Origin of the sequence: Labrys methylaminiphilus subsp. lupini, assembly GCF_051161885.1 — a bacterium.
Taxonomy (GTDB): Bacteria; Pseudomonadota; Alphaproteobacteria; order Rhizobiales; family Labraceae; genus Labrys.
Genome location: NZ_JBMDIH010000001.1, coordinates 1743990 through 1968126 on the forward strand (window position 1 = coordinate 1743990; position 224137 = coordinate 1968126).

A 224137-nucleotide genomic window follows, 5' to 3' on the forward strand; every position below is an offset into this window, starting at 1 on the left:
AGGAGGGCGTGCGATACGCGCCCGATATGATGGGTTCCCTCGTCCATGCCGGGGGATTGTCGATCGAGGAGGCGCTGGCCTCCATCGGCACCGATGGGACCAGGCTTGGCGACGAGTTGCGGCGGATCGGCTATGCGGGCGAATTGGAGCCGGGATTCCTGAAGCCGCATGCCTATCTGGAGCTTCACATCGAGCAAGGTCCGGTGCTCGAACGCGAAGGCCTGGCCATCGGCGCCGTCGAGACGCTTCAGGCCATCTCCTGGCAGCGCATCACCATCGAGGGTGTCGCCAATCACGCCGGCACCACCCCGATGTCCCTGCGCCATGATGCCGGCCATGCCGCCGCACGCGTGATAACCTTTCTGCGCGAAAAGGCTGTTGCCGCCAATACACCGTCAGTGGCGACCGTCGGTAGTCTTCGGTTCGAGCCGAATGCCATCAACGTCATCCCGGCACGGGCGATCCTCACCGTGGACCTGCGCGATCCCGATGAAACGCGCCTGCGCGAGGCGGAAAGTGACCTCGCCTCGTTCCTGGAGGTGCTGGCCCGGTCGGAGGGCGTCACGATCTGCGCCGAGCGTCTCGCCCGGTTCGAACCGGTGGTGTTCGACAATGGGCTGGTGGAGCAGATCGAACAGGCTGCAGGCCGGAATGGCCTGCGCTGCCGTCGGATGACTTCCGGTGCCGGGCACGACGCGCAGATGATGGCGCGGATAGCACCTTCAGCCATGATCTTCGTGCCCAGCATCGCCGGAATCAGCCACAATCCCAAGGAGTTCACGCCTGATGCGGATCTGGTTGCCGGTGCGGCCGTGCTCCTCGACGTGGTGCGAAATCTCACGGCCGCACCAGGCTGATTGCGGCTCAGGCTGCCTACCTCTTTTATGAGAAAGTCGATTTATCCTATTGGATAGAAAAAGATTTTATCCGGCATCCTTGAGGCGGGAGGTCGAAAGCTCGCCCGCCGCCTCGAGGATCGGATAGGCCACAGCGGTCAGATGCGCGACGATGCGCTTGAGGTCGCGGATGACGTCCATATGCAGCGAGCTGGTCTCGATCGAGGCTAGCGTGCCGGCACGCAGGCGGTTGAGGTGGCTCTCTGCCGCCGAGCGTTCGAAATTGCGGATATGATCCTTGGCGACCACCAATTGGCGAGCCATGACGGGATCCTGGGTCATGAACACCGTGATGGCGAGCCGCATCTGTGCCACCACTTCGCGATGCATGGCCTTGATCTCGGCCCAGCCCTCGCTCGAGAAGCTCAAATTGAGCCGCTGCTTCTTGGCCGCCAATTCCAGCAGGGTCTTGTCGAGAATGTCACCAACATGTTCGAGATTGGTGGTGAACAGGATGAGTTCGAATGCTTTGCGGCTCATATCCTTGTCGAGCGGCGTGCGCGTCAGTCGTGTCAGATAAAGCTTGATGTTCTCCTGCAGCCGGTCGACCTGATAGTCGAGCTGGCTGATCTGCTTGCGCCGGGAATCGTCGTTCTCCTCGAAGGTTATGATCGATTCCCGCAGCATGATCTCAACGAGCTCAGCCAGCCTGATCACCTCGCGCGAGGCCGCGACCAGCGCGACCGAGGGACTGTCGAAGTCTCCCTCGTCGAGAACCGGCGAGGGGCGCTCGCCGATCGGCGCCTCCGGGGCCTTCACCAGTCTTTCGAGCAGGCGGGCGGTCTGGTCGATGAAGGGAAGGAAGACGACCAGGAGCAGCAGATTGAAGCCGACATGGAAATTGGCGATCTGGCGGGCTCCCGAGGCCTCCAGCTGCGCCAGCCAGGGCTGGATGAGGCCGATCAGTGGCAGCAGCACGACGGCTCCGACCACTCGGGTACCGAGATTGCCGAACAAAGCGCGCCGGACTTCAATCGGCGCTGTCAGGGACAGGCCCAGCGGTGCGAGCCCGGAGCCGATATTGGCACCCAGCACCAGGGCAAGGCCGAGCGGAATGCCCACGACCCCTGCCCCGGTGAGCGACATCACCAGAAGCAGGATAGCCACGCTCGAATGCACCAGCCAGGCCAGCGCGGCGCCGATCAGCAGTGCGGCCCAGGGCTGGCCGTTGAGGCGCTCGAAGATCAGCGTCATGATTTCGCTCTGGCGGATCGGCTCGGCGATCCCGACGACCAGATGCAGCGACAGGATCATCAGGCCCAGGCCGATCATGGCGCGGCCGACGTTCTGCGAGACGGATGAACGCCCGAGCATGAACGCGGCCACGCCGGCGATCAGCAGAACCGGCATCAGGGCGGAAAGATCGAAGGATAGGGCCTGGACCACGAGCGTGGTACCGACATTGCTGCCCAGCAGCACGGCCAGGGCCATGCCGAGCGTGAGGAAGCCCCGTTCGACGAAGGACATCACCAGAAGAGTCGAGCCGGTCGAACTCTGAAGGGCTGCGGCCACCCCCGCTCCGGCCAGGCAAGCCGAAAAGCGGTTGGAGGTGGCGCGCGAAATCACACCACGCAATCGTTCCCCGAAGGCCCGCATGATGCCTGTCTTCACCAGACGAGTGGACCAGATCAGAAGTGCGATACCGGCGAGAAGATTGAGAAAAACGTGCTGACCAGCCAACCGAACAATTCCTTAGGACGAATCCCCTTGGTGACAAGACGGACGAATCTATCACATAAGCAATTGAAATAGCATGAACATCAACGTCACATTTCGACGCGTGCGGTCAATTTGTTCCAGAGCGTTTTGCGATTTGGCGGTCACGCCAGGAATCACAAAGACGCTTCAGCCAATCCGTTGGATTGGCTTGGAACGAAAGAGCGTGAGCAGCATGTTTCCGTCTAAACGCGTTTTGCTCTCGGCAGCGCCAGTTCGATACGCATGCCGTCATAGCCCGGCTCAACGCCTTCCGGCAGGGTGCGCCGCAGGGTCTGATAGTCCATGTCCGTATGCATGTTGGTCAGGATGGCGCGCCGCGGTTTCAGTTTCTCGATCCAGGCCAGCGTTTCCGGCAACGACCAATGGCTGGGATGCGGCGTAGGACGAAGAGCATCGACGATCCAGGTGTCGAGGCCCTCCAGCAATGCTTCGCTTTCTTTCGGCAGACCATTGATATCGCTGGAATAAGCGAAATCGTCGATCCTGAAGCCCAGGGATTGGATGTCGCCGTGATCCTGCTCGAACGGCAAGGCCGTGATTGAGCCTCCGGCGCCGCCGATACTGACGGCTTGTCCAATCGTGATGGTGTTGAGTGTCAGGATGGGAGGATAGGACGACCCCTGCGGCGTCTCGAAGCAATAGTCGAAGCGGCTGCGCAGCAAGGCGGCGGTGCGTTTGTCGGCATAGACGTCGACGAGGCTGCGCTGGTAGAGCGCCAGCACGCGCAGATCGTCGATGCCGTGGGTATGGTCGGCATGGTCGTGGGTGTAGAGTACGCCATCGACCGCCTTTACCTCGGCATCCAGCAATTGCTGGCGCATGTCAGCGCCGGTATCGATCAGCACCGTGGTGCGGCCGCCCTCTGCCCTGTCCTGTTCAAGCAGCAAGGCACAGCGCCGACGCCGGTTTCGGGGGTCGGCGGGATCGCAACTGCCCCAGCCAAACCCGACGCGGGGGACGCCGCCGGAGGAACCGCAGCCCAATAATGTCGCAATCAACGTCATCGGCGTCAGGCTGCCGCCTTGATGCCGTCGGGACGAGGCATTTTGGTGAAGAGACGAAAGGCGTTTTCACTGGTCTGCCGTGCGACCTCGCTCTCGCTCAGGCCGATAGTATCGGCCAGAACCCGCGCCGTGTTGGCTACATAGGCCGGCTCGTTGCGTTTGCCGCGGAACGGCATGGGCGCCAGATAGGGAGCGTCCGTTTCCACCAGCAGACGGTCATGGGGGACGAGGCGGGCGATGTCCCGGATCTCCTCGGCCGATTTGAAAGTGAGGATGCCGGAGAAGGAAACGTAGAAGCCGAGCCCAAGCCCCCGGCGAGCCAGTTCGGGGCCCGACGAGTAGCAATGGAGGACGGCGCTGAAAGCGCCCTTCCCCATTTCCTCTTCGAGAATGTCGCCGATGTCCTGGTCAGCCTGGCGGGCATGGATCACGAGCGGCAGTCCGGTGAGCCGAGCCGCGGCGATATGCTTGCGAAAGCCGCGCGCCTGCACATCGCGCGGCGCATAGTCATAGTGATAGTCCAGCCCGGCCTCGCCGATCGCCACCACCTTGGGATGGGCGGCGAGTTCCAGGATGGTCTCTAGGGGAATATCGTCTTCTTCATGGGCATGCAGGCAGTGCGTGCCGATCGAGCCGAAGACATCGTCGTAGGTCTCGATCAGCGCCTTGATTTTCTCGAACTGGCGGATGCGGGTGGAGATGGTGATCATGCGTCCCACTCCGGTCTTGCGGGCACGCGCAACGACGTCGTCGATCTCGGCCTGCAGGTCCGGGAAGTCGAGATGGCAATGGCTATCGATCAGCATGGCTTACCAAACAACTTTACGCCTTGCCCGCGCTGTCAGTCGCTTCGACATAGCGGGGGAAGACAGCTTCGGGCGCTGGCAAGGCAACATCCGGCGACAAACGGCCGTCAACGCCGAGGTGATCGAAGTCACGGGCATCTTCAGGCACAGCCAGGAGGTCGAGCATGCGCGCCGCGCCGGTCGGGATCACCGGCTGGGCGAGGATGGCGATCTGGCGAACCACCTCGGCGGTGACATAGAGCGCGGTTTCCATGCGGGCCGGGTTGCTGGTCTTCAGCTTCCACGGTTCTTCGGCAGCAAAATAGCGGTTCGCTTCGCCCACCACGCTCCACAGATCGGCGAGGATGGAATGCAGGGCGAAATTGAAGATGGAGTCGCGCGCCTGCCAGATGAGGTTGTCCGCTGTCTTCAGCAATTGCTCGTCGGAGGGCAGGAAATCGCCGGGGCTCGGTACCTTGCCGCCGCAATTGGCCGCGATCATCTTCAGGCAGCGATTGGCCAGATTACCGAAATCATTGGCGAGGTCGGCATTGATGCGGTTGACGATCGCCTCATGCGAATAATTGCCATCCTGGCCGAAGGGAACTTCGCGCAGGAAGAAGTAGCGCAGCTGGTCGACGCCGTAATGCTCGGCAAGCGTGAACGGATCGATCACGTTGCCGACCGATTTCGACATCTTCTCGCCGCGGTTGAACAGGAAGCCATGGCCGAAGACGCGATGCGGCAAAGGCAGACCCGCCGACATCAGGAAAGCCGGCCAATACACCGTATGGAAGCGCACGATATCCTTGCCGATGATGTGCACGCTGGCTGGCCAGAATTTCGAGCGTTCGGTATCCGTCTCCGGAAAGCCCGTCGCCGTCAGGTAATTGGTGAGGGCATCGACCCAGACATACATGACATGCTTTGGGTTGCCGGGAACCGGCACGCCCCAGTCGAAGGTGGTACGGCTGATGGAAAGGTCACGCAGGCCCGAGCGCACGAAGCTCATGATCTCGTTGCGGCGCTCTTCCGGGCCGATGAAGCCGGGATGGCTCTCATAGTGCTTGAGCAGGCGATCCTGATAGGCGGAGAGGCGGAAGAAATAGCTCTCTTCCTCCACCCATTCCACCTTGGCGCCGGTCTCGATCACCGTGCGGGAGCCGTCCGAATTGAGCGCCAGGTCCTTCTCGTCGAAGAAAGCTTCGTCGCGCACCGAATACCAGCCCGAATATTTGGACAGGTAGATGTCGCCCGCCGCCTCCATCCGGCGCCAGATCTCCTGGCAGGCGCGGTAGTGGCGTTCCTCGCTGGTACGGATGAAATCGTCGTTCGACGCATTGAGCGTCTTGGCCATCTCGCGGAAATATTCCGAGTTCTGGTCTGCCAGTGCCTGGGCCGTGCTGCCTTGCTTGGCTGCTGTCTGCAGCATCTTCTGGCCATGCTCGTCGGTACCGGTCAGGAAGAACACCTCGTTCCCGTCGAGCCGCTTGAAACGGGCGATGGCATCGGTTGCGATCAACTCATAGGCATGCCCGATATGGGGCTTGCCATTGGGATAGGAGATCGCCGTGGTGATGTAATAGGTGTCTTTCTCGGCCATCGATGACGCTTTTCCTGACAACGATGCGCGACACCGCCAGCCAGGCCGCGCATCAGGGATTCCTGATGTAGAGCATTTTCGGGTAAAGTTGGGAGACTTTTCGCCGGAAAATGCCGAAAGCGTTTTGCGATTTGGCGAAAGCGCCGAGAATCGCAAAAACACGTCTAACCAAAGAGTTAGAGCAAAGCAGCGTTTCCGTCGCAACGTGCTTTGCTCTGGTGACTGTCGCTACGAGCGTTTTTGGGCCCTGGCAGGCGAAAAATGCCTGGAACCCCAACTTCCCTGCGGATTGCCGAGCTCTGGCCGGCTTAGGCCGCGGAGGCTTCGGCGAGCAGGCCGAGGGTCGCGAGCACGAAAGGTTTGCGGTCGAGATTATAGGCTTCGACGTCACGCGCAGCGTGACGGGCCTTCTCCCATACCTGTGCCCAGCGTGCAAGGCGGGGCACGGATTCGTCGCGGGCTGCCAGCAGGCGTTGATGCAGCCACTCGTCGAGGAAATCTAGCAGGAGCGCGAAATTCTCGTCGCCGGCCTTGTTGGCGCAGCGGTCTGCGAGAGCATGGGCGGCAGCCACATCGATGCGGGGCAGCTTGGCCAACAGATCCGCGAGGGAACGGTGGAGTGACACCCCCTCCCCGTCTGCCAGGGTCAGGGCTCGCCTTACACTGCCCTGCGCCAGGGCGGCCCCCGCGGCCAGCGTTTCCTCGGACAGATCCGGGCGCGCCTGCGCAGCGGCTCTGAGCACATCGGCCTCGCCGAGTGGATCGAGCGTGAGCAGCCGGCAGCGTGAGCGGATGGTGGGCAGGAGGCGGGCCGGCTGATGCGAGATCATCAGAAAAAGCACGCGCGGCGGCGGCTCCTCCAGCACTTTGAGCAGGGCATTTGCGCCCTCCCTGGCCAGATCCTCGGCAGAATCGATGATGGCGATGCGCCAGCCCCCTGCCCCGGCGGTCGAACCGAGGAAACGCACCACGTTGCGCACGTCGTCGACACGAATATTGGAATAGAAGCCCTTGGTCTTGTCGTTGGGAAGACGGCGCAACACCGCAAGATCGACATGGGATTGCGACACGATCTGGCGTGCGGGCGCTGCATTGGCGGCGACCGAGAGGCTCGTGGCCCCGTCGAGGTGATGAGGGTCCGGATGGGTCAGTACGAATTTGGCCATGCGGTAGGCCAGCGTCGCCTTGCCGATGCCTTCCGGCCCGCCCAAAAGCCAGGCATGATGGATGCGGCCCGAGTGATAGGCGGTCAGCAGCGCCTGCTCCGCTCTGTCCTGGCCGATCAGTTGCATGGTTTCGCGCGGATGCGGGCTGTCAGCCAGCATGTCGCTTTCAAAACGCTCGCTCATGCCAGCACCTGTGTGGCATCGAGATCGAGCCTCTTTCTCACGACGCCGAGAATCGCCGCGGCGACCTCATCCTGTGAGGCGGAGGCGTCGACGACGGCGCAGCGGCGGGGCTCGAATTCCGCGATGGCCAGGAAGGCCTCGCGCAGCTTTTCATGGAAAATCAGGCTCTCGCCTTCGAAGCGATCGATAGCCGTGCCACGGGAGCGAACCCTGGCGAGCCCATCACGGGCCGGCATGTCGAGAATGAGCGTGAGGTCGGGGACGGTGGAGCCGACGACCACGCGTTCGATGGAGCGGATCAAGGCCGGCTCGACCTCGCCGAGCACGCCCTGATAGGCGCGGGTCGAATCCATGAAGCGATCGCACAGGACCCACAACCCCCTGGCAAGGGCGGGCCTGATCGTCGTGTTAAGATGGTCGTCGCGCGCCGCATAGAACAAAATGGTTTCGGCAAAGGGGCCAAAATGCTTGGCGCCGCCGGAAAGCAGCACCTCACGCAATTCCTCGGCACCAGGGGAGCCCCCGGGTTCGCGCGTCAGCAGGGTTTCGATGCCGAGGGCGTTCAAGGATGCCGCCAACCGGCGGATCTGGGTGGATTTGCCCACCCCTTCGCCGCCTTCGAACGTTATGAACCGGCCCTTCATCGCTTGTCGTGCCCACCCTGTATCAATCCGATGCCAAGCTCGTAGATAGCACCGAATGCGCGTTGGGGAAGACTGCCGACTGGTACATCGGCGATTGCATACAGGGGAATTTCGAGCGAAATCTGTCCCTCGCGCAAAATCTGGAGCCGACCGACGACGGCATTTTTCTGCACCGGTGCCTCGAGCGGCCCGTCATAGAGCAATTTGGCGCTGAGTTTTTCGGCGCCGTTGTTGTCCACCAGCATGGAAATGTCGCGATCGGCCGCAACCGGCACGGCGTTGGTCGTGCCGCCATAGACGGTAGCCTCACCCACGATCTCCCCCTTGGAGAAGACCAGACGCGGGCGGAATGAATTTTCGGCCCATTCGAGGACGCGCCTGGCTTCGATCGCTCGCTCGGCATTGGATTGAAGACCGTGCAGTACCATGATGAAGTGCTGATCACCGTGAAGCGCCGAAACGACCACGCCATAGCCTGCGGTGTCGGAGGCGCCGGTAACGCCCCCATCGACCCCCAGTCCCTGGGTGAGCAGGGGATTGCGGTTGGTCTGCCGTATCTTGTTCCAGGTGAAATCCCGTTCCTGATAGATCGCATAGATGTCCGGCTCGTTTCGGCGGAGCCAGCCGAGCAGCCGGGCCAGATCCCGTGCCGTGGTCAATTGGGCCGGATCGGCAAATCCTGTGACATTGCGAAACTGCGTGTGCTGCAAACCGATTTCGGTGGCCAGCGTGTTCATGCGCGGTACTAGGCCATCGAGCTGGCCCGTGAGGCCCTGCGACAGCGCCAGACAGGCATCATTGGCGGCCTGGACCATCACCCCGCGCAAGAGATCTTCGACCCGTACCCGGCTCCTCACCGCAGCGAACATGGTGGCACTGCCTGAGGGCGCGCCGCCCTTGCGCCAGGTGTCCTCCGAAATCGGATATTCGGTCTCTCGCGAAGCGTGGCCCTTGCGCAGAGCCTCGGCGACGACGGCAACGGTCATGATCTTGGCCATGGCGGCAGGTTCGACCGGCTTGTCGGCGTTCTTGTCGAGCAGGACCGTGCCCGAACCGGTCTCGATCACGAGGGCGATGGGGGCGGTCGTGGTGAACGGTTCCGCATGAAGCGAGGGCATCAGCGCGACGGCCGCCAGAAATAACCCGATGACAAACCTTTTCATCGCCGATGTCCGTTCTGCCCGATATTACCAAATTCGCGCGATCCGGTGCAATTGTGCTCGGAATTCGGCATCCGGAAAACAGGTGACGTCCGCTTCAAGGAGCGCTAATTCCGTTAGCCATCATGCCAGCCAATCGTGAATCAAATCATCGTCCGATCGTCATCGTGGGAGCTGGACTCGCAGGCTTGGCCTGCGCAGCGGTCCTTGCCGCAAAAGGCCTCGAGGTCACCCTGGTCGGCCCACCCGGCAATGCCGGCGATACCCGCACCACGGCTCTGCTCGATGGCAGCATCCAGGCCCTGGCGAAGGCCGGCATTCGGATTGCGGGCCATCCCGAGGCGGCGCCGCTGCGGGTGATGTCCATCGTCGATGCGACGCAGCGCCTCCTGCGTGCCCGTCCGATCGCCTTCCAGGCCGAGGAGATCGGATTGGAAGCCTTCGGCTGGAACATTCCCAATGGCGCTCTGAGCCGGATACTTCAGGCGCGCCTGCATGAGGCCGGTGTCGAACATCTGCCGGTGCGGGTGCTTAGCGCCGAACCCGGCGCAAACGGCCTCGTTCTCAAACTCGATGGGCAGCCTGATCTTGCCGCCGATCTCATTGTCGCAGCCGATGGGCGCGCCTCCCTCGTGCGGCAGGCTGCCGGGATCGAAACGCGGAGCCACGACTATCCCCAGGTCGCGCTGGCCCTCAATTTGAAGATCGGCCGGACACACCACGATATCTCCACCGAGTTCCATACCGAGTCCGGTCCTTTCACCCTTGTGCCGCTGCCTGGACAGCGGGCCAGCCTCGTCTGGGTGGTCTCCCCCGAAAAGGCCGATGAATTACGGGCGATGGATGATGCCGCCCTTTCCCGAGCCATAGAAATCCAGAGCCATGCCCTGCTTGGCCATGTTCAGGTAGACGGCCGGCGATCCTTCTGGCCGATGAGCGCGGTGGTGGCGGTAACGCAGGCCGCCGACCGGGTCGCCCTCATCGGCGAGGCCGCACATGTGCTTCCCCCGATCGGGGCGCAGGGGTTCAACCTCACGCTGCGCGACATCGCGGCCCTCGCCAAGTGCTTAGAAGGAACCCGGTCCCTGGAAGGAGCCCGCGATCCCGGCGAAGCCAGCGTGCTCGAAGCTTATGCCAGGGCAAGGCGGCTCGACATCGGGACCCGTCACTCGGCAGTCGATCTGTTGAACCGCTCGCTGCTGTCAGGGCATTTCCCCCTGCAGGGCCTGCGTGGCCTCGGGCTCTATGCGCTCGAGCGGGTCGGTCCCTTGAGACGGGTCATGATGCGCCAGGGGCTCGCTCGCGCAGCCGAGCATTGAATTCTTCCCGCTTCTGGTTTCAATGGCCGGCGGGACGTACAAATCGTAAGAATGACGGAAGGCATCGTGACGAGCGGCGCAGACGAAAAGGGGTGGCGACGCCGTATGCGGCGGATCAAATACGCCTTCGAATACAGTGCATTGCGTGGCCTTACCGGCGTGTTGCATATATTGCCCATCGACTTCGGATCCTGGTTGATGGGGACGATCTGGTGCCTCGTCGCACCGCATCTGCGCCGTCATGAGCGCGCCCTCCGCCAACTTGCGGCGGCCTATCCCGAAAAATCGCGGGCAGAGATCGAGGCCATCGCACGGGCCATGTGGATGCAGCTCGGCCGGACCTTCGCCGAAGCGCTGATCAGCGAACGCATCGTCCGGGCCGGCCGCATCGATGACCGCGCCGGCCTCCAGCTCGATCCGCTGAAAACCTCCGGCAGGGGCTGCGTCTTCGTCTCGTTGCATACCGGCAATTGGGAGCTGGTGATCTATCCGACCCTGGTACGCGGCATCAAGGCAGCGGGCGTCTATCAGCGCATGAAGAACCCCAAGGTTGACGATTATGTCATGCTGGCCCGCCGAGATCGTTATTCGCGCGGTCTGTTCCCCAAGGGCAACGACGTTGCGCGTAAATTGATGCGCATCGTACGAGACGGCGGTGCGGTCGCCTTGCTGGCGGATCTGCGGGATCGCCGGGGCATCATGATCCCGTTCTTCGGCCGCCCTGCCCCCACTACGCCCTTCCCCGCCTTGCTGGCGCGCAGCAACGATGCCGAGCTGATCGCCGCGCGTTGCGTGCGCACGGGCGGTGTGCATTTCTATATCGAGGCTGAGGTTATCGATGTGCCGCGTACCGCCGACCGCGATGCCGACATTGCCGAAGCGACGCGCAGAATTCATGTCCTGTTCGAGCAGTGGATCCGCGAGCATCCCGAACAATGGATGTGGGCACACCGACGCTGGGGATGACGGCAACTGCATCGTCCGCCGTTTCGCGTGTGAAATTAATGAAATATTCGACGACTTTGACGATAATACTGCTATTCTGGTAACGGGATAGCAGGCTCGTTCGGTTGTGGCGGGCTTCGGTATCGCCCGGCTTGCAGGCACCACTATTGCAAGTTTGCCGAGCGCAAATGACGATTGAATAGCGTATGAATAAAGCGCGGGAAGCAAAGTTCTTTATCGGTCAAGTGGTACGCCACCGCATCTATCCGTTCCGTGGCGTCATCTTCGACGTCGATCCGGAATTCTCCAATACGGAAGAATGGTGGCAGTCCATTCCGGAAGATGTGCGCCCTTCCAAGGACCAGCCCTTCTATCATCTGTTCGCGGAGAATGAGGAGACGGAATATGTCGCCTATGTCTCCGAACAGAATCTGGTGATCGACGACAGCGGCAGTCCGGTTCGGAACACGCAGATCGATGAGCTATTCGACCGCGATAATGAGGGTGGATACCGGCTGAAACCAGGTACGCGCCACTGATACGCCCCTCGGCCTGGAGAGCATCGGCGACCTTCGCAATCTAGGGTGAGCCGGTCGGTTTCCGATATGAAAAGGCCGACCCGAAGGTCGGCCTTTTGTCATGTTATTGCGCGGGCGCTGCCGGCTGAGCCGGCGGTGTGGCCGGTGCGGCGCCGCCGCCCTGCTGTTGCTGCTGCTTGCGCTGGGCATCGATGAGGGGCTGGAATATAGCCTGCAACTTCTCGCCATAGTCTTTCTGCTTGGCAGCATAACCGGCTTGGTCGATGCCCTGGCCATCGAGAGCCTTGCCGAGGCCATCCAGGCCGATATCCATACCGATAGGCTGGCCCTGGAAGGTGATCGCCTGCACTTTCAGTTTCTTGCCCTTCTTGAGGCTGGCGACATTCGCGTCGCTCAAGGGCATGTCGGCGATGCAGCTCGGTCCCGTGCAGATGCGATATTTCGCGGTGTCGAGGGTCTGGTCATCGACGAGGACGCGGGCACCCAGCGGAAGGACAACGCCCGCCGGAATGATCACAGTGAGCTTGGGCTTGCCGCCCTTCTCCTGGCCGACCTGCGCGGTCATCATCCAGGCTGCAGTCGGTGCCAGAAGATCGCGCACGGTTTGGCACGTGTCCTTGCCGTCCGGGGTCTTGGCGCAGATCTTGGTCCATTCGGGCTGGTCGAATTTGGGCAATTCGGGCTGCTGGCCAGCAGGCTGGGGCTGTTGCTGGGCCAGCGCGGTTCCGGCCGACAGGATCAAGGCTGCCGCGGTGCCAGCGATCAGTGAGTTTCGCATAATCTGGGTTCCTGTTCCTAAAGCGTTTTGCGATTTGGCGGTCGCGCCAAGAATTGCAAAGACGCGTCGAACCAAAGAGTGAGAGCAAACAAGCGTTCAGTCATGAACGCGCTTTGCTCCAGGCGGTCTTATTGAGCAGGCGCCGGATTGGCATTGAGCTGCTGGCGCGCCTTCTCGGCGGCATCCTGCAATTGCTGCTGCAGCTTCTTCTGCTCGTCGACGATCGACTGGGGATCGAGCGGCTTGTTGTCGAGCGCCTTGGCAAAGCCCTCGGTGCCGAGCGGCAGTTGCACGCCTTGGTTGGGGGTCTTGAAGGCGATCGCCAGGGTCTTGGAACCGCGAAGAGCCTTGAGCTGGGCCTCGTCGATGGGTAGTTCGACCAGGCAGCCTTCGGGAGAGCAGACGGCATATTTGCCGCTGGCGAAAGCGGTATTGTCGAGATAGAGGCCGACGCCAGGCTGAATGAGGGCGCCGACGGGCAGGACAAGGCGCAGGAGTTGCTTCTTGTCGGTGACGTTCTGCATGAGGATGGCGGTCATCATCGTCTGCCCCGTATCGGACCGCAGGTCACGACGGGTCAGGCAGATTTCCTTCTTGGCCTGGTCGGCCTGGCACAGCTTCACCCAGTCAGGTTGGGAGCTGGAGATGGCGGGAGTGGTCGCGCCTTCCAGGCCGGGAACGGGCTCAGCGGCGGCCGCTGCTGCCGCGGGCGCGGCTGCTGCAGGCTTTTGCGCCGGCTTGGCTGCAGGTGCCTTCGGCTTCGTGGCGGGCGCGGCCGGCTTGGCAGGCGTTTCCTGTGCCAATGCGGGTGTCACCGCGAGGCTGAGCGCCGCAAGAGCTGCAGTCGCAAGGAGGCGGAACGACATCATGCAAAATCCTTGGGTCCTAAGTCCGCCGCCGCAACGCGCTGGGCTAGCGCGGGGTCGGCAACGCACCAATGAAGCTGAATGTCTCTCATCGCCGACGAAGGCACCGAGATGACGATTTCAGGAAAGGTCCATAAACGAAGCGGGCACTGGTTTCCAGCCTCGAAAACAACCTATGGCGACGGTGTCGCAGCTTGTGCATGACAAATTGAAGAAAACGTGACCAGCGCCGCTATATCTGGCATTCGAGTTGCGAAAATCGCAGGAAGCAAACCGTCTTGCCTACTCTAGAGCAGCGATTCGCTTGCCGTACGCCAGCGCTCCTCAACGGCGCCCTCCCTCGCCCGCCAGTGACGCTTGTTCCTGTTCTTCCTTCGAGTGGCCCGGGGCTTCCTTGTCCGCCGAGCGCCAGACGATCAGGCAGAGGATCGCAACCGGCAAGCCGATCGTCGACGTCGCCGAGAAAAAGACGGAATAGCCGAACAGATCGACCATTTTCCCCGACATGCCTGCCAGCAACTTGCCTGGCAGGGCGTAAAGCGAACTCAGGAGGGCATACTGGCTGGCGGCATAGGCGGGCGACGTCAGCGAGGACATGTAGGCCATCAGCGCCGTTCCCGCGAAGCCGCCTGCAAAGCTTTCGACGCTCACCGCCAAAGCCAGATAGCTCGAATCCGCTCCCTTGGCTGCCAAAAGAGCCATACTCAAATGTGAGGTGGCGGCGGCAATGCCTCCAAAAAGCAGCGAGGGCATCAGGCCAAAGCGCCAGATGCAAAAGCCGCCCACAAAGGGAGCGGTCAGGCCGATGGCGAAGCCATAAATCTTCGAAATATTGGCTATTTCGGCTTTGGAGAAGCCAAGATCGATATAGAGCGGGTTGGACATCACGCCAGCCAGGAAGTCCGGCAGGCGATAAAGCGCGATGAGCAACATGATTGGCACGAGGATCCAACCGCGGCGTAAGAAGAGGTCGCTCAGCGCTTCCTTGTAAGCGGTCAGCCAATCTGGCCGGTTGGATGTGCCCTGCGGGCCGGGAGCCTTGTCATCCTCGAATACAGAAATGAGCTTGTCCGTGAGGGTTTCTTTCTCGACAGCTGGCGGATCGGGCGCAAACAAGGCAGCCATGATGCCGATGAGCATCAATGCGGCCATCGTGGCGTAAGCCGCCTGCCAGTCGAGATATTCAGCCAAATAAAGGGCGCCGGCTCCCGCGCACAATATGCCGATGCGATAGCCAAGCTGGGACACCGCCAGCATGATGCCCTGGCGGTCACGCGGGATGACGTTGATGCGCCAGCCGTCGATCACCACGTCCTGGCTGGCGGCAAAGAATGCGGTGACGGTTGTCCAGAATATCGTCATTCCCAGCGAGCTTGCCGGATTGCTGCTGGCGAGACCGAACAGGCCCAGGATGATGCCCATCTGCGTGATCAGCAGCCAGCCGCGCCACCGGCCGACCATCCGTCCCAGCACGGGCGGGTCGAACCGCTCCAGCAAGGGAGCCCAGAGGAATTTGATGCTGTAGAACAGCGTCGCGTAAAACATCAGGCCAATGTCGGTACGTGTGATCCCGACCTCACGCAGCCTGGCCGATTGTGTCGAGAACACCAGCAGGAAGGGCAAGCCCGAGCTGAAGCCGAGCAACAGCATGAAAGCGAGGCGCTTGTCGGCGGCGATGTCGCGCAGAAGCGTGAGGAGTTTTTGACCGGGAATCATGTCCACGATTATGGAGCGCCGGGCCGGACAGACCAAATGCTTTGATGACGGATGTTCCCGAGTGCACGGGCTTTCGGAATGGGCATCTGCTCAAAGTGTGGATGGTGCTCGCGGATGGGACGACCGGGGCTGTCAAACCGGCTATGGCTTTGCCGTCATCCAGGGTTAAACTCACCTGGATCTGATTCGTGCCCTGTGAATACCCCCTGAGGCCCCATGACGTCAGACATCACGCCCAGGATTGCCCTCGCCCCCCCTACCCTCGACCAGATGCTGCGTCTCAGCGCTCAGCGAGCCGGCGATATGCTGGCCCTGATCGACGCGCCCGACCGCCCCCTCTGGGCCGATGGCGCACCGCGCAGACTGACCTGGAACCAGGTCGATGCTGCCGTCTCCGCGGTCGCCGGCCGCTTTTTCGAAATGGGGTTGCCCAGCGAGGCGCTGGTCTGCGTGCAGGGGCTCAACGTGACGGATACGTTGATCGCACTGCTCGGCTGTATCCGGGCGGGCCTCGTGGCGGTAATCGTTCCGATCGATTTTTCGCCGGCTGAAATCGTCGGCGTCGCCGAGAGGCTGAACGCCAAGGCGATCCTCGCGGCGCGGCGCATGGGCGATGTCCAATCCTTGCGGCCACTGCGTCACCTCGTCGACGAATCCATCGCCGATATTCGTTTCATCGGGGCTTTCGGGGCGGATTTGCCGGGAGGGACCGTCTCTTTCGAGGACTGCATCGGCTATCCCCGCACGGGCGTGATCACCCGCCTGTCGCGGCGCGAGCGCCCTGAGGAAAACCTGGCGATCATGACGATCGACCGGGGCGCGGACGGGGACTTCGCCGTCGCCCGCACGCATCGTGAATGGCATGCGGCCGCTTCGGTGCTGGTAGCGGAACTCGGTCTGTCGCGAACCTCGCGTCTGCTTTGTCCGATGGCTCCGTCGGGGCTCGCGGGGCTTGCGGGTGGCTTGGTGACATGGCTCAGCACCGGCTGCCAGCTCATTCTGCACCAAGCTTTCGACGCGACGGTCTTTGCCGTCCAGATGACGATGCACGGCGTTACCCATGCTCTGTTGCCCGACGCGGTCCTGCGTGCGGGCCTCTCCGACGGTTTGTTCGACAGCCGCAAGCTCGAAAAGGTCGCCGGCCTCGCGCGGGCGCCGCATACTGCCATCGTGCCAGTAGATGCCCCCTGCCCGGTTCCCCATTTTGCCGTGCTCGGCGAGATCGGCATCGTGCCGATGCGCGCGCTGAATGACGGCGGGTTCGGACTCGCGGTAACGGTTGCGGGTCAGGAGGATACTGCCTTGCCGCTCGTCGAGGCCAGCGTCGAGGAGAGCGGTTATCTGGCCTTGCGTGGCCAGCAGGTGCCGGGTGTCGGTTTCGACGTCAGCGAGCGGGAGGCCTCCTATCCCCTCGGAGCGGAGGGTTGGGTGTCGACCTCCTACCCCGCTTCCGGATCCGTGGATCGAGGCGTTGGTCTCCTTGAGGTGACGGGTGCACGCTATGGCAAGCCCATGAGCATGGACGAACCGGCTCAGGCCCACGATCGCGGGCAGAGTATCGACCCGGCAAAGCTCAGCCGCCCTCTCGCGGGAGCCGCTTGACTTCAGGCGGCATGAAGCCTTTTCGCTCCAATGCCTTTTACTTACAGGAGAAACGCCGACTTTTGTCATGCCTGGGTTTGACCCGGGCATCCGGCGTCTCGGAGGGGGAACCTGAATTGCCGGATTAAGCCCGGCAATGACAAAGGTCGTGCAACCTACGGAAGGTGCTTAAGTAAACCGCGTTGCGATCTTCCTCGCTCACCAGACGCGGCCGCGCGCGGCGACGGGCTCGGGACCGATGAGGGCATCGCCGCGACAGAGGACGACGAAATCCAGCATATTGGCGACCACACAGGCGTGATTGGGCACGATGCGCACGCGGTCGCCCACTGAAAGGGCGATCGGCTGCTCGCTGATCAACCGGCCATGCTCTTCCGAGAGCTGGTCGATCGCGATGTCCGGCCGGCCGAGGACATGACCATGCCCGGTCAAGCCGAGCAGATCGGAGGTCAGGACTTTCGAACCGGCATCGATAATGGCCCTATGCGGGTCGGGCACCGACACCACTGTGGCGACCACGTTGAGGGCACAGTCATCGAAGCCGCAGACACCACGGGCGACAAGGGAACGGTCATTATAGACGTAGGTCCCCGGGCGGTATTCGGTGATGATGGAGGCCTCATGCGCCCGCCACATGTCGGGAGATCCGCCGCTTGTGATTGTTTCGACTGGAATTCCAAAAGCTTCAATCAAGGATTTCGCTCTTTGCATGAAATCCTGTACGGCCTCTGTTCCGCCGACCGGCGGATAGGTCATCAGGCCGCCGAAATGCAGCTCGGATGACGCCGCGATACGGTTTGCCAGTTCCGCAGCCGCTTCCGGCGTTGGAACACCGCAGCGCCGGGCTCCGGTATCGCACTCGACCAGCACGGTCAGCTTGCGCCCGGTTCCTTTCATGGCTGCCGCCAATTCATCGACGACAACGGCGCTGTCAGCCACGACGCTGAGACGGATGCGCTCCGAAAGTGCCCGCAGGCGCTCGCGCTTGGCCTCCCCAACAAGATTATAAGTGATCAGCACATCGTCGAGGCCGGTGCCGTCGGTCATCGCATCGGCCTCCGACAGTTTCTGGCAGGTAATGCCGACCGCGCCCTGCTCGACCTGGAAGCGGGCCAGGCGCGGCAGTTTATGCGTCTTGATATGCGGCCGCAGCCTGAGGCCGTGTTCGTCGCAATAGGCCTGGAGCCGTACGATGTTGCGTTCGGCGATGTCGAGATCAATCTGGACGAAGGGAGTTTCGACGGAAGAGAGGGAGGAACTTGCCATCATTGTATCCGATCAGGCGGCTTTCTTCATCTCGGCGATGCGAGCGAGGTTCTTGAGAATGACGGCCGTACCCTTGAGCCGATCGATGGGCTTGTCGAAATCGCGCTGGAAGACGACGCGCATGTCCGGGCGGACCTTGGCGAAAGAGCCCTGCTCGGCAATGTAGCGCACCAGCCCGTCGGGGTTGGCGAAGGCATTGTCGCGGAAGGAGACCACCACGCCTTTCGGGCCGGCGTCGACCTTCTCGACATTGGCGCGCCGGCACAGGGCCTTGATCGACATCAGCTTGAGGAGCTGGTCGACCTCATCAGGCCGCTCGCCGAAGCGATCGGTCAGTTCGGCGCCGAACGCGTCGATCTCGGCGTCGATATCCAGGGAGGACAGGCGGCGATAGAGGCTGAGGCGCAATGTCAGGTCCGGGACATAGTCCTCGGGGATCATCACCGGCGTACCGATGGTAATCTGTGGTGACCATTGTTCCTCGACCTCGGTCTCGACGCCACCGTCCTTGAGGGCCGCGACGGCCTCTTCCAGCATCTGCTGGTAGAGCTCGTAACCGACTTCCTTGATGTGGCCGGACTGTTCGTCGCCCAGCAGATTGCCGGCTCCACGAATGTCGAGATCATGCGAGGCGAGCTGGAATCCCGCTCCCAACGTATCCAGCGATTGCAGCACCTTGAGCCGGCGCTCGGCGCCGGGCGTGATGGTGCGGTTGGCCGGCAGGGTGAACAGGGCATAGGCCCTGGTCTTGGAGCGCCCCACGCGCCCCCGCAGCTGGTAGAGCTGGGCCAGGCCGAACATGTCGGCCCGCCAGACGATCAGCGTGTTGGCGGTGGGAATGTCGAGGCCTGATTCAACGATCGTCGTCGAGAGCAGGATGTCGTATTTGCCTTCGTAGAAGGCCGTCATCACGTCTTCGAGCTGGCCGGCAGCCATCTGGCCGTGGCCGATGGCGACCTTGGCCTCCGGCGCATATTCGTCGAGGAAGGCCTTGGCGTCGGCAATGTCCTCGATGCGAGGCACGACGAAGAAGCTCTGGCCGCCGCGATAGCGTTCGCGCATCAGCGCTTCGCGCAGCACCACGGCATCGAAAGGCGTGACGAAGGTACGCACGGCCAGGCGATCGACGGGCGGCGTGGCGATGATCGACAATTCGCGCACGCCCGTCAGTGCGAGCTGCAGCGTGCGCGGGATCGGCGTCGCCGACAGAGTCAAGACATGCACCTCGGAGCGCAATTGCTTGAGGCGCTCCTTGTGGGCCACGCCGAAATGCTGCTCCTCATCGATGATCAGCAGGCCGAGATCCCGGAAGGCGATGGTCTTGGCCAGCAATGCATGCGTGCCGACCACGATGTCGACATCGCCCGAGACCAGGCCCGCCTTGATCTTGCGGGCTTCATCCGCCGGGACGAAGCGCGAGAGCTGCGCCACCTTGACGGGTAGCCCCTTGAACCGGTCGGCGAAGGTCTTGGTATGCTGGCGGGCGAGCAGCGTGGTGGGGACCACGACGGCGACTTGCCGGCCCGTCATCGCACAGGCGAAGGCGGCGCGCAGAGCCACTTCCGTCTTGCCGAAGCCGACGTCGCCGCAAACCAGGCGATCCATGGGGCGGCCGGATGCCAGATCCTCGAGCACGGAGTCGATGGCGAATTGCTGGTCCTCGGTTTCGCTATAGGGGAATCGCGCGGCGAATTCGTCATAGATGCCCTGGGCCGGCACCAGCTTGGGCGCCTCGCGCAAAGCGCGTGCCGCAGCGATCTTGATCAGCTCACCCGCCATTTCGCGGATGCGCTTCTTCATGCGCGCCTTGCGTTCCTGCCAGCCGCGCCCACCGAGCTTGTCGAGCTGCGCTTCGGCGTCTTCCGAGCCATAGCGCGACAGCAGCTCCAGATTCTCCACTGGCAGGAACAGCTTGTCGCCGCCCGCATAGTGAATTTCCAGGCAATCATGCGGTGCACCCGCGGCAGTCACCGCCTGCAGGCCGACGAAGCGCCCGATGCCGTGCTCGACATGCACGACGATATCGCCGGGCGACAGGGTACCAATCTCGGTGAGAAAGTTCTGCGCGCGCTTGCGCTTGCCCGCACGGCGCACCAGCCGGTCGCCGAGAACGTCCTGTTCCGAGATGATGGCGAAGTCGGCTGTCTCGAAGCCTGTTTCGAGCGGCAGCACACCGAGGGCAATCTCGCCTTTTGGCAGTGCCAAGGCGCGAGCAAAGTTGGGGATGGGCTTGGCCTGGGTGAGGCCGTGATCGGCGAGTACGGCACCGAGCCTCTCGCGCGAGCCGTCGGTCCAGCCTGCCACGATTACCCGTTGCCCTGAGGCCTGCAGAGTGCGGATGTGACGGACCACGGCATCGAAGACGTTGGCGTCCTCGGCGGCGCGTTCAGCCGCAAAATTATGGCCCTGACGACCACCGCAATCGATGATTTCCCGACCGGGCGCGGGGGGAGACGAGAATGGCGTCATGCGCGCCAGGGACGACTCGTCCAGCCGGCGGCGCCACTCCTCGGGCGCGATGTAGAGCCGGTCCGGCGGCAGCGGCTTGTAGGGCACGGTCTCGCCAGGCTTGCCCAGTACCTCGCGGCGGGCATCGTAATAATCCTTGATCTGCGCCAATCTTTCGCCGGCGGCATCCTCGGCCAGGGCATCGAGAGCGACAGGAACCTCGGGCAGATAATCGAAAAGCGTGTCGAGCTTGCCGTGAAACAGCGGCAGCCAGTGTTCCAGGCCGACATAGCGCCGGCCTTCGGAGATCGCCTCATAGAGTGGATCGCCGCGTGTCTGGGCACCAAATTCGGCAAGATAGGCCTGGCGGAAGCGCTTGATCGTCTCGGTGGTAAGCTGGACTTCGCTCATCGGCACGAGGTCGAGCATGCGCAGTTGCGTCTGGGAGCGCTGCGTCTCGACATCGAAGCTGCGGATGGATTCGAGCGTATCGCCGAAGAAGTCGAGACGCACCGGGATGGCCAAGCCTGGCGGGTAGAGGTCGAGGATGCCGCCTCGCACGGCATATTCGCCGGTCTCGCGCACAGTGGAGGAACGCAGATAGCCGTTATGCTCAAGCCATGCTGACAGCCGGTCCATATTGACGGCATTGCCGGGCGCGGCAGAGAGCGATTGGGCGGCGATGAGATCGCGGGACGGCACGCGCTGCAACACGGCATTGACGGTGGTGAGCACGATACGAGGCCGGTCTCCGCCCCGTGTGGTCGCCAATCGCGACAGCGCGGTCATGCGCCGGGCAATGACGGCGGCATTGGGAGAGACCCGGTCATAGGGTTGGCAGTCCCATGCGGGAAAGCTGATGACGTCGATCTCGGGCGCGTAGAACTGAAGGGCCGCTTCCAAAGTGGCCGAGCGGCCGCCGTCGCGTGCGATATGCAGGATGGCGGCCGGTCGCTCGCGGGCCTGTGCAACCAGTGTGCGCGTGAGGTCGGCCAGGACGAGCCCGTCCTGCCCATCAGCACAGTTGGAGAAGACGAGTTGGCCGCCGGGGCGGCTCAGAACCCCAGCGAGTCGATCCGCGGCTTTCATGCAAACATCGGTTTCATGGTGAAATGGTAATCGCGCAACCGCCGGAACACAGGCGTATCGAATTCGGTCGGCACGGGCTCAGCGCTCCTGATCCAGGCGTAGAGCTCGTGATCGGGGGCATCGATGAGCGTTTCGAAGTCACCGACCTCGTCCTCGGACAGCTCGACGATGATGGTATCGCAGAAGCTGCCCATGATGAGGTCCATCTCGCGAAAGCCGCGATGCCAGGCCCGGTAGACGATCCGTCTCCGACGCGGGTCAAGTTCCTCAGAAGTACGTATCGTTCCGGACATGTTCCAGTTCCTGTTGGCACGCTGTATAGAGAGTCCGAAGGCCTGTGGGAACCATGGAAGATCGAAATATCATCCGTGCGGTCAAATCCCAGAGGGGGGAATGGAAGGTGACCGGGAGCCACCATGCCGATCGGATTGAAACGCGCCTATGATCCGCCCGCTTCCGAGGATGGTCTGCGCATCCTGGTCGATCGCCTGTGGCCGCGCGGCCTATCCAGTCAGGAGGCGCATATCGACATCTGGGCCAAGGACGTGGCGCCGAGCCCGGCACTCCGAAAATGGTTCGGTCACGATTCGGCGAAATGGCGGGAATTTCAGGCCCTCTACGAGAGCGAGCTCGCGCACAACAGTGAGGCCGTCATCGCACTCCGGCGCATGATCGGCGACAAGGTCGCGACCCTCGTCTACGCGGCCAGGGATGTCGAACACACGCATGCGATCGTCACCAAAAGGGTCCTGGAGTGCATCACCTTTTGAGTGGGAGGCGCAGGTTGGAACGCGGACTTCCAGTCGGCTCTTCCTTCTTCCGCGAACGCTGCAATTCCAAGAGCGGACTGGAAGTCCGCGCTCCGAAGAAGATCCACTCTTTCGAACGGCTGAAGCTTGCCTCCTGCTTTCCATCCGGCCAAAAGAACCGGTGAGGCCTTCATGCGTCCGGCAATTCTGACACCCTTGTTCGCTTCCGTCTCCTCCCTGCCAGGGGTCGGGCCGAAGCTTGTGAAGCTGCTCACCCGTCTCCTCGGAGGTGCGGAGCCGGTGGGCGCGCGGGTGGTGGATGCCTTGTTTCACCTGCCGGCCAGCGTCCTCGACCGCCGCCGCCGTCCCAAATTGGTGGATGCGCCGATCGGCGAATTGGTGATGGTCGAGATTATGGTGGAACGCCACCGGCCCAGTGGGGGCAAGGGCCCCTATCGGGTTTATGTCCAGGACGACACCGGGGATCTCACGCTCATCTTCTTCGCCGCTCAGACGAGCTGGATCGAGCACGCTCTGCCCGTTGGCGAGCGGCGCTGGCTCAGCGGTAAGATCGAGCTGTTCGATGGCATGCGCCAGATGGTGCATCCCGATCGGATCGTCGATGAGGAAGGACTCAAATCCCTGCCTCTGGTCGAGCCGGTTTATCCGCTGACCGAAGGGCTCTATCCGCGCCAGATCCAGAAGGTGACGCAGGAAGCCCTGGCCCGAACCGCCGAACTCGCCGAGTGGCAGGACCCGGCCTGGCTCAAGGCGCAGCGCTGGCCGGGATTTCGCGAGGCCTTGGCCGCTCTGCATTCGCCGGAGACACCGCAGGCGGTCGCACCAGATTCCGCTTCCCGATTGAGGCTGGCCTATGATGAACTCCTGGCCTCGCAACTCGCACTCGCCATGGTGCGTACGCACAACAAGGCATTGCCGGGGCTCGCCGTCACCGGGACTGGAATGATCGCGGCTCGGATCGAGGCTGCCCTGCCCTTCAAGCTGACGGCGAGCCAGGTTACGGCGCTGGCCGATATCCGGGCCGACATGGCGGCCCCGACCCGCATGCTGCGACTGCTGCAGGGTGATGTCGGTTCCGGCAAGACGGTGGTCGCCCTGCTTGCCATGGCAACCATGGTGGAAGGAGGGCGGCAGGCGGCCTTGATGGCGCCGACTGAAATCCTCGCCCGCCAGCACCTGGCCACCATCCAGCCCCTTGCCGAGGCCGCCGGTTTGCGCATTGGCCTGATTACCGGGCGCGACAAGGCGCGCGAACGTGCGCGCATGCAGGCTGCGTTGAAGGAAGGCAGCATCGACATCGTGGTGGGGACGCATGCGCTGTTCCAGGAGGACGTCGAGTTTCGGGATCTCGGCCTTGCCATCGTCGACGAGCAGCATCGCTTCGGCGTACATCAGCGCCTGGCCTTGAGCCGCAAGAATGCTGGTGTCGACGTGCTGGTGATGACGGCGACCCCGATCCCACGCAGCCTGGTGCTGACCTATTTCGGTGACATGGACTCCTCTCAGCTCCGCGAGAAGCCGGCCGGACGCAAACCGGTGGATACACGCCTGATCTCGCTCGAACGGCTCGACGAGGTGGTTGATGGCTTGGCGCGCTTGTTGCAGACCGGCGCGCGGGCCTATTGGGTCTGTCCTCTGATCGCCGAATCCGAGACTTTGGATGTCGCAGCGGCCGAAGATCGCTTCGCCCATCTTGCCTCCCTCTTCGGCGACAAGGTCGGTCTGCTCCACGGGCAGATGAAAGGCACGGCCAAGGACGAGGTGATGGCCCGGTTCGTGTCGGGCGATCTGCGTGTCCTGGTTTCGACCACGGTGATCGAGGTCGGCGTCAATGTGCCGGAGGCCACGGTGATGGTGGTCGAGCATGCCGAGCGCTTCGGCCTGGCTCAACTCCACCAGCTTCGCGGACGTATCGGGCGCGGCTCAGACAAGTCGACCTGTCTCCTGCTCTACAGGGGGCCGCTTGGCGAGGTCTCCCGCAAGCGACTCGAGATCATGCGCGAGACCGAGGATGGTTTCCGCATCGCCGAAGAGGACCTGAAGTTGCGGGGCGAAGGCGACGTGCTCGGCACGCGTCAGTCCGGCATGCCGGGGTTCCGGGTCGCCGATCTCGACAGCCATCGTCATCTGCTCGCCCCCGCCAATGACGATGCCAGGCTGGTGCTGGCCCGCGATCCGGAGCTCGTCTCGCCACGCGGCGAGGCTCTGCGCACCCTGCTCTATCTGTTCGAACGCGATGAAGCTGTGCGTCTGCTACGTTCGGGATAGCGTGAGGGAAGCGGGCATGTAATCTGCCGGGATGTTCCAGTCTTCATGCAGGGGATATCGCAATGACCTCAGGTGCTCACCCGTCCAACTTCGCAGAGGCTCAGGCCAGGACGCAGGCGAGCTATGACGAACTGCCTTATGTCTCCAATGCCTTTCCGCAGACGCATCCGGCAAGACTTGCGGCTGTGGCGCGGCTGTTCGGCCTTGAAATGCCGAACCTCGACAGAATGCGCGTGCTCGAGATCGGTTGTGCGAGCGGCGGCAATCTCATTCCCCTGGCCGCGGCCCATCCAGAAGGCCGCTTTCTGGGCATAGACCTTTCCGGCATCCAGATCGCCGATGGCCGCAAGCGTATCGAGGCGCTCGGCTTGACCAATATCGAGCTGCGTCAACAGGATATCGCCTTCTTCGAAGGCCCCGATCACCGCTTCGACTTCATCGTCTGCCACGGCGTGTATTCCTGGGTGCCGGAGCCCGTGCGCCATGCGATCCTCTATATCTGTTCCAAATATCTCGAATTCCAGGGCATTGCCTATGTCAGCTTCAACGTGCTGCCGGGCTGGCGGCCCAAGCAGATCCTGCGCGATGCCTTGATGGCCCATGTCGGCCAGGCCAGCAATTTGCGTGAACGCATCGCCAAGGCGCGGGAGTTCATGGGCTTCCTGGCGGAGCATGCGCCACCCGGCCCCTATGGCGCCGCGGTCAAGGAAGGCGTCGCGCAGTTGCAGAAGGTGCCGGACGATTATCTGGCCCATGAGTTCCTGGAACTCGACAATACCCCCTGCTCTTTCCATGATTTCATGTATGCGGCCGGCCAGCATCAACTCGCCTATCTCGGCGAGGCCGACCTGCACATGATGGTGCCCGAGAATTTCGGGCCGGAGGCTGCCAAGGCCCTGCGGATGCTGGGTGGCAACACCCTGCTCTCGACCGAGAATTATATCGACGTCGTGACAGGCCGGACCTTCCGGCAGACCCTGTTGATCCCGCCGGCCCGTGCAGCAGCGACAAAGCGGAATATCGACCCGCAGCGGATCGAGGATCTGCATCTGCTGGCCGATATTACGCAAGTTCCCTCGAGCGAAGCCGACATGCCCTATTGCTTCGAGAATTGCGGAGGCCGGCAGATCCGCACGCGGGTCGAGGCGGTTCGCAAGGCTTTCGAACGGGTCGCGGCCCGAAAGCCGGCGACCTCGAACTTTCACCAGCTTATCGCGGAGATCGAAACTTCCGATAAGAAGAAACTCACCCAAGAGGAGCGGAATGAGATCCGCGGCGCCTTGCTGCAAGGCGTTCTTTCCGGGCTGATGGTCGCATCTACCATGGCGGTTGATATCGGCGCCGCGGATGGAGACCGCCCCAAGGCGACCGTCCTTGCTCGCAAGGATGCTGCCAGCGGCCGCACGCGCACCGTCAACCGGCGTCATGAGAATTTCGATCTCGGCGTGGTGGCCCAGCATATCCTGCCCGTGATGGACGGCTCGCGGACCCGTGCCGAACTGCTCGCTCATCTCAAGGCCAAAGCCGGTGAGGATGCCCTGCACTTCCAACGCAATGGTCAGCGCGTCACCGACGAAGCCGACATCGCGGCCTGCGCCCAGGAACATCTCGCCGCCACACTCGGGATAGCTTGGAACAACGCATTGCTCGAGCCGTAAATCCCTCGAAGGGGCCAGCAGCGGCGAGCCTTTTTCAGTTCGGCCGCAGGTCCTCGGGAACCGGCAATTGTTCGGGCTGGATCAGGCCGGCCGAGATCACCAGCTTGGTGGCCTGCTCGACACTGATCGGCAATTCGATCACCTTTGATTTCGGCAGCAGGAAGAAGAAGCCTGTCGTCGGGTTGGGCGCACAGGGCATGAAGACGGAAACCCAGGCTCCGTCGTTGCCGCCCGGCAGCCTCGCCTCGACCACGGGGCTCGGCTCAGAGGAGATGAAGACGATCGACCAGGCGCCCTGCGGGAATTCCACCAGTCCGACCTTTCGGAAGGATGTGCCCGATTGGGAAAAGATGGTCGAAAATACCTGTTTCAGGGCTTTGTAGATGCCGCGTACCACTGGGGTGCGGTCGAGGATCTTCTCGCCGAGACGCACCAAGGTGCGGCCGACCAGATTAGCGGTGAAGAAGCCGATCAGGGTGAGGCCGATGACCGCGACGACCAGGCCGAAGCCCGGGATCTGAAAAGGGAGATAGGTCTCGGGCAGGTAACGCGCGGGAATGAATGGCTTGACCCAGCCATCGACCCACTGAATGAAGGTCCAAATCAGGTAGAGCGTGATCGCAACCGGCCCGGTGACCACCAGGCCGGTGAGGAAATAGCTGTGCAAGCCGCCAAATCTACTGGCCCGTTGAGGCGGACCGGCAGGCATTACCGTGTGGGGAGGCGTATCTCGTACCATGTCACGCTTCTATAGCGTTTTGCGATTTGGTGGAATCACCAAGAATTGCAAAGACGCGTTCGAACAAAGAGCTGGAGCAAAAGAGCGCCATCGCCTCAACGCGCTTTGCTCTAGCACGCCCTCATCACCGCCTGTCGATGCAAATTTGTGCAATCGGTCCAATCAGGCGGTGCCCGTGAGCATTCCTACTCGACGGTAACGCTCTTGGCCAGATTGCGTGGCTGGTCGACGTCGGTGCCGATGATCACAGCGGTGTGATAGGCGAGCAGCTGGATCGGAATGGAATAGACCAGCGGCGTCACGATCGCCGGCATCGAAGGCAGGATGATCGTCTTCAGCGTCGCCATGGCAGCCGCCGCTGCCCCAGCTTCATCGGTTATCAGGATGATGCGGCCGCCCCGTGCGGCAACCTCCTGCATGTTCGAGACGGTCTTTTCGAAGATCGCGTCGAAAGGCGCGATCACCACCACGGGCATGGTCTCGTCGATCAGGGCGATTGGGCCATGCTTCAGCTCGCCTGCAGCATAACCTTCTGCGTGTATGTAGCTGATTTCCTTGAGTTTCAGTGCACCTTCAAGGGAAAGAGGGAAGCTGGTGCCACGACCGAGATAGAGTACGTCCTTGGCCTTGGCGAGGTCCCTGGAGAAAGTCTCGATTTCGTGCTCGAGCCGCAGCGCCTCAGCCATCAGGCGCGGCGCCTCGATCAGGGCATGGACGAGCTCGCTTTCTTCCTCTGCGGACAGGGCGCCGCGCGCCTTGCCGGCGCCGATGGCAAGGCCCGCCAAGGCAGCGAGCTGGCAGGTGAAGGCCTTGGTGGAAGCGACGCCGATCTCCGGACCCGCCAAGGTGCGGACCATTACCGAGGCTTCCCGAGCGATGGTCGAGGTTGGCACGTTGACGACGGCGAGCGTGTGCTGGCCCTGCTCCTTGCAATAGCGCAGCGCCGCGAGCGTATCGGCCGTCTCACCCGATTGAGATACGAAGATCGAAAGACCTCCCTTGTCGAGCGGGGCTTCGCGGTAGCGGAACTCGGAGGCTATATCGACTTCGACCGGCAGCCGCGCATAACGTTCGAACCAATATTTGGCGATCATGCCAGCGAAGGACGCCGTGCCGCAGGCCGAGATGGTGATGCGGTTGAGGTCCTTCCAGTCGAAAGGCAGATCTTCGGGCAGCCGGATGGTCTCGCCGACCATGTCGATGAAGGAGGTCAGCGTATGGGATACGACTTCCGGTTGCTCGTGGATCTCCTTGGCCATGAAATGCCGGTGATTGCCCTTGTCGACGATGGTGGCGGACGCTTGCGATTTCTGGATCGGACGGTGCACGCGCTTGAAGGTGGCATCGTAGATGGTTGCCGAACCACGCGTCAGGGCGACGCTGTCGCCGTCTTCGAGATAGGCGATGGTGTTGGTGAAGGGAGCCAGCGCGATGGCGTCCGAGCCGAGGAACATTTCGCCCTCACCATAGCCGATCGCCAGCGGCGACCCCAGCCGCGCACCGATGATGAGATCGTCGTGGCCAGCGAAGAGGAAGCCCAGTGAGAATGCCCCGCGAAGGCGCCGCAGGCTGGCATGCACTGCCTCGATCGGTGGCAGGCCGCGATCGAGCTCGCGGTTGACGAGATGGGCGATAACCTCCGTATCGGTCTCGCTCTGGAAGCGCGCGCCTTCGGCGCTCAGTTCTTCGCGCAGCTCGCGAAAGTTCTCGATGATGCCGTTATGGACCACCGCGACTCGGGCGGTGGCATGCGGATGGGCGTTCTCTTCAGTCGGCCTGCCATGGGTCGCCCACCGCGTATGGCCGATGCCGATGACACCAGCGAGCGGATTTCGATCGAGCTTGCTTTCCAGATTGCGCAGCTTGCCCTCGGCCCGGCAGCGCGTGATGGCTCCCTCCTCCAGCGTCGCGATGCCGGCGGAGTCGTAGCCGCGATATTCCAAGCGTCGCAGCGCATCCACCAGGGGCAGCGCAACCGCTTCCTTACCCAGAATACCGACAATACCGCACATACGCCTTACCCTTCATCGATTCGAGACGAACTCTAGATGCGAGGGATTTAGGGCTTCGTGAATGCAGTGAGAAATCAAAATGCCTGACAGTTTGTGACAGAGCCCCTGAAGAGCCTGTCACTGCCGGCCGGAAATGCGCTCGATTTCCTGGCGAACCAATCGTTCGACAAGGGTCGGCAGATGGGCATCGAGCCAGCTCTGCAGCATGGGTCTCAGCATTTCCTGCACCACGTCCTCGATGGTGCGTGCATTCTTGGAGAATATCGTGTGGTTCAGCGAGGCGAAGGCGGATGCCGTCTCCGATTCCGGCATTGCCGAAAGCAAAGGAGCCGGCCCGCGATCGACATTGGCTGCGATCGGGCCGGAGGAAATTTCGGACGGGGCGGCAGGGGCCGACGGTTCCTCCTGAGTGGAGGCTTCCAGCGGAGCGCGGCGTCCCGGCCTTGCCGGCGGCGGATCGTCCGAAATGATGCGGCGAATGGAGCTGAGAATCTCGTCCATCGACGGCTCCTTGAGGGTACGAGGCGGATCTGCCCGCGTAGGTGACGACATCGGGGTGCTCCTTCCACATCAAGCGCGCCCTGCCCCCAATGCGCACTTGCTTCACTTCAAACAAGAACGCCCTCCGATCGCAAGGATGCGGAGGGCGTTGCCGTCATCTTCCTGTGGGTAGGTGCCGCTTAGCGCCCATCCGGAATATCGGTGCCGATCCACTTGTCACGCACCTGATCGTAATGCGTGGTGGGGTTGTAACGAGCAACCTTGAGGCCGAGCGCCGTGGCGTTGAGCTTTCCGACGGTCGACAGCACGGTATAGGCAGCCACGATCTGGTCGCGCTGGGCCTGGATCAGGCTGGCCCGCGCCTGCAAGAGCAATTGTTGCTGCTGCAGGACGTCGAAGGTGGTGCGCTGACCGACCTTGGCCTCCTCGCGCACGCCGGCGAGCGCAACGCCCTGGGCGTTGACGGCTGCCTGGAAGGCCTGGATCTCGCCGCGGGCACCGTCCAGGGAGCCCCAGGCCTGGATGACGTTGGAGCGCACGAGCTCGCGGTTGACGTCAACCTGGATGCGCGCCTGCCCGAGCAGTTCCTTGGCCTGGCGGATCTTGGAATAATCGCCGCCTCCCGAATAGATCGGCACGGAGAGGAAGGCACCGATCGAGGCCGAGGTGCCCATCTTCGCGCCGGATGGTTCGTAATTGTGCGAGAACGAACCCTGGGCATTCAGAGTGGGATAGAGCGCGCCCTCGGCGACCTTCACCTGCATAGCGGCCTGGTCGACCGCGTGAAGCGCGGCCGTGATACCGGGATGGTTGGAAAGTCCGGCCTGGATCGCGGCGTTCTGGTTCCTCGGCAGCAGGCGCGGCACCTTGACCGGCTGCAACTTCTTGGGCTGGGAGCCGATGATCTGCCGGTAGATGGCGACCGACGATTTGAGCTGCGCATCGGCGGCTATCCGCTGGGACTGAGCATTCGCAAGGCCGGAATTGGCCTGCTCGACGTCAGTGCGCGTCACTTCGCCGACATTGAAGCGGTCCTTGGTCTGCTTGAGCTGCTCCTCGAGCACCTCGACATTGTTCTTCTGCAGATTGAGCAGTGCCGCGTCGCGCAGCACGTTCATATAGGCCGTCACTCCGTTAAGGAGCACCGCTTGCTCGGTGTCGCGCAGCGTCTCGCGCTGGCCGAGCACGCCCGACTCGGCAGCGCGCACCGAATTGGCGGTTTGAAAGCCATTGAACAGATTCTGCGTTACCGTGACCTCGGCGCCGCGCGGAAATCGCGTGGCGTTGGACCGACTCCCCTGCAACGACTTGGTGAAATCCCGTTCGGCGCTGATGCTGGCAGAGGCCGAGATGTTGGGCCTGTAACCGCTGAGCGCCTGCGACACGGTTTCGTCATTGGCCCGGGTGCCGGCACGCTGGGCATTCAAGGTGGGGTTGGCCGAATAGGCTTGCGCAAGGGCCGATTGCAGCGATTGAGCCTGCGCTCCGCCCATGAAGAAAACAAGCGAAGCACTTGCAGCCAATAACGAAAATACGCTTACAGTTTTCATGACTCGACCCGACCCAAATCAAAAGAGGCGGACAAACCGCCATATTTTTTAAAAAAATAGCCTGTCAGGCAGCTTTCACCAACAACTGATTTCGGCTGCCCAGCGATAAATCCGAGGTTGAAGCAAAAAAGAGACAGTGAACCCCGAGTTTGGTTAATTAATGGTTAATTTTCTCCTAACGTGCTGTTTTGATAGTCAGAATGAAAAGGCGGGAGCCTTGATGAAGGCCGCCAGAGCCGGCACGGAGGCATCGAAGGCGATACGGCCGGTATGGTCCGACCCGACCTTGACGAAGATGGTAGCACGCCCGGGCCGGCCGCGACCGACCACGGCGAGGAGGCGGCCGCCCTCCTTGAGAGAGGCGAACAGAGCCTCAGGAATTTCCTCGATGGCGCCTTCGATCAGGATCACGTCATAGGGGCCGGAACCGGCCACGCCTTGCTCGAGTGGGTCGGTCACCACCGTCACGTTGCTATAGGAAGCCAAGGCGGTCTTTGCCGAGGCCGCAAGCCCCTCGTCGCTCTCCAGCGCCACCACTTTTCCGGCGAGTTCAGCCAGAACCGCAGCCGAATAGCCAGTGGCCGTGCCGATATCGAGCACCGTGTCGGTGGATTTGATGCCAGCGGCCTGAACGAGCTTGGCCAGATACATCGGCTGAATGAGATAGCGCTCGCCCGTCTCCCCACCCACGGCCAGATCGGCATCGAGATAGGCCAAGGCCTGCTTGGAGGCCGGCACGAAAGTCTCGCGGGGCACGGCAAGGAAGGCATCCACGACGCGCGCCTCGGTCACGTCATTGGGGCGAATCTGGCAATCCACCATGGTGCGGCGCGCTTGGACGAAGTCGGTCATTGCTCGATATCTCTGTTTGTCACTGCGTTGTTTGCGGCATGGCCTCGCAAAAGGCAAGAAGGCTGGCCTCGCAGCCGAGTGGGAGACTTCGGTTTTGCGGCCAGCGCCCGGCATTCACGGAAATATCGCCTCGGCCGAGAAAACCGGTTGAACGCATCCAGCTTGCTTGTTATAGCGCCTGCCTCCGCTTTGTCCTGCTCAGCGCGACAATGGATGGCCACGTGGCGGAGTGGTTACGCAGAGGACTGCAAATCCTTGCACCCCGGTTCGATTCCGGGCGTGGCCTCCAACCCTTCCTTTCAACCTAGAACCCCACCCAAATTCGAGGTGGGACAAAGATGTGCGTTGTTCGGGCTCGCCTTCCAGCCGTTCGTAACTACAGGTGCGCCTGGCGGGTCGCTTTCTGTGAGCGAGGCCCTGCAAGAGGCCTCAACCTGGACGGGGCTCGCCGCTTGCGAGTTGTTGGGAAACAGGAGACCCGAAAGGGCGGATTTGCAGGATCGCCTTCCGGGCCTCCCTGCTCGATCAGTCGGGGGCACCGGCTGAGAGCACCTGAAGCCTAAGGCGACACCACCCCTCCGGCAATTTGGCTATGGGGCTTACTTCTGAATCATGCGAGCAGCGTTTTCGGCCTGTTCGGAGCGCCATCTCGGAGGCGTTTGCGGAAGACGCGCGTCGATTCGCGACCTGTCGCGATGGGAAGAAGAGGCGCGGTGATGGCGCCCTCCCCGACATCTGTTTGACGCTCAGGGACGATAAGATGCGCTCGCGGTTGGGGGCGACATGAGCGATCTGGAATATCCAATTCTGGGCGAGCCGAGGCCTGTCGCGGATGGAGGCGGCTTCGCTGCAATCGTCCCCGATCTTCCCGGCTGCATGAGAATGCCGAGACTCCCGAGGGTGCGGTCGCCAAGGCGCGGGATGCAATTCACGTCTGGATCGAGAATTCAAAGAGTCTTGGCCGCGCCATTCCCCGGCCATCGCGCCACCACATGGCGATTTGGGCAGCCCTCAAGACGGCCTAGCTGGAGTGCGAAGCTCAGAGCGTTTTGCGATTTGGCCGAGTCATCTCCAATCGCAAAGATGCATCGAAGCCAAGGAACTGGAGCAAAAAGCGTTCAATCGTGAACGCGCTTTGCTTAAGGAAAGGTTCTGCAAAAAAAAAGCTGGCGGATGCGAGCTGCGATTCAGCCGACCATTATTCGGCGCTACAAGGGGCATCGAGCCGCCCTTCCCCATCGAAGCAGCGGCCGCCGGCCCAAGCGAGTTCAATGGCTCACAGCCGGGCCGGCGCTACTCGGGTGATCAATAGTCGCCGTCATCATCGCCGTTATTATAGTAGGGACGCTGGTCGCGGCGGTCGTAGCGCGGCTGATCATCGTCATAGCGGTAATAGCGACGCGGGCGCTGATAACTCTCGCTATAGGCGTCTTGGCCGGGATGCCTCCTGAGATAGCGGCTCGGCTTGCAGACTCCGTGGCTGGTGACCTTATAGCCGGGCGGGCAAGGCGGATAATATTGCACCTGCATGGCCGACGATGCATCGGGCGTCGTCAGGGGGATCAATACCGCAGCGCCGCCGGCCGATGAAAAAGCGATGCCAGCGCCCGCCAGGATGCCGATGAGAACCGATCGGGACATAGCGTTTCTCCTTGCTGTTGTTCGCGCAAAAGTAGTGAGGGGGAAGTGAACGCCACCTGAATGAGCCGATCGAGGGAAGTCTCTGCGAAAGACCGCCGTTCAGGGCGCGTGAAACGACAGGAAATTCGCAAGTCGCTTGCCCTGCCCTTTATCGCCGCCTCACCGGACATTGACGGGATGCCCCATCTGCGAAAAGGCACATCTTCGCCCGCCGACACACGAAATGGCCGCCATGCAATGACGCATGTCGTTCCCAGCGCAGCATATCGTGATTCTCGTGGCGTCTACGCGTCACGAAAGGATTCTCGCCGGCAATTCAGTCGGGCCATATTGCCGAGGCCGATGCGTTGTCTGACGGCTTTAACTTTCAGCGAATGACGCAGTACAAGGGCACTTTCAGCGTGCTGGCGATAAAATGCAGGCAGTGATTTCGCATCACCTGCGCGTCGTCGTCGGCCATCTGGGCCCGAATGGCTGCACCCGCGGATTGGGCCACACGCTGCTTGAAATCCTGGTCGGCCTCTTCGAGTGCGCGGACCATTGCTCCCAGCAATGCGTACAGGCTCTCGATCTCGACCTGCAGCGTTTGCGCCTTTTGTTGCAGCGTGCTGAAGTCATCCACCATGGGATACCTCCCCTTTTTACCATTAGACGGCCAAGGTCGTGACCGGCGCGTGATAGCCGGGCTTTTCAGGCGAGAGATACGAAACGGTGTCCGGCTCCGGCATGCCTTACCCCCAACAGGACAATCCGTCTGAAGTTTTTTGTAACATGATACCGTCTTCCTGGCTCGGCTGCGAAATCATGGAGAGGTCATACCGTTTCGGATGTCGTTGAATGAGAGACTGTTAACGCAAGTCGGTCCATTGACTGCGACCGTCGGCCTTAGGGCCAGTCGCCATTCGATTCGACCGGTGCGGTCAGTCTGAGGAACACGGTGCATGACGGACGCCAATGACAGCTATTACCCCCTTGGCCGGGATCGTGCCCCCAACGAAGTCGACCGTCAGCGGGAATGGCTGCGCAACAACGGCAAGTCTGGTGTGCCGACACGAAGCGATCTCGATCTGCTCGAGGCGAGCGAACTGGAAATCAAGATCTGCCCCTGCCATCCGGCACCGGATCAGCCCTACGCGCTCTATTTGGAAGTGTTCGCCTTCGAACTCTTCCTTGGCCAGATCAAGCTGGCGGATTTCCTTGCTCGCGCGTGTTTGGTCGAGGGCAATGACGACCTTGAGCAGATCCCCCGTCGGGATCGGCTGGTTGCGCTGAAGGAACTCCAACGGGCCGTCAATCACTTGGTTGCCGTCGAGGAAACACGCGTGGTCGCCGGCAACGCCTGACGCGTGGCGGGATCAGCGATCCTCCACCGGGCGCGGCTGGCGTCGGCGGCCCCACCAGACCGCGAGCTTGCGGCGGTGGCGCCGAACGAGCGCAATATCGATCGACAGAATCAGCAGGCCGAGCGGAATCATCCAAAAGCCCAGAATCGGCAGGAACCCGAGAAAACCGCCGATCAGCAGGAGCGCACCCAGAATCACTCGCATGCTTCGCGAGGCCGGGAGATGAAAATGTCGCCCGGCGAGTTTGACCTTCGGGCGGTTGATCGGTTCGTTGGGTGCCAAAAAGCCCTCCAGACGGTCAAAAGCGCACCTTTGATCCGGTTGCGTTCCCTTACCCATAGATATTAATCCGAAAAGAAGATGCAATGAGGGCAGGATAGGCCTTGGCAAGCGAGGTTCTTGGAGCTATACACCCGCTCCACCGGGGGACACCCTCTGTTCCGCGATAGCTCAGCCGGTAGAGCAAGCGACTGTTAATCGCTGGGTCGCAGGTTCGAGTCCTGCTCGCGGAGCCATTCTCCTTACCACCTGAAATTTGGTTTTATCTGGGCCATCACAGGGCGCAGTGCCTATTGGCGATTGTGCCTGCCTCGCAGCCCGTCTTTTCCGTCGCTGGCGCTCTGTCCAAACCTGGCGTCAAATCGCGGATCCTTGCTGAACTGGTCACGCCGGCTTCGGCAGCCTCGCTTGCCAACAAGGTCGGGCTGACGCGCCAGAAGGTGAACTATCACCTCCGCGCGCTCGAGGAGCAGCAATTGGTCCATGCCGTCGAAGAGCGGCGACGGGGTGGCCTGACCGAGAGGCTGATAGTGGCGAGCGCCGCCTCCTATATCGTATCGCCCGCGGTTCTCGGCCGGCTCGGAGCGGATCCCGTGCACAGCAATGACCGGTGTCGGCCAGCTATCTCCTTGCCCGGGCGGCCCGCATCGTACGCGAGGTCGGAGCCCTCTGGCGCAGTGCGCGCGAAAACGACAAGCGCCGGGCGACCCTGCCGATCGATACGGTGATCCTCAGGCCGCGACCAAAGCAGCAGCGGTCGCGTCGAGAATGGTCTTGGCATCGCCCGGAGCGAGGCGGATCTGCAGGCCACGCTGGCCGCCATTGACATAGACATAGTCGGCGCCGAGCGCGGTTTCCTCGATGGCCGTCCTCACTTTGCGCATCTGACCGAAGGGGCTGATGCCGCCAATCTTGTATCCCGTGCTGCGTTCGGCATCGGCCGGTTTCATCATTTGCGCCGACTTGCCGTTGAAGGCCGCCGCCAGCCTCTTCATGGAGACCTCGTGATCCGACGGCACGACGACGCAGACAGGCTTGCCGTCGACCAGAGCCATCAGGGTCTTGAGCACCCGGCTGGGCGGTTCGCCGAGGGCCTCGGCGGCCTGCAGGCCTATGCTGTCGGCATCGGGATCATAGTCGTAGCTATGCACGGAAAAGGCGACGCCTGCCTTGGCGAGCATCTGGGTGGCGCGTGTCGCCTTCGACATGACGGCTTCCTTGGGGGGATCGATGACGGCGGGCCTATGGTGACGAGCCCGCCTACCAGGGCGAGAGCTATCATGGCACCGCGGCTTGGAAAACCCGTGCCCGGCATGTCTCTCCCCTATCCCGGGCGGAAAAGTCGGGTTAGGGTCGCATCCCCTCCAATCAGCAGACGATCACACATGGCTTTCCGTACCGGTCTCGTCGATGCCATCGGCAATACGCCCCTCATTCGCCTCAATCGCGCGTCCGAGCTGACCGGATGCACCATTCTGGGCAAAGCCGAATTCATGAATCCGGGACAATCGGTAAAGGATCGTGCAGCGCTCTTCATCATCAAGGATGCGATGGCGCGCGGCGAGTTGAAACCCGGTGGCACCATCGTTGAGGGCACGGCCGGCAATACGGGTATCGGCCTTGCCCTGGTTGCCGATGCCATGGGCTTTCGCACGGTGATCGTGATCCCCGAAACCCAGAGCCAGGAAAAGAAGGACATGCTGCGCCTGGCGGGGGCCGAACTGGTCGAGGTGCCGGCGGTACCCTACGCCAACCCGAACAATTACGTGAAGGTCTCGGGCCGGCTCGCGGCGGAACTGGCGAAGACCGAGCCGGGTGGCGCAGTCTGGGCCAACCAGTTCGACAATGTCGCCAACCGCCAGGCGCATATCGAAACCACCGCTCCGGAGATTCTGAAACAGACCGACGGCAAGCTCGACGGTTTCATCTGCTCGATCGGTTCGGGTGGGACGCTCGCCGGTGTCGGTATCGCCCTGAAGGCGGCCAATCCCGCCATCAAGATTGGCGTGGCCGATCCCATGGGAGCGGCCATGTATTCCTGGTTCAGCAGCGGCGAACTCAAATTCTCGGGGACGTCGATGTCGGAGGGCATCGGCCAGAACCGCATCACCAAGAATATCGAGGGTGCACCTGTCGACCTTGCCTATCAGATCCCTGATGAAGAAGCGGTGCCGTTGGTCTATGATCTCCTCCAGGAGGAAGGGCTGTGCGTGGGATTGTCGACCGGTATCAACATTGCCGGTGCGATACGCATGGCTCGGGATCTCGGGCCGGGGCACACCATCGTGACCATTCTGTGCGACCACGGCTCGCGCTATCAGTCCAAGCTGTTCAATCCTGCGTTCATGCGTTCCAAGAACCTGCCCGTGCCGGAATGGCTTGAAAAGCGTTCCACCATCAAGGCTCCATTGGAATAGGTGACGACATGGCGACAGACCTGCTGTTCAGAGACGACCCCTACACCCCCGGCGCCAGCGCAACGGTGGTTGGGCTGTCGCAACATGGCATCATTCTGGATCGTACGATCTTCTATGCCATGGGTGGCGGCCAGCCCGGCGACGTCGGCACCATGACGCTGTCGGACGGGCGCACCATCGCCATCACCAATGCGGTGTGGAACGACGAGACCAAGACCGACATAGCACATATCGTGGCGCCGGAAGGGCTGTTGCCGGCAGTCGGCGACACGGTCGAACTGGCGCTGGACTGGTCCCGGCGCTATGCCCGCATGAAGGTCCACACCGCCTTGCATCTGCTTTCGGTCGCCCTGCCCTACCCTGTCACGGGCGGTTCCATCGGCGATGGCGAGGGACGGCTCGATTTCGACATCCAGGATGCCGGTCTCGACAAGGACGAAATCGCCCACAAGGTCAATTCGATGATCGGCCAGGGTGCCGAGGTTAGCGAGCGCTGGATCACGGATGCGGAACTCGATGCCAATCCCGGCCTGGTGAAGACGATGTCGGTCAAGCCCCCGCGTGGTTCCGGCGTGATCAGGCTGGTCGAGATCGAGGGCCTTGATCTGCAGCCCTGCGGCGGCACCCATGTCCGCAACACCGACGAGATCGGCCGCATCGCGGTGACACAGATCGAAAAGAAGGGCAAGCAGAACCGGCGTGTGCGGATCGCGCTGGCGTGACGGTTCGTTCGAAGCCGGTCGGCGAATGCGGCCCTCCTCCTGACCTACCTGATCATGATGGCGCACTCACAACGTCTCTGGCCAGAGAGAGGAGCGCGAAAACGTCGTCGTCCTCTTCCCGGCTCATAGCCGCATCGAAACGGATATAGTGGTCCCGACTGCACAGCCAGGCGATACAGAGGTATTCCTGATCCGGAACATCGCCCCAGAAGGCATTGACGAGTTTGGCGAAGCCGATTTTGCGTTTCGACCAATGCAAATTGGAGATCGTGTTCGCCAGTTGGATGGTCGCTTGTCGAGATCGGTCGGCCTGCCACGCTGACAGGATGGGAGCGAGAGGAGCACTTCCTCGCGCAATGGCGCATAACACGTCTTCAATTGCTCGGTGTCGCCATTTCGGATTTGGGAGCCCGTCTTGCCGGGATAGCGTGGCCAGAGCCTGGAAGTAGCGATCGAGCAGAGTGGTCTTTTCTCGGCTCCAATTGTGCCGATAATTGGCGCCACGCGTGCCGAGATGATCGAAATTGCACTCAAAACCACCGGTGCCAAGTTCGTGTCCCTCTGCCGAGAGTTCAAGCAAGCGCGGCAGGAAGTGCTCGGTCTCTTCCGCGCTGAGGCAACCATTGAACGCGGCGCCATAATAGGCCTGCATCAGCTCGGCGGAAATCCGCTGCCTCGGCGTGCCGGTCAGCAAGGCTTCCTGTTCTGCAGTCACGCAACAGGTCGTGCAAACATTGCTCAGTCGGGCGCCGAAACGATGTGGCGGAAACAGCGCATAAGCCTCGGCAATGATGGCGCGCAATGTGTCGTTCATCGGAGGAAGAGTCCCTGCCGGAGGCGGTGCTCGAACTGCCTCACAAGCAATTGGCGGTCGGGATGGGGCGCGAGTGGCGCCCCATCCGTTGTTGCATTTCCATCTTATGCCGCCCAGCCCTTGGCGAGTTCCAGGGCCTGGCGTTCGAACAGGCCGCGATAGATCCCGTCGGAGTGACGGATCAGGCTGGCATGATCCCCCTCCTCGACGATCTTGCCCTTGTCGAAGACAAGGATGCGGTCCATCGCCTGCACGGTCGAGAGCCGATGGGCGATGACGATGGTGGTGCGACCCGCCATCAGCCGTTCCATCGCCTCCTGGATCAGATGCTCTGATTCGGAGTCGAGGCTGGAGGTCGCCTCATCCAGGATCAGCACCGGCGCATCCGCCAGGAAGGCCCGAGCGAGCGCCACGCGCTGACGCTCGCCACCGGACAGTTTCACGCCGCGCTCGCCCACCATCGTGTCGTAGCCCTTGGGCAACGCCGAGATGAAGGCGCTCGCATTGGCGAGGCTTGCCGCGTGCTCGATCTCGGCCATGCTGGCACCGGGGCGGGCATAGGCGATATTCTCGGCAAGCGAGCGGTGGAACAGGATAGGCTCCTGCTGAACGATGGCGATCCGGCTGCGCAGGCTGGCCTGCGTCACATCGGCGATATCCTGGCCGTCAATGGTGATACGGCCGGCATTCACGTCGTAGAGGCGCTGGATCAGCTTGACGAAGGTGGTCTTGCCCGAGCCCGACCGGCCGACGAGACCGATCTTCTCGCCCGCCCTGATCTCGACGGAGAAGTCGCGATAGAGAGCATCGGCATGGCCGCCATAGTGGAACGTCACATGCTCGAACGCGATGTGTCCGTCCGTGATCATCACCGGCATGGCATCATGCCTGTCCTTCACACCCATCGGCTGGTCATAGAACGCCACCAACTCCTCCATGTCGTTCACCGAACGCTGGAGATTGTGGATGTGCATGCCGATGTCCCTGAGATAGCCATGCACCACGGCATAGCTGGTCAGGACCAATGCGACATCGCCGACACCGGCCTGCCCGCGCATCCACAGCCACAGCACCACGCCCAGCACTGTGGCTCTCAGCCCCAGCAGGAACAGGTTCTGCGCCGTGCCAGCATTGGTGCCGCGCATCCAGGTGCGATTGGTGCGCGAGCGCCATTTGGCCAGCACCGCCGTCAGGCGGGCATCCTCACGCGTCTCGCCACCGAAGGCCTTCACCACCGCGTTGCAGGTGACGGCATCGGCGAGCGCACCGCCGACGCGCGTATCCCAGCTATTGGCGAGGCGCGCGGCCGGCGCGACATAGTTCACCGACAGCACCACCGTCATCGCCACAAAGGCGACGGAGCCGATGAGCACCACCAGGCCGAGGGTCGGCCAGACCGTCGCCAAAACCACCGTCGAGCCGAGCAGGACGAGGATGGAGGGAAGGATGGCCACCAACAGCGTATCGTTGAGCATGTCGAGCGCCCACATGCCGCGGGTGACGCGCCGCACCGTCGAGCCCGCGAAATTATTGGCGTGCCAATCGGTGGAGAAGCGCTGCACGCGCGCGAAGGCCTCGCGGGCGACCGTGCTCATCATCCGTGTCGTCAGGATGGTGATGCAGTAGAAGAACAACTGCCGGCACCCGACGGCGACCGCGCCGAGGACCAGCATCGCGCCGAGCGCCCACCAGGCCTGGTTTGCGCTGCCTAAGCCGGCAGTGACGGCGTCAACCATCTGGCCGGCATAGATAGGCACGACTACTTCGGCCACCGTCGCCACGCCGACGGATATGACGATCAAAGCGACGAGATCGGCCTGGCTGCGCCAGTGATCAAATGTGAATCCAAGCACAGCCGCCATCGGGTTGCGGCCGGGCTCTTTGCGAGAAAGAGTCATCAGGGTATCCGGCGCAGCCCCGCGCCGTCTCCAAAATGTAGGGCGCGCACAAGCGTGCGACGCAAAATATGTTCAGGAAAAAAGACCCGGAGAGTGTTCGGGAGAAAAGACGCGATCTAACGCGTCAAGATCTCATACGGCCGAGCGTTCGACACGTGAGCGAGAATCAGAAATGTGGTCATGCAATTCTCCCTCATGCTGAGTGTGAACCGGGAAGCGCAACCTAGGTGCAGATTCGCGCCAAGGCAACCGATTTTTTCATCAAAAACAATGAGCAGGCCGCGGTCGTTGGCGCTTCCCGAGGCTGGGGAGCTCTTTTTTGAAGAAACGAGGCGCTCCGGCTATGTCGATGCCACGCGCCGTGGGCTGGGGCCACGCTTGCCGATCAGCGGCCATAACAGCCGCCAGGCCAGCAGCACGAGCACGATCGCAGCATAGATCAGCGGTTCGATCAGCCAGACCTTCTTGATCATGATGAAATGCAGCGCTCCGAGCGCGATGGCAGGGTAAACGAGCTTGTGCAATTTCGACCAGACCTTCCCGCCGAGCTTGCGGATCGACCAGTTCGTCGACGTCAGTGCCAGGGGCACGAGCAGGGTAAAGGCGGCCATGCCGATGGTAATGTAGGGGCGGCGCAGTATGTCCTGGATGGCGGCATGGAGATCGAGGCCACGGTCGAGCCAGAGCCACACGCTCAGATGCAGCAGCGCATAATAGAAAGCCACCAGGCCGAGGGCACGCCGATAGCGCAGGAGATTGATGCGCAGAAGCTGGCGTAGCGGCGTGATGCAGAGGCAGGCGATCAGGAAACGCAGAGCCCACAGGCCCAGCCCCCATTCGAGCTGGGCGATGGGATCTGCACCGATGCGTCCGGTGAAGGCAAGATAGAACAGCCAGACGGCCGGCAGCATGCCGATGACATAGACGAGCCATTTGAGCACGGGTTGCAGGCTGGCGCGTGTGAGCTGCATCAGTAATAAGCCTTCAGATCCATGCCGGAATACATCGCGGCCACCTGCTCGCCGTAACCGTTGAACATCAAGGTCGGCTGCCGGCCGGCCAGCAGGCCGGCGCCAATGCGCCGTTCGCTCGCCTGGCTCCAGCGCGGATGATCGACCTCTGGATTGACGTTGGAATAGAAGCCATACTCGCTCGAATTTTCCAGGTTCCAGGACGTGGGCGGCTGCTTCTCGACCAGGCTGATGCGCACGATCGACTTGATGCCCTTGAAGCCATATTTCCAGGGCACGACCAGGCGTAGCGGCGCGCCGTTCTGGTTCGGCAGCGTCTCGCCATAGAGGCCTACAGCGAGGATGGTGAGCGGATTGAGCGCTTCATCCAGACGCAGCCCCTCGACATAGGGCCATTTCAAAGCCGGAAAGAAGGCCGATTGACCCGGCATCTCCGTGGGGCGAACCAACGTCTCGAAGGCGACGTATTTGGCGCTTCCCTGCGGCTCGGCCTTCTTGATCACGTCGGCGAGAGCAAAGCCGAGCCAGGGGATGACCATCGACCAGGCCTCGACGCAGCGATGGCGGTAGATGCGCTCTTCGAGACGATAGGGCTTGATGAAGTCTTCAAGCGCATAGGTCGCCGGCTTGTTGACGAGCCCGTCGACCTTGATGCTCCAGGGCGTGGTGGTAAGCTTGCCGGCATAGGCAGCCGGATCGGACTTGTCGGTGCCGAACTCGTAGAAATTGTTGTAGCTGGTGATGTCTTCCAGACTGGTCTGCTTCTCGTCGGTGGAATAAGTGCTCTTGGCGCCCGACAATTTGGCCGCTTCGGCGGAGAACGGCAGAAGAGCCGCGCCAGCCGCCGCGCCTATGCCAGCTAGGAAACGTCGCCGGTCGACATAGGCTTGCTGGGGCGTGACATGGGCCTCGGTGAGGTCGGGGGTGTGGCGGATCAGCATGATATCCCCTGGTCGGTGGACGTGAACTTACTACCCCTTATACGCCCGTGCGGGGATCGATGTTTCTCACGATCACGTAAGGCCAATGGTAAAATCGATGTGCGCGATCGTGATCAGCGCGTTACTTCAAGCCGCCCGCCCCTTGGGCTGAACCTCGATCGTCACATGCGATAGCGAAGGAAACATCGCCAGCTTGCCGCGATAGAAGTCCGGCTCGCGGGGATGGGCCGAGGCGATGGACAGGATGGCCCCGAGATGGCCGGGACCGAGCCGCCACAGATGCAGGTCGGCGACCTTGTCGCCCTCCTCCTCGATGGTCCTGCGCATGGCGTCTGCAAGTCGGCGGTCGGGCAGCATGTCGACCAGGATACCGCCGGTGTCGCGGATCAGCGTATAGGACCAACTGAGGATGACGGCGGCGCCGACCAAGCCGGCGACCGGGTCCATCCAGCTCCAGCCGGCCAGGAGACCAAGCAGGAGGCCAGCGATCACCAGCACGGACACGGCCGCGTCGGCCATGACATGAGCAACCGCCGAGCGCATGTTGTTGTCGTGATGCCCGCCATGGGAATGAGATTCGGCGAAGGCCGTCGTCAGACGTTCATCGCCGAATTCGAGCCTGATGCCGAAGGCATGGGGTTCCGGGATCTCCTCACGCGATTCCAGATAGGTGCCGTGGTTCGTGAAGGTGAAGCGCTGTCGGGTGCCATCCTCCCGCTTGGTCTCAAGGCTGACCATACCCGCATCGGGCATGGAGCCATGTGGAGGGTGCAGGCGGAAACGCGGCGGAACGCCGTCCTCAAATATGCTGAGTTCGAGCGGGCCGGCAGCCGTTGAAAATCGACGCTCTTCCTCGTGATGGTGATGGGAGCCGTGATCGTGCTCATGGCCGTGTGCGTGATGATGATGGTGACCGCTCCCATTGAGCAGCCATACGCTGGCAATATTCACGGCCAAGCCCAGCACCGCGATGACGATCGCCTGACCATAGTCGATCGGAACCGGAGCCAGCAGGCGTATCACGGCCTCATAGGCAATCAGCAACGCGATCATCGCCAGGATGACGGCGCTGGTATAGCCGGCCAGGTCGCCGACCTTGCCGGTGCCGAAGGTGAAGCGCCGATCGAAGGCATGCCGGCGCGCGTAACGATAAGCCAGTGCCGTCAACAGCAGGGCGCCGGCATGGGTCGACATGTGCAGGCCATCCGCCATCAACGCGATCGAGCCGTAGATGGCGCCGCCCGTGATCTCCACCCCCATCATCGCCACGCAGAGGATGATGACTGCCCAGGTCCGGCGTTCGTTCGAATCGTGGTCCGCTCCGAGGAAGACGTGGCTGTGCTCGAAGGGGGCATTGGCGGTCGGCATGGTCATTTCAGATAACTCCTGACGACATCGATCAGATGCTCGGCGGCTTCCCTGCGGGCCGCTTCGTCGAGGCCGGGCGTCATGATGTGGTCGCGGACATGGTCCTCGATGACCTCGGCCATCATGCCGGCGATCGAACCCCTCACCCCGGCCAGCATGTGCATGATGGGATCGCAGCCCAGCTCACTCTCGAGCGCCCGTTCGATGGCCTCCACCTGCCCCTTGATGCGGCGAACTCGCGCCAGAAGCTTGGCCTTTTCCTGGATCGTATGGCTCATGATACCCTCTATAGCATAGGGGGGTAGGCTATATGGAGTAAAGCTAGACGGCAAGGACGTGGATAAGGCGCTGGAAGACATTTCGGTGTGCCGGTCTCCAGACCGGCAATATTCAGGAAAGCGCGGTGGTTTCATGCCGGTCCCGCTCCATCTCTTGATGGAGCGGGACCGGCACACCTAGAGCCTACAGCCTGGCGATGTCGCCCCGGGCCCAGTTTTCCTTGGTCTCGGCCTTGAAGTCGGCAAAGCGCCCTTCGGCGATGGCGGCACGCATGCCGGCCATCAGGTCCTGATAATAGGCCAGGTTGATCCAGGTCAGCAGCATCATGCCAAGGATCTCGTTGGCCTTGGTGAGGTGATGCAGATAGGCGCGGCTATAGTCGCGGGCGGCCGGACAGGTGGACGCTTCGTCGAGCGGACGGGGATCCTCGGCGTGGCGAGCGTTCTTGAGATTGACCTTGCCGAAGCGCGAATAAGCCAGGCCATGGCGCCCCGCACGCGTCGGCATCACGCAATCGAACATGTCGATGCCGCGCGACACGCTCTCGATCAGGTCGTCCGGCGTGCCGACGCCCATCAGATAGCGCGGTTTTTCATGCGACAGATGCGGCTCCACGGTCTCGATCATCTTCAGCATTATGGCTTGCGGTTCGCCGACGGCGAGTCCGCCGATGGCGTATCCGGGGAAGTCCATGCTCGACAGTGCTTGTGCAGACGCAATACGCAGATCGGGGATGTCGCCGCCCTGCACGATGCCGAAGATCGCCTTGCCGGGCTGGGTTCCGAAGGCGCGCTTGGAGCGCTCGGCCCAGTCGAGTGACAGCCGCATGGCCCGCTCGATGTCCTTGCGGGTCGATGGCAGGCGCACGCATTCGTCGAGCTGCATGATGATGTCGGAATCGAGCAGGGTCTGGATCTCGACCGAACGTTCCGGCGTGAGGCGATGGTGGGAGCCGTCGATATGGCTCCTGAAGGTGACGCCGTTCTTGTCGAGCTTGCGTAGCCCCGCCAGCGACATCACCTGGAACCCCCCAGAATTGGTAAGGATCGGGCCCTGCCAGCGCGAGAAGTCATGCAGGCCGCCGAGGGCTGCCACCCTCTCCGCGCCAGGACGCAGCATGAGGTGATAGGTATTGCCGAGGATGATGTCGGCGCCCAGGTCCTTGACCTGGTCTATATACATCGCCTTGACCGTGCCGGCCGTACCAACCGGCATGAAGGCCGGCGTGCGTACGCTACCGCGCCCTAGATGCAGGGCGCCGGTGCGGGCGGCGCCCTCGGTGGCATGAATGGCGAAGGAGACCTCGCCGGCGGTCGTCTGTGTCGAAGTATTCAGCATGGCGCCCGCCATAGCAGACTGGCATCGCCATAGGAATAGAAGCGGTAGCCCTCGGCGATGGCATGCGCATAGGCCGCCTTCATGGTGTCGTAGCCGGCGAAGGCCGAGACCAGCATCATCAGGGTCGAGCGCGGCAAGTGGAAATTGGTCATCAGGGCGTCAGCCGTGCGGAAGCGATAGCCAGGCGTGATGAAGATCGAGGTCTCGTCGGCGAAAGGCTTGATGGTGCCGTCTGCCGCAGCCGCGCTTTCGAGCAGGCGCAGCGAGGTGGTGCCGACGGCGACGATACGTCCTCCCCTGGCCTTGCAGGCGTTGAGCGCTTGCGCCGTCTCAGGGGTAACAACCCCGAACTCGGCATGCATCTTGTGTTCGGATAGATCCTCGCCCTTCACCGGCAGGAACGTGCCGGCGCCGACATGCAGCGTGACGAAATGGCGGGCAATTCCGGCCGCATCCAGCCTGTCAAACAGGTCGGGCGTGAAATGCAGCCCGGCCGTGGGAGCGGCGACCGCACCATCGGCCTTGGCATAGATAGTCTGGTAGTCCTCGCGGTCCCGCGCATCTTCGGCACGCTTGGAAGCGATATAGGGCGGCAAAGGAATATGGCCGACCGTCGCGATCGCAACGTCCAGCGCCGCACTCTCCAGTGAAAAGCGCAGAACGACCTCCCCGCCCTCGCCCTTTTCTTCGACAGTCGCCCTCAGGTTCTCACCGAATTCGATGGTGTCCCCGACCGCTAGGCGCTTGCCGGGGCGAGCGAAGGCCTTCCATTGCGCCGGGCCGAGGCGCTGGTGCAGCATGGCCTCGATCGCGGCCCCTGCCCCACCCGGGCGACGACGCAGGCCGTCGAGGCGGGCCGGGATGACCTTGGTGTCGTTGAAGACGAGCATGTCGCCTGCCCTCAGCATGGCCGGCAGATCGGATACGATACGATCGGTGAGCGCGGCACGGGCCGGATCGACTTCGAGCAAACGCGCACGGTCGCGGGGCTCGGCGGGGCGAAGCGCGATATTCTCGGCGGGAAGATGAAAGTCGAAATCGGAAACGCGCATGTCCAGCGATCCATACGGCCGGCACGCCGGTCGAACCTGTGATGGCCGCCACTGCCAGCGCGGCTGAGCAGGGACGCTAAATTGCAAAGGGCATCACCGGATCTCTCCGATGATGCCCGATTTTTTGCCTCAGGGCGTATTTAGGCGACGTCGGCCTGAACGCGCATGGAGACGATCTTGTCGGGGTTCACCACCGGCTCGCCACGCTTGATCTTGTCGATATTCTCCATGCCCTCGACGACCTTGCCCCAGACCGTGTACTGGCGGTCGAGGAACTTGGCATTGTCGAACACGATGAAGAACTGCGAATTGGCGGAGTTCGGCATCGAGGAGCGGGCCATCGAGCAGATGCCACGCACATGCGACTCGTCGTTGAACTCCGCCGGAAGGTTCGGATGCTTCGAGCCGCCGGTGCCGCGGCCATCGGGGCAGCCGGCCTGCGCCATGAAGCCATCGATCACGCGATGGAAGACGATGCCGTCATAGAACTTCTCGCGGGCGAGCAGCTTGATGCGCTCGACGTGCTGGGGGGCGAGGTCCGGACGCAATTCGATGACGACACGGCCCTGCGTGGTTTCCATGACGATCGTGTTTTCGGGATCAGCGGCCATCGGCACGCTCCTTTCTGTCGGAAAGCGGAGTGGAATGACGGCTAGATAGTCTCTGGCCGCCCGTCTTGCAATTGGCGATTGCGATAGATATCGGCCTTACTTGGCCATCTGCATCTTGATGATCTTGTCGGGATTGCTGACCATGCCGTTGTCGCTGGCATCACCCTTCTTGATCTTGTCGATGGCGTCCATGCCCGATACCACCTCGCCGACGATGGTGTACTGGCCATCGAGGCTGGCCTGTGGCGCATACATGATGAAGAACTGAGAATTGGCCGAATTCGGGTCGGAGGAGCGGGCCATGCCGACGACACCGCGCACGAACTTGGCTTTGTTGGTGAACTCGGCCTTGAGGTCGGGCAGGTCAGAACCGCCGGTGCCGGTGCCGGTGGGATCGCCGGTCTGCGCCATGAAGCCCTCGATCACGCGATGGAAGACGACGCCGTTGTAGAAGCCGCGCTTCACCAGCGTCTTGATCTGCTCGACATGCTTGGGCGCGAGGTCAGGCCGAAGCTTGATGGTGGCGCGGCCATGCTGGGTGTCGAGATAGACGGTGTTGGCATCGGCCTGGGCAGCTTGGGCGGGAGCGACGGCGAAGAGGCCGATCACGACGGCCAGGGCGGAAAGAATACGAAGCAAGGATTGTCTCCCTCGAAGACGGAATGAATTGCGGGTCTTGTCCGCAGGTGGATCAGGAGGTCGGCTTGGCGAACCGGACCTTCAGGCGGCGCAGCACGCCTGCCGGCACGAATCCGGAGACATCGCCGCCCATGGCCGCGATCTGGCGCACAAGCGTGGCGGTGATAGGGCGTACGATCGGCGAGGACGGCAGGAAGATGGTCTGCACGCCCGGCGCCAGGGCGGCGTTCATGCCGGCCATCTGCATCTCATAATCGAGATCGGTTCCGTCACGCAGGCCGCGGATCAGCAATGTCGCTCCCACGCGGCGGGCCGCATCGACGGCAAGATCGGCAAAGGTGACGACTTCCAGACGGCCAGGGCCCAGCAAGGGACCGCAATCCTCGCGGATCATGTCCATGCGCTCCTCCGCCGTGAACAGAGGGGCCTTGCCGGGATGCACGCCGATGGCGACCACCAGCCGATCCGCCACGGCCGCGGCATGCCTGATGACGTCGACATGGCCGTTGGTCAGGGGATCGAAGGAGCCGGCGTAGAAGGCCGTCCTTGGCGTCGTGCTGGCTGAGGTCATGGCACTCTCATTGTTAGGGCGTGTCGTCAGTTATGGTTTCGGGCTGGACGGGAGCGATTTTGGCCATCTGCAGCGTTGCTTCGCTTGCCAAGAGGCAAGTCTTGGCAGCGCTCGCTCCTCCCATCTCGCCATTTTTGACCTCATCTAGCTCCAAACCATAGCTTACGACACGCCCTAAGGCTTAAGCCGAATATCCAGGCAGCCGAAATGTTTCATTTTGATACACTTGCTGCCGATCATGGTGGCGAGGCCGGCTTGCCGGAACTTTGAAAAATCATCGTCGTGGTCGTTCGCCCAGGGAACTTTCTGGCTGGCCGCGCATTGACTGAGGCACGAACTACGTCAAGCGAAATGCCTCGAAATTTGCAGTCTAGCGGGCAAATCCAGCCCAAAAACGGTTGATGCTCATGGCTCTCGCTCTTGTCATTTCCTTCGCACCCTCCCCTGCACTGCCGGGGCCGCAAGGACGGCGTGTGCGAAAGCGCACGGCGAGTCACGGCCGCATCATGGTTAATAGGTCATAAGTGATCAAACAAGGTTGAGACATACCTGAGCTGATAGGATGCATGGCTATGACAACCCTTCGCCCGGCCCTGGCAATCGGTGCAAGCCTCTTCGCCCTCGCTGCCGCTTCTCTTCTGGACGTGGCCCGCATGCAGCCCCAACAGGTTGCTGCGAGCCGTGGTGACCGGTTGAACGTCGCGTCTCTCGCCGCCAATTGCGGCAAGAATTCGGTGATCGCCGCCTGCGCTGGCAATGCCGCTATCGAGCAGGCAATGCCGCCGGTGACACTGGTCCAGGTTTTCGAGGGCGCCAACCAGACCACACTGGTCAAGGTCAAGCTCTCCCACTGATATCGAATTCGCTGTCGCGCCCCTGCTTTCGGCGTGGGATACGACAGCTTCCCTCCTCCAAGACCGCCGGTTCGGCCGATCGCAAGGCCTTATCGGAACTTACAAACGGCACCCTCTCACGGGTGCCGCTTTTTTTGGTGAGGCCTTATTCCTCGCCGCCTTCCTCTTCCTCGTCGCCGCCTTCGTCACTGACGCGCTCGACCGAGACGACCTTCTCGCCCTCGGCCGTATTGAAGACGATGACGCCCTGCGAGCCACGCCCAACGATGCGGATACCCTCGACCGGGCAGCGGATGAGCTGCCCGCCATCGGTCACCAGCATGATCTGGTCGCTGTGTTCGATGGCATAAGAGGACACCAGCTTGCCGTTGCGCTGGTTGACGGCCATGGCCACGATACCTTTGCCGCCGCGGCCGGTGATGCGATATTCATAGGATGAGCTGCGCTTGCCATAGCCATTCTCGGAAATGGTGAGAATGAACTGCTCTTCGGCCGAGAGCTGGGCGTAACGCTCGGTGGAGATCTCCACCGAGGCTTCGCCCGTTTCCTCCGCATCCTCGACGCCATTGTCGCCGTTTTCGGTTTCTCCGGCCACGGCACGTCGCATCTTGAAATAGGCGGACCGTTCTTCGGGGGAAATCTCGCGATGGGCGATGATGTCCATGGCGATGACGGTGTCCTCGCCCTCCAGCCTGATGCCGCGCACGCCCATGGAGTCACGTCCCTTGAACACGCGTACATCAGGCACAGGGAAGCGGATGCACTGGCCCAGTGCTGTGGTGAGCAGCACGTCGTTGGCCTCGGTGCAGATCGAGACGTCCCGGATCTGCTCACCCTCCTCCAGCTTCATCGCGATCTTGCCGGCGCGGTTGACCTGGACGAAGTCCGAAAGGTCGTTGCGGCGCACCGTGCCGGATGAGGTGGCGAACATGATGTGCAGCGTCGCCCACTGGTTCTCGTCTTCGGGCAGCGGCATGATCGAGGTGATGCGCTCGTCCGCCTCAATCGGCAGCAGGTTGATGAAGGCCTTGCCGCGTGCCTGGGGTGCCGCCAAGGGCAGGCGCCAGACCTTCTCCTTATAGACGCGACCTTTGGAGGAGAAGAACAGCACCGGCGTATGGGTATTCGCCACGAACAGATAGGTGACGAAATCTTCTTCCTTGGTCTGCATGCCGGAGCGGCCCTTGCCGCCGCGATGCTGCGCCCGATAGGTGGAGAGCGGCACGCGCTTGACATAGCCGGCATGGGACACGGTCACCACCATGTCCTCGCGCTGGATCAGGTCCTCGTCCTCGAAATCGGCATCCGAATCGAGAATCTCTGTCCTGCGCGGCGTGGCGTGGGCCGTCCTGATTTCCTCGAGCTCCGTTCGCGCGATCGTCATGATGCGCTCGCGCGAACGCAGGATATCGAGATAATCGCGGATCTGGTCGGCAAGCTTTTGCAACTCGTCGCCGATCTCGTCACGGCCGAGGGCCGTCAAGCGAGCCAGGCGCAGTTCCAGGATGGCGCGGGCCTGGGCATCCGACAGGCGGTAGGTGCCGTCCTCGTTCATCGGATGCTTGGGATCGTCGACCAGCAGGATCAAGGGGGCGATGTCGCCCGTCGGCCAGTCGCGTCCCATCAGGGCCTCGCGAGCCGTGTTGGGATCCGGGCTGGTACGGATGATGCGAATGACCTCGTCGATATTGGCGACGGCGGTGGCGAGGCCGCACAGGATATGGGCGCGGTCGCGTGCCTTGTTCAGCAGATATTTCGTGCGGCGGCTGATCACGACTTCGCGGAAATCAACGAAGGCCGAGATCATGTCCTTGAGGTTGAGCAGTTCGGGCCGGCCGCCATTCAGCGCCACCATGTTCGCCCCGAAGCTGGTCTGCAGCGAGGTGAAGCGATAGAGCTGGTTCAACACCACTTCGCCGACGGCATCGCGTTTGAGCTCGACCACCAGGCGCATGCCCTGGCGGTCCGACTCGTCGCGCACCTCGGCGATACCCTCGATCCGCTTCTCGCGCACGAGTTCGGCGATACGCTCCTGCAGGGTCGCCTTGTTCACCTGATAGGGAATGGCGGTGACGATGATGGCGTCGCGATCTTTGCGGATTTCCTCGATCGTGGCGCTGGCGCGCATGATGATCGAGCCGCGCCCAGTGTTGTAGGCCGAGCGGATGCCCGAACGGCCGACGATGTTGGCGGCGGTCGGGAAGTCCGGCCCCGGGATCAGCTCCATCAATTCGTCGATGGTGATGGCCGGATTCTCGATATAGGCCAGACAGCCGTCGATCACCTCGCCGAGATTGTGAGGCGGAATGTTGGTGGCCATGCCGACAGCGATGCCGCCGGCGCCATTGACCAGGAGATTGGGAAAGCGTGCCGGCAGGACCGTCGGCTCCGATTTGGTGCCGTCATAGTTTTCCTGGAAGTCGACCGTGTCCTTGTCGATGTCGTCGATCATCGCCACGGCGGCTTTCGACATACGCGACTCGGTGTAGCGCATGGCCGCCGGCGGATCGCCGTCCACCGAGCCGAAATTGCCCTGCCCGTCCACCAGCATCAGGCGCATCGAGAAGGGCTGGGCCATGCGGACCAGGGCGTCGTAGATCGATTGGTCGCCATGTGGATGGTACTGACCCATCACGGCGCCGACGATATTGGCCGACTTGACGTATTTGCGATCGGGCGTGTGGTTGTTCTCGTACATCGAATGCACGATGCGCCGATGGACCGGCTTCAGGCCGTCACGCACGTCCGGCAAAGCACGGCTCACGATCACGCTCATGGCGTAATCGAGATAGCTGCGCCTCATCTCGTCGGTGATGGAAGTCGAGCGGATGTCGGACGGTTCTCCGTCATCCGGCCTCTTGTCGTTTTCGTCAGTCAATGCACGGCCTCAAACCAATTCTGCGGCGTCCTCGTGAGCACGACGCGTATTGGGAATACGCTCCTTGCTCACGCTTTTCGTTCTCGACGCGTCCTAGAGCAAAGTGCGTTCAAGCGTGAACGCCAATTCGCTCCAGCTCTTTGTTTCAACGCATCTTTGCGATTTGAAGTGATCCATTCAAATCACAAAACGCTACGGCGATTCTCAGTGATTCCATTAAATCGCAAAACGCTTTAGCCCATTCCGCCCCCCGGCACCACCCTGGCGCTTCGGGTGCCAACAGCATTCTTCGATTTGTCTTTCAAAGGGTTATTCGTGACTCTTACCCAATGCTGTGGAGCCGAAAAACATGGCAGGCGTGAGGCACCCGCTCATGTAGGCCTTCGCCCGCACACCCCGGTCGCGCATCCATAGAAGAATTTCCGATACTCCACCTGCAGGCCTTCCGCTTCCAGCATGCGGGCGAAGGCGGAGGCATCTCCGAAATTGGCGCTGTAGGTTCCGATCATCGCAAAATCCTGAGCCCCTTTCAGAAGGAAGCGTTCGATCATGGGCAGCACGGCTCTCAAATGAAACCGATAGAGCGGGCGTAGCCACCATCCCTTGGGATCGGAAGCCTCGATCAGCGAGAAACTGCCTCCCGGCTTGAGACAGCGGGCGATCAAGGCCGCGAGCTTGCGATGCTGGACCGGGTTGAACGTCTTCAGCCCGAAGGTTGAAATCACGAAATCGGCGCTGCCATCGGGCAAGTTGCTGGAGAGGACGTCGTCCTCGATGAAGGAGATCTTATGGGCTCGATGCGCATGGAGACGGGTCATGGCGCGCTGGTGCATGCCCGTGGAAATATCGACGGCAACGATGCCGCCGATGGCGGGGTGGCGCTTCAGAAGATGGGGCCAGGCCTCTCCAGTGCCGGCCATGAGGTCGTAGCCCGTCGCGGCGGATGCCGCCGGTGCCGGCAGCGCCTCGACGCATTGCCGGCGCCAGCGTTCGGTAAAGCCGAGCGAACACCAAGTGCTGAACGCGATATATTTATCGGAACAGCGATCGAAGACGCCTTTTACGAATTGCGGGTCGTAGATGTCCTCAGCCATTCGCTACCGCTATGGGAGTTGCGTGACAAATTTACCGGCTAGAGCGCCTTGCGATTTGACGGAAGCCGCGGGAATCGCAAAGACACGTTGAAACAAAGGCTTAGCCCAGGCGAGCGGTTACACTTAAACGTGCTTTGCTCTAGGGCAACAGGATCGACGATCCCGTCGTCCCCCGCCCTTCCAGGTCCTCATGCGCCTTGCGGGCATCCTTGAGTGCATAACGCTGGTTGACCGGGATGTTCACCTTGCCGGAGGCGACCGTCTCGAACAGGTCATGGGCCGTGGCCAGAAGATCGGCGCGTTCGGCGACATAAGTTCCCAGCGTCGGGCGGGTGGCGAAGAGCGAGCCCTTCTGGGACAGGACCAGCATGGGAACCGGCTCGACCGGGCCGGAGGCATTACCGAATGAAACCCACATGCCGAGCGGCTTCAGGCAGTCGAGCGAGCCGGGATAGGTATCCTTGCCCACGCCGTCGTAGACCACGTCGCATTTGCGGCCATCGGTGATTTCGGCGACACGCTTCACCCAATCCTCGTCGCGGTAGAGAATTGTGTGGTCTGCGCCATTGGCGCGGGCCAGGGCGGCCTTTTCTTCCGAGCCAACGGTGCCGATCACGGTGGCGCCTAGCGCCTTGGCCCATTGGCACAGGATCAGCCCGACGCCGCCCGCGGCCGCATGCACCAGCACGGTCTGGCCGGTCGCAACCTTGAAGGTACGCCGGATCAAATATTGCGCTGTCATGCCCTTGAGCATCATGCCGGCTGCCTGCTCATAGGAAATCGCCTCTGGCAGCGGGACGAGCCTATCGGCCGGATAGGTGCGTTCCGATGCATAGCTGCCATTGGCGCCGGCATAGGCCACGCGGTCGCCAGGCTTGAATTCGGTCACCCCGTCGCCGACCGCGACCACCTCTCCGGCGCCCTCTGCGCCGAGAGTGAAGGGCAGAGACGGCGCCTTGTAGAGGCCCGAGCGATAATAGGTGTCGATATAGTTCACGCCGCAGGCATGCTGACGGATCAGGACCTCGCCGGCTGCGGGCAGCGGTGTGGCGATCTCCTCATAGGTGAGAACCTCGGGGCCGCCGGTCTGATGAACGCGAATGGCTGCGGGCATGGCAAATACCTATCGTTGAAATCAAGTCATGAAACGGTGGGTCGCCTTTCGGGCGCTTGCAATTGTAATCCGGTGTGAGCACGCCTGACGATGTTGCCGATGTCGGGGATGATGTCCAGGGTCGTCGGCGTTGACAAGGGCGCCCCTGCTGCGGGCATTACTCCGCCCTGCGATCATGAACCGGTGCCGTGCGGAAATATCCGAGGATCAGGAAATAAACACCGATGATGCAAAGCGCCCAGGTGACCCAGTGTGCCGGGTCGACATTTTCCCAGATCGCCACAATCGCCAGCACCGACCATGCCACCAGCAAGGCCAGCGTGGGCAAACGAAGCTTGGTCACGCGCAGTGGATGCACGAACACGAAGGATGCGAAGGTCATCAGACCGAGCGCCAGCACCGCCAGGAAGATGAGGGTCATGGACAGGATCGTCGGCTGGGCCGGGCTGAGCAGGAAGAAATAGAATACGATCAGGTTCCATACGGCCGGGAAGCCTTTGAACCAGGCATCCTCCGTCTTCATCTCGTTGTCGGCGAAATACATCGCGCTGGTGAGAAGAATCACCGCCATGGCGATGAGGTTGAGCACATTGTTCGAACCGCCGAGCATGCCCGAACTGTAGAGGGCATAGGCCGGGACGATGACATAGGTAAGATAGTCGATGATCAGATCGAGAGCGACGCCCGACCAGCGGGGCGAAGCTTCGGTGATGTTGATCTTGCGGGCAATCGTGCCGTCGATGCCATCCACGAACAAGGCGAGCGCCAGCCAGGCGAACATCGTGCGCCAATCATGTTGGACAGCCGCTATGAGGGCAAGAAACCCCCACAGCACTCCGCTGGCCGTAAACAGGTGCACACCGAAGGCCAGCCGCTTCTGCTGCGGGGTGATCGGATTGCCGGAAGATATAGGAGGTGATGAAGCCAACGCTGCTCGGATTCTCTACTGAAGGAGTGTCATCATATCGCCACATACCATCGGCGCTAGAATATTTTCTCTCTCCGGTTCGGGTGCCCACAAGAACTTCCAGGCCGGCACGCTGGATGCCGCACGCTCCCGATGAGGGCGTTTGGCGGTTGACAGGTCCCCTCACGGGCACCAACACTGCTCGAACCACCCACATCGCCGAGCCGGAAGTCGAAAACGAGCGCGCGATCCATGGAATGGTCGGCACTATCTCTGGCGTCCGGTGACATGCTGGGAGCGCCGCCGTGGTTCTGGGCGATCTTCGCATCGTCCATTACCGCCATTCTCATCTTCGACCTGGGTTATCTCAATCGCCGCATTCCGGTCCTGTCGCTTGGCCAATCGGTCGCCTTGACGACGGCCTATGCCGTCCTTGCCGCCCTGTTCGGCTGCGGCGCATGGCTGTATTTCGGGCCAGAGAAAGGCTCGCTGTTCTTTACGGCTTACGCGCTGGAACAATCACTTTCGATCGACAATGTCTTCGTAATGTCGGTGATCTTCGCCTTTTTCGGCGTACCTCGCCAATATCAGCATCGGGTGCTTTTCTGGGGAATCGTCGTCGCCATTGTCCTGCGGGCCATCTTCGTCGGCCTCGGCGCGGCGATCGTGGCGCGATTTGCCTGGGTGCTCTATCTGTTCGGCCTCTTTCTGATCGTGACCGGGCTGCGCATGCTTCGTAGCATGGACGAACAGGTCGATCTCGACCAGAATCGGGCGATTGCATGGTTCATGCGTCATCTGCGCATGACGACGAAGATCACCGGCGAGCATTTCTTCGTTCGTCTGCCAAAGCCTGGCGGCGAAAGGCCCGTCCTGCATGTGACGCCCCTGTTCGCGGCCTTTGCGGTGGTCAATGTGGCGGATATCGTCTTCGCCGTGGACAGCGTGCCGGCAGTCCTGTCGCAGACTCAGGACCCCTTCATCGTCTACACATCCAACATCTTCGCCATTCTCGGGCTGCGGGCGCTATACTTCGTCATTGACGCGCTTATCGCCACGTTTCGCTATCTGAAGGTCGCCCTGGCGATATTGCTGATTTTTATCGGCGCCGTGATTTTCTATGAACGTCTCGTCGGCGAGTTCGACAATGTGCTGACCATGACGATTACCTTTGCGACATTGGCGATCGCCGTACTCGCCTCGATCTTGAAACCCGAGCGGACCTGATTGCATCAAGCGGTTCGAGCCGCGTCTTGTCCGTAGAGGCGCTCGAATTGGGAAATCAGCCGGGCAAGACCGGCATCGGTATCGCCGATACCCCTGCCGTTCAATTCCTGGTCGAGAACGGTTACGTCACTGGCCCCGTGATCGAATGCGACGGCGGCCTGCGTCTGGTATAGACAACTTATTCCTTGCGCTGATGCGGCAAACTCGGTATGCACCCGGCTTCGCTTCGGCCGGAGGCTGAACGGATGACTGCGCTTGCGCAGTGGAGCCCCAGGGTTCCTGCATCCCGTGTCTTCGCCCTCTTAAGACATTCCTCGACGGCCTGCCGGGTCACGAGGGGCTTCGCGCCAGGCGAACGTGACAACCACGACGCGTTGTAACCAAAAGACAGGCCATCTCATGCCGAATTACGAGCATGTCTTCCTGGCTCGCCAAGACGTGACCTCACAGCAGGTCGAAGCGCTGACCGCCCAGTTCAAGGGTGTGATCGAAGCGCATGGCGGCACCGTAGGCAAGACCGAATATTGGGGCGTCAAGTCCCTGCAGTATCGCATCAAGAAGAACCGCAAGGCTCACTTCACGCTGCTGAACATCACCGCGCCGCATGCGGCCGTGGCGGAAGTCGAGCGTCAGATGTCGATCTCCGAAGACATCCTGCGCTTCCTGACCCTTTCCGTCGACGAGCTCGAGGAAGGCCAGTCGGCCATGCTGCGCAAGTCCGACCGCGACGAGCGTCGTGATGACGACCGTGGCTTCGGCTTCGGTGGCGGCCGTGGCGGCCCCCGCTCTGGCGGCAATGATCGCCCTCCGCGCCGTGAGCGCTTCGAAGGCGCTTCTGAAGAGCAGCCGCAGGGAGAAGAATGATCATGGCTACCACACCTGGACGCCGGCCCTTCTTCCGCCGCCGCAAGACCTGCCCGTTCTCGGGCCCGAATGCGCCGAAGATCGACTACAAGGACGTCAAGCTCCTGCAGCGCTACATTTCCGAGCGCGGCAAGATCGTGCCTTCCCGTATCACGGCCGTTTCGGCCAAGAAGCAGCGTGAATTGGCTCAGGCCATCAAGCGCGCCCGCTTCCTGGGCCTGCTGCCCTACGTGATCGGCTGATGCGTTTGCGGCGAGGCGCTCTTAAAGTATTTTCCAGAAAAGTTGATAGACTTTTCGATTAAGAAAATGCGTCAAAAGATACAGAGAAAGTGCGATTTATCTAAATTGCACTTTCTCTCGTGCCTCGCCGCCTATCTCCAACGACAGTCAGCCGGATGATCCGGCCATGGCTGGGGTCTTCACCGCAAGGCCTCTAACCGCGACAGCGGGACAGCTCGACAATGCAACGCGATATCCTCATAGGCCTAGGTGCCGGCCTTGCCGCAGCCATTCTGGTGCTTGCCCCCGCGAGCGGCTCGGGCTTCGGCATTTTGCTGTCCATATTCGCCGCGCTGCCCATTACCTTGGTCACGTTGTGCTGGGGGTCTCGCGCCGGCCTTGCTGCGGCCATCTCCGCGATGGTGCTGCTGGTGATTGCCGCCTCGGCCCTCCCCTCGAATGCACCTGAATTCTCTCCCTTCCGATTGGCTCTGCAATTTGGCGTCTCTCGGGCACTGCCTGCCTGGGGCCTTGCCTATCTCGCTATTGCCGGGTTCGGCGACGCCACGGCGGAGCGGCGCCATATTTCGCTCGGCAGTCTGGCCATTGTCGCCGCCGTGCTGAGCATGACGGGCACGTTGTTTGCGATGCTCGCGCTGGGCTCCACCCACGAACAGGCGCTCGCCAATCTCCGCAATGAAATCACGCAGGCCTATCGCATCATGATGGGGCTGGCGAAGGATCAGCCCATCCCCGCACAGGATGGCATGGACCCGGAGGCTTTCCTGCGGGTCTTCAGCGTTGTGCTTCTCCCGTTCACGGCCCTGGTCACCACGGTTTCAAATCTCGGCGGCCTGTGGTTGTCGGCCCGCATCGCCCGGATCTCGGGCCGGCTGCCGCGGCTCTGGCCCGACATCGCTGCGCAATTGCACCTTCCGATCTGGTCGATGGGCCTTCTGGCTGTGTCCTGTGCGCTGTCACTGCTTCCCGGCGCAGTCGGCTTTGCCGGGCAGTTGCTGTTGGCGGCGCTGCTCGGCGCCTTCCTGATCCAGGGTTTCGCTGCGGTGCATTTCCTTACCCGCGGCGGCGGCATGCGGCCGCTGATCCTGGCCCTGGCCTATCTGCTGTGCGTGTTCCTGTCCTGGATCGCGCTGCCGCTGATAATCGTGCTCGGCCTCGTCGAGACTTTCTTCAATCTGCGCGGTCGCTTTGGCGGCCGCTCCAATACCCCCAGTATCCCTCAATAGACGAACAAAGGAGACAAACATGGAAGTCATTTTGCTGGAGCGCGTTTCCAAGCTCGGCCAGATGGGCGAGACGGTCAAGGTGAAGGACGGCTATGCCCGCAACTTCCTCCTGCCGAACAACAAGGCCCTGCGCGCCACCAAGGCCAACAAGGAGCGCTTCGAGAAGGAGCGCGTGCAGCTGGAAGCCCGCAATCTCGAGCTCAAGAAGGAAGCCGAGGCCGTTGCTGCCAAGCTCGATGGCCAGACCTTCACCCTGATCCGCCAGGCTGGCGAAACCGGTCAGCTCTACGGTTCGGTCACTGCCCGCGATCTTGCCGAGGCCTCAACCGCCGGCGGCTTCACCGTCGAGCGTTCGCAGTTCGTGCTGAACACGCCGATCAAGACCATCGGCCTGCACAAGGTGCTCGTCCATCTGCACCCGGAAGTCGAAGTCACCGTCACCACCAACATCGCGCGCTCGCCTCAGGAAGCCGAGCGCCAGATTCGTGGCGAGGACGTGCTCGTCCAGCAGGACGACGAGGAGACCTTCGAGAATCCCGAGGATATCGAGATCCCCGGCGTTCCCGGCACCGGCGAGCAGCCCGAGGTCTGAGTCTCGGTTACTCGATACGATCAAGAGCCGGGCGCCCGTCGCCCGGCTTTTATTTTGTGCGACTGTGAATCATTGTGAATTGCCGATCGGAGGCCAAGCGGACGAGTGGGCGTGCTAAGCTTGCCCCCCGACGAATCATGATCCGCAGAGCCTGATGTCCACACCTGTCGAAGCCACCGTACACAAGCTCGAGACCGGCCAAGCCGCAACCTTTCGGCAAGCCCCCAGCAATGTCGAGGCCGAACAGGCCTTGCTGGGCGCGATCCTGGTCAACAACGAAGCGTTCTACCGGGTCTCCGACTTCCTGCTGCCAGAGCATTTCTTCGACCCCTTCCATCGCAAGATCTACGAGCTCGCCTCAAGCCTCGTGCGTGCCGGCAAGATGGCAACGCCCATCACGCTGAAGACCTTCCTCGGGCCGGACCAGGACATTGGCGGGCTCACCACCCAGCAATATCTCATCCGCTTGGCGACTGAGGCTACCACGGTCATCAATGCGGCCGATTATGGCCAGATCATCTATGATCTCGCGCTTCGGCGGTCCCTGATCCAGGTCGGCGAGGAATTGGTCAACGTCGCCTATGACGCCCCTGTGGACATGACGCCGGGCGACCAGATCGAGGAGGCGGAACGCCGGCTGTTCGCCTTGGCCGAGACGGGACGCAACGAAGGTGGGTTCTCGACCTTCTCGGATGCGTTGAAGGATGCCATCGACATGGCCTCCGCCGCCTATCAGCGCGACGGCCAATTGTCGGGGCTTGCCTCCGGGCTTGACGATCTCGACAGGATGATGGGCGGCCTGCAGCCGTCCGACCTCATCGTTCTTGCCGGTCGTCCCGGCATGGGCAAGACCTCGCTTGCCACCAATATCGCCTACAACATCGCCAAGAACTACCAGTTCGAGATCCTGCCGGACGGTTCACGCAAGACCATCGATGGCGGTTCGGTCGGCTTCTTCTCGCTGGAAATGTCCGCCGAACAGCTCGCCACCCGTGTCGTGGCCGAGCAGGCCAACGTGCCTTCCTACAAGATCCGCCGTGGCGATCTTTCGGAGGACGAGTTCAGCCGCCTGGTCACCGCCAGCCAGGACATGCAGGCGACGCCGCTCTATATCGACGACAGTGGCGGCATTTCCATCGCCCAGCTCGTGGCGCGCGCACGCCGCTTGAAGCGCCAGCGCGGCCTCGACCTCCTGATCGTCGACTACATCCAGCTCCTCACCGGTTCGGGCAAGAAGGGCAGCGAGAACCGCGTGCAGGAAATCACCGAGATCACGACGGGCCTCAAGGCGCTGGCCAAGGAGCTGAATGTGCCGCTCATTGGCCTGTCTCAGCTCTCGCGTCAGGTGGAATTGCGTGACGACAAGCGCCCGCAGCTCTCGGATCTGCGTGAATCCGGCTCGATCGAGCAGGACGCCGACGTGGTGATGTTCGTGTTCCGTGAGGAATATTACGTGAAGAACAAGATGCCCAAGGAAGGCACCGAGGAGTTCTTCAAATGGCAGGCGGAGATGGAAAGCCTGGCCGGTGTCGCTGAAGTGATCATCGGCAAGCAGCGTCATGGCCCGACCGGTACGGTCAAGGTGCAATTCGACGCCGACGTCACGCGTTTCGGCAATCTCGCCCGCACCGATCATCTGCCGATCCAGACCGGCGAATAGGCCACAACCTTTTGGTCGGCGGCAATCTTTGCCACAAGCAGAATTTTCTGGTGAGGCCCGCCGATGGGCGTCGCCAGAAAATTCTGCAAATGTTTGGTCTCTTGCCGCTTCCTCCTGGTCGTTCCCGTGGCTCGACCAGGAGGAAGCTGCTCAGGGCCTTCCGTCGAATTCAAGTCAGCCTTATGGTCCGCGCATGACCGATTCCCTGCCTCCCGTCTATGCCCGCCTGACCATCGATACCGACGCCCTCGCCGCCAATTGGCGGCGCTGCGGGCAGCAACGACCGAAGGCCGAATGTGCGGCCGTGGTGAAAGCCGATGGCTACGGCCTGGGTATCGACAATGTCGTGCCGGCGTTCAGCCGGGCCGGATGCCGCACCTTCTTCGTGGCCCAGATCGACGAGGGCATTCGTGTGCGCAGGCTGGCCCCGGAGGCGACGATCTATGTCCTGAGCGGCCTTGCGCCCGGCCATGGCGACAGGTTCGCCGAGAATGGTCTGAGGCCGGCCTTGGGATCGCGCGAGGAATTGCGCGAATGGTCCGCATTCGCCTCCGCCACCGGCTGGCAGGGAGGCGCTGCCCTGCACGTGGATACGGGCATGTCCCGGCTCGGACTGCGCGTGGACGAGGCTCATGCCCTGGTGGCGGAGGGAGAGCTGTTCAGGCCCTCCTTGCTGATGAGCCACCTTGCCTGCGCCGATACGCCCGAGCACCCGCTCAATGCCAGGCAGTTCGAGGCCTTCGCCGAGGTCAAATCGCTTTATCCGGATGTACCCGCCTCGCTCTGCAACTCCTACGGCACCTTCCTGCCGGCGGATATCGGTTATGATCTGCTGCGCCCAGGCGTCGCGCTGTATGGTTCCAATCCCCAGCCAGGCCAGTCCAATCCGATGCGGCCGGTGATCACCCTCTCCGCCCAGGTCCTGCAAGTTCGTGACGTCTTGCCGGGCGAACATGTCGGATATGGCGCAACCTGGACGAGCCGGCAGCCCGCCCGCATCGCCATGGTGGCAATCGGTTATGCCGATGGCTATCTGCGCTCGGGGTCCTCCTCCGACGATTTCGACACGGCCGTGGCTGCTGTCGCCGGCAAATACTGCCTAATCGCCGGACGCATCTCGATGGATATGACGGCGATCGATGTAACGGAGCTGCCATCAGGGGCGGTGAAACGAGGCGATTGGGTCGAACTGATCGGGCCTCACCTACCGGTCGACGAGGTGGCTCGCCGCGCAGGTACCATCGGCTATGAGATACTCACCAGCCTCGGTACGCGCTATGATCGCCATCTGGCGACCTAGCCGATAGCGTGTCTGCGCCGCCACTCATCAGAGGCTTGCTTGGGAAGAGCTGCAATGATCGACCATCTCGGTTTTCCGGTACGCGACTATCAGCGCTCCCGCGCCTTCTACGACCAGGCTCTCACGCCGCTCGGCTATTCGGTGCAAAAGGAAGTCACCCGGGAAATGACCGGCGGCAGCGCCCATTGCGGCTATGGCGCGGATGGACGGCCCCAGTTCTGGATCGGCGATGGCCGGGCCAGGGAAGGCAGCTTCCACATTGCCTTTGTCGCGAAAAGCAGGAAGGCCGTCGATGCCTTTCATGCCGCCGCGCTGGCAGCCGGGGCGCGCGAAAACGGTGCGCCGGGAATTCGCGCCCATTACCATCCGAACTACTATGCAGCCTTCGTGCTCGATCCCGACGGGCATAATATCGAGGCAGTCTGCCACCTCCCCGACTGACGGCACGCCCTAAGCCTTAACCCTTGTGCTCCAACAGCCCTTGGCCGCGCTGCTGTATCAGCGTGGTCACCTTGTCCGCGAGCATGGACAGGAAGATCGGCAGCAGGATGCTCACCGTCACCGCATCGTCGCCAATATCGACGCTGCCTGAAATGGTCTGCTTGAATACACTCAGGCGACAATCGAACCTGTCGCTGTTCCAGTTTTCCTCGAGCGAAGTGAATTGCCCGGCATAGCTGTTGCGCAACTGCGCAATACCATCCTCGACGCGCTTGCGTGCGGCTGCGCGGCCGAGAGTGTGGGGAATGGTGACGGTCAGCGGGCGTGACATGGACTGTTCCAGGATGGGGCGCGTTTACGAAGATATAGGTTGTGGTTCGGCTTGCCTGCAAGGGGCGGTCGTTCCTGGCGCGTCGACTGAACCCGTAAACCCGACCTTTCCTTGCTGCCTTGAGTTCGATGGCCCGGGTCTTACGACGGCGATCAGCCTGGGCCGTTGGATTTGATCAGACTCGACCCGCCCGCTAGAAGGGCGTCATGGCCAAGCGAACTCCCTCCTATGTCTGCCAGAACTGCGGTGCCGCCTATAATCGCTGGCAGGGCAAATGTGATGCCTGCGGCGAGTGGAACTCGATCGCCGAGGAGACCAGCGCCATCGCGGCCGTTCCTGCCTCGCAGCGTTCCAGAGGACGGGGACGGGTCTTTGCGCTCGAAAGCCTGACGGGATCGACCGACGAGGCACCGCGCATGGTCTCGGGGATCGATGAACTGGACAGGGTGACCGGCGGAGGCTTCGTGCGCGGCTCCGTCCTTTTGCTGGGCGGTGATCCTGGTATCGGCAAATCGACGCTGCTGATCCAGGCCTGCGCCGCGCTCGCTAACCGCAACGCCCGGGTCATCTATATTTCAGGTGAAGAAGCCGCTGCGCAGGTGCGCTTGCGGGCTGAGCGGCTGGGGCTTGCCGGCGCACCGGTGGAACTGGCCTCCGAGACGTCGGTCGAGGACATCCTGGCGACCTTTGAGCACGGCTCGCCGCCACGCCTGGCGGTGATCGATTCGATCCAGACCATGTGGACGGATACGGTGGAATCGGCGCCCGGCACCGTCACGCAGGTACGCGGCTCGGCGCAGGCGCTGATCCGTTATGCCAAGCGTTCGGGCACCACCGTCATTCTCGTCGGCCATGTCACCAAGGACGGGCAGATCGCCGGCCCGCGCGTCGTCGAGCATATGGTCGACGCCGTGCTGTCGTTCGAGGGCGACGGCGGGCGTGATTTCCGCATCCTGCGCGGGGTGAAGAACCGCTTCGGCCCGACCGATGAGATCGGCGTGTTCGAGATGACCGGGCTCGGCTTGCGCGAAGTGAGCAACCCCTCCGCCTTGTTTCTGTCGGAGCGTGATCTCGGGTCGCCGGGTACGGCCGTGTTCGGCGGCATGGAGGGCACGAGGCCGCTTCTGGTCGAGATGCAGGCTCTGGTGGCGCCGACAAGCCTGGGCACCCCCCGGCGCGCCGTGGTGGGGTGGGATACCAGCCGCTTGTCCATGGTGCTTGCCGTGCTTGAGGCCCATTGCGGCGTCAAGCTGGGCGGGCATGACGTCTACCTCAATGTGGCCGGCGGCTTGCGCATCCAGGAGCCCGCAGCCGATCTTGCCGTGGCGGCCGCTTTGATCTCCTCCCTCACGGGGGCTCCCCTGCCCGCGGATGCCGTGTATTTCGGCGAAGTCTCCCTATCTGGATCGGTCCGGCCGGTGCCTCACATGGGCCCCCGTTTGAAGGAAGCAGCCAAGCTCGGTTTCCATCGCGCCGTCTGCCCTATACCGGGGAACGAGTCGGGCTCGGATAGCGGCATGCGGGTGAATGGCGTTGCCTCACTTGCGACACTTGTTGCGGATATTGCCGCTTCCAAGCAGAACCCTCGCACCTCATCCACGCGTGGATGAGGTGCGAGGGTTCTGCGGACGTTTGAAGCATTGTCGATTCTCCGAGGGTGACCCACCAAGCCACTCTCGGAGAATCGACTTGTGAGAGCCAAAGGCGGAAATCCACTAAAGTTTCGCCATGAAGCGGGTATTTCCGTCGATTGCGCTGCAGCAAATGGATGACGTCGTGTCGAACCGTCGTTATAGAAAGGCGCGGCGCTGCCTGTCGTGCCGCGTAGTTCAAATCAGGATAGACCGCCAATGCCCGTAACGCTGCTGGATCTGATCGTCATCGGCGTCATGCTGATTTCGGCCCTTCTCGCAATGGTACGAGGCTTCACCCGGGAAGTTCTGGCCATCGCGGCCTGGGCCGCCGCCGCCGTGGCGACCTTGTTGCTATTCTCGCGTGTGCTGCCGCTGGTTACGCCCTACATCAAGAACGATACGCTGGCCCGTATCGCGACGGGGGCCGGCATCTTCCTGCTCGTTCTCCTGATTGCATCCTTCATCACGATCCGTATCTCCGACATGATCCTAGACAGCCGGATCGGGGCGATCGATCGAACGTTTGGCTTCCTGTTCGGTGCGGCCCGTGGCCTCCTGCTTGCCATCGTCGCCTTCATCTTCTTCAGTTATCTGGTGCCGCCGAAGTCGGAGCCGGCCTGGGTGCAGGATGCCAAATCCCGCCAGCTTCTGGTGTCCGGGCGCGACTGGATACTCACCTTGCTGCCGAGCGATCCTGAAAACGTGATCCTGAAGCAGTTGCGGGCGAATGAAGTGATCGGACCTGGCGCCGACACCAACACCAATACGCAAGAGCCCGATCCGGATGCTGCCGGCGCTCCCGCCGCGCCCCAGACCCAGCCGGCCCCCCCTGCCCCGGCGGCGCCCGCGCAATGATGCAATTGCATTGCCACAGGAAACTCTGCAAATGTTTGATATCTTGCAAATTCTTCTTGATCGAGCCCATGGCTCGATCAAGAAGAATTTGCTTGGCAGGCATGCTGGAAAAGTCGATCGGTGGTACTATCTCAATGTCGAACGGAGCGGCGAAACCTTGTTTCGGGCCGCTCAGCCCCTTTTGGAGAAGAAATCCAAGTGAGCGGAAAAGTCCAAATGAGCGCCATGGCCCGTGAAAACGACGATCTGGATCTCGACGCCGACCGCCTGCGTGAGGAATGCGGTGTGTTCGGTATCTTCGGACACAGCGAGGCCGCGGCCATTACCACCCTCGGCCTCCATGCCTTGCAGCATCGTGGGCAGGAAGCTTGCGGTATCGTCACCTTCGACGGGGCGCGCTACAATTCGGAGCGGCGGCTCGGACTGGTCGGCGATACCTTCTCCAAGCGCGATGTGATCGAACGTCTGCCGGGCTCGCAGGCTATCGGCCACACCCGCTACTCCACCACAGGCGGCACCATCCTGCGCAATGTGCAGCCGCTGTTCGCCGAACTTGAGGGCGGCGGCTTCGCCGTGGCCCATAACGGCAACCTCACCAACGGGCTGACGCTGCGGCGCGAATTGATCGCTCGCGGCTCGATCTTCCAGGCCACGTCGGATAGCGAGGTGATTCTGCATCTGGTCGCGCGCTCGACGCGGGAAAAGTTCATCGATCGCTTCATCGACGCCCTGTTCCAGATCGAGGGTGCCTATGCCTTTGTCGGCCTGACCAATCATATGCTGGTCGGCGCCCGCGATCCTCTCGGCATTCGCCCCCTGGTGCTGGGTGAACTCGATGGCTGCTACATTCTTGCCTCGGAGACGTGCGCCCTCGACATCATCGGCGCCCGCTTCGTGCGCGACATCGAGAATGGCGAGGTCGTCGTCATCACCAAGGAAGGCGTGGAGTCGCTGAAGCCATTTCCGCGCGTGCCGCCCCGCCCCTGCATCTTCGAATATATCTATTTCGCCCGACCGGACTCCATCGTTCACGGTCGCAGCGTCTATGCCGTGCGCAAGAGCTTCGGTGCCCAGCTGGCGGCCGAAGCCGGCGTCGAGGCCGATGTGGTGGTGCCGGTGCCGGATTCCGGCGTACCCGCGGCGATCGGCTATGCCCAGGCCGCCGGTCTGCCTTATGAGCTTGGCATCATCCGCAATCACTATGTCGGACGCACCTTCATTCAGCCGACCCAGGCCATCCGCGAAATGGGCGTGCGCATGAAGCACAGTGCCAACCGTTCGGTGATCGAAGGCAAGCGTGTCGTGCTGATCGACGATTCCATCGTGCGCGGCACCACTTCGGTGAAGATCGTGCGCATGATGCGCGATGCCGGTGCCAAGGAGGTGCATTTCCGCATCTCCAGTCCGCCGATCACCCATCCCGACTATTACGGCATCGATACGCCCGACAAGGAGAACCTGCTGGCGGCGCGGATGGATCTGGAAGCGATGCGCGCCTATATGGGCGCCGACTCGCTGGCCTTCCTGTCGGTTAATGGTGTCTACAAGGCGTGCGGCTACGACCAGCGCGACCCAGTCCGTCCGCAATTTACCGATCACTGCTTCACCGGCGACTATCCCACCTTCCTGACCGATGTGGTTGGCGAAGGAGCCAAGCAGCAATTCGCATTGCTCGCGGAAGCAAGCTGATCTGTCTCCACCCCGGCTCAGGGGTGGACGAGCTTTCCGCTGGCCCCGGTGTCGAGCGCGTTTTGGCGAAAGCGCACTCTGGCTCCGGCTTGTTTTGACACGTCTTTGCGGGTCCTGGTGATTCCGTCTGATCGCAAGACGCCTTATCTCGTGAGTTTTCCGATGTCTGATCTTCTCAAAGGCCGCCTGGCGCTCGTCACCGGCGCATCGCGCGGCATCGGCCGTGCCACGGCCCTGGCGCTGGCCGAGGCGGGTGCCCATGTCATCGCCGTGGCCCGTACCGTTGGCGCGCTTGAGGATCTAGACGACGAAATCCGCGAGAAGGGTGGAGCGGCGACCCTTGTTCCTCTCGACATCAAGGATGGCGACGGCATCGACCGGCTCGGCTACACGCTGTTCGAGCGTTATGGCAAGCTCGACATCCTGATCGGCAATGCCGGCGCGCTCGGCGCGATCTCCCCCCTCGGCCATATCGAGCCCAAGGACTGGGACAATGTTTTTGCGGTGAACGTCACCGCCAATTGGCGCCTGATCCGATCCTTCGACCCCTTGTTACGCAAATCCGATGCCGGCCGAGCCGTCTTCATCACCTCGGGGGCTGCCTGGAAGTCGACCGCCTATTGGGGGCTTTATGCTGCCACGAAGGCGGCGCTCAACTCCATGGTGGCGACTTACGCGGCCGAAACGGTAAATTCGCCGATCCGGGCCAACCTGTTCTCTCCCGGTCCCGTCCGCACCCATATGCGTGCGGCGGCCATGCCCGGCGAGGACGCCGATACCCTGCCCCACCCATCCAGCATAGCGCCGTCCATCCTGAAACTCGCGAGCCCCGACCTGACGGAAACCGGCAAGGTCTACGAGGTGCGGGAAGGACGATTCCTGAGCTTCAGGGCGCCAGAATAATTCTGGCGCTATAGTTGCGTTTGTATAAAAAGGTGCGATCTAGATAGCATTTCAGCCTCTTGGCTGACATTCTGCTTGCTGGAAAATGCTTCGTTTTCAAGATGTCAGCCGGTAGGCTGATACCCCAAATCTCCTTTGTCTAAAAAACGCTACTGTAGTGCTAGGGTGAATTCATGCGCATTACCTTGGTAGCCAGGGAAGATTCACTCGCCAAGGCTTGGGCTGCTGCATTCGAAGATGTGGATGCCGTGGAGGTCCATCAGGGATCGATCTTTGACGTCGAGTGCGACGCCATTGTCAGCCCCGCAAACAGCTTCGGCTTCATGGATGGCGGTATCGACCTGATGTACTCCCGCCATTTCGGCTGGCAGGTTCAGGACCAGCTACGACGAGCGATTTTCCAACGGCATCATGGCGAATTACTCGTTGGGCAAGCGGAGATCGTTGAGACCAGCGCTCCGGCCCCTGCTTTCCTGATCGCAGCACCAACCATGCGAGTACCCATGGTCCTCGGCAAAGATTCCATCAATCCCTACTTAGCGACCCGCGCTGTTCTTCTGCTGGCTCAGCATGGCCATTTTCCAATGGGGCCGCTCGCAGGAGCTCCATTGTCGACACATTTGAAAACAATTGCCTTTCCTGGGATGGGAACAGGCGTTGGTCGAGTTCCAGTTGAGATCTGCGCTCGACAGATGCGAGTGGCCTATGATGAGGTCATGAGCGAGAAACGTTCGATGCCCGGAAGCTGGGCGGAGGCGAGCGAAAGACATCAGCTACTCTATACCGACCAGCTCGTTCGCCTCCAATAAATTGCCCAGCCTATTTCTTCCGGTCGAACGGGTTCTTCGGTGAACGCAGGCTGAGCCGGATCGGCACGCCGGGCATGTCGAAGGTCTCGCGCAGGCCATTGACCAGATAACGCTTGAAGCTGTCCGGCAGAGCGTCGAGCTGGTTGCCGAAGAGAGCGAAGTGCGGCGGGCGCGTCTTCACCTGCGTCATATAACGGATCTTGATGCGACGCCCTGACACAGCCGGCGGCGGATGATGTTCAAGTACGCCTCCGAGCCAACGATTCAGGCGCGCCGTCGGTACGCGACGGTTCCAAGTGGCGAAGGCCCGGAAAGCGGCATCCATCAGGCGGTCCAGGCCTTGTTCCGACAGGCTGGACAAGGTCACCACCGGCGCGCCACGCAGCTGAGGCAGCAGGCGCTCGAACATTTCACGGGCACTGGCCAGCGCCTTGTGACGATCCTCGACCAGGTCCCACTTGTTGAGACCGATGACGATAGCCCTGCCCTCGCGTTCCACGAGATCGGCAATCTGCAGATCCTGCTTTTCGAAAGGCGTAGCGCTGTCGAGCAGCAGCACCACCACCTCGGCGAAACGCACGGCGCGCAGGCCATCCGAAACGGAAAGCTTTTCGAGCTTATCCTCGATTCGGGCTTTCTTGCGCATGCCGGCAGTGTCGAACAGCTTGATGCGCTTGTCGCGCCAGGTCCAGTCCACCGAGATGGTGTCGCGAGTGATGCCGGCCTCGGGGCCGGTAAGCATGCGATCCTGGCCGATCAGGGCGTTGACCAGCGTCGACTTGCCGGCATTCGGCCGGCCGATGATGGCCACGCGCAGCGGACGGATCACGCCCGCGCCGAGATCGATTGCCTCCTCCTCGCCTTCCTCGCCGCTGACGACGGCGTCGGTTTCGGCGACATCTTCCTCGGGTTCATAGCCGGTGGCCGGCGCGATCGCGACGATCGCTTCGGCAAGATCCGCCATGCCCTCGCCATGCTCGGCCGAGATCGGCACGGGATCGCCAAGCCCGAGGGAATAGGCTTCATAGGCGCCCTGGAATCCGGTGCGGCTCTCGGTCTTGTTGGCGACCGGAATCACAGGCTTGCCCGAGCGCCGCGCCACTTCGGCGAAATGTTCGTCGGCGGGGGTGACACCGATGCGGGCGTCGAACATGAAGAGGATCAGGTCACACTCGGCGATTGCCGCTTCCGTCTGCGCACGCATGCGCCCGGCAAGCGAAGCGTTTTCGGCGACCTCGAGGCCGGCCGTATCGATCACTTTGAAAGTGAGGTTGCCGAGCCTGGCGTCACCCTCGCGCCGGTCGCGCGTCACGCCCGGGCGATCGTCGACGATGGCGAGCTTGCGGCCGACCAGACGGTTGAACAATGTCGACTTGCCGACATTGGGCCTGCCGACGATGGCGATTGAAACGGCCATGGTCAGGCCTTAGCAGGCTGGTCGGAGGCGATGAGCTGCAACATCAGTTCAGCTCGCTGACGCAGCGCCTGCGGCACATCCTTGTCGGTGATCACGGCCTGATACCATTTGGAGGCATTGGCGAGATCCTTGGCCTTCCAGGCCGCAAGGCCGAGCACTTCGCGCGCCGAATGCCGCCAGGGCTCGTTTGCAGCAGTCAGCGGCTCGATCTTGCCGGCGAGATCCGCGTAGGAGGCGGTATCGACCATGAGATAGCCGCTGCGCACTTTGGCAAGGCTCTGCAGCACCGGGCCGAGCGAAGAATTGGCAGCCAGCGCGTCATAGGCCTTGATGCCGTCCTCGACCTTGTCGTTGGCAGTCTCCGCCGCCAGACGGAAACGAGCAAGGGTCTGATAGCCGGCGCTTCCGTCCTTCACCAGGGTGCTGAGGGCGGCTGCGGCTTCCTTGGTCTTGCCGCTCTGGGCCAGGGAGATCGCCTGCTGGAAACGGGCTCCGGTCGCTTCCGCCTGCTGCTTTTGGTAATGCTGGTAGGCGACGTAACCCGATACGCCCACGACCACGGCAAGAGCGGCGCCGAGCACGTAGTTGCCATATTTCGACCAGAGCTTCTGCGCCTTTTCGCGGCGCATGTCCTCGCTGACTTCCTGGAAAATATCGGTCATAGACCCGGCTCGTATCCTCTAGAGCAAAGCGCGTCGTGGCAAAAACGCCTTTTGCCCTGAACTCTTTGGTTGGATGCGTCTTTGCGATTCGAGGAGATTCCATCAAATCGCAAAACGCTGTGGTTCGCGCTGGCGCGAGATGTGATTTCGGCGTAGAGGAGCAACCCCCTGCCGTCAAGCAAACAGCGCTCTTAGCCGACCAAACCGAGATTAAATCTCGGTATTCCGGGGCCTATCAAGCTCAATGATCCTAATCATCGCGCATGACCGGCCCCGGTGGCTATTGTCGCCGCAGCGCTCTCAGCCCGCTGCCGGCGAGAATGGTCAGTACCAGGAGCGCCGCCAGGAGCCACAGCCAGTTCGCCTTGAGATAGGCAAGAACCTTGGCCCAGAGGTCTGGGGAAACAGCGGTTATCAGGTTCGCGAGCGGTCGCGTTTCAACCTGCCCCTTAACCGGGTCCTGGTAACGATTGCCAGCGGAAAACTGCACACTGGCGAGGATCGACTGTGCGATCGGCACATAAGAGGGCACCTCGGCGGCCGGCGAAACCAGCGTCAGCTCGAAATAACCTTCATTGCCGAGCACGTAACCATGAATATTGGCCGTGCCTTCATCCGCTTCGCCGCCTTTTTCCGGGCTGATCGCACCCCAGATCAGCGTATGCTGCATCTCGTCATAACGCGGCTTGACCAGCCAATCCCGGACCTCGATCTGAGGCTCACCGCGTTTCTGGCGGGCTGCATTGCCTTCTTCCGTGGCTGTCTTGAGGCTCGCCAGCAGATCGTCGGCGTTCCAGCCACGGGCGTCGGCATCGTCGAAGCGCGCACCGGAGCGATAATCGATGAAGACGACCCAATTCTGTTCGCTGGTCGGCACCAGCATGCCAACAAGTTTGGGATCGACGGGGTAGCCCGAAGCGGAGGCCCAGGCACCTGCCTCGGGCTGGCGCACGAAACCGGTGCCTTGCGGGAGCTTCAGCGTCGCCCGGTTATCCAGATTTGCCACGGAAGGACCTGATAGCAGCACTTTCTGCATCGCCTCGACCGCCTGCTGCAAGACCTGTGCCTTGCGAAGCCCTTCAGCCTCCTGCGCCACGCCGTAGCCGGGCAACAGGAAGGCCAGAGCGGCGATAGCGAGCAGATATCTGGCAAACATGGGCAGTCTCCGTTCGACGATGACGCCCTATAGCGCCAAATTCTTTGCAGTCCATGCCTTTACGATCCATGTCACGGCCGGAAATTTCATCGGCGATGCCTTGCGATGTCGTTGCGATGTCACTTGGGCTGAACTAGAAGATTGAAAAGGGAGAGCCGCATTGCGGCTTCGAAATTGGAATGACCACTAAGCCCCGCCGCTTCGACAATGCGAGAGCGGCCGTAGCGGCGATCACGCAGCTTTATGACGCGAACACCACACGCCTGCGGGAAGCCTTCACGGCTTTTACCCGAGGCAAGGATTTTGATCACCGCATTCGCGCCTTTTACCCCTATGTCAGCGTCGACACCCAGAGCCTTCCCACGCTTGATGCGCGCACGCCGTTCGGATTCGTGGCCGATACCGGCGCCTATGCGACGACGCTGACGCGACCGGACATCTTCAGCCGCTATCTGGAGGAGCAGATCGCGCTCCTGCTGCGCAATACCGGTGTCGATGTCGAGGTCGGCGAGAGTTCCACGCCCATCCCGATCCATTTTGCGCTGGGCGAGGACTTTCACGCCGAAAGCGGCCTCGACTATGGGCGCCTTGCCCTGCTGCCGCAGATATTCGATGTGCCCGATCTCACCATCATGGACGATCGGATCGCCAACGGCATCGACGTACGCTCGCCAGACGGTGCCAAGCCGCTGGCGCTATTCACGGCGCCGCGCATCGATCTCTCACTGATGCGCCTGAAGCACTATACGGGCACCTCGGCCCGACATTTCCAGAATTTCGTGATCTTCACCAATTACCAATTCTACATCGATGAGTTCGTGCGGTTGGCCCAGGCCATTCTGGCCAAAGGCGAAGGCGGTTCGCTCGGTTCGGGCTACACCGCCTTCGTCGAACCAGGCAATGTCGTCACCGAACTCGGGGAAGAAAACCAGCAACTCGACGTCACGGGCCACCATCCGCCGCGACTGCCGCAAATGCCGGCTTATCATCTCAAGCGCGCCGACGATTCCGGCATCACAATGATCAATATCGGGGTTGGGCCGTCCAACGCCAAGAACATCTCCGACCATGTCGCGGTGCTCAGGCCGCATGCCTGGCTGATGCTTGGCCATTGCGCGGGCCTGCGCAATTCACAGATGCTGGGCGATTATGTGCTCGCCCATGCCTATCTGCGCCAGGATCAGGTGCTGGACGCGGATTTGCCACGCGAGGTGCCCGTGCCTGCTCTCGCCGAGATCCAGATCGCGATCGAGCGCGCTGTCGGAAGGGTCACGGGTTTGACCGGTTATGACCTCAAGCGGGTCATGCGGACGGGAACGGTTGCCACAGTCGACGACCGCAACTGGGAGCTGCGTCCCTCGACAGTGCAGAATCTGCCCTTCATCCAGAGCCGGGCCATCGCTCTCGACATGGAATCGAGTACCATCGCGGCCAATGGCTTCCGGTTTCGCGTGCCTTATGGCACGCTTCTATGTGTTTCCGACAAGCCGCTGCACGGCCAGCTGAAATTGCCTGGCATGGCGGATTCCTTCTATCGCGAGCGGGTCTCCCAGCACCTGGCTGTCGGCCTGGAGACCATGGCGCTGCTGCGTGAGACGGATAAGCGTCAATTGCATTCCCGCAAGCTGCGCAGCTTCAACGAGGTCGCGTTCCAATGATGGCTTCGTCTGCGCGCTCTTCCGACGAGGAGGGCGCAGACGGGGCCGTCATGCGCTATTTCTTCTTCATGCCATAGGTATGCTCGGCCGCCGGGAAGCTGCGATCGCGCACGGCATCGGCATAGCCCTGCACGGCTTCGCGGATCTGATCGCCGAGCGAGCCGAAGCGCTTGACGAATTTCGGAACGCGGTCCGATAGCCCCAGCATGTCCTCGAGCACTAGTACCTGTCCATCGCAGGTCGGGGAAGCCCCGATGCCGATGGTCGGGATCGGGATGCTGGCGGAGATCTTGGCGGCGAGCGGCTCGGCGATCGCTTCGAGCACCACCGCAAAGGCGCCGGCGTCGGCGACCAGTTGGGCATCCCGCTCGATCGGGCCCCAGTCCGTCTCTTCGCGGCCCTGCGTCTTGAAGGAGCCGAGGGCCATGATCGATTGCGGGGTCAATCCGACATGCGCCATCACCGGTACGCCCCGCCCGGTCAGGAAGCGGATGGTCTCGGCCATGCGTTCGCCACCTTCGAGCTTGACGGCGCCGCACCCGGTTTCCTTGATGATGCGCACGGCACTGCGAAAGGCCTGTTCCGGTGTTTCCTCATAGGAGCCGAAGGGCATATCGACCACCACCAGCGCATGCGAGGAGCCGCGCATCACCGCCCTGCCCTGAAGGATCATCATCTCCAGCGTCACCGGTAGCGTGGTTTCCATGCCATGCATCACCATGCCCAAACTGTCGCCGACCAGGATGCAGTCGACATAAGGATCGATGATCCGTGTCGTGTGCGTATGGTAGGAGGTCAGCATGACGATCGGCTCTCCTCCCTTCCGCAGGCGAATCTGTGGAGCGGTGACGCGTTGTGACTGATTTTGAACGGACACGAATATTCCTCCTGGGTGTCTGAGGGGACGATGCTGCGGCTCGCCGGCTTGTGTAACTCGCAGGTTGGAAGACCGCGTCGACTCCCTGGCAAAACAAGGGCGCAAAACAAAAGCGATTGTCTGAAACTACGCAGATGCAGCATCGCCCGGAGTAAAGCGCGTTTAGACGCAAACGCCTGTTTGCTCCAACTCTTTGGTTCGACGCGTCTTTGCGATTCCTGGCGATTTCACCAAATCGCAAAACGCTTTAGCCAAAGGGCGACATAGCAATTGTCCAAAAGCGTCCGCGCGTAAAGCGGCGGAGAAAAATATTCCAACGCCTGTCCGTGCCCTGTTGTCGCAGCGCAGCATGGCGGTATCTTTCAGCAACCCCGGGCGTATCGGCTGGTACCGCATTGCGGCGTCTTAACCATATTCGTGAACTTTTCAGGGCACTCCATCGCCTCGGGCTGCATCTTCGTTAACAAATGGTTAAAGAATTTGTTTGCGCAGGCACTCTCCCGGAAGCTATCCTTGCCGCTCTCGCGGCTGGATGGCCTTTTTTTCACTTCACAGTGGGTGCCCGTGTAGCGTTTGGGTGGGAACGATATGGCTGAACCCCTGAAGAAAGACGAGGCTCTCGCGGCCGCTGTGCGCGAAGCATTTCAGCGCCATATGGAAAATGCGCGCTTGGCTGCCGATGCTTTGAAAGAAAAGCAGGCCGCGGCCACGGCGCAGCGTGCTGCCCCGATACCTGGCCGCGATCCACGGCTGACCGTGCCAACGCCGGCCAATGAGGCGGGCGCGGCCGAGGCAAGCATAGTTGCCGAGCCGACCGAAGCCAGACAGACCGAAGTCAGGAAGACCGAGGCTAGGCAGACGGAAGTCAGGCCGGCTGAAGTAAAATTGGCTTCCCCTTCCCTCGATCGCCTGGTGGCGCTGGCGTCACCGCCGAAGGAGCCTGTGCCGCGCCTTGCCGAGGTGCCTCTTCCCGAAGCCGAAGCAAAACCTGCACCGGCGCCCGAGCCTTCTCCTTCTCCTGCTGTCCCGCCAGCGGCTCCCGCGCCGGTAATGGACGAAAGCACAGACGATAACGGATTCGATTTCGGCGAAGCGCTTTTCATCGAAATTGCGCCCGAAGCGGAGAAGAAGGAGCAGACCGAAGCGCCCAAGATGCCGCGCGCGGCGTCCCTGGACACGCCTCCTCCCGAGCGGCCGAATCCCGAGACCGACGAGGCCTTCGAGTTCCGTGGTCCGCCTTCGCGCGAAAGGCCGCGCATGTCGACGGTGAGCGTCACGGCCGGACCGCCTCAGGATCTGGACCAGCGGAACAGGGGTGGCGCATCCGCGGTACATGCCGCCGCCCCAGCCTCTCTTGCGCCTGCGGTCAAGGAAGAAAACCTGGTGGCGCCCTCATCGGCGCGGAAAACCACGCGCTTTGGTGTCAATCCGGCGGCCAATGCCAATGAGACTCGCCTTTCGCGACTGAGCTGGCCAAAGATCAAGGTTCCACCCGCCCTGATAGCTTCTGTGCTGCTGGCCGCGGGTATCGCCGCAGTCGGTGCTTACTTCTGGGCCAATCCGGACAAGCTGCAGTCCCTGGGCAATCTGGTCGCGCCGCCGGCTTCGGCTCCGTCGGAGACGAAAGTTGCCGCGGCGCCAGCCCCGGCTTCGACGCCGGCACCGAGCGCCCCCTCGCCGGCTTCGGTGCCCGCTCCCGCATTGCCCGGCGCGACGCGCAGCGTCAGTACCATCGCCATTACCGTGGATGAGGTCGACCAGGCCGTGCAGTCGGCGCGTGAATTGCTGGCCAGCGGCGACGTGGCTGGTGCGAGGGAAGCTCTCGAGTCCTATCGAAGCGGTACCGATCCGCGAGCATTGTTCGCCTTGGCCGAGACGTATGACCCCGCCATCGTCAAGGATCCCTCGCAGGCGAATGCGGCCCAGGCGAAAGCTTTTTACGAGGCTGCAGCGAAAGCTGGCTCCCGGGACTCGGCCGAGCGTCTCGCTCGCCTCGCCCTGGTTCATGCGAATTGATCTGCTGCTCCAAAAGAGCCTGGCACGTGTCGGCGCAAACAATTACAGCGCCGAGCCCGATTTCGACACCGGGTCCGACGCTGTGGATGCAACTGTAGCAATCCTAGTGCCCTGGGCCGAGCTCAAGTGCCCGTGAAGGTGTCGACCAGCAGCTTGATGTCCAGCACCAGGATCACGCCGGCGATCACCCACGACAAGGTCGTCAGCCAGACCGGTGTGACGAAGACCCCCATCTTGCGCTTGTCCGAGACGAAGCGAACCAGCGGGATGATCGCGAAGGGCAATTGCATCGACAAGACAACCTGGCTGAGCACCAGCAGCTTGTTGGTGCCCTGATTGCCGTAGAGAGCGGTGACGGCAACCACCGGTACAATGGCGATGCCGCGCGTGATCAGCCGGCGCGCCCAATCGGGAATGCGCAGGTGGAGAAAGCCTTCCATCACGATCTGGCCGGCGAGCGTCGCGGTTACCGTCGAATTGACACCGGATGCCAGCAAGGCGACGGCCAACAGCGTAGAGGCGATGCCGACGCCGAGCATCGGCGACAGCAATTGATAGGCCTGCTCGATCTCCTCGACATCCGTCCTACCGTTCTGATGGAACACGGTTGCAGCCGTGATCAGGATGGCCGCATTCACGAACAGGGCCAGCATCAGGGCAATTGTGCTGTCGGTCACCGCCCAGCGAATGGCCGAGCGCTTGCCCTCCTCCGTGCGCTCATAGGCGCGGGTCTGCACGATCGAGGAATGCAGATAGAGATTATGCGGCATCACCGTGGCACCGATGATGCCGATGGCGATGTAGAGGGCTTCGGGATTGGTGACGACCTTCGCCTGCGGCAGGAATCCGCCGAGGATATCGTGGATCGCCGGGGCCGCGAGGATGATCTGGATGACGAAACAGCCGAAGATCACAACCAGCAGCGCGATCACGAAGGCTTCCAACGTCCGGAAGCCGCGCTGCATCAGCATGAGCACCAGGAACACGTCGACGGCCGTGATGATGGCGCCGTAAACCAGGGGAATGCCGAACAGCAGGTTGAGAGCGATGGCCGTGCCGATGACCTCAGCCAGATCGCAGGCGATGATCGCCAGCTCGCAGGCGAGCCAGAGCATGAGATTCACCGGCCGGGAATAGTGATCGCGGCAGGCCTGGGCGAGGTCGCGTCCGGTGACGATGCCGAGTTGCGCCGCCAGGGCCTGCAGCACGATGGCCATCAGATTCGACAGCAAGATCACGCTCAGGAGCGTGTAGCCGAATTTCGAACCACCGGCGATGTCGGTCGCCCAATTGCCTGGGTCCATGTAGCCGACGGACACCATGTAACCCGGGCCGAGAAAGGCCAGAAAGCGACGAAACCACAAACCCGTCTTCGGCACGGGAACGCTGGCGTTCATCGCACCAAGGCTCGGCCGCCTTTCTTCCCCGGGAACCACGCGCCACGCGCCGTTGTCGGCCGGGGCCGTTCCCGCAGCATCCGCACTCATGCCCTTCTCCACCACGAAATTCCATTCTGCATCGCTTCCATGAATATAGCATATGCTATACTCTGAAGATCGGTCAATGGATAAACGCCAAGGCTGTATTTCATCGCTGGCATTGATAAGGCCACGCGGATCGGGCATACCCGCATTTGCAATGCCGCAAACCCGGTCGGCGCCGATTGTTCGATGCCCTGGGACGCACAAAGGAATCAGCTTAGGAGAGCCGGCATGAAACGTTCCGCTGCGCTTTCACCCCCCGAGCCGGGCCTGGTCGACGCCGTCGTGCATGTCGAGAGTTTTAGGCAGGCGCGCGAGGCACGCCGCCTCGAACTGATCGAGGACTATGTCGAGCTGATCGCCGACCTGATCAGCGATGGCGGCGAAGCAAGACAGGTCGATATCGCCGCTCGCCTGGGCGTGGCCCAGCCGACCGTCGCCAAAATGCTGAAACGGCTGGCGGACGAAGGTTTCGTGGCTCAGCGCCCCTATCGCGGCGTCTTCCTCACCGAGGCTGGCCAGGCGCTGGCCGAGGCCAGCCGCGAGCGCCATCATATCGTCGAGGCTTTCCTGCTGGCCCTGGGTATCGATGCCGATACCGCCCGGCGCGATGCCGAGGGGATCGAGCACCACGTCAGCAAGGCTACGCTCGACGCCTTTTCGCGTTTCGTCAAAGCCAAGAGCTGAACAAATGCCGCGTTTTGCCGCCAATATCTCGATGCTGTTCAGCGAACTCGATTTCTATGATCGCTTCGAAGCGGCCGCCCGGGCAGGTTTTACCGGTGTGGAGTTCCCGTTTCCCTATGATTTCGACAGGCATGAGTTGCGTCGGAGGCTTGACGATAGCGGTCTCGCGCTGGTGCTGCACAATCTGCCGCCTGGACGCTGGGACGACGGCGAACGAGGACTAGCCTGCCTGCCGGACCGCAAGGCGGAGTTTCGCGAGAGCGTTGCCCTGGCTCTGGATCATGCCACGATGCTTGGCTGTGCCCAGGTGAACTGCCTGTCGGGCATCCCGCCGAAGGGGGCCGATCCCGAACTCATCCATGAAACGTTTCTGGACAATCTGCGCTTCGCCGCCGACGAGGCCAGGCGTACGGGCGTCCGCCTGTTGATCGAGGCGATCAACACGATCGATATGCCGGGCTTCTATCTCAACCGGTCACGCCAGGCCCTGGCCATCATCGAGGAGGTCGGTTCGGACAACCTCTATTTCCAATATGATATCTATCATATGCAGGTGATGGAGGGGGATCTGGCCCGCAACATCGAAAGCCAGCTTCCTCGCATTGCCCATATGCAACTGGCCGACAATCCCGGGCGGCACGAGCCGGGAACCGGCGAGATCAATTATCCCTTCCTGTTCGAACATATCGACCGGATCGGCTATCGGGGGTGGATCGGTGCCGAATACCGGCCGCTGCACGGGACGGTCGAGGGATTGAGCTGGCTGCCGACGCACGCCTGAATGTCGTCTTACCCGGCCAATCGCGACGCAATCGGCATGGGCTCGCCACTGCCGTTGATCGTTTCTTTCATTTTTGCTGTGCCGTCGGCACGATTTTTGCTCGTTTCGAACGCACGGGTGGTTTATGGGACCGCCTGAAAACCTGTCGACCGAGAACCCAGATGGATGCACCTTTGCCGGAGCCTGGACCTGACGACCGTATCGTCGAGCTCGAACGTTTCTGCCGCGACAAGCTCGATAGCGCCCGCGCCAAACTGGTTGACGAGCCTCGTTACAATCCGGTGGCCCAACTGGCCTTCGAGTTGTCTCGCGAGCTCGAAGCCGGGCGGCTGACGAGGGAGGATTTCGAGGCCCTCGCCTTGCGGCTGAGCCAGGAGACCTTCGCTGCGCGCGCGCAAACCTTGCGGGATTATGTCGGCCCGCTCGACATGGCTGGCAACCGCGAGAGCCTGCGGCGCGTCGCCGAACATTTGCTCGCAAACGGCCGCCGCGGTGTTTCGAGCGCCTCCCCGCTGGCACGCACCCAGCTTGGTATCGTCTTCACCGGGCATCCGACGTTCCTGCTTTCCAGTGCCAATCGGGCACGCCTGGCGCGAATGGCGTGCGATGGCAAGGCGGCGCTGCCGGATGTACTGATGGCACCGGACAATCCGATCACCTTGCAGGTCGAGCATGGTGCCGCGATGGTCGCCCTGGATGCCGCGAAGACGGCGATCGGCACGTTTGCCCGCATCGCCGCCGAGGTCCTGCGTGAGCGGCGTTCGCCCGAATGGCGTTCGATTACGGTCGGCTATGCCGGCCTCGGCACGTGGATCGGCTACGATCTCGATGGCCGTACCGATATCCAGTGGATCGATTCCTTCCGTTTCCGCCTCGCCGAAAAGCAGCACCAGATCGATCGTTATCTCAGCGAGGTCCTTCGCATTGCCGCCCAGGTCGGTCCGGATTCGCAGACCGCGCAGCGTCTCGAAGAGCTGATCGCGCGGATCGAGCGAACGCGTGCCTGGAACGTCGGCATTCTGGAAGCTTTCAACCAGACGCCGCTCGATCGTCCCGCACTCAGGCATGCGGCCGATCTCCTCACCGCGCGCCATCCGGATGCGGCCACGAGCGTGCGCCCCTATATCGCGCTGATCGACATCGCGATCGCCGACTCACCGCCCGAGATCGCGCTCGACCTCGTCGCTCTGCGCAGCGAAATGCTGACCCTCGGCTTCGGCGTCGGCGAAGTACACATGCGCATCAATGCCACGCAATTGCACAATGCGATGCGCCAGCATCTCGACATCGATTCGGAGGAGAACATCACCTCCCGTTCGATGCTGGAACGCCTGGCGACATTCATTCGCGAGGCCCAGCCGGTCTCCGTCAATTTCGGTTCGCTCGATATCGAGCAGAAGACGGCCCTGCGCCAATTCGTGCTGGCGGCGCAGATCCTCAAGCATGTCGACCGGGATTCGACCATCCGCCTACTTATCGCCGAATGCGAAGCACCCGCGACGGTGATGGCCGCAGTCTATTTCGCCCGCCTGTTCGGCGTCGAGGACAAGCTCGATGTTTCGCCCTTGTTCGAGACCCCGACGGCGCTGGAAGGCGCGTCGCGCTTCTTCGATGTGCTGTTCGGCATCGAGGAATATCGTCGGGCTGTGCGCCAACGCGGCCGGCTTGCGATCCAGACCGGCTTTTCGGATTCGGGCCGCTTCATGGGCCAGATCACCGCGGCCCTTGCGATCGAGCGCTTGCATGGGCAATTGGCCAGGGCCTGCGAACGCCATCGGCTGACGGATGTCGAGGTTCTGATCTTCGACACGCATGGCGAGTCGGCAGGGCGCGGCGCCCATCAGGGCAATTTCGAGGACCGTGCCTTCTACGTGCTGAGCCCTTGGGCGCGCCGCGAATTCGAGAGCCGGGGCATTGCCCTCAAGCACGAGGTCAGCTTCCAGGGCGGCGACGGCTTCATCTATTTCGAAACACCCGAACTTGCCCTTGCCTCGCTGACTCGCATGCTGGAGGCGGAAGTGGCTTGGCGGGAGCAGCCGGCCAGCGACGATCCCTTCTATTCAAACACGACCTTCTCATTCGATTTCTTCCGCCGGCTCGCCTCATTTCATAGCAAGTTGCTCGATGATCATGCATATCACCGGGCGCTGGGCTCCTTTGCCCAGGGCCTGCTGAACGATACCGGCTCGCGCAAGTCACGGCGCCAGTTCGACGTGTCAGGCGGCGAGGTGCATCAAGTCCGCCGCATCCGCGCCATTCCCCACAATGCCATCCTGCAGCAACTCGGCCATCCTGCTACGGTGATTGCGGGGTTCGGTACGGCGTTGCGAGGTGACGAGGATCGCTTCATCGACACCTTCGCCAAATCGGACCGGCTGCGCCGTTTGACCTCGCACGTGGTGCATATGAAGCGGCGCTCCAGCATCAAGGCGCTCGCGGCATTCTCGACCTTGTTCGACCGCTCCTTCTGGTCGACGCGTCCCTATGCTGGCGCCGAACCGCATCTGGCCGAGCCCTGCCTGTTCATTACCCAATTGTTGGAAGAGGATGATCGGGCCGCTTCGCTCAATGAATTGGCGGTGAAGCTGCGGCTCGATGCCATCTCGCTGCATCGTCTGCTCGACCTTGCCGGACAGGATCTGGGCAGGTCGATCTCCGAAAACCGGGAGAGGCTCGACATGCTGCAGGCGGTGCGGCTTGCCCTGCTTCAGCACATCCTGCTGATGGCGGCCCGAGTGCCGAAATTCTCCACGCGCAACGATGTCTCGCGCGAGGACATCATGGAATTGATCTTCAGCCTGCGCATTCCCGAGGCGGTGACGCTGCTGCGCGATGCCTATCCGGTGAATGGGCTGACCATGGAAGGCTATAGCCTCACAGAGCCCTTCACCTATCCCGGCGATGCACCCTCGAACTATGCAGCGCTGACACGCAATCTCATCGATCCGATCGAAAAAACCTATCGGACGATTCTCGCTATCGGCGCCGCCATTGCCCTTGAGTTCGGGGCTCACGGTTAAGTTGCGGAACAAATACGATTCCGTTGGGTCGCATTTTCTAGCGTATGGATAAAGGGGCCGGCCATTCCTGGCCGCCCCCTTCTCTGCCCCTGGCAATCAGGCTGGCAACTTCTCGTTCTCGTACCCGGCTTCGACGATCGCGGCGGGCAATCTTCCTTCGTCGGCGGCACTCGCCACCTTGACGGTCTGCGAGCCGATGTCGATTTCGACGGCTGCGCCGGGGTCGACGGCCTTCAGCGCGCCCGTGATCGTCTTGGCGCAGTGGCCGCAGCTCATTTCCGGTACTTTCAACGTGATCATGCGAGGTCTCCAATCGATAAAGACCTTGTAGGGCTTCTCATCATTGTAAGGTCAAGCACCTTTTTGGAGCTGACATTCGCCTCGGGCGATCAGGCGTCGAGAGCGGCCGACGAGAACCAAAGATCGGGATAGATGGCGATTGCGCTCTCATCCGGCGCCTTGACCGAGATCGGCCAAAGCGAGCGCACGGCCAAGGCCTCACGAGGAGACCTCGGCGCACGAATCGTGTGGATCTCGCGCGATGCGCCGACGCAGGGAATGAACCAGGACGGCATCAGCGCCTTGACGGCAAAGCCGGCGGCTTCCGCATCCACGCGCAGAGCAAGGCCGATTTCCTCGTGCGGACGCCAGGGGAAGATCAAGCGTCCCCCGGGCTGCAACGCGGCAAGCCAGGCGAGCGGCGGTGCGACCACGCCTGCGTTGACATAGATCAGGTCGGAGGGAGGCACGGCAACACGTGTGGCATCGGCTCGAACGACGCTGACGCCATCGAACGGCCTGAGGTTGCGCCTTGCCTGTTCGGCGAGATCTTCCTCGATCTCGAAGGCTGTCACGCGGCCATTGGGCAAGGTCAGCACCGACAGCATGGCCGTATAGTATCCCAGACCCGCCCCGATATGGCTGACCTTATCCCCTGCTCTGGGCGCCACCGCCCCTAGCCATGCCGCATGCAAAGCCGGTTCGCCCGTGTTGATCTGTTTGTCTGCCTTCAGAGCAATCAGTCGATTCTGGTATAGGTGGATCGGATCGGCACTCGGCGTTTCGACATAGTTTCCATGGCTGGCTACCAGCCAGGGGCCGGGCGGCAGGAAGGCTTCGCGCGGCACGAGTTCGAAAACCCTCTCGATGCGCGGATCGCCCGATCCGCTCTCCTTCAGCATCGATCTGGCAAAATCGCGGCGTGCCCGTTGCAGCGCCGCTTTCTCATCGGTCATGCCCTGTCCGCCTGCATCATTGCCGATCCTCGAACCTAGCATTCTTTGAACAAGCGGGCTCGGACTTGAGTCTGCACATGCAGAAAATCCGATGAGACGACTCCGGCGTTGTCACCCACGGCAGTGCAAGGGAAGGGTATCTGCTGAAGCAATCCGATTGATAATGTCGCTATGGCCCGAGCAACAGTGAATGCTGTACCATCATGGCAACGGTCACGCCTGGTCACGTGATATGTTCGTGAAAATAAGAATTCATGCCATTGACATCCACCCGAGAGACTGCTCATCGTCTCCGCGGGAGAAAGAATTTTGCAGACTATTTCGATCCTTATTTTAGCTGGCTTGGCTGCTGTTCTGATCTTTGTAACAGGTTACTTTCTCGGCAGGCGCTCAAGAATAAATCTTCGTTATGCGATGAAGATTGATGGTGAGATCTGCCGGAAAGTTCTTGGGCAAAAGTACGTTGTTTATAGAGCGACTCAGGCAGCCGAGAGCGATATACCATTATGGCTGAACATCGAACGATTTTCGGTACAGGCGCTTGACTATGTACGCCTCAAGCACCCGCTGGTTGTCTTGTCACCGGATTTGTTTTGGTCCACGTTGTTTCAATCTGTCCGCATGAGCGGAATTGAGAAGGCGAATGCTCTCAACGAAGCCCGTCGCATCATCGATGAGCGTTATGCCGATGCATTGCCGTCACAGGCTGTGAATGAAGTGCAGGCGACCATGCCTTCGATCCATAGCAGCCTCTAGAGCAAGGCAGTCACCTTCTCCAACCTCTTGTTTCGGCGCGTTTTTGCGCCACTAAAGCGTCCATAAATCGCAAGGTGCCTTGGATCGGGGTCGCCTCGCCATTGGCCGAGGACAGCGCTTCTCTCTTGGCCAGGCACGATCTTTTTACATGTGCCGCGCTTCTCCGGGTGCAAATCGATCACCCGCCTGGATGGCTGGATCCGGGATGGTGAACGGTCACCCATGGGATTTTCAGGGAATTGATGGTGAGCTCGGTGGGATTCGAACCCACGACCCCATGATTAAAAGTCACGTGCTCTACCGACTGAGCTACGAGCTCTCACCAAGCGGGGCATTGCCCCGCAATTGCGGTGTCTCTAAGCGTCATGAGCGGATGGGTCAAGCTGCCATTGTCGCGTGCCATGCAAAAATGGCGCGTCATCCCCTCGTCATGCTCATGAAGTGATGAATACATGCGCTTGCGAGAGCTGAAAACGGTGCTAAGCACGTAACGGACGATAAGCTGCCGGGGGCGGCAAAAGGAGATCAGCCAATGCAATTGGGAATCATCGGCCTGGGCCGCATGGGCGGCAATATCGCCCGCCGCCTGATGAAGAACGGCCACACCACCGTCGTCTATGATCGCGCTCCGCCGGCGGTTCAGGCTTTGGTGGCCGACGGCTCGGTCGCCGCCACCGACCTTGCCGACCTCGTTTCGAAGCTGACGACGCCACGCGCCGTCTGGGTGATGCTGCCGGCGGGTGCCATCACCCAGGGCACCATCGACCAGCTCTCGCGCCTGCTGTCTCCCGGTGACGTGATCATCGACGGCGGCAACACCAATTGGAAGGACGACGTCCGTCGCGGCAAGGAACTGGCGGCCAAGGGGCTCGATTACGTCGATGTCGGCACCTCCGGCGGCGTCTGGGGACTGGAGCGCGGCTACTGCATGATGATCGGCGGCAAGACCGAAACGATCACGCGTCTTGATCCGATCTTTGCCACGCTGGCGCCTGGCATCGGCAATGTTCCCCGTACGCCCGGCCGCGACAAGCACGATCCGCGGGCGGAGCAAGGCTATATCCATGCCGGCCCCTGCGGCGCCGGGCATTTCGTCAAGATGATCCACAACGGCATCGAATATGGCCTGATGCAGGCTTATGCGGAAGGTTTCGACATCCTGCGTTCGGCTGCCAATGAAGGCAGGGCAGAGGGCGAGACGTTCGACTTCAACATGGCCGATATCGCCGAAGTCTGGCGCCGCGGCAGCGTCGTCACCTCCTGGCTGCTGGACCTGACGGCAACCGCCCTCGCTGCCGACGAGGAGTTGAGCGAATATTCCGGCTTCGTAGAGGATTCGGGCGAAGGACGCTGGACGATCGAGGCCGCCATCGACCAGGCGGTGCCCGCCGAAGTGCTCACCGCTGCTCTCTACACCCGTTTCCGCTCCCGTCAGGAGCACACCTATGCGGAGAAGATCCTCTCCGCCATGCGTAAGGGGTTCGGCGGTCACGTCGAGCCGAAGAATCCCGCGTCCAAGGCTTGAGTTATGAATGCCCACCACATCAACAAGGGCGGCGCTGCCGGCCCTTGCTGCTTCGTCGTCTTTGGTGCCAATGGCGACCTGACCAAGCGCCTGCTCGTCCCTGCTCTCTATAATCTTGCGGCCACCGGCCTGCTGCCGGAGAATTTCGCCATCGTCGGCGTGGTGCGTCGTCCGATGGAGGATGATGCCTTCCGCCAGTCCCTGGTGGATGGGCTCAAGCAGTTTGCCACGAGGCCGGTCGATCAGGCAGTCGCCGACAAATTGTTCGCCTGCGTTACCAGCGTGGTTGCCGAAGTCGACAATCCCGACAGTTTCCGGGATCTGGCCCGGCATCTGGAGAAGGTCGAGAGCGGACGCAACACCGGCGGTAATCGCCTGTTCTACCTGGCGACGCCGCCGTCGGGCTTTGCCCCGATCACCCGGCTCCTCCAGGAGGTCGGCCTCAGCCAGGAAGTGGAAGGCGGTCCCTGGCGGCGCGTCATCGTCGAAAAGCCTTTCGGCACCGACCTTGCCTCGGCCCAGGCCCTCAATCGCCAGCTCCTGAGCGTGCTGAACGAGGACCAGATCTACCGGATGGATCATTATCTGGGCAAGGAGACGGTCCAGAACATCATGATCCTGCGCTTTGCCAACGGCCTGTTCGAGCCGATCTGGAACCGCGACCATATCGACCATGTCCAGATTAGCGTGGCGGAAACCGTCACTGTCGAGCGCCGTGGCGCCTTCTACGACGCGACAGGCGCCTTGCGCGACATGGTGCCCAACCATCTGTGCCAGTTGCTGTCGCTGATTGCCATGGAACCCCCTGCCCGCTATTCGGCCAATTCCGTGCGTTCGGAGAAGGCCGAGGCCCTGGCGGCCATCACGCAATACACGCCCGAACAGGCGATCCTGAACTCGGTGCGGGCCCAATATGGTCCCGGCATCATCAAGGACACGCCGATCACCGCGTACCGCGCCTCGCAGGACGTCAATCCCAAGAGCGTCACGCCGACCTACACCGCCATCAAGTTCGCCATCGACAATTGGCGCTGGGCCGGCGTGCCCTTCTATCTGCGCACCGGCAAGGCCCTCGCCAAGCGCAAGACGGAAGTGGCGATCCGCTTCAAGGACGCGCCGATCGCCATGTTTCGCGATACGGCGCTGTCCGGCATGGGGCCGAACACGCTGGTGCTCGATATCCAGCCGGAGGAAGGCATCACGCTGCATTTCAACGCCAAGGTGCCGGGACCCAAGATCGACCTTGCGGGTGTCGGCATGGACTTCAAATACAAGGACTATTTCGAGGCGGCCGCGAGCACCGGCTACGAAACGCTGATCTATGACTGCATGATCGGTGATGCCATGCTGTTCCAGCGTGCCGACGGGGTCGAGGCAGGCTGGGCCGCGGTGCAGCCCTTCCTCGATGCCTGGGCCAATGCCGGCGATCGGGGGCTTGCCAACTATGCCGCCGGTTCCGAGGGCCCGGCTGCCGCCGAGGTCATGCTTGCCCGTGACGGGCGCGGCTGGCGGCCTATCGCATGAGCAGCGAGCGCATCATCGATATCTCGGCCGATGCCGACGCCTTGGCCGACCGTGCAGCCGACTGGTTCGTCGCCGAATTGGTGGGGCGTCCGGGGCCGATCGCGGTGGCCCTGTCGGGCGGCTCCACGCCCAAGCGCCTTTACGAGCGTCTGGCGCGGGATCCCTGGCGTTCCGCCCTGCCCTTCGAGCGCATTCATTGGTTCTGGGGGGATGAACGTATCGTTGCCGCCGACGATGCCAGGCGCAACACGCTGATGGCAAAGGCGGCTTTGCTCGACCATGTCCCGGTGCCTCAGCAGAACATTCATGAGATCGCCGCAACGCCGGTCTCGCCCGAGGCCGCAGCGCAGGCCTATGAGCAGGCGCTCAAGGCTTATTACGGCGCGGACGTGCTTGATCCGGATCGGCCGCTGTTCGACATCATGCTGCTCGGCGTTGGGTCCGACGGACATACGGCCTCCCTCTTTCCGGGCAAGCCAGCCCTGGCTGTAAGGGATCGCTGGGCTGTTCATTCAGATCCGGGTTTGGATCCCTTCGTGCCGCGGGTAACCCTGACCTTCCCGGCCATCGCCTCGAGCCGGGCCGTTGCCTTCCTTGCCGCCGGGGCGGACAAGCGCGAGACGCTCGCCAAGGTCTTCGCCGGCGCCGATCTGCCATCGGCCCATGTCGAGGCTGCGGGCCCGATCCATTGGTTCCTCGACGAAGCGGCTGCACCGGCATGATCGGCCAGCTATTTCGTTTGCGGAACTGACGGCTTGTTTTTTGGGGGAATGATGGCGGGAAGAATGGGCGTGGCCGCGCTGGTGGCCATGCTGGTGACGGGGGGCGCCGGGCAGGCCTCGGCGGAGATGTTTCCAATCTATCGGTTCGACGACTATTGTCTGGATACGATCGGCCGGCCGCCGAAGGTGATGCTGGATAGCCCCGAAATGGTCTCCTGTTTCAACCGGGAGTCGACGGCCTATGTCGAATTGAACGACATCTGGGTCACGGTTCCGGGGGATATTCAGAGCGCCTGCTATTCGGAGGGCCGAACCAAGGTCGAAACGGGAGCTGGCTCCTATGCCAGGCACCTGGCTTGCACCCAGCGTAAGATCGCCGATAGGTCTCGCCCCAGTACCAGCGTGCCGGCGACCGATTGCGACCGCATGGCTTCGCGCGGGGGCGACCCGCTTTCCCTCGCTCCCGGTCTCAGCATGGCGGACATCGACCACGCCAAGGCAATCCCGGCTTGTGAGCAAGCCCTGGCCGAACACCCCAAGGAAGGGCGCTTTGCCTATATGCTCGGCCGGGCGCAGGAGGGAGCGGAGCAATATGACAAGGCGCGCCTATCCTATCTCAGGGCCGTCGATCTCGGCGAGAAGCGGGCTTTCCTCAATTTGGGCGGCCTCTACGCGGATGGTCGGGGCGTGGAGCCTGATTCCGCGGCGGCAGTTACCTGGTACAGGAAAGGTGCCGATGCCGGCGAGAGCGGCTGCGAGAACAATCTCGCCGGCCTCTATCTGAGAGGGAATGGCGTCGAACAGAGCATTGAGCAGGCTCTGGCCCTCTATCGCAAGGCGTTCCAGCATGGCGATGGCGAGGCCGCCTATAATTTGGGAGTCCTGTACGAACAGGGCAATGGCGTCGAAGTCGATCTCGCCGCTGCCCTCGACTATTATCGCAAGGCTGCTGCCGCCGGCAGCGCCAATGCGCAATACGAACTCGCCCAACGCTACGCCAAGGGTGACGGGGTCGAGAAGAACGCAAGCCTTGCCGTGGTCTGGTACAGCAAGGCTGCAGAACAAGGTCTGGGCTCAGCGCAGATGGATCTCGGCTATGCCTATGACGAGGGATTGGGCCTGTCCCCCGAGCCAGCCGAGGCGGCCAATTGGTACGCCAAAGCCGCGGACCAGGGCTACGACGCGGCTCGGCACAATTTGGCTTTATTCCATGCCGAGGGCAAAGGGGTGCCCAAGGATCCTGTCAAGGCGGTTTCGCTGTATCGACAGGCGGCCGAGGATGGTTATATCCCCTCGCAGACCAATCTTGCCGTGCAACTTGCAGGTGGCATTGGCGTGCCCAAGGACGAGGCTGAAGCCTTGAAATGGTTCCGGCTGGCCGCCGAGCAGGACGAACCGGTTGCCCAGTTCAATCTCGGCATTTTCTATGAGCACGGGCGTGGCACCCGCGCCAGCAAGAAGGACGCCATTGCCTGGTATCGCAAGGCTGCCGCCCAGGGGCATGAGAACGCCAAGGCGGCTCTCGACCGGCTTACCGGCAAGAAAACCCGCAAGAAGGCATAGGAACACATCATGACCTCCTCTCCTCATCTGGTTTCCACCGCCTGGCTGGCCGCTCACCTTGGCGACGAGAATCTGGCTGTCGTCGATGGGTCGTGGCATCTGCCGGCGATCAATCGCGACGGTCACGCCGAATATCTGGCTGCCCATATTCCTGGCGCTGTCTTTTTCGACATCGACAAGATCGTCGATGCCAGCAGCGGGTTGCCTCATATGCTGCCGAGCCCCGAAGTTTTCTCAGAGGCTGTCGGTGCGCTCGGCCTCACCGAGAACAAGCATATCGTCGTCTATGACGGTGCCGGCTTGTTCTCGGCCCCGCGCGTCTGGTGGACCTTCCGGATCTTCGGAGCGGCCAAAGTTTCCATCCTCGACGGCGGCTTCCCGCTTTGGCAGGCCGAGAACCGCCCTGTCGAGGGCGGGGCACCGCACCCAGTGCCGGCTCGCTTCACGGCGCGTTTCGACGGTGACCAGGTGAAGAGCGTCGGCCAGGTCCAGGCCGCCCTGATGGATGGCAGTGCAGAAATCATCGATGCCCGGCCGGCTGAGCGCTTCCGCGGCGAGGCGCCGGAGCCTCGGCCGAGCGTGCGCCCGGGACATATGCCGGGCGCACGTAATCTGCCCTATGCAGCCATTGTCGAGAACGGCCGCCTGGCCTCGCCGGAGACGATCAGGGCCGCGATGAACGCTGCCGGCATCGATACCCGAAAACCGGTGGTGACGACTTGTGGTTCGGGCGTATCGGCTGCCATTCTAGCTCTGGCCTTCGATACGGTCGGCAAGCCGGTCGAGGGTATCTATGACGGATCCTGGGCCGAATGGGGCGCCCGGCCGGATCTGCCTTTGGCAACGGGCGATTAAACCGCCTCGCTCTACGCCGACGGAAATCGCCTCATCTGCACAGAAATAAAGCTCGCACAAAGGGATGTGCGAGCTTTTTGATTTTCTGCCTGATTGGCAATCCGACCTATTGGCCCGCCATCGAAGCCGTGACCGGCGAGGTCGGCACCAGAACCGCAGGTGCGCGGGCCGGTGTCGCGGCAAAGGCTTGTGCCGTCGGTTGTACGGCCATGGCCGGCTCCACCGATGCGTCGGGAGCCTTGGCCTTCGCCAGATTGACCTGTCCGATCGAACCAGTCGGCACCTTGCCCAGAACACCATCCGAGCTGCGCGGACGGGAAGGCGGCAACGGCGTGAACGCCATATTGCTGAGGCCAGCCACCTCTGTCGTGGCGACGGGCGGATCCATCGGCTCGGCCTGGGTGATCATCGGCGGCACCACTACCGGCTTGATCTCGGGGGCCGCGAGCCTGGAAGGCTTGACTTCGGTCGCCGAAGCGACCTGCGTCACGGCTGCGACGGGCAAGATCGGTGTCGTGGTCGGACGCGTCGGCGGCGCCGCGTCGGCAACCATGGTGTTCGAAACGCCAGTCGGCAGCGGCGCCGGTGTGCCATCGGTCCGCAAGGTCGCCATCAGCATCTTGTTGTCAGAGCCGGATTCTGGAGCGCGGCCGACATATTCGACCTTCACCCGCCCGACACCGGCGCCCTTGAATTGCAGCAGGTCGGCGGCACGGCTCGACAGGTCGATCAGGCGGCCATGCACATAGGGGCCGCGATCGTTCACGCGAACGACGATCGAGGTGCCGTTGCTCAGATTGGTGACGCGCGCATAGCTCGGCAGCGGCATGGTCTTGTGCGCGGCCGAAAGACCCGTCATGTCGAAACGCTCGCCCACAGCCGTCTTGCGGCCATTGAAGCCCGGCCCGTACCAGGATGCCAGGCCGACGGCGGTGTATTTGGAATCATGGCCCGCGGGCACATAGCGCTTGCCGCCGATCGCATAGGGCTTTTCAGTGCCGTTCTTGCTGCGCACAGGCGGGGTAACCACACGCGTACCTGCTGGCGGCACGACTGTCGTGCTGGTGGCGGCCGCAACCTGGGTGGTTGCGGGTTTGGGAGCATAGGCTTGATTGGGTGCGGCGCAACTCGCCAAAGCGGCACAGCCAGCGAGAGCGACGGCCGCCTTGACGACGGCTCCCGATACCCGGGAAGGAGATGAAGTGTCGGAAATACGCAACTCGACGCGATTTGGAACAGCCGAGAGGTTTTCCGCCATCTCAGAATCCTTCTTATGGAGCGAAGAGGCGTCGTGGTCTGCGTGCGGCCATGGCGTGTCCAACACGACATGGCGGGGCGCAGTACGAGCGCATCCTGCTGTTTCATTTCGAAGCACGAAGCCGTTCTGCACTTCGTGTCCGGTGGTGGATTTCCCCGGATTTCCGCCATAAAGACGCCCTGACATTGCGCCTGAATTGCGGCAAGGTTTCCAAACCGTAAACAGCCGATAGCGCAAGATCCGACAAATTGAAAGCCCCGCAACAGGCTCCTGCGGCACCAGGACACCCGCCCACTGGTCGCGCCGGCCGCGGAAGGGTTAATATTTCCTGAGCAAAATCAGTAAGAAAAGGGAGATTAACCAGTGCAGCCGAGCGTTGTTCGATTGCCGGCAAAAAAGTTCACTTCACACAACTTTACAGAGCAGAACGACCCCCGCAAACACGGTCCTGCCATAGTCGCCGGGCCAGTTTGGGGCAGGCAGGATCGCGGAAAGGAATCGAGGAATGACGCTCACCAGCAGACAAGTGCTTCCGGACCGCTCGCACAATGCCGTTAACTTGGCTATGTGCTTGGCATGTTGGCGATTCTTGCCTCAGGCAGGTTCTCTCGTCCAAGCCGGCGAATAGGCTTGGACGAGAGAACCTGCAAATGCCTGATATCTTGCAATTTCCTTGTGACCGTGCCCATGGCTCGATCGCAAGGAACTGCTTAGGTTCGCAGGAATGCCCTTTTTTGAAGGCCCCATCGTGAAGCTTTCTCTTCGTCAGATGCGTACTTCAGCAACGGCAGTCGGTATGTTGACCGCGTTTGCGACGATCCTGGCCGGTTGCGCCGATGTTCGCCCGCTCAATCTCGCGATTGCGGTGCCGAGCGCTTACGACCAGGCCTCGAAGGCGAAGCCGGCAGAGCCGGTGCGCACGGATTGGTGGCGTAGCTTCGGATCCCCCGAACTGACGGCGCTGGTCCAGCAGGCGCAGATGGGCAATCTCGATATCGCGACCGCGATTGCCAATATCGAGCAGGCACAGGCGGGCATCACCATTGCCAGGGCCCCGCTGTTTCCGCAGATCGATGGCGACATCTCGGCCCAGCGCGCCCGCGCCGCCTCGTCGACGGGACGGGTCGGGCGTGGGCGGGCCACCTATGGCCTGTCGGCGAGCGCCAGCTACGAGATCGATTTCTGGGGCAAGAACAGCCAGGCGCTGGCGAGTGCCAGGTCCAGCGAGGCTGCAAGCCGCTTCGATCGCGACACGGTCGAACTGACGGCGATCGCCAATGTGGCGGATGCCTATTTCGCCATCCTCGGCGCCCAGGACAGGCTGCGCATTGCGCGCGATAACGTCGCCAGTGCCACACGAATCATGACGCTGATCAACAATCAGCTCAAGGCCGGGACGGCGACATCTCTTCAGGTCGCCCAGCAGCAGAGCCTGCTCGACCAGCAACGCGCCAGCATCCCGCCGCTGGAACTGTCGGTCGCGCAAAACAAGGCCGCTGTTGCCCTGCTGGTCGGCAGTCCCCCTGCCCTGGTGAGTATCAAGGGCGGCGGGCTGGGACGTTTGCGCGTACCGACCGTCGCGGCAGGGCTCCCCTCGCAATTGTTGACTCGCCGGCCCGACATCGCCGCCGCCCAAGCCACTCTGATTGCTTCCCACCAGGATGCGCTGTCTGCGAGGGCTGCCCAATTCCCCTCGATCTCCCTGACCGGGCAAGGCGGCGTGCAGAGCGCCGCACTCAAGAGCCTGTTCGATCCCGCAGCGGGTTTCTATTCGATCGCTGCGGGCCTGACGCAGCCGATCTTCGACGGCGGTACCTTGCGCGGCAATGTCGAGCGGGCCAATGGCGTGCAGAGCGCCCAAGTGGCTGCCTATCGCAAGACCGTGGTGCAGGCCTTCGTCGACGTCGAGAACGCCTTGGCTGCCGTGCGCCAATATGCCCGCCAGGAGGTGTTACAGCAGGCCGTGGTGGTGAGTTCGCGCAAGGCCTACACCATCTCGGAGCAGCAATTGCGCGAGGGCACCGTCGATCTGGTGACCGTGCTGCAAACTGAGCAAACTCTCTTCAACGCCCAGGACACGCTGATACAGGTCAAGCTGCTGCGTCTGCAGGCGTTGATCAGCCTGCATCAGGCGTTGGGCGGCGGCTGGACGACGTCCGCCGCGCAAACGCCGCAAAACTAGAAACTGTTATGGGCGATGCGAAACCCGACTCGCGCCCGTTCCCGATTCGAGTGAGTTGAAATGCCCAGACTTTCGCGCAGCCTCGTGACATTGGCCGTTCTGCTGGCTGCAGGAGCCGGGGCGGCCTATCTGACGCGTGATCGCTGGCGCGCCTCAGCTCCGCCATGGTTGCAGGCCTATCTGCCGCCGGCCGAGACAGCCGACCAGAGCAAGCCCGCGCCAGCAAGGGCGGCCGGCGGCCGGCGCGGCCGCCGCGGCAGTTTCGATAGCGGCCCCCTGCCCGTGCTGATCGCTGAAGCCAAGACAGCCGACGTGCCTGTTTATCTCTACGGTGTCGGTACCGTGAAGGCGTACAATACCGTGACGATCACCCCGCAGGTGGGCGGGCAGATCGTCGAAATGCCGTTTCGGGAGGGCCAGGACGTCAAGAAGGGCGACGTAATCGCCCGTATCGACGATTCGACCTACAAGGCCACGCTGGACCAGGCCATTGCCAAGAAAGCCCAGGATCAGGCCCTGCTCGACAATGCCAAGCGCGACCTCCAGCGCTATATGGGCCTGGTCGCCAGCAATTCGGTAACCCGGCAGACGGCCGATACGCAGCGCTCCACCGTGGCGCAATACGAGGCCCAACTCAAATCGGACGATGCGGCCATCGCTAGCGCACAGGCGACCCTGGCTTACACCATCATTACGGCGCCGATCGACGGACGCGCCGGCATCCGCAACGTGGATGTGGGCAATGTCGTCCAGGCTTCCGGCAGCACGGGCCTCGTCACGCTGACGCAGATCAAGCCCATCGCGGTCCTGTTCTCGGTGCCGCAACAGGCCTTGGCCGAGATCGCGCCGGCCGGTGGCAAGGAACCATTGCAGGTCGAGGCCGTTCGCGGCGACAACAAAATCGTGATCGATACCGGCAAGCTCGAAGTCATCAACAACGAGGTGGATGCCAGCACCGGCACGATTCAGCTCAAGGCGATCTTTCCCAACGCCTCGCTGGGTCTGTGGCCCGGGGCCTTCGTGAATGCCAAGCTCAAGGTGAGAACACTGGCAGGTGTCGTCGTTGCGCCCACCGCGGCGATCCAGCGCGGGCCCAACGGTACTTTCGTCTATGTGCTTGGCGATGACGGTACCGCCAAGATGCGCCCGGTCACCGTCAGCCAGCAAGGCGATGAGCAGGTTGTCGTCGATAGCGGCCTGAAAAACGGCGAGAAGATCATCACCACTGGCTTTGCAAGGCTGAGCGACGGTGCCAAGGTCGAGGTTTCCAAGTCGGGGGCCGTTCCGGCCGAAGTCGACGAGGAGGGCCTGGAGGCGCCGGCGCCCGCCGCGCAGCCCGAGAGCGGCGGCAAGGCGGAGGGAGGAGACGGCCAGCCTCAACGCAAAGGGCATCGTCGCCAACAGGGTGGCGGCGCTACGCCTGCGCCAGCACCAGCGCCATGAACGGGGTCTCCGCCCCCTTCATTCTCCGGCCGATCGCCACCTCACTGCTCGGCATCGCCGTGCTGCTGGGCGGTCTGCTCGGCTATTTTGCCTTGCCGATCGCCCCCCTGCCCCAGGTCGATTTCCCGACCATCCAGATCACCACCCAGTTGCCGGGGGCCGAACCGGAAACCATGGCGAAACTGGTGACGGCCCCCCTGGAGCGCAATCTCGGCCAGATCCCGTCGATTGCGACCATGGTTTCGTCGTCGGCTTTCGGCATCAGCCAGATCACGCTGCAGTTCAATCTGGATCGCGACATCGACGGTGCCGCTCAGGACGTGCAGGCGGCCATCAACGCCTCAGCTTCCACCTTGCCCTCAGGCCTGCCCTACCCGCCGAGCTATGCCAAGGTGAACCCGGCCGACACGCCGATCCTGACCCTGGCGCTGCGTTCGAAGACGCAGACCATCCGAAACCTGTCCGACATGGCCGATACCCTGCTGGCTCAGCGCTTCGCCGAGGTCAGCGGCGTCGGCCATGTCGACGTGCAAGGTGGCGTGCGCCCGGCCCTAAGGGTGCAGGTCAATCTTGCCCGGGCCGCGGCTTATGGTCTGGGCCTGGAGGATATAAGGCTCGCCATCACCACCTCGACGGTTGCCGGCGCCAAGGGCTCCCTCAACGGCGCGGCCCAGTCCTACACAATCGCGGCCAATGACCAGATCAGCGCGGCCGATGCTTTCGCCGACGTGGTGATCGCCTACCGCAACAGCGCTCCCGTGCGACTCAAGGACATCGCCGATGTGGTCGAGGGCCTGGAAAACGCACGGGTGGGTGCCTATTACAACGGCCAGCCGGCCGTGGTGATCGACATCATGCGCCAGCCGGGCGCCAATGTGATCGCCACGGTCAACAGCGTGCTGGCGGCGTTGCCGGAGCTCCGCCGCAGCCTGCCGGCCGACATCTCGCTCGAAGTCGTCAACGATCGCACGCAAACCATCAAGGCCTCGATCGACGAAGTGGAGATGACCCTGGCTCTCAGCGTCGGCCTGGTGATTCTAGTCGTCTTCGTCTTCCTCAGAACCTTACGCGCGACCATCATCGCGGGCGTCGCCCTGCCGCTCTCGTTGATCGCGGCTTTTGGCGTCATGTGGTTCTGCGGCTTCAGCCTCGACAATCTCTCGCTGATGGCGCTCACCATCGGCGCCGGCTTCGTGGTCGACGACGCCATCGTGATGATCGAGAACATCGTGCGCCATATCGAGGATGGCGAGAATCCGTTCGATGCCGCGCTCAAGGGTGCCAAGGAAATCGGCTTCACCATCATTTCGCTGACGGTATCGCTGATCGCGGTGTTCATTCCGCTCCTGTTCATGACCGGCATCGTCGGGCGCATGTTCCGCGAATTCGCCCTGACCCTGACCATCGCCGTGGTCGTTTCGGCCGTGATCTCGCTGACACTGACGCCAATGATGTGCGCGCGCCTGCTCAAATCAGGCCATAGTGAGCGCAAAGGGCTGCTGGACTGGGTCGATCGCGGCTTCGATGCCGTCATCCGCGGTTATCGGGCTAGCTTGGTATGGACCTTGCGCCACGGCTTTTTGATGTTGCTCCTCACGCTTGGCACGCTGGCGACCACGGTCTGGCTTTACATCGCCATGCCCAAGGGCTTCCTGCCCCAGCAGGATACCGGGCTGATCACGGCCGTGATCCAGGCCGAGCCGACGGCCTCCTTCGATGCCATGAAGAAGGCGCAGGCCACCATTGCCGACATTGCCCGCAAGGACCCCGATATCCTCTCCGCCGTGGCCAGCATCGGCGTCTCGGGGAGCAATCTCACCTCCAATACCGGCTCGCTCTCTCTGGTGCTCAAGCCGCGCAACGAGCGCAAGGCAGGCGCCACCGATATCATTCAGCGCCTACAGGCCGAGACCAACCGGCTGCCGGGCCTGCGCGTGACCTATCAGAGCGTGCAGGACATCCGCATCACCGCGCGAGCCGGCCGCGCGCCCTACCAATATACGCTGACCGGCACCGATGCGAACGACGTCGACCGCTGGGCCGACCAGTTGGCCGCCGAACTCGAGCGCTCCGGCGTGATGCGCGACGTCACCTCGGAAGTGCAGAATGGCGGTGCCAGGCTCTTCGTGGATGTCGACCGCGACACTGCATCCCGCCTCGGTGTGTCCATGCAGGACATCTCCAACGCCCTGAACAATGCTTTCGGCCAACGCCAGGTCGCCACTATCTACGCCCAGGCCAATCAATATCGCGTCATCCTGGAGGCGGCGCCCGACGATCAGGTGGGACCCAGCGTGCTCAGCCGGATCTATGTTCCCAGCTCAGCCAGCACCTCCGGGCTTGCCACCACCACCAATCCCACGGCGGGGACAGTCGGCGCCAGCGGTACGGCGACCAACATACCGACCGCATCGGGCGCCGCCGACAATCAGGTGCCCCTGAGCGCCTTCACCAGCATCCGTCACGAGACGGCGCCGCTGGTGGTCGAGCACGACGATCAATTCCCCTCGGCAACCATCAGTTTCGATGTCGCCCACGGAGCCTCGCTCAGCGATGCCGTTGCCGCGATCCGCCAGGCGCAGGCCGCGATCGGCATGCCGGCGTCGATCTCCACCCGTTTCACCGGCGACGCCGCGGAGTTTTCTTCCTCACTCGCCAACCAGCCCTGGCTGATCCTGGCGGCCGTGATCACCATCTATATCGTGCTGGGCGTGCTCTATGAGAGCGCCATCCATCCGGTGACGATCCTCTCGACCCTGCCATCGGCTGGCGTCGGCGCCTTGCTTGCGCTCGAATATACCGGCCATGAACTGTCCCTCATCGCGCTGATCGGCATCGTGCTCTTGATGGGTATCGTCAAGAAGAACGCCATCATGATGATCGACTTTGCCATCGAGGCGCAGCGCGAACGGGGCATGGATCCGCATGAAGCCATCGTCACCGCTTCGGCCCTGCGCTTCCGGCCTATCATGATGACCACGCTGGCGGCATTGTTTGGGGCCCTGCCGCTGGCGCTCGGCCACGGCATGGGATCTGAACTGCGGATACCGCTCGGCATCACCATCATCGGCGGCCTGCTGCTGAGCCAGTTGCTGACGCTCTACACCACCCCCGTGATCTATCTCGGCTTCGAGCGGCTGCGCGAACGCTTTGCCCGCAAGCCGCAGGCGATACCGCAGGCATGAACATCTCGGAGCCCTTCATCCGCAGGCCGATCGGCACCATCCTCCTGGCGATGGGCCTGTTGCTGGTGGGACTCGCCGCCTATCGCCAATTGCCGGTCTCTAGCCTGCCCGCCATCGATCTGCCGACCATCGTGGTAACAGCCAGCCGTCCCGGCGCCGATCCGTCGACGATGGCTGCCAGCGTCGCGGCGCCGCTCGAACGTAAGCTCGGGTCGATTGCCGGCGTGACCGAAATCACGTCGCGCTCGTCCCTGGGCTCGACCCTCATCATCATCCAGTTCGACATCGCCCGCGACGTCGACAGCGCGGCACAGGACGTGCAGGCCGCCATCAATGCCGCGGCATCCGACCTGCCGTCGGATCTGTCCACCGCGCCCTCCTTCCGCAAGTTCAACCCGAATGCCCGTCCGATCCTGATCCTGGCGATGACCTCCGATACGGTTGGCGCCAGCGACATGTTCGATGCCGCCGACAGCGTGATCGTGCAGCGTATTTCGCAGGTCGAGGGTGTCGGCGAAGTCGCCGTCAGCGGCGCGGATCAGCCGGCCATCCGGGTCACGCTCAATCCCGATCGCATTGCGGCCATGGGCCTGTCGATGGAAGCGGTGCGCCAGGCGATCGTGGCGGCCAACGCCATCAGTCCGCTCGGCTCCCTGGACGGCCCCGACATCGTCATGGCGCTCGACACCGGCGGCCAGATGTCGGCGCCGGAGGATTATGCATCCATCATCATCCGTTCGGGCAATGGCACCGCGGTACGCCTGGGCGATATCGCCACCGTGGAGCGCGGCGTGCGCAACCTCAATTCCAGCGCGAGCTATAACGGCAAACCGGCCATCCTTCTCAACATCACCAAGGAAGCCAATGGCAACGTCATCGAAACCGTCAATGCTATCAAGGCATTATTGCCGGTTCTGAAGGCGCGCATTCCGGCCGGAATCGACATCGACATCCTCACCGACCGTACCACCACGATCCGCGCCAGCGTCGACGACATGCAATGGACGTTGATGGCGTCCGTCATCCTGGTCGTGCTGGTCGTCTTCGTATTTCTTCGCCGCTCGACGCCGGTCCTGGCGGCCGGTGTCACCGTGCCGCTTTCGCTGGCTGCCACCTTCGGGGCGATGTGGCTTGCCGATTTTTCCATCGACAATCTCTCCCTGATGGCGCTGGTCGTCTCGGTCGGTTTCGTCGTCGACGACGCCATCGTCATGGTCGAAAACGTGTATGCCAAGCGTGAGGCCGGCCTGCCGCCCCTGCAGGCCGCGATTGAGGGTGCCCGGCAGATCGGCTTCACCGTGGTGTCGATCAGCCTGTCGCTCCTGGCCGTCTTCATCCCCTTGCTCTTTGCTGGAGGGATTACCGGCAAGTTCCTGTTCGAATTCGCGATGACGCTGGCTTTTGCGGTGATCGCCTCGACCGTGATCTCCCTCACCCTGACACCGATGATCCTGGCCCATCGTGGCCATGAGAGTGTTGGTATGCGACAAGGGCTATTCGATCGCCTGGTCGAGGGAACTCTGCGGCGGGTCGTGAACCTCTATGGTGCCAGCCTGCGCGGCGTGCTCAATCACGGCTTCCTGACGCTGCTGGTTATCTTCGCCACGGTTTTCGGCACCGGCTGGCTCTACTATGTCTTGCCGAAATCGCTGGTGCCTCAGGATGATGGCGGCTTCATTCAAGGTTTTTCTCAAGCTTCTTCGGATGCATCCTACGACGCCGTGGTGGTCTGGCAACGTCAGGTCGCGGCGATCATTCAACGCAACCCCTATGTCACCGGGGTCGGTTCCTCCATCGGCTCAAGCCCTTTCGGCGGCACCAATTCCGGTCAGCTCAGCATTTCCTTGCTTCCCCCGGACCAGCGTCCTCCCACCGAGGATGTCATCGCGCAATTGCGCAAGAGCGTGCGTACGGTTGCCGGGCTCAACGTGTTCATGTTCTCGCCGCAGGATGTTTCCGCGGGCGGGCGCCAGTCCCAGTCGCAATACCAGTATACGCTATGGTCTGGCGACTCCGACCTCCTGGTCGAATGGGCGCCGAGGGTGATGGAGAGGCTGAAGACCGTACCGGGATTGACCGATGTCAATTCCGACAGGCAGCGCAACGGCTTGCAGGCCAAACTTGTCATCGATCGCGAGGCGGCTGCGCGTCTCGGGGTGGCCATTACGTCGATCGATAGCGCCCTCAACAATGCTTTTTCGCAACGGCAGATCTCCACGATCTACACCCAGCGCAATCAATATCGCGTGGTGCTCGCCGCATCCCCTGAGCAGAGCCGCGATCCCAGCGACATGACAGGCCTCTACGTGCCCGGCAGGTCGGGCCTGGTGCCGCTCTCGGCGGTTGCTTATGTGGAACGAGGGCTCGCGCCACAGCAGGTCAATCATCAGGGGCAATATCCCGCCATTACCCTCTCCTACAATCTCGCGCCGGGCACCAAGATCCAGGACGCCTCGGATGCCATCGAGGCCGCGGTGGCCGGCATGCACCTTCCCGCCGATATCAGGGGGGAATTTGCCGGCGACGCCAAGCAGGCGGCTCAATCCGGTTCTAGCCAGCCTCTGCTGATCCTGGCGGCCTTGCTGGCCGTCTACATCGTGCTCGGTGTTCTCTATGAAAGCCTGGCGCACCCGCTCACGATTCTCTCGACCCTGCCTTCGGCGGGACTGGGCGGCCTGCTCGCCCTCCATTTCGCCAATATGGAACTGACTATCGTCGCCTTCATCGGCATCATCCTGCTGATCGGTATCGTCAAGAAGAATGGCATCATGCTGGTGGATTTCGCCTTGGAAGCCGAGCGTGAGCGCAATCTGAGCTCCAGTGAGGCCATCTTCGAGGCATGCCTGGTGCGGTTCCGGCCGATCCTGATGACCACGCTCGCCGCTATCTTGGGAGCGCTGCCCCTGATCCTGGCGACCGGCCCCGGCACGGAATTGCGGCGCCCGCTCGGCGTCACCATCGTGGGAGGCTTGATTGTGAGCCAGATCCTCACGCTCTACACCACGCCGGTGATCTATCTCATGCTGTCGCGCCTTCACCGCCGCTGGAGTGTCAAGCCGCAGCGGCCGGGGCAAGCGACCGTGCAGGCGCCAAGCTCCGGTTAGGCGAACAGGGTGGCGAGATCCTTCAGGGTCTCACCGCTGGCGTGAGGAGAAGTGCCCAACCTTTCAGGAGGATGCTTGCCGCGGTTCACCCAGTAGGTGTGATAGCCGAACCAGGTTGCGCCGCTGATATCCCAGCTATTCGACGAGACGAACAGAATGCGCCCGGGCGGCATGCCGAGCCGGTCAGGCCCCAGCTGATAGGCCGCCCTCGCGGTCTTGTAGCAGCCGGCGGCGTCGACACTGAGGACATCGTCGAAGAGGCCGGAGAGCCCAGATGATTGCAATGCAGCCTCCAGCATGGCCGGCGTGCCGTTCGAGAGGATGCCGAGCCGCACCTCTTTGTTCCGCAGATCCAGCAGCGCGGCAGGTACTTCCGGAAAACTCGGCAAGGACCAGTAGGCGGCCAGCAGGTCGTCCCGCTTTTGCCGGGGCGCGGTCAGGCCAAGCCGCTCGATGGAATAGTCCAGTGCATCAGCCGTCACCGTCGCGAAATCCGCATAGTTTCCGCTGATCGTGCGCAGCCATGTGTAGTTGAGTTGCTTGTCCCGCCAGAGCGCGGAGAGCTCGGCGCCGCGGCCAGGAAAGGCCTGTTCTGCCTTCTCGGTGATGAAGCCAAGGTCGAGCAATGTGCCGTAAGCATCGAACAACACGGCTGAAAAAGGAACGATCGTATTCATCGAGGAACTCCTGCAGCAATCTGTCAAGACACCGGATAGGCGGCCTGCCGCAACGATCATACGGCAACAGGTGAAGCGCCTTTCAAGGTCGCCTCGCGGTGTAGATGGCCGTCATGAAATGCCGCATAACCCTGCCCCCGAACTCCTCGTCGACAATGGCTCCGGTGCGGTCGAGGAACGCCTGGCGTTCAATTTTCGGCAGTCGGGCGACGGGAGAAAAGGTGGCTGTCAGCCCAAGGATTTGCTGCTTGTCCAAAACGGGCCGCCAGCGCACCTCCTCGGCAATGATGGACTCAAAACCCGCTTGTTCGAGCTCGGCAATACGGTGCTTCCTGTCGAGGCCGAAATGCCCTTTCGGCCCGTCGCCATGCGAGGGACTTTTCTGCAATCGCTCGAACAGCGCGTGCGTGCGTTGATGGAACGCGTCGGCTTCATCCGGGTCTCCGAAGATGTTCCACCACATCGCCCAATGCCCGCCGGGACGCAGAAGGTGGAATGCTTTAGCCAGGGCCTGGCCGGGCTCGATCCAGTGGAGGGAGGTTGCGGCAATGCCAAGATCGAAGGAGGCGGCCGGCATAATAGCCTCTTCGAACGTAACAGTCCGCACGTTCAGCCTGTCTGCATGCGCGTTCTGGCTATCGACGAGAAACGCTGCCAGCCTCGCATCCGGCTCGACAGCCGTCACTCGGCAGCCCATGGCGAGCAATGGAACGGTCGCCAGACCGGTTCCTGGCCCAATCTCGAACACGCTCTTGCCCTCACCCACCCTGCAACGGGTCTCGAGGATCTCAAAGATGCGATCGGGATAGTTAGGCCTGAAAGCAGCATAGGCGCGCGCATTCTCTCCGAAGAGAGTTCTGCCGGCAGTTCGGGCAATCGTCGCTGGCATGGAGATACCCGTTTTCCTTCCTTTTACCGCATGGTCGGGTGCCGGCCTTTATCCCGCCGTCCTATGGTACCTGCCTGTGCGGAAGATGAATGAATAACCCATCATCTCTGGCGAAATAGCTCGGCTCCGCACTGAAATCCGCTTGTGCGACATCCCGGTGACTGTAAGCTACCTGCCAGTATCAAGAGATCCGGGGAGGATTGGCCGTCAGAATCGAAATTGAGCCGATCAGTATCTTCGACGATGCGTGACGGGCGCGGCGGTTGATGAAGGGATGTGCTTGGGCGAAGTCCAAAGCATATCTCTCAAAAACCAACCTACGATGTCCGCTACCACCTCTCGCGGAAGAAATCACAAAGTATAACGATAATGCGTTGGAGGAACATATGAATGCCGGGGCCTCGTTCGACAAAAGCAAGAACGCGCTAAGCCGTCATCGTAGCGTCTGGGAAATGCGCTCTGAAAGCTGGATCGGCCTCGTCGACGATCTGAGCCGACTGGTAGCCCTCCCTCCCGACCATCCCGAACGCCAGTCCCGCCTGACCCATATCAGCGAGCTGATTGCCGCCCTCTCCCCGATCGAAAGCTATTGGGCCTTTCCGGGGGGCCGGGTCTTCGCCGATCTGTGCAACTGGATTGAACGGGGCGAGTTGGCGCGTGCGCATCAAACGGCACGCCGCATCCATCGCGTGCTGGTAGCCCGGACCTATCGGCATGAGGCAAGCTCGCTCGAAGGCGATGGCGAACTGCCCTCGCAGATCGAGACCGAAAGCGAACGTCAGGCACAGTTGTCGCGCCCCTATTTCGAAGTGCTCATCGTCGACGAAATGTCGGCCAGCGAAGAGGCGGCGCTACGCCGGCGCGTTCAGCGCAAGCGCCATGCCGAGGATGAGTTCATCTTCGACATCGTCATCGTGCCCAGTTTCGAAGACGCCCTGATCGCCACGCTGGTGAACTTCAACCTGCAGGCGGTGGTGATCCGCCACGGCTTTCCTTTTCGTTCGATCTACAGCGACGATATGCTGCGCCGCTTCCTCGACGGTGTTCAGGACGGCATCGAAACCATACCCGAATTCGAGCGCGGCCCCTTGCTTGGCCGCCAGATCGCTCGATTGCGCCCGGAGCTCGACCTCTATCTGGTCACGGACATGAAGGTGGAGGACATCGCGGCGACCGCCGGCGAAGTGTTCAAGCGCATCTTCTTCGGCGAAGAGGATCATGTCGAACTCTACGGCGCCATCATGCAGGGCGTCGGCGAGCGCTACCACACCCCCTTCTTTGACGCGCTGCGCGACTATGCCAAGCAGCCGACCGGCGTGTTCCACGCCTTGCCCCTTGCCCGTGGCAAGGCGATCCTCAATTCGAGCTGGATCGGGGACCTCTTGCAATTCTACGGCATGAACCTGTTCATGGCCGAGACGTCGGCGACCTCGGGTGGCCTCGATTCCCTGCTCGATCCGGTCGGTCCCCTCAAGATTGCCCAGGAACATGCCGCGCGGGCCTTCGGCGCCCGCCGTACCTATTTCGCCACCAACGGCACCTCGACCTGCAACAAGATCGTGGTGCAAGCCCTGGTGCGGCCCGACGATATCGTGCTGGTCGATCGCAACTGCCACAAATCGCACCATTACGGCCTGGTGCTGGCGGGGGCACAGGTCGCCTATCTCAACTCATATCCGCTCGACCAATATTCGATGTATGGCGCCGTGCCGATCCGCCACATCAAGGAAACGCTGCTGAGCTTCAAGCGCGCCGGTACGCTGGACCGGGTGCGCATGGTGCTTTTGACCAACTGCACCTTCGACGGCATCGTCTACGATGTCGAACGCGTGATGCTGGAATGCCTGGCGATCAAGCCGGATCTGGTCTTCTTGTGGGACGAGGCCTGGTTTGCCTTCGCGCGCTGCCATCCGGTCTATCGCCCGCGCACCGCCATGGCCACGGCGGCGCGCCTTACCGAGATGTTCAAGGATCCGGCCTATGCCAAGCGCTACGAGGAGTTCGCTGCCAGCGTCAATTGGGATGACGAGGAAGCGTTGCTCGAACGGCAGCTGATCCCCGATCCCGACAAGGTGCGCATACGCACCTACGCTACCCACTCGACCCACAAGACCCTGACGGCCCTGCGCCAGGGCTCGATGATCCATGTCTGGGACCAGGATTTCCGGGACAAGGCGGAGGAGGCCTTCCACGAAGCCTATATGACCCATACCTCTACTTCGCCGAACTACCAGATCCTCGCCTCGCTCGATGTCGGCCGGCGACAGGTGGAGCTCGAGGGCTATGAACTGGTGCAGCGCCAGCTCGAACTGGCGATGAACCTGCGCGACCAGGTGCAGGCGCATCCTCTGCTCAAGCGCTATTTCCGCTTCCTGGCGGTCGGCGACCTCGTGCCGCTGCAGCACCGGGAATCCGGCGTCGAGAGCTATTTCAACGAGGAGACGGGCTGGAACAATTTCGAGCTGGCCTGGCGCACCGACGAGTTCGCGCTCGATCCGACCCGGGCGACACTGGCGATCGGCGCCACCGGCCTCGACGGCGACACCTTCAAGAACAAGGAGTTGATGGACAAATACGGCATCCAGATCAACAAGACCTCGCGCAACACGGTCCTGTTCATGACCAATATCGGCTCGACGCGCTCGGCGGTGGCCTATCTGATCGAGGTACTGGTCAAGATCGCGCGCGATCTCGACCGCAGCGCCGCGGACATGAGCAGTATCGAGCGGCGCATCCACGCCAAGAAGGTGCGATCCTTGACGCTCGAACATCCACCCTTGCCGGATTTCTCCAGCTTCCACCGGGCTTTCCGCGGCGACAATCTCGCCAGCAACACGCAGACCCGCAATGGCGACATCCGCAGCGCCTTCTTCCTGTCCTATGACGACAGCAATTGCGAGTATGTGAACATGATGGAGGCCTCCCGGGCGATCCAGGCGGGACGCGAGCTCGTCTCGGCTTTGTTCGTGATCCCCTACCCGCCCGGTTTCCCAATCCTGGTGCCCGGCCAGGTCATCAGCATGGAGATCCTCCAGTTCATGTCGGCCCTCGACGTGCACGAGATCCATGGCTACCGCCCGGATCTCGGCTTCCGCATCTTCAGCGAAGAGGCCCTGGCCCGCACCCAGGAGCGAGCGCTGGCCAAGACCACCGTGATCCAGGCCCAGCAGGAGGCCATGCAGAACTAGAATGGTGAGCCCGGCGCCGGAAGCGTCAGAACAGATTGCCGTAAAGTGGCATGGCAGCAGCACCGAGGGCAGCGACAAGGTCGCTCGGTGCCTGCGCCCGCTCCAACACGATGGGTTTGGGCCGCGCATTCATCTGATAGGCGGCGACTGTGCGGCGCGTGCGCTCGAAGAGGCGTCCCAGCACGGGTTCAGGCAGCAGGCCGCTTATCAGGATACTGGAGATGTCGGTGATATTGGACACGCTGGTCAAGGCGCGGCCGAGATCGGTGCCCGCCTGCTCGACCCAGCGGCCGAGATCGGGATCGTCGCAAAAGCCCGGTGCGGAAAAATCCAGGCACTCGACATTGGGCTTGCCCAGGAAACGCGCCAGCCCGCGCAACGACACCACGGTTTCCAGGCAACCGCGGGCACCGCAATAGCAGATCTCGCCGTTCGGATAGGTATGGATGTGGCCGATCTCGCCGGCATTGCCGTAGGAGCCGCGTACGGCCCGCCGGTTGAAGATCAGGGCGCCGCCCAGGCCATAGCCGACAAAGGCATAGATATAGCTGGGCAGATGATGGCCGCCGCCGAACCAATATTCCCCCAGGCCGGCCGCCGCCCCGTTGATCGCGATGAAGACATCGTGTCCGATCAGGTCAGACAATGCCTTTTCGAAGGGATAGTTGCGCCAGGCGGGGTATTGGCTCGATTGCCCAACGGCCCCCCTGTCGTGATCGACCGGCCCCATGACCGAGACGCCGACGCCAAGCAGCTTTTTGGGGCGCATCGGATGGGCATCGAGGCGGGAGAACAGCGTAGCGAGCAGATGCGTGGACGGTTCGGGTTCCTCGATGCGCAACTGCTCTTTCTCATGCGCGATGATGTTGCCGGCAACATCGACGAGCACGGCCCGGGCAAACTCGTGATCGAAGTGCAGGCCGATCGTGGCGGCGTAACCCGAGATGAGGCGCAATCCACGGATAGGCTGACCCAGGCGTGGACGCCCGGCACGATCCGCCGCCGGTGTGGCCGCGACCTCCGCCACCAGCCCCTCTTCCATCAGCGCAGCGACGATCTGCGTGATGGCCGAAGGCGTCAGGCCCGTCTCAGTGGCAAGATGCGTGCGCCCGATCCCGGGCGATTGCCGAATGCCCTCAATGACCAGGCCCCGATTGAGGTCGCCGACCCGCGAGGCATTGTAGCCTCGCGGCCTGCGTCGCCCGGCGGACGATGGGACCGGTCTTTCCCGGTTGGACTTATTCATGACGCGACCAATGCCGACAGGACTTCAGCCCTGCCCAACGAGACATGCCTTGTTTAGACCCTAAAGCGCTTTCCGACTCGGCGGAATTGCCCAGAATCGCAAAGACACTCAAGCCAATCCATTGGATTGGCTTGGAAACAATGAACTAGAGCAAAGAGGCGTTTGCATTCAAGCGCGCTTTGCTCTGGATGTCGCCTCGATGGTCCAGTCCTTTCCATAGCCGAGAAGACGAGCTGGGTCAGCGGGTCAGATAGCCGCCGTCCACGACCAGAACCTCACCGGTGACATAGCTCGAAGCCGGCGCGCACAGGAACAGCACGCAAGCGGCAACTTCGTCGGGCGTCCCAACCCTGGCCATCGGGGTCATATCGCGCCAGATCGGGAACCAGTCGGGGTTTTCGATGCCGCCGCGTGACATGTTGGTATCGATATAGCCGGGCGCAACCGCGTTGATGCGGATGTTCTCGGCGGCGAACTCGCTGGCCAGGCTCTTCGTCATCATGTGAACCGCAGCCTTGGAGGCGTTATAGGCAACCTGGTTCTGCGGCACATTGGAAATGAACCCGGAAATCGAGCCTACATTCACGATCGCGCCGCTGCCTTGCTTGCGCATCGGTACGAGAGCCGCGCGGCAGCCGCGAAAGACGGCATCGACATTGGTGTCCATCACCTGGCGCCAGCGCTCCTCGTCGAAATCGGGGGTATCGCCATGGCTGGCAACGCCGGCATTGTTGACGAGAATGTCGAGCTGGCCCCAGCGTGTGAGAGCCGCATCGACGAGGCGCTGCGGCGCGGCCGGGTCGCGAATGTCGGCCTGGACAAAGGCAACATCATAGCCGGCATCGGCCAGACCCTGCTCGGCCTCCTCGACCTTGCTTCGCCCTGAAATCAGGAGCTTTGCTCCGGCCTCACCCAAGGCGTGTGCGATGGCGAGCCCAATGCCGCGATTGCCCCCAGTGATAAGTGCGGTCTTGCCGTCCAGACGAAATTTCTCGAGCATCGTTTTTCCTATGTAGTGGTGGCTATTTCATCACGCCCTTGGGCGCATGACCGCTGTTGAGGCAGACGGCCAGGATCAGGATCGTGCCGAAGACGATCTGTTGCGCGAGAGCATTGACCCCGACGAAGGTCATGCCCGTGCGAAACACGGCGATCAGCATGGTTCCCGCCAGCGTTCGCAGAACCCCGCCATTACCGCCGGTCAGCGAGGTGCCGCCCAGCACGACCGCGGCAATGGCGGGGAGCAGGAATTCGTTGGCGATGGTGGGTGTTCCGCTTGACAGACGAGCCGCGAGCATGACGCCGGACATGGCGGCAAAGGCGCCAGCCAGGGCAAAGACGGCCAATTTGATCCTGAAGACACGGATGCCGGAGACGGTTGCGGCGGGTTCGCTGCAGCCGACGGCCTTCATCCTCTTTCCGAAGGGCGTTGCCTGCTCCAGCACAAAGGCCAGGACAAAGATAACGAGACTGACCCAGATTTCGTTGGGCAGGCCGAGCGTGGAGCCAATGATCCAGCTCAGGGCGTCGCCGCGGATTTCGCCGGGGATGCCGATCGCCCGCTGGCCCGAAATCCAAAGAGCCGTCGTCGCCGCTATACCTCCAGTGGCGAGGGTGGCGACGAAGCTGGGAATGCGCAGCTTGCCATGCACGAACCCCGAGAGCAGGCCGAACACCCCCCCGATGAGGATGGCGGCCGGAATGGCGATCAGGCCGTGTCCCGGCAGCAGCAGAGCGAGCACGATGGAAGCGATGGCGGCCACCGATTGCATCGACAGATCGACCGATCCGACATAGATCACGAAGGTCATGCCGAGAGCCATCACGAACAGGGTGGCATTGTCCGCCATCAGGCCGATCAGCGTCATGGGATCGAGAAAGCGTGCGTCGAACGCACCCACGACGAGGATGGCGAGGATCAGGGCGATCCAGGGCAGATAGGGCGCGAGGAAACGCAGGCGTATCATGCTTCACACCATGTGCCGGATGAGGTCGAGCGGTTCAGGCGGCGGAACCGCCATCGTGTCGAAGTGTGCCGTCCGGCGCCCGTCCTTCATCACGATGATGGTATGAGCGAGCCCGAGCGCCTCCTCCAGGGTGTCGCCGATCAGGATGACCGAACAGCCATTGGCGCAAAGCTCCCGGATCAGGCCGTACACATCCTCCTTGGCGCCCACATCGAGGCCGCGTGTGGGATGGTCGAGCAGGAAGATGCGAGCACCGGCATTGTACCATTTCGCCAGCACGACCTTCTGCTGATTGCCTCCCGACAAATTGGCGCAAAGCGTATCGCCGCTCGGCGTCTTGATCCGCATGCGGTCGATGAGGCTGCGCGTTGCGCGGCCGATCTCGCCGAATTTCAAGATACCGAAGCGGCTCATGCCCCTGAGATGAGCGAGGCTGATGTTCTCCTCGACCGACATTTCCTCGACGATCCCCTCGAACTTGCGCTCGCGCGGGACATAGCCGAGCCCCAGGGACACCGCCTGGCTGGGGGAGACGAAACGCAGATTGCGTCCGCGATAATGGGCACTGCCGAGATGAATCTTCTCCAGTCCGAACAGGCTGCGGATCAGGGCCTCGCTGCCGGCCCCCTCGGTGCCGACCAGAGCGAGGACCTCCCCGACATGAAGGTCGAGATCAATGTCGGCATAGGCCCGCGCACGCGCCAGGCCCCTGGCCTGCAGGGCTATTTCCGTCTGGAACGGCGCCCGTCCTTCCTCCTTGTAGTAGGAGCCCGTGGCAGCGCGCCCGACCATGAGGTGGTGAATGCGTTCCGGGCTCGCCTCGTCCTTGGTCATCTGGCTGACGGTGACGCCGTCCTTGAGAACATAGATCCGGTCGGAAATGTCGATGACCTCGTCGAGCCGATGCGAGACGAAGATGATGCCGGCCCGCTGCTTCAACTTGCGGATGACATTGAAAAGGATGTCGATCTCCGCCTGTTCCAGCACGGAAGTCGGCTCGTCGAGCAGGATGCACAGGCTTCCCTCAACCGCCTCCTCCAAGGTCAGCACCTTGGCGAGCTCAACCATCTGGCGCTGCACGAAGCTGAGTTCCGAGGTGACGGTCAGGGGATCGACGTCCAGGCCGACCTTGGCGAGTTGGCGTGTGGCGGCTGCGGCCATGCGTCGCCAGTCGATGCGGCCGAAACGGACGAACGGGGTTTCGTTGCCCAGGAAGATGTTCTCCGCCACTGATAAATTGGTGATCAGGGACTGCTCCTGGAACACCATGCCGATGCCCCGGGCAGCAGCATCCTTCGGGCCGGCGATCGCCGTCACCTTGTCGTGAATGCGGATCTCGCCCGCATCGGGTTGGTTGATGCCGTTGAGCACCTTCATCAGCGTCGATTTGCCGGCCCCGTTCTCGCCGACCAGGCCGACGACCTCGCCGGCCTTCACGGTGATCGAGACATTCTTGAGGGCCTCGACCTTGCCGAAGCGCTTGGTGATGCCGATAAGTTCGAGCATGGCTTCGGCCCTCACTTCACCACGGAGAGCGCGCGCAGGGGCGTATTCAAGAGCACTGCCCCGATGATCACCACGCCGAGCACACCCTGCTGCACGAAGGTCGGCAGGCCGATGATGATCATGCCATTGTTGAGCACCATCACGATCAAGACGCCGATAAGCGTATTGAATACCCCACCCTTGCCGCCGGTCAGCGCGGTTCCGCCCACCACGACGGCACTGACCGCCGTGAAAAGTTGGCCGCTGCCGATCAAGGCGCTGCCGGCCCCGAGCCGCGCGCAGGCCAGGACGGCCCCGACACCGAAGAAGACGCCGGCCAAGGTGAAGGCCAGGATGCGAACCCGTCCTGCATTGACGCCGGAAGCTCTGGCAAGGTCCTCGCCACCTCCCAAAGCCATGATATGGCGGCCAAGACGCGTATGATCCTGCACATACCAGGCGATGAGCAGCATGACGGCGGCGATATAGACGGCCAGGGGAATGCCACCCAGACGGAAGAGCGCCAAGGCGCGGATCGATGGGTCGAGGATCTGCACCCTCTCGCCGCCGAGCAGGACCGTGGCCAGGCCCGTGCCGACGAAGCCCATGCCGAGGCTGACCATGAAGGACGGCACCTTCATCACCACATGGATGACCCCGAGGATGCAGCCGAAGGCTGCCGCTGTCGCGAGCGCCAAGGGCAGTGCCAACAGGCCGAGATTGAAACCGGTGCCGGTGGAATTGGCCACGAAGGCGCAAAGGGTCGCGGCCGTCACAGCCATCGATCCCTCGATGGACAGGTCAATCGATCCCATCAGGATGATGAAGGTCACACCCAGGGCGAGCGTCAGGGGCGCTGCCGCCGATGCGGTCACCCGAATGAGATTGCCGAGCGTGAGAAACTGCGCATCCAGCAGCGAGATGCCGAGGCATAGGCCGAGCAGGACGAGGACAGGCGCGGCACGCGCAAGGGATTGTCTGGAAATCGCCATTTCGACTGTCTCTGTTCGAGAGTTCCGCTCTGCCCCTGCAAGAGGGGCGATGCGCGAACACTAGCGAGGAAAAGTTGGGAGGGACTTTGCCTTGCCTGTCGCGCATCGCCGACGGGCGAGATCTCAATAAGTGATCTGGTCCGTAACCTTGCCCCACAGGTCGTTCCAGTCGACCTTGGGGGTTTCGTCGATATTGGTCTTCCAATAGGCCTCGACATCGGCCTGCGTGATCAGGACGCCGGTGCCGTAGAATTCGCGATGGTCCTTGGGCTCCTTGGAGGGAGAGAACGCACCGGTGGCGGCATGATAGCCGAGGGAAAGAGCTATGCCGCCGATCCAATAGGGGTTCCAGTCGACGGTGGCGGCCATCTCCTTGTTGCGGATTGCCGTGACCGCATCCTTGGTGCCGTCGATGCCGGTGACGAGAACCTTGCCGGCAAGGCCTTCGGCGCGCAGCGCCTCAAGGGCGCCGACCGCCATGCCGTCATTGGCGGCCCATATGCCCTTGATCTTGTCGCCAAAGCGCGTGATCCAGGCGGCCACCACATTGTTGGCCTTGGTGGAGTCCCAGTCAGCATCCTGGAAATCGAGCAATTCCACCTTGCCGTTGGCCTTGATGGCATTCATCAGGCCCTGCTTGCGCTGAATGGCCGGCGCGTTGGAGGCAATGCCGCCAAGAGCGACGATGCCGCCCTCGCCGCCGAAACTGTCGAACAGGGCCTTGGCTGTCTGCTCACCGGCCGGCACGCCATTGAACGACATGTGGGCGACATAGTTATCACCGAAATCCCAGGGGTGAAGGTCGTCCGGCTTATTCCAAACTGTTACGACATGGCCTCCAGCCTTGGCGACGGCCTCCACGATCGGCCTGGCATCGGGAACATCGTTGGGATCGACACCAAGCACCAGCTTGTTGCCGACCTTGGCCAGCATGGCCTTGATGTCGGCTATTCCCTTTTCGCTGTTGCCTTCCGTCACCAGGGCCGCATAGGGCGCACTCACCGTATCCGCATAGGCTTTCGACCCCTTGTCCCAGGCGACATGAAAGGCATTCGACAGCGAACGGATCGAGCTGGCGAACTGAAGGTCGGACGCCGCGAATGCACGCCTCGCCCCGGCAGGCAGCAACAGCGATCCGGCCGCAAGGGCCGAACCGATCAGGAAGCGGCGGCGTTCGATCAAGGCCGCCTCAATGAAATCATGGCCAGAAGCCATCGGACAGTTCCTCCTCGGATCTCGTTGTTCGAGAGGCGGCTTTTCATGCTTATGGTTCATTCCGCCTTTCTTTAATTAAATTGATTAATTTAAGTGAGTCAAGCGTGTTTCTTCCCTGGACGATGCAAAGGCCCGTCTATCGGATTTCGCTGGAATTGGGATAGGGTACCGCCGAACAACCGCCGGGACTTGCCATGAATACAGCCGTCACGACCTATCGCCGCGCTTCGGACATGGCCTGCAACGAGGTGCCCGACGGCTATGTCGTCTACGATCCCCGACGCGAGGAAGTGCACTATCTCAATCTGACCGCCGCGGCGGTGTTCGAACTGTGCGACGGCGAAGCCACGAGCGCCTCGATCGCGCAATCGCTGCAGGTCGTTTTCGGCTTGGAACACGCCCCTGGCGACGATGTCGATGGCAGTTTGAAAGCCCTGGTGGCGCAGGGGCTGATCACGCCGGTTGCGCATCCCTCACCGGCGACGTGAGTGATCAAAGCGGCTTTCTCGGCGCAGAAGACCTTGACGAAGCCCCCTACTCTGCTAGACCGCGCATATTCGCACGCGACCTCATTGCAGCGGCGCGAACATGTGGAAGGGTGGCCGAGTGGTTTAAGGCAACGGTCTTGAAAACCGTCGTAGGCGCAAGTCTACCGTGGGTTCGAATCCCACCCCTTCCGCCAGTTCTCTTGTCTATGGTTTGATATTCCAGTGCCAGCGGCCGTGGCCGACCGCCGACACAACGGCTCTTACTTCACCGTGATGGCGAGACCGGTGATATCGGCGTTGACCTGGAGGCCCACCTGTCTCCCCGACAGTTCAAGCCGGGCGCCCTTGCCGTTGGTCATGACGATCACCTGGGCACCCTTGCCGATCGCACCGCCGCCGCCTGCCGCGCCATAGACCCCCGTCGCGTCCCGGACGCGCTGAATATTGCGCACTCTGCCTTGGAAATAGGTCTTGGAAGCTCCGAAAGCGAGGCCGCCCGAGATGCCGCCGACGGAGATGGGATAGCGCCGACCATGGAAGGTCAACGTACCCTCGCCTCCAGAGCCACCCACGAAGAAGGCAGCCTTGTAGACGTAAAAGCGGATCGTACCGCTGTCGGCATGGGCGGAGCCGGCGAGGCCGACTCCTGCCGTTGCCACAGCCGCTGCCACGATCGTACGAAATCTGGACGAAATATTCATGATGCAAGTCTCTCAAGATCGCCGGTTGCCCGGCCAGAAGGGCATGTTAGCGTCGCGTCAAAGCTACAGCTAAACACTCTGGCCCGTCGTTAGTTCCAGGCATGCGACCTCGTCCCGGCTGTGAACGGGCCGGCGCCATACCAAGGTATGGATTGTTGGGAGGCGAGCGGGTCCGTACGATCAGGATGCTTCTTTGGAAATGGAAGCTTGGAGGCCCGGGTCTTTAATCAGACAGCCCCCCAGCCCTAAGCCGGGCCTCCTGTTTTCCCATTCGACCTAGAGTTGCGGTGGTGCGTTTACCCCTCTGGCCTGCAGACCGGAGGGGTTTTTGCGTCTGAGGCGTTCGCAGGTGTCCCTATCGACAGACGCGCCGCGTCGCCCATACCGGCCGGCCATGCTTGAAAGTCTTCGTCTTCACGACCTTGCAGACGGGACGATGATGGTGGCGATCAAAACCCGGATGCCGCCAATCATGCCGAGGGGCAGCCGAAGCGGCAAGAGTTGTCCCGCCAAGTGCCGCAATGGAAAGGACGACGGCGCAAATAAGCTTCTTCATAATGGTCTCCTGGAAAAGCCGCCCCCAGCTATGCGGACATAATTAGCGAGACAAAAATGAACGGTGTCTGAAAAATGATATTGCCAATCGCGGTATGATGGACGCTGTGGAATGATGGTTAATGGGCGCACCGATGAAACGCCCCGCCTCTATCTTGCCCGCCCACCCGTTGATTTGACGATAGGGTCGCCACAGCGTTCTGCTGGGTTGCACCCCTGCGATATCAGCCATGTCAATAATGCTGCCCCGCCGCAATCTTCCCCTGCCTGCTGAGATAGATGATCTGGGCTGTCAGGCCGATGACGAGAATGACGAGAAGGCTGGCCTGGGCCCCAAGGAGGAGTGGTGATTTCAAGTCGGTGACGAAAGGATGGCCGTCTGGAACACGACGCAGGGTCTCGGTAACGGTTGGCACCATCAACAGGAATACGGTCAGGCTCAGGCAGACCGTCTCGATCAATCTCCCGGCACGTCCCAACCATTGAAGTCGCCCAACGCCATAACCCGCGACCAGCAATATGATGGTTGTCGCACCGATGATGTAGCTCACCGGCTGATGTGCGACGAGGAATGCCGTTGCCGCGCCGATCAGCATCGAGACGAAATAAACGATGCCGGCTGTCGACCTGGGCACAATTCGTCCGTAGCGAACGAACATGTACAGGGCCAGTGGAATAGCGGGCAAGCTGCCGAGCGTATGGACCCAGCCAATGGGAGAAATTCCAAACATTTCAGTCTCCTTTGAAATTCAAATACTAACTTCCAACTAGTAGGTAGTTTCAAAGACAAACCCTGCAGGCTCAAGGATCTGATCCAGATTGCGGGAGGGCGCTCAGCCCGCCCGCGAGGCGAGACGCTCGAGAAGCGGGCCTGTCACGACACCGAATATCTTCGGATCTCCATAGGCCCGCGCCGAGAGCATCGCGCCGTGAACCGTTGCCATGAATATTTCGGCCTCGGCACGAGGGGTACTCGTCAGCCGCAGTTGGCCCTGCCGCGCGCCGCGCTCCAGTACGGATTCCAGCCAATTGGAGAGGGAACGGAAATGCGCCCGGACCTCCAGGCCAACTTCCTCGGGCAGGACCGGGAGTTGGCTTGCCAGCAGCGCACAGACACAGAACGGAGCGCTGGCGTCCGCGATGCAGGCTTCCCAATAGCCGGTGTAGAAGCGAAGCTGTTCGAGCGGATCGGATGCGTGAGTTTCGAGATTTGCCATCCCCGTGTCGGCTTCTTGCCGATAGCGAGCAACCAGCGTTCGGACCAAATCGACCTTGCTTGGGAAATGGTGGTGGATGCTTGCCTTGCGAATCCCGACCACGGCCGCGATATCGGCATAGCTGAAACCGTTGTAGCCACCAGCGACGATCAGTGACCGTGCGCATGCTAGGATCTCGTCAGAGGTGGTCGACAAATTGCTCATGAGACCTATCTACCTTCTGGTAGGATGGTCGTCAAGTCCCGCAGACCGGGCCACGATGAGGCCGTTCCGAATTCAGTGGGCGGCCGAGGAAGAAATGCCCGCTTCCATGGGGCGCTAGAGACGTTTGATCTGCTCGATCAGGTCGATGCGGCGCGCCGGGTCGGCAAAGCCGAGAAGGAGCGTGGAGGCACCTGTCCGGAAAGCGGCATCGAGATCCTCGTCTTGAAGTTCTCCCGCGATCCAGAACGAGACGCAGCCCCGGAAGCTGAAGGCAAGCTGGTCCGCGAGCATCGCCTGGGCGATCCCCTTCAGCTCAACTGCCACGCCGGCGAAGTCCCCCAATGCCAACGACCAGAGCTCCCGCGAGTTTTGCCGGACCGGACCGGGCTCGGAATTGGCGATGCCAAGTGATCCCACCACCGCCTTGTGGACATCCGGCTTTTCCAGCAAGAGCGCGACGCTGATCCGTCCCATCGCCAACACATGGTCGATCGCATCGCCGCCGGGTGCTTCATCGCGAAACTGCGCCGCCATCCGCTGGATCAGGCGAGCCGAAAGCGCTTGCATGATCGAATTCTTGCTGCCGAAGTGATTGAACGGCGTGGCGAAACCGACGCCAGCCTCCTCCGCCAGAGCCCGCATCGAAAAGTCCGCTGTCTCTCCTCTCTCGAGCAGGCGCTCGGCCGCGTCGAGCACGACCTCGCGGGCAAGCTGCCGGTTTCTTTCCCTTAGAGGCTGCCGTTTTGTTTCCGCCATGGTCGATTCAGTTCCTTGTTTTCCATGTCTCTTGAAAATTTATATCATGATATATAATTAAGGTCACGATATAAGTAGGCGAGTCGAACGGCACGCCGCGAAAGGAGTTGGCATGAGCATCATCAAAACCTTCATGATTACCGGCGTCAGTTCGGGACTGGGCAAGGCCTTTGCCGAAGGCGCGCTCTCGGCGGGACACCGTGTGATCGGCACGGTTCGCAATGCGGACGCGGCAGGCGCGTTCGAGGCACTCGCACCTGGCCGCTCGCATGCCGTGCTTCTCGATGTGACGAATTTTGAGGCCGTTCCGAACGCTATCGCCCAGGCGGAGAGCGAGGTCGGCCCTATCGATGTTCTCGTCAACAACGCCGGCTACGGCCACGAGGGCATCCTGGAGGAATCGTCTCTGGACGACATGCGCCGCCAGTTCGATGCCAACGTGTTCGGTGCAGTCGCGATGATCAAGGCGGTGCTGCCGGGCATGCGCGCGCGGCGCTCCGGCCACATCGTCAACGTCACCTCCATGGGCGGTTTCATCACCATGCCGGGCATCACCTATTACTGCGGCAGCAAGTTTGCTCTCGAAGGCATTTCAGAAGCTCTCGGCAAGGAAGTGAAGCCGCTTGGCATCCATGTGACGGCGTTGGCACCGGGGCAGTTCCGGACCGACTGGGCCGGACGTTCGATGGTGCGTGCCGAGCGCAGCCTAGCCGACTACGACGCGGTCATGGATCCGATCCGTGCCGCCCGGCAGGCAAAAAACGGCAACCAACCCGGTGATCCCGCCAAGGCGGCGCAGGCACTCCTCAAGCTGGTCTCGGCCAAGAATCCGCCGGTGCGGCTCTATCTCGGGGGCGACGCACTCAAGCTCGTCCAGGACAAGATCGAAACGATGAAGACGGAGATGGCTGTCTGGGAGGAGGTCTCCCGCTCGACGGATTTCGCCCAGTAAGTTGACTGGAGATTCTGTTGTTGGGCCGGCGGGGAATTTCACCCCGCTCGGCGCCAGCCTGCTTTCCTGCCAGATACCAGGCCGTGAACCCATAAATTTGGGGACGGCGAGTTTGTGAGAGCGGTCCGTTCTTTCTACTCCGGTACGATTCGGATTTCGGATAGTGTAGCCAGATGGACGTTCTGGATTGGTTTGCCCGCTGGTATGAAGCCCCGTGTGACGGAGATTGGGAGCACGGGTTCGGCCCCTCGATCAGCACCCTTGATAATCCGGGCTGGTCGCTGGAGATCAACCTTGCAGGCACGGACTGCGACGGCCGGACGCTTAATCGGATCGCGCACAACTATGAGCATGAAACCGATTGGTGGACGTGCTGGACGGAGGGCAACGTGTTTCACGGCACTGGCGGCCCCTCCACCTTCGGTCGCTCCTCGAGACATTCCGAGACTGGGCAACGAACATCAATTAGCTGCGGACAGGCTCTTCCATGTTGCAGCAAATTCTGATTCACACTCGGGATGAGCCGACATGACCTTACCGACTTTGAATGGCGCTTGATCGAGCTGCTGTTGACCAAGGGCCGCTAAGGGGGCCGCGCGTTGACGGCAGGCGTGTGCTGAGCGACTTCTTTTGGGCATTGGGTCCGGTGCGGCATGGTGTGACTTGCCGGATCGTTACAGCCCCCGAACCACCTGCAACAACCGCTTCATCCGATGCCGCACAGCAGGGGCATTGCACATGGCGGGGAAAAACGGCGCGTAAATCAACATGTTGAAGGCCCTCGCACTTGCGGATTGGATCCGTAAGCGCGGGGTTGATCCGGCCTGATGGACACGTCGCCTGGTTCGGCGTAACGTGCCTCCCGTAGGGAAATCTACAGACATCTTCGGGTCTATCCTCCCCCTCGCCCGTCCGACGATCTGAGAAGATCTGTTTCGAATAATGAAACCATTCAGCATTCATTCATATGACGTAACGGAATATAAGACCTGTCAAATCCGACTGGAGATTTTGCATGAAAAAAATTCTTCTCGCGACTCTCATTGCCGTCGGCGCGCTGTCTGCCAGCGTTGCTCCGTCGTCAGCCCTTGCTCCGATTCATTTGGGTACTCCCGCCGCAACACAAGTCGACCAGATCGGCTGGCATGGCTGGGGCAAGCATGGCTGGCGCCGGCACCACGACAATGGCCTGCATCGCGGCTGGGGTCGTGGTCGTCATGAAGGCTGGCGCCGACATGGCGGAAGGCACGGGCATGACGGATGGCGCAGGCATGGTGGCCGGCATCATCGCTGGTGATAGTCCGCCCTCGGCGCCGCTATGCGGGTTGAACCGATCCGGCGCATGAATGATCCAGGATGCAGCACGCACACCCGCTAAGCTTCCTGACACAAAAAAGCCCGACGCTCCATGCGCCGGGCGAGTTCTATTGGGGTACTATCGTCAGCCGACCTCTCCTACGGTAGTGGCCGTTGACTGGCGCGAGTGTGTCGACCGCCTGTGACTTCAGCGTGATTCCGAGATGCCTCTACGGCATATCCGCGAATTTGGTTCTATCATACCACCCTGTAGAAAGTCGTCTCACCGATGCGGGCACTTTGCTCGGTGATTTCGCCCACGGCCTGCCCCTGCAGCAACCAGATCAGCCCCATCGCGTCATAACGCGCAAGCGGCGCGGTCGGATGCAGGCCGAACAGATCGCTGGCGCTCCAGCCGAGTTCGGCCACCTGGTCGCCCCAATCGGTCAGGAATTCCATCGCATCATGCTTGGCCTGTTCCCAGCGTTTGGGGTCGGCAACCGGGTTGGTTTTCTGGAGCCTGGCCAATTCTTCAGCAAAGGGCCCCGAATAGGTTTGGGCAATGGCGAGCGCTGCAGGCATGTTCGAACTCCGTCCTGAGGTAGACGGATTCACGGCCCAAACAGTGTAGATTCGGTTGCTTCCCTTGCCATTGGCCGCGCAAATCCTCAGGAGTCCACGTGGACCGGCGCCTCCCGGTCATGCCGTTTTGGCTTCAGACCCGTCTCTAACCCGGGGCAAAGCCGGGCCAATAATGCCCATCCGGTGTCGGGCGCTTGCCGAAGATGGCCTGACCGACGCGAACCACGTCTGCCCCCTCCTCGATCGCAGCTTCAAAATCCCCCGACATGCCCATCGAGAGTTCGGTCAAGGCCGCATTGCGCTTCACTGCCCGATCGCGCAGGGTACGCAGCAGACGAAAACAGGGGCGCACGCGCGCCATGTCGTCGCTGAAAAGAGCCAATGTCATCAGCCCACGGGGGCGCAAGCGCGGAAAGTCGCCGAGCCGATCGACGAAATCGAGCAGGGCGTCGGGATGCAGGCCGAACTTGCTGTCCTCTCCCGACGTGTTGACCTGGACGTAGACGTCGAGGAAGCGATCCTCGATGGTCAGGCGCCTGTCCAGCATCTCGGCGACCCTCAGGCTGTCCAGAGCGTGAAACTCCCGGGCGAAGCGGGCGAGATATTTCACCTTGTTGGTCTGCAGATGCCCCACGATGCTCCAGGCGATCGGCAAGTCGGCGAGGGCGTCGCGCTTGCTCTGTGCCTCCTGGATCTTGTTCTCGCCGAAGTCGTGGATTCCTGCTGCGAAGGCGAGCCGTAGAACCGGTGCAGGCACGGTCTTGGTGATGGGAAGAAGCCGCACCGCGGCCGGTTCCCGGCCGGCGCGCAGGCTGGCCGCTGCGATCCTGCGTTCTACGTCGGCGAGATTGGCGGCAAAGCTTGCCTTTGGATCGGGCCCGAAGCGGGCGATGTCCTTTTCGTCGAGGCCGGCCGTCTCGGCGGTGTCGACAACCCGCTCGCGATCGGCGGCAGTTTCCAGATACTGTTCATTCATGGCGGTGCCGTTCATGCATAGGAGCGCCCAGTCTCATATCGAGCCACCGTTCAGGTGGGATCGAGGGGAATGAGCGAGGCGATCCGGCGATCAGCGGGATTGGGGCTGTCGGCGAGTGCGCGCGCGACACCGGCGCGATCGGCAGCCGGCCGGTTCTGGCTCAGCTTGCGCTTGCCTTCCAGGCGCCGGACCGTCAGGCGCACGCCGACGATGCCACGCAACTGCGCTTCCACGAATGCCGGTGGCGCATCGCTGACCTGCCAGGGCTTGGACATCGTCCCCTCATGCAGGTTGGTGATGCGGGTGACGGCCTCGAGCAGGCGCCGGGGATCATCGAAGAACTCGACCGGCCCATAGGCATGGATCGCTTCGTAATTCCAGGTTGGTACGACCTTGTGGTGCTCCTGCTTGGCGGCATACCAGTTGGGCGAGACATAGGCGTCCGCGCCCATGAAGATAGCCATGGCGTCGCCGATCGGCTCGGCCTGCCAGTGCGGATTGGCCCGAGCTAGATGGCCATAGAGGGTGCCATGCTCTCCCTCGGCGGGGTCGAAGAACAGAGGCAAGGGCGTGCCGATCGGGCCGGCTGCCGTTGCGGTCACCAGGGTACTCAGGCGCGTATCCCGCATCAGGCGATGGAGGATGGCAGGATCGTCTTCGCGGAAGGCGGGCGGAACATACATTGTGAGGGCTCGTGAAAACTCGACTTGGTTTCCTGTCAGGATAGGGCCAAACTGGCTTAACAAGAACGTCCAGTTTAGATAATTTTAGCTAGGCCAGTTATGATGATGCGGAACGGGCGGACGCAAGGTCCCGGGGCCAGGCAGATCTATGAGGTGCTTCGGGCCCAGATCCTGGCAGGGGCTTATGGGGATGATGGCGCCTTGCCCTCCTCGCGCGCCCTGGCATCCGAACTCGGTGTGGCGCGAGCGACCGTCACCTCGGCCTATGAGCAGTTGTCGGCGGAAGGTTTCATCCACAGCCGGCAGGGCGCCAGGCCGAAGGTGGCCGCGGTTCTCGACCGCACGCCGCCGGCGTTGCCCCTGCTGACGGGTCCGGCTCCCCTGCCCCTTTCGTGCTATGGCGAGCGCCTCGCCCTTCAGCCGGTCTCCCTCGCGCCCTCGGTAAGGCCGGGCATCGATTTTCGTTATGGCGATCTTGCCGCGTCGGACTTTCCCACGCCGATCTGGCGGCGCGCCATTCTGGGCGCGCTGGCGCAGAGGCAGGATCGCCTTTCCTATGGCCACCCGGCTGGTTCTCATCGGCTTCGGCGTGCCCTCCAAGGTTATCTCTGGCGGGCACGCACGCTGCGCTGCGAAGCCGAGCAAATCATCATCGTCAACGGTTCCCAGCAGGGATTGGATCTTTGTGCCCGCCTGCTGCTCGATCCCGGTCAAGGCGTGGTCGTCGAGAACCCTTGCTATCCGATGGCGAGGGATATTTTTGCCGCGGCCGGCGGCAAGGTCACACCGGTTGCGGCCGATCAGGATGGGCTGGACACGTCGCGGCTTGCCCGCGTCGAGGCGCGGCTCGCCTATGTCACGCCTTCCCATCAATTTCCTCTCGGCAGCGTACTGTCGATAGCAAGGCGTCACCGCCTGCTCGCATGGGCCGGGACACGCGAGGCCTATCTGATCGAGGACGATTACGACAGCGAATATCGCTATGATATCAATCCGGTGCCGCCGCTGTACGGCCTGGGCAATGGCCAGAACGTTCTCTATCTCGGCACGGTTTCGAAGACCCTGTCGCCCACCTTGCGGATCGGCTATCTGGTGGTCCCTTCCAATCTGGCCGCCATTTTCACGCGCGCCAAGCAGATCATGGACAGGCACAGCCCAGCCTTGGAGCAGGAGGCTCTCGCCACTCTCCTGGAAAACGGCGCCTATGAACGTCATATCCGCCGCATTCGCCGGCGCATGGCCGAGCGCCGCAATACCCTGCTCGAGGGATTGCGATATCGTTTCGGCGACAGGCTCGCCGTCGAGGGAGCAAAGGCGGGCCTTCACATCATCGCATGGTTCCGTCATATTCCGGCGGCGCTGGAGACGGAACTGATCCGGAAAGCCACCCAGGCCGGGCTAGGTCTCCATCCTCTGTCGCCGCTCTATGCCGCGGGCAGCTCGACGAAACCGGATCGGGCCGGCCTGGTGATGGGCTATGGCAGCCTGGATATGCGCCAGATCAAGCGGGGCGTCGAGTTGCTGGCCGATTGCGTGGCCGAGGTCGAGAGTGGCGGTTGAATCTGCCCCGCCTCCGCCCCTTTCCCAATCGGAATGGAGCAGCGGCATCTCATTGGAATATTGAAGGAAGAGATTTCGATGGCGCAGAATATTTACGACCGCCCGGCGTTTTTCGACGGCTACAGCCAATTGCCTCGCTCGGTCCACGGTTTGGAAGGAGCCCCGGAATGGCCGGACATTCGGGCCTTGATTCCCGATCTCGGCGGCAAGCGCGTGCTCGATCTCGGCTGCGGGTTCGGCTGGTTCAGCCGATGGGCTGTGGAACATGGGGCAGCAAGCACGCTTGGCTTCGACCTGTCCGAGAAAATGCTCGCACGGGCCCGGGACATGACGACGAGTTCCAAGGCGGACTATCGGATTGCCGATCTCGAAACGCTCGAACTGCCGACGGCCGGTTTCGATTTCGCCTATAGCTCGCTCGCTTTCCACTATGTCGCTGATTTCGAGCGCCTGGCCAGGGTTGTTCATGACAGCTTGCGGCCGGGCTCCGGCTTCGTCTTCTCCATTGAGCACCCGATCTATATGGCTCCGAGCAATCCGGGTTGGCAGAACGACAAGGAGGGGCGGAGGATTTGGCCTGTCGATCGCTATTCCGTGGAGGGCGAGCGCACCACCGACTGGCTGGCCAAGGGCGTCGTTAAATACCATCGGACCCTGGGTACGACCCTGAACAGCTTGATCGATGTCGGCTTCGTGATCAGGCGCGTGGAGGAATGGAGCCCGACGGAAGAACAACTGGCGCAGCACTCCGCGCTTGCGGAAGAGCGGGATCGGCCGATGATGGTGATCATATCCGCCTGGCGCTGAGCAGGTTCCAAACCTTGCTCGACCTCTTCACGAGCGGCTCACGCCTCGATGCTATCACGCGGTTGCAAAAAGCGACGAACCGAAAGCCAAGGAGCAGGTGAGATGACACGACAGCCCGAATCCAGAACGACATCCGGCCGCGGCCGCCTTTTCGAGAGCATCCTGGAGACGGTGGGCGATACACCCGTCATCAAGATCAACAACCTCGCTCCCGCCAATGCCACGATCTACGTCAAGGCGGAGTTCTTCAACCCGGCCGCCTCGGTGAAGGACAGGCTGGCGCTCAGCATCATCGAGCATGGCGAACGCACCGGCGCGCTCAAGCCGGGCATGACCGTGGTCGAGGCGACCAGCGGCAATACCGGCATCGGCCTTGCCATGGTGTGCGCGCAGAAAGGCTATCCGCTGGTCGTCACCATGGCGGACAGTTTCTCGATCGAGCGCCGCAAGCTCATGCGCATGCTCGGCGCCAAGGTGGTGCTGACGCCGCGCGCCCAGAAGGGTTTCGGCATGTATCGCAAGGCGGTGGAACTGGCCGAGGCGAATGGCTGGTTCCTGGCCCATCAGTTCGAAACCGAGGCCAATGCCGCCATTCACGAGGCGACCACCGCGCGCGAAATCATCAACGATTTCGCCGGCAAGCGGCTCGACGTCTTCGTCACCGGCTACGGAACGGGCGGCACGGCGGTTGGTGTTGGACGGGTCCTGCGCCGCGAACGCCCCGACACCCGTATCGTGCTGTGCGAACCCGCCAATGCCCAATTGGTCGGCAGTGGCCAGAAACAGGAGCGGACGGCAGATGGCTCGCCGGCTGTCGGCCATTCGGCCTTCGAACCGCATCCGATCCAGGGCTGGACGCCGGACTTCATTCCCAAGGTGCTGCAGGAAGCGATCGACAATAATCTCTACGACGAACTCGTTCCCATAGCCGGTGCCGAGGGTGTGAAATGGGCCAAGGCTTTGGCCCAGAAGGAAGGCATCTTTGTCGGTATTTCGGCTGGCGCCACCTTCGCGGTTGCCCGTCAGATCGCCGAGACGGCGCCTGCCGGCTCCGTCATCCTATGCATGCTGCCGGATACGGGGGAGCGCTATATGACCACGCCTTTGTTCGATGGCATCGAGGCGGAGATGAACGCCGAGGAGATCGCGCTGTCGAAGTCGACGCCGGGCTACCAGTTTCCGGCCGAATAAGCTCGAGTGCAGAGTTGCTCCTGGGATCGCAGGCTTCCAGCCTGCATCCTCCTCTCCTACAAGTGGAGCGTTTCCAAGAACAGGCTGGAAGCCTGCGATCCCAGGAAACGCTCCCTGTCGTACAGTCTGTTACCCGACTACGCGCCGAGCACCGATTTCACCGCCTTGGCTGCTGCCGACACCACGATGTCAGCTTCCTCGCGGGTGAGGCAAAGTGGGGGAGCAAAGCCCATGATGTCGCCCTGCGGCATGGCCCGGCCGATCACGCCATTCTCCAGCATGGCGGCAACCACGCGGGGCCCGACCTTTTCGGAGACGTCGAAGAAGGCGCGGTCGTCGCGATCCCGGACGAGTTCGACGGCTGCCATCAATCCCTCGCCGCGCACTTCGCCGACATGGACGTGCGCACCGAGCGCATCCGTCAGCGCCTGCTTGAAATAGGCGCCGACACTGCCGGCATTGGCGACCAGATCGAGTTCATCGACGAGTTCGAGATTGGCCACGCCCGCAGCCGCGCAGAGCGGGTGGGAAGAATAGGTCCAGCCATGCCCGATCGGGCCGAACTCGTCCGAGCCCTTTTCGAGGATGCGCCAGACCTTTTCGGACACGATCACGCCGGAGAGCGGCGCATAGGCCGAGGTCAGCCCCTTGGCGATGGTGATCAGGTCGGGCTTGATGCCGTAATGATCCGAGCCGAACATCGAACCGAGCCGGCCGAATCCGGTGATGACCTCGTCGGCAATCAAGAGAATGTCGTATTTGGTGAGAACGGCCTGAATCTTCCCCCAATAGGTCCGGGGCGGCGGCACGATGCCCCCGGTGCCGAGCACGGGTTCGCCGATGAAGGCGGCGATCGTATCAGGCCCCTCGGCCTGGATGAGTTCCTCGAGCTTGGCGGCGCAATGATCGGCGAATTGCTCCTCGCTCTGCGAACGATCTTCCCGGCGGAAATAATACGGGGCCTCGGTGTGCAGGACAGGCGGCTTGGGCAGGTCGAACAGATTGTGGAAGGCGGCAAGGCCGGTGAGGCTGCCGGACATCAGGCCGGAACCATGGTAGCCGCGCCAGCGCGAGATGATCTTCTTCTTCTCGGGGCGGCCGAGCACATTGTTGATGTACCAGACCAGCTTGATGTTGGTCTCGTTGGCGTCCGAACCCGACAGGCCGAAGAAGACCCGGCTCATCCCTTCCGGCGCCCGGTCGATGATCATCTTGGCCAGGGTGATCGAGGGCTGGGAGCCATGCCCGACATAGGCATGGTAATAGGGCAACTGCGCTGCCTGTTCGGCGATCGCCTCGGCGATCTTGGTACGGCCATAGCCAACATTGACGCAGTAAAGCCCGGCGAAGGCGTCGAGACTGCTCTTGCCATTGCGATCGGTGATGTAGACCCCCTCCGCGCCGGTGATGATGCGGTTGGGCGTCTCGCCGCGGGCATGCTGGGCCATATGGGTCGAGGGATGGAAGAAGTGATCGCGATCCCAGGCGGTGAGTTCATTGTCGGAAACGGCGCGGTCGAGCATGTCGGCTCCTTTCAGGCGAGGTCGAAACAGTCAAGCGAGGTCGAGACAGGTATATTTGAGATCGGTGAAGGCTTCGAGGCCGTGGCGCGAGCCTTCGCGCCCCATGCCGGATTGCTTGACACCGCCGAAGGGGATGGGCGCACCGGTCAGCTTCACGCGGTTGACGGCCACCATGCCGTATTCCAGTGCGCGGCTCATGCGCAGCGCCCGGCCGGTGTTCTCGGTGACGACATAGGCGACAAGGCCGTACTCCGTGGCATTGGCGCGCGCCACCACTTCCTGCTCGTCGTCGAAGGGCGTGACGCTTGCAACCGGTGCAAAGACCTCTTCCCGCATGATCAGGGCGTCATCGGGGACGTCGGCGAGGACGGTCGGTGGCACGAAGAGCGATCCGGATTCAATGTCGCCACCCGTCAACTTGCGGGCGCCTCGCTGCAAGGCATCGGCGATGCGCTCTTTGGTGCGGGCGACGGCCCGTTCATGCATGAGCGGACCGATGTCGGTTTCTTCTTCCAGGCCATGCCCGAGCTTGAGCCCGGCGACGCGCCGGCTGAATTCCTCACAGAAGGCTGGGTAGAGCGAGCGCTGGACGAAGATGCGATTGGCCGCCAGACAATCCTGCCCCGAGGTCGCGAATTTCGCATCGAGCGCGATCTTGATCGCCCGATCCAGATTCGCGTCACCGAAGACGATAAGCGGCGCGTTGCCGCCGAGTTCCATCACCAAGCGCTTGACGCTGGGTGCGCATTGGGCGGCGATCAGACGCCCGATCTCGGTTGAACCGGTGAAGCTGACCACCCGCACGCGGGTATCTTCGCACAGGCGCCTGGCGATCGGAGCAGCCTCGCCGGTGACGACGTTGAAGACGCCTGCGGGCAAGCCGGCGCGTTCCGCCAGCTCAGCCAGGGCAAGGGCAGAGAGCGGCGTATAGGACGACGGATGAAGCACGACCGTGCAGCCGGCGGCCAGCGCCGCGGCAGCCTTGCGGGTTACCATGGCGGAAGGGAAGTTCCAGGGCGTCAGCAGGGCCGCGACGCCGAGGGGCTCGCGGCTAACCTGCATATGCGCCCCGGGAAGGTGGCTGGTCACGCTCTCGGTGTTCACGCGCTTGGCTTCTTCCGCATACCATTCGACGAAGGAGGCGCCATAGTCGATCTCGCCGCGGCTTTCGGCCAGAGGCTTGCCCTGCTCCAGTGTCATCAGCAAGGCAAGATCCTCGCGGGCGGCAAGGATGAGCTGATGCCAGGCGCGCAGGCGGGCGCCCCGCTCCTGAGGTGGCAATGCCTTCCAGGCTGGAAAGGCTCTCGCCGCGGCATCGACCGCCCTGCCCGCCTCGTCGTCGCCCAGGCTGGCGATATGGGCAAGAATGGCGCCAGACCCAGGATCTCGCAGTTCGAAGCTCGCGGCTTGCCGTCCCTGGACCCAGCGGCCGTCGATATAGGCGAGTTCCCTGAACAGTCGTCGGTCGTTCAGCCGGCCGAGCGCGGGATGGCCGATTTGTTTCAGAGCTGTGGCGATCATCGAAGAAACTCCGGTGGCGTCATGTCTGCAAGGCTAGCCCGAGCCGCCGTGAGAATGTCTCGCTTCGCCCCCTCCCTCACCGTCAAAGCCTCGGTATTTGCCGGGCGGCGCCGACAGATTATCGGCCTCACAACACCGACTGCAGGAACTCGCGCGTCCGCGCCTGTTCGGGATTGGAGAAGATGCGATCGGGCTCGCCCTGCTCAACGATCCTGCCCTTGTCGAAGAAGCAGACGCGATCGGAAACCTCGCGGGCAAACCGCATTTCATGGGTGACCAGCAGCATGGTGAGATCATGCTCGCTGGCCAGGGAGCGGATTACGCCGAGAACCTCGCCGACGAGCTGGGGATCGAGGGCCGATGTCGGTTCATCGAACAGCAGCACGCGCGGCCGCATGGCGAGGGCGCGGGCAATGGCCACACGCTGCTGCTGGCCACCGGAAAGCTGGCTTGGGAAGTGATCCTTCTTGTCGACCATGCCGACCATGCCGAGCAAATCGAGGGCCCGGCATTCCGCTTCCTCTCGCTTCAGGCCGAGAACGGCGATGGGCGCCTCCACCACATTGCGCAATACGGTCATGTGCGGAAACAGGTTGAAGCTCTGGAACACCATGCCGACCTGGGTGCGGATCTGGCGCAGATGCCGCTCGCTGGCCTTGAAGGGGCCGTGGCCACCGGGTTCGTGATAGCCGATGCCGCCAAGTTCCAGCGTGCCGTCCTGAAAGGGTTCGAGCGTCATCAGGATACGCAGCACCGTGGTCTTGCCTGATCCCGAAGGACCGATCAGCGAAACCTTCTCTCCCGGCGCGACGGTGAAGTCGAAATCCTGCAGGACCGTCAGCGTGCCGAAGCGCTTGCTTACATTGGAAAAGCGGATGATGTCGGATTGGGCGTTTGCGGTCATCGCATCGGTATCCCTGCTTTCGGCAAGGCCCTTTCCAGCCGATGGACGCCGGCGGAACAGACCAGGGTAAGGATGAGGAAGAGGACGCCGACCATGCTCAGCGGCACCAGATATTCGAAGGTGTTCTCGCCGATCATGTTGGCGAGGCCGAGCATTTCCAGCACGGTCACCACCGAGAGCACCGGCGTTTCCTTCAGCATGGCGATCAGGTAATTGCCCATGGTGGGGAGGATGCGCGGCACCATCTGGGGAATGATGACGTTTCGGTAGAGTTGCCAGCGCGACATGTTGAGGGCAGTGGCGGCCTCCCACTGGCCGCGCGGCACCGCTTCGATGCCGCCGCGATAGACCTCCGACGTGTAGGCCGAATATTGCAGGCCGAGTGCGATGGCACCCGTCAGGAAGGCCGGCAAGGCAATGCCGTAATCGGGCAGAACATAATAGAGGAAGAAGAGCTGCACTAGGAGTGGCGTGTCGCGCAGGAACTCGACGACGAAGGCGGTCCCCCAGCTCACCACGGCAAAGCGGCTACGCCGCATCAAGGCGAAGACGAGGCCCAGGACCAGGGCGATGGCGAACCCCGCGGCGGCGGCCTGCAGCGTCACGGTGAGGCCGATGAGCAGGATCGGCAGGATCGACTGCGCATAGGTCAACGGCGTCGAGGGATCCCATTCGAAACCGTACATCATGATTGCACCGCCTTCGGAAAGGCGCCGCCGCGTCGCGCCAAGCGTTCCAGGAAGCGCATGGCCAGCATGATCACCAGCGACATCAGGAAGTAGCCGACGAGAGTGAGGGTGTAGATCGTCGTGCTGTCCTGCGTAAGGTTGCGCAAGGTCTGCGCGCGGAAGGTCATGTCCGCGATCGAGATGAAGGACACCAGCGAGGAGAGCTTCAAGGTCTCGATGGCGAGGTTGCCGAAGGCCGGCATCATCTCGACGATGGCTTGGGGCAGCGTGATGTGCAGCAATTTGTGTACCGGGCCGAAATTCAGGGCCCGCGCCGCCTCATGCTGCTGTTGCGGCACCGCTTTGAGGCCGGCCCGCACGATCTCCGAACCATAGGCACCGACATGCATCGAGAGCACGAGAATGCCCGTCGACACCGGCGAGAAGGAAAAACCGACGAGAGGCAGGGCGTAATAGAACCAGAACAACTGCACCAGGAGCGAGGTGCCGCGGAAGATCTCGGTATAGCAAAGTGCGATGAGGGACAGGATGCGGCCCCCCTCGACCCTGACGATCCCAGCCAGAAAGGCCAGGAAAGCGCCAATGGCCAGCGAGGCCAGGGTAATCTCGGCGGTAATCAGCGCGCCCCTGCCAAGGGCGGGCAGATAGGAGATCCAGTGCATGAGGCTCCCTCGTCTATTGCTCGAGGATTGGCGTGCTTTACCCTCCCCTGGAGGGGCGGCCTGAAAGGTCGGGGTGGGGTGGAGGCGCCATCATGACAATGGTGATCGCTGGTTTTGCGAAGAGGCACCCCACCCCGACACGAGGTGTCGACCCTCCCCCTTCAGGGGAGGGTTAAATGCGCCTTACTTGCCTGCGCAAAGATCGGCGACCTTCTTTTCGGCAGCGGCCTTGATGCTGACCTCGCTCAGCCCGTAATTGGTGAGGATCGCCTTGTATTCATCGCTCTTGCGGAACTCCACGAGCGCAGCGTTGTAGGCCTCGCGCAGGTCCTTGTCTTCCGGGCGGAAGGCAAAGCCGCCATAGTTGCGCACCGGCTTGCCGTTGACGACCGGATCGGTGAAAGGCTTGACCTGTTCGACCTCCGTCTGCCCCTTGGCGAGGCTGGCGACCGTGAGTTCGGTGGCCGCATAGGCATCGGCCCGGCTCTTCACCGTGGCGATGGCATCGGCATTGGCCTGGATGAAGACGACCTGGCTATCCTTGACACCGACAGCGCGCAGGAAGTCGATATTGTTGGCGCCCGAAACCACCGCGACCTTGAGCGTGGGGTCCTTGGCGATATCGGCATAGGTCGTCAGTTTCTTGGGATTGCCGGCCTTGACCAGCAGGCCTTCGCCATAGCTGGAATTGGGTTCGGTAAAGGAAACCTGCTTGCAGCGGTCGGGCGAGATATTCTGCTCGGCCGCGACGAAATCATAGCGCCGTGCCTTGAGGCCGGGGATCAAGGTACCGAAGGGTGCGACCGTCCAGGCAATCTCGCTGACACCCATCTTCTTGAGGACGGCGATAGCCACTTCCGGACCGATGCCGGCGGCCGTGCCGTCTTCCTTGGTGAAACCATAGGGTACTTCGTTGGCCGTGACGGCGCGGACGAAGCCGTTGCTCTTGACCTCTTCGAGCGTCGTGGCCTGGGCACTGGCCACGCTCATGGCGAGAGCCAATCCGGCGAGGCTGGCAAGTCGGGGCAGTTTCATCATCTCATTCTCCTGTCTGGTGAAGGTGCCTACCCGGTTGGTTCCGGCAGGTCGATTGTCGGTTGTCAGGCATGTTCCTCGGTCGTTGCGATGACCGAGAGGCAGTCGCCGGCCTTGACGAGGCCGGGGAAATGGCGGGCCGCCAGCAGGCCATCCAGCGCTGCCCGATGCTCATGGGGCGCGCGGCCGGTATGGCCGAGCGGATATATACGGGCGAAGACTTCTCCCTTGACGACGGGTTCGCCAAGATCCTTGAGGAACTCGACCAGTCCCTCTTCCGGGCTGAAGCCGAAACAGTCCGACGAAGGCATGTCGAGCCAGCGCGTCTCGCCGACAACAGGCTGCCCGGCCAGGATGCCGGCATGCCTGAGGAAATTGGCGACTCCGCGCTTGGCGATGCCGGCCGAGCGCGCCGTGGCGGTGCCGCCACCGCCGAGCTCGGTGGTGACGAAGACCTTGCCCGCTGTCTCGGCAATGGTGTCGAACATGCCGACGGCATCGATCTCGATCATGCGCATCGACCAGGGAGCGGAGAAAGCCGCCACGGCGGCAAAGCAGCGATCTTGCTGCGCCTTGTCAGGCAATTCGTGCGCCGCGGCATAGGGAAGGAAATCGAGAGTCCGCCCGCCGGAATGGAAATCGAGCACGATGTCGGCCAGAGGCAGCAGGCAGCGCGTGACATAATCGGCGATCTTCTCGGTGACGCTGCCGTTCGGGCGTCCGGGAAAGCTACGATTGAGATTGCCCTTGTCGATCGGCGAGGTGCGCCTGGCAGCCCGAAAGGCCGGGTAGTTCAGGGCAGGCACGATGATGATGCGCCCGTTCACTGCCTCCGCCGTAAGCGTGCGGGCGAGGTCGAACAAGGCGATCGGCCCCTCATATTCGTCGCCATGATTGGCGCCGGTCAAAAGGGCCGTCGGCCCCTCGCCACGCTTCACCACGGTGACCGGGATCATCACCGATCCCCAGGCAGAATCGTCCCGGCTCCAGGGCAGGCGCAGATGGCCATGCTGGATGCCGTTAGCGTCGAAATCGACGCTGGCGCTGATCGGTGACGGGCGTAGGATCGGATCGGCGTTCATGCTTTCACGAAGAGTTGGCGCGGCACATTGGCGAGGCATTCCACGCCGTTTTCGGTGATCAGGATGCTCTCGGTAATCTCCAGGCCCATGGTCTCGAGCCAGATTCCGGTCATGAAATGGAAGGTCATGCCGGGCCGCAGCTCGGTGCGATCGCCCGGCCGCAGGCTCATGGTGCGCTCGCCCCAGTCCGGCGGATAGCTCAGGCCGATCGGATAGCCGGTGCGGTTGTCCTTGACGATGCCGTACTTCTTCAGCACCGCGAAGAAGGCGTTGGCGATGTCCTCGCAGGTATTGCCGGGCTTGGCTGCCGCAAGCCCGGCCTCCATTCCCTCCACGGTCGCCTTTTCGGCCTCGACGAAGGCCTGGGTCGGCTTGCCGAGGAAGACGGTGCGCGATAGCGGACAATGATAGCGCCTGTAGCAGCCGGCGATCTCGAAGAACGTTCCCTCCCCGCTTTTCATCGGCAGGTCGTTCCAGGTCAGGTGCGGCGCGGAGGCTTCCTCGCCCGACGGCAACAGGGGCACGATGGCGGCATAGTCGCCGCCGAAACCGTCGACGCCCCGAATGGCGGCATCATAGATCTCGGCGACGAGATCGCTCTTGCGCATGCCGGGCTCGACCTTGTCGAGGATGCGCTGATGCATCGCTTCGACGATGCGGCCTGCCTTGCGCATATAGTCGATTTCGGTTTGGCTCTTGATCGCCCGCTGCCAGTTGACCAGCGACAGACAGTCCTTGAAGCGGGCATTGGGCAAATGCCGGACCAGCGAGGCATAGGCGGCGGCGCTGAACCAGTAATTGTCCATTTCGACGCCGATCGTACCCTTGGCCCAGCCGCGCTGCTCGATGATGCCCGAGAGGTAATCCATCGGATGGCGTTCGGTGGACTGCACATAGTGATCGGGATAGCCGACGATATTGTCGTGGGCGAGCCAGGCCGTGCGCTTGGCGCCGTTGGCGTCCTGTCCCCGGCCGAACCACACGGGCTCTCCCTCGCCGGCGACGAGAACACATTGATGGACATAGAAGGACCAGCCATCATAGCCGGTAAGCCAGTGCATGTTCGAAGGGTCGGTGACAACAAGCAGATCGATATCCGCCTTGGCCATGGCCGCTCGCGTCTTGGCCAGGCGCTCCGCATATTCCTCGCGGCTAAAATTGAGCGTGGGCACAATCATTCCGTCATTTTCCCTTGATTGTCTCGAAAGTCTGGCCGGCTCCGGCGGCGGCGGCCCGCTGAAAAGCGAGCGTGGCGATGGCGGTATCCTGCACGCCGGTGCCGGTCAGGTCGCAAAGCGTGATGTCGGCATCGCTCCGACGCCCCTTGGCCGTGCCGGCGATCACCTGTCCCAGTTCGGCAAACACCGCATCGGCTCCGACGGTTCCCGCCTTGATGGCATGGGCGAGTTCGCCAAGCCGCCTTGTCTGCGCGAGACTGTCGGCGACATAAACAGCCTTGCGGAAGACGGCTGGATCCACCTCGTTCTTGTGCTCGGAATCCGAGCCCATCGCCGTGACATGCTGCCCGGGCGAGAGCCATTCGGCCTTGAGGATCGGGGTTTCGGCCGGTGTGGTGGTGATGATGACATCGGCCCCGGCGCAGGCACCCTCGACGCTGCTGGCAGGCACGACCGGGATACCGAGGCGCTGCGACAGGTCTTGGGCGGCAGTCGCGGCCTTGGCGGCGTTGCGAGCCCAGAGCCGGGCCTCGCTGATCGGACGCACCCAGCTGAGCGCCTCGAGTTGCAGCAGGGCCTGTTCGCCCGCACCGATGATGGCGGCTATGCGGGCATCGGCCCGTGCGAGATGACGGGCGGCGACGGCGCCTGCCGCAGCTGTGCGGATCTGCGTGAGATAGCCATTGTCGAGCAGCAGGGCTTCGACCAGACCGGTCCGGCTGCTCAGCAGCACCATCAGGCCATTGAGGCTGGGAAGGCCGAGTTGGGGATTGTCGAAGAAACCCGGGCTGATCTTGATGGCAAAACCCTCGACGCCTGGAATATAGGCCGTCTTGACGTCTGCCTCGCCGCGATATTCGGGGATATCGAGCCTGAGGATCGGCGGCATCGCCACCGCTTGCGTGGCGAGAGCCAGGAAAGCCCGCTCGACGCAATCGACGGCATCCGCATCCAGCGCCACGCAGCGGCGCAATTCGGCTTCGGTCAGCACGATCATGCCGCCACTCCCTGTTCGACGATGCGACGATGAAGGCCCGGGTCGATATTGCGGCCGGACACCACGATCGCAGTCGGTCCCGACGGCCTGACCTTGTCGGCCAGCAAAGCGGCGATACCGACGCCCGCGGCTCCTTCGACGATTTCGCCCTCGGCGGCGAAGGCATGCCGGATCCCAGCCGCCACTTCCTCTTCGCTCAGCAGGATGACTTCATCGAGGAAATCGCGGCATAGGCCGAAGCTGTAGCGATTGGCGAGCCCGATGCCCCCACCGAGGGAATCCGCCAGTGTCGGCAATTCCTCGACCTCAACCGGCTTGCCCGCTAGCAGGCTGGCATGCATGGCGGCGCCCCGTTCCATCGAAATGCCGATGACCTTGGCCTGACGCCGGAGCGTCTTGACGGCTGCGGCGATCCCGCCCGCCAGCCCACCGCCCGACAGCGGCACCAGCACCAGTTCGACCTCCGGCAGGTCCTCGATGATTTCGAGCCCGATCGTTCCCTGCCCGGCGATCACGGCCGGGTGGTCGAAGGGTGGGATTTCAGCAAGGCCTTCCTCGGCCACCAGCCGGTTGACCTCTTCCTGTGCGTCATCCTGGGAATGGCCGACGATACGCACCTCAGCGCCGAGCGAGCGGACGGCCTCGACCTTGTTTGCCGGCACCAGTTGCGACATACACACCACGGCCCGGATGCCCTGCACCTTGGCAGCGTGGGCGACCGCGCGGCCATGATTTCCGGTCGAGGCGGTGACGATCCCCGCGGCACCCTTTGGGGCAAACGCGTCGAGGGAGAGGACGGCATTGGTCGCGCCGCGCAGCTTGAAGGAACCGGTGGTCTGGCGCGTCTCCAGTTTGAGATGAACCGGCGAACCGTCTTGCGACAGGGAGGGGGCATGAAGCAGCGGCGTGCGGACCACATGCCCGGCGATCCTCGCACGGGCGCTCTTGATCTCGTCGATGGTGACCGCGACTGGCATCGAACCCACCCCTCCTGGCTTGGACGGGATGGTGTTACGATACAAAAATCATGTCAATTATTATATTGTAATGATACAGATCTGCCTCAGCCGATCAACCGTGCGTCGAACACGGGCGGCAACTGTTCGAAAGTGGCCCGCACCGAGGCGAGCGTCTCCGCCAGCGCGGCATGCGACAACCGTCCGCCGAGGCAGACGCGGATGCCGCCGGCGCCAAGCTCACCGGCAACGAAGGGGTCGGAAGGCGTGACCGCGATGGCGCGCTGGGCAAGAGCGCGCACCAACCCTTCCTCCGTCCAACGGGGCGGCACCTTCAGCCAGGCGCAAAGCGAGAGTGGGTGACTGGAAGCAACGATGTCTCCGAGCACCTGGGTCACGATGGCCTGGCGCGCACGTGCTTCCTGGCGCTGCAGGCCGACAAGGGCCTGGGCGGTGCCGTCCTCGATCCAGAGCGAGGCTATTTCGGCCGGCAGGTTGGTGGCGCTCCAGCTCGTCACCCGCATGATGCTGCCGACACGGATCGAATAGGCCGGCGGCACCACGAGATAGCCGACGCGCAGTCCGGTCATCACGGACTTGGTCATCGACGTCGCGAAGAAGCCGAGTTCCGGCAGCATCTGGGCGATCGAGGGCAAGGGCTCATCGAGCAGGGGTTTGTAGACCTCGTCCTCGATCACGAAGATGCCATAGCGGGCAGCGATGTCGGCAATCTCCCGCCGGCGTCCGGCGCCGGCCACGTGACTGGTCGGGTTTCCGAGTGAGGGAATGAGGACCATCGCCTTGACGCCCCCGGATGCGCAGGCGGCCTCAAGGGCCTCGGGCAGTATGCCTTCGGCATCCGTTGGCAATCCACGCAGGGTGAAGCCCAGCAACGTGGCCAGCCCAATGATGCCGTGATCCGTCAGGTTTTCGGTGAGCACGAGGTCACCGGGATGGACCACCGATGCCACGGCCAGGAAGAGGCCGTGGGCCGCGCCATTGGTGATCAGGATGCGATCGGCTTCCGCCTCCACGCCGAGCCCGCGCAGCCAGATCCTGGCCGCGCCCCGGTGACGGTCGAGCCCGGCAATTGGGCGGCAGGTGCGCATGAAGGCGCTGTTGTCTCCGTCGCTCAGGCGCGCCATCACCTGCCGCGAGGCGCGCTCATGCGCTTCGGTGTAAACGGCGCGGATGATGGAGAGGTCGGCTGTCTGGCCGGGGGAGCGGTCGAGCATGAAGCGCTCGGCGCGCTCGGTAACCCGGTCCCGCACGAAGGTGCCCCGCCCGACTTCGCCCCGCAGAACCCCGCGCCTTTCCGCTTCCTTGTAGCTGATGCTGACCGTCTGCACCGAGACCTTGAGGGCGTGAGCAAGATCGCGATGGGTCGGCATGCGCGTTCCCGGCTTGAGTATCTCGGCTTCGACATCCGTGATGATCAGGTCGGTCAGCAGCTTGTGCTTGGTCACGCCCTTGCGGCGCGGTAGGACTGGTCGCCATTCTGCCGCCGCCGCAAGAGGCGCGCGCGATTCGACAAATCGTCCGAACCGGTCAGAATTGGAGAGTGACATGAAATTGTCCTGATACAATACCCAAGCCTATCCGTATTATACCAATCCATTCGCCGGCGCCATGTTGAAACTCGACAAGATCGATCTGAAGATCCTCGCGGCCCTGCAGCGCGATGGCCGCATTACCAAGTTGAACCTCGCCACCGAGGCCGGCCTGTCGGCCGCCGCGTGCTGGGAGCGGCTGCGCCGTCTGGAAAAAGCCGGTGCGATCGCCCGCTACGGCGCTGTCATCGACGCCGCGCGGTTGGGGCGCTTTGCCACCGTGCTGGTCGAGATCACGCTCAAGAGCCATCGCCAGGCGGATTTCCAGCGATTCGAAGCCACCGTCATGCGCGAGCCGGCCATAGTCGCTTGCGACGCCGTGGGCGGCGGCATCGACTATCTCCTGCGCGTGGTGACCACCGATATCGATTCCTACCAACGCCTGATCGACGGCTTGCTCGAGGCTGAGATCGGTATCGACCGCTATTTCACCTATATCGTCACCAAAACCATCAAGCAGACGGGATTCCCGCTCGAGATCATCGAGGGTACCATCTCTTGAACTGCCGTCGCAGGATTGGACCCCAATGACCGCCATGCCCACCTTCCTGGATTTTCCCGCCCGCCTTGCCGGCGACCGCAAGCCCCGAATGGTGATCTTCGGTGCCGGCCATGGCAGCACCTATCCCGTCAAGGACAGTGCTCCCTATGCCCTGGCGCCGGACGCCATCCGCGCCGCCAGCCAGGAGGATGCCGGTCTGGTCGAGCATTGGGATTTCGACCTCGGCGGGCCGCTCTTCGATGGCGAGCCCGCTTCATGCGTCGATGTCGGCGATATCGAGACCGTCATGCGCGACAATGCCGCGAACCGGGACCGGATCGAGGCGAAGACACGCGAGATCCTGGCTGCAGGCGCCATCCCGCTGCTGCTTGGCGGCGATGATTCCATCCCCATTCCCTTCCTTGCCGGTTTTGCCGACCACGGCCCGATCTGGATCCTGCAGATCGATGCGCATATCGACTGGCGCGACGAATTGCACGGCGAACGCCATGGCTATTCCAGCCCGATGCGCCGCGCGAGCGAGATGGGGCACGTCGCCGGCATCGTGCAGGTGGGCATGCGCGGTGTCGGCAGTGCCCGCCTGGCGGAAATCGAGGCAGCCCGAAGCTATGGCAGCCATCTGGTGACTGCTCGCGAGATTCATATCCAGGGCATCGAGGCTGCGCTTCGGCACATTCCTGCTGGAGCGCAGGTCGTCGTCACCCTCGATTGCGATGGCCTCGATCCGGGTATCTTGCCCGGGGTGGCGGCCCGCACGCCGGGCGGCCTCAGCTATACCCAGGTGATCGACCTGATCGCCGGCCTCGGCAAGCGAGCCAGGATCGCCGGCTTCGATCTCGTCGAGCTCTATCCGCCCGCCGATGAAAGCGGCCTGTCGGCGCTCACGGCGGCACGGCTTCTCGTCAATGTGATCGGGACCATCGCCAGGCAGGTTTGAAAGCCGGCTTGCTCTGATAGCATGATGGCCCGACAAGGTTTCATCCGCCGTCGAGAGGACATCCCATGCGCTTTACCCGTCTCGTTCTGCCCTTGCTTGCGCTTTTCGTTGTCACGCCCGCCTTCGCCAAGATGGTGGTCAAGCCGGTCGACTGGACCTTGGATGGCACGACCTTCAAGAGCCTGCTGATCTATGACGATGCCCCCAAGGCCAAGCGCCCCGGCCTGGTCATGGTGCCCAACTGGTATGGCGTGGGTGACACCGCCATCGAGAAGGCCAAGAAGATTGCGGGCAAGGACTATGTCATCCTGCTCACCGACATGTATGGCGAGGGTGTCCGCCCCAAGAATGACACGGAAGCGAAGGCTGCCATCGCCCCGCTCTATGGCGACCGCGCCTTGATGCGTAAACGCATCGACAAGGCTTTCGAGCAGTTGAAGGTTAACACCACCAATGCACCGATCGACCAGTCCCGGTTGGCGGCGATCGGCTTTTGCTTCGGCGGCAGTGCCGTGCTCGACTTGGCGCGCAGTGGCGCCGACGCGAAGGCGGTGATCTCCTTCCATGGCGGCCTCGGCACCGACGACCCGGCCCTGGCCAAGACCATCCAGGCACGCGTGCTCGCCATCAACGGGGCCGACGATACCGCCACCATTCCGGACGTGCCCAAATTCACCGAAGAGATGCGGAGCAGCCCGGCCGACTGGCAATTTGTCGAGATCGGCCATGCCGTGCATTGCTTTACGGAAACCGAGGCAACCGGCAAGACCGGCAATTGCCGCTACGATGCCAAGGCCGCCGCGAGATCCTATGCGATGATGCGGTCCTGGCTGGCCGAGAGCTTTGCTAAGAATTGAAGGCAATCGACTGACGTGGGCCGGCCGCTGTCAGCTTTTATACCAGCATAAGAAGCGGCCTTCCCGGCATCGCTTCTCCCAAGCAAAGGAGCGATGTTCAGGGAGAAGATCATGATCGAGACCGGAAACACGGCAGCCGCAAAATTCGATACCGGCCGGGCCGCCGAATATGCGGTCCAAAGCCGTATCGCCCTTGCGGGCTACGATGCGTGCCACGAACTCGGCGCCTGCCTGCTCGCCGCCGATCTGGGCCCTGGCCGCGCCGCACGGGTTCTGGTGGCTGGAGCCGGCGGCACCGCCCAGGAAATCATCTCGGCGGCCCGCCTCGAGCCCCTCTGGCACTTTACCGCCGTGGATCCTTCGGCTCCCATGCTCGAACTCGCGATGGCCGCTGTCGGCGAGGCCGGCCTCACGGCGCGAACGACGCCCATGCTGGGTGAGCTTGCGGCTCTGCCGGAGGAGGCCGTCTATGACGCCGCGAGTTTGATCGGCGTTCTGCACCACTTGCGCGGCCTTTCCGCCAAGCAAGACATCCTCAAGGCGTTGGCGGCCCGTCTCAAGCCTGGGGCACCTCTCATCCTGGCCGGCAACCGGCATGCCTATGCGAGCAGGCCGCTGTTCCTGGCGGCCTGGGGCGAGCGCTGGCGTATGCATGGAGCATCGGCCGACGAGATCGAGGCAAAGCTGGGCAAGATTCGGCAAGGGGCCGATCCGCCTGCTTCCGACCAGGATGTGGCTGAGATGTTGACGCAGGCCGGCTTCGAGGAGCCGACCTTGTTCTTCTCGAGCCTGTTCTGGGGCGGCTGGATCACGCATCGGCGCGGTTGAGGCACGACTAGGGCTGTCGGTCGAGCTTCGCGGCATAACCGGGGCGGCGCCCCGGGCTCACCCTTTGGCGTCGACCTGATAGGCAGCCAGGAAGATGCGAACCGCCTCCCCGGCATGGGCTCGCAGCACGTTCGGCTTCGGTATAGCTCCATTGCCCAGGAGCATGACATCGTTGACCGGTCCCCCCATCACCAGCCAGTTGAAGAAGGAGGCGGCGGCTCGAACGTCCGATGTACGGATGAGGCCCCTTTCGACATAGCGTGCGAATATCGTCGCCAGCCGGTTGATCGAGCGCATCGGGCCGCGCTCGTACAGCACCTTGCCGAGGTCGGGAAAACGCTCGGCCTCGGCGATCGCCAGGCGCCGCAATTGCAGCAGGCGTGGTGTCATCACCAATGCGAGCTGAAGTTCGGCGAATTCGAGCAGGAATTTCTCGATCGGGAGATCGTCGGGCGGATCGGCGACCTGTTCCTGCAACTCGTCGCCGGCCTGCCCCGTCATGCCGCTCGCTATTTCGAGGAACAGCGTCTCCTTGCTCTGGAAATGGGCATAGACGGTCTGCTTCGACACATCGGCCGTCGCCGCGATCTCATCCATGTTGGTGGCCAGGAAGCCGTGCTTGAGGAAGAGGTCGGTTGCCGCCGCAACGATGCTTTTGCGTGTACGCTCGACCCGAATTCTTGCGCCGTTGCTCATGGTCGCCATGCCCCCTGTCCCTGGATAGCACCGGTTCGCGAATAGACCATCCGGATTGACAAATCAAACTGGACGGTACAGTCTAGTTAATGAAGCGACCCGGGGGGACAAGGTTATGGCGCACCTGCATGGAAGGGCTCTCCCTCTCACCTGTCTGTGCGGACAGGTCGTGCTCGAAGCGGCCGACGCCCCCATCGTCACCGCTGTCTGCCATTGCACGAGTTGCCGTACCGCTAGGGAACGCATTGAGGCCCTGCCAGGGGCGCCTGGGATGGCGGAGGACGACGGTGGCACAGCCTTCGTGCTCTACCGAAAGGACAGAGTTCGTTGCATCGCGGGAGCCGAGTTGCTGCGTGAATACCGGCTGACGCCTACCGCCAAGACCCGGCGTGTCCTGGCGCATTGTTGCAACGCTCCCATGTTTCTCGAATTCGAAAAAGGGCACTGGCTGAGCCTCTACAGGCAGCGCTTTGCCGCCAGCGATCGACCCGCCCTGGAAATGCGGGTGATGACCGGGGATCGGAGAGCCGGCTTCGAACGCAAAGACGACATGCCCAGCTACGCCTCGCATTCGGGACGTTTCATGTGGAAGCTGCTTTCGGCCTGGATCGCCATGGGTTTTCGGGCGCCGAAGATCGATTATGTGAAAGGCGGGGTTGGTCACTATGCCGGTTGAGAAGATTGCGATCCAGAACGTGGTGTCACCCGGGCATGTCGTTCGTGTCGACAAGGACAAGTATGAGGCGATGAAAACGGCGCTCCTTGCCGTCTTGCCCGAAACCTCGCCTGGCCTGACGGTAGCCGAAGCCAAGCAGCATTTGTTGCCCTTGCTGTCGCAGGCTCTCTTTCCGGGCGGCGCGAAGGCCGGCTGGTGGCTGAAAGCCGTTCAACTCGATCTCGAGGCGAAGGGCACCGTGGTGCGCGAAGCAACCAAGCCTCTGCGCCTCCATCGCAAAGTCTGAGGATATTGCGAGGGCATGTTGGCAGTCTCCTCGGGGCCTCTCATGCGAGTGTGATCTTCATTCGGTCGCATTCTTCTGTAGATTCTGCGACCAACCAGCCGAATTGCCGGAGACGACCATGAAGACCCTTGCCATCGCTACTGGCGCCCTGCTGCTGTTTGCCGGTTCTGCCTTTGCCGATGGATTTGCTCTCAAGGAGAACAAATTCGCTCCGCCGCCCTTGGATTCCAAGAAGGCGTCAGGCCCCTATGATTGGACGGGGTTTTATGCCGGCGGTCATGCCGGCCTGTCCCAGGGCAGGTCGAAATTGAGCACGGATGGCAACAGCCGATCCTCCTCGGACCTCGGTTCCAGTTTCGGGGCTCATGCGGGTTATAATTACCAGTTCAATCGCGGGGTCGTGTTCGGAGGCGAGACCGACGTTTCTCGCTGAATGGCCGTTCCGGCCGCAAACCGGACTTGGTCGCGGCGATGACGATGCCGAGGCAGACCAGGCCAAGACCCGCCGCGAAGTTCCAGCCAAGCCTTTCTCCGAGGAATAGGTCTCCCGCCAGACTGGCGGTGATCGGATTGACCGCCACCGCGATCGCCACCAGCGTCGGCGTCGTATGGGTGACTGCGAAAGACCATAGGAAGAAGACCAGCGCGCTGCCGACAATGCCGAGATAGCCGGCGGCAAGCCAGGCTTCCGACGGGAGCCAGCGAAGATTGGTCAATCCTCCGCCGATTGCCGCGACCGAGACGAGGCAGAGCGCGCCGATACCCATCGCTGTCAACGTGAAACGAACGGGTCCCGAACGAGCGATGAAAGACCGGGACCAGATCGTATAAAGAGCCATGACAAGCGCCGCCCCGAGCATCAGGAGGTCGCCCCGCCAGGCCCCCGGCGGTGCTGTGGAGAGGCCCGAGAGCAGCGCGAGCGTCACCCCGGACATGGTCACCAGGACACCCAGGACCTTGCGGGCATTCATGGTCTCGGCGCGCAGAGCCGAGGCCGCCAGCATGGTCAAGACCGGTAACGCCGACAAGGCAATGGCGCCGCGCGCTGCCGTGGTGAAATAGAGCGCCGCATTGAACAGGATCGGGAACAGTCCAAAGAACAAGAGGCCCAGCCCGACCACGCCCGGCCAGTCGCGACGCGGCGGCCAGGCTTCGCGGCGCAGGCATGCAACGGGCAGGAGAAAGAGGAAGCCGAGGCCGAAACGCAGTGCGCCAAGCGTGATCGGGTCGATCGTCCTCGAGAGCGACCGCGTGGCGACCACGGCGGTACCCCCGATGCCGCTCGACAGGATGGCCGCCAGAACACCCCACATTACCCCTGCTCCCGCTGCGTGGTCACGAGCACGGATAGCGCAGGCACACCGTTCGAGAGAATTGCATTTGTCTGATGAATATCATCACGGAATGTGATGACCACTCGATTGCGGTATGTTGAGTTGCCTTCCGCATCCGTGGCACTGCGAATCAGATGCCCGCACCATCCTTGCGGTTGTCCCATGGGCTTTCGACGCCTGGCGGTTCGGCGGAGCTCGCAAATCGACCTGCTCAACGCTGGGCCAAGAAGCCACGAGCTGACGGAGGCCATTCCTGCCTGCTATTTTCCGATTAATAGCGAACGATTTCCTTCCGGCACGCTTCTGTAAAACCATACAAAAGGTCGTATTCCGGGAGCTTCTTGGCGTCCAGATGAGAAAAATCGACCTTCTCTGAAGAATATCTGTTGACGATGGTTTCCAGAACTTCATCGGCCCTGGCGATCACCTCGTCTCCCGAAAATAACTTCATTCTATTTTTAATGGAGTAAAGTTTAACCAATTTCCCCGAGTCGGTTAAATTATTCTCCATAGCATCGCCGTATACTTTCGATGCCTCGTCAATAAATTCTCCAAATATTCTTTCTCGCCGTGACATTTCGTTGGAAAGACGCTGAACTCTTTGCTGATAACTCTGATTGAGCCACGTCGTTGCAAAGGATGCGAATGCGCCGATACTCGATCCGGCAAGGGCCGCCAAAGCCGATAAATATGCTCCGTCCATGGCTTCCCTTTCCGGAAGTTCACCTGTCTCGACGAGTTTATCCCGGGTTCCGAACGAATTATCAAGGAGCCTTCCCCACCTATGGAAAGCGAGCGGGAAGAGCAGAGCTGTCTAGAGCACGCAGGATGCCCTGCCTGGTCGCTGCCATCGTGCCTTGTGCATAGGCCCGAAGGAACGGGTCTCTGACAGGCAACCTTCCAGGCCCACCATCACGAAGCACAATGCTGCTCGGAGTGCCGGGAGGGTACTCACAAGGAAATTGCATTTCTCGCATAGGCATCATCATGATGTGTGATGACATTGCCGTTGCTCGATCCTGATCTCTTGAGAGCCTTTCTGGCCGTGGCCGACCATAGCTCCTTCACGCGGGCGGCCGCGCGGCTCAATCGCACGCAATCAGCCGTGAGCATGCAGATTCGGCGTCTCGAAATGCGGGTCGCCGCGGAGTTGTTCCGTCGCAACACCACCACGGTCGAGTTAACCCAGGCCGGTGAAAGCCTGCTCACCTATGCGCGGCGCATCCTCGCCCTGAACGAGGAGGCGGTCGGCAGGCTTCGCGAACATCGGCTCGAGGGCCGCGTGCGGCTGGGTGTAATGGATGATTACGGAAGCCACGTTCTGCCCGCCTTGCTGGCGCGCTTCCTCACCCTCTATCCGCGTATTCATGTCGAGATGGAAACCGGCCTGACCAGCACCATGCTCGGCCGCCTCGGCGAAAGCTATGATCTCGTCATCGCCATGCATGCCCGGGGGCATGAGGACGGCGAATTGCTGCGGCTGGAGCAGCCGGTCTGGGCAGCCAGCACGGCGCACCGGGCCTGGCTCATCGATCCTCTCCCGGTGGCACTCTATCCGATGGGCTGTCTCTTCCGTAAATGGGCAATCGAGGCCCTTGATGCCGCGCAGCGGCCGTGGCGGCTGGCCTTCGTGTCCCATAATCTGGCGACAGTGGAAGCGATTGCGGCCCAGGGACTGGCGGTCACGGTGGTGAAATCGAGCTTCCTGCCGCGCAGCTTGCAAAGCCTTTCGCCGGAAGAAGGCCTACCCGCCCTGCCCGGCGCCGAGATCAGGCTCCATGCCGGCCCCGGCCTGACGCGGGCGGCGGGGCTGCTCGCCGATCATTTGCGCGAAGCCTTTGCCAGGATGCCGGTCGAACCGGCGGTAAAGAGCAATCGAGCCCATTGAGGGACATTACGCGGCCCGGGCCGCCGAGGCGCGCAAACCGGAGATGGGGGCATCATAGTCGAGATCGGGGCCGAGAGGCACGATACGGCCCGGATTGATCCAGGGGTGGCTGGCATAATAGTGCCCCTTGATGTGATCCATGGCGATGGTCGGCCGGATAAGCGGATGCTGATGAAACGCCCGCGTATAGTCCCAAAGTGCAGGGTAGTCGGTGATCATGCGCCGGTTGCATTTGAAGTGGCCATGATAGACCGGGTCGAAGCGCAGCAATGTCGTAAACAGGCGGATGTCGGCCTCGGTGATGCGTTCGCCCAGCAGGAATGCCTGGCGTTCGAGCCGGTGCTCCAGCCAGTCCAAGGTTTCGAAGACGGCTTTCGCCGCCTCCTCATAGGCGGCCTGCGTGGTGGCGAAGCCCGCCTTATAGACACCATTGTTGAGGCTTTCATAGACGCGTTCGTTGACGGCATCGATCTCCGTGCGCAACTCGGCCGGATAGTAGTCGCCGGGGCTGGCACCAATGCCATCGAAAGCCGAATTGAACATGCGGATGATCTCGGCCGATTCGTTGGAGACGATGCGCCGACTTGCCTTGTCCCAAAGCACGGGGACGGTGACGCGCGTGGTGGCGCCGGGATCCCCCAGCGTATAGAGCTCGTGAAGCTTGGTGACAGCGTTCACATTATCCGCCACGACGCCGGGCCCGGGATCGAAGCTCCAGCCGTCCTCTCCCATCAACCAGTTGACCACGGAGATGCCGATCAACCTCTCCAGCCCCTTGAGGCTGCGCATGATCAGGGTGCGATGGGCCCAGGGGCAGGCCAGTGAGACATAGAGATGATAGCGCCCAGCCTCGGCCTTGAAGGCCGCGTCCGCCTGGGACGAAATCCAGTTCCGATACACCGAGGGCGGCCGCTTCAACCTGCCGTCGGCCATCAGCTTGGCCGGGGCGGTGCGATGCCATTGCCCGTCGATCAACTCGCCCATGATGCAGCCTCGCGCTTACTCAATCCGTCTTGACGCCACGGTAGACAACGTGCCGAAGGCGGGAATGCTGTCATGGGATGACGCGCACGAATAGTCGCCATCTCTAGAACCTATCCATCGACGAAATCGATAAGAGGCCGCTTCGATGCGCGCGACGGCCCTGTTTTGGCAAGCCGGATCAAGGCCAATATCCTACCATGCCGGTCTCTGAGCGGAGACGACCTTGCCCATGCTGCCTTTCGCCGATGCCGCCATATCGTCGACCTTCGCGGCTCTGCCGCAGCACCTTTGCCAGCCCGTGCTCGGGCTGCGCGAGATGATCCTCGAGGTCGGTTCCAGCTTGCCCGAGCTCGGCGGCATGGTGGAAACCTTGAAATGGGGCGAGCCCGCCTACCATCCCGTACGCAAACGGGTCGGCGCCACCATTCGGATCAACGCCCACCGGCGATCGGAAAATTGCTATGCGCTCTACGTGCCCTGCCAGACCCGGCTCGTCGAGCTTTACCGCTCGCATTACCCCGATATATTCACCTATGAAGGCCGGCGCGCCTTGTTGTTCGATCCCGCGACGCCGCCGCCCGATGCGCCCCTCCGGCACTGTATCGCCATGGCGCTGACCTGCCATCTCCGGGGCCATGGCGCCCGCTAGGGCATTCCTACTTGCGTGAAACGAGCGCCGCCGTCACGCCCAGGCCGATGAAGGACAGGCCGGCAAACCAGCGCTGGAACCGCAGGAAGCGGCGGCTGCGGCGCAGGAAATCCCCGGCCGCGCCGGCTGCCAGGGCGAACATGGCATCGCTCAGCATGCCAAGCCCCATGAAGGTGAAGCCGAGCACGAGGACCTGCCAATGCAAGCCGCCGCGCGCCGGGTCGACGAACTGCGGCAGGAAGGCCAGGAAGAAGATCGCCGTCTTCGGATTGAACAGATTGACGATGAAGCCTTCCTGAAACAGCCGATGCAGCGGCTTGGTCGACTTGGCTGAGATCTCCAGAGGCAGATCCGGCGCCATCAGCGTACGGATGCCGATCCAGATCAGATAGGCCGCGCCCAGATACTTGACCACGGAAAAGGCAAGGGTCGAGGAAACGATCAGGGCAGACAGCCCGACCGCGGCAGCGACGATGTGGACGATGGTGCCGAGATGGATGCCGAGGACCGAGACCAGGCCCGCGACCTTGCCTCGTTCGACCGAGCGCGCCACGATGAAGAGCACTGCCGGTCCTGGGGTCAGCAGCAGCGTGATCGATGCGAGAACGAAAAGTCCCCAGAGTGTCGGATCAGGCATAGGTCGCTCCTTGTCATTTCTTGCGGCGGAGCAAGCCACAAGGCCGTGGACAAGGCAAGAACCTCGTCACAGGAGCCCCTTGGCGAGAGCCTCTATCCCCTTGTCGAGGGCATGCTATGCTAAAATATTGCCATCGACTCGTCCGACCTTGTCGTGCCGGCAATGCCTGACGTTGGGGCTCCTCATGAAGCTGTCCGCCTGCACCGCCCTCCTCCTCCTGCCACTGCTGGGCACCTCCGTCCTGGCAGAGGAATTCGCGCCGCCTGATCTGACGGTGGAGCAGCCCAAACATAAGAAGCCGGCCGCCATGGCCGGCAAGGCTCCTGCGTTGGGAAATTCCGCCTCGCAATGGACACCGGATGCGAAAGACAAGGCGTCCAAGGCTTTCACGGCTCGCCCCGACATTTGCGGTGGCTGTGAACTCAAGCTCAACGCCCGCCAGGTCAACCGGGAAGATCGGCTTCGACGTCCGTTTGAGGCGTTCGAGTGAGATCCTTTCCCTTGCGGGTTGCCTGGAGGCGGCATGGCGCGTGAACTCTGGCTGATCCGCCACGGCGAAAGCACCGCCAATGCCGGGGCTGCCAGCAAGGACGCCTCTTCGGCGCCGCTTACCGAAACCGGCTGGCAACAGGCGCGCATGGTAGCGGCCAAATTCGAACGAGCCCCGGAACTGATTGTCGTGTCACCCTATCTGCGAGCGCGTCAAACGGCGGCGTCGACGGCCGAGCGTTTTGCGGCGGTGCCGATCGAAACCTGGCCGGTGCAGGAATTCACCTATCTGTCGCCCGTTCGCTGCGCGAACACCACGATGGAGCAGCGGCGCCCGCTGGTGGACGCCTATTGGCATCTTGCCGATCCCAAACGGGTCGACGGTCCGGGCGCCGAATCCTTTGCCCAGATGCTGGAGCGCGTACGAACCACCGCCCGCCGCATCGAAGCGCTCGGCCTCGAACGCATCGCCATTTTCACACATGGCCACGTCATGCAGGCTTGGCGCATGCTGGCCGAACATCCCGAGGCGAGCGACAGGGTAGACATGAAACGCTATTTCAGCGCCTTCCTTGGCCGCCCGATCGAGAATGGCGAATGGATGTCCGCGAATGCCTATGCCAGGGTGGCACGGAGCTAGGGCCGAAAAGTCGGAGCAGCTTTCGCTAGTGCATTGTCCGGAAGTGGCTGGAACGCCGCCTTTGTCATGCCCGGGCTTGTCCCGGGCATCCAGCGGCCCCGCCTTCGACGCCTGGAAGGGAGCTGGATTGCCGGTTCAAGCCCGGCAATGACAAAGGTCGAGCCAGTTCGTTCCTTTATTGACGGACTTGCCTGGAACCGCAAAGGCGCGGTCTCCCCTGCACGGTACGCCTTGACCAGGACGATCAGGCCGTCGCGGTAACCTGGATTTCGACCAACAGTTCCGGCAGGGCCAGGCGCGCTTCCACGGTCGCGCGGACAGGCAGGTTGTTCATGTCGACCCACTTGTCCCAGACCGCGTTCATCTGGCCGAAATGAGCGATGTCGCGCAGCCAGATGCTGGCCGTGAGCAGGTTCGCCTTGGAGCTGCCGGCTTCGGCCAGCAGGGCATCGATCTGCGCCAGGATGTCGGCGGTCTGCGCCGAGGTGTCGCCGCTGGTATCAGCCGCGGTGATTCCGGCCGTGGTGACGACGCCATTGGCGACGACCGCCTTGCAGAAACGCGGGCCGGGATGAAGACGCTTGACCATGGGAGTGTCCTTCCTTGAAAAGTCAGGGCCCTCCTCTACAGCATCGAATCCGATTCAGAAATCACATCAGGCACGGAAACTCTTTCCTGCGATGTTGGGGGATGAACTGGCCGAACGTCTCACAAATTCCTACATCTGGTGTTAAGGCCGGTTGTTGCCAAATATAGGCCTGTTCATCCGTATGAGGCGTTTACAATGTCCCTCACCCCTTCCCTCAGCCGCGCCGCCCGCGCCCTCCTGGATTTCGAAATTGCCGATCTGGTGAAGCGGTCCGGCGTGCCGAAAGTTATCATCGCCGAGTTCGAAAAGGGCGGTCGGGTACCGCAGAGACAGGATCTGGCGGCCATGCGCCTCGCCTTCGAGGAAGCCGGCATCCAGTTCCTCGATGACGATGGCAACGGCCCGGGCCTGCGCCTGCGTCGCGGGGCGCGCCAATCCGGCCTTCGGCCGGAAGAACTCACCGCAGAAAACGACGATTGAGCCATTGGTTGACCGCCTGTTCCGGAGTCACGCGCGGAACAGACAGTCAAAGGCAGGCATGAAAGAAGGAGAGCAAGCAAGGTTGCAGGTCCGGCAGCCGCCAGGAAATCACCGCACTGCGATGGCTAGGACATTTCGATTGAGACAGATTGCTTTGACGTCTTCCTCCTCCGCCCCTCCCATCGAAAGCCGCCGCGCCGTGATGGCGATCATTGAAATGGATGGCGAGGACACGCTGGCGCAAGTGCGCCGGCACTTTCCCAATGCCACGGTTTTCTTGCTGACGGCTCAGCCAGGTGATTCCGACGGCAAGCTGGTTTCGGCCGAACAAGTCGTCTCGGCGCTCGAAACCTGGGCCGGCCCGGACCAGGCCCCGTATCTGATGCCGATACTCACCCCTCGCCAGCAGGATATTCTGGATCTGATCGTTCAGGGCAAGTCGAACAAGGAGATCGCCAGGGCTCTGGCCATCTCTCCCTTCACGGTGCGCAACCACGTCTCGCTGCTGCTACGCGTTCTCAATGTCGCATCGCGAGAGGAAGCCGCGAGCAAGGCAGCCGAAGGCGCCATCTTGCGGCAGTGAGGGGCAAACCTCGCTTTGGCCGAGGCGCAGTTCCTACCGAGCGTTGAAATGATTGGCTCTCGATGCCTGTGGCTGTTCGTGTGCCGGTCCGAGGACCGGCACACCAACAGCCGCCGTCGCAGCCTCGATATTCCTGCAGCTTGGTATTACTCGAATGGGGCCAAGCTACCTCATTGCTTGGATGAGAATCACTGCCGCTTGGCCGCATCGGGCAGTTGTTCCATGCCTGGCAGCATGTAGCCCGAGGTCACGCTTCCCGTCAGCTCGCCACCCTGGCATTCGAGGGCGGTTTCTTCATAGCTGAAGGTCGTGACGATCACGCCCTTCTGGCGATCGGTGACGCGGAACTGATTACCGACGCGGGCTTGGTAGCGAGCGGCCTGCGAACCGACACGCACGATGCCCTCGCCGTCGACCAGTTTCTGGCGTGTGCGGTTTTCGCCATCGGCAACGGCTCCTTCGGCCACGCCGGCCATATGGGTGCGCTGCACCGCCTTCAGATGTTCGAGACAGGCCTCGAAATTGGCGAAGTGCTGGGCGGGAACCGGAAGCGGCGGCAAGCGCCCGCTCGCGAGCACCGACGTGGTGGGAAATCCGCTTGCAAGACCCGCAAGCAGGATAGCCGCAATCCGTCTGCGACAGGAGGGAGGTGAGGCCATGGGTTCATTCTCGTGTTTGATCACATCACGGCGGTTATGCCGATGGATGGACAGATGGAAGCACTCTTGGCGCGAGATCTCCCGCTTGGCGATTTCCCAGGAAACAGAGAGTGCCGTGCTCGGCAAGATCATAGGAAACGGGTCGCGACTTGGTCACGCCTGGGGAACAAGGACCTCCCAATCGAATTGGAGGTTCAGGATATGAAGTCTACGCTCGAAAACAAGGTCGCGATCGTCACCGGCGCCAGTTCCGGCATCGGCGAAGCCTCGGCCCGTTTGTTTGCCGCCGAAGGCGCCGCAATCGTCCTGTCAGGTCGGCGTCGAGATGCACTCGAAAGGGTCGTCGCCGAAATTGCGAATGCCGGCGGAAAGGCCGTCTCGGTGGCCGGCAACATCCAGGACGAGGATCACCAGATCGCTCTGGTCGAGGCCGCCCAGCAGCATTTCGGCGGGCTCGACGTCGCCTTCAACAATGCAGGCACCACCGGAGAGATGGCGCCGCTGACCGAGCTTTCTCTGGAAAGCTGGCGCGATACGCTCGACGTCAATCTGACCAGTGCCTTCCTCGCGGCCCGGCACCAGATCCCCGCCATGCTGGCGCGTGGCGGCGGCGCCCTGGTGTTCACCTCGACCTTCGTCGGTTATACTGTCGGTTTTCCCGGCATGGCCGCCTATGCCGCCAGCAAGGCTGGCCTGATCGGCCTCACCCAGGTGATCGCCACCGAATACAGCCCCAGGGGTATCCGGGCCAATGCCCTGCTGCCGGGCGGCACCGATACACCGATGGGACGAAGCGTTTCCAACACGCCGGAGGCACGCGCCTTCGTGGAGGGGCTGCATGCCCTCAAGCGCCTGGCCTCGCCCGAGGAGATCGCCCGTTCCGCTCTCTATCTCGTTTCGGACCTGTCGAGCTTCGTGACCGGAACGGCCCACTTGGCGGATGGCGGTGTCTCGATCATGAAAACCTGAAGCACTTCCGATCAAAAACAGTCCCTGGGGCGAGATCGCCGGTCACACGCAATCAACCTCGGGTAACCAGGCCGCCTCTCTCGCGATAGTTTGGCAGCGGGCCAGGGCCCAGGCGAGATCGGCTGCGCCCTGGGCCCAGGGCAGCCTGGTAGACATTCTCCAGCCCGATGCGCAACTGGTAGCCTGCAAGCAGGTGCCCCTCCCGCAGGCGCCAGGGCTGGGTGGTTTTGAAAAACCTGGCCTGCGACTCCAATCCTTCCGACAAAGGATGCAGATCGATCGATTTGCCGAATTCTGCCCGAAGCACTGCGGTGATTTCTTCGGGCCGCAATTGGGTCTTCCGGGAAGATCTACCGTCTCTGTCTTCATCCGATGTCGTGGTCGTCATTCGATGTCTCGGCGGAGCTAGGCGCCTTCGATGAAGGCCCGCCGCCGCACGATCTCGGCGGCGAGGAAATCGAGAAAGGCCCGTATGCGCGGAGCGTCGCGCAGATCGGGATGGGTGAGCAGCCAGAGATCGGCCCCGAAATCCGGATTGACCGGTCCAATACGGCGCAAGCTCGGCCTGGTTCCGGCGATGAAACAGGGCAGATGACCGATGCCGATGCCGGCCTCGACGGCTTCGGCGAGGCCGAGCACCGAGTTGACGCGATAGACGATGCGTTCCGGCGCGACGTGCGTCTTGACGTAGCGCACGGCCTTGAGCGCGGCGAGATTGTCGCCGAGTGCCACCCAGCGCCGCCCATGCAGCGCTTCAAGATCCGGCAGGTCGGGATCGGAGAAGTCGTCTGCCCTGCCATAAAGTGCCCAGCCGATGCGGGCGACGCGTCGACCCACTAGCGTGTCTGGCGGGGTATCGGAAGCACGGATGGCGATATCGGCATCCCGCTTGGACAGGTTCAGCGCCGCATTCGACAGGATCACGTCGAGCCGCATGCCCGGATAGGCCTCGCCGAACCGGGCGAGCAACGGCGTCAGCAGTTCGACCAGCAATGTATCGTTGGTGGTTATGCGCAGTTCACCGGCAAGGTCGAGTTCGCCACCGGCAAGCCTGCGCAGGACCGAGACGATATCCTCGTCGACACGGCTCGCCAATCCGGCCACTTCCTCGCCGGCCGATGTCAGCGTGTAGCCTGTGCGATGCTTTTCGAACAGAGTGACGCCGAGCGCCTGTTCGATCAGGCGCAGTCGCCGGAAGGCGGTTGAGTGATCGATGCCGATGCGTGCGGCCGCCGCGGGCAGGTTCCTGGCGTCGGCGACGGCCTTTACCAGACGCAGGTCGTCCCAGGCCAAATTCGGAAAACCGTCCCCCACGGCAAAGTCCCCCAGCGGCGCCTAGGCGCATGCCACATCAATAGTATCTTTCAGATCGACAATTCAATACCTTTCACCCCAACCAATTCATTGCGCCGACGCAATGGCAATTCCTGGCATATCGGGCCTATCTCACTCATCGAGGGACAGGAATCCCGACCGAAAGGAATTTCGCCATGAGCGGCAAAGGCATCCATCACGTCACGGCCATCGCGGGTCCTGCCCAGCGCAATCTCGATTTCTACACCCGCATACTTGGCCTGCGACTGGTCAAGAAGACCGTGAATTTCGACGATCCCGGCACCTATCACCTCTATTACGGCGATGAGGCCGGCCATCCCGGCAGCATCCTGACCTACTTTCCCTGGGAACATGTTGCGCCGGGCCGTGTCGGCCTTGGTGAAACGCAGGAAACCATGCTGCGGGTGCCGGAAGGCTCGCTTGGCTATTGGACGCATCGCCTCGTCGAGAATGGCGTCGCCCATCAGCCGCTGACCAAGCGTTTTGGCGAGCCTCTGCTGTCCTTCCAGGACCCGGACGGCATGCGCCTCGCCCTCGTTGCCGTACCCGGCATTGGGAACGAACCTGGTTGGACCGGCGCCGGCATCCCCGCCGATGCTGCCATCCGCGGTTTCCACAGCGTCAATCTCCTGCTCGCGGAAGCGGCGCCGACTGGTGCCATCCTCACCGATGTTTTCGGCTTCGGCGAGGTCGGGCGTGAAGGCAGCCTGGTGCGCTATCGGGTGGCCGACGGCGGGGCAGGCAGCATCGTCGACATCCACGAGGCGAGCGGCCTCCTGCCGGCCCGTCTCGGCGGTGGCTCGGTGCATCACATCGCCTTTCGTGCCGCCGATGATGCCGAGGAGGCCGCGATGGTGCGCAGGCTCGCCGAGAACCATGGCATCCGCACCACGGAGCAGAAGGACCGCAATTATTTCCGTTCCGTCTATTTCCGGGAACCCGGACATGTCCTGTTCGAGATCGCGACCGATATTCCTGGCTTTGCCGTGGACGAGCCGGCATCGACGCTCGGCGAAACCCTGAAACTGCCGGTGTTCCTGGAAGCCCGCCGTTCGGGTCTGGAAGCCACCCTGCCCCGCCTGGAGCAAAGCGCGTCCTAGAAGCGCTCCTTGTTCTAGCTGCCCTGTCCGGCATGGCCGGCCAAACGTCCCCATCCCCCGAACCGAGGAGGCAATAGTTATGACCACGACATCGCAATTATCGTATATCCACCGCTTCGTTCCCGGACAGGATATGAAGAGGCCCCCTCTCCTGCTCCTGCACGGGACGGGTGGTGACGAAAACGATCTAATCGGCCTGGGCGAGCTGGTTGGGCCCGGCAGTGCTCTGCTCTCCCCGCGCGGCAACGTGCTGGAGCACGGCATGCCCCGGTTTTTCCGACGCCTGAGCGAAGGCGTGTTCGATGAAGAAGATCTGCGCCGGCGGGCCGTCGAATTGGCAGGCTTCATTGCGCAGGCGCGCGAGGCGTACGGCCTCGATGCTCCCATCGCCTTAGGCTTTTCCAACGGTGCCAATATCGCCGCCGCGCTCTTGCTGCTGCATCCGCAGGCGCTTGCCGGCGCCGCACTGCTCCGACCGATGACGCCCTTGCGAACGGCGCCTTCGACGGAGTTGGGCGGCAAGCCGGTGCTGATGCTTTCCGGGGCCGCCGATCCGATCGTGCCGGCAGCGAATGCCGGCAGGCTGGCCGATCTCCTGAAGGAACGCGGCGCCGCCGTGCGCCACGAGACGCTCCCGACCGGCCATGGCCTGACGCAGGCCGATGTCGCGCAGACCAAGGCTTGGCTTGCTGGCCTGTAGATCCTTGGCAAGCAAGGCGCCATCTCTCGGACAAGGAGCCATCTCTCGGAAGCGCGATCATCCGTGCTTCCGGGAGATCCTGCCTGCCTCTCAATCGTGAACCGGATAGGGGCCTTCCGAGAAGACCCTGTCGTGATAGCCCTTGCTGCCGACTTCGCCTGTAAGTGGGCTGCGGAAATTCTGTCCCTCGCGCAGGCAGTCGAGCATGTGCCGGAAATCGTAGCGCGGGCACCAGCCGAGTTCGGCCCGTGCCCGCGCATTGACATAGATGCGATCCACCTGCGGAAACAGGCTCCATCCCCTGGCGGTATAAAGCTCGGCGCAATCGGGAAACAGCCGGTGTACGAGCGCCGGCGCGTCGGCCCGCAGTGCCGCGCCGTCGTCCGGGCCGAACGGCGTGGTTGCGGAGATGATATAGCGGCCGAAACCCAGCGCCGGCGCCCTGTCCGCCGCCGCCAGATGGGCACCGACCACATCCTCGATGTCGCAGCGGCGGTTGAGCAACTCGTTGGCCTGGGCGTTGTCGGCGCTGTAGCGTTGCCTCATCTGCGCATCATCATCGGCTTCCGGGAAGAAGCGCGAGGTGCGCAGCACGATGACGGGCAGGCGGTGGCGACGGGCAAAGAGTTCGCACAGGGTCTCCGCCGCGATCTTGCTCGCGCCATAGATGTTCTTCGGGATCGGGACCACGTCCTCGGTGATCCAGGCCGCCGGTTCGCCCGCTGCCGGCGTCAAGGCTGAGCCGAAGGTGCTGGTCGTGCTGGTGAAGACGAAGGATTCCACGCCAGAGGTTAAGGCCGCCTCGAGGAGCACGAGAGTCCCCTGGATGTTCACGTCGAGAAAATCCCGATAGCCATGGGTGGCCACATGCGGCTTGTGCAGCGTGGCTGCGTGCAGAATCGTGCGCACGCCCGGCAGATGACGTTGGACGAAATCGCGATCGCCGATCGATCCTATGGAATCGGTGAAGGGCGAGGCCTTGATGTCGAGCCCGATGGCAGGCCGCCCCTCTGCCCGCAAGGTGCGCATCAGCGCCTCGCCCAGATGTCCGGCACTGCCCGTTACCAAAATCGTCATGGTGACCAATCCGTCATTCGCAATCCGGCACCGACGATTAGCGATCGCAGGCGGTGCCGGCGACGCATAAAATATGCATGAGTATGATTAGCCGACGGTGGTGACCAGCCGCCCGGCGCTGCCGTCGGCCAGCGTCACGCGCTCCCACAGCGCCCGGCTCGGCGCGATCGGCAAGACGGGATCGTAATTGGTGCCCGTCTCCAGCGTCAGCGAGGCCAGAAAACCTTCGTGCCAACCGTGGGCAGCGAGCCTCTCCTCCGCCGCCAGGATTTCATCCGTGGCGTAGGGAAGCAGCGAGTTGCCGAGCAGTTCGGGCAGATCGGCGTGCCACTCGGCCTGCCGTGGCAGGGAAGCCGCCAGCAGACGATGGCTATGGTCGCAAATGAGGTGAACCTTGGCGTTCGAAGACGTCACCAGACGCTTCAATGCGGCATCCTCGGCAGGTAGCGGTGATGCGGCAAGAAGATCCAGGACGGCCCGCCAGCGTTCCTCCCCGAGTGGCACGGTTCCTCTTTCCCAGCGGGAAATGCTGGCCTGGTCTACGCCGAGCAATTCACCAAGATGACTTTGCTTGATGCCCTTGAGCATCCGCAGCCGGCGCAAGGCGCGGCCCTGCTCAATCACATTCATCGCTGCAATCTCTCCCTCAGACCGGCAATGATGAAGCCCAGCCCCTGCTCGAACGCCACGTCGGGGCCATCCCGGTCGAAAGTCTCCATGGCCTCCGCCAGCAAGGGTGATGTCGGGGCGGGGTGAGGTATGTCACCGCGCTCGGCCTTGTCCGCTTGCGCCGATTGCTGCTCCATGACCGAGCCGACCACGAAATAGCTGATGGTCATCAGTGCGTAGGTGGTGTCGGCCGTGGTGAACCCGGCCTCGGTCATGCAACGCAATTGCGCCTCGGCATTCGCGGTCTCCGCACCGTTGGGCCTGGTCCCGGCATGGATGCGCGCACCGTCACGGTAGGAAAGCAGGGCTCTCCTGAAACTGCGGGCATTACCGGTGATGAAAGAACACCAATCTTCACCGGGCTTCGGCACCGCATGCGTATGCCGTTCGGCAAGCATGGCATGGGCCAGGGCATCGAGCAGAGCCCGCTTGTTCTTGAAATGCCAATAGAGCGCCGGCTGCTGCACGCCGAGATGGTCGGCCAGCTTGCGGGTGGTCAGGCCGTCGACACCGACGTCGTTCAAGAGATCAAGGCCAGCCCGGATGACCTTCTCGCGCTGCAGTTTCGCCATGACACCCTTCCCACGCATCGCCTCCAGGAGGCGTCGGCTCTCGGCACGGCGATGCAGCCGTGAAGAATTACCCCATCGATCCCGATTCAGTAAGCCGCGTCTATCAGGATCAGGCTTGACTATTTATCGATGATAAGTTTTATGGCATCACTTATCAACGATAAATTATCGATCAAACGAACCGTGTGCGCCGATGACAACCAAATTTGCTCTCCCTCTCATACTGGGTGTCGTAGCCCTCGATGCCATCGGCATCGGACTGGTCATGCCTGTCTTGCCGGAACTCTTGCGCAATCTCGTTCACACCGATGCGGTGGCCGGGCATTATGGCGTGCTGCTGGCGATCTATGCGCTGATGCAGTTCCTGTGCGCGCCGGCCCTCGGCGCCCTGTCGGACCGTTTTGGCCGTCGTCCCGTGCTGCTCGCTTCGCTGGCGGGCGCAACCATCGACTATGCCATCATGGCGACGGCGCCGGTCCTGTGGGTGCTCTATGTCGGGCGCGCCATTGCCGGCATCACCGGCGCGACGGCGGCCGTGGCCGGTGCGGCAATTGCCGACATCACACCGGAAGAACAGCGTGCGCGGCGTTTCGGTCTGATGAGTGCATTCTTCGGCCTCGGCCTGGTCGGCGGCCCCGCTCTTGGCGGCTTGCTGGGGGGCCTTTCTCCGCACGCCCCTTTTCTGATGGCTGCCGTCCTGAATGGCCTGAATGGCCTGCTCGCCGTCTTGCTCCTGCCGGAAACCCATCGGGGCGAGCGCCGGCCGCTCTCACGCACCGCTTTCAATCCCATCGCCTCCTTCCACTGGGTTCGCGGCCTGCCGGCGGTGATGGCACTGATGGCGGTGTTCTTCGTCATGCAGCTGGTCGGCCAGGTGCCTGGGTCGATTTGGGTCCTGTTCGGCGAAAACCGTTTTCATTGGGATACCGGCACCGTCGGGCTTTCCCTCGCCGCCTTCGGCATCCTCCACGCCATCGCCCAGGGTGTTGTGACCGGTCCCTTGACGCTGCGGCTCAGGGAAGACCGGGCCGTCATCCTCGGCATGTCCGCCGACGCACTCGGTTATGTGCTGTTGGCCTTCGCCTCGCAAAGCTGGATGGCTTTCGCCATCATGGTCCCGCTGGCGGCGGGAGGCATCGGAGCTCCCGCCCTGCAGGCGATGTTGTCGCGAGAGGTCGGCGAAGGCCAGCAAGGCCAGTTGCAGGGATCGCTTTCCGCCCTCACCAGCCTGACTTCCATCATCGGCCCGCTGTTCTTTACCGCGATCTACACCGCTTCCCTGACCGGTTGGAATGGCTGGGTCTGGCTAGCGGGCGCCCTGCTCTATCTCTTGTGTCCGCCATTCCTGAAACGATCCGTTCAGAACAACGCTTGATCCCGGATTAGAGCACCCTGCCCGGCAGTTCGCCGGTCTGGCGCCCCTCGGCCACCACGGTTCCGCCATTCACCCAGACATGGGAGATGCCGGTCGGCAATTGGGTCGAGTTCTCGAAGGTCGCCCGATCGGTGATGGCGTCCTCGAACAGCACGAGGTCGGCGGCAAGCCCCGGGCGGACCAGGCCGCGATCCGAGAGTTGAAAGCGCTGCGCGGCCACCGAGGTCATGCGGCGCACGGCATCTTCCAGGCTGAACCAGTTCTTCTCTCGCCGGAGCGGCCCGGCAATGCGCGGGAAGGTGCCGAAGGCACGCGGATGCGGCTTGGAACCCGGCCGCGGCAGGCCGTCGGAGCCCGCCATATAAAGCCGGTTGCAGCAGGCCGCGTGCAGATCGTCTTCGTCGAGCTGGAATAGGATGATGCCGGTCTGGCCGTCGTCCTCCTCGATGAAGCGCAACATCAGGTCGAAAGGCTGGACGCCGAGCTGGGCTGCCGCCTTCTCCATGTCGAGACCTTCCAGATGCTTGAGTTCGGCGCTGCCGACGGCCGACAGACGGACATTGCCCCAGCCGATCAGTGACACCTTGCTCTGGCCATGGAAGGCCGGGCCGCCATGTTCGACCCAGTCTCGCAAGGTCGCAAGCATTTCGGGATCGCGCAGACGGGCCTTGAGGCCGTCGAGCCCGCCATCCATGGCGGCGGGTGGCAGCAATTGCAGCAGCCAGGTGCTGCCGGCCGGATAGGGATACATGTCGAAGCTGATGTCGATGCCTTCGCAGCGCATACCTTCGAGCAATTCGATCGCCGCCGGGATCTGGCCCCAGTTCGGCCGCCCGGCCGATTGCAGATGCGAGAGCAGGCCCGCCGAGCCGGAATGCCTGAGAATGCCGCCGAATTCCTGGATGGCATCCATCAGGCCGGCTTCGTAGGAGCGAACATGGGCCGCCAGCACCTTACCGCGGCTGCGCACGGTGTTCCCCAGCGCGAAGAGTTCGTCCTCTTCGGCAAAAGCGCTCGGCGGATAGACGAGACCGAGCGAGAGCCCCGCGGCTCCCTGGTCGAGCTGGGTGGCGAGCAGCGCACACATGGCCTCGATCTCGGCCCCATTGGCCGGGCGACGGTCATGTCCCATCACGGCGAGACGCAGCGCCGCGTGGCCGACGAGCGACACCAGATTGAGCGCGATGCCCTCCCCGGTCAGCGCCTGGCGATAGCCGTCCAGATCCGCAAAGATCTCACTGTCCAGGGTCTCGCCGAGCAGGCCGGCGAAATGCAGCCGCAGATTTTCGCGCGAAGCCGGCACGGCCGGATAGAGCGAGAAGGAACAATTGCCGACCACGATGCTGGTGACGCCCTGCAATGCCTTTTCCGGTCGGTTCCGTTCCCGCAGGAAGATGAGATCGTCATGGCAATGGGCGTCGATGAAGCCCGGTGCGAGATAGCGTTCCGCGGCATCGACGACGGTGGCATCCTTGTCCGCCTTGAGGTCCTGGCCGATGCGGGCGATGGTGCCGCCCGAAACCAGCACGTCCCCCCGATACCAGGGTGCTCCCGTGCCGTCGATGATGCGCGCGCCCCGGATGAGTGTATCGGCCATGACGCCTGATCCTTTCTGGCGCAAAGTCGCTTTCCAAGGAAACGCGTCTCTGCTCCGCAATGAAATTCACATGAGAGGAAAACAATTGGATTTGTCATAGCCGGGCTTGACCCGGCTATCCAGAAGCCACGTGCGAACCGGGCAAAGGAGCTGGATTGCCGGGTCGAGCCCGGCAATGACAAAGGTTGTTGCAGCTCGAATAAAGCTCAGCTGAACGGCATTGCTCCTTGCTTCGACCCATTGCCTCGACGTGTCTTTACGCCTCTTGGCGATTCCGCCAAATCGCAAAAATAGCTCAATCCTCGATCGGCTCGGCTACCTGGATGAGACAGTCCCCGGCCTGGCTGTCGCAATGCAGCCGATGCGAGATCACGATACCGCCCTCGGTGAAGCACAGGGCTTCCTCGGGCTGCTCCAGACGTTCAAGATCATGATACCAGCCGGCAAGGTCGCCGGCCGCAACCCGGGCCCCGAGTTCGACGGCCGGTTCGAACCAGCCCCGGCGCGTGGCATAGATGCCCTGGCTGTGGCGCGCGAGCGAGAGCAGCTGCAGAGCAGGCTTCGCCGTGACATCGCCGCCCAGCAAGGGGCGGTCGACGATGCCGAGCGCCAGCATCAGATTGTCGATCGACCGTGCCGTAAAGGCCATGCTGGCCGGCGTCACCGCTCCCCCGCCGCCGAATTCGCCGCTGAGGCCGATGATACCCGCCCGCATGGCGGCACCCATGGATGTCGGCGAGCGCGAGCCATTGTCGGCGATGAAGGCATGGCTGGGCGCCATCGCCCTGAGCAGGGCCTTGGCGCGGGTGGAGCGTTCCTCGTCCGGCTGGCGCTCGATCAGGGCACAATGAAGATGCGCCATGGAAGTGCCGCCGGAATGAATGTCGAGCAACACCTCGTGTCGGGGGAACAGTTCGTGTTCGAGGAAATGCGCCAATCGGGCGGTCGGCGTTCCCACAGGATCGCCGGGAAACGCACGGTTGAGATTGCCGCCGTCGAAGGGCGAGCAGCGCCTGGCCGCCATCACGGCCGGAAGATTGGCCGCCGGCAGGACGGTGACGCTGCCGCGGAGCGCCGCCGGATCGAGGCGGCGCATCAGGCGCGCCACCTGCAATTCGCCCTCATACTCGTCGCCATGATTGCCGGCCATCAGCATGAGGCTCGGCCTCGGCCCGTTCCGCACCCGCAGGATCGGTATCCTGATCTGGTAATAGGGCGAGCGATCGACGGAATAGGGAATGCTCAGATAGCCGCTCTGGCGGCCATCGGCGTCGAAATCGAGGGTATGGACGAGGCCGCTATGCATGGCAGGCTGCTTTCGTGTTTCTACAAGGCCGCGATGGCCGTCATCTCGACGCGCAGATCCGGATCGGCGAGCCGGGCCTCGACGCAGGCGCGCGCCGGCGGATTGGCCGGGTCGATCCAGGCATCATAGACGCCGTTCATGGCGTCGAAGTCCACGATGGCGGGCAGGAAGACATTAACGGCGAGAAGGCGCGAGCGGTTCGTGCCGGCTTCCTTGAGCAGCGCATCGATCTTGGAAAGCACGTCTAGAGTCTGGGCCTCGATACCGGCCTTGCGATCATCGGCGACCTGGCCGGCGACATGGATGAGCCCGCCATAACTGACTGCCTGGCTCATACGCGAACCCTTCTGGTAACGCATGATCATTGTCTAATACTCCATTGTAAAATATTGGAAATTTGAAACTTCCCAAGTTTCATCCGAAGGAGGTGGCGAAAGCGTCGATCACCGCGTTGTCGCCATCGAGCCCATAGACCAGGGCATGCCGGTCGAGGCAGGTGCAGGGGTGCGACAGGCCGAATTCGACGACATCGCCGATCCGAAGGTCGCAACCGCCGGTGACGAGGAAGGCGTGCTGGTCGTTGAGCCGGGCAATCGAGGCCGAAGCATCGAGTTCGCCGATGCGACGTCCCTCGCGATAGAGAGCGAGCGGGCGCGGCAGCCCCTGATCGATGGCGACATCGCGCAAGCCCATGCCGCAGATCGCCAGATCGGGTTCGGGGCGTGACAGCACCTCGGCCCAGATACGAAGAACCGGCTTGAAGCCTCTGGAAGCGCTGACAGTTTCGCCCGAGAGCTCGAAACCGGAACGGGCATCCAGAGCCGCGAGACCGCGCTCATAGACGCCATGGTCGTGAAAGAAGATCGCGCCGCTGCGCAGGACCAGGGTCGTGGCGGCATCCAGGGCGCTAATCGGCCGAAGGCCCGCGATGACCCGGTCGAAGAACACCGAACCGCCAGCCGTCAGGATCAGCGGCCGTTCTGTTCCGATACGGTCCCGAACGAGGTGGTGCGTCTCGACCGCCAGGGCCATCAATTCGTCGATGCGGCGGATGCTCTCTTCCGGATCGGCGGTGGCGGCGGCGCCCTCATAGGCACCGATGCCGCTCAGGCTGATGCCGGTACCCTCGCCGGCCAGGATCGTGTCGAGAATGATCCGTGCGGCCTCGATCGTCCGGGCCCCGGCCCGCCCGGCTCCGACCTCCAGCAACAGCCCGAGGGGTGGCAGGTCGCTCCGCGCCTGCCAGATCGACAGCAGGCTGGCAGCCAGTTCCGGCGAGTCGACGAAAACATGCACCTCCGCTTCCCGATGCCCGGCGAGCAAGGCGGCAAGCCTTCTGGCGGCGGCGGCGGCACCGATCTCATTGGCTAGGATCAGCCGATCGAACCCGGCCTTGAGCAGGACGGAGGCCTGGCGGATATCGGCGACCGTCGTGCCCCAGGCGCCGCCCTCGACCAGTTCCCTGGCGAGAGCCGTCGACATCGGCGTCTTGGCATGCGGCGCGATGGCCACGCCATGCTCGCGGACATAGCGCATCATCAACGCGACATTGCCGTCGAAGGCCGGCCGGTCGAGCGACATCAACGGGAGCGACATGATGCCGTCATAGGGTTTCCAGCCCTGCCTGCCGATGTCGGCAAGCGGCAGGGCGGCGTGGCCTGGGGGAAAACCGCGCATGCGGTCATCAATGGCATCGAGGGAAAGACGAAGGTCGGACATGATCAGGTTCCGCTGACGGCGGCGTTGTCGAGACCGAGCCGATAGGCCCGGTTGGCGGTGGCAAAGAAGAGATCCCGCTGCTCGCTCGCGCTGAGTTCGACGGCCACGATGCGGAAGGCGTCATAGACCTCTGCGAAGCGCGCATGCAGCCCGGCAACCGGAAAATCGCTGGCGAACATCGCGCGCCGCGGCCCGAAACAGGCGATGCAATGCTCGATCACTGGCCTCAGGCTGTCGAGGCTCCAGTGATTGTCATAGGCGACGAGGTCGGAGATCTTGATGAGGAGGTTGTCGGCCCGCCCCAGCGCCTCTAGGCCCTGCCGCCACAGCGCCATGCCCTCCGGACTTCGGTCGGCCGGGCTGCCGCAATGGTTGAGCACGAACAGCGTGTCCGGGAAATCCGCGACGAGGCGGAGGGCTTCCGCCATCTGCCAGGGGAACAGCATGAGGTCGAAGACGAAGCCGAGCCGTGTCGCCGCCCGCAAGCCATTGCGCCATTGCGGATCGCCCATCAGGTCCCTCGAGTGCGCGAAGCTCTTGGCTGGCTCCGGGTGCCAGCTGACGATATCCCGGATGCCGACGACGAGACGGTTTGCCGCTTCCGCCTCGATCAGCGCCGCGGCATCGGGACGGTCGAGCGGCACGCGGGCGACGATGCGCCGCGCCACGCCCGACGTTCTGTCGAGGCTTTCGAGCCAGCGGCTTTCCTCCAAAGGATGTTCGGAAGACCAGCCCGCTTCGACATGCACGGTGGCGACGATGTTCTGGCCAACGGCATCGGCAAGATAGTCGGCGACACCGTAATTGCGCCGGATCGGCGCCAGGCTGCCGAACACCATTTCCCTCTCCTCGCCCTCGGGCGGGCGCAACCAGGGGTGGCGTCCCAGCGAAAGGTCCCAAAGATGATGATGCGGGTCGATGATCGGCCCGCCATAGACAGCGGTCATCGGCGCGCCTCACGCCCCGAGATCAGCAGCAGGGCCAGGATGAGCGAGCCGAACATGATCGAGCGCCAGCCCGGCGAGGCGTTGACCACCGTGATCAGGGCCGTCGCGGTCACCAAGAGGATGGCACCCGGAATAGTGCCGGCATAGCTGCCCTTGCCGCCGAGAATGGAGGTGCCCCCGAGCACCACCGCGGCGATCGACATCAGGAGATAGGGATCGCCGATGCCGACATAGCCCTGGCGGTTCATGCCGAGGATGAGCGTGCCGGCAAGGCCCGCAAAGAAGCCGGACAGGGCGTAGAGCAGCAGCGTATTGCGGGTGACGCTCACGCCCGACAGCCGTGCCGCCACTGGGTTGGCGCCCAGTGCCAGGAAGCGCACGCCCATCGGCATGCGATGCAGCAGGACAAGTACCGCAAGGGAGACAACGGCCCACAGGATGATGCCGGCGGGAACGCCGAGTGGCCGCGCCGAACCCAGCCAGATCACGGCCTTGTTGGTCACGGACACAGCGCTGCCGCCGGCGACGATCACCAGCAGGCCCTGCAGGAAGGTCGCCATCGCCAGGGTCATGATGATCGGTGGTACGCGCAGGAAGGCGGCGCCGGCGCCGTTCAGCAAGCCGATCGAGGTGGCGATCGCCAGGGCCCCGACGATGCCGACCAACCCCGAGGCGTCCCAGCCCGGCGAAATCAGCGGAATCATGATCGCGGTGACGGTGATTACGGCTCCGACCGAAAGATCGATACCGCCCATAATGATCACCAGCGTCTGCCCCGCTGCCACGATGCCGATCACGGCGGCCAATTCCAGGAGGTAGCGCAGATGACCATAGGCGCCGAAGCCACGGAGGCTGAGGCTGGCGACAAGCCAGACCAGCGCCACCAGGATCAGAGTGAGCAGCGCCGGGCTCCTGAAAATCCCCTTCACGGTGGCGGACAGGCTGCTCATTGCTTCCTCCAGCGCGCGGAGAGTTCGGGAATGGCCACGGCCCCGACGATGATCAGGCCCTGGGCGACATATTGAGCGACCGGCGGGAAACCGAGGAAGAACATCACATTGATCATCACCGAGAGCAGCAGGCTGCCGCAGATCGCGCCGCGCATGGTGCCTTTGCCGCCCAGGAAGCCAACGCCGCCCAATACTGCCCCGGCGATCGAGTTCAGCGTGAAGGGGTTGCCAATAACGGGATCGCCCGATCCGGTCTGCGCCGCCACGAAGAGGCCGGCGAGGACGGCGAGCAGGCCGGAGATGGCAAAGGCGATCACCTTCACTTTTTCCACCGGCACGCCCGAGCGGTAGGCGCCGACCGGATTGTCGCCGGCCGCATAGATGCCGAGCCCGGTCGGCGTGGCCAGGAACAGTTTCCAGGCAACCAGCACGGTCAGCAGCAGGATGAAGGCCGTCGGCCCGTCACCCGCCAGGAACTCGGAGAACCAGGGCGGCACGAAGCCACCGGGTCGCGGCAAAATCAGCAAGGCGACGCCGGTGATGATGAAGGAACCGGCCAGCGTGACGATGATGGCCGGCAGGCGCAGATAGGCGACGATCACGCCGATCAGGCTGCCAATCGCCAGTCCGGCCAGGGCTACCAGCAGGATGCCGCCGATCGAGCCGGCCGGGCCGCCCATCGTCGTTGCGGCGATCACGGCGCCCAGGCTCACCATCGGCCCCACCGCCAAGGTGATGCCGCCATTGAGCATCAGCAGGGCCTGCGCCATGGTGACCAGAGCGAGTGGAAACCAGTTCTGGGTGAATTTCGAAAAGCCGCCGAGGCTCAATATGCCGGGAAAGAGCCAGGCATAGAGCAGCAGAAAAACGGCAACGACCACATAGAGGCCGCCGAGGCCGCGATTGCGACGGCGCTGGACTGCAAGATAGAGGCTGGCCGAGGAGATAGTGCCGCTCATGCCGCGGCCTCCCGGCTGGAGATACCCATGGCGGAGCCGACGATGGCTTCCTCGGAAATGGCGTCCCGTTCGAGCGTGGACACGGCCCGGCCCTCGCTGAACACCACGACCCTGTCGCACAGATGCACGAGTTCGGGCGTATCCGAGCTCAGCAGGATCACCAGCTTGCCATCGGCGGCAAAGCCCTGGAGCATCAGATAGATCTCTCTCTTGGTTTCGATGTCGACGCCGCGCGTCGGGTCGTTGAGCAGCAGGACCGAGGGATCAAGCGGCAGCCACTTGGCCAGCGCCACCTTCTGCTGATTGCCCCCGGACAAAGCCTGCACCGGCCGTGTCGTATCGCCCTTGATGGTGAGGCGCCGGGCAAGCTCGGCGACCATCGAGCGTTCGCGGCCGCTATCCCGCAGCCCGTGCCGCGCCTGGAGATCGAGGGAAGGCAGCAACAGGTTGGAAGCGATGGAATGGGGCAGGATCAGCCCCTCCTTCTTGCGATCAGCCGGCACATAGGCGAGGCCAGCCGCATTGGCGGCGCCCACCGTGGAGAACAGGCCTGACTTGCCGCATAGCCAGGCGCTCTGCGCCGAGGCGGGAATGGCGCCGTAGAGCCCGAGCAGGAAATCCTCCTGCCCCTGCCCCACCAGGCCGCCGATGCCGACGATCTCGCCGGAGCGGGCGATGAAGTCGACGTCGCGCACCATGCCGGCAGAAAAGCCCTGGAGATGGATGCGTTCCTCGCCGATGGTCCGCGGCGTCCAGGCCGGAAACAAGTCGCCGGCATCGCGCCCCACCATCAGGCGTACCAGCCCCTCGGCGTCGACGCCGGCGAGCGGCTGGTCGGCCGTCACCACGCCGTCCTTCAGCACCGTGACATGCGAGCACAGCGCCCGCACCTCGTTGAGGCGATGCGAGATATAGAGAAGCGCCAGCCCCTCATCGCACAGCCTGCCGATCAACCCCGCCAGGACACCGGCCTCATGGCCCGACAGCGAGGAGGTCGGCTCGTCCAAGATCAATACGCGAGGACGGCGAAAGAGCGCCTTGGCGATCTCTACCATCTGCCTTCGACCGAGTGCGAGGTCGCCGACCAGTACGTCAGGCTCTTCCGTCAGGCCGACAAGGGCGCAGACCTCCTCGACGCGGCGCTGGAGTTCTCGATAATCCACCAGACCGAAACGGCGAGGATAGGCACCCAGGCCGATATTCTCGGCGATGGAAAGCTCGGGCGTGAGGCTGAGCTCCTGCTGGACCACGGCAATGCCGGCCTTGCGGGCGAGATCCGGGTTGAAACGCGTGACGGGCTTGCCGTCGAGCACGATCTCGCCACCATCCGGCGCCAAGGCGCCGGACAGCAGGTTGATCAGCGTCGACTTGCCGGCCCCGTTCTCGCCCAGCAGGGCATGCACCCGGCCCGGGCGCAACGCGATGCTGACGCCCTTCAGCACCGGGTTGCCGAAAAAGCCCTTCAGGACCTGACGGGCTTCCAGCAAGGGTGGACGATCGGTCATGAGACAAACTCTCTATGCAAACCCTGACGCTTACTGCGCCAGCAGCTTGTCGAAGAGCGCCTTGTCATAGTCAGAGTAGATGTAGCCATCCGCCGGGAACTTGTCGGCACGGGCCAGATAGGAGTTTATATTGCTGTCGTCGATCACCGGCAGCGGCACCTTGACCTTGGTCGGGATGGTCTTGCCCTGTAATGCCTGGACCGCCGCATAGACGGAGAAGGCACCGAGCCAATTGGGCTGCATGGTACCCCAGCCCTTCAGCTTCTTCTCCTTCCACAGCTCCAGGAACTGACGGGCGTTCTCACCCGTGGTCGGCACCTGGTCGCGTCCCTGTCGGTCGAAGGCCAGCACCGAACCGGCCGACAGGGCGCCGCCGAGCGACAGCACGCCGTCGATCTGGGGATTGGCGAAAAGCAGACTGGTCATCGCTTCCTGGGCGGGAGCGACATTGTATTCGGTGTTGGTCTCGGTGATGATCTCCAGGCCCTTATTGGCGTCGAGCACCGGCTGGGCACCCTTGCGGCGATCATCGCTGACCGAGACGCCGGCCGGGCCGTTCATGATGATGATCTTGCCCTTGCCACCAAGCTGCTTGACCATCCACTCGGCGGCCTGCTTGCCCCATTCGAGCGAATCCGTGTTGATCTTGGCCGTGAGATTGTTGGTGTCGACCAGGCTGTCGAAATTCATCACGGCGATGCCTTTGGCGCAGGCGTCGGAGATGACGCGGTCGAGCGCCGTGGACGAGCCGGCCTCGACGATGATGGCATCGAGATTGGCGTCGATCATCGACTGGATCTGCTGGATCTGGGTCTGCGCGTTGCCCTGCGCGTCGGTGATCATCAGGTCCTTGACAAGCCCTTCCTTCTTGAGGCCGTCGACTTCGCTGACGATGGTGCCCTCCGTCTGCTTCATCCAGGTCGGCACGGAATAGATGTTGGCCCAGCCGATACGATAAGGCGCCTTGCGGTCGCCCTTCACGCAGTTCGAAGCGGCCTGAGCCGCGCCTGCCGTGGCCGCGAAGGCGAACACGGCGAGACCGACACCCGCCATCAAGGCGCGCCGATCGGTGAGCTTCCTCAGCAATGAAGTCTTGATCATGTCGTTCCCCTCTTGTGAGCCAGCGGGCCTTGTTTGCAGCCTTGGCTCTTGCGTGATGTACAATATACTGTACATATGGTCACAATATCGGACATCTCGAACTATAGGCGGTTTTTCGGGGCTGACAAGCGGGCGGCGAAATTTTTGAAGGCATCACCCGCCCAATTCGAAATATCATTGCGGAAAGGATCGGTTTGCGGCTTGCGTTGATGCGTGCCGTAACGTTCATCAGTGAAACAACAGCAGGGGGGCACCCCGCTCGAGCGGGTCAGGTAGGACAGGAATGGATTCAATCAGCGACGAAGGTATTGCCAGGCGCACGCGTGGCCTCGACCGTGCCTTCGAGATCCTCGATTTCCTGCGCATGAAGCGCGAGCCGACCAAGCCAAACGAGATCGCCTCTCGTATCGGGGCTCCGCGCTCATCCGTCTATGAACTGGTCAATCTCCTGCTGCGCAATGGCATTCTCGAATATGCCGATGGCGAGGGGCGGGTCTATCTCGGCCGCAAGCTCTATTTCCTTGGCGCGGCTTATGAGGACCATTTCGACTTCATGCGCGAATGCGACAAGGTCCTTGCCCAGATTGCCGCGGAGACGCGCGAGACCGCCCAATTCTGCATGCTGGACGGCAACAAATATACTGTCGTGCGCATGAAGGAGGGTGTGAGGCCGTTTCGGATTTCCTCGGATGTCGGGCGTGCGGTGCCAATCCCCTGGACCGCCTCGGGGCGCCTCCTGCTCTCGCATCTGAGCGACGAGGAGATCCTGGCTTTCATTCCCGCCGGTGATTTCCGCCTGCCCAATGGCAATATGCTGGATCCCGGCCACTTCATCGCCGAAGTCCGCCAGGCTGCCGCAGCGGGCGAGTTCACCTTCAACAGCATCGTCGACAGCTTCACCCACTGTTTCGCCGTGCCGGTCTTCGACGGCCAGGATCGCTGCACCGCCACGCTCTGCCTGGTGACGCCGCGCGAGGACGGCATCCGCAACCGCCAGCATTATCTCGGCTGCCTGAAGACGGCGGCGCTTTCGCTTCATGGCAAGGCCGTCGGTCCGCGCGAGGCGGCATAGCCTCTTCCTATTTGCCGCCCGTCAGGCTGAGATGGTTGAGCAGATAGCGATGAAGCGTTTCCACAGCCGGCGAGCTCTGCTCAGTGGCCGAGCGGTAAAGCAGCAGGTCAACGCTCGGCAAGGCTGGAAAGCCCGCCTGCATGGGCGGCTGGCGCAGCCCCGGCACCAGGGCGCTCTCGATCAGCACAGTAACGGCGATACCCGACAGCACGGCCGTCTGCAGCCCGCTGATGCTGTCACTGACGCAGGCGATGCGCCAGCTCCGCCCGGCCCTGTCGAGCGCCTCGATGGCGTAGTCGCGATAGATATTGCCGGGCGGAAGCAGAGCCATCGGCACGGGATCTTCCAGATGGGCCGATGAGGTTGCTCCCGTCAGCCAGACCAGTTGCTCGCGCCCGACCACCTGGCCGCCGGTGAAGCCGTCCATCCGCGTCACCAAGGCGATGTCGACGCTGCCCTCGCGCACTCGCGCCACCAGCGGTCTCGACAGGGCGCAGCGCAGTTCGATGCGAATATGCGGATAGTCCCGACGAAAGGCGCTGAGGATCGGCGGCAAGAGGAAAGTGGCGTAGAGATCGGGCACACCGAAAACCACCTTCTCTTCGGCTGTCTTCGGAGTAAAGCGCGCCAGGCACTCGTCGTGGCTGCTCAGAATCTGACGGGCATGGGAAAGGAACACCGTGCCGGTCTCGCTCAGTTCCAGCGCCCGCCTGGTGTCATCGAACAGGGGGCGTCCGATGATCTGTTCCAATTTTTGGATCTGCTGGGTCACGGCCGACTGCGTGCGTCCCATGCGGCGGGAAGCCTCGGTAAGGCTTCCCGTTTCGACCGTCAGGACGAAGGCGCGCAACGAGCGAATATCGAGATAGGTCGACGACATGGCTTCCTCTGCCCGGCCAGGCAAGATGACTATGCCAGATGACCTCCGAGCAAGAGATAGCCGGGGAGAAGGCCGGTGACCACACTGTTGAACAAAGCCATCCAGCCTGTCGGGCGGCCAATCCGCATGCCCTTTACCAGCAAAAGGAAGAACATCGCATAGAGGGTGGCCCAAAGTAGCCAGCACAGCGCAAACCAATGGTCCCAGATAGTGGCCGCCGCCCGGAAGCTCTCGATGGTGATCGGCAGGAGAATGGCGACCACGGAAAGGCAATACCAGCCCAGTCCGCGTCCGTCATTCCCGTTGAGTTGGTTGAAGCCGACCCAGAGGAAGGTGATGCCGAACAGGAGAATCAGCGCGGCCGATTTGACCGCCCCGAGTGTGAGCGTACCTCCCATCACCAGGTCGAGGCTGACGAGGGCCAGCACGGCCCCTGAAAAGAAGTTCGGCAAGGCGACTTCCCTGTCCCCGATCCGGCCGAGCAGCCATAGACCATTCTGGAACAGCACCACGCCGACATAGAGCAGAACCAAGCCGACCAGCATGAAAGCCTCCCGCGCTCAACTGGCCAGCAGTTCTTTGAGCAGATTGTCGAGCGTCTTCACATCGGCGGGACTGGTGCCCGGCCCCCCGGCAAAGTGGCCCCAGATGCTGTCGATCTGACGCAATTCGGCGTTGGGCATGTGCTTGACCTCATGGATATTGTCTTCCGGCGGGAAATAGAGATCCGTTGACGCCGGCACGACGAAGGCCTTGGCTTTGATGGCGCCCAGTGCCTTTTCGAAATCGCCGTGGAAAAGCTCGTTCTTGCTGATATCGCCATGCTGCCAGCACCACAGCATGGTCAGAAGGTTATTGGCATCGCGGGGCAGGAAGATGCCTTCCCAGAAGCCGACAAGGAAATCCTCCAGACTGGCATAGCCCATGACTTCGAGGTCGAGCTTTTCCCGATAAAAGGCCTGGCTGAAGCCCCAACCGGCATAGACCCGGGCCATGGCTCGCAGTCCCCGCGTGGGGGATGTGTCATACCAACCTTCCTTGAAGGCCGCGTCGGCGGTGAGCGCTGCCTTCACGCCTTCAAGGAAGACGAAATTATGCCGCGAGCAGCGTGCCGCGCCCTGGAAGGGCAGAATGCGCTGCACCATATCCGGATAGAGAGCCGCCCAGTGATAGGTCTGCCCCGCGCCCATGGACCAGCCCGTCACCAATGGCAGCGTTTCGATGCCGAACTTCTCCGTCACGAGCCTGTGCTGCAGGCGCACGTTGTCATAGGGCGTCACCTTGGGAAAGCGCGCCTTGTTCCACGGTTCGGGCGTGTTACTCGGTGAACTCGACAGGCCGTTGCCGAGCATGTTGGGCACGATGATGAAGTAGCGGTTGGGGTCGAGGGCCATGCCCTCCCCGATCAGCCACTCGTTTTCATAGTGTTGGCCGGAATACCAGGTCGGGTAGACGATGGCATTGTCCCGCTTGGCATTGAGATTGCCATAGGTTTTGTAGGCCAACTTCGTCGCGCGCAACGTAGATCCAGACTGCAATACGACGTCACCAAGATCAAAAATGCTGTAATCTGCCATATCCCCTCCCGAATTTTCTCTTTCCGAGAACCAAATTCATCGATTTCGGATAGAACTAATTAAGGGCTGCATCATCTATGTTGGCAAATTAGAAGTACTTATCTCCTGTATTAGAATTGCATTCTCAACCCACTCGCGAAGCTGCTCGCCCTTTGCTGCCCACGTCGCCTCGCCGTCGCCAGACGGTCCGACTGGACGAAATGTCCAGTCGCGGGCTCTGCCCCCACCTGCTACCCCATAGACTTCGTCGCAACGCGATTGGTTCTCATCATGGGCGCAGCAGCCGGATTCCGCTCTCCTCTCACGCTAGTCCGCAAGGCTTGCGGAGCCTGCAGCGACTGTGACGTTCGGCACCAGGCTCTTTGCGCGGCCATGGCCGATGAGGATCTTCATCGTCTCGAAAGCATTGTCAGCCCGATGGCGCTCCAGCCCAACCAGACGCTGCTGCGCCAGGGCGATCCCCGCCGCAAGGTCTACAGCCTGACATCCGGCATGCTCAGGCTCTTCACCGATCTGCCCGATGGCCGGCGGCAAATCGCCGGTTTTCTGCTGCCGGGCGACTATCTCGGCCTGGTCGACGACGACGTCCATTCCCAATCGGCCGAAGCCGTCATCGCTTCCAATCTGTGCGCCTTCCCCATCCGCGAGATGGAGTTGCTGATGAGCGAGTTTCCGAGCCTCAGGGACAGGCTGCATCGCATGACCAGAGCGGCCTTGCGCCAGGCCCAAGACAATCAGCTCATGCTCGGCCGGTTGGCGCCGCTCGAAAAGCTGGCAAGCTTCCTGCTCACGCTCGATGCCCGGGCCAATGGCCAGCCCCATCATCGACATGTGTTGCAGCTGATGATGTCGCGGACCGATATCGCCGATTATCTTGGCCTGACCATTGAGACCGTCAGTCGCTGTTTCACCCGGCTGAAGACGCAGGGACTGATCCGCCTGCCCGAAGCCCATCTGGTGGAGATACTGCGCGAGGACCGGCTCACCGACATCGCCGGCATCAGCATTCCGCCCGAACATCGGCGTTCAGCCGCCTGTTAGTTCTGCCGGTATCAAGCGACCGTCGACGAGGGCAAGCATCTTGTCGACTGCTCCCGCCGGGATGTCGGCGTGGGTTGCGAGGATGACGCTGCGCCCCTTGGTAGCGGCTGCGAGATCGGCCAGGAAATCCACCTCCATGGCTCGATCGAGGCCGGTGGTCGGTTCATCGAAAACCAGAATTTCGGCTGGTGACAGCAGGACGCGGGCAAGACAGAGCCGCCGCACCTGCCCGACGGACAAAGTGCGTCCCGCTTCTCCGACAAAGGCATCGAGCCCCTCGGGGAGGCTCCGCACGAAATTCGCGATCCGGGCCGCGTCGAGCGCAGACCAGAGTTCGGCATCGCTCGCCTCGGCTCGGCCGATCAACAGATTGTCGCGCACCGAGCCGAGAAAGACAGGCGCATTCTGGCTCAATAGGGCGACCCGTGCATGGAGATCGGCCTGGCGCACGGTGCGGATATCGGTGCCGCCCACTGCAATCGAGCCGGCCTGGGGATCGTGCAGCCTGAGCAGCAGGGCAAGCAAGGTCGACTTGCCACTACCGCTCTCGCCGATGATTGCCACGCGCTCGCCTGCCGAAATCGCAAGGCTGAGGTTGCGCAGCACCGGACGCGCCGGGTCGAAGCCGAAAGTCACCTGGTTCACGGCAAGGTCGCCATCCGGCAGCGCCACGGGGCGTTGGGGATCGCCGATTGCGGGAGCCATCTGCGCAATCGCACGCACCCTCTGGGCGGCCGTCAGGGCAGCACCGAATTTGGCGACACTGCGCACCAGCACGGCCGTTGCTTCGAAGCTCGCGAGTACCGCGAGCAGCAGGCCGACGAGCAGAGGGCCGCCGATCTCTTCCTGCCGCAAAGCCTGGACGCCGCACCAGAGCACGCCGATGAGGGCGAGTCCCGCCAGCGCCTGTACAGCCGCCCCGGCCAGCAGGCCGGCGCGTGCTGAGCGTCTGCGGGCCTGCGCGAGCCGCTTTGCTGCCTGGTCGAATTCCTGACCTGCCGCAGCGACCGCGCCGAAGGCAACCAGATCGGCGTGGCCATCGATGCGATCCAGCATGGCGATGCGCAAGGCGGCGGAGGCCTCCACCAGTTCCGCACCCAGCCGGCGCGAGAATAGGGTCAGCACGGCCGGAACGCCGACAAGCGCGAGGATCAGGACCGCAGCATAGATCGGAGCGGAGGCCGGCAGCAGAAAGAACAGCCCGGCCGTCATACCGGTCCCGATCAAGAAGGCCGTCAGGAAGGGGCCGAACGCCGTGAGGAAGACGGTGTCGAGCGTATCGACGTCGGCCGTGAGCCGGCTGACGAGGTCACCATGCCTGAGATCGCGTGACGGCAAGGGAACGCGCGGAAACAGGCGCGCGAACAACCAGCCTCTGAGAGCCGAGAGGAGGCGCAAGGTGGCGTCGTGTCCGACCAGCTTTTCGCCATAGCGCGAGAGGATCCGCACCAAGGACAGGCCCCGGATCAGCGAGGACGGACCGAACAGGTTGAAGCTCGCCGCCGCCGTGGTGAGAGCCGCCGCCGTCAGGAACCAGCCCGAGATCCAGAGCAGTGCGACACCGGCGGCCAAGGTCAGCACGGCCAACATCAGCGCCAGCCCCATGCGGCCGATGTGCTGGCGGAACAGCGGCCAGAAGGACAACAGGGCGATCATGCGGTCCACCTCGGCTGTTTGTGTGCCTTGCCGGCGGGAAAATGCGGCATCGGCAGCAGCTTGCCGCCGGCCAGCCGCCAGGCCTCATCCAGCCGGGCGGCTACGGCGAGCGAATGGGTCGCGACGATCATGGTTCGACCGGCGGCAAAATCGACCAAGGCATCGAGTACACGGGCCTGCGTGGCGGCATCCAGATGTGCCGTCGGCTCATCCAGGAGAATCAGGCCGGGTTCTCGCAAGAACAGGCGCGCCAGGGCGACCCGATGCCCTTCACCGCCCGACAGGCCGACGCCGCCTTCTCCGATCGGGGTATCGAGCCCATCGGGCAGCTTCGAGGCAAAATCCAGGACACATGCCCGTTCTGCCGCGCGCGCAATCTCCTCCGCCGAGGCGGAGGGCTTGCCCAGCCTGATATTCTCGGCGATCGAGCCATGAAACAGGCGCGCGCGCTGGCTGATGAAGGCGACGCCCGCCCGCAGGCTGGCTTCGTCGATCGCAGCAAGCTCAAGCCCTGCGACATGGATGCCGTCACCCGGCCTCAGGCGGGCTATCGTTTCCAAAAGGCTCGACTTGCCGATCCCGCTTTCACCGAAAAGTGCGAGGTGCCGGCCTGCTGCGATCTCCAGCGAGATGTCGTCGAGCAGGACGCGATCGCTGTCGGGTACCCGGATGGTCAGGTGCTCGATACGGAGCGGCAATCCGCCGGACGAAGCCGGAAGACGCGCTGCGCGCTCCGAAGCGGTGCCTGCCTCCGGCAGTCCGGCGAAGCGTGCCTCGATCTCGGCAATCGCCGCCTTGGCTGAAGCCCTGTCGTGATAGTGGGCGGCAAGCAGGCGCAAGGGCTGATAGACTTCCGGAGCCATCAGCAAGCAGAACAGGCCTGCCTGCAATGTGAGGGCGGAGCCGCGCAGGTCCACGAGCCCGAGATAGGTCAGGCCCACATAGAGCGCCACGCCGGCAACGCCGAGGGCGGCGAAGAATTCCAGCACGGCGGAGGACAGGAAGGCGATGCGCAGCACGCGCAAGGTCCTGCGGCGCAGATCCTCGCTCGCTCGTTCGACATCGCGGGTCTCGAACTCGGCACGACCGAAGAGTTTCAGTGTGGTCATGCCGCGCAGGCGATCGGCGAAATGCCCGGCCAGCCGCACAAGCGCATTGGCCTGGGCCTTGGTCGCCGCCTCCGCCCCCCAGCCCACCAGCGCCATGAACAGCGGGATGAGTGGCGCCGTCAGCAGGAAGAGCAGACCGACCACCCAGTCGACCGGCAGCACCGCCGCGGCAAAAGCCAGCGGGAGCACGGCCGCCTGTATGCTCGCCGGCAGGAAGCGGGCAAAGAAGCCGTCGAGTGCTTCGACCTGGTCCACCACCGCCGCACTCAATGCACCGGAGGAGCGTGAGGCCGACCATTCGAGCGAACTGGCGGCCAGGCGCGAGGCCAGGCGCCCGCGTAACTCGAACTTGATGCGCTCGGCTGCGGCAATACCCGCCTGCTCGCCCAGCGCTGCCAGTACGAGCCTCGAGGCGATCAGGACGGCGATCCAGACGATCAGGCTGCCCAGGGCGGCGACGCTTTCTCCTCCCACCACGGCCCGATGCAGCACCGAAGCCAGCAGATAGGCCTGGACGACGAGGAGCCCCCCCGAGACGAGCGGCAGGATCGTTGCGATCGCCAGCCCCTGTCGGGCATTGCGGGCTAGAGCGACGAGAGCGGCGCCGTCTCGCCCGTTTGGCCTTCCTGCGATCTGGACGCCGACCTTCTCGCTTGCTTGCTCCACATCGACCTCATCTGCAATTTCTACGCAACACAAGCCCAGATAGTTCACCAATGGCGCCAGTATATCCACCGCTCTTCTTACGGAGCAAAGTGTTGCCTAATTTAGAATTTGTCTTGCAAAAGCAAAACCAACCGAAGCACAATCCCCGCATCTTTAGCCGCCGCGGGCTGCTGGGGCATTGATTTCGATCAATGCCCGCCACGGGTTGCCCGTTTAGGGAAACTTGAGACTGGTGCAATGCCAGTATTGGAGCAGGTTGGGCGTCTATGATCGATTTCACCATCGTTGACCTGTCGCGGCTGCAATTTGCGGCGACAGCCATGTATCACTTCATCTTCGTGCCCTTGACGCTTGGTCTTTCCGTCCTGATCGCCATCATGGAAAGCGTCTATGTGATGAGCGGCAACCCGGTCTGGCGTCGCATGACGCTGTTCTGGGGTACGCTGTTCGGCATCAACTTCGCCATGGGTGTCGCCACCGGCATCGTGATGGAATTCCAGTTCGGCATGAACTGGAGCTATTACAGCCACTATGTCGGCGATGTCTTCGGGGCCCCCCTCGCGATTGAAGGATTGATGGCCTTCTTCATGGAGGCCACCTTCATCGGCCTGTTCTTCTTCGGCTGGGACCGCTTGTCGAAGGTGGCGCATCTGGCCGTGACCTGGCTGGTGGCACTGGGCGCGAATTTCTCGGCCCTGTGGATCCTGATCGCCAATGGCTGGATGCAGAACCCGGTCGGCTCGGCCTTCAATCCCGACACGATGCGCATGGAGATCACCGATTTCATCGCGGTCATCTTCAATCCGGTCGCCCAGGCCAAGTTCGTGCACACGGTCAGCGCCGGCTATGTCGCCGGTTCGATGTTCGTGATGGCGATCAGTGCCTTTTTCCTGTTGCGCGGACGCCATCGCGATCTTGCGCGGCGCTCCATGGTGGTGGCTGCGAGCTTCGGCCTTGCCTCGGCGCTATCCGTCGTCGTGCTGGGGGACGAGAGCGGCTATGTCGCCACCGAACACCAGAAGATGAAGATCGCCGCCATCGAGGCCATGTGGGAGACCGAGCCAGCGCCGGCCGGCCTCACGGTCTTCGCCCTTCCGGGCAAGGACGGCAATCGCTTCGAAGTCAAGGTTCCCTGGGTCTTGGGCCTGATCACAACCCGCAGCCTGAACAAGGAATTGCCAGGCATCCGGCCGCTTGTCGAGCATGCGGAAGTCCGTATCCGTAACGGCATCCAGGCCTCGGCCAGTCTCGACGCCATCCGCAAGGACCCGAACGACAAGGCCGCTCGCGAGGCTTTCGCCAGGCAATGGCCGGATCTTGGCTATGCGCTGCTGCTCAAGCGCTATCGCCCCGACATTCAGAATGCCACGCAGGAGGAGATCCAGCGTGCCGCCCAGGATACGGTACCCGGCGTGGCGCCGCTGTTCTGGAGCTTCCGCGTCATGGTGGCCCTGGGCTTCTACTTCATCGCCTTCTTCGGCCTCGCCTTCCTGATGAGTTGCCGCCACCGTCTTGGCGAGAACCGCGCTTTCCTGCGCGTGGCCCTGTGGAGCCTGCCACTGCCGTGGGTGGCGATCGAGGCCGGCTGGCTGGTCGCCGAATATGGCCGCCAGCCCTGGGCGATCGAGGGCGTGCTGCCGACCTTCTATGCCGCTTCCGGCCTCACCCTTACCGATCTCGTCATCAGCCTGGGCTTCTTCCTGGCGCTCTATACCAGCCTGCTCATCGTCATGATCCTCCTGATGGTGAAAACCATCCGGAAGGGACCATCCGAGCACAGCGTGCTCGATGAAGCACCGGCTGGCGCAGGCCCCCTGCCCGAGCCCGCCCTTGCGCGCGCGCCGCGCTGAGCCAGATCTGGATATGCACTCATGAACACGATACCCCTCGACTATGAAACCTTGCGCCTGATCTGGTGGGCCCTGCTCGGCGTACTCCTGATCGGCTTTGCCATCATGGATGGCTACGATCTCGGCATCGGCGCGCTGCTGCCCTTTGCCGCGCGTACCGATGAGGAACGCCGTATCCTCATCAACCTGATGGGGCCGACCTGGGAAGGCAACCAAGTCTGGCTGATCCTGGGCGGCGGCGCGATCTTCGCGGCCTGGCCAGCCCTCTATGCGACATCCTTCTCGGGATTCTACCTGGCGATGATTGCCATCCTGCTCGCTTTGATCCTGCGTCCCGTCGGCTTCAAGTTCCGCGGCAAGCTCCAGGATCAACGCTGGCGCAATCTGTGGGACGGGGCACTTTTCCTCGGAGGCTTCGTGCCCGCCCTGATCTTCGGCGTCGCCGTCGGCAACGTGCTGCTGGGCGTACCGTTCGGCCTGGATGCCACCTTGCGGCCTTCCTATGCCGGCAACTTCTTCGGCCTGCTGCGCCCCTTCCCGCTGCTCGCCGGCCTGGTCAGCCTTGCCATGCTGGTAACCCATGGCGCAGCGGTGATTTCGGCCCGCACCCAGGGGCCGATGACGGAGCGCGCGCGTGGCTATGGCCGACTTGCCGCTCTGGCAACCCTGGTGTTGTTCGCCCTTGGCGGCGTGTGGATCGCCTATGGCATCGACGGCTATGTCGTCACTAGCCCGCAGGATCCGCTCGGGCCTTCCAATCCGCTCGGCAAGACCGTCGCTCTCGAAGTCGGCCGCTGGCTCGCCAATTTCCATACCCATGGCTGGATGTGGACGGCGCCGACCCTTGGCCTGCTCGGGCCACTGGTGGCCTTTGCTGGTCTCTCGGCCCGTTCGGGCAAGCTTGCGATTGCCGGCAGCAGCCTCGCCATCATCGGCATCATCGCCACCGCAGGCCTGGCGCTGTTTCCCTTCCTGCTGCCGAGTTCACTCGACCCCAAGGTCAGCCTGACTGTATGGGACGCTTCCTCCAGCCACATGACGCTCTTCGTCATGCTGCTGGTGACGGCTTTCTTCCTGCCGTTGATCCTGGCCTACACCACCTGGGTCTTCCGCGTGATGCGTGGCCCCGTCACCGCCGACTCGATCGGCCGCAACCCCAACGCCTACTGAAGGAGCCCGACCATGTGGTATTTTTCCTGGATCCTCGGCCTTGGCCTCGCCTGCTCCTTCGCCATCCTCAACGCGATGTGGTTCGAACTGCGCGAGCAGAAAGTGCCTGCCGCGAAGGTGGCGAACAAACCGGATCGGGCGACGGCCGGCAACTGACGACAGCTCTTCCGTGATCGTCAACCGATCGGTTGACGATCACTCAGGCGGTCCTGACGGCGCCCCATCAGGCCGACGACAAGCGCCGTCAGCAAGAAGAGCAGCGAGCAGACGGCGATCACACCGAGAAAGGCCTGCTCGAAAGCCGAGCGCGCCAACCGAACCAGCATGTCGGCCGAGGACGAGGGCAACCCTTCAGCCGCGAGCAGGGCCTCGTCCAGGCTGTCGCGCACCGTGCCGGCTACGGGCAGGTCGGGCGGCAGCACCAGCATCGCCGTGTAGATCGCCGACATGATGGTGCCCATCACAGCCACGCCGAGCGCCCCACCGAGCTCGTAGGAAACCTCCTCGATCGAGGCGGCCATGCCGGCCCGCTCCTCCGGCGCATTGACCATGATCGCACTGGAAGCAGCCGACATCGACGCTCCCACGCCGAACCCCATGGCGCTGAGGGCCGTCAACCAGAGAGCCGCCGTTCGGTCATGCGTCAGCAGGAAGAAGGCAAGACCTGTACCGGCAACCGCAAGCGACATCCAAAGCACGTGACGGGCGCCGAGCCGCGGCAAGGCAAGCCCGGCAAGTGGCCCGGCCACGATAGAGGCCAGAGGGATGGGCAATAGAAGCAGGCCAGCCTGCAAGGGGGACAAGTTCCGCACCAATTGCAGATGCTGGCTGAACACCAGTTCCACGCCGATCAGGGTTGCCGAGGAGACCGTGGCCACGATGACGCCCGCGGCGAATTCGGGGTTGCGGAACAAGCCGAAATCGATCAGCGGCGTCTCGCTCCGGCGCTGGCGCCGCCTGAACATGAGGAATGCCAGGGCGCCAATGAGCCCGGCGGCAAGGGCGGCCTCCCAACTCGGCGAACGCTTGCCCAATTCCTTGATGGCATAGGCCGTGGCAATCAGCCCGACCATGATCTGGAGCGAACCGACGAAGTCCCACGGATGGGTAGCCCGGCCCGGCCGATTTTCCAGCACCAGTCCGGCCGCCACCCAGGCGAGGATCACCACCGGAACGTTGATCAGGAAGACAGATCCCCACCAGAAGAATTCGAGCAGCAGACCGCCGAGCACCGGGCCGAAAGCCGCGCCGCTCGAAGCCACTGCCGCCCAGACGCCGATGGCGAAGGCCCTCTCCTTCTCGTCGGCGAAGGTGACACGGATGATGGCGAGGGTCGCGGGCATCATCATGGCAGCGCCGACGGCTAGCAAAGCGCGGGCAACGATCAATATGACCGAGCTCGGCGCGAAGGCCGCCAGCAGAGATGCCGCTCCGAAGCTGAGCAGGCCCGCCATGAACATCCGCTTGGAGCCGATGCGATCGCCCAGCGTGCCGCAGCCCGGCAGCAAGCCGGCGACGACGAGAGGATAGGCATTGAGGATCCAGAGCTTTTCAGAGGCCGTTGCGGCCAGATCATGGGTCAGGCGTGGCAGCGCCGTGTAAAGCACGGTCAGGTCGACGACGATGAGGAACAAGGCACTCGAAACGATTGCGAGAACCAGCCAGCGATTGTGATATGCCATTGGTCAAGTGTCAGTGTTGAAAGGAATCTTCCGCGCAAAGCGGACAGCTTGCCCACCGCACTCGCCGAATATAAATACATTCGTATTGAAACAAAAGAGAGAAGTGGTTTGGGCCGCCCCCGTAGCATTGATCGCAATCTGGTTCTTGATGCGGCAGAGGCCGTGGTGGCACGCATCGGACCTGCAGGGTTGAGCATCGACGCCGTCGCCAAGGAGGCCGGAATCACCAAAGGCGGGGTGCAATATTGCTTCGGCACCAAGGATGGCCTGCTGAAGGCCATGCTCGAGCGCTGGGCCGAGAGTTTCGACGCCGAGGTCGCCAGGATCGCGGCGAAACAGCCAGGCCCTCACGCCTTGGTACGGGCCTATGTCGAGGCCAATCGCCATGTCGACGACAAGGATGCCTCCCGTTCGGCCGCCATGCTGGCAACCCTGATCCAGAGCCCGGATCAACTGGCTGATACCCGCGCCTGGTACCGCCGCTATCTGACGGCGATCGACCCCTCTTCACCCGAAGGGCGCAAGGCTCGCCTGGCCTTTCTCGCCTCCGAAGGCATCTTCTTCCTGCACAGCTTTCAATTCGTGCAGATGACCGAAGCCGAATGGCAGGAGATTTTCGAAGACATACTGCGCCTGCTGCCGGACAAACCCGAATGATTCCTCAGGGCGACGGCACGGCAAGCTGCGCTTTGTCGGCCGCGCCGCGCACGCTTCGCCCTGCTGTAACCAAGGCGAGGGCCGGCGCAGCGGAGAAGACGGCAAGCAGCCAGAACGCCGCGTTCGAGGTGCCGGCGATGCCGCCGGGGTCGGAGAGACCGGCCAGATTGGCCACCATGCCCGCCAGGGCCGCACCGATGGCCGTCGCGAAAAGCTGAGTGGTGGTAATCGCGGCGGAGGCGATGTCGCGATCTTTTTCCGGCGCCAATTGCAGCACCCGTGTCAGCATATGCGGCCAGCCAAGGCCGACGCCGATGCCGACGACGGCGAGAGCGAGGCACAACAGGGCGATCGTCGGCCCCTCCCCGCCGCTGGCGGTTGGGATCAGCCAAACCAGGGCGAGCATGCCGGCGAACGCCACCAGGGGCGAGGCCATGATGGTGCGCGCAGCGTTGCGCCCCCGCTGCCCGGAACTGCCGATCGAGCCCACGGTCCAGCCGGCTGCCATCACGGCGGCAAGATAGCCGGCAATCAGGGGAGACTGGCCGTGCAGCACCTGGAGGAAGAGCGGGATGAACATCTCGCCTGTCGTTACCGCAATGGTGAGCAGCGACATGGTCGCGAAGGTCAGCGCCAGTGGTGCCGACAGGCGGAAGGATCCGCGGGGCAGCAGCCGCTGCCCTGCCCGCGTTTCCACGGCAACCAAGGCGGCAAGCCCGACCAGGGCAATGACGATGCCGCCAAGATTCCAGGACAGATCGGCCCGCACGCTGCCGGCGGAAACGGCAAGCACCGAAAGGCTCAGCAGAACCAGCTGAGCCAGGGGCGTGCGGGAGCCCTTGCTTTCTTCTCCCGATCGCGACGGCAGGACAGCCACGGCGATGCCACCGAACAGCCCCACCACCAGGATCATCGACCAGAAGGCGGCACGCCAGGCGCCGATCTCGGCGAAGATGCCGCCGATGGCCGGGCCGACCAGCGTGGCGACCCCCCACATGCCCGAAATCAACCCCATGGCCCGAGGCCATAAGGTTTCTGGAAAGACGATGCGGATCATGCCGTAGGACAGGGCGAACAGGAAACCGCCGCCGAGGCCCTGGATCGATCGGCCGATCAGCATCACCGGCATGCTGGGCGACAGGGCGCAGCCGAGCGTTCCGAAGGCGAACAGCAGAGCGGCCCAGCCATAGGCGCCCCGTGGACCACGGCTCCGCAGCAATCCGGGCGACAGTGCCGAGCCGATGATGGAGGCGACCACGAACAAGGTGGTGTTCCAGGCATAGTAGTCCAGCCCGCCAATATCGGAGACCACCGAAGGCAGGATAGTGGTAGCGACATAAACATTGATGGCATGCAGCCCGACACCGCCGGCCAGTGCGACCGACCGTATAGCGTTGCGGCCCGAGAACAACGCTCCCCACCCACCTTCCTGAGCCGACATTGAAAAACTCCTTCCCGCGCAGCGCCGGGGACGGACGGGCAAGCCGCTCCTTTGGCCCAGGCGCGTTGGGTTTCGCAATAAAACAAGCAACAACTTTGATTATTGACGCCTCAACGATATGTCAAGGCCGGCCTTGGAAAACAGCACTTTGCCTCTCGGCCATCGTTATCGCCGGCATCCCGATTGTGCGCGGCGATGCGGAGATCACCACTGTCACGCGCAATGGCAAGACTCCGAATCGATCTGGCTCAAGCGCTGCACTTGCCATATCGAGCGGCTGCAAGGCTTGGCCTTCTCCTCCCGGTGCCGGCGACAGCAACACCGTCACAGGCACCGCCGGGACCAGATACAGATGGTAAGCCGAATACCTCGCCACGGTCTTTATGCGGTGAGCGAAGAGCGTCGATTTTCCAACTTATGAATTGACATATAGTGTAATTCGTTTTTCAAAGACAGGACTTTGAAAACGGATTGCGCCGCCGGCTATGGCGAGCGTGGTCTTCCGATCCCGGAGAAACATCATGGCCTTCACGCTTCCAACCCTGCCCTATGACATCAACGCCCTCGCCGCACGCGGCATGAGCCAGGAAACGCTCGAGCTCCATCACGGCAAGCACCACCAGGCCTATGTCACCGCCCTCAACGGCTTCGTGGAAAAGGACGCCGCGCTGGCGGGCAAGACGCTCGAAGAGATCATCGCCCTGGTAAAGGACCGGCCCGAGGTGGCACCGGTATTCAACAATGCCGGGCAGCACTGGAACCACATCCACTTCTGGCAGGCGCTCAGCCCGAATGGCGGCGGCATCCCCGGCAAACTGCAGGCCAAGATCGATGCCGATCTCGGCGGCACCGATGCCTTCAAGGAAGCCTTCAAGACGGCGGCGATTACGCAGTTCGGCTCGGGCTGGGCTTGGCTGGTCGCGGGCGAGGACGGCAAGTTGAAGGTGACCAAGACGCCCAACGGCTCCAATCCGCTGGCCACCGGCGAAGGCACGCCCCTTCTCGGTCTCGACGTCTGGGAGCACAGCTATTATGTCGATTTTCGTAACCGCCGGCCGGATTATGTCGCGAACTTCCTCGACAAGCTGGCCAATTACGAGTTCGCGGAAGCCAATTTGGCCGCACTTTGACGGCAGGCCGCGGTAGGTCGGGCGGACCGGGAGAAAGTGCCATGCATGAGATCGACCGCTCTGCCACCGTTATCCCCATGCCATTGACACCGCCCAGCCGACCTCCCGTCGAACGACCGGAGTTCGCCGAGGCTATGTCGAGCCTGGCGGCAACGGTGTGCATCGTCGCCGGTTATTGGCAGGGCGAACGCCAGGGACGCACGGCAACGGCCGTGCTCTCCCTTTCGGCCGAACCGCCTTCCCTTCTGGTTTCGATCGACCGGACATGCCGCCTGGCCGAGCTTATCCTTGCCTCGGGGCGTTTTTCCGTGACGATGCTGGCGAGCGACCAGGAGAACATCGCCGATGCCTTCGCCGGCAGGCTTGGCGGCATAGACCGCTTCGGTATCGGTGAGTGGCAGAGTTGGGCGTCCGGCACCCCGCGTCTCTCCGCGGCCGCCGCCTCCCTCGACTGTGACTTGATCGGCAGCATGTCGATCCCCACCCATCTCGTCGTCGCCGGCGCGATCGTCGGAACACAACTGGCACAGACGTCGGCCCCGCTGCTTTGGCACCGGCGGCAATATCATCGGCCGGCTCTGCTTTCAGAGATACCGCCCCTCTTCGCCGAGGAGCCCCAGCCATGGCCGACGCCGGCGGATTGATTGCACGCCTGGAGCAGCAGATCGCCTCCGGGCGCGATAGTGCCCTCGCACGCTTCACGCTCGGGCGCACCCGGCTGGAACAGGGCGACCCGGCCGGGGCCATCCTGCACCTCGCGCGAGCCATAGCCCTGAAACCCGATTACGCCGCCGCCTACAAGCAGCTCGGCGCCGCCCATGCCAAAGCGGGGGATGCCCCGGCCGCCATCGCCGTCTGGAACAGAGGCTGTGCCGTTGCCCGGGAAAGCGGCGAGCTGCAGGCCTTGCGGGAAATGACGTCCCTGCTCGGCAAGTTGATGAGACGCCAGTCGGCCTGAACCTTTCCATATCTCATCGCTACTTGGTGGCGGCGATCGCCTGCGTCGCCTCCTTGGGCGTGGCCCGCAAGGTGGCTGCCCAGAAGACCAGGGCGATCGCCGCGATGGTGGCGCCGAGCAGGCTGACGCCGGTCCAGCCGGCATAGGCATAGACCATGGTCGAGGATGACGATCCGATGGCGCTGCCGACCGAATAGAACACCATGTAGGCCGCGGTCAGCCGGCTCTGTGCCTCCGGCCGGACTCGGTAGATCATGCCCTGATTGGTGACATGCACGGCCTGGAGGCCGAAATCGATGACGAGAACGCCGAGAACCAGCCACAGGATCGAGTGAGGCAGCAACCCGATCGGTAACCAGGACAGCAGCATCAGGCCGAGCGCGATACCGGTCACGCGCTGCCCGAAACCCTTGTCGGTCCAGCGTCCTGCTCTGGAAGCTCCCAAGGCTCCGGCCGCGCCCGCCAAGCCGAACAGGCCGATCACGCTATGCGACAAGGAAAAGGGCGGTGCGCTCAACGGCATCACCAGTGGCGCCAGCAGCGTGGTGATATCGGCAAAGATCAGCATGGCGATGATGGCACGGATCCGCAGCACCGGCTCCTGCACGAACAAGGTGAAGAGAGAGCCGATGAGCCGGGGATAGGTCAGGCGCTGCGCCGGACGCGGCTGCGGGGGCAGCATCTTCCACAAGGCCAGGACGATGACGAGCGTCGTCACGGCCGAGACGACATAGACCGTACGCCAGCCGGAGAGGTCGGTGAGTAAGCCGGCAATGGCGCGGGCGAGCAGGATGCCGAGCACGATGCCGCTGGTGACGATGCCGACCACCTCCCCCCGTGCCGATGGCCGCGCCAGACTGGCGGCATAGGCGACGAAGGCCTGGGTGACCACGGCCAGCAGGCCCATCGCGGTCATCGAGACGAGCAGCATGGCGCCGCTGGAGGCAAAGGCGATCGAGACGAGAGCAAGGACGGAAAGCAGCGACTGGGCGATGACCAGCTTGCGTCGATCGACCAGATCCCCGATCGGCACGAGCAGGATGAGGCCGATGCCGTAACCGAGCTGGGTCGCGCCGACGATCAGGCCCGCGGTGGCCCGCGACAGGCCGAGATCGTCGGCCATGACGTCGAGCAAGGGGTGGGCGAAATAGGCATTGGCGACCGCAAGGCCGCTTGCCACGGCAAAAAGCAGAATGAGCGAGCGGGACAGCAGCACTGAGGGCTGCCTCGCCCCGGCATCCAGTGTCGCAGTGCCGGAGGGACCCAATTCCACGTCCGAAGGCATGGCAAACTCCATCTGAAGTAAGTTTAATAATGAAACCATTTGCCTCATAGGCGATAGGGTTTTATAATGCAACCGAAATTGTAGAGGCGCCCGGACACGGGTGAAACCATGGTCAAGCGCAAGAGCCTTACCGAGGATTATTGTCCAAGCGCACGATCGCTCGACGTGATCGGTGACTGGTGGTCGCTGCTGATCGTGCGTGACGCCTTCGACGGGCTCACGCGCTTCGGCGAGTTTCAAAAGAGCCTCGGCATCGCCAAGAACATCCTGTCCGAGCGCCTGAAGACCCTGATCGCCCGGGGCATTCTTAAGTCCGCGCCGGCAGCGGATGGCGGCGCGCACCAGGAATATCACCTCACCGAGATGGGGCGGGATCTCTTCCCGGTGATGGTAGCCTTGCGCAAATTCGGCGAGGCCCATCTGTTCGCGCCCGGTGAGCCACATTCACGGCTGGTAGAGCGCGAGACCGGACAAACCATCCAGCTCGAGATCCGCACCAGCGACGGGCGTGCCGTCGACGCCAAGGATGCCGTCATCCTCAAGGTTCAGGAGGACGACACGGCGTGATGAGCAACCAGCGCGCTCGACCTTGCCCCTGGGGCCGCCTCGATAAGAGGATGGTCAGCCACCGAGGGGTGATTCATGCCGGCATCAGTCCGTTTCCTCAATCCGTCCGAGGCCGCTAGGCGGCTGGGCGTCTCGACCAAGGCCCTGCGGCTCTATGAGGACAAGGGCTTGCTTGCCCCGCCGCGCACCGCAGCGGGCTGGCGTGTCTACGGGCCCGAGGAGATCGACAAGGCGGGGGAGATTGCCGCGTTGCGCAGGCTCGGCTTCACGCTTGCCGAGATCGCGCGGATCCTGAAGGGCGATAGCCGCGAGCGGATAGCAGCGCTCTCGGCGCGTCGAGGGGCCGTGCAGGATCGACTCAAAGGGCTTGCCGCAACGGCCACGACACTTGAAGCCCTCCAAAGCGACCTCGCCCATACTCCTGCGCTGGAGGTCGGGGATCTCATGCGGCGCTCTTCCCCGACCCGAGCTCCGGCCATTGCCTTCGACCTGCCCTGGCCCTGGGGCGGCGAACGCTTCGAGATGCAGGACGTCAGGTCGCTGACCTACATCATCGGCCCGCTCGGCAGCGGCAAGACCCGACTGGCACTGCGCTTGGCCGAAACCCTGCCGAATGCCGCCTTTCTCGGCCTGGAGCGCGTATCCGACACGGCTCCATTGCGGGAAGGTTTGGCAACCGATCGGGCTCTTCGCGATCGCGTCGAGCCGATCCTCGCGCACCTCGCTCACCATGGCGCCGAGATGTCCGATGCCCTAACGGCACTGGTCATCGGCCTGGCAGAAGAAGGCCCCGCCTTTCTTGTCATCGACATGATCGAGCAGGGATTGGACGACCCGGTCACATGCCATTCCGGACCTGGCAACGGCCGGCGAGGAGGCGGCCATCATCCTATGTCCCGCCAATCACAGCCCTCCCTCGCTGGTCGTTCGCGTTCCAGGTTTTCCCGGTTACGAAGCGGTTGCGACATGCCTCGCTTCGCCGATGGTGCGGGCGCGCACGGAGGGCGTCATCGCCTGGAGGCCCGGTGCAAGCGGTCCTTCACCGGCCTAAACCGATCCAGGAAGCGGAAGGCGGCGATGACGGAAAGTCGCCGCTCTTTACCTGCTCGAGCCCGTGGATATGTGACCGCAGCAAGGTCGCCGCGCGGTTGGCATCCCGCTGCCTCAGGGCATCGAGAATCTGCCGATGGGCATGGCTCGTACCGGGGCGCCATCCCGCCGTCCGCGTCGCGGCGAAGATGATGCGAGAATTGGCGAGTTGTAACCCATCCAGCATGGCAAGCAGCCGGGGCATGCGGCAGGGTGCCACGATCTCGCGGTGAAAGGCCCGGTTGGCGAGTTCCCATTCCTCAATGGTCTCAGCCCGGTCGCCGGCCTGAAGGGCCTGCTCTATCCGTTCGAAACTCGTCGCATTCAGCCAAGGAATGGCATGGCTGAGTGCCAGGACCTCCAGACTCGCCCGAATCTCGACGACTTCCTGCGCCGCCTTGCGATCGAGCGGCGCCACCCGCATACCGCGCCGCGGCTCGTTGACCGCCAGACCCTGGGCGCGCAGCAGCTGGAAGGCCTCGCGGGCGGGTACATGGCTCGCTTCGAACTCCGCCGCGATCTTGTCCTGCCTGAGCGGTATGCCCGGCGCCAGTTCCCCGCGCACAATGCGCTCGGCCAGGGTGTGCGCTATGCGCTCGGCAACGGTTTCGGCCATGGCAGCTCCATAGATTATCTATGATAAAATCAGATGCATCCTCTCCTCGCAACTTTATGATGATTCCAGATAGATAGATTGATAATTTTATCTATAATTTTGAGGCGCCGATGTTTGGCTGCCTCTCCTTCCCAAGCTCGTGACTTCCCATGGGATCCGCGAGTGGTCATGCGAGGAGACGACATGCACGATCAGGTATCGACAGTTCAGAGCCGTGAAACCACAGCCGGTATCGTTGATTTGGGCGCTGATGGCGCTGACAGTGCTACCCCCTTGCCCTGGAGCCACGCCGATGCCCGCGCGATCTATGACCTGCCGTTCAACGACCTGCTGTTTCGCGCCCAGACCGTTCATCGCCGGTTTTTCGATCCCAATCGCATTCAGCTCAGCAAGCTGCTCAGCATCAAGACGGGGGGCTGCCCTGAAGATTGCGGCTATTGCAGCCAGTCTGCCCATCACGACAGTGGCCTGAGGGCCTCCAAACTCCTTGAGGTGCAGCGGGTGATCGAGGAGGCGCGCCAGGCCAAGGCGGGCGGCGCCACGCGCTATTGCATGGGCGCGGCCTGGCGCAGTCCCAAGCAGCGCGACATGGCCATGCTCGTCGCCATGGTCGAAGGCGTGAAGTCGCTCGGCATGGAGACCTGCATGACGCTCGGCATGCTGTCGCCCCAGCAGGCCGGAACGCTCGCCGAGGCCGGGCTCGATTATTACAACCACAATATCGATACCTCCGAGCGCTTCTACCCCGAGGTGATCACCACCCGCAGCTTTTCCGAGCGGCTGGATACACTCGCCAATGTGCGCGAGGCCGGCATCAAGGTCTGCTCCGGCGGTATTCTCGGCCTCGGCGAGGCGGTGGATGACCGCATCGACATGCTGGTGACACTCGCCAACCTGCCCGAGGCGCCGGAAAGCGTGCCGATCAACATGCTCATCCCCGTGCCCGGCACCCGGCTGGTGGATACCCCGCCGGTCGATTCCATCGAGTTCATTCGCATCATCGCGCTCGCCCGCATCCTGATGCCGACCTCTCATGTACGCCTTACCGCGGGCCGCACTGCGATGAGCGACGAGATGCAGGCGCTGTGTTTTTTCGCAGGCGCCAATTCCATCTTCGTCGGCGACACGCTGCTGACCGCTTCCAATCCGGGCGACGACAAGGACACCAGCCTGATGCGCCGCCTTGGCCTCACGGCCGCGCGCATGGAGGACGCCCCGTGAGCGTTGCATTGCCGGGCGAACGGCCCCGGCTGGCGCGCTATACGGCGAGGCTCGGCCAGTTCGAACGCAAGGGGCGCCGCCGGGTCCTGGCGCCCCAGAGCGGCATCGATTTCACCTCCAATGACTATCTGGGGCTGGCGTCGTCATCGCGTTTGCGCGAGGCGCTCATCTCCGCCGTCGATCGTGGTGTGCCCGCCGGTGCCGGCGGCTCGCGCCTCCTGCGCGGCAATCATCCCGAGCATGAGGCCCTGGAGATCGAAGCCGCCGATTTTTTCGGCTCTGAGCGCATGCTCTATTTCAATGGCGGCTACATCGCCAATCTCGCGGCGCTCTCCACTTTGCCCCACCGCAACGACCTCATCGTCCACGATGCCCTCATTCATGCCAGTGCCCATGCCGGCATCGCGGCCGGCCGCGCATCGGCTGTCGCCGTGCCGCATAACAACGTTGCTGCCTTCGAGCAGGCCATCCGCGCCTGGCGGGCGGCTGGCGGCAGCGGCCATCCCTGGATCGTAGTCGAGAGCCTCTATTCCATGGATGGCGACGCCGCCCCTCTGGCGGAACTGATGGCACTGGCCGATACGCATGACGGCTTCCTCTATGTCGACGAGGCCCATGCCACCGGGGTGCATGGGCCAGGCGGGCGCGGTTTCGCCGCCGCTCTGGAAGGCCGGGACAATGTCGTGGTGCTGCATACCTGCGGCAAGGCGCTCGGCTCCTCGGGTGCGCTCGTCGGTGCCAGTGCCGTGCTCTGCGACGTCCTGGTCAACCATGCCGCCCCCTTCATCTATGCCACCGCGCCTTCCCCGCTCCAGGCCGCGCTGGTGCGCGAGGCACTCCGCGCGCTGGCCGACGAACCGGAGCGGCGCAGCCGGGAATTGTCGCTGATCGATTTCGCCAACAGGCTTGTGGCCGGTCGGCTCGGCATCGAGACCAGTGGATCGCAGATCCTACCCGTGGTCATCGGCGACAATGAGCGCTGCCTTGCCATCGCCGAGCGGATGCAGGCGGCTGGCTTCGATGTCCGCGCCATCCGCCCCCCGACAGTTCCGGCCGGCACAGCGCGCCTACGCATTTCCATCACGCCCAATGTCGACGAGGAGGCCATCATGCAAATGTCCGAACGGCTCGCCGTGGTGATGGCGGAGGACGATCGATGAAACGAAGGTCCCAAGGGCCGTGCCATGATCGGTGAAGCTCATCCACGCGTCGTCGTCACCGGCACGGATACCGGCATCGGCAAAACGGTGTTCTCGGCCGCCCTCGCATATGCCCTCGAGGCCAGCTATTGGAAGCCGGTGCAATCGGGCCTGGACGAAGAGACCGACAGCCAGACTGTGGAGCGGCTGGGCGGCCTTCCCTCGGACCGCATCCTGCCCGAGGCCTACCGCCTCACCACGCCGGCCTCGCCGCATCTTTCTGCAGCCATCGACGGGGCGGAACTCGATCCTGATACACTCGATCCCCCACCGTTCTCCGGGCCTCTCGTCATCGAGGGTGCCGGCGGACTCCTGGTCCCGCTGACACGCCGGACCCTGTTCGCCGATGTGTTTGCCCGCTGGCGCTATCCGACCATCCTCTGTGCGCGTACCGGATTGGGCACCGTCAATCACACGCTGCTGTCGCTCGAAGCCATGCGCCGGCGGGCCATTCCCATCCTCGGCGTCGTCTTCATCGGCGACGAGCAGGCGGACACCCGATCCATCATTACCGAAATCGGCGATATCAACGACCTCGGCCGGCTGCCGAAATTCGATCCGCTGACCGCCGATAACTTACACACTGGCTTCCGAAACTGGATCGACTTGTCCATTATCAAGAAGAGGCTTGCCTCATGCTGAAATCCCTGCCCTCGCCGGTCTGGCATCCCTTCACACAACATCAGTTGGACCCGGTGACCCGCCGGATCGCCCGCACCGAAGGCGCCTTCCTCTATGAGGAGGACGGACAGGCCGTGCTCGATGCGATCTCCTCCTGGTGGGTGATCACCCACGGCCACCGGCATCCTGCCATCATGCAGGCAATCCGGGACGCCAGCGAACGCTTCGACCAGATCATCTTCGCCGACTACACGCATGAACCAGCCGAGACGCTCGCCAGGGGACTTATCGAGCTCGCGCCATCAGGTCTCGCCCATGTCTTCTACTCCGACAGCGGCTCGACCGCGGTCGAAATCGCCCTGAAGATGGCGCTCGGCTTCTTCCACAATCGCGGCACGCCGCGCTCGCGCATCGTGGTGATGGAGCACAGCTATCATGGCGACACCATCGGCACGATGTCGGCCGGGGAACGCGGCGTCTTCAACGCGGCCTATGGCCCCCTGCTGTTCTCGGTCGACAGCCTGCCCTTTCCCGCCGCCGGGCAGGAACAGCACACGCTCGATGCGTTCGAACGTCTCTGTCGGCACGGCGATATTGCCGCCTTGCTGATCGAGCCCCTGGTGCTGGGTGCCGGCGGCATGCGCATCTATGCCCCCTGGGTTCTCAGCGAACTGAAGCGGATCGCCGAAACCCATGGCGTCCTCTTGATCGCCGACGAGGTAATGACCGGCTGGGGGCGCACCGGCTCCCTCTTCGCCTGCCAGCAAGCCGACATCACGCCCGACATAATGTGCCTGTCCAAGGGGCTCACCGGCGGTGCCGTGCCGCTCGCAGCAACCTTGTGCACGGCGGAGATCTTCGAGGCGCATCTGTCTGATGACCGCAGCCGCACCTTCTTTCATTCCAGTTCCTATACCGCCAATCCCATCGCCTGCGCGGCGGCCTGCGCCAATCTCGACATCTGGCGCGCCGAACCGGTCACGGAGCGCATCGCAAGCCTGGCCGCCGAACACAGCCGTCGCCTCGACCATTTCCGACGCGATCCGCGTTTCTCCGATATCCGGCAATGCGGTACCATCGCGGTCATGGAGATCGCCGTGCCTTCGGGCGGCTATCTTTCCGATGCGGGGCCACGGCTGCGCGCCTTCTTCAAGGCCCGCGGCCTGCTCATCCGTCCACTCGGCAATGTGATCTATCTGATGACGCCCTATTGCGTCACGCCGGATGATCTCGACCGTGCCTATGCAGCCATAGACGAGGCGGTGGACCTGGTCGCCGGCATCAGTTCGTGACCCGTTGCCGTTCGAGCCGCGTACTCGGCTTCGGCCACAGCGTGCCGGAACGCCGGGTCGGCAATGCCGAGATTGAGGCAAGACTCGGGCTCGAGGCGGGCTGGATCGAGCGGCGGACCGGCATCCACCATCGCCATTGGGCGGGCCCCGCGGACACGCTGAGCGGACTTGCTGCCGAGGCCGCCGCCGCAGCCCTGGCCGATGCCTGTATTACGGCCAACGAAGTGGGGTTGGTCCTGCTGGCGACCTCGACCCCCGACCATTTGCTGCCGCCCTCGGCACCTTTGCTGGCACATCGCCTCGGACTGGCCAAAGCCGGGGCCGTCGATCTTGCCGGCGCCTGTTCGGGCTTCCTCTATGCCCTCACGCTTGCCGATGGCTTCGTACGCACCCAGGAGAAGGCCGTGCTGGTGGTTGCTGCCAATATCCTGAGCCGCCGCATCAACCCTCAGGAGCGTGCCAGTGCCGTGGTGTTCGCAGACGCCGCCGGCGCCCTCCTGCTCGGCCCCTCGCCCGACGAGGAGACCGGCCTCATCGGCGTCGACCTTGCCTCGGACGGTAGCCAATACGACCTGATTTCCATTCCGGCCGGCGGCAGCAATCGCCCCTTCGCCCCCGAGATCGCCGCCCAGGACTTCCTGATGACCATGCGCGACGGCAAGGCGGTGTTCTCGCAGGCCGTGCGCATGATGAGCCATTGCGCCGAAAAGGCCATGGCTCGGGCAGAGATGACGGCGGTGGACATCGATCGCTTTGTGCCCCATCAGGCCAATGCGCGGATCTTCGATGCGGTCTCGGCCGAACTCGGGCTGGACACAGCCAAGACCGTACGCAGCATCGAGGACTACGGCAATTCCTCGGCGGCCACGATTGCGCTGTCGCTGTCGCTCGCCAACCAGGTCCAACCGTTCAGGTCGGGTGAGAAACTGCTGCTTGCCGCGGCCGGTGCCGGCATGACCGGGGGCGCCGTGGTGCTTGGGATTGGGTGATAGCGCTTCCGAGAACTTCAGTTTTGCGGAACATCAAAGACTTCGATTCCAAAATCCAACCCAAGCTCGACCAATTTCGCCAATGTCCGAAGCGGAATTTCGTCACCGAAGTAGCCATCGCCAAGAAATTCAACGATGATCCAAGTCTTGCCGCCACTTTTCCTGAGGCCAAGCAGAAAATCTTTGTGTGGCAGGAGGCGATCCACAAGTTTATCGATACAACTGGCGAACCATTGCTTTTCGACATGATGTCGCTCGCAATAGCGCCAGCTCGTATCCGGGTAGACGCCCGGCAGAGGCGTACCTTTCGAAGTCCTGCGAGCATCTCCGCCCCGATGCTGATTTTTTGGCTCAAGTCCGACCGCAGTCGTGATTTCAGCTGGATCGATGCTTGGATGTTTGATGAACAGTTGGACCTCGAACCGCCTATATGAGCTTGCCTCGGAATCCCCGCCGTCCTGTTCTTTCCGACCGAACGGAACAACGTTCGACATCGCACATCCCCTCAGCGTCAGTTCTTGCCGATCCGGCGCGGAACCTGCACGAAATCCTCGAGATTGAGTCCCTTTTCCGCCAGCAGGGCTTCCAGCACGGGCTGCAGCCGCCCAAGGCTTTCCCGGACCGCATCGCGCACGGTATCGACAACCACCTGGGTATCGCGCTCGATCTCGATATTGAGCCGATCGCCGGCGCGCTTATCCTCGAACACAGTCATGCGGCGGGTTTCGGGGATGAGCCAGACCTCGAACCAGCCCTCCTTCTTGTCGACCTCCGACACCGTCAGGCTGGCGCCGTTGATGGCGATATAGCCCTTGGCGAAGACGTAGCGCGCGAAATCCGGCGGGATGGCAATGCGGATGACCTTGTTGCCTTCCGAGGTCCCGACGGAATCGATCGCGGTGGAGAAATCGACATGGCCCGAAATCGGATGGCCGCCGATTTCGGCGCCATCCTTGGCGGCCCGCTCGACATTCACGCGATCGCCGGCGACATAGTCGGCCAAAGTGGTGATCTTCAGGCTCTGCAGCATGACGTCGAAGGTCGCCGTCCGCGCTGAGACGAGTTCGGTCACCGTCAGGCAGACGCCGTCCACCGAGACGCTGGCGCCGATGGCGAGATCTTCGCTGAATCCTTCGGGAAAGCGCAGCGTGAAGGTGCGCAAGCCGTCATGGTCCTTGACGGCGTCGATATCGGCGACGCCCTGAATGATGCCTGTGAACAAAGGAGAAGTCCTGTCAATGAAGCCAAAGGCCTAGTAATGCACCGGCGCCTCGCGATGGTGCCTTTAATCATAAATAGGCATGGTTGGGAAAGCCGCCAAGCGCGAGCACCTTGCGAAGATGGCTTCAGATGCCTTCAGCGTATCGCCAGTTGGCTTGCCGGATCGAAGAAATGCAGGCTGTCGGCCTGCAGCCCCACCTTGACAGTGTCGCCGGCCTTCCGCCTCGCACTGACAGGGGCGCTGATGCGCATGCGGGTGGAGACTGCAGCCGGCGCGCTTTCGTCCAATTCGTCCAGCCCAGCCCGTTTCTGTTCGGCCTTCGTCGCGGGGTCGACAAGGTCGACATGGAGAAGCAGGCTCGCGCCCAGATCCTCCTGAAAGGCGATACGGGCGGGAAGTGCCTCGGCATCGCCATCGGCCAGGAACAGGTTCTCGGGCCGGATGCCGACCACCACCTCGTGATCGCCTGCAGCGGCAAGCCCGGGCCTTTCCTGCACGAAAGCGGCCGGCAAGGGCAGGACGAGGCCCGGCAAGACGACTTCCAGCCCCTGCCCGCTCCGGCGCAGGCGGCCGGGCAGCAGATTGATCGGCGGCGCCCCGATGAAGGTGGCGACGAAAAGATTGACCGGCCGGTCGTAGAGCTCGCGGGGCGGCGCCAATTGTTGCAGCACGCCGCCATTCATCACGGCTACCCGGTCACCCATGGTCATCGCCTCGACCTGGTCATGCGTCACATAGACCGTGGTCACCCCGCTCGCCCGCTGCAGGCGGGCGATCTCGGCGCGCATCTGACCGCGCAGGCGGGCATCGAGATTGGACAGCGGTTCGTCCATCAGGAAGGCGGCCGGCTCGCGCACGATCGCCCGCCCCATGGCAACGCGCTGGCGCTGGCCGCCCGACAACTGCCCGGGACGACGGGTAAGCAGCTTGTCCAACTCCAGCATCGCGGCGGCGGCCTTCACCTTCGCCTCGATCGCCTCGCGTTTTTCGCCGCGCACCTTGAGGGCGAAGCCGACATTGTCGGCGACGGAAAGATGCGGGTAAAGCGCATAGCTCTGGAAGATCATCGCCACATTGCGCTCGCGCGGTGACAGGTCGTTGGCCACCTCCGCGCCGATCGAGAGCGTGCCGCCGGTGATGGTCTCCAACCCCGCGATCATGCGCAGGGCCGTGGACTTGCCGCAGCCCGACGGGCCGACCAGCACCAGGAACTCGCCATCGGCGATGTCGAGATCCAGTTTGTTCACAGCCAGTTGCCCATCGGCATAGGCCTTGCTGACCTGGGAAAAGCTGATTGCGGCCATAGCGGAACCTTCGACTAATGGGCCGACTTGGTCAGGCCCTGCACGAAATAGCGATTGAGCAGGATCATCATCAAGACGATGGGAAGGGTGGAAAAATGGGCCAGCGCACCGAGCGTGCCCCAGGAAATGTCCTTGGTGCCATAGGCCGAGAGCAGCGCCACCGAGATGGGCTTGCTGTCGGCCCGCGTCAGGAACATCGAATAGAGAAAGTCGTTCCAGGAGAACATGATGCAGAAGATGGCGCTGGCGATGATGCCGGGCACCACGGACGGCAGGGCCGTGAACAGGAAGGTGTTCCAGTCATTGCTGCCGTCGGTCAGGGCGGCCTCCTCGATCGACACCGGCGAGGCGCGGAAATAGGAGAACATCATCCACACCACGAAGGCGCTGTTCAGGGCCGTGTTGAGCAGGATCACCGCCCACCAGGTGCCGAGCAGGCCGATGTCGCGCATCATCAGATAGAAGGGGATCAAGGTTGCCACCGGCGGCACGGTGCGGATGGCCAGGAAGAAATAGGCGAGCCACACGGCCTTCGGATTCTTGGAGCGGGCCAGGGCGTAGCCGGCGGGAACGCCGAGCAGCAGCGATAACAAGGTCGAGCCGATCGAGATGATCAGGCTCGATTTCACCAGGGACCACAGGTCGAAAAGCCGGAATACATTCTCGAAATTCGCGAAGGTCGGTTCAAAGAAGAGCTGCGGCGGCGTGGTGAAGATGTCCCTCGCAGGCTTGTAGGCCGTGGAGAACAGCCACAGGATCGGAAAGAGCGCGATGGCGAGGATGACGATCAGGGCAGCGCGCCGTGCCCACAATCCCCTGTCGGCGGCGGTCCTAAGCATTGCGGTTCCTCGCCGGCCTGACTACGAAGATGAACAGGGCCGCCATCACACCGATACACACGGTGATCAGATTGCTCACGGCCGAAGCCCTGCCGATATTGAAGAATTCCAGCCCCTGCTTGACGCCATGGATCATCAGCGTGGTGGTGGCATCGCCGGGCCCGCCGCTGGTGCTGACATAGATGATGTCGAAGACACGGAAGGCATCCATCATCCTGAGGACGAGCGCCAGGAAGGCTGCCGGCAGCAGGAGCGGCAGGATGATCAGGATGAAACGCTGCGCGCTGGTGGCGCCGTCGACCCGCGCCGCCTCGAGGATATCCGTCGGCAGGGATTTGAGCCCCGCCAGCAGGATCAGCGCCATCAGCGGCGTCCATTCCCAGACGTCGACGGCGATCAGGGTCGGCAAAGCGAAAGTCGGATCGGCAAGCAGGCCCCGTGGGCCCGAAATACCGGCCTCGGCCAGGAAATAGCCGAGCACGCCATAGTCGGCGTTGAGCATGGCCTTGAAGATAAGGCCAACGACCAGTGGCGTGACAGTTGCCGGGATCAGCAGCAGGCCAAGCGCGATCCGATTGAACAGATCGTCGCGCCAGAGCAGCAAGGCGATGCCGAGGCCGAAGACAAACTCGAGGGTGACAGCGCCAATGGTAAAGATGAAGGTATTGATCAGTGCCTGGCGTGCGGTCTTGTCGCTCCATAGGGCGACGTAATTATCCAAGCCGACGAAATGGCGGCCTGCCGGGCGGACCAGGCTATACTCCTCGAAGGAGTACAGAATTCCCTGCGCCATCGGCCAGACCGCGATGGCTAGAACATAAAATATTGCGGGAGCCGCCAGCAGGATCAGGAAAAGCTGGCGCTTGCGCGCATAGGACAGGCAGTGAGGCCCCGCTTTAGCCGAGCGAGTGCTTCCGGCGAGGCTCGATGAGGGACTTTCCAAGTTCAAGCTCTCCGGAATCGTCGGCGAGAAGACAGGCGCCGGCATGGTCGCGCAGCCATGGGGGACAGCGCAACCTTGCTTTGGCGACCTGCAGGCTCAGAACAGCTTTTCAGCCTGGGCCTGGGCATCGTCCAAGGCCGCCTTGGGATCGGCATTGCCGACCAGCACGCCATTGACGGCGGAGCCGATCAGATCCTGCAATTCCGGATATTGCGGAATACGCGGCCGGAAATCGACATTGCCATGCTCGAAGGAGGTAGCCAATACGGGCAGGAACGGGAACTTCGCCAGAAGGTCCTTGTCCGTCATCTCGCTCTTGCGCAGATAGCTGCCGGCACCGCGCAGATTGAACTCCTTGTGCACCGCCGGACTGGTGATCCACTTGATAAAGGCCCAGGCCGCCTCCTGCTTGCGCTTGTCGATATCGGCATTGATGCCGAGCCCCCAGCCGCCGATGCCGTATTCCGGCTCCTTGCCTGCGCGGGCCGGCGTCAGCATGATGCCGACCTTGCCGACAACCTTGGAGATTTCCGGGTTGTCATAGCCGGCGGCGCCGATCGACCATGTCTGCATATTGGCGGCCATGCCCTGGCGGAAGCTCTCCTCGCGCGCTCCCCAGTCATAGTCGGCCGCGCCGGGAGGAGCCGCCTTGTCGAACAGCTTCTTGTAGTCGACGACGCTCTGGATATTCGCCGCCGAATTGAGCGCCGGCTTGCCGTCGGGGCCAAGGATCGAACCGCCGAGCTGGAAGTTGTACTGCATCCAGTCCTGCGCCACCGCCGGTCCTTTCTGGCCATTGGCCACGAAACCGAAGGTCTTCTTGGCCGGATCGGTCAGTTTGATCGCGTCGGCGATGTAGTCTTCCATCGTCGCCGGCGGCTTCAGGCCGGCAGCCTCGTAGAGGTCTTTGCGATAGGCCAGCACATTGGCATAGCCGGCGAAAGGAAAGGCAACCTGCTTGCCCTTGTAGCCGCCGAGCCCCTTCATCAGGCTGGGATAGATGTCGTCGACCTTGATCTCGGCGGCATCGCGCTTGATCCATTCGGTCAGGTCGACGGTGTAGCCGGCTTCTGCGAACTGCCCCGACCAGACGATGTCGGTGGTGGCGATGTCGTAGCCCTTGGTGTGGCCAACGTAATCGGCCGTGATCTTGGTCAAGAGTTCTGGATAGCTCAGGATCTCGACATTGACCTTGGCGCCGGTCGCCTTCTCGAAATCCGGCGCCATTGCAGCCAGTATCACCGCGAACTGGTCGTTCTGCGATGCCAGGCTGAGCGTGACGCCGTCGAAGCGCTCCTGGGCCTGCGCCGCGCCCGCAAACACTAGAAATCCCGCCAGCAAAAGAGAGCGGCATTTTGCCGTCATGTTCATCGTGGGTCCCCTCCGTTACACCCTCGCAACCGGGAGGCTATCATTGCATTTTCTGCGCGCAATCAGAATGTGAGAAATTCGACCACACTCAAACATTTTTTTGCAACCTAGCAAAAGGACAATCACCATTTCTCGCAACTTCGGACAAAATCTTTCATAATTTTGTTTGGTTTGTTGCGCATGGTGCTTTTCTGGTCGGTAAGGACAAGGTAGATTCCCCCGCAAGCATCAGGGAACGGACAGCCGGCCTCGTCGGCAAAGCAAGCATGTTCGGATTGGGGAGGATTCGATGTCGGCACCACACAGAGCAGCCGGGACAAGCGATACGCTCGTGCGCTGCATCGGCTGGTCGCAGCAATGGAGCGCCGAGTTTCCGTATATGCTCGCCAACCACCTGCCTATGATCCTGGTGGCGATGCAGCGGATGGGCGCCAATGACCGGCGGCTGGAAGAGTTCTGCGAGATCTATCGCGTGCAGAACGGCCTCATGCCGGTGCCCGTTGCCAAGGAGACGATCACCCGGGAAAACTGGCGAGACGCTCTCGGCGATCGCGAACGGGAGGGCGATTATCGCACCTTCTTCCAGGTGGAAGTCAGGCGGCTCGGCGCTACGCCGGCGGCCCGGCTCTATCTGCCGCTCCTGTTCGATGGCTTTGCCGCCAGTGCCATGCATGCCTTCATGCGCATGGCCTATGCGACCTGGACAGACAATGACGAGGAGACCGCCATCGCGCTGGCCTACTGGGCAGCTACCTATCTCGACCTCGGCACAGGCCGGGGCGAAGCCGGTACAACCGGCGATCCGCTCGACGTGCTGGCCTATATGTATGAGCCTGCCTCCTTCCGCCATATCGTCACCGAATGCGACCTGCTCTGGCACACTATGCGAGCGGTCGCCGCCAAGCCCGAATTCGCCCACGTACACGACATGCTGACCATCGGTCCCGACACCATGGACCGCTTCGCCCGCCTGTCGCTCGCGCTCTTCGCTGCGACCGGCGACTTTTCTCTCCTGCACGCCCTCACCGGCACCCATTGGTTGCGCATGATGGCGCCCCGCTCGCCCGATCCGGCCGTGCCGATGCGCCGCTTCTGGCAGGCCATCGCCTCGCTTATTCCCAAGATCGGCTTTCCCGACATTCCGGCTGCCGAACAAGTGGAAGAATGGCGTCGGCAGAAGGTGCCGGACTGGCCGGAGATCTTCGCCGAGGCCGTCAAGCATGACGACGAGCACGATCTCAGCCTCAGCTTCTCGGCCTCCGAGGAGTTCAAGCTTTATCGCGATCCGCTCTACAACTACGTTGCCGCCAAACGTCTCGGACTCATCTGATGCTGCTTGCCAATGCCACCCTGCCCGACAGACGCCGGGCAGATGTACAAATCGTCGACGGCCGGATAGCCTCGATCACAGCGCCTGGCCTCCCGGCTACCGATCCGGATCGGCGCGATCTCGCCGGTGCCTTGCTGCTTCCGGCCTTCATCGACGGCCATATCCATCTCGACAAGACCCATATGGGGGCGCCGTTAGTCCCGCATGTCCCGGGGGAAAGCGTGCGTGAGCGCATCGCCGCCGAGCGTGTCGCCCGTCATGCCGTGCCTCTGCCCGTCGAAGCCCGCGCCACCAATCTCCTGCGCCGCCTCGTCGCCAACGGCACCACAAGGGTGCGCAGCCATGTCGACATCGACAATGACGTGAAGCTCGCCAATCTGGAGGCGTTGCTCGCCGTGCGGGAACGCTGGAGACCTTGGGTCGACATCGAGATCGTCGCCTTTCCCCAGAGCGGCGTCGTGAGCGAGCCCGGCGCCCCCGACCTGCTCGATGCAGCCCTCGCCGCCGGTGCGGACCTGATCGGTGGGCTCGATCCCGAGGGCTTCGACCATGACGTCCCGGGCCAGCTCGATATCGTCTTCGCTCTCGCTGAAAAGCATGGCAAGGCTGTCGACATCCACCTGCATGACGGTGGCGAAACCGGCGGCGCCGAGCTGCGCGACATCGCCAGGCGTACCGAAGCCTTCGGCCTGCAGGGGCGCGTGGTGGTGAGCCATGCCTTTTCCCTTGGCGATCAGTCTCCCGAGAGCTTCGCCAGAACGGCAGACGCCCTGGCGCGCGCCGGCGTGGCGATCATGACCTCCAGCCCGGCCGCCGTGCCGGTGCCGCCGGTGAAAGCACTGCGCAGCCACGGCGTCACCCTTTTCGCGGCTTCCGACAATATTCGTGACTGCTGGTCCCCCTTCGGCAATGGCGATATGCTCGATCGTGCCGCCATCGTCGCTACCAGGCAGGAATTCTATGCCAATGACGATTTGCGCCTAGCCCTCGACCTCGCCACCATCGAACCGGCCAGGGCGCTCGGCATTGCGGGCTATGGCCTGGCACCGGGCGCACCGGCCGATCTCGTCGTCATCGACACGCCGAGCGTAGAGGAAGCCGTGATCAATCGCCCGCGCCGCAAGCTCGTGCTGCGGGGTGGCGTGGTCGTTGCCGAAAACGGGGTCGTCGCCGAGGTTCTGCCCGCCTGAGCGTTCATCCAGTCGCCATCTTTCCGTCCAGGGAATCGGGCCAGAGTGACGAGAGTCGGCCAGACGGCCATCGCATGGGAACAGGACGATCGCGCCGATGAAACCGGCATTGGATATACCCGCCGACTGGCGCGGCGATCTCAAGGGCTATGGCTGGAAGACCCAGTCGGCGGGAGCCTCCGGCGCAGGCGTCTTTCGCCTCGAAGCGCCGGGCAAGCCGGATCTGTTCGTCAAGACCGAGGAGCTCTCATCCCTCGGCGAATTGCCGGATGAGGGGCCGCGCCTGGAATGGCTGAGCGCACGCGGCATACTCTGTCCAAAGCCCCTGGCGGAGGCCCGGCATGGTGGGCGGCACTGGCTGCTGATGAGTGCCATTCCTGGCGCCGTCCTGTCATCTCGAACCGGTCTCACCCCGGAGCAGGCGGTCGATATCGCCGCCGATGCCCTGCGGCACCTGCACGCCCTCGATATTGCCGATTGTCCGTTCGACCACTGCGCCAACAGCCGCATCGCCCTCGCCGAAGCGCGGGTCAAGGCCGGTCTCGTCGACGAGGAAGACTTCGACGAGGAGCGCACCGGTCAGACCGCGGCCGACGTCTTCGCAGAATTGCAGCTCCAACGCCCCCGGCTGGAAGAGCTCGTCGTCACGCATGGCGATGCGACGCTGGAAAACCTGCTGGCGGACAAGGGCGCCTTCTCCGGTTTCATCGACTGCGCCCGGGCCGGCCTTGCCGACCGTCACCAGGACCTGGCACTGGCGACGCGCAGCATTCGCGATCGTTTTGGCGCGGTTCTGATCGAGCGCTTTTTCGCCCGCTACGGCATTACGCCGGATCCGGACCGCATGGCCTTCTATCTGCTGCTCGACGAGTTCTTCTGAGCCGGCGCAGTGTACGAGGAGGCTGCTGCCTCATTTCCTCGATTGCGGATAGATCGTCTCGCCGCGCTTGAGCATGGCGACGAAGGCCTCGATCTTCTTCCTCCGCCCTGCCTCGGTCTTCACATTGTGCATACGAAAGGCCAGTGCGAAACGGTTCTGTGCGCTGAGCGCACCCAGCATCTTCAGCGCTTCCGGCTCGGCCTCGATCGCAGCCTGGAGGTCGTCGGGGATCTTGAGATCCTTGCCGCTCTCATAGGCCCGGTCCCAGCGGCCATCCGCCTTGGCGGCCTCGACCTGTTTCAGCCCGTGTTCGGTCATGCGGCCTTCGGCGATCAGCCGGGCGACATTGTCGACATTGATCCGGCTCCAGATGCTCTTGCGCCCGCGCGGCGTGTAGCGCTGCAGGAAGCTGCGCTCATCGAGCCCCTTGCGCACCGCGTCGATCCAGCCCCAGCAGAGCACGACGTCGATCGCCTGCTTGGGGGTGATCGAGGCGAGACCCGAGCTCACCTTGTGGATCGTGATCCAGACTTCGCTTTGGCTGTCGTGATGGTCGCGGAGCCAGGCATAGAAGCTCGCGTCATCGACGAATTCACGGACCTTGGCAGGATCGACGGTAACGGGCGGCATCAGGGTTCCTCAAGATGAATCAATTCAGGAGTGGCCTGGATTCGATCAGGGGCCAGCGCTTGATGATCCGATATTCCGTCTTCGACAACCTGCTGTGGATCAGGCAAAAACTCGTGATCCGAAGATGGATCGGCTCGATCTGTTGCTCCACGATTGGTCGTTCACCATAAGACAGGGTGAGATGAGGCGTAAAATCGGGAAAGGCGCGCATGCCAAACTTCGTCATGGCCGCGCCCAGTGTTTCATGGAGTTTCGATAGTCCCGCCCCCCTGCCAAGCAGGACGAGCGGAAAACGGATTGCCCTGCCCGGCTTCGGGATCGCACCAAAACTCTTGATTGCATAAAGCGTGATATCGAAAGCAGGTAGACCGACGAGATCGCCCGCCAATTCCGCTGCATAGATACGTGGTGATCTCAGGCGCTTGAAGTCGCCGACATGGTGAAGCGAGACATGGAAACGGTCCGTCCGCAACATGTTACCGCGAACAGGGGTCGCTTCGAGAAAGCTGCGCCTGAATCGTTCGATCGCACCGGCATCTTCCGCATCGGGAAACACGGCAAAGAATATTCTCTCGTCACGTTCCGGCCCGCGGGGGAGTTGGCCATAGAAGTCGAACGCCAATTGCATGGTGACCTCGCGTTCTCACTTGGCACCGCAAGCCTAGAACAAAAAGAGAACCGAAGTCAATGACGTCCCGTTCACTCGGTATTGTTCTCGTCGTCGGGATAGCGGCCGATCACCGCAGCGCAGCAATCGGCCAGCTTCCTCACCTGGGCGGCATCCCCTCGAATTTCGGCAGAGCCGGATCGAGATAGTCCCACGCATAACCGACGCCGGTATAGGTCACCACCTGCGGCTTGTATCGGCTCGGTTCATCGAGGCTCGCGGCACGCACCGCGAAAAATTGCGGCATGGCCGAGAAGGTCAGATAGACCGGCGATCCGCAGATGGGGCAGAAATAGCGGGTCTTCCTGTCGCCACTGTCGGCCACCATGTCCCAGGGCCGCCCCTCCCCGGTAAGCGTCACGCCTTCCCGCGGGAAGGTCAGGTGGGACTGATGGCCCGTGCCGCTCTCGCGCTGGCAGTCGCGGCACTGGCAATCATTGCTGAACACCGGTTCGGCCGTGATCTCGTAGCGGACAGCCCCGCAGGCGCATCCGCCGGTATAGGCCTTGCTCATCTCGTCCTCCTCGCCTCAATCCTTGCTGCCGGCCACGACGGTGCCGAGATTGCGCAGCACCTTCTTCCAGCCATCGCTCATATTCTTGTAGGCCGTATCGTTTTTCGGCGTGACGAAGCCGGCATGGACGAGGCGCACCCGCGTACCGCCTTCTGCCTCGCTCAGCGTCCAGGTCACCACCGTGTCGAGGCGGGAGCCATAGCCGGGATTGCTGTCATGCCCGCCCCTCCAGGCATAGGCGAGCCGCTCATTCGGTTGCACGTCGAGCACCTGACAGTGGATGACGCCGTCCCATTCGCCGGCCGGCGCGGTGGTGAAGGTGAAACGCTGCCCTTCAATCGCTGCGAAATCGGCCGGCGCCATCATCCAGCGCGCGATCAGATCGCCCGAGGTCAACGCTTTCCAGATGGTTTCGGGTGCATGCGGGAAGACCTCGTCGACGACGATCTCCTGCGTGTGCGGCTTCAAGGCCAGATCATTCATGGATCGATCTCCTTCAAGAGAGTTCTGAGATTGGCGAAGCGCTGGCGCCAGAACAGGCTGTAATGGCTCATCCAATCAGCCAGCGGTTCGAGGCCGCCGGGTTCGGCGCGATAGTAGACTTTGCGCCCTTCCGGCCGTTCGGCGACGAGGCCGGCCAGTTTCAGCGCCTTGAGGTGCTGGGAAATCGCACCCTGGGTCACGCCGCTGCCCTGCGTCAGCTCGGCTACCGTGATCTCGCCGGATCCGGCGATGCGCTCGAACACGGCCCGCCTGGTGGGGTCTGCAAGGGCGCGCATGACGGCATCGATGGCAACTGTCTCAGTCATGAGAATCAATTAGCAACTACTAATCAATTAGTCAATGCTAATGATTTAGATGTCTGAGAAGCCAACATGCCAGCGTCGCGGAAAGCGGGCTGGCCTCCTTAAGGGCTCAACGCGTCGGAGCAGGTGATATCGACGAGGAAGGCGATTGCCCGTCCCGGCCGGTGAGCCCGGGACGGAGCCATGTCAGCGTGCTTGTGCCAGAGCTACGGCATCGGGCCCCGCGGGGAAGCGGAGCTGGCCGGAAGCGTCATGGACGGCAGCCCACACAGCCTGGGCGACATCGCTTTCTCGCGTGGTCATTGCCGGCCTCACGAAGGCGTCAAGAATCGGCCGCGCAAACTCAGCATAGTCTCCCGGGAGCAGCTCCTCGACCGGCACGATGGCATTGGCGCCGAACCGGGTGGTTGGCGCATAACCCGGCTCGACGAGCTTCACCTGCACTCCGAAGTAACCAAGCTCATGAGCGAGCGAACCGGAGAACCCCTCGACCGCCTGCTTGGATGCGGTGTAGGCGGCAGCGAGTGGGAACTCCCCAAGCGTTACGCTCGACGTCACGTTGACGATCGTGCCGGTACGACGTGTCCGCATTTGTGGGATTATCGCGCGGCACATGGCCATGACGCCAATCGTATTGGTCTCGATGAGCTGACGGATCAACGACATCGGCATGACTTCGAAGGCGCCCACACCGCCCACGCCTGCATTGTTCACAAGCGCATCGATCGGGCCCGCAGCGTCGATCAGTGCAGCTATGCTCTCTTCGTTCGTGACGTCCAGCGGCAGCACTCGCAGCCGGCCGGTTACGCCGCCAAGCACATTCGGGTCGGGGCGTCGCATCGCGGCGACGACATGCCAGCCATTCTGAAGGAAATACTCGGCGGTCGCCTTGCCGTAACCCGAGGACGTGCCGGTGATGAGGATCGTCTTGCCCATATTGTCTGTCTCCTTGAGTTTGATGTTCCCAAGATAGACAGGCACGACTGGACGATATATAATTCATAATCCAGTATCTATTATTAATCGTCCAGAATGGATCCTCTCAGCGATATCATCGGTTTGCTCCGGCCGACTGCCGCAGTCGCGAAGCCGATCACGGCGCGCGGACGCTGGGGCGTGCGCTATCGAGCGCATGACGCGCCCGGGTTCACGATCATCTTGGAGGGGCAAGCCTGGCTGAGCCTCGACGGCGAAAAGCCGCTCCGGCTTGCACAGGGCGATTTCGTGCTCCTTCCGACGACGCCCGCATTCTCCTTGTCCAGCGAGCCGGGTCTCGAATGCGTCCCGGTGGAACCGCGAAACGAAGCGGTCCGGCATGGCGAACGGGAAGGCACTCCGGACCTGATCGCCCTCGGCGGCAGCTTCGCATTCGCTCGGGTGAATGCACCGCTCCTGCTGGCTCTGTTGCCCGGCCTCATCCACATCCCGGCTTCCGAGGGACGAGCGACACGCTTCGGCCGCCTGATCGATCTGCTCGCTGAAGAATGCGCTACCGACTATCCGGGCAAGGAACTGATTGTCCATCGTATGCTCGAGGCACTGCTGGTCGAAGCCCTTCGCTGGCGTAGCATCGGCAACCGGGCGATGCCTGCGGGTCTTCTGGGCGGCATGCAGGACCCGGCACTCGCCCGGGCGCTGCAAGCGATGCATGCCGATGTTCGCGCGAACTGGACGGTTGCCGATCTTGCCAGGATGGCCGGCATGTCGCGGTCAGGTTTCGCGGCACGGTTCGGGGAGGTCTTGGGATGTGGGCCAATCGAATATCTGGCGCGTTGGCGCATGGCAATCGCGAAGGACGCTCTCACGCATGGGGCGAAGTCCCTGGATCGGATCGCCGATGAAATTGGCTATGAATCAGCCAGCGCCTTCAGCACCGCTTTTCGCAAACGCCTCGGTTGCCCTCCAGGCAAGTTCGCGCGCGACATGGCCTAACAGAACCACATCCGCTAATGCCCGATGAGACGGGACGGATAAAAGCACGCGGCGATGCGCCAAGGCGCGGGGTGCAGTCATTACGCCCATTCATTCGTGAATCAGACCGCCGGCAAGCGGTCGTTGGAAGTTTTCGGCGGATCCCCCAAACCGCAAGATCGGTCGAGCGCTGGGTTGCCTGGGGGATCTAGTTTGGGCTGCCACGGAGACCAGGACGAAATGACCGCAACGCTTCGGAACTATCAAGGGCGGATGCAGCGAGTGTTGGACTATATCGACCAGCACCTCGGTGACGATCTCGATCTTGAGGTTCTGAGCGGTGCCGCAGCCTTCTCGAAGTTTCATTTCCACCGGCAGTTTACGGCGACCTTCGGGTTATCCGTGCATCGCTATGTTCAGCTTGCCCGCATGAAGCGCGCCTCATACCGGCTGGCCTACAGAGACGACGAACGCGTCACGGAGATCGCGATGGATGCCGGATACGATGCACCGGAGGCTTTCGCCCGCGCCTTTCGGCAACGGTTCGGGCAATCGCCTTCCTCGTTCAGGAAGTCTCCCGACTGGGAGCCGTGGCTTGCGGCCTTCGGGCCTTTCGACAATGCCAGGAGCAAGTTCATGCAGAAGACCTTTAGCCACCACGACGTGACGATCCGCGATGTGCCACCGACCCCGGTGGCAATCATGGAGCATCGGGGTGACCCGGCGACGCTCGGCGCCACCATCCAGCGCTTCATCACGTGGCGAAAGGCCACCGGCCTGCATCCTAAGACGAGTCCGACCTTCACTGTCTGGCGTTCGGAGCGGCGTCCCGCCTCGCCTGCCGATTACAGCGTGGACCTATGCGCCGGGACCGGCCAACCGATCGCGGCGCATGGCGAGGCGATCAAGGCCGGCGAGATCCCCGGCGGGCGCTGCGCGGTGTTGCGCGTGGTCGGCAACACCGACAATCTGGAGCCCGCCGCACTCTACCTCTATCGCGACTGGCTTCCGGCCAGCGGCGAGGAAGCACGCGACTTTCCGATCTATTGCCAGCGCTTGAACTTCTTCCCGGAGGTACCGGAGCATGAGGTGGTGGCGGAACTTTTTCTGCCGCTGAAATAGGCTCTCTGACGGCGGCGGCTGGAGGCCAACAGGTCGTTGTCCAATGAGCAGCGAAGATTTTCCGCGGCGCCTAGTTTCTAACGACCTCGTCAATGACCGCTATCGCGTCAACCTCTATGAGGTAACCTGGAGACATTATCGCTACCCCGACCACCACATTCGCTGGTTTGTGATCTCCAAACAACGAAATCTGCGCTTCTTCGATGATCGGAACGTGTTCATCGCGGTTATAATCGACAATGTAGATTGTGATCTTGCAGACGTGCTCGGGCCGAGCACCCGCTGCCGTGAGCGCTCGGCCGAGATTGCCGAATGCCAGGCGCGCCTGCGCCGCGAAATCGCCATGACCAACGAGCTTGCCGTGTATGTCTTCGGGCTGCTGACCTGAGATGAATACCAGCCTGGATCCCGTCGCGACGACAATCTGCGTGTACATTTCTGGAACTGGCAGATCATCCGGGTTGATGAGTTCGAGTGCCATTCAATAATCTCCTGCTTCGTTCGACTGAAATCGACATTGGAGATCACCGCGTGCTGGCGCATGGGCCGATGGCAACGCGTCGGCGAACTCCCGTCGGATATCGAGCATTTTACATCGATATGCCTCTGGCGAGCGGGCGTCAGTCGCGCGATAGGGACAGCCCCGCGAGAAGCGGCGCGTACGAGGCGAGCCTGCGGGACACGAACTCGGTGAAGAGCCGCACGCGCTTCGTCTTGCGTGTCTCGCCCTGTGTGAGAAGCCAGAGCGTTCCGTACATGTGCAGGTCGGAACCCGGCACCCTCACCAGCAAGGAGTCGGCATCTCCGACGAAGCACGGCAGTGTCGTGATCCCGAGCCCTTGCCGTACAGCAACGATCTGCGCCTCGCCGTCCGTGGTCCTGAATGGAACACCCGTGGTACGAACCTCACCCTCGCTGGCCCAATCCGGAATACCATGACTGCTTATGACGATCCACCGGATGGGATCAGCCGCACCCGCACGCCACGCGGTTAGTCGATCCCGGGACATGTAGACGGCGCCGAATAGCTCCGGTCCCTTCAGGCCGTGAAGATTGAGCGGCAGGGTTTTGCGGTCGTAGACGACGCGGATCGCCACGTCGGCCTCTCGGTTGGCCAGATTTGCCAGCTCGCCGGACGACAAGATATCCATCTCGATGTCCGGATGCAGACGCGCGAACTCGGCGAAGTCCGGCATGAGCAGGTGTGTCGCGAGGGTCGGTGCCAGTGTCACCCGCAGAAGCCCGCGCACGCTCTGGTCGCGACCGAAGACGCGCGTCTCCAGCTGGTGCGACGACGCTTCCATCTGATTCGCGAGCTCGAGGACCTCCTCGCCCGCAGCCGTCAGGCGGTAGCCCGAAGGCAACTTTTCAAACATCTGTGCCCCGAGGCGTTCCTCGAGCTGTGCGATGCGTCGCAGCACGGTCGAGTGGTACACCCCGGTGCTCTCGGCGGCAGCGCGCACCGAGCCTCCGCGCGCCACGGCAAGAAAGTAGCGAATGTCATCCCAGTCGATCATGGTGCAATCCGGCACCGCGCGGTGCGCCTTCCAAAGCCCGTATCTCATGCGCCATACAGCAGTACGGGCGGTCATCATAGCTCATGTCGACGAGCGCGGCCAAATTCTGAACGGGCGATACCGATCGTCGCGACTGGCGTCAGCCGTCCAACCGGATCGTTTTTGCACCACCAATGTGCACGCTTCCGCACTCAACGCCTGACTGCGGTGGACCCATGCTGCGGTTCTCCGGGGCGTCCCCGAACGACCAAAGGGTGCATGACATGAACAGATTGAATGGAAAGACCGCCGTGATCATCGGTGGCGCCACCGGCATCGGCAGCGCCGCAGCGAAACGCTTCATCGAAGAGGGCGCCTTCGTCTTCATCTTCGGCCGCCGACAGGAAGCGCTCGACGCCGCCGTGGCCGACCTCGGGTCCAATGCTATCCAATACTACTCAGCAGTACACCCCCCATCATTCCCACTCGATTGTTTGATCGCCCAGCAATCTTGATCCGTCGACCTACTGCTCCAAGGGACACGATCGAAAAGTTCACTTGAGCAATATGCCGGCGATCCGCCAGAGAGGCTGCCAGCAGTCAAGCTCAATGCGCCGATAATTCTCTACCCGCAGCAGGTAGGATTCATATTACGGGAGCGTGCTGATAGCGTTCGCAGACGCCGACGGAAGCGAGGTCATACTCCTGATCCGCACGCAAACTTCCATCGTGACGGAAGAGTGTTTCGCGACAAAGGTGGTACCGCCCTCAACCTCTTCATCTGCGACCCGTCTCCTCCGACGACAGAGCCTACTCGGCGGCCATTGCTGCTTGCCGTTCCGGTTCCTCCTTCGAACCCTCATGGACTTCATCCGCAGGCGGCCTGATCCGGAACCACGCGGCATAGAGCGCTGGAAGGAACAGCAGGATTAACACGGTGCCGGCCGCCGTGCCGCCGATCAGCGTATAGGCCATTGATCCCCAGAACACTGAGTGCGTAAGTGGAATGAACGCAAGAACAGCAGCCAGTGCAGTCAGAATCACGGGGCGCGTCCGCTGAACCGTCGCCTCGATGACGGCATGATAATCGTCAAGCCCGGCCGCCTGATTCTCCTTGATCTGCTCAGTCAGGATCAAGGTGTTGCGCATCAGGATTCCGGCCAGTCCTATCAGTCCGAGGATAGCATTGAACCCGAAGGGCTGATTGAACATAAGCAACGTCGGAACCACGCCAGCAAGACCGAGTGGTGCTGTCAACATGACCATGGTCATCGTCGAGAGGCTGCGAACCTGCACGATAATCACGATCAACATGGCGGCGATCATAGCTGGGAATATCTTGACAAGCGCGACATTGGCCTTGAGCGATTCCTCGATATTTCCACCCATCTCGATGCGATAACCCACTGGAAGCGAAGCGATCAGAGGCTGAAGTGCCTTCATGACCTGTTGTGAGACCTCGGGGGGCTGCGTCGCCTCGTTGATGTCGGACCGGATCGTGATGACCGGCGTTCGATCGCGGCGTTTCAGGATCGGTTCCTCAAACCGGATTTCAGAATGGCCAATCTGATCGAGCGGAACCTGTCGGCCATCCCGGCTCATCAGCGAAAAATCAGCCAGCCGTGCCGGATCAAGGCGATTTTCGCCGGCGCTGCGCGCCACCACCGGCACGTTGCGAATGTTCTCGCGAACCTGCGTGACCGGAATACCCGTCAGAAGCAACTGCATCTGCTGGGCTGCCTCGGCCGGCGAAAGGCCAATCAGGTTAAGCCGATCCTGGTCAGGGATAAAGCGAAGCACAGGCGTACGATTGCCCCAGTCGCGGTTTGCCTGCCGCACGTCCGCGACGCCCCGCGTGATGTTGAGGGCTTTCTCGGAAATCTGATACAATTGTGCAGGATCCGGTCCCGTGATGCGGAACTCGACGGGAAACGCCGTGTAGGGACCGAATACGAGCTGCGTGACGCGAACAAAGGCTTCGGGGGCCAGCCCTTGTGCAACCGCATCGCGGAGCCGCTGCTTCAACGTCTCACGCGCCGCCGCATCGGGGGTTAGAACAACGATCTTGGCGAAGGCGGGGTCCGGCAATTCCGGCGCCATGGCAAAGAAGAAGCGCGGAGCACCCTGCCCGATGTAGCTCGTGACGATCTTTGCCTCGGGCTCGTCCTTCAGCCAGCCTTCGAGCTTTTCGACCGCGGCCGTCGTTGCCTCGATACTCGTGCCTTCCGGCATGCGCACTTCCACCAGCACCTCGGGACGATCCGACGTCGGGAAGAACTGCTGTTTCACCGCTCCCATTCCAACGACAGAGAGAGCCATGGCGACGCCAACGACGGCGCAGGTTACGAACTTGTGGCGCACGGTGAATTTGATCACGCCGCGTAGGCGCCGGTAATTCGGCGTGTCGTAGATGGCGTGATGGCCACCCTCGACTGGCTCGATCGCGGGCAGCAACTTGACGCCGAGGTAAGGGGTGAAGATCACCGCCACGATCCAGGAAACAATCAGCGCGAAACCGACGACCCAGAAGATGTTGCCCGCGTACTCGCCGGCGCTCGAACTGGCAAAGCCAACCGGCATCAGCCCGATGATTGTCACGAGCGTGCCCGAGAGCATCGGTGCTGCCGTATGGCTCCAGGCATAGGCGGCCGCCTTGATGCGGTCCATGCCCTCTTCCATCTTCACCACCATCACCTCAATGGCGATAATAGCGTCGTCGACGAGAAGGCCGAGCGCCAGAATGAGCGCACCGAGCGTAATGCGGTCGAAGAACCGGCCTGTTTCCAGCATAATGAGGAACACGACGGCAAGCGTCAGCGGGACGGCCAGGGCCACGACGATACCAACCCGCCAGCCGAGTGCGACCAGACTGACGAACAGCACGACGCCGAGCGCCATCACGAATTTCAGCATAAACTCGCCAACCGCTTCTTCGATGTTCACCGCCTGGTCGCTGACCTTGGCGAGCGTCATTCCCAGAGGCAGTGTCTGTGCGATGGCCGCCGATCTCTCATCCAGGGCTTTGCCGAGCTCCAAGCCGTTCCACCCCTGCTGCATCACCGCCCCGAGCATGACGGTGGGCTCACCCTCATGGCGGATGATGTAAGTCGCAGGATCTTCATAACCGCGCCGCACATCTGCGATGTCGGAGAGCTTCAACGTGCGTCCGCCAGCGACGATCGGGGTATCGGCGATCGCCTGGACGCTGTCATAGGCGCCATCGAACCGGATGAAGACCTGCGGGCCACGTGTATCGATCGAACCCGCCGGCGTGACGGTGTTCTGCCGCTGCAGGGCAGAGGCTATGTCCTGCGCCGATACTCCAAGCGTGGCGAGCTTAGCGTAGGAGAACTCGACGAAGATCTGTTCGGGGCGCTCGCCGAGGATATTGATCTTCTTGACGCCGGGCACATGCAGAAGATCCTGGCGGATCACCTCGGCCTGCCGCACAAGCTCGCGCATCGGCATGCCCTTGGCCTTTAGCGCGTAGAGGCCGAAGCTCACATCGGAATATTCGTCGTTGACGAACGGGCCGAGGACTCCAGGCGGCAGATTCCGCGCTTCGTCTCCGAGCTTCTTGCGGGCCTGGTAGAACTCTTCCTCAACCGCGGAGGGTGGCGTGCTGTCCTTCAGCGTGACCGTCAGAAAGGCATAGCCTGGCCGTGTCGTCGTCTCGACCCGGTCGTAATACGTCAGCTCCTGGATACGCTTTTCAAGTGGCTCGGCGACGAGATCCTGCATCTCACGCGCGGTCGCGCCTGGCCATACGGTCGTGACCGTCAGCGTCTTGATAGTAAAGGATGGATCCTCCGCCCGCCCCAACTTGACGAAAGCATAGACGCCGGCGGCAGCTAGAAGCACGATGAAGAATAGGGTGACGGCGCGTTCGCGAACCGCAAGCGCGGATAGATTGAGGCTCATCAGTTGCTCCCGCTTCCAGAAGCAGTCCGGACGCGAGCGCCCTCCTGCAGAAGATGAGCTCCGAGCGAAACAACCGGTGCCCCTGACCTCAGTCCTGAAATCACCGCGGTTTCGCTGGTCACGCGCACTAGCTTGACGGGCCGAAATTCTACCGTCGAGGTGGCGCCATTCAGAAGCCAGACGCCAGTGCTCTGGCCATTGTCCAGCACGGCTCCGAGTGGCACTTCCACCTCGGGCTGGCTCGCCTGATTGACCAAACGAATGGTCACCGTTGCTCCCAGCGGTGCCGCCGCGGCCTCGCCGTCGAGCACATAGCGGGCTTCATAAGTGCGGGTCTGGGCGTCGGCGGAATCCGATAGCTGCCGGAGATGTGCCATGTAGCGACGTTCATCGCTCCCATACACGCTGGCCTCTGCCAGCGAGCCTATCGCCGGTCGGATCGTTTCAGGAAGCGCAACCACCGCTTCGCGTGGGCCCAGTTGGGCAAGCCGAACCACGGTCTGGCCGGCAGAAACCACTTGGCCCGGCTCGCCGAGCGTGTCGACCACGGTGCCGTCTGTGTCCGCAGCCAGGACCGAATAGGTCGCCTCATTTTCCGCGACCCTCGCATCGGCTTCAGCGGCAGCAAGCTGTGCCGTCGCGGTATCGAATGCCGCCTTCGCCTGCTCATAACGCTGCGGTGTTGCCGCCAATCCGTTCTTAACCAGAACAGCATAGCGCCTCTCGTCCGCGCCCGCCTGAGCCAGGACAGCGCGTGCTGCCTCCACAGCATTGAGCTTCGCCGTCAGCGCAAGGCGCAGGTCCGTTTCGTCGATGCGCATCAATGGCCGACCGGCCTCGACCCGTTGACCGACATTCACCAGCCGTTCCACGATCTTGCCGGGAACTCGAAAACCAAGATTGCTCTGCACCCTGGCCCCGACGATGCCCGTGAAGCCGCGTTCAAAAGCAGTCACCCGCGTGGCCGTCACCAGTCTGACGATCGGAGCTTCCTGTCTCGGATCGCCCCCGACGGCAGCCTCCTGTGCGAGAAGGGAGTGCGTGACGAATGCCACCACCCCCAGCCCTACGATCAGGGCGCCGGCCAACACAATTGCGGGTCTCTTTTTCATGCCCGTCGTCTCGCCAAATTAGATTGCATTCACACTCTATATTGAATATAGATGTTGAACGCAATCTAATTTTGGAGATGGGCAATGCGTGTGAGTCGCGCTCAGGCTGAGAAAAACCGGCAGACTGTGATCGATGTTGCCAGCCGTCTCTTTCGGGAACGCGGCTTTGACGGCATTGGCCTCAAGGATCTGATGGAGAGCGCCGGGCTGACACAGGGCGCGTTTTACAAGCAGTTCGCGTCCAAGGACGACCTGGCTGCCCAAGCGTCCAGGCGGGCATTGGAGAGTGCCTTTCTCCGATGGTCAGCCGCGGCCGCCGCCGATCCGCAAGACCCGCTTGCTGCGGTGATCGCGTTCTATCTCAGCATGGACCATCGCGGGGAAAAGATGGAGGGCTGCCCGGTCGTTGCGCTCGGCTCGGATGCCGCCAGGCAGGGCGCGGAGGTGAAGGCATCGTTCGAAGCCGGCATCGAGGATTACCTTAAAATGCTCGGCCCATGGGTTGGCGAGGCCCACGGCAAGGAAGCCAGCGACAAGGCCATGGCAATTCTCTCGACCATGGTCGGTGCGATGGTCCTCTCGAGGGCCGTCAACGACGAGGAACTGTCGAAGCAATTCCTGCAAGCAGCCGCCGAGAACATTCTTACGGGGTCGTCTGCAGGCGATGCCCAGCAAGGACCGCGCCAATGACGATGGGTTCTCCAACCCGCGCGAGCGCTGCAGGCACAACATTGAAGCGTTGCCTCTGACCGTTCCCGTTTTCCAGCTGCGAAGTCGAAGGGCTCCGAGGTCGGCAAGGAAGGGCTTCGCGGTCGGCGGCTGGTCCGGGAAGCCGTGCAAGACGATCGTCGGTTGGCCATCGGGATCACCACCCTGCAAAGCGTGAAAGGTGACGTGTTCGAACTCCATGTGTGTCAGCCTTTTCCAAGAATGGTCGGACGAGAATTGCTGATGCGCGCTTCGGTGTTTCTGGTCTTGGACATGTGCGCCTCCTCCCGCGCGGGGTGTACTGAGAGGTCAGTCGGCCAGTCGGTTGGTCGTGATACAGGCCCGCAACCTTCAGGGTGGCCCGCGGCCATGCCGGGTATGCTGGTTTCGCGGTCCCGCAGTCGGCAGCGGCGGAATAGTCAGAGCCATCGGCGAACCTCGGCCTTGTAGCGGCGGTAGTCGTCGCCGAACTTCGCTTCGAGATAGCGCTCCTCGCGGGCAATAACCTGCGTCTGGATCCCGATAAGCACCAACGGGAGCAAGGCGAAGGCGATCGGCCCGTCGAAGCCGATTGCAAGGCCGGCATAGTTAAGCGCCATGCCGAGATACATGGGATTGCGGGTCCACCGATAAGGACCGGTCGTTGCGATGAGGGTCGTTGGCTGCGACGGCGGAACGTTGGTGCCCAGCCGCCGAAACAGCCCCGCCGCCGCAAGCATCATCGCCGCGCCGGCAACGAACAGCAGCGCGCCCGTCGCGACCAGCAACTGCCAGTCGATACCGAAAGAGCGGATGGTGACGAACCGCTCCGCCGCCAGCCCCAACAACAGCGCTCCCAGATAGACGAAAGGCGGAGGGAAGCGCACACCAGCGCTGTCCGCTTCGACGGCCATGCTCATCTCCAATCAGTGCTCTCAAACCAGCATCGACTGCTGGCGAAGATACCCGCCATCGCGCCTTGCCATATTTCCGGAGTCAAGCCGTGCAAAAGCCGGGGACGGCGACCTTCTGGAACAGGTGCGGGCTCGCTACAACGGATGACGGATATGTTGGAAGTTTCGCGACGAATTCGGGATGGGTGAAGGCGGCGTGGACCGTCTTGGTGGATTCCCACACCACATAGTTCAGGTAAGTCGGGCTATCGCCGATCGCTCGATGCAGTTGCATGGAAATGAAGCCCGGTTGCTTCGTAATGATCTCGGCAGCCGCCTTGAAAGCGTCCAGGAAGCCCGCTTCGTCGGCGGGATCGACCGTGAAGAGGTTGATGAGCGACAGGCGCGGCCGCGATACCGAGTTGGCGCTCAAACGGAAACTTCTCGTCTAGAGGTTTGAATGTTTTATGGCGGCCCTGGTGGCACTCCTGTCCATTGTGAAATTGCAACTGGGGTGATCGAAGCTGCTTGCACTCAAGCGAGCATCGACTGCTGGGCAGAGATACCGGCCGTCGCGCCCTGCGATATTGCCGTGGTGACCGACGCCATGGCCGGGTTTGCAAGATCGCCGGCGGCGTAGATGCCGGGCGTGCTGGTTTCGCGGCGCTCGTCGACCTTGAGGGCGATGCCGAGGGGCGTATTGACCGTGGCGAGTCCCAGTGATTCATGCAGGCTTGCGGACGGCTTGTTGCGCGGATGCGCGAACAAGATATCGACTGCGACATCGGGAGCGGTATCGACCTTGACGGTGGCATTATGGCCCCCGTGACGGGCGATTTCGGTGATCCGGCCATCAACGACAGGTATGTTGCGGCGCGCCAGATCGGCCCGGATATCGGGTGCAATGTCGTAACCATCGGCGAAGACCGTCAACGTGTCGGTCCAATCGTGGTACAGCCTGACATAATTGTGCGACGGCGGGCCGGACCAGACGAGGCCCCAATGCTGGTCGGCGACTTCAAAGCCATCGCAATAGGGGCAGGGCACGATGGATGTGCCCCAGCTTTCGGCAAAGCCCGGAACATCAGGCATCTGATCGGCAACGCCATAGCTCAGGATCAGGCGGCGCCCCCCCAGGCTTTCGCCATCGCCAGTGAGGACGGAGAAGTCGTCGATGGCGCCGGAGACGCTGTCGGCCCGGGCATTGACCAGCCTGACCGTGGGATAACGCGCCAGCTGCTGCCGCGCCTCGGCCAGGATGTCCAGCGGTGGCTTGTGATCGTGGCCGAGCAGGCCATGCGAGTGGCCAGCGAAGCGGTTGCGCGGCAGGCCGGTATCGAGAACGGTGACCTTGCGGCGGGCACGGCAGAGCTGCAGGGCGCCGGCGAGACCGGCAAAGCTGCCGCCGATGATGATGACGTCATCCATGGTGATGGGCTCCGTGTTGTGGATGGAGGGGGTTGGGCTGGGCCTAGCGCGAAATAGCGTCCAGCGATACGCGCTCGAGACGGGCAGCGAGAGCTTCGACAGCGACGAGAAAGCCGCCCATCACTGTGTTGACCGGCCGGACGATGCCGCATTCGATATCGCCGGGCGGCCCGGGGAAACTTGATTTGGAGGACACCTATGCATTCGCTTGCATCTTTTAGATACTATATGGTATCATAAATCATGAATTAGGATACTGTCAAGGACTGGAATTGTTGTGACCGAAAACAGCCAGGGCCGGCGCGGCCGGCCCGCCAACGAGGCGCTTGGCCAAACGATAGTCGACGCCGCGAGCGAACTCTTTGTGGAATTGGGTTTTCAAGCGACGACATTGGACAAGGTCGCCCAGCGAGCGAGGATATCCAAGCTCAGCATCTATCGGCACTTCGAGAACAAGGAGGCGCTGTTCAGCGCGGCCATCGCGGCCCACTGCCATCAGTTTGCACCACAGGCCCTTATTGAGGGCGTCGACGGTTCGGCCGAAGATCAGCTCATGGCAGTGGGAACATCCCTGCTTCGCACGCTGTTGAGCCCGGACGTCCGCAGTGTCGAAGCCCTGATTATGGCCGACAAGACGCAGCAAAAGTCGTTAAGCAAGCTCCATTACGAAGCCGGCCCCGCCTATGTCATCGCCCAAATCGAGGCCCTGTTGCGTCAGTTGCACGCGAAGGCGGTTCTGAACGTGCCCCATCCTCTCCGATCCGCCCGCTTGTTTGCCGCGCTTATCAAAGGATCCGATCTCTTGATTATCGCACGCTTCGATCAGGCGAGAGCAGAGGACGACAACGAAATCGAATCCTTTTGCCGGTCCGCCGTCGCCATGTTCATCGCCGCGCACGGTGGCAACGACCACGCGGGAGGATAAGCATTTGATTGCTCCGGGCAGCTTGCCTGGGACCGTCGTCCATGCGCTTCGTCATGCTGGGCCGGCGCGCGCTGCCGAGCTTGCACAGATCGCAGCACCTCATCTTTCTTCCAACGATAAAAGGACGCCGGCATCCACCGCAGTCCAAGCTCCCGCCTGGATGCGGTCGACGCTTCTCTCCATCGCAGATCCAGCAGCAGTCGGAACAACATCTGATATGTGATGCGACGGCGCCATCCGACGACATGCGATCGGGTCCGGAACATCGACCGGCACCGCAGCCAAAGCTGGAACTATGTATGTCGACAACTAAAGTGCCGTCAGCGCGGAAATGTCATGCTCCGGGCAATTTTCCTTATATATTTCAAAGCATTGACGCGCAGGAAAGTACCGTCAGCGTGATCTGCTACAAGCTGCGAGCCGCGCCAGGCGCTCCGATAAATTTAACGATTTCAATGACTTGATTGGTTTGTCAATTCCATTGATGATGTGCCCCGCGCTATCAGTCTACCCTGCCCGCAAATCATTACATCTTCTGCGAAATTCTACGCCAGGGCCACCTATCATAAATAGTTGATTTCCTTGGTCAAAGTATTTTTCGTGTTTTGGGATGCCGTTGCGTGTGCCGTCAAAATTTCGAGCTATTGATTTCATTGACGATTTTGCAACCTTCCTTGAAGTCGGCGCTTCGAGATCAATCGCTATAATTCGTCCCGTTGGTCGAAGTTTGGCAATTCTTAGGATGGCTACTAGCCCCACAAACTGTGCTTCAGAAATACCTTCAAAACTGCACTTTTGCTAACAAAAATCACGCCAGCAAATACCGTGAGCACATCGCTCGTCCTAAAAATACCGTCGGATTATCGCGCATCTGAAATGCGTGATAATCTAGACCACTTACCTATCTGCCCACCAAGAATGTTCCCCCGCTAATCGCGACAAGCGCCGATCCGCGCCTGCGTAAGACGGTCTTGTCTAGGCCGCCAATTGGGTTTTCAAACTGTCGGCACGGTTCCGCCGTCGATTACATATTCGGTCCCAGTGATGGTGCCTGCACGATCGGACACCAGGAAAGCGATCAGGCTTGCGACTTCCTCCGGTTTCGAGGGCCGACCTATCGGTATCCCGCCGAGCGATTCCATGATCATCTTCTTGCCTTGCTCGACGTCCCCGCCATGGTCCGCGACCAGCCGCGTCGCCAACTGAATGGATGCCTCGGTTTCGATCCAGCCGGGGGACACCCGAACGACGCGGACGCCGTGGGGGGATACCTGCTTTGAAAGGCTCTTGCTGTAAGTCGACAGAGCCGCCTTTGCCGCCGCGTATGCCGTCGTTGCTTCCGGCAGAGGCAGTTCACGTTGGATGGATGTCACGTGGATGACGACGCCGGTGTTGCGCGACACCATGTCTGGAACGAATTCGCGATCCAGGCGAACCGCCGGCATGAGATTTAGATCAAGTTCCTTGCGCCAAATCTCATCGGTCAAAGCCTCGAAACCACCGCTGGGAGCAGAAGAGCCGCCCAACATATGGACGATGATGTCCAAGCCTCCCATTCGCTCCCGTACGGCGGCAGCCAATGCGGCGCAGCCATCGGCGCTGGTCAGATCGGCAGCGACGAATAGCGAGTCAGGCAAGTCCGCGGGCTGGGTGCGTGCCGTCGTCAGCACCTGAGCACTGAGTTCACGAAAGAGCGCGACTGTCGCCGCACCGGCACCGCGCGTGCCGGACGTTATCAACGCCCGTTTCCCCTTCAAGGTAAGAAATGGGATGCCGCTCGTGTCCTTCCTCGGGCTCTGGGCATCTGCGCTCACGGCACAATCTCCAACGCCGCGATCTTTTCGCCCTCCAGAACGAAGAAGTAGCGCAGGTCGACCGGGCTGCCGGGGAAATCGCCGACGAGATGGGCCGTAACGACCGTCCGATCGCCTTCGCGCCCAATCGAGAAAGGTTCGACGATGTAAGTGTATTTTTGGGAAGCACCTGCCTTCCACTGCCGGATCGCACCGCGACCGGCATAGGTATTCCCCTCGTCTCGGACCACCGCATTTTCGGTGAAGCATTGCAAGAGAGCTCCTGCGGCTTGTGCTCGGTCCGCGGCAAAATATTCGGCAATTGTTTTGGGGAGTTCGACAGCCATTGTTCTTCTCCGTCGTGAGTTTGGTCGGGTGGCGGGTCGTTAGCAATCTGCGCTCGACCCTGACGCCAATTTAGAGATGGACGTTGGCGTTGATAATCAGGATAAAGTGTGATGCGACGTTGCGAAAAGCAGGACAATGGCCGGACGTAGTTTGATCCAGTTCGATTCCGTTCTCGTCATTGCTCGCCGGGGCTCGTTCCGGGCGGCGGCGCTGGATCTTGACATGTCGACGACTGCGCTCAGCAACGCCATTGGCAAGCTGGAACGCCAGCTAGGGGTCCGCTTGTTCAACCGAACGACGCGAAGCGTCTCCCTTACCGATGCCGGGCGTAACTTCGTCGATAAGATCGGTCCTGCGCTAAAAGACCTGCACGACGCAATTGAAGGTGCGCGATCACAGCAGGAGACGCCATCGGGAACGCTGCGGATAAATGCCTACGCAACCGCCGCGCGCGAAATCCTGTCGCCGCTGCTTCTGCAGTTCCTTCGCCGCTATCCTGAGGTGCATATCGATCTCGTCACGGAGGGCAGACTTGTCGATATCGTCGCCGATGGCTTCGACATCGGCATCCGGAACGCGGATCTCGTTCCCAGTGACATGATCGCAATCCCGCTGGGACCTCCCCGTCGCTATGCGGTGGTCGCCTCGCCTGCTTACTTCCAGAACAAAGGGAGACCGGATGTTCCTCCCGACCTCGCTGCTCATTCCTGTATCCGCGTCCGGCTACCCAATGGGGCGCTTTACAGGTGGCACTTCGAGAAAGATGGGCAACCGGTCTTGATGGACGTTCACGGCCCGATTACGCTCGATGAGGCGAGCCTTTCGCGGATTGCCGTGTTGGAAGATTTCGGCATTGGCTTCTTCATGGAATCGGACGTTCGCGACGACGTTGCAAGGGGGCGTCTTGTCCGCGTCCTGGAAGATTGGACGCCACCACTTGCGCCACTGTGCCTATACTACCCAAGTCGA

The 224137-nt window shown here is 62.4% G+C and carries 213 protein-coding genes, 4 tRNA genes and 6 pseudogenes (2 of these 223 only partly in view); 98 read left to right on the plus strand and 125 right to left on the minus strand.

Annotated features, from left to right (window positions below; translation table 11 throughout):
• Positions 1 to 857: the 3' portion of a Zn-dependent hydrolase gene (locus ACN6KF_RS08235; protein ID WP_434956380.1), read on the plus strand. 385 nt of this gene lie to the left of the window's left edge; 857 of the gene's 1242 nt are visible here — the last part of the coding sequence; its start codon lies off the left edge, out of view; it ends in the stop codon at positions 855 to 857.
• Between the two features lie 66 nt (positions 858 to 923).
• Here the strand turns inward: ACN6KF_RS08235 and ACN6KF_RS08240 are convergent, their stop codons facing one another.
• The 7 genes from ACN6KF_RS08240 to ACN6KF_RS08270 form a co-directional block, all read right to left on the minus strand.
• Complete coding sequence (locus ACN6KF_RS08240; protein ID WP_434956381.1) at positions 924 to 2576, minus strand: Na/Pi cotransporter family protein; 1653 nt, start codon at positions 2574 to 2576, stop codon at positions 924 to 926.
• Positions 2577 to 2797: 221 nt separating this feature from the next.
• Positions 2798 to 3619: an MBL fold metallo-hydrolase gene (locus ACN6KF_RS08245; RefSeq protein WP_434956382.1), complete on the minus strand. Its 822-nt coding sequence runs from the start codon at positions 3617 to 3619 to the stop codon at positions 2798 to 2800.
• Between the two features lie 5 nt (positions 3620 to 3624).
• Complete coding sequence (locus ACN6KF_RS08250) at positions 3625 to 4425, minus strand: TatD family hydrolase (RefSeq protein WP_434956383.1); 801 nt, start codon at positions 4423 to 4425, stop codon at positions 3625 to 3627.
• 16 nt (positions 4426 to 4441) lie between these two features.
• Positions 4442 to 6007 carry a methionine--tRNA ligase gene (metG, locus tag ACN6KF_RS08255; RefSeq protein WP_434956384.1) on the minus strand — a complete coding sequence of 522 codons (1566 nt, stop codon included), beginning with the start codon at positions 6005 to 6007 and terminating at the stop codon, positions 4442 to 4444.
• Between the two features lie 308 nt (positions 6008 to 6315).
• Positions 6316 to 7356, minus strand: a complete 1041-nt coding sequence (locus ACN6KF_RS08260) for a DNA polymerase III subunit delta' (protein ID WP_434956385.1) — start codon at positions 7354 to 7356, stop codon at positions 6316 to 6318.
• Complete coding sequence (gene tmk / locus ACN6KF_RS08265; RefSeq protein WP_434956386.1) at positions 7353 to 8000, minus strand: dTMP kinase; 648 nt, start codon at positions 7998 to 8000, stop codon at positions 7353 to 7355. Before tmk ends, ACN6KF_RS08260 begins: the two co-directional genes overlap by 4 nt.
• Entirely contained in the window at positions 7997 to 9163 is a 1167-nt protein-coding gene (locus tag ACN6KF_RS08270; RefSeq protein WP_434956387.1) for a D-alanyl-D-alanine carboxypeptidase family protein, read from the minus strand. Before ACN6KF_RS08270 ends, tmk begins: the two co-directional genes overlap by 4 nt.
• 122 nt (positions 9164 to 9285) lie before the next feature.
• Here ACN6KF_RS08270 and ACN6KF_RS08275 point away from each other — a divergent pair, with 122 nt between their 5' ends.
• The 3 genes from ACN6KF_RS08275 (at position 9286) to hspQ (ending at position 11963) form a co-directional block, all read left to right on the plus strand.
• Positions 9286 to 10479 (plus strand): UbiH/UbiF family hydroxylase, encoded by a 1194-nt coding sequence (locus tag ACN6KF_RS08275; RefSeq protein WP_434956388.1) that lies wholly within the window; start codon positions 9286 to 9288, stop codon positions 10477 to 10479.
• 66 nt (positions 10480 to 10545) lie between these two features.
• A complete protein-coding gene (locus ACN6KF_RS08280) occupies positions 10546 to 11445 on the plus strand; it encodes a lysophospholipid acyltransferase family protein (RefSeq protein ID WP_434956389.1) in 900 nt (299 codons plus the stop codon).
• A gap of 185 nt (positions 11446 to 11630) precedes the next feature.
• Positions 11631 to 11963, plus strand: a complete 333-nt coding sequence (hspQ, locus tag ACN6KF_RS08285) for a heat shock protein HspQ (RefSeq protein ID WP_434956390.1) — start codon at positions 11631 to 11633, stop codon at positions 11961 to 11963.
• A 103-nt stretch (positions 11964 to 12066) separates the two neighbouring features.
• Here the strand turns inward: hspQ and ACN6KF_RS08290 are convergent, their stop codons facing one another.
• From ACN6KF_RS08290 to ACN6KF_RS08300, 3 genes are all read right to left on the minus strand, one after another.
• The gene (locus ACN6KF_RS08290; protein WP_434956391.1) at positions 12067 to 12741 is read right to left on the minus strand and encodes an invasion associated locus B family protein; all 675 of its coding nucleotides are present in this window, start codon (positions 12739 to 12741) and stop codon (positions 12067 to 12069) included.
• Between the two features lie 128 nt (positions 12742 to 12869).
• The gene (locus ACN6KF_RS08295; protein WP_434956392.1) at positions 12870 to 13610 is read right to left on the minus strand and encodes an invasion associated locus B family protein; all 741 of its coding nucleotides are present in this window, start codon (positions 13608 to 13610) and stop codon (positions 12870 to 12872) included.
• Positions 13611 to 13931: 321 nt separating this feature from the next.
• The gene (locus ACN6KF_RS08300; protein ID WP_434956393.1) at positions 13932 to 15359 is read right to left on the minus strand and encodes an AmpG family muropeptide MFS transporter; all 1428 of its coding nucleotides are present in this window, start codon (positions 15357 to 15359) and stop codon (positions 13932 to 13934) included.
• 180 nt (positions 15360 to 15539) lie between these two features.
• On the opposite strand from ACN6KF_RS08300, the gene ACN6KF_RS08305 reads away from it, so the two are divergent.
• The gene (locus ACN6KF_RS08305; protein WP_434956394.1) at positions 15540 to 16925 is read left to right on the plus strand and encodes an AMP-binding protein; all 1386 of its coding nucleotides are present in this window, start codon (positions 15540 to 15542) and stop codon (positions 16923 to 16925) included.
• Between the two features lie 198 nt (positions 16926 to 17123).
• Here the strand turns inward: ACN6KF_RS08305 and ACN6KF_RS08310 are convergent, their stop codons facing one another.
• The 3 genes from ACN6KF_RS08310 to ACN6KF_RS08320 are packed head-to-tail and all read right to left on the minus strand — an operon-like array spanning position 17124 to position 22021.
• Positions 17124 to 18191: a D-TA family PLP-dependent enzyme gene (locus tag ACN6KF_RS08310; protein ID WP_434956395.1), complete on the minus strand. Its 1068-nt coding sequence runs from the start codon at positions 18189 to 18191 to the stop codon at positions 17124 to 17126.
• A 12-nt stretch (positions 18192 to 18203) separates the two neighbouring features.
• A complete protein-coding gene (mfd, locus tag ACN6KF_RS08315) occupies positions 18204 to 21728 on the minus strand; it encodes a transcription-repair coupling factor (protein ID WP_434956396.1) in 3525 nt (1174 codons plus the stop codon).
• A complete protein-coding gene (locus ACN6KF_RS08320; protein WP_434956397.1) occupies positions 21725 to 22021 on the minus strand; it encodes an FAD assembly factor SdhE in 297 nt (98 codons plus the stop codon). Before ACN6KF_RS08320 ends, mfd begins: the two co-directional genes overlap by 4 nt.
• 123 nt (positions 22022 to 22144) lie before the next feature.
• Between ACN6KF_RS08320 and ACN6KF_RS08325 the strand changes: the two genes are divergently transcribed.
• From ACN6KF_RS08325 to ACN6KF_RS08335, 3 genes are all read left to right on the plus strand, one after another.
• The gene (locus ACN6KF_RS08325; protein WP_434956398.1) at positions 22145 to 22498 is read left to right on the plus strand and encodes a DUF488 domain-containing protein; all 354 of its coding nucleotides are present in this window, start codon (positions 22145 to 22147) and stop codon (positions 22496 to 22498) included.
• 171 nt (positions 22499 to 22669) lie between these two features.
• Positions 22670 to 24766, plus strand: a complete 2097-nt coding sequence (gene recG, locus ACN6KF_RS08330; protein ID WP_434956399.1) for an ATP-dependent DNA helicase RecG — start codon at positions 22670 to 22672, stop codon at positions 24764 to 24766.
• 62 nt (positions 24767 to 24828) lie between these two features.
• A complete protein-coding gene (locus ACN6KF_RS08335; protein ID WP_434956400.1) occupies positions 24829 to 26424 on the plus strand; it encodes a class I SAM-dependent methyltransferase in 1596 nt (531 codons plus the stop codon).
• Positions 26425 to 26458: 34 nt separating this feature from the next.
• Here the strand turns inward: ACN6KF_RS08335 and ACN6KF_RS08340 are convergent, their stop codons facing one another.
• From ACN6KF_RS08340 to ACN6KF_RS08360, 5 genes are all read right to left on the minus strand, one after another.
• The gene (locus ACN6KF_RS08340) at positions 26459 to 27163 is read right to left on the minus strand and encodes a DUF502 domain-containing protein (RefSeq protein WP_434956401.1); all 705 of its coding nucleotides are present in this window, start codon (positions 27161 to 27163) and stop codon (positions 26459 to 26461) included.
• Positions 27164 to 27348: 185 nt separating this feature from the next.
• Positions 27349 to 29175, minus strand: coding sequence for a glutamine--fructose-6-phosphate transaminase (isomerizing) (glmS, locus tag ACN6KF_RS08345; protein ID WP_434956402.1), 1827 nt, complete (start codon positions 29173 to 29175; stop codon positions 27349 to 27351).
• 117 nt (positions 29176 to 29292) lie between these two features.
• Positions 29293 to 29727, minus strand: coding sequence for a PopZ family protein (locus ACN6KF_RS08350; protein ID WP_434956403.1), 435 nt, complete (start codon positions 29725 to 29727; stop codon positions 29293 to 29295).
• Between the two features lie 128 nt (positions 29728 to 29855).
• Positions 29856 to 31169 carry a TolC family outer membrane protein gene (locus tag ACN6KF_RS08355; RefSeq protein WP_434956404.1) on the minus strand — a complete coding sequence of 438 codons (1314 nt, stop codon included), beginning with the start codon at positions 31167 to 31169 and terminating at the stop codon, positions 29856 to 29858.
• A gap of 252 nt (positions 31170 to 31421) precedes the next feature.
• Positions 31422 to 32078, minus strand: coding sequence for a protein-L-isoaspartate O-methyltransferase family protein (locus ACN6KF_RS08360; protein ID WP_434956405.1), 657 nt, complete (start codon positions 32076 to 32078; stop codon positions 31422 to 31424).
• 215 nt (positions 32079 to 32293) lie between these two features.
• Between ACN6KF_RS08360 and ACN6KF_RS08365 the strand changes: the two genes are divergently transcribed.
• Positions 32294 to 32367 (plus strand) — tRNA-Cys (locus ACN6KF_RS08365).
• A 1016-nt stretch (positions 32368 to 33383) separates the two neighbouring features.
• On the opposite strand, the gene ACN6KF_RS08370 is transcribed toward ACN6KF_RS08365, so the two are convergent.
• Together ACN6KF_RS08370 and ACN6KF_RS08375 are read right to left on the minus strand one after the other, a co-directional pair.
• A complete protein-coding gene (locus tag ACN6KF_RS08370) occupies positions 33384 to 33719 on the minus strand; it encodes a hypothetical protein (RefSeq protein ID WP_434956406.1) in 336 nt (111 codons plus the stop codon).
• Between the two features lie 367 nt (positions 33720 to 34086).
• Positions 34087 to 34344: a hypothetical protein gene (locus ACN6KF_RS08375; protein ID WP_434956407.1), complete on the minus strand. Its 258-nt coding sequence runs from the start codon at positions 34342 to 34344 to the stop codon at positions 34087 to 34089.
• Between the two features lie 316 nt (positions 34345 to 34660).
• Between ACN6KF_RS08375 and ACN6KF_RS08380 the strand changes: the two genes are divergently transcribed.
• Positions 34661 to 35062 (plus strand): hypothetical protein, encoded by a 402-nt coding sequence (locus tag ACN6KF_RS08380; RefSeq protein ID WP_434956408.1) that lies wholly within the window; start codon positions 34661 to 34663, stop codon positions 35060 to 35062.
• 12 nt (positions 35063 to 35074) lie between these two features.
• Here ACN6KF_RS08380 and ACN6KF_RS08385 read toward each other — a convergent pair whose 3' ends face one another.
• Positions 35075 to 35344, minus strand: a complete 270-nt coding sequence (locus ACN6KF_RS08385) for a hypothetical protein (RefSeq protein WP_434956409.1) — start codon at positions 35342 to 35344, stop codon at positions 35075 to 35077.
• 157 nt (positions 35345 to 35501) lie between these two features.
• Here ACN6KF_RS08385 and ACN6KF_RS08390 point away from each other — a divergent pair.
• A tRNA-Asn gene (locus tag ACN6KF_RS08390) sits at positions 35502 to 35577 on the plus strand.
• 66 nt (positions 35578 to 35643) lie between these two features.
• The gene (locus ACN6KF_RS08395; RefSeq protein WP_434959637.1) at positions 35644 to 36069 is read left to right on the plus strand and encodes an ArsR/SmtB family transcription factor; all 426 of its coding nucleotides are present in this window, start codon (positions 35644 to 35646) and stop codon (positions 36067 to 36069) included.
• A gap of 3 nt (positions 36070 to 36072) precedes the next feature.
• Here the strand turns inward: ACN6KF_RS08395 and ybaK are convergent, their stop codons facing one another.
• A complete protein-coding gene (gene ybaK, locus ACN6KF_RS08400) occupies positions 36073 to 36549 on the minus strand; it encodes a Cys-tRNA(Pro) deacylase (RefSeq protein ID WP_434956410.1) in 477 nt (158 codons plus the stop codon).
• Between the two features lie 177 nt (positions 36550 to 36726).
• Between ybaK and ACN6KF_RS08405 the strand changes: the two genes are divergently transcribed.
• Together ACN6KF_RS08405 and ACN6KF_RS08410 are read left to right on the plus strand one after the other, a co-directional pair.
• Entirely contained in the window at positions 36727 to 37758 is a 1032-nt protein-coding gene (locus tag ACN6KF_RS08405) for a cysteine synthase A (protein ID WP_434956411.1), read from the plus strand.
• An 8-nt stretch (positions 37759 to 37766) separates the two neighbouring features.
• A complete protein-coding gene (locus ACN6KF_RS08410) occupies positions 37767 to 38480 on the plus strand; it encodes an alanyl-tRNA editing protein (RefSeq protein ID WP_434956412.1) in 714 nt (237 codons plus the stop codon).
• A 52-nt stretch (positions 38481 to 38532) separates the two neighbouring features.
• Here ACN6KF_RS08410 and ACN6KF_RS08415 read toward each other — a convergent pair whose 3' ends face one another.
• From ACN6KF_RS08415 to coaD, 11 genes are all read right to left on the minus strand, one after another.
• On the minus strand, positions 38533 to 39294 hold the full coding sequence (locus tag ACN6KF_RS08415; RefSeq protein ID WP_434956413.1) for a hypothetical protein: 762 nt from the start codon (positions 39292 to 39294) through the stop codon (positions 38533 to 38535).
• Between the two features lie 104 nt (positions 39295 to 39398).
• Positions 39399 to 41192 (minus strand): ABC transporter ATP-binding protein, encoded by a 1794-nt coding sequence (locus ACN6KF_RS08420; protein WP_434956414.1) that lies wholly within the window; start codon positions 41190 to 41192, stop codon positions 39399 to 39401.
• Positions 41193 to 41533: 341 nt separating this feature from the next.
• Entirely contained in the window at positions 41534 to 42163 is a 630-nt protein-coding gene (gene msrQ / locus ACN6KF_RS08425) for a protein-methionine-sulfoxide reductase heme-binding subunit MsrQ (RefSeq protein WP_434956415.1), read from the minus strand.
• Positions 42163 to 43104: a protein-methionine-sulfoxide reductase catalytic subunit MsrP gene (gene msrP / locus ACN6KF_RS08430; protein WP_434956416.1), complete on the minus strand. Its 942-nt coding sequence runs from the start codon at positions 43102 to 43104 to the stop codon at positions 42163 to 42165. Before msrP ends, msrQ begins: the two co-directional genes overlap by 1 nt.
• A 126-nt stretch (positions 43105 to 43230) precedes the next feature.
• Positions 43231 to 44478: a CDF family Co(II)/Ni(II) efflux transporter DmeF gene (gene dmeF / locus ACN6KF_RS08435; RefSeq protein ID WP_434956417.1), complete on the minus strand. Its 1248-nt coding sequence runs from the start codon at positions 44476 to 44478 to the stop codon at positions 43231 to 43233.
• Positions 44475 to 44750 (minus strand): metal/formaldehyde-sensitive transcriptional repressor, encoded by a 276-nt coding sequence (locus tag ACN6KF_RS08440; RefSeq protein WP_434956418.1) that lies wholly within the window; start codon positions 44748 to 44750, stop codon positions 44475 to 44477. Before ACN6KF_RS08440 ends, dmeF begins: the two co-directional genes overlap by 4 nt.
• Positions 44751 to 44934: 184 nt before the next feature.
• Entirely contained in the window at positions 44935 to 46089 is a 1155-nt protein-coding gene (gene tgt, locus ACN6KF_RS08445) for a tRNA guanosine(34) transglycosylase Tgt (RefSeq protein WP_434956419.1), read from the minus strand.
• Positions 46083 to 47141, minus strand: coding sequence for a tRNA preQ1(34) S-adenosylmethionine ribosyltransferase-isomerase QueA (gene queA, locus ACN6KF_RS08450; protein WP_434956420.1), 1059 nt, complete (start codon positions 47139 to 47141; stop codon positions 46083 to 46085). The genes tgt and queA overlap by 7 nt, the downstream gene beginning before the upstream one ends.
• Positions 47142 to 47281: 140 nt before the next feature.
• Positions 47282 to 47752 (minus strand): peptidylprolyl isomerase, encoded by a 471-nt coding sequence (locus ACN6KF_RS08455; protein WP_434956421.1) that lies wholly within the window; start codon positions 47750 to 47752, stop codon positions 47282 to 47284.
• Positions 47753 to 47848: 96 nt separating this feature from the next.
• The gene (locus tag ACN6KF_RS08460) at positions 47849 to 48391 is read right to left on the minus strand and encodes a peptidylprolyl isomerase (protein ID WP_434956422.1); all 543 of its coding nucleotides are present in this window, start codon (positions 48389 to 48391) and stop codon (positions 47849 to 47851) included.
• A gap of 52 nt (positions 48392 to 48443) precedes the next feature.
• On the minus strand, positions 48444 to 48962 hold the full coding sequence (coaD, locus tag ACN6KF_RS08465; RefSeq protein WP_434956423.1) for a pantetheine-phosphate adenylyltransferase: 519 nt from the start codon (positions 48960 to 48962) through the stop codon (positions 48444 to 48446).
• A 572-nt stretch (positions 48963 to 49534) separates the two neighbouring features.
• Here coaD and ACN6KF_RS08470 point away from each other — a divergent pair.
• Positions 49535 to 49816: a hypothetical protein gene (locus tag ACN6KF_RS08470; protein WP_434956424.1), complete on the plus strand. Its 282-nt coding sequence runs from the start codon at positions 49535 to 49537 to the stop codon at positions 49814 to 49816.
• A gap of 145 nt (positions 49817 to 49961) precedes the next feature.
• Here the strand turns inward: ACN6KF_RS08470 and gyrA are convergent, their stop codons facing one another.
• The 4 genes from gyrA to ACN6KF_RS08490 all read right to left on the minus strand — a co-directional run bounded on the left by gyrA (position 49962) and on the right by ACN6KF_RS08490 (position 55830).
• A complete protein-coding gene (gyrA, locus tag ACN6KF_RS08475; RefSeq protein ID WP_434959638.1) occupies positions 49962 to 52619 on the minus strand; it encodes a DNA gyrase subunit A in 2658 nt (885 codons plus the stop codon).
• A gap of 446 nt (positions 52620 to 53065) precedes the next feature.
• Positions 53066 to 53788 (minus strand): class I SAM-dependent methyltransferase, encoded by a 723-nt coding sequence (locus ACN6KF_RS08480; protein WP_434956425.1) that lies wholly within the window; start codon positions 53786 to 53788, stop codon positions 53066 to 53068.
• 139 nt (positions 53789 to 53927) lie between these two features.
• A complete protein-coding gene (locus ACN6KF_RS08485; protein ID WP_434956426.1) occupies positions 53928 to 54902 on the minus strand; it encodes a quinone oxidoreductase family protein in 975 nt (324 codons plus the stop codon).
• Positions 54903 to 55059: 157 nt separating this feature from the next.
• Positions 55060 to 55830 (minus strand): CDP-alcohol phosphatidyltransferase family protein, encoded by a 771-nt coding sequence (locus ACN6KF_RS08490; protein WP_434956427.1) that lies wholly within the window; start codon positions 55828 to 55830, stop codon positions 55060 to 55062.
• A 231-nt stretch (positions 55831 to 56061) separates the two neighbouring features.
• Between ACN6KF_RS08490 and ACN6KF_RS08495 the strand changes: the two genes are divergently transcribed.
• The 9 genes and pseudogenes from ACN6KF_RS08495 (at position 56062) to ACN6KF_RS08535 (ending at position 63361) form a co-directional block, all read left to right on the plus strand.
• Positions 56062 to 57036, plus strand: coding sequence for a TerC/Alx family metal homeostasis membrane protein (locus ACN6KF_RS08495; protein WP_434956428.1), 975 nt, complete (start codon positions 56062 to 56064; stop codon positions 57034 to 57036).
• A 26-nt stretch (positions 57037 to 57062) separates the two neighbouring features.
• Positions 57063 to 57209: a hypothetical protein gene (locus ACN6KF_RS08500; RefSeq protein WP_434956429.1), complete on the plus strand. Its 147-nt coding sequence runs from the start codon at positions 57063 to 57065 to the stop codon at positions 57207 to 57209.
• Between the two features lie 226 nt (positions 57210 to 57435).
• A complete protein-coding gene (gene rpsF, locus ACN6KF_RS08505; RefSeq protein WP_434956430.1) occupies positions 57436 to 57900 on the plus strand; it encodes a 30S ribosomal protein S6 in 465 nt (154 codons plus the stop codon).
• 2 nt (positions 57901 to 57902) lie between these two features.
• The gene (gene rpsR, locus ACN6KF_RS08510; RefSeq protein WP_434956431.1) at positions 57903 to 58142 is read left to right on the plus strand and encodes a 30S ribosomal protein S18; all 240 of its coding nucleotides are present in this window, start codon (positions 57903 to 57905) and stop codon (positions 58140 to 58142) included.
• A gap of 221 nt (positions 58143 to 58363) precedes the next feature.
• Positions 58364 to 59368 carry a DUF2232 domain-containing protein gene (locus ACN6KF_RS08515; RefSeq protein WP_434956432.1) on the plus strand — a complete coding sequence of 335 codons (1005 nt, stop codon included), beginning with the start codon at positions 58364 to 58366 and terminating at the stop codon, positions 59366 to 59368.
• A gap of 19 nt (positions 59369 to 59387) precedes the next feature.
• Positions 59388 to 59882 (plus strand): annotated as a pseudogene (gene rplI, locus ACN6KF_RS08520) (50S ribosomal protein L9); the annotation flags it as partial.
• 232 nt (positions 59883 to 60114) lie between these two features.
• Complete coding sequence (locus ACN6KF_RS08525; RefSeq protein WP_434956433.1) at positions 60115 to 61620, plus strand: replicative DNA helicase; 1506 nt, start codon at positions 60115 to 60117, stop codon at positions 61618 to 61620.
• 193 nt (positions 61621 to 61813) lie between these two features.
• Positions 61814 to 62920 (plus strand): alanine racemase, encoded by a 1107-nt coding sequence (gene alr, locus ACN6KF_RS08530; RefSeq protein ID WP_434956434.1) that lies wholly within the window; start codon positions 61814 to 61816, stop codon positions 62918 to 62920.
• A gap of 54 nt (positions 62921 to 62974) precedes the next feature.
• Complete coding sequence (locus tag ACN6KF_RS08535; protein WP_434956435.1) at positions 62975 to 63361, plus strand: VOC family protein; 387 nt, start codon at positions 62975 to 62977, stop codon at positions 63359 to 63361.
• 16 nt (positions 63362 to 63377) lie between these two features.
• On the opposite strand, the gene ACN6KF_RS08540 is transcribed toward ACN6KF_RS08535, so the two are convergent.
• Complete coding sequence (locus tag ACN6KF_RS08540; protein WP_434956436.1) at positions 63378 to 63692, minus strand: polyhydroxyalkanoic acid system family protein; 315 nt, start codon at positions 63690 to 63692, stop codon at positions 63378 to 63380.
• A gap of 206 nt (positions 63693 to 63898) precedes the next feature.
• Here ACN6KF_RS08540 and radA point away from each other — a divergent pair, with 206 nt between their 5' ends.
• The 6 genes from radA (at position 63899) to ACN6KF_RS08570 (ending at position 69582) form a co-directional block, all read left to right on the plus strand.
• Positions 63899 to 65302 (plus strand): DNA repair protein RadA, encoded by a 1404-nt coding sequence (gene radA, locus ACN6KF_RS08545; protein WP_434956437.1) that lies wholly within the window; start codon positions 63899 to 63901, stop codon positions 65300 to 65302.
• A gap of 240 nt (positions 65303 to 65542) precedes the next feature.
• Positions 65543 to 66181 (plus strand): CvpA family protein, encoded by a 639-nt coding sequence (locus tag ACN6KF_RS08550; RefSeq protein ID WP_434956438.1) that lies wholly within the window; start codon positions 65543 to 65545, stop codon positions 66179 to 66181.
• 31 nt (positions 66182 to 66212) lie between these two features.
• Positions 66213 to 66383, plus strand: coding sequence for a hypothetical protein (locus ACN6KF_RS08555; protein ID WP_434956439.1), 171 nt, complete (start codon positions 66213 to 66215; stop codon positions 66381 to 66383).
• A 14-nt stretch (positions 66384 to 66397) separates the two neighbouring features.
• Positions 66398 to 67870, plus strand: a complete 1473-nt coding sequence (purF, locus tag ACN6KF_RS08560; RefSeq protein ID WP_434956440.1) for an amidophosphoribosyltransferase — start codon at positions 66398 to 66400, stop codon at positions 67868 to 67870.
• 162 nt (positions 67871 to 68032) lie between these two features.
• Positions 68033 to 68773, plus strand: a complete 741-nt coding sequence (locus tag ACN6KF_RS08565; RefSeq protein ID WP_434956441.1) for an SDR family NAD(P)-dependent oxidoreductase — start codon at positions 68033 to 68035, stop codon at positions 68771 to 68773.
• 173 nt (positions 68774 to 68946) lie between these two features.
• On the plus strand, positions 68947 to 69582 hold the full coding sequence (locus ACN6KF_RS08570; protein ID WP_434956442.1) for a macro domain-containing protein: 636 nt from the start codon (positions 68947 to 68949) through the stop codon (positions 69580 to 69582).
• A gap of 10 nt (positions 69583 to 69592) precedes the next feature.
• Here ACN6KF_RS08570 and der read toward each other — a convergent pair whose 3' ends face one another.
• The 3 genes from der to ACN6KF_RS08585 all read right to left on the minus strand — a co-directional run bounded on the left by der (position 69593) and on the right by ACN6KF_RS08585 (position 72817).
• Positions 69593 to 70999, minus strand: coding sequence for a ribosome biogenesis GTPase Der (der, locus tag ACN6KF_RS08575; protein WP_434956443.1), 1407 nt, complete (start codon positions 70997 to 70999; stop codon positions 69593 to 69595).
• 2 nt (positions 71000 to 71001) lie between these two features.
• Positions 71002 to 71661, minus strand: a complete 660-nt coding sequence (locus ACN6KF_RS08580) for a tetratricopeptide repeat protein (protein ID WP_434956444.1) — start codon at positions 71659 to 71661, stop codon at positions 71002 to 71004.
• Positions 71662 to 71941: 280 nt separating this feature from the next.
• Positions 71942 to 72817: a DUF2167 domain-containing protein gene (locus ACN6KF_RS08585; protein ID WP_434956445.1), complete on the minus strand. Its 876-nt coding sequence runs from the start codon at positions 72815 to 72817 to the stop codon at positions 71942 to 71944.
• Positions 72818 to 72996: 179 nt separating this feature from the next.
• On the opposite strand from ACN6KF_RS08585, the gene ACN6KF_RS08590 reads away from it, so the two are divergent.
• Positions 72997 to 74475, plus strand: a complete 1479-nt coding sequence (locus ACN6KF_RS08590; RefSeq protein WP_434956446.1) for an AMP nucleosidase — start codon at positions 72997 to 72999, stop codon at positions 74473 to 74475.
• Between the two features lie 55 nt (positions 74476 to 74530).
• Here the strand turns inward: ACN6KF_RS08590 and panB are convergent, their stop codons facing one another.
• Positions 74531 to 75352 (minus strand): 3-methyl-2-oxobutanoate hydroxymethyltransferase, encoded by an 822-nt coding sequence (panB, locus tag ACN6KF_RS08595; RefSeq protein ID WP_434956447.1) that lies wholly within the window; start codon positions 75350 to 75352, stop codon positions 74531 to 74533.
• 588 nt (positions 75353 to 75940) lie between these two features.
• On the opposite strand from panB, the gene ACN6KF_RS08600 reads away from it, so the two are divergent.
• The gene (locus tag ACN6KF_RS08600) at positions 75941 to 77368 is read left to right on the plus strand and encodes a hypothetical protein (RefSeq protein WP_434956448.1); all 1428 of its coding nucleotides are present in this window, start codon (positions 75941 to 75943) and stop codon (positions 77366 to 77368) included.
• A gap of 122 nt (positions 77369 to 77490) precedes the next feature.
• Here the strand turns inward: ACN6KF_RS08600 and ACN6KF_RS08605 are convergent, their stop codons facing one another.
• Complete coding sequence (locus tag ACN6KF_RS08605; RefSeq protein ID WP_434956449.1) at positions 77491 to 78855, minus strand: Nramp family divalent metal transporter; 1365 nt, start codon at positions 78853 to 78855, stop codon at positions 77491 to 77493.
• Positions 78856 to 79080: 225 nt separating this feature from the next.
• On the opposite strand from ACN6KF_RS08605, the gene mntR reads away from it, so the two are divergent.
• From mntR to ACN6KF_RS08620, 3 genes are all read left to right on the plus strand, one after another.
• Positions 79081 to 79536 carry a manganese-binding transcriptional regulator MntR gene (mntR, locus tag ACN6KF_RS08610; RefSeq protein WP_434956450.1) on the plus strand — a complete coding sequence of 152 codons (456 nt, stop codon included), beginning with the start codon at positions 79081 to 79083 and terminating at the stop codon, positions 79534 to 79536.
• Between the two features lie 4 nt (positions 79537 to 79540).
• Entirely contained in the window at positions 79541 to 80317 is a 777-nt protein-coding gene (gene hyi / locus ACN6KF_RS08615; protein WP_434956451.1) for a hydroxypyruvate isomerase, read from the plus strand.
• A 161-nt stretch (positions 80318 to 80478) separates the two neighbouring features.
• Complete coding sequence (locus tag ACN6KF_RS08620) at positions 80479 to 83337, plus strand: phosphoenolpyruvate carboxylase (RefSeq protein WP_434956452.1); 2859 nt, start codon at positions 80479 to 80481, stop codon at positions 83335 to 83337.
• Positions 83338 to 83433: 96 nt separating this feature from the next.
• Here ACN6KF_RS08620 and ACN6KF_RS08625 read toward each other — a convergent pair whose 3' ends face one another.
• Together ACN6KF_RS08625 and ACN6KF_RS08630 are read right to left on the minus strand one after the other, a co-directional pair.
• Positions 83434 to 83637, minus strand: coding sequence for a heavy-metal-associated domain-containing protein (locus ACN6KF_RS08625; protein WP_434956453.1), 204 nt, complete (start codon positions 83635 to 83637; stop codon positions 83434 to 83436).
• A gap of 89 nt (positions 83638 to 83726) precedes the next feature.
• Positions 83727 to 84572 (minus strand): protein-L-isoaspartate O-methyltransferase family protein, encoded by an 846-nt coding sequence (locus ACN6KF_RS08630; protein ID WP_434956454.1) that lies wholly within the window; start codon positions 84570 to 84572, stop codon positions 83727 to 83729.
• 309 nt (positions 84573 to 84881) lie between these two features.
• On the opposite strand from ACN6KF_RS08630, the gene ACN6KF_RS08635 reads away from it, so the two are divergent.
• A complete protein-coding gene (locus ACN6KF_RS08635) occupies positions 84882 to 85328 on the plus strand; it encodes a hypothetical protein (RefSeq protein ID WP_434956455.1) in 447 nt (148 codons plus the stop codon).
• Positions 85329 to 85571: 243 nt separating this feature from the next.
• On the opposite strand, the gene ACN6KF_RS08640 is transcribed toward ACN6KF_RS08635, so the two are convergent.
• Positions 85572 to 85647: transfer RNA gene (locus ACN6KF_RS08640), tRNA-Lys, on the minus strand.
• A gap of 213 nt (positions 85648 to 85860) precedes the next feature.
• On the opposite strand from ACN6KF_RS08640, the gene gnd reads away from it, so the two are divergent.
• The 5 genes from gnd (at position 85861) to sseA (ending at position 91517) form a co-directional block, all read left to right on the plus strand.
• Complete coding sequence (gnd, locus tag ACN6KF_RS08645; RefSeq protein WP_434956456.1) at positions 85861 to 86853, plus strand: phosphogluconate dehydrogenase (NAD(+)-dependent, decarboxylating); 993 nt, start codon at positions 85861 to 85863, stop codon at positions 86851 to 86853.
• A gap of 3 nt (positions 86854 to 86856) precedes the next feature.
• A complete protein-coding gene (gene zwf / locus ACN6KF_RS08650; RefSeq protein WP_434956457.1) occupies positions 86857 to 88377 on the plus strand; it encodes a glucose-6-phosphate dehydrogenase in 1521 nt (506 codons plus the stop codon).
• Positions 88374 to 89099: a 6-phosphogluconolactonase gene (pgl, locus tag ACN6KF_RS08655; protein ID WP_434956458.1), complete on the plus strand. Its 726-nt coding sequence runs from the start codon at positions 88374 to 88376 to the stop codon at positions 89097 to 89099. Before zwf ends, pgl begins: the two co-directional genes overlap by 4 nt.
• A 69-nt stretch (positions 89100 to 89168) precedes the next feature.
• Positions 89169 to 90662, plus strand: a complete 1494-nt coding sequence (locus ACN6KF_RS08660) for a tetratricopeptide repeat protein (RefSeq protein WP_434956459.1) — start codon at positions 89169 to 89171, stop codon at positions 90660 to 90662.
• Positions 90663 to 90671: 9 nt separating this feature from the next.
• Positions 90672 to 91517: a 3-mercaptopyruvate sulfurtransferase gene (sseA, locus tag ACN6KF_RS08665; RefSeq protein ID WP_434956460.1), complete on the plus strand. Its 846-nt coding sequence runs from the start codon at positions 90672 to 90674 to the stop codon at positions 91515 to 91517.
• 106 nt (positions 91518 to 91623) lie between these two features.
• On the opposite strand, the gene ACN6KF_RS08670 is transcribed toward sseA, so the two are convergent.
• Positions 91624 to 92775 carry a septal ring lytic transglycosylase RlpA family protein gene (locus tag ACN6KF_RS08670; RefSeq protein ID WP_434956461.1) on the minus strand — a complete coding sequence of 384 codons (1152 nt, stop codon included), beginning with the start codon at positions 92773 to 92775 and terminating at the stop codon, positions 91624 to 91626.
• A gap of 796 nt (positions 92776 to 93571) precedes the next feature.
• Between ACN6KF_RS08670 and ACN6KF_RS08675 the strand changes: the two genes are divergently transcribed.
• Genes ACN6KF_RS08675 through ACN6KF_RS08690 form a run of 4 tightly spaced genes read left to right on the plus strand, consistent with a single transcriptional unit; the run spans position 93572 to position 102689 of the window.
• Positions 93572 to 94957, plus strand: coding sequence for an efflux transporter outer membrane subunit (locus ACN6KF_RS08675; RefSeq protein WP_434956462.1), 1386 nt, complete (start codon positions 93572 to 93574; stop codon positions 94955 to 94957).
• Positions 94958 to 95017: 60 nt separating this feature from the next.
• Entirely contained in the window at positions 95018 to 96400 is a 1383-nt protein-coding gene (locus tag ACN6KF_RS08680; protein ID WP_434956463.1) for an efflux RND transporter periplasmic adaptor subunit, read from the plus strand.
• Positions 96397 to 99585 carry an efflux RND transporter permease subunit gene (locus ACN6KF_RS08685; protein WP_434956464.1) on the plus strand — a complete coding sequence of 1063 codons (3189 nt, stop codon included), beginning with the start codon at positions 96397 to 96399 and terminating at the stop codon, positions 99583 to 99585. Before ACN6KF_RS08680 ends, ACN6KF_RS08685 begins: the two co-directional genes overlap by 4 nt.
• Positions 99582 to 102689 carry an efflux RND transporter permease subunit gene (locus tag ACN6KF_RS08690; protein ID WP_434956465.1) on the plus strand — a complete coding sequence of 1036 codons (3108 nt, stop codon included), beginning with the start codon at positions 99582 to 99584 and terminating at the stop codon, positions 102687 to 102689. The genes ACN6KF_RS08685 and ACN6KF_RS08690 overlap by 4 nt, the downstream gene beginning before the upstream one ends.
• Here ACN6KF_RS08690 and ACN6KF_RS08695 read toward each other — a convergent pair.
• Both ACN6KF_RS08695 and ACN6KF_RS08700 read right to left on the minus strand, forming a co-directional pair.
• Positions 102686 to 103366: a haloacid dehalogenase type II gene (locus tag ACN6KF_RS08695; protein WP_434956466.1), complete on the minus strand. Its 681-nt coding sequence runs from the start codon at positions 103364 to 103366 to the stop codon at positions 102686 to 102688. The two genes, ACN6KF_RS08690 and ACN6KF_RS08695, sit on opposite strands and share 4 nt — an antisense overlap.
• Before the next feature lie 82 nt (positions 103367 to 103448).
• Positions 103449 to 104255: a class I SAM-dependent methyltransferase gene (locus ACN6KF_RS08700; RefSeq protein WP_434956467.1), complete on the minus strand. Its 807-nt coding sequence runs from the start codon at positions 104253 to 104255 to the stop codon at positions 103449 to 103451.
• Positions 104256 to 104641: 386 nt separating this feature from the next.
• Between ACN6KF_RS08700 and ACN6KF_RS08705 the strand changes: the two genes are divergently transcribed.
• Entirely contained in the window at positions 104642 to 107443 is a 2802-nt protein-coding gene (locus ACN6KF_RS08705; protein ID WP_434956468.1) for an aminotransferase class I/II-fold pyridoxal phosphate-dependent enzyme, read from the plus strand.
• A 25-nt stretch (positions 107444 to 107468) separates the two neighbouring features.
• Here ACN6KF_RS08705 and ACN6KF_RS08710 read toward each other — a convergent pair whose 3' ends face one another.
• The 6 genes from ACN6KF_RS08710 to ACN6KF_RS08735 form a co-directional block, all read right to left on the minus strand.
• A complete protein-coding gene (locus ACN6KF_RS08710) occupies positions 107469 to 108689 on the minus strand; it encodes an ROK family transcriptional regulator (RefSeq protein ID WP_434956469.1) in 1221 nt (406 codons plus the stop codon).
• 238 nt (positions 108690 to 108927) lie between these two features.
• A complete protein-coding gene (locus ACN6KF_RS08715; protein ID WP_434956470.1) occupies positions 108928 to 109689 on the minus strand; it encodes an SDR family NAD(P)-dependent oxidoreductase in 762 nt (253 codons plus the stop codon).
• Between the two features lie 22 nt (positions 109690 to 109711).
• A complete protein-coding gene (locus ACN6KF_RS08720) occupies positions 109712 to 110656 on the minus strand; it encodes an ABC transporter permease (protein ID WP_434956471.1) in 945 nt (314 codons plus the stop codon).
• A gap of 3 nt (positions 110657 to 110659) precedes the next feature.
• Entirely contained in the window at positions 110660 to 112162 is a 1503-nt protein-coding gene (locus tag ACN6KF_RS08725; protein WP_434956472.1) for a sugar ABC transporter ATP-binding protein, read from the minus strand.
• 11 nt (positions 112163 to 112173) lie between these two features.
• Positions 112174 to 113133 (minus strand): ABC transporter permease, encoded by a 960-nt coding sequence (locus ACN6KF_RS08730; protein ID WP_434956473.1) that lies wholly within the window; start codon positions 113131 to 113133, stop codon positions 112174 to 112176.
• Positions 113134 to 113256: 123 nt separating this feature from the next.
• Positions 113257 to 114348 (minus strand): sugar ABC transporter substrate-binding protein, encoded by a 1092-nt coding sequence (locus ACN6KF_RS08735; RefSeq protein WP_434956474.1) that lies wholly within the window; start codon positions 114346 to 114348, stop codon positions 113257 to 113259.
• Between the two features lie 194 nt (positions 114349 to 114542).
• Here ACN6KF_RS08735 and ACN6KF_RS08740 point away from each other — a divergent pair, with 194 nt between their 5' ends.
• Positions 114543 to 114836 carry a PqqD family protein gene (locus ACN6KF_RS08740; RefSeq protein ID WP_434956475.1) on the plus strand — a complete coding sequence of 98 codons (294 nt, stop codon included), beginning with the start codon at positions 114543 to 114545 and terminating at the stop codon, positions 114834 to 114836.
• Between the two features lie 104 nt (positions 114837 to 114940).
• Positions 114941 to 115030 (plus strand) — tRNA-Ser (locus ACN6KF_RS08745).
• A 66-nt stretch (positions 115031 to 115096) separates the two neighbouring features.
• Here ACN6KF_RS08745 and ACN6KF_RS08750 read toward each other — a convergent pair.
• From ACN6KF_RS08750 to ACN6KF_RS08765, 4 genes are all read right to left on the minus strand, one after another.
• Positions 115097 to 115537, minus strand: a complete 441-nt coding sequence (locus ACN6KF_RS08750) for a lipid-binding SYLF domain-containing protein (RefSeq protein WP_434956476.1) — start codon at positions 115535 to 115537, stop codon at positions 115097 to 115099.
• Positions 115538 to 116325: 788 nt separating this feature from the next.
• Positions 116326 to 116823, minus strand: coding sequence for a hypothetical protein (locus tag ACN6KF_RS08755; RefSeq protein ID WP_434956477.1), 498 nt, complete (start codon positions 116821 to 116823; stop codon positions 116326 to 116328).
• 102 nt (positions 116824 to 116925) lie between these two features.
• Positions 116926 to 117513, minus strand: a complete 588-nt coding sequence (locus ACN6KF_RS08760; RefSeq protein WP_434956478.1) for a TetR/AcrR family transcriptional regulator — start codon at positions 117511 to 117513, stop codon at positions 116926 to 116928.
• A gap of 114 nt (positions 117514 to 117627) precedes the next feature.
• Positions 117628 to 118269, minus strand: coding sequence for a TetR/AcrR family transcriptional regulator (locus ACN6KF_RS08765; protein ID WP_434956479.1), 642 nt, complete (start codon positions 118267 to 118269; stop codon positions 117628 to 117630).
• Between the two features lie 112 nt (positions 118270 to 118381).
• Between ACN6KF_RS08765 and ACN6KF_RS08770 the strand changes: the two genes are divergently transcribed.
• The 4 genes and pseudogenes from ACN6KF_RS08770 to ACN6KF_RS08785 all read left to right on the plus strand — a co-directional run bounded on the left by ACN6KF_RS08770 (position 118382) and on the right by ACN6KF_RS08785 (position 120567).
• Positions 118382 to 119221, plus strand: coding sequence for an oxidoreductase (locus tag ACN6KF_RS08770; RefSeq protein ID WP_434956480.1), 840 nt, complete (start codon positions 118382 to 118384; stop codon positions 119219 to 119221).
• A gap of 173 nt (positions 119222 to 119394) precedes the next feature.
• Entirely contained in the window at positions 119395 to 119727 is a 333-nt protein-coding gene (locus tag ACN6KF_RS08775) for an Imm53 family immunity protein (RefSeq protein WP_434956481.1), read from the plus strand.
• A 12-nt stretch (positions 119728 to 119739) separates the two neighbouring features.
• Positions 119740 to 119950 (plus strand): annotated as a pseudogene (locus ACN6KF_RS08780) (transposase); the annotation flags it as partial.
• A 416-nt stretch (positions 119951 to 120366) separates the two neighbouring features.
• Positions 120367 to 120567: a hypothetical protein gene (locus tag ACN6KF_RS08785; RefSeq protein WP_434956482.1), complete on the plus strand. Its 201-nt coding sequence runs from the start codon at positions 120367 to 120369 to the stop codon at positions 120565 to 120567.
• Positions 120568 to 120775: 208 nt separating this feature from the next.
• On the opposite strand, the gene ACN6KF_RS08790 is transcribed toward ACN6KF_RS08785, so the two are convergent.
• The 3 genes from ACN6KF_RS08790 to ACN6KF_RS08800 form a co-directional block, all read right to left on the minus strand.
• Positions 120776 to 121099, minus strand: a complete 324-nt coding sequence (locus ACN6KF_RS08790; protein WP_434956483.1) for a hypothetical protein — start codon at positions 121097 to 121099, stop codon at positions 120776 to 120778.
• Positions 121100 to 121244: 145 nt separating this feature from the next.
• Complete coding sequence (locus tag ACN6KF_RS08795; protein WP_434956484.1) at positions 121245 to 122090, minus strand: YggS family pyridoxal phosphate-dependent enzyme; 846 nt, start codon at positions 122088 to 122090, stop codon at positions 121245 to 121247.
• Positions 122091 to 122125: 35 nt separating this feature from the next.
• Positions 122126 to 122758, minus strand: coding sequence for an FMN-binding negative transcriptional regulator (locus tag ACN6KF_RS08800; RefSeq protein WP_434956485.1), 633 nt, complete (start codon positions 122756 to 122758; stop codon positions 122126 to 122128).
• Between the two features lie 99 nt (positions 122759 to 122857).
• On the opposite strand from ACN6KF_RS08800, the gene pdxR reads away from it, so the two are divergent.
• The 3 genes from pdxR (at position 122858) to ACN6KF_RS08815 (ending at position 126316) form a co-directional block, all read left to right on the plus strand.
• On the plus strand, positions 122858 to 124318 hold the full coding sequence (gene pdxR / locus ACN6KF_RS08805; RefSeq protein ID WP_434956486.1) for a MocR-like pyridoxine biosynthesis transcription factor PdxR: 1461 nt from the start codon (positions 122858 to 122860) through the stop codon (positions 124316 to 124318).
• A 78-nt stretch (positions 124319 to 124396) separates the two neighbouring features.
• Positions 124397 to 125125 carry a class I SAM-dependent methyltransferase gene (locus ACN6KF_RS08810; RefSeq protein ID WP_434956487.1) on the plus strand — a complete coding sequence of 243 codons (729 nt, stop codon included), beginning with the start codon at positions 124397 to 124399 and terminating at the stop codon, positions 125123 to 125125.
• A 102-nt stretch (positions 125126 to 125227) separates the two neighbouring features.
• Positions 125228 to 126316: a PLP-dependent cysteine synthase family protein gene (locus ACN6KF_RS08815; protein WP_434956488.1), complete on the plus strand. Its 1089-nt coding sequence runs from the start codon at positions 125228 to 125230 to the stop codon at positions 126314 to 126316.
• Between the two features lie 137 nt (positions 126317 to 126453).
• Here the strand turns inward: ACN6KF_RS08815 and ACN6KF_RS08820 are convergent, their stop codons facing one another.
• The 11 genes from ACN6KF_RS08820 to ehuR form a co-directional block, all read right to left on the minus strand.
• Complete coding sequence (locus ACN6KF_RS08820; RefSeq protein ID WP_434956489.1) at positions 126454 to 127839, minus strand: aspartate aminotransferase family protein; 1386 nt, start codon at positions 127837 to 127839, stop codon at positions 126454 to 126456.
• 30 nt (positions 127840 to 127869) lie between these two features.
• Positions 127870 to 129360 carry an NAD-dependent succinate-semialdehyde dehydrogenase gene (locus ACN6KF_RS08825; protein WP_434956490.1) on the minus strand — a complete coding sequence of 497 codons (1491 nt, stop codon included), beginning with the start codon at positions 129358 to 129360 and terminating at the stop codon, positions 127870 to 127872.
• Between the two features lie 127 nt (positions 129361 to 129487).
• The gene (gene ehuA / locus ACN6KF_RS08830) at positions 129488 to 130264 is read right to left on the minus strand and encodes an ectoine/hydroxyectoine ABC transporter ATP-binding protein EhuA (RefSeq protein ID WP_434956491.1); all 777 of its coding nucleotides are present in this window, start codon (positions 130262 to 130264) and stop codon (positions 129488 to 129490) included.
• A complete protein-coding gene (gene ehuD, locus ACN6KF_RS08835) occupies positions 130261 to 130953 on the minus strand; it encodes an ectoine/hydroxyectoine ABC transporter permease subunit EhuD (RefSeq protein WP_149255167.1) in 693 nt (230 codons plus the stop codon). The genes ehuA and ehuD overlap by 4 nt, the downstream gene beginning before the upstream one ends.
• The gene (ehuC, locus tag ACN6KF_RS08840) at positions 130950 to 131615 is read right to left on the minus strand and encodes an ectoine/hydroxyectoine ABC transporter permease subunit EhuC (RefSeq protein WP_434956492.1); all 666 of its coding nucleotides are present in this window, start codon (positions 131613 to 131615) and stop codon (positions 130950 to 130952) included. The genes ehuD and ehuC overlap by 4 nt, the downstream gene beginning before the upstream one ends.
• 183 nt (positions 131616 to 131798) lie before the next feature.
• Positions 131799 to 132650, minus strand: coding sequence for an ectoine/hydroxyectoine ABC transporter substrate-binding protein EhuB (gene ehuB, locus ACN6KF_RS08845; protein WP_434959639.1), 852 nt, complete (start codon positions 132648 to 132650; stop codon positions 131799 to 131801).
• A gap of 65 nt (positions 132651 to 132715) precedes the next feature.
• Positions 132716 to 133732 carry a N(2)-acetyl-L-2,4-diaminobutanoate deacetylase DoeB gene (gene doeB / locus ACN6KF_RS08850; protein WP_434956493.1) on the minus strand — a complete coding sequence of 339 codons (1017 nt, stop codon included), beginning with the start codon at positions 133730 to 133732 and terminating at the stop codon, positions 132716 to 132718.
• Positions 133729 to 134907 carry an ectoine hydrolase DoeA gene (gene doeA / locus ACN6KF_RS08855; RefSeq protein WP_434959640.1) on the minus strand — a complete coding sequence of 393 codons (1179 nt, stop codon included), beginning with the start codon at positions 134905 to 134907 and terminating at the stop codon, positions 133729 to 133731. Before doeA ends, doeB begins: the two co-directional genes overlap by 4 nt.
• A gap of 7 nt (positions 134908 to 134914) precedes the next feature.
• Positions 134915 to 135907, minus strand: a complete 993-nt coding sequence (gene eutC / locus ACN6KF_RS08860) for an ectoine utilization protein EutC (RefSeq protein WP_434956494.1) — start codon at positions 135905 to 135907, stop codon at positions 134915 to 134917.
• Positions 135904 to 136884 carry a hydroxyectoine utilization dehydratase EutB gene (gene eutB, locus ACN6KF_RS08865; protein ID WP_434956495.1) on the minus strand — a complete coding sequence of 327 codons (981 nt, stop codon included), beginning with the start codon at positions 136882 to 136884 and terminating at the stop codon, positions 135904 to 135906. The genes eutC and eutB overlap by 4 nt, the downstream gene beginning before the upstream one ends.
• 86 nt (positions 136885 to 136970) lie before the next feature.
• Positions 136971 to 138431, minus strand: a complete 1461-nt coding sequence (ehuR, locus tag ACN6KF_RS08870; protein WP_434956496.1) for a MocR-like ectoine utilization transcription factor EhuR — start codon at positions 138429 to 138431, stop codon at positions 136971 to 136973.
• A 64-nt stretch (positions 138432 to 138495) separates the two neighbouring features.
• On the opposite strand from ehuR, the gene ACN6KF_RS08875 reads away from it, so the two are divergent.
• The 4 genes from ACN6KF_RS08875 to ACN6KF_RS08890 all read left to right on the plus strand — a co-directional run bounded on the left by ACN6KF_RS08875 (position 138496) and on the right by ACN6KF_RS08890 (position 141597).
• A complete protein-coding gene (locus ACN6KF_RS08875; protein ID WP_434959641.1) occupies positions 138496 to 138975 on the plus strand; it encodes an Lrp/AsnC family transcriptional regulator in 480 nt (159 codons plus the stop codon).
• A gap of 25 nt (positions 138976 to 139000) precedes the next feature.
• Positions 139001 to 139912, plus strand: coding sequence for an agmatinase (locus tag ACN6KF_RS08880; protein ID WP_434956497.1), 912 nt, complete (start codon positions 139001 to 139003; stop codon positions 139910 to 139912).
• A 65-nt stretch (positions 139913 to 139977) separates the two neighbouring features.
• Entirely contained in the window at positions 139978 to 140769 is a 792-nt protein-coding gene (locus ACN6KF_RS08885; RefSeq protein ID WP_434956498.1) for a dienelactone hydrolase family protein, read from the plus strand.
• A 111-nt stretch (positions 140770 to 140880) separates the two neighbouring features.
• Entirely contained in the window at positions 140881 to 141597 is a 717-nt protein-coding gene (locus ACN6KF_RS08890; protein ID WP_434956499.1) for an SAM-dependent methyltransferase, read from the plus strand.
• Positions 141598 to 141654: 57 nt separating this feature from the next.
• Here the strand turns inward: ACN6KF_RS08890 and ACN6KF_RS08895 are convergent, their stop codons facing one another.
• Positions 141655 to 142302: a TetR/AcrR family transcriptional regulator gene (locus ACN6KF_RS08895; protein ID WP_434956500.1), complete on the minus strand. Its 648-nt coding sequence runs from the start codon at positions 142300 to 142302 to the stop codon at positions 141655 to 141657.
• A 106-nt stretch (positions 142303 to 142408) separates the two neighbouring features.
• Between ACN6KF_RS08895 and ACN6KF_RS08900 the strand changes: the two are divergent.
• The 4 genes and pseudogenes from ACN6KF_RS08900 to ACN6KF_RS08915 form a co-directional block, all read left to right on the plus strand.
• Positions 142409 to 142516: pseudogene (locus tag ACN6KF_RS08900) on the plus strand (GFA family protein); the annotation flags it as partial.
• Positions 142517 to 142564: 48 nt separating this feature from the next.
• Positions 142565 to 142969: a hypothetical protein gene (locus ACN6KF_RS08905; RefSeq protein ID WP_434959765.1), complete on the plus strand. Its 405-nt coding sequence runs from the start codon at positions 142565 to 142567 to the stop codon at positions 142967 to 142969.
• A complete protein-coding gene (locus ACN6KF_RS08910) occupies positions 142959 to 143255 on the plus strand; it encodes a DUF6958 family protein (protein ID WP_434956501.1) in 297 nt (98 codons plus the stop codon). The genes ACN6KF_RS08905 and ACN6KF_RS08910 overlap by 11 nt, the downstream gene beginning before the upstream one ends.
• A 118-nt stretch (positions 143256 to 143373) precedes the next feature.
• Positions 143374 to 143688 (plus strand): hypothetical protein, encoded by a 315-nt coding sequence (locus ACN6KF_RS08915; RefSeq protein ID WP_434956502.1) that lies wholly within the window; start codon positions 143374 to 143376, stop codon positions 143686 to 143688.
• Here the strand turns inward: ACN6KF_RS08915 and ACN6KF_RS08920 are convergent.
• Positions 143642 to 144568 carry a DMT family transporter gene (locus ACN6KF_RS08920; RefSeq protein WP_434956503.1) on the minus strand — a complete coding sequence of 309 codons (927 nt, stop codon included), beginning with the start codon at positions 144566 to 144568 and terminating at the stop codon, positions 143642 to 143644. The genes ACN6KF_RS08915 and ACN6KF_RS08920 overlap by 47 nt on opposite strands.
• Before the next feature lie 292 nt (positions 144569 to 144860).
• Entirely contained in the window at positions 144861 to 145292 is a 432-nt protein-coding gene (locus ACN6KF_RS08925) for a hypothetical protein (protein ID WP_434956504.1), read from the minus strand.
• A 294-nt stretch (positions 145293 to 145586) separates the two neighbouring features.
• Between ACN6KF_RS08925 and ACN6KF_RS08930 the strand changes: the two genes are divergently transcribed.
• Positions 145587 to 146477 (plus strand): LysR family transcriptional regulator, encoded by an 891-nt coding sequence (locus tag ACN6KF_RS08930; protein ID WP_434956505.1) that lies wholly within the window; start codon positions 145587 to 145589, stop codon positions 146475 to 146477.
• Positions 146478 to 146483: 6 nt separating this feature from the next.
• Here the strand turns inward: ACN6KF_RS08930 and ACN6KF_RS08935 are convergent, their stop codons facing one another.
• The gene (locus ACN6KF_RS08935) at positions 146484 to 147461 is read right to left on the minus strand and encodes a glutathione S-transferase family protein (RefSeq protein WP_434956506.1); all 978 of its coding nucleotides are present in this window, start codon (positions 147459 to 147461) and stop codon (positions 146484 to 146486) included.
• Positions 147462 to 147684: 223 nt separating this feature from the next.
• Between ACN6KF_RS08935 and ACN6KF_RS08940 the strand changes: the two genes are divergently transcribed.
• Positions 147685 to 148110 carry a DUF1801 domain-containing protein gene (locus tag ACN6KF_RS08940; RefSeq protein ID WP_434956507.1) on the plus strand — a complete coding sequence of 142 codons (426 nt, stop codon included), beginning with the start codon at positions 147685 to 147687 and terminating at the stop codon, positions 148108 to 148110.
• 7 nt (positions 148111 to 148117) lie between these two features.
• Here the strand turns inward: ACN6KF_RS08940 and ACN6KF_RS08945 are convergent, their stop codons facing one another.
• The gene (locus tag ACN6KF_RS08945) at positions 148118 to 148747 is read right to left on the minus strand and encodes a LysE family translocator (RefSeq protein ID WP_434956508.1); all 630 of its coding nucleotides are present in this window, start codon (positions 148745 to 148747) and stop codon (positions 148118 to 148120) included.
• Between the two features lie 184 nt (positions 148748 to 148931).
• Between ACN6KF_RS08945 and ACN6KF_RS08950 the strand changes: the two genes are divergently transcribed.
• Together ACN6KF_RS08950 and ACN6KF_RS08955 are read left to right on the plus strand one after the other, a co-directional pair.
• Entirely contained in the window at positions 148932 to 149237 is a 306-nt protein-coding gene (locus tag ACN6KF_RS08950; RefSeq protein WP_434956509.1) for a hypothetical protein, read from the plus strand.
• A 33-nt stretch (positions 149238 to 149270) separates the two neighbouring features.
• A complete protein-coding gene (locus ACN6KF_RS08955; RefSeq protein WP_434956510.1) occupies positions 149271 to 149876 on the plus strand; it encodes a histidine phosphatase family protein in 606 nt (201 codons plus the stop codon).
• A gap of 244 nt (positions 149877 to 150120) precedes the next feature.
• On the opposite strand, the gene ACN6KF_RS08960 is transcribed toward ACN6KF_RS08955, so the two are convergent.
• Positions 150121 to 150465 carry a RidA family protein gene (locus ACN6KF_RS08960; RefSeq protein ID WP_434956511.1) on the minus strand — a complete coding sequence of 115 codons (345 nt, stop codon included), beginning with the start codon at positions 150463 to 150465 and terminating at the stop codon, positions 150121 to 150123.
• 195 nt (positions 150466 to 150660) lie between these two features.
• On the opposite strand from ACN6KF_RS08960, the gene ACN6KF_RS08965 reads away from it, so the two are divergent.
• A complete protein-coding gene (locus tag ACN6KF_RS08965; RefSeq protein ID WP_434956512.1) occupies positions 150661 to 150945 on the plus strand; it encodes a hypothetical protein in 285 nt (94 codons plus the stop codon).
• Between the two features lie 139 nt (positions 150946 to 151084).
• Positions 151085 to 151528, plus strand: a complete 444-nt coding sequence (locus ACN6KF_RS08970) for a response regulator transcription factor (RefSeq protein WP_434956513.1) — start codon at positions 151085 to 151087, stop codon at positions 151526 to 151528.
• Positions 151529 to 151716: 188 nt separating this feature from the next.
• Here ACN6KF_RS08970 and ACN6KF_RS08975 read toward each other — a convergent pair whose 3' ends face one another.
• On the minus strand, positions 151717 to 152187 hold the full coding sequence (locus ACN6KF_RS08975) for a hypothetical protein (RefSeq protein WP_434956514.1): 471 nt from the start codon (positions 152185 to 152187) through the stop codon (positions 151717 to 151719).
• Between the two features lie 201 nt (positions 152188 to 152388).
• Between ACN6KF_RS08975 and ACN6KF_RS08980 the strand changes: the two genes are divergently transcribed.
• Entirely contained in the window at positions 152389 to 153156 is a 768-nt protein-coding gene (locus ACN6KF_RS08980; protein ID WP_434956515.1) for an SDR family oxidoreductase, read from the plus strand.
• A gap of 52 nt (positions 153157 to 153208) precedes the next feature.
• Here the strand turns inward: ACN6KF_RS08980 and ACN6KF_RS08985 are convergent, their stop codons facing one another.
• The gene (locus tag ACN6KF_RS08985) at positions 153209 to 153544 is read right to left on the minus strand and encodes a hypothetical protein (RefSeq protein WP_434956516.1); all 336 of its coding nucleotides are present in this window, start codon (positions 153542 to 153544) and stop codon (positions 153209 to 153211) included.
• Between the two features lie 17 nt (positions 153545 to 153561).
• The gene (locus tag ACN6KF_RS08990; RefSeq protein WP_434956517.1) at positions 153562 to 154470 is read right to left on the minus strand and encodes a LysR family transcriptional regulator; all 909 of its coding nucleotides are present in this window, start codon (positions 154468 to 154470) and stop codon (positions 153562 to 153564) included.
• 176 nt (positions 154471 to 154646) lie between these two features.
• Between ACN6KF_RS08990 and ACN6KF_RS08995 the strand changes: the two genes are divergently transcribed.
• Both ACN6KF_RS08995 and ACN6KF_RS09000 read left to right on the plus strand, forming a co-directional pair.
• Positions 154647 to 155591, plus strand: coding sequence for a ring-cleaving dioxygenase (locus tag ACN6KF_RS08995; protein WP_434956518.1), 945 nt, complete (start codon positions 154647 to 154649; stop codon positions 155589 to 155591).
• Positions 155592 to 155724: 133 nt separating this feature from the next.
• A complete protein-coding gene (locus ACN6KF_RS09000; RefSeq protein ID WP_434956519.1) occupies positions 155725 to 156291 on the plus strand; it encodes an alpha/beta hydrolase in 567 nt (188 codons plus the stop codon).
• Positions 156292 to 156381: 90 nt separating this feature from the next.
• Here the strand turns inward: ACN6KF_RS09000 and ACN6KF_RS09005 are convergent, their stop codons facing one another.
• The 3 genes from ACN6KF_RS09005 to tetR all read right to left on the minus strand — a co-directional run bounded on the left by ACN6KF_RS09005 (position 156382) and on the right by tetR (position 158609).
• Positions 156382 to 157368: an NAD-dependent epimerase/dehydratase family protein gene (locus tag ACN6KF_RS09005; RefSeq protein WP_434956520.1), complete on the minus strand. Its 987-nt coding sequence runs from the start codon at positions 157366 to 157368 to the stop codon at positions 156382 to 156384.
• 87 nt (positions 157369 to 157455) lie between these two features.
• The gene (locus ACN6KF_RS09010; RefSeq protein WP_434956521.1) at positions 157456 to 157998 is read right to left on the minus strand and encodes a helix-turn-helix domain-containing protein; all 543 of its coding nucleotides are present in this window, start codon (positions 157996 to 157998) and stop codon (positions 157456 to 157458) included.
• A complete protein-coding gene (tetR, locus tag ACN6KF_RS09015) occupies positions 157995 to 158609 on the minus strand; it encodes a tetracycline resistance transcriptional repressor TetR (RefSeq protein ID WP_434956522.1) in 615 nt (204 codons plus the stop codon). The genes ACN6KF_RS09010 and tetR overlap by 4 nt, the downstream gene beginning before the upstream one ends.
• A gap of 193 nt (positions 158610 to 158802) precedes the next feature.
• Between tetR and tet the strand changes: the two genes are divergently transcribed.
• The gene (tet, locus tag ACN6KF_RS09020) at positions 158803 to 159984 is read left to right on the plus strand and encodes a Tet(A)/Tet(B)/Tet(C) family tetracycline efflux MFS transporter (protein WP_434956523.1); all 1182 of its coding nucleotides are present in this window, start codon (positions 158803 to 158805) and stop codon (positions 159982 to 159984) included.
• Positions 159985 to 159991: 7 nt separating this feature from the next.
• Here the strand turns inward: tet and ACN6KF_RS09025 are convergent, their stop codons facing one another.
• The 9 genes from ACN6KF_RS09025 to ACN6KF_RS09065 form a co-directional block, all read right to left on the minus strand.
• Positions 159992 to 161581: an N-acyl-D-amino-acid deacylase family protein gene (locus ACN6KF_RS09025; RefSeq protein ID WP_434956524.1), complete on the minus strand. Its 1590-nt coding sequence runs from the start codon at positions 161579 to 161581 to the stop codon at positions 159992 to 159994.
• A 295-nt stretch (positions 161582 to 161876) separates the two neighbouring features.
• Complete coding sequence (locus ACN6KF_RS09030) at positions 161877 to 162887, minus strand: M14 family metallopeptidase (RefSeq protein WP_434956525.1); 1011 nt, start codon at positions 162885 to 162887, stop codon at positions 161877 to 161879.
• 20 nt (positions 162888 to 162907) lie between these two features.
• On the minus strand, positions 162908 to 163252 hold the full coding sequence (locus ACN6KF_RS09035; RefSeq protein ID WP_434956526.1) for a RidA family protein: 345 nt from the start codon (positions 163250 to 163252) through the stop codon (positions 162908 to 162910).
• Positions 163253 to 163301: 49 nt separating this feature from the next.
• Positions 163302 to 164606: an alanine racemase gene (locus tag ACN6KF_RS09040; protein ID WP_434956527.1), complete on the minus strand. Its 1305-nt coding sequence runs from the start codon at positions 164604 to 164606 to the stop codon at positions 163302 to 163304.
• A 2-nt stretch (positions 164607 to 164608) separates the two neighbouring features.
• Positions 164609 to 165553 carry an amidohydrolase family protein gene (locus tag ACN6KF_RS09045; RefSeq protein WP_434956528.1) on the minus strand — a complete coding sequence of 315 codons (945 nt, stop codon included), beginning with the start codon at positions 165551 to 165553 and terminating at the stop codon, positions 164609 to 164611.
• Entirely contained in the window at positions 165550 to 166503 is a 954-nt protein-coding gene (locus ACN6KF_RS09050; protein ID WP_434956529.1) for an ABC transporter permease, read from the minus strand. The genes ACN6KF_RS09045 and ACN6KF_RS09050 overlap by 4 nt, the downstream gene beginning before the upstream one ends.
• A complete protein-coding gene (locus tag ACN6KF_RS09055; RefSeq protein WP_434956530.1) occupies positions 166500 to 167462 on the minus strand; it encodes an ABC transporter permease in 963 nt (320 codons plus the stop codon). The genes ACN6KF_RS09050 and ACN6KF_RS09055 overlap by 4 nt, the downstream gene beginning before the upstream one ends.
• Positions 167459 to 168967: a sugar ABC transporter ATP-binding protein gene (locus ACN6KF_RS09060; RefSeq protein ID WP_434956531.1), complete on the minus strand. Its 1509-nt coding sequence runs from the start codon at positions 168965 to 168967 to the stop codon at positions 167459 to 167461. The genes ACN6KF_RS09055 and ACN6KF_RS09060 overlap by 4 nt, the downstream gene beginning before the upstream one ends.
• Before the next feature lie 30 nt (positions 168968 to 168997).
• The gene (locus ACN6KF_RS09065; RefSeq protein WP_434956532.1) at positions 168998 to 170068 is read right to left on the minus strand and encodes an ABC transporter substrate-binding protein; all 1071 of its coding nucleotides are present in this window, start codon (positions 170066 to 170068) and stop codon (positions 168998 to 169000) included.
• 283 nt (positions 170069 to 170351) lie between these two features.
• On the opposite strand from ACN6KF_RS09065, the gene ACN6KF_RS09070 reads away from it, so the two are divergent.
• Positions 170352 to 171140, plus strand: coding sequence for an IclR family transcriptional regulator (locus tag ACN6KF_RS09070; protein ID WP_434956533.1), 789 nt, complete (start codon positions 170352 to 170354; stop codon positions 171138 to 171140).
• A 7-nt stretch (positions 171141 to 171147) separates the two neighbouring features.
• Here the strand turns inward: ACN6KF_RS09070 and ACN6KF_RS09075 are convergent, their stop codons facing one another.
• From ACN6KF_RS09075 to ACN6KF_RS09085, 3 genes are read right to left on the minus strand one after another with little or no spacing between them, the layout of a single operon-like run.
• Positions 171148 to 172020 (minus strand): LysR family transcriptional regulator, encoded by an 873-nt coding sequence (locus ACN6KF_RS09075; RefSeq protein WP_434956534.1) that lies wholly within the window; start codon positions 172018 to 172020, stop codon positions 171148 to 171150.
• Positions 172021 to 172049: 29 nt separating this feature from the next.
• A complete protein-coding gene (locus ACN6KF_RS09080) occupies positions 172050 to 172565 on the minus strand; it encodes an AmiS/UreI family transporter (RefSeq protein ID WP_434956535.1) in 516 nt (171 codons plus the stop codon).
• Positions 172566 to 172580: 15 nt separating this feature from the next.
• Entirely contained in the window at positions 172581 to 173597 is a 1017-nt protein-coding gene (locus ACN6KF_RS09085) for an alpha/beta fold hydrolase (protein WP_434956536.1), read from the minus strand.
• A 270-nt stretch (positions 173598 to 173867) separates the two neighbouring features.
• Between ACN6KF_RS09085 and ACN6KF_RS09090 the strand changes: the two genes are divergently transcribed.
• Entirely contained in the window at positions 173868 to 174638 is a 771-nt protein-coding gene (locus tag ACN6KF_RS09090; protein WP_434956537.1) for a helix-turn-helix domain-containing protein, read from the plus strand.
• Here the strand turns inward: ACN6KF_RS09090 and cydC are convergent.
• Together cydC and cydD are read right to left on the minus strand one after the other, a co-directional pair.
• Positions 174624 to 176294 (minus strand): thiol reductant ABC exporter subunit CydC, encoded by a 1671-nt coding sequence (cydC, locus tag ACN6KF_RS09095; RefSeq protein ID WP_434956538.1) that lies wholly within the window; start codon positions 176292 to 176294, stop codon positions 174624 to 174626. The two genes, ACN6KF_RS09090 and cydC, sit on opposite strands and share 15 nt — an antisense overlap.
• Positions 176291 to 178069, minus strand: coding sequence for a thiol reductant ABC exporter subunit CydD (gene cydD / locus ACN6KF_RS09100; protein WP_434956539.1), 1779 nt, complete (start codon positions 178067 to 178069; stop codon positions 176291 to 176293). The genes cydC and cydD overlap by 4 nt, the downstream gene beginning before the upstream one ends.
• A gap of 266 nt (positions 178070 to 178335) precedes the next feature.
• On the opposite strand from cydD, the gene ACN6KF_RS09105 reads away from it, so the two are divergent.
• Genes ACN6KF_RS09105 through cydX form a run of 3 tightly spaced genes read left to right on the plus strand, consistent with a single transcriptional unit; the run spans position 178336 to position 181245 of the window.
• Positions 178336 to 179919, plus strand: a complete 1584-nt coding sequence (locus ACN6KF_RS09105) for a cytochrome ubiquinol oxidase subunit I (protein ID WP_434956540.1) — start codon at positions 178336 to 178338, stop codon at positions 179917 to 179919.
• A gap of 21 nt (positions 179920 to 179940) precedes the next feature.
• Entirely contained in the window at positions 179941 to 181089 is a 1149-nt protein-coding gene (gene cydB / locus ACN6KF_RS09110; RefSeq protein WP_434956541.1) for a cytochrome d ubiquinol oxidase subunit II, read from the plus strand.
• 12 nt (positions 181090 to 181101) lie between these two features.
• Entirely contained in the window at positions 181102 to 181245 is a 144-nt protein-coding gene (gene cydX / locus ACN6KF_RS09115; protein WP_434956542.1) for a cytochrome bd-I oxidase subunit CydX, read from the plus strand.
• Positions 181246 to 181265: 20 nt separating this feature from the next.
• On the opposite strand, the gene ACN6KF_RS09120 is transcribed toward cydX, so the two are convergent.
• Positions 181266 to 182771 carry an MFS transporter gene (locus tag ACN6KF_RS09120; protein ID WP_434956543.1) on the minus strand — a complete coding sequence of 502 codons (1506 nt, stop codon included), beginning with the start codon at positions 182769 to 182771 and terminating at the stop codon, positions 181266 to 181268.
• A gap of 108 nt (positions 182772 to 182879) precedes the next feature.
• On the opposite strand from ACN6KF_RS09120, the gene ACN6KF_RS09125 reads away from it, so the two are divergent.
• Positions 182880 to 183428, plus strand: coding sequence for a TetR/AcrR family transcriptional regulator (locus tag ACN6KF_RS09125; RefSeq protein WP_434956544.1), 549 nt, complete (start codon positions 182880 to 182882; stop codon positions 183426 to 183428).
• A gap of 4 nt (positions 183429 to 183432) precedes the next feature.
• Here the strand turns inward: ACN6KF_RS09125 and ACN6KF_RS09130 are convergent, their stop codons facing one another.
• Entirely contained in the window at positions 183433 to 184869 is a 1437-nt protein-coding gene (locus tag ACN6KF_RS09130) for an MFS transporter (RefSeq protein WP_434956545.1), read from the minus strand.
• A 521-nt stretch (positions 184870 to 185390) separates the two neighbouring features.
• Here ACN6KF_RS09130 and ACN6KF_RS09135 point away from each other — a divergent pair.
• The 3 genes from ACN6KF_RS09135 to ACN6KF_RS09145 are packed head-to-tail and all read left to right on the plus strand — an operon-like array spanning position 185391 to position 186957.
• Positions 185391 to 185999 carry a superoxide dismutase gene (locus tag ACN6KF_RS09135; RefSeq protein WP_434956546.1) on the plus strand — a complete coding sequence of 203 codons (609 nt, stop codon included), beginning with the start codon at positions 185391 to 185393 and terminating at the stop codon, positions 185997 to 185999.
• Positions 186000 to 186040: 41 nt separating this feature from the next.
• Positions 186041 to 186643 carry a flavin reductase family protein gene (locus tag ACN6KF_RS09140; RefSeq protein ID WP_434956547.1) on the plus strand — a complete coding sequence of 201 codons (603 nt, stop codon included), beginning with the start codon at positions 186041 to 186043 and terminating at the stop codon, positions 186641 to 186643.
• Positions 186622 to 186957: a tetratricopeptide repeat protein gene (locus tag ACN6KF_RS09145; RefSeq protein WP_434956548.1), complete on the plus strand. Its 336-nt coding sequence runs from the start codon at positions 186622 to 186624 to the stop codon at positions 186955 to 186957. The genes ACN6KF_RS09140 and ACN6KF_RS09145 overlap by 22 nt, the downstream gene beginning before the upstream one ends.
• A 19-nt stretch (positions 186958 to 186976) precedes the next feature.
• Here the strand turns inward: ACN6KF_RS09145 and ACN6KF_RS09150 are convergent, their stop codons facing one another.
• Positions 186977 to 188242 (minus strand): MFS transporter, encoded by a 1266-nt coding sequence (locus ACN6KF_RS09150; protein ID WP_434956549.1) that lies wholly within the window; start codon positions 188240 to 188242, stop codon positions 186977 to 186979.
• Between the two features lie 108 nt (positions 188243 to 188350).
• Here ACN6KF_RS09150 and ACN6KF_RS09155 point away from each other — a divergent pair, with 108 nt between their 5' ends.
• Together ACN6KF_RS09155 and ACN6KF_RS09160 are read left to right on the plus strand one after the other, a co-directional pair.
• Positions 188351 to 188809, plus strand: a complete 459-nt coding sequence (locus ACN6KF_RS09155; RefSeq protein ID WP_434956550.1) for a winged helix-turn-helix transcriptional regulator — start codon at positions 188351 to 188353, stop codon at positions 188807 to 188809.
• Positions 188810 to 188884: 75 nt separating this feature from the next.
• Positions 188885 to 189046: pseudogene (locus ACN6KF_RS09160) on the plus strand (MerR family transcriptional regulator); the annotation flags it as partial.
• 802 nt (positions 189047 to 189848) lie between these two features.
• On the opposite strand, the gene ACN6KF_RS09165 reads toward ACN6KF_RS09160, so the two are convergent.
• Positions 189849 to 190514, minus strand: a complete 666-nt coding sequence (locus ACN6KF_RS09165) for a GntR family transcriptional regulator (RefSeq protein ID WP_434956551.1) — start codon at positions 190512 to 190514, stop codon at positions 189849 to 189851.
• A 183-nt stretch (positions 190515 to 190697) separates the two neighbouring features.
• Here ACN6KF_RS09165 and bioB point away from each other — a divergent pair, with 183 nt between their 5' ends.
• The 5 genes from bioB to ACN6KF_RS09190 are packed head-to-tail and all read left to right on the plus strand — an operon-like array spanning position 190698 to position 195836.
• A complete protein-coding gene (bioB, locus tag ACN6KF_RS09170) occupies positions 190698 to 191735 on the plus strand; it encodes a biotin synthase BioB (protein ID WP_434956552.1) in 1038 nt (345 codons plus the stop codon).
• Entirely contained in the window at positions 191732 to 192895 is a 1164-nt protein-coding gene (locus ACN6KF_RS09175) for an 8-amino-7-oxononanoate synthase (protein ID WP_434956553.1), read from the plus strand. The genes bioB and ACN6KF_RS09175 overlap by 4 nt, the downstream gene beginning before the upstream one ends.
• A 24-nt stretch (positions 192896 to 192919) precedes the next feature.
• Positions 192920 to 193576 carry a dethiobiotin synthase gene (gene bioD, locus ACN6KF_RS09180; RefSeq protein WP_434956554.1) on the plus strand — a complete coding sequence of 219 codons (657 nt, stop codon included), beginning with the start codon at positions 192920 to 192922 and terminating at the stop codon, positions 193574 to 193576.
• On the plus strand, positions 193570 to 194847 hold the full coding sequence (locus tag ACN6KF_RS09185; protein ID WP_434956555.1) for an adenosylmethionine--8-amino-7-oxononanoate transaminase: 1278 nt from the start codon (positions 193570 to 193572) through the stop codon (positions 194845 to 194847). The genes bioD and ACN6KF_RS09185 overlap by 7 nt, the downstream gene beginning before the upstream one ends.
• Positions 194844 to 195836: a beta-ketoacyl-ACP synthase III gene (locus ACN6KF_RS09190; protein WP_434956556.1), complete on the plus strand. Its 993-nt coding sequence runs from the start codon at positions 194844 to 194846 to the stop codon at positions 195834 to 195836. Before ACN6KF_RS09185 ends, ACN6KF_RS09190 begins: the two co-directional genes overlap by 4 nt.
• 17 nt (positions 195837 to 195853) lie before the next feature.
• Here the strand turns inward: ACN6KF_RS09190 and ACN6KF_RS09195 are convergent, their stop codons facing one another.
• The 6 genes from ACN6KF_RS09195 to ACN6KF_RS09220 form a co-directional block, all read right to left on the minus strand.
• Complete coding sequence (locus ACN6KF_RS09195) at positions 195854 to 196330, minus strand: DUF4279 domain-containing protein (RefSeq protein ID WP_434956557.1); 477 nt, start codon at positions 196328 to 196330, stop codon at positions 195854 to 195856.
• Between the two features lie 17 nt (positions 196331 to 196347).
• The gene (locus tag ACN6KF_RS09200; RefSeq protein ID WP_434956558.1) at positions 196348 to 197058 is read right to left on the minus strand and encodes a riboflavin synthase subunit alpha; all 711 of its coding nucleotides are present in this window, start codon (positions 197056 to 197058) and stop codon (positions 196348 to 196350) included.
• Between the two features lie 134 nt (positions 197059 to 197192).
• Positions 197193 to 198362 (minus strand): ABC transporter ATP-binding protein, encoded by a 1170-nt coding sequence (locus ACN6KF_RS09205; protein WP_434956559.1) that lies wholly within the window; start codon positions 198360 to 198362, stop codon positions 197193 to 197195.
• A gap of 14 nt (positions 198363 to 198376) precedes the next feature.
• Complete coding sequence (locus ACN6KF_RS09210) at positions 198377 to 199201, minus strand: carbohydrate ABC transporter permease (protein WP_434956560.1); 825 nt, start codon at positions 199199 to 199201, stop codon at positions 198377 to 198379.
• A complete protein-coding gene (locus ACN6KF_RS09215; RefSeq protein WP_434956561.1) occupies positions 199194 to 200150 on the minus strand; it encodes a carbohydrate ABC transporter permease in 957 nt (318 codons plus the stop codon). The genes ACN6KF_RS09210 and ACN6KF_RS09215 overlap by 8 nt, the downstream gene beginning before the upstream one ends.
• Positions 200151 to 200240: 90 nt before the next feature.
• A complete protein-coding gene (locus tag ACN6KF_RS09220) occupies positions 200241 to 201515 on the minus strand; it encodes an ABC transporter substrate-binding protein (protein ID WP_434956562.1) in 1275 nt (424 codons plus the stop codon).
• Between the two features lie 289 nt (positions 201516 to 201804).
• Between ACN6KF_RS09220 and ACN6KF_RS09225 the strand changes: the two genes are divergently transcribed.
• From ACN6KF_RS09225 to ACN6KF_RS09235, 3 genes are all read left to right on the plus strand, one after another.
• Positions 201805 to 202845 carry a questin oxidase family protein gene (locus ACN6KF_RS09225; protein ID WP_434956563.1) on the plus strand — a complete coding sequence of 347 codons (1041 nt, stop codon included), beginning with the start codon at positions 201805 to 201807 and terminating at the stop codon, positions 202843 to 202845.
• Positions 202845 to 204035, plus strand: coding sequence for an amidohydrolase family protein (locus ACN6KF_RS09230; protein WP_434956564.1), 1191 nt, complete (start codon positions 202845 to 202847; stop codon positions 204033 to 204035). Before ACN6KF_RS09225 ends, ACN6KF_RS09230 begins: the two co-directional genes overlap by 1 nt.
• Positions 204036 to 204132: 97 nt before the next feature.
• Positions 204133 to 204915 (plus strand): APH(3') family aminoglycoside O-phosphotransferase, encoded by a 783-nt coding sequence (locus tag ACN6KF_RS09235; protein WP_434956565.1) that lies wholly within the window; start codon positions 204133 to 204135, stop codon positions 204913 to 204915.
• Between the two features lie 30 nt (positions 204916 to 204945).
• Here ACN6KF_RS09235 and ACN6KF_RS09240 read toward each other — a convergent pair whose 3' ends face one another.
• From ACN6KF_RS09240 to ACN6KF_RS09265, 6 genes are all read right to left on the minus strand, one after another.
• Positions 204946 to 205545 carry a YdeI/OmpD-associated family protein gene (locus ACN6KF_RS09240; protein WP_434956566.1) on the minus strand — a complete coding sequence of 200 codons (600 nt, stop codon included), beginning with the start codon at positions 205543 to 205545 and terminating at the stop codon, positions 204946 to 204948.
• A 19-nt stretch (positions 205546 to 205564) separates the two neighbouring features.
• Positions 205565 to 206173, minus strand: a complete 609-nt coding sequence (locus ACN6KF_RS09245) for a 2'-5' RNA ligase family protein (RefSeq protein ID WP_434956567.1) — start codon at positions 206171 to 206173, stop codon at positions 205565 to 205567.
• Between the two features lie 139 nt (positions 206174 to 206312).
• Entirely contained in the window at positions 206313 to 206726 is a 414-nt protein-coding gene (locus ACN6KF_RS09250; protein ID WP_434956568.1) for a GFA family protein, read from the minus strand.
• A gap of 15 nt (positions 206727 to 206741) precedes the next feature.
• Positions 206742 to 207209: an SRPBCC family protein gene (locus ACN6KF_RS09255; RefSeq protein ID WP_434956569.1), complete on the minus strand. Its 468-nt coding sequence runs from the start codon at positions 207207 to 207209 to the stop codon at positions 206742 to 206744.
• A complete protein-coding gene (locus tag ACN6KF_RS09260; RefSeq protein ID WP_434956570.1) occupies positions 207206 to 207535 on the minus strand; it encodes an ArsR/SmtB family transcription factor in 330 nt (109 codons plus the stop codon). Before ACN6KF_RS09260 ends, ACN6KF_RS09255 begins: the two co-directional genes overlap by 4 nt.
• A 183-nt stretch (positions 207536 to 207718) precedes the next feature.
• On the minus strand, positions 207719 to 208468 hold the full coding sequence (locus ACN6KF_RS09265; RefSeq protein WP_434956571.1) for an SDR family oxidoreductase: 750 nt from the start codon (positions 208466 to 208468) through the stop codon (positions 207719 to 207721).
• Positions 208469 to 208564: 96 nt separating this feature from the next.
• Between ACN6KF_RS09265 and ACN6KF_RS09270 the strand changes: the two genes are divergently transcribed.
• Entirely contained in the window at positions 208565 to 209464 is a 900-nt protein-coding gene (locus ACN6KF_RS09270) for an AraC family transcriptional regulator (RefSeq protein WP_434956572.1), read from the plus strand.
• A gap of 219 nt (positions 209465 to 209683) precedes the next feature.
• Complete coding sequence (locus ACN6KF_RS09275; protein ID WP_434956573.1) at positions 209684 to 210565, plus strand: AraC family transcriptional regulator; 882 nt, start codon at positions 209684 to 209686, stop codon at positions 210563 to 210565.
• 70 nt (positions 210566 to 210635) lie between these two features.
• Here the strand turns inward: ACN6KF_RS09275 and ACN6KF_RS09280 are convergent, their stop codons facing one another.
• Together ACN6KF_RS09280 and ACN6KF_RS09285 are read right to left on the minus strand one after the other, a co-directional pair.
• Complete coding sequence (locus ACN6KF_RS09280) at positions 210636 to 211046, minus strand: RidA family protein (protein WP_434956574.1); 411 nt, start codon at positions 211044 to 211046, stop codon at positions 210636 to 210638.
• A gap of 139 nt (positions 211047 to 211185) precedes the next feature.
• On the minus strand, positions 211186 to 212082 hold the full coding sequence (locus ACN6KF_RS09285) for a LysR family transcriptional regulator (protein ID WP_434956575.1): 897 nt from the start codon (positions 212080 to 212082) through the stop codon (positions 211186 to 211188).
• Positions 212083 to 212345: 263 nt separating this feature from the next.
• On the opposite strand from ACN6KF_RS09285, the pseudogene ACN6KF_RS09290 reads away from it, so the two are divergent.
• Positions 212346 to 212507 (plus strand): annotated as a pseudogene (locus ACN6KF_RS09290) (SDR family NAD(P)-dependent oxidoreductase); the annotation flags it as partial.
• A 364-nt stretch (positions 212508 to 212871) separates the two neighbouring features.
• Here the strand turns inward: ACN6KF_RS09290 and ACN6KF_RS09295 are convergent.
• Both ACN6KF_RS09295 and ACN6KF_RS09300 read right to left on the minus strand, forming a co-directional pair.
• Positions 212872 to 215982, minus strand: a complete 3111-nt coding sequence (locus ACN6KF_RS09295; protein WP_434956576.1) for an efflux RND transporter permease subunit — start codon at positions 215980 to 215982, stop codon at positions 212872 to 212874.
• Positions 215982 to 217094: an efflux RND transporter periplasmic adaptor subunit gene (locus ACN6KF_RS09300; RefSeq protein ID WP_434956577.1), complete on the minus strand. Its 1113-nt coding sequence runs from the start codon at positions 217092 to 217094 to the stop codon at positions 215982 to 215984. The genes ACN6KF_RS09295 and ACN6KF_RS09300 overlap by 1 nt, the downstream gene beginning before the upstream one ends.
• Positions 217095 to 217178: 84 nt before the next feature.
• Here ACN6KF_RS09300 and ACN6KF_RS09305 point away from each other — a divergent pair, with 84 nt between their 5' ends.
• Complete coding sequence (locus tag ACN6KF_RS09305) at positions 217179 to 217784, plus strand: TetR/AcrR family transcriptional regulator (protein ID WP_434956578.1); 606 nt, start codon at positions 217179 to 217181, stop codon at positions 217782 to 217784.
• A 437-nt stretch (positions 217785 to 218221) separates the two neighbouring features.
• On the opposite strand, the gene ACN6KF_RS09310 is transcribed toward ACN6KF_RS09305, so the two are convergent.
• The 4 genes and pseudogenes from ACN6KF_RS09310 to ACN6KF_RS09325 all read right to left on the minus strand — a co-directional run bounded on the left by ACN6KF_RS09310 (position 218222) and on the right by ACN6KF_RS09325 (position 220298).
• Positions 218222 to 218695 carry a methyltransferase family protein gene (locus ACN6KF_RS09310; protein WP_434956579.1) on the minus strand — a complete coding sequence of 158 codons (474 nt, stop codon included), beginning with the start codon at positions 218693 to 218695 and terminating at the stop codon, positions 218222 to 218224.
• Between the two features lie 82 nt (positions 218696 to 218777).
• Positions 218778 to 219183, minus strand: a pseudogene (locus tag ACN6KF_RS09315) (antibiotic biosynthesis monooxygenase family protein).
• A 25-nt stretch (positions 219184 to 219208) separates the two neighbouring features.
• A complete protein-coding gene (locus tag ACN6KF_RS09320; protein WP_434956580.1) occupies positions 219209 to 220102 on the minus strand; it encodes an NAD(P)/FAD-dependent oxidoreductase in 894 nt (297 codons plus the stop codon).
• Positions 220103 to 220145: 43 nt separating this feature from the next.
• Complete coding sequence (locus ACN6KF_RS09325; protein ID WP_434956581.1) at positions 220146 to 220298, minus strand: hypothetical protein; 153 nt, start codon at positions 220296 to 220298, stop codon at positions 220146 to 220148.
• Positions 220299 to 220379: 81 nt separating this feature from the next.
• Between ACN6KF_RS09325 and ACN6KF_RS09330 the strand changes: the two genes are divergently transcribed.
• Positions 220380 to 221027: a TetR/AcrR family transcriptional regulator gene (locus tag ACN6KF_RS09330; RefSeq protein WP_434956582.1), complete on the plus strand. Its 648-nt coding sequence runs from the start codon at positions 220380 to 220382 to the stop codon at positions 221025 to 221027.
• A 995-nt stretch (positions 221028 to 222022) separates the two neighbouring features.
• Here ACN6KF_RS09330 and ACN6KF_RS09335 read toward each other — a convergent pair.
• A complete protein-coding gene (locus tag ACN6KF_RS09335) occupies positions 222023 to 222799 on the minus strand; it encodes an SDR family oxidoreductase (RefSeq protein ID WP_434959642.1) in 777 nt (258 codons plus the stop codon).
• A 38-nt stretch (positions 222800 to 222837) separates the two neighbouring features.
• Positions 222838 to 223167: a nuclear transport factor 2 family protein gene (locus ACN6KF_RS09340; protein WP_434956583.1), complete on the minus strand. Its 330-nt coding sequence runs from the start codon at positions 223165 to 223167 to the stop codon at positions 222838 to 222840.
• A gap of 136 nt (positions 223168 to 223303) precedes the next feature.
• Between ACN6KF_RS09340 and ACN6KF_RS09345 the strand changes: the two genes are divergently transcribed.
• Positions 223304 to 224137: the 5' portion of a LysR family transcriptional regulator gene (locus ACN6KF_RS09345; RefSeq protein WP_434956584.1), read on the plus strand. It continues 66 nt past the right edge of the window; only the first 834 of its 900 coding nucleotides appear in the window; it begins with the start codon at positions 223304 to 223306; its stop codon lies beyond the right edge, outside the window.

What these genes read in the sequence shown, in the direction of transcription:
- ybaK (WP_434956410.1), bottom strand. Translation starts at nt 36,549, where the DNA reads ATGTCGAAGGCGACACGCGCCACCCAGATGCTCGCCAAGGCAGGCGTC.
- ACN6KF_RS08325 (WP_434956398.1), top strand. Translation starts at nt 22,145, where the DNA reads ATGCCGATCGGATTGAAACGCGCCTATGATCCGCCCGCTTCCGAGGAT.
- ACN6KF_RS09165 (WP_434956551.1), bottom strand. Translation starts at nt 190,514, where the DNA reads ATGGCCGAAACCGTTGCCGAGCGCATAGCGCACACCCTGGCCGAGCGC.
- alr (WP_434956434.1), top strand. Translation starts at nt 61,814, where the DNA reads ATGACCGATTCCCTGCCTCCCGTCTATGCCCGCCTGACCATCGATACC.
- ACN6KF_RS09065 (WP_434956532.1), bottom strand. Translation starts at nt 170,068, where the DNA reads ATGATCAAGACTTCATTGCTGAGGAAGCTCACCGATCGGCGCGCCTTG.
- ACN6KF_RS08245 (WP_434956382.1), bottom strand. Translation starts at nt 3,619, where the DNA reads ATGACGTTGATTGCGACATTATTGGGCTGCGGTTCCTCCGGCGGCGTC.
- ACN6KF_RS09150 (WP_434956549.1), bottom strand. Translation starts at nt 188,242, where the DNA reads ATGCCTTCGGACGTGGAATTGGGTCCCTCCGGCACTGCGACACTGGAT.
- ACN6KF_RS08760 (WP_434956478.1), bottom strand. Translation starts at nt 117,513, where the DNA reads ATGAGCAATTTGTCGACCACCTCTGACGAGATCCTAGCATGCGCACGG.
- ACN6KF_RS09275 (WP_434956573.1), top strand. Translation starts at nt 209,684, where the DNA reads ATGACCGCAACGCTTCGGAACTATCAAGGGCGGATGCAGCGAGTGTTG.
- ACN6KF_RS09300 (WP_434956577.1), bottom strand. Translation starts at nt 217,094, where the DNA reads ATGAAAAAGAGACCCGCAATTGTGTTGGCCGGCGCCCTGATCGTAGGG.
- ACN6KF_RS09000 (WP_434956519.1), top strand. Translation starts at nt 155,725, where the DNA reads ATGAAGAGGCCCCCTCTCCTGCTCCTGCACGGGACGGGTGGTGACGAA.
- ACN6KF_RS08550 (WP_434956438.1), top strand. Translation starts at nt 65,543, where the DNA reads ATGCCCGTAACGCTGCTGGATCTGATCGTCATCGGCGTCATGCTGATT.
- ACN6KF_RS09155 (WP_434956550.1), top strand. Translation starts at nt 188,351, where the DNA reads ATGGTCAAGCGCAAGAGCCTTACCGAGGATTATTGTCCAAGCGCACGA.
- rpsF (WP_434956430.1), top strand. Translation starts at nt 57,436, where the DNA reads ATGCCGAATTACGAGCATGTCTTCCTGGCTCGCCAAGACGTGACCTCA.
- ACN6KF_RS08305 (WP_434956394.1), top strand. Translation starts at nt 15,540, where the DNA reads ATGACGTCAGACATCACGCCCAGGATTGCCCTCGCCCCCCCTACCCTC.
- ACN6KF_RS08540 (WP_434956436.1), bottom strand. Translation starts at nt 63,692, where the DNA reads ATGTCACGCCCGCTGACCGTCACCATTCCCCACACTCTCGGCCGCGCA.
- ACN6KF_RS09280 (WP_434956574.1), bottom strand. Translation starts at nt 211,046, where the DNA reads ATGGCACTCGAACTCATCAACCCGGATGATCTGCCAGTTCCAGAAATG.
- ACN6KF_RS09285 (WP_434956575.1), bottom strand. Translation starts at nt 212,082, where the DNA reads ATGATCGACTGGGATGACATTCGCTACTTTCTTGCCGTGGCGCGCGGA.
- ACN6KF_RS09295 (WP_434956576.1), bottom strand. Translation starts at nt 215,982, where the DNA reads ATGAGCCTCAATCTATCCGCGCTTGCGGTTCGCGAACGCGCCGTCACC.
- ACN6KF_RS09195 (WP_434956557.1), bottom strand. Translation starts at nt 196,330, where the DNA reads ATGTCGAACGTTGTTCCGTTCGGTCGGAAAGAACAGGACGGCGGGGAT.
- ACN6KF_RS08310 (WP_434956395.1), bottom strand. Translation starts at nt 18,191, where the DNA reads ATGGCAAGTTCCTCCCTCTCTTCCGTCGAAACTCCCTTCGTCCAGATT.
- ACN6KF_RS09135 (WP_434956546.1), top strand. Translation starts at nt 185,391, where the DNA reads ATGGCCTTCACGCTTCCAACCCTGCCCTATGACATCAACGCCCTCGCC.
- ACN6KF_RS09270 (WP_434956572.1), top strand. Translation starts at nt 208,565, where the DNA reads ATGGATCCTCTCAGCGATATCATCGGTTTGCTCCGGCCGACTGCCGCA.
- ACN6KF_RS08775 (WP_434956481.1), top strand. Translation starts at nt 119,395, where the DNA reads ATGGACGTTCTGGATTGGTTTGCCCGCTGGTATGAAGCCCCGTGTGAC.
- sseA (WP_434956460.1), top strand. Translation starts at nt 90,672, where the DNA reads ATGACCTCCTCTCCTCATCTGGTTTCCACCGCCTGGCTGGCCGCTCAC.
- ACN6KF_RS08455 (WP_434956421.1), bottom strand. Translation starts at nt 47,752, where the DNA reads ATGGCCGCTGATCCCGAAAACACGATCGTCATGGAAACCACGCAGGGC.
- ACN6KF_RS09085 (WP_434956536.1), bottom strand. Translation starts at nt 173,597, where the DNA reads ATGGCAGATTACAGCATTTTTGATCTTGGTGACGTCGTATTGCAGTCT.
- ACN6KF_RS09250 (WP_434956568.1), bottom strand. Translation starts at nt 206,726, where the DNA reads ATGAGCAAGGCCTATACCGGCGGATGCGCCTGCGGGGCTGTCCGCTAC.
- pdxR (WP_434956486.1), top strand. Translation starts at nt 122,858, where the DNA reads ATGATGATGCGGAACGGGCGGACGCAAGGTCCCGGGGCCAGGCAGATC.
- ehuB (WP_434959639.1), bottom strand. Translation starts at nt 132,650, where the DNA reads ATGAAACTGCCCCGACTTGCCAGCCTCGCCGGATTGGCTCTCGCCATG.
- ACN6KF_RS08765 (WP_434956479.1), bottom strand. Translation starts at nt 118,269, where the DNA reads ATGGCGGAAACAAAACGGCAGCCTCTAAGGGAAAGAAACCGGCAGCTT.
- ACN6KF_RS08690 (WP_434956465.1), top strand. Translation starts at nt 99,582, where the DNA reads ATGAACATCTCGGAGCCCTTCATCCGCAGGCCGATCGGCACCATCCTC.
- ACN6KF_RS09185 (WP_434956555.1), top strand. Translation starts at nt 193,570, where the DNA reads ATGCTGAAATCCCTGCCCTCGCCGGTCTGGCATCCCTTCACACAACAT.
- ACN6KF_RS09010 (WP_434956521.1), bottom strand. Translation starts at nt 157,998, where the DNA reads ATGAATGTGATTGAGCAGGGCCGCGCCTTGCGCCGGCTGCGGATGCTC.
- ACN6KF_RS08700 (WP_434956467.1), bottom strand. Translation starts at nt 104,255, where the DNA reads ATGCCAGCGACGATTGCCCGAACTGCCGGCAGAACTCTCTTCGGAGAG.
- recG (WP_434956399.1), top strand. Translation starts at nt 22,670, where the DNA reads ATGCGTCCGGCAATTCTGACACCCTTGTTCGCTTCCGTCTCCTCCCTG.
- ACN6KF_RS09310 (WP_434956579.1), bottom strand. Translation starts at nt 218,695, where the DNA reads ATGGCCGTCGAAGCGGACAGCGCTGGTGTGCGCTTCCCTCCGCCTTTC.
- ACN6KF_RS08910 (WP_434956501.1), top strand. Translation starts at nt 142,959, where the DNA reads ATGCCGGTTGAGAAGATTGCGATCCAGAACGTGGTGTCACCCGGGCAT.
- ACN6KF_RS08695 (WP_434956466.1), bottom strand. Translation starts at nt 103,366, where the DNA reads ATGAATACGATCGTTCCTTTTTCAGCCGTGTTGTTCGATGCTTACGGC.
- ehuC (WP_434956492.1), bottom strand. Translation starts at nt 131,615, where the DNA reads ATGCACTGGATCTCCTATCTGCCCGCCCTTGGCAGGGGCGCGCTGATT.
- mfd (WP_434956396.1), bottom strand. Translation starts at nt 21,728, where the DNA reads ATGAAAGCCGCGGATCGACTCGCTGGGGTTCTGAGCCGCCCCGGCGGC.
- queA (WP_434956420.1), bottom strand. Translation starts at nt 47,141, where the DNA reads ATGCGCGTTTCCGATTTCGACTTTCATCTTCCCGCCGAGAATATCGCG.
- ehuR (WP_434956496.1), bottom strand. Translation starts at nt 138,431, where the DNA reads ATGTCACTCTCCAATTCTGACCGGTTCGGACGATTTGTCGAATCGCGC.
- ACN6KF_RS08410 (WP_434956412.1), top strand. Translation starts at nt 37,767, where the DNA reads ATGGCGACAGACCTGCTGTTCAGAGACGACCCCTACACCCCCGGCGCC.
- ACN6KF_RS08580 (WP_434956444.1), bottom strand. Translation starts at nt 71,661, where the DNA reads ATGACCGATATTTTCCAGGAAGTCAGCGAGGACATGCGCCGCGAAAAG.
- ACN6KF_RS08270 (WP_434956387.1), bottom strand. Translation starts at nt 9,163, where the DNA reads ATGAAAAGGTTTGTCATCGGGTTATTTCTGGCGGCCGTCGCGCTGATG.
- ACN6KF_RS08985 (WP_434956516.1), bottom strand. Translation starts at nt 153,544, where the DNA reads ATGACGACCACGACATCGGATGAAGACAGAGACGGTAGATCTTCCCGG.
- ACN6KF_RS09080 (WP_434956535.1), bottom strand. Translation starts at nt 172,565, where the DNA reads ATGCTGGTCGGCTTGGTTCTGCTCTATGTCGGCGTGGTGCTGTTCCAG.
- ACN6KF_RS09245 (WP_434956567.1), bottom strand. Translation starts at nt 206,173, where the DNA reads ATGCAATTGGCGTTCGACTTCTATGGCCAACTCCCCCGCGGGCCGGAA.
- ACN6KF_RS08405 (WP_434956411.1), top strand. Translation starts at nt 36,727, where the DNA reads ATGGCTTTCCGTACCGGTCTCGTCGATGCCATCGGCAATACGCCCCTC.
- ACN6KF_RS08420 (WP_434956414.1), bottom strand. Translation starts at nt 41,192, where the DNA reads ATGACTCTTTCTCGCAAAGAGCCCGGCCGCAACCCGATGGCGGCTGTG.
- ACN6KF_RS08785 (WP_434956482.1), top strand. Translation starts at nt 120,367, where the DNA reads ATGGCTGGGGCAAGCATGGCTGGCGCCGGCACCACGACAATGGCCTGC.
- ACN6KF_RS08680 (WP_434956463.1), top strand. Translation starts at nt 95,018, where the DNA reads ATGCCCAGACTTTCGCGCAGCCTCGTGACATTGGCCGTTCTGCTGGCT.
- tetR (WP_434956522.1), bottom strand. Translation starts at nt 158,609, where the DNA reads ATGGCGAAACTGCAGCGCGAGAAGGTCATCCGGGCTGGCCTTGATCTC.
- ACN6KF_RS08880 (WP_434956497.1), top strand. Translation starts at nt 139,001, where the DNA reads ATGACCGCCATGCCCACCTTCCTGGATTTTCCCGCCCGCCTTGCCGGC.
- coaD (WP_434956423.1), bottom strand. Translation starts at nt 48,962, where the DNA reads ATGACCTCAGCCAGCACGACGCCAAGGACGGCCTTCTACGCCGGCTCC.
- ACN6KF_RS08890 (WP_434956499.1), top strand. Translation starts at nt 140,881, where the DNA reads ATGATCGAGACCGGAAACACGGCAGCCGCAAAATTCGATACCGGCCGG.
- ACN6KF_RS08355 (WP_434956404.1), bottom strand. Translation starts at nt 31,169, where the DNA reads ATGGGCGGAGCGCAGGCTCAATCGCTGCAATCGGCCCTTGCGCAAGCC.
- ACN6KF_RS08495 (WP_434956428.1), top strand. Translation starts at nt 56,062, where the DNA reads ATGGAATGGTCGGCACTATCTCTGGCGTCCGGTGACATGCTGGGAGCG.
- ACN6KF_RS08675 (WP_434956462.1), top strand. Translation starts at nt 93,572, where the DNA reads ATGTTGACCGCGTTTGCGACGATCCTGGCCGGTTGCGCCGATGTTCGC.
- ACN6KF_RS08720 (WP_434956471.1), bottom strand. Translation starts at nt 110,656, where the DNA reads ATGATACGCCTGCGTTTCCTCGCGCCCTATCTGCCCTGGATCGCCCTG.
- ACN6KF_RS08600 (WP_434956448.1), top strand. Translation starts at nt 75,941, where the DNA reads ATGGCTGAACCCCTGAAGAAAGACGAGGCTCTCGCGGCCGCTGTGCGC.
- ACN6KF_RS08945 (WP_434956508.1), bottom strand. Translation starts at nt 148,747, where the DNA reads ATGCCTGATCCGACACTCTGGGGACTTTTCGTTCTCGCATCGATCACG.
- ACN6KF_RS09235 (WP_434956565.1), top strand. Translation starts at nt 204,133, where the DNA reads ATGAAACCGGCATTGGATATACCCGCCGACTGGCGCGGCGATCTCAAG.
- ACN6KF_RS09265 (WP_434956571.1), bottom strand. Translation starts at nt 208,468, where the DNA reads ATGGGCAAGACGATCCTCATCACCGGCACGTCCTCGGGTTACGGCAAG.
- ACN6KF_RS08570 (WP_434956442.1), top strand. Translation starts at nt 68,947, where the DNA reads ATGCGCATTACCTTGGTAGCCAGGGAAGATTCACTCGCCAAGGCTTGG.
- ACN6KF_RS08770 (WP_434956480.1), top strand. Translation starts at nt 118,382, where the DNA reads ATGAGCATCATCAAAACCTTCATGATTACCGGCGTCAGTTCGGGACTG.
- tet (WP_434956523.1), top strand. Translation starts at nt 158,803, where the DNA reads ATGACAACCAAATTTGCTCTCCCTCTCATACTGGGTGTCGTAGCCCTC.
- ACN6KF_RS08370 (WP_434956406.1), bottom strand. Translation starts at nt 33,719, where the DNA reads ATGTCCCGATCGGTTCTCATCGGCATCCTGGCGGGCGCTGGCATCGCT.
- ACN6KF_RS09105 (WP_434956540.1), top strand. Translation starts at nt 178,336, where the DNA reads ATGATCGATTTCACCATCGTTGACCTGTCGCGGCTGCAATTTGCGGCG.
- ACN6KF_RS08795 (WP_434956484.1), bottom strand. Translation starts at nt 122,090, where the DNA reads ATGAACGGCACCGCCATGAATGAACAGTATCTGGAAACTGCCGCCGAT.
- ACN6KF_RS08815 (WP_434956488.1), top strand. Translation starts at nt 125,228, where the DNA reads ATGACACGACAGCCCGAATCCAGAACGACATCCGGCCGCGGCCGCCTT.
- ACN6KF_RS09075 (WP_434956534.1), bottom strand. Translation starts at nt 172,020, where the DNA reads ATGTCGTCGACCTATCTCGATATTCGCTCGTTGCGCGCCTTCGTCCTG.
- metG (WP_434956384.1), bottom strand. Translation starts at nt 6,007, where the DNA reads ATGGCCGAGAAAGACACCTATTACATCACCACGGCGATCTCCTATCCC.
- ACN6KF_RS09220 (WP_434956562.1), bottom strand. Translation starts at nt 201,515, where the DNA reads ATGAACATGACGGCAAAATGCCGCTCTCTTTTGCTGGCGGGATTTCTA.
- purF (WP_434956440.1), top strand. Translation starts at nt 66,398, where the DNA reads ATGAGCGCCATGGCCCGTGAAAACGACGATCTGGATCTCGACGCCGAC.
- hspQ (WP_434956390.1), top strand. Translation starts at nt 11,631, where the DNA reads ATGAATAAAGCGCGGGAAGCAAAGTTCTTTATCGGTCAAGTGGTACGC.
- ACN6KF_RS09060 (WP_434956531.1), bottom strand. Translation starts at nt 168,967, where the DNA reads ATGACCGATCGTCCACCCTTGCTGGAAGCCCGTCAGGTCCTGAAGGGC.
- ACN6KF_RS09050 (WP_434956529.1), bottom strand. Translation starts at nt 166,503, where the DNA reads ATGAGCAGCCTGTCCGCCACCGTGAAGGGGATTTTCAGGAGCCCGGCG.
- pgl (WP_434956458.1), top strand. Translation starts at nt 88,374, where the DNA reads ATGAGCAGCGAGCGCATCATCGATATCTCGGCCGATGCCGACGCCTTG.
- ACN6KF_RS08960 (WP_434956511.1), bottom strand. Translation starts at nt 150,465, where the DNA reads ATGGTCAAGCGTCTTCATCCCGGCCCGCGTTTCTGCAAGGCGGTCGTC.
- gyrA (WP_434959638.1), bottom strand. Translation starts at nt 52,619, where the DNA reads ATGAGGCGCAGCTATCTCGATTACGCCATGAGCGTGATCGTGAGCCGT.
- ACN6KF_RS09070 (WP_434956533.1), top strand. Translation starts at nt 170,352, where the DNA reads ATGGATTCAATCAGCGACGAAGGTATTGCCAGGCGCACGCGTGGCCTC.
- msrQ (WP_434956415.1), bottom strand. Translation starts at nt 42,163, where the DNA reads ATGCAGCTCACACGCGCCAGCCTGCAACCCGTGCTCAAATGGCTCGTC.
- ACN6KF_RS08895 (WP_434956500.1), bottom strand. Translation starts at nt 142,302, where the DNA reads ATGGCGACCATGAGCAACGGCGCAAGAATTCGGGTCGAGCGTACACGC.
- ACN6KF_RS08965 (WP_434956512.1), top strand. Translation starts at nt 150,661, where the DNA reads ATGTCCCTCACCCCTTCCCTCAGCCGCGCCGCCCGCGCCCTCCTGGAT.
- ACN6KF_RS08935 (WP_434956506.1), bottom strand. Translation starts at nt 147,461, where the DNA reads ATGGGCGAGTTGATCGACGGGCAATGGCATCGCACCGCCCCGGCCAAG.
- ACN6KF_RS08250 (WP_434956383.1), bottom strand. Translation starts at nt 4,425, where the DNA reads ATGCTGATCGATAGCCATTGCCATCTCGACTTCCCGGACCTGCAGGCC.
- ACN6KF_RS09140 (WP_434956547.1), top strand. Translation starts at nt 186,041, where the DNA reads ATGCATGAGATCGACCGCTCTGCCACCGTTATCCCCATGCCATTGACA.
- ACN6KF_RS08605 (WP_434956449.1), bottom strand. Translation starts at nt 78,855, where the DNA reads ATGAGTGCGGATGCTGCGGGAACGGCCCCGGCCGACAACGGCGCGTGG.
- ACN6KF_RS08585 (WP_434956445.1), bottom strand. Translation starts at nt 72,817, where the DNA reads ATGTTTGCCAGATATCTGCTCGCTATCGCCGCTCTGGCCTTCCTGTTG.
- ACN6KF_RS08950 (WP_434956509.1), top strand. Translation starts at nt 148,932, where the DNA reads ATGAAGCTGTCCGCCTGCACCGCCCTCCTCCTCCTGCCACTGCTGGGC.
- ACN6KF_RS08335 (WP_434956400.1), top strand. Translation starts at nt 24,829, where the DNA reads ATGACCTCAGGTGCTCACCCGTCCAACTTCGCAGAGGCTCAGGCCAGG.
- tgt (WP_434956419.1), bottom strand. Translation starts at nt 46,089, where the DNA reads ATGCTGAATACTTCGACACAGACGACCGCCGGCGAGGTCTCCTTCGCC.
- ACN6KF_RS08480 (WP_434956425.1), bottom strand. Translation starts at nt 53,788, where the DNA reads ATGGCTGAGGACATCTACGACCCGCAATTCGTAAAAGGCGTCTTCGAT.
- ACN6KF_RS09255 (WP_434956569.1), bottom strand. Translation starts at nt 207,209, where the DNA reads ATGAATGATCTGGCCTTGAAGCCGCACACGCAGGAGATCGTCGTCGAC.
- ACN6KF_RS09230 (WP_434956564.1), top strand. Translation starts at nt 202,845, where the DNA reads ATGCTGCTTGCCAATGCCACCCTGCCCGACAGACGCCGGGCAGATGTA.
- radA (WP_434956437.1), top strand. Translation starts at nt 63,899, where the DNA reads ATGGCCAAGCGAACTCCCTCCTATGTCTGCCAGAACTGCGGTGCCGCC.
- ACN6KF_RS08995 (WP_434956518.1), top strand. Translation starts at nt 154,647, where the DNA reads ATGAGCGGCAAAGGCATCCATCACGTCACGGCCATCGCGGGTCCTGCC.
- ACN6KF_RS08915 (WP_434956502.1), top strand. Translation starts at nt 143,374, where the DNA reads ATGAAGACCCTTGCCATCGCTACTGGCGCCCTGCTGCTGTTTGCCGGT.
- rpsR (WP_434956431.1), top strand. Translation starts at nt 57,903, where the DNA reads ATGGCTACCACACCTGGACGCCGGCCCTTCTTCCGCCGCCGCAAGACC.
- bioB (WP_434956552.1), top strand. Translation starts at nt 190,698, where the DNA reads ATGCACGATCAGGTATCGACAGTTCAGAGCCGTGAAACCACAGCCGGT.
- ACN6KF_RS08800 (WP_434956485.1), bottom strand. Translation starts at nt 122,758, where the DNA reads ATGTATGTTCCGCCCGCCTTCCGCGAAGACGATCCTGCCATCCTCCAT.
- ACN6KF_RS09045 (WP_434956528.1), bottom strand. Translation starts at nt 165,553, where the DNA reads ATGACCGCTGTCTATGGCGGGCCGATCATCGACCCGCATCATCATCTT.
- ACN6KF_RS08920 (WP_434956503.1), bottom strand. Translation starts at nt 144,568, where the DNA reads ATGTGGGGTGTTCTGGCGGCCATCCTGTCGAGCGGCATCGGGGGTACC.
- ehuA (WP_434956491.1), bottom strand. Translation starts at nt 130,264, where the DNA reads ATGACCGCAAACGCCCAATCCGACATCATCCGCTTTTCCAATGTAAGC.
- ACN6KF_RS08350 (WP_434956403.1), bottom strand. Translation starts at nt 29,727, where the DNA reads ATGTCGTCACCTACGCGGGCAGATCCGCCTCGTACCCTCAAGGAGCCG.
- ACN6KF_RS08710 (WP_434956469.1), bottom strand. Translation starts at nt 108,689, where the DNA reads ATGAATAAGTCCAACCGGGAAAGACCGGTCCCATCGTCCGCCGGGCGA.
- ACN6KF_RS08705 (WP_434956468.1), top strand. Translation starts at nt 104,642, where the DNA reads ATGAATGCCGGGGCCTCGTTCGACAAAAGCAAGAACGCGCTAAGCCGT.
- glmS (WP_434956402.1), bottom strand. Translation starts at nt 29,175, where the DNA reads ATGTGCGGTATTGTCGGTATTCTGGGTAAGGAAGCGGTTGCGCTGCCC.
- ACN6KF_RS09205 (WP_434956559.1), bottom strand. Translation starts at nt 198,362, where the DNA reads ATGGCCGCAATCAGCTTTTCCCAGGTCAGCAAGGCCTATGCCGATGGG.
- ACN6KF_RS09305 (WP_434956578.1), top strand. Translation starts at nt 217,179, where the DNA reads ATGCGTGTGAGTCGCGCTCAGGCTGAGAAAAACCGGCAGACTGTGATC.
- ACN6KF_RS08515 (WP_434956432.1), top strand. Translation starts at nt 58,364, where the DNA reads ATGCAACGCGATATCCTCATAGGCCTAGGTGCCGGCCTTGCCGCAGCC.
- ACN6KF_RS08730 (WP_434956473.1), bottom strand. Translation starts at nt 113,133, where the DNA reads ATGGCGATTTCCAGACAATCCCTTGCGCGTGCCGCGCCTGTCCTCGTC.
- cydB (WP_434956541.1), top strand. Translation starts at nt 179,941, where the DNA reads ATGAACACGATACCCCTCGACTATGAAACCTTGCGCCTGATCTGGTGG.
- ACN6KF_RS09040 (WP_434956527.1), bottom strand. Translation starts at nt 164,606, where the DNA reads ATGTCCGACCTTCGTCTTTCCCTCGATGCCATTGATGACCGCATGCGC.
- ACN6KF_RS08825 (WP_434956490.1), bottom strand. Translation starts at nt 129,360, where the DNA reads ATGATCGCCACAGCTCTGAAACAAATCGGCCATCCCGCGCTCGGCCGG.
- ehuD (WP_149255167.1), bottom strand. Translation starts at nt 130,953, where the DNA reads ATGATGTACGGTTTCGAATGGGATCCCTCGACGCCGTTGACCTATGCG.
- ACN6KF_RS08715 (WP_434956470.1), bottom strand. Translation starts at nt 109,689, where the DNA reads ATGCTCGAGAAATTTCGTCTGGACGGCAAGACCGCACTTATCACTGGG.
- ACN6KF_RS09035 (WP_434956526.1), bottom strand. Translation starts at nt 163,252, where the DNA reads ATGATCATGCGTTACCAGAAGGGTTCGCGTATGAGCCAGGCAGTCAGT.
- ACN6KF_RS08295 (WP_434956392.1), bottom strand. Translation starts at nt 13,610, where the DNA reads ATGATGTCGTTCCGCCTCCTTGCGACTGCAGCTCTTGCGGCGCTCAGC.
- ACN6KF_RS08725 (WP_434956472.1), bottom strand. Translation starts at nt 112,162, where the DNA reads ATGCTCGAACTTATCGGCATCACCAAGCGCTTCGGCAAGGTCGAGGCC.
- der (WP_434956443.1), bottom strand. Translation starts at nt 70,999, where the DNA reads ATGGCCGTTTCAATCGCCATCGTCGGCAGGCCCAATGTCGGCAAGTCG.
- ACN6KF_RS08565 (WP_434956441.1), top strand. Translation starts at nt 68,033, where the DNA reads ATGTCTGATCTTCTCAAAGGCCGCCTGGCGCTCGTCACCGGCGCATCG.
- ACN6KF_RS08905 (WP_434959765.1), top strand. Translation starts at nt 142,565, where the DNA reads ATGGCGGAGGACGACGGTGGCACAGCCTTCGTGCTCTACCGAAAGGAC.
- cydX (WP_434956542.1), top strand. Translation starts at nt 181,102, where the DNA reads ATGTGGTATTTTTCCTGGATCCTCGGCCTTGGCCTCGCCTGCTCCTTC.
- ACN6KF_RS09340 (WP_434956583.1), bottom strand. Translation starts at nt 223,167, where the DNA reads ATGGCTGTCGAACTCCCCAAAACAATTGCCGAATATTTTGCCGCGGAC.
- ACN6KF_RS08975 (WP_434956514.1), bottom strand. Translation starts at nt 152,187, where the DNA reads ATGGCCTCACCTCCCTCCTGTCGCAGACGGATTGCGGCTATCCTGCTT.
- ACN6KF_RS09130 (WP_434956545.1), bottom strand. Translation starts at nt 184,869, where the DNA reads ATGTCGGCTCAGGAAGGTGGGTGGGGAGCGTTGTTCTCGGGCCGCAAC.
- ACN6KF_RS08485 (WP_434956426.1), bottom strand. Translation starts at nt 54,902, where the DNA reads ATGCCCGCAGCCATTCGCGTTCATCAGACCGGCGGCCCCGAGGTTCTC.
- ACN6KF_RS08670 (WP_434956461.1), bottom strand. Translation starts at nt 92,775, where the DNA reads ATGGCGGAAAACCTCTCGGCTGTTCCAAATCGCGTCGAGTTGCGTATT.
- ACN6KF_RS08625 (WP_434956453.1), bottom strand. Translation starts at nt 83,637, where the DNA reads ATGATCACGTTGAAAGTACCGGAAATGAGCTGCGGCCACTGCGCCAAG.
- ACN6KF_RS09320 (WP_434956580.1), bottom strand. Translation starts at nt 220,102, where the DNA reads ATGGATGACGTCATCATCATCGGCGGCAGCTTTGCCGGTCTCGCCGGC.
- eutB (WP_434956495.1), bottom strand. Translation starts at nt 136,884, where the DNA reads ATGCCAGTCGCGGTCACCATCGACGAGATCAAGAGCGCCCGTGCGAGG.
- ACN6KF_RS09025 (WP_434956524.1), bottom strand. Translation starts at nt 161,581, where the DNA reads ATGGCCGATACACTCATCCGGGGCGCGCGCATCATCGACGGCACGGGA.
- bioD (WP_434956554.1), top strand. Translation starts at nt 192,920, where the DNA reads ATGATCGGTGAAGCTCATCCACGCGTCGTCGTCACCGGCACGGATACC.
- gnd (WP_434956456.1), top strand. Translation starts at nt 85,861, where the DNA reads ATGCAATTGGGAATCATCGGCCTGGGCCGCATGGGCGGCAATATCGCC.
- tmk (WP_434956386.1), bottom strand. Translation starts at nt 8,000, where the DNA reads ATGAAGGGCCGGTTCATAACGTTCGAAGGCGGCGAAGGGGTGGGCAAA.
- ACN6KF_RS09055 (WP_434956530.1), bottom strand. Translation starts at nt 167,462, where the DNA reads ATGAGCGGCACTATCTCCTCGGCCAGCCTCTATCTTGCAGTCCAGCGC.
- ACN6KF_RS08590 (WP_434956446.1), top strand. Translation starts at nt 72,997, where the DNA reads ATGACCACTAAGCCCCGCCGCTTCGACAATGCGAGAGCGGCCGTAGCG.
- ACN6KF_RS08380 (WP_434956408.1), top strand. Translation starts at nt 34,661, where the DNA reads ATGACGGACGCCAATGACAGCTATTACCCCCTTGGCCGGGATCGTGCC.
- ACN6KF_RS08790 (WP_434956483.1), bottom strand. Translation starts at nt 121,099, where the DNA reads ATGCCTGCAGCGCTCGCCATTGCCCAAACCTATTCGGGGCCCTTTGCT.
- ACN6KF_RS08955 (WP_434956510.1), top strand. Translation starts at nt 149,271, where the DNA reads ATGGCGCGTGAACTCTGGCTGATCCGCCACGGCGAAAGCACCGCCAAT.
- doeB (WP_434956493.1), bottom strand. Translation starts at nt 133,732, where the DNA reads ATGAACGCCGATCCGATCCTACGCCCGTCACCGATCAGCGCCAGCGTC.
- ACN6KF_RS08620 (WP_434956452.1), top strand. Translation starts at nt 80,479, where the DNA reads ATGGATGCACCTTTGCCGGAGCCTGGACCTGACGACCGTATCGTCGAG.
- ACN6KF_RS08440 (WP_434956418.1), bottom strand. Translation starts at nt 44,750, where the DNA reads ATGAGCCATACGATCCAGGAAAAGGCCAAGCTTCTGGCGCGAGTTCGC.
- ACN6KF_RS08555 (WP_434956439.1), top strand. Translation starts at nt 66,213, where the DNA reads ATGTTTGATATCTTGCAAATTCTTCTTGATCGAGCCCATGGCTCGATC.
- ACN6KF_RS08630 (WP_434956454.1), bottom strand. Translation starts at nt 84,572, where the DNA reads ATGACCGATGAGAAAGCGGCGCTGCAACGGGCACGCCGCGATTTTGCC.
- ACN6KF_RS08735 (WP_434956474.1), bottom strand. Translation starts at nt 114,348, where the DNA reads ATGGCTTCTGGCCATGATTTCATTGAGGCGGCCTTGATCGAACGCCGC.
- ACN6KF_RS08885 (WP_434956498.1), top strand. Translation starts at nt 139,978, where the DNA reads ATGCGCTTTACCCGTCTCGTTCTGCCCTTGCTTGCGCTTTTCGTTGTC.
- ACN6KF_RS08290 (WP_434956391.1), bottom strand. Translation starts at nt 12,741, where the DNA reads ATGCGAAACTCACTGATCGCTGGCACCGCGGCAGCCTTGATCCTGTCG.
- ACN6KF_RS09120 (WP_434956543.1), bottom strand. Translation starts at nt 182,771, where the DNA reads ATGGCATATCACAATCGCTGGCTGGTTCTCGCAATCGTTTCGAGTGCC.
- cydC (WP_434956538.1), bottom strand. Translation starts at nt 176,294, where the DNA reads ATGATCGCCCTGTTGTCCTTCTGGCCGCTGTTCCGCCAGCACATCGGC.
- ACN6KF_RS08535 (WP_434956435.1), top strand. Translation starts at nt 62,975, where the DNA reads ATGATCGACCATCTCGGTTTTCCGGTACGCGACTATCAGCGCTCCCGC.
- ACN6KF_RS08525 (WP_434956433.1), top strand. Translation starts at nt 60,115, where the DNA reads ATGTCCACACCTGTCGAAGCCACCGTACACAAGCTCGAGACCGGCCAA.
- ACN6KF_RS09240 (WP_434956566.1), bottom strand. Translation starts at nt 205,545, where the DNA reads ATGCCGCCCGTTACCGTCGATCCTGCCAAGGTCCGTGAATTCGTCGAT.
- ACN6KF_RS08360 (WP_434956405.1), bottom strand. Translation starts at nt 32,078, where the DNA reads ATGACCGACTTCGTCCAAGCGCGCCGCACCATGGTGGATTGCCAGATT.
- ACN6KF_RS09030 (WP_434956525.1), bottom strand. Translation starts at nt 162,887, where the DNA reads ATGCATAGCGGCCTCGTCCATACCCTCGATTTCGACGCCGATGGCCGC.
- ACN6KF_RS08470 (WP_434956424.1), top strand. Translation starts at nt 49,535, where the DNA reads ATGACAACCCTTCGCCCGGCCCTGGCAATCGGTGCAAGCCTCTTCGCC.
- ACN6KF_RS08275 (WP_434956388.1), top strand. Translation starts at nt 9,286, where the DNA reads ATGCCAGCCAATCGTGAATCAAATCATCGTCCGATCGTCATCGTGGGA.
- msrP (WP_434956416.1), bottom strand. Translation starts at nt 43,104, where the DNA reads ATGCTGATCCGCCACACCCCCGACCTCACCGAGGCCCATGTCACGCCC.
- ACN6KF_RS08685 (WP_434956464.1), top strand. Translation starts at nt 96,397, where the DNA reads ATGAACGGGGTCTCCGCCCCCTTCATTCTCCGGCCGATCGCCACCTCA.
- ACN6KF_RS09225 (WP_434956563.1), top strand. Translation starts at nt 201,805, where the DNA reads ATGTCGGCACCACACAGAGCAGCCGGGACAAGCGATACGCTCGTGCGC.
- hyi (WP_434956451.1), top strand. Translation starts at nt 79,541, where the DNA reads ATGCCGCGTTTTGCCGCCAATATCTCGATGCTGTTCAGCGAACTCGAT.
- ACN6KF_RS09210 (WP_434956560.1), bottom strand. Translation starts at nt 199,201, where the DNA reads ATGCTTAGGACCGCCGCCGACAGGGGATTGTGGGCACGGCGCGCTGCC.
- ACN6KF_RS08930 (WP_434956505.1), top strand. Translation starts at nt 145,587, where the DNA reads ATGACATTGCCGTTGCTCGATCCTGATCTCTTGAGAGCCTTTCTGGCC.
- ACN6KF_RS08375 (WP_434956407.1), bottom strand. Translation starts at nt 34,344, where the DNA reads ATGGTGGATGACTTCAGCACGCTGCAACAAAAGGCGCAAACGCTGCAG.
- ACN6KF_RS08925 (WP_434956504.1), bottom strand. Translation starts at nt 145,292, where the DNA reads ATGGACGGAGCATATTTATCGGCTTTGGCGGCCCTTGCCGGATCGAGT.
- ACN6KF_RS08750 (WP_434956476.1), bottom strand. Translation starts at nt 115,537, where the DNA reads ATGAATATTTCGTCCAGATTTCGTACGATCGTGGCAGCGGCTGTGGCA.
- eutC (WP_434956494.1), bottom strand. Translation starts at nt 135,907, where the DNA reads ATGATCGTGCTGACCGAAGCCGAATTGCGCCGCTGCGTGGCGCTGGAT.
- ACN6KF_RS09260 (WP_434956570.1), bottom strand. Translation starts at nt 207,535, where the DNA reads ATGACTGAGACAGTTGCCATCGATGCCGTCATGCGCGCCCTTGCAGAC.
- mntR (WP_434956450.1), top strand. Translation starts at nt 79,081, where the DNA reads ATGAAACGTTCCGCTGCGCTTTCACCCCCCGAGCCGGGCCTGGTCGAC.
- ACN6KF_RS09090 (WP_434956537.1), top strand. Translation starts at nt 173,868, where the DNA reads ATGGGCGCAGCAGCCGGATTCCGCTCTCCTCTCACGCTAGTCCGCAAG.
- ACN6KF_RS08820 (WP_434956489.1), bottom strand. Translation starts at nt 127,839, where the DNA reads ATGCTCGACCGCGCCGTTTCCGACAATGAACTCACCGCCTGGGATCGC.
- ACN6KF_RS09145 (WP_434956548.1), top strand. Translation starts at nt 186,622, where the DNA reads ATGGCCGACGCCGGCGGATTGATTGCACGCCTGGAGCAGCAGATCGCC.
- ACN6KF_RS08340 (WP_434956401.1), bottom strand. Translation starts at nt 27,163, where the DNA reads ATGGTACGAGATACGCCTCCCCACACGGTAATGCCTGCCGGTCCGCCT.
- ACN6KF_RS08980 (WP_434956515.1), top strand. Translation starts at nt 152,389, where the DNA reads ATGAAGTCTACGCTCGAAAACAAGGTCGCGATCGTCACCGGCGCCAGT.
- ACN6KF_RS08415 (WP_434956413.1), bottom strand. Translation starts at nt 39,294, where the DNA reads ATGAACGACACATTGCGCGCCATCATTGCCGAGGCTTATGCGCTGTTT.
- ACN6KF_RS08320 (WP_434956397.1), bottom strand. Translation starts at nt 22,021, where the DNA reads ATGTCCGGAACGATACGTACTTCTGAGGAACTTGACCCGCGTCGGAGA.
- zwf (WP_434956457.1), top strand. Translation starts at nt 86,857, where the DNA reads ATGAATGCCCACCACATCAACAAGGGCGGCGCTGCCGGCCCTTGCTGC.
- ACN6KF_RS08740 (WP_434956475.1), top strand. Translation starts at nt 114,543, where the DNA reads ATGAATACAGCCGTCACGACCTATCGCCGCGCTTCGGACATGGCCTGC.
- ACN6KF_RS09005 (WP_434956520.1), bottom strand. Translation starts at nt 157,368, where the DNA reads ATGACGATTTTGGTAACGGGCAGTGCCGGACATCTGGGCGAGGCGCTG.
- ACN6KF_RS08755 (WP_434956477.1), bottom strand. Translation starts at nt 116,823, where the DNA reads ATGTTTGGAATTTCTCCCATTGGCTGGGTCCATACGCTCGGCAGCTTG.
- dmeF (WP_434956417.1), bottom strand. Translation starts at nt 44,478, where the DNA reads ATGACCATGCCGACCGCCAATGCCCCCTTCGAGCACAGCCACGTCTTC.
- ACN6KF_RS08810 (WP_434956487.1), top strand. Translation starts at nt 124,397, where the DNA reads ATGGCGCAGAATATTTACGACCGCCCGGCGTTTTTCGACGGCTACAGC.
- ACN6KF_RS08260 (WP_434956385.1), bottom strand. Translation starts at nt 7,356, where the DNA reads ATGAGCGAGCGTTTTGAAAGCGACATGCTGGCTGACAGCCCGCATCCG.